Genomic DNA, 230686 nt, shown 5'->3' on the forward strand with positions numbered 1-230686 from the left:
CAGGAGATTTTTGAAATAAAAAGTTGTATAAAAAAGTGGAACAGTTCATCGCAATCAAGATTGCGATGAACTGTTCCACTTTTTTATACAACTTTTTATTTTAAAATGACTCTTTAAGACTAAAAATTAATAGATAATTTCCTATCTTTTCAAACTAAATAAATATTTTTTTCGTTTAAAAAAGTGTCTAAACTTTTTTTGATAATTCTTTAGTTTCAAAAGATATTTTTTTAAATATTTTATCCTTACACTATATAGTTAGGTAAAAAAAGTTAAAAAGTCGTCAACAAAATGAATAAAAAGCTCATTTTCTTTAAAAGTCATCATTTGATGGGATAAAAAAGCGTACTAAAGTAACCTTTTTCAAGGTTATATTATTTTATATTAATTCAACTAAAACTTATCTCAGATTTTGAATATATTGAGATGGAGTTGAATAGTTTAATTTACTTAAAATCCACTTAGTATTCCAAAATTGAGGAAATTGATTGATTAATTTTTTCATTTTATCAGGAGATTTTTGAAATAAAAATGGATGTTGATGTTGTAAGATCGTTTTCATTTGGCCGAAAAAGTTTTCAATGACCGCGTTATCACGAGGGGTGGCTTTTCTTGACATGCTGATTAAAAAACCTTTTTTTGTTAAATTTTGTTGAATTTTGAGTGATTGATAAACTTTTCCTTGATCGAAGTGGATGATACAAGGTTCTTTTAATGAAGGTAATTTTTTAATAGTATTTAAAACTAAATCTTTATTTTGTTGGTTTGAAGTATGAGAAGCAATTATTTGGTTGTTAAAAGAGTCGATAATACAAGAAAAATAGAGAAAACCTTGATTAGTTTTGAAATAAGTAATATCAGTAAAGAGTTTTTGGAGGGGTTTGGTGGACATAAAATCTTGATTGATTAAATTAGGGATTATTTGGAGATTATTTTTTAAATTACGGTAAGTAAATTTTTTTTAATTCTTAAACGACAAAAAATACCATTTTCTTTCATAATAGTATAAACTTTTTTCTTGGTGATGAACTCGTTAAAGGTTTTTTGATATAAATCAGTGATTTTACGATGACCGTAAAAATATTGTTGGTGTAAACACAAAGCTTTAATGCGATTTTGTTGTAATAAATATTTTTCTTTTTTTTCTTTTAGTTTATCTTTCATTTTTAACCAATAATAATAAGTACTTCTTTTAATTTGAATTGTTTTTAAAATAGTGGTTAAATTAAGAGTTTGATTGAATTGGTTGACTAAATGGAAAACCATTTTTTTATCAATTTTTTTAATCTTTTCAATGATGTTTTGTAATAATTTAATTTTTTGTTTTAATTTTTGCATCTTAATACCAATTATCTTTATAAATTATTTTAAATATATCAACTATTATAACTCTAAATAAGCGCTTCAGCGCGTTCTTCTTTTTGTTTAATACATAATATTCAATACTTGGTAAGGCAATTAATTTAAAAATTCAAGTTGATTTAATGATTAAAATAAATTAAAAAAATAAAATTACCTAAAAAAGAGGTTTTTATGATATCGATAAATAATAATGATATGAAAAATGATAATGTTTTTGGGGGATTGAAGGTGAATGGCTTTTTCTTATTAGTTCTCTGATTTCCGATTTGATGGTTGGAGTAGCGTAAGCAATAAAGTCATAACCTAAATCTTCGTAATTATTGAGGGCTTTGATTAATCCTAAAATCCCTTCTTGATATAAATCTTCTTTAGTTAAAACTCGAGGATAATATTTAAATTGATAAACTATTTTTTTGACTAATGGTAAATGAAGTGTGATTAATTGATTACGAATTTCTAAATTCTTTTTTATTTTTTAAAAAAATCTTTAAATAATTCTTGTCTTAACATTAGAATCCTTTCTAAAAACGTTTTTAGAAAAGATAAGAAATTATTTTTTTTAGTCTTAGAAAAGAAAAAAAGACTAACTTAATAGTTAGTCTTAAAGAGTTTTTAAAAAGTAAAAAAGTGTCTAAAGTTTTGGAACAGTTCACAATTACCCTTCATTTGTATATTTTATAATGTGAAAAGAATAATTTATGATAAAAAAATGTAGATTAAAATTGAAGTTTGTATATGTTTTCGCTTTCATGTTGCTAATTAATTTTTGTTTTTTTGAATATTCCAACCAAAACACAAAAACATCTTTCAAGATAAAAAAATTATTAATTTGTTGTTATTTTTTTTACTAAACAAAACAATATTTTAATCCTTCTTGTTTTAACATTTTATTTTACGCCTTTGATAAAGCAAAATGGTTTTTTAATTTAGCCTTTATAGCAGTTATAGATATTTCTGTTGACTGCTATAATACATATCATATAATGATAGAAAAATTTTTAAGTTTTTCAAAATCATCCTTTTTTATGTTTAAATCAATTTGAACACATCTATATTCCTATTTTATATTTTGTCTTTTTTTTGTATAACTCCTTTTGGGTGAAAAATACTAAATTTATATAGCCTACATTCATCCATTAATTTATATTATTTTTATATATATTGTTGTGATTTTATTTTAAAGGTGATGAGGAATTTATTTTTTATTTTTTTATTTATAATCTTTTTATCTGTATTTTTTTGTTTTTAAAAATATATTGTTTTAAAAGCAACCCCCCCAATTTCTAATTAAAAATTTTTTGCAAAATATTAGCAAATCGAAATATTTTAATTATAGCATTAAGACCAACTTAATTATTGTTCTTTTTTTGTTTATAAAATGGCATAATTATTAATTTATAATAAAAATATACCAAGTTATTAAAATAGTTTGATTTAATCATAGATATGGAATTGTAAGCAAAAATTAGCTTTTGCTAGTTACTTTTAAAAAATGATAAAAAAATTTGTCAAATAAATGATATTCTTTTAAAATTTGAAAATCATTTTTCAATAGCCATTCTTGAAGATAATCTTGATTGCTTTGTGATCCTAATATAAAATGTTTGTTTTTATAATTAGTTTTTTCAAGTATTTTAGTAATAGCATAAGTTCCCATGCCACAAATCAGGGCAAGATCAAAATCTTGGAAAATGTTTTGGAATCCATCACTTAAACAAAAAGTAACTGGATAGCAAGTAAGGTTTTTTTGGGCTTGAAATAAAGGTTTTAGTCTTATATCTGCTGCAATTGCTTGTTTGATATATCCTTGTTGAAAAGCTTTTTTGAGGACTAAACCATGATCTGTGCCAATGTCTACAACAGTGTCATAATTTTTAGTAAGAGACGCAATAAAAGGGATTCGTTTCATTTTATTTGTGGTTTTGGTACAAACTTTTTAATTTGCTTTGTTTAGCTGGAGTTCTGAGTCGTCTTAGAGCTTTGGATTCAATTTGGCGGATTCTTTCTCTGGTAACTCCAAATAAAGTACCTACTTCTTCTAAAGTGTGTGTTTTTCCATCTAAAAGACCATAGCGCATTTTTAATACTTTTTCCTCGCGGTCAGTTAAGGTGTTTTCTAAGACTTCATCTAAAAGTTTTTGAGTTACTTCTTTCATCATATATTCGTGGGGGGATAAAATATTTGGATCTGAGATAAAATCGCCCAAAGAAGTTTCGTCTTCTTCGTTTTCTCGTGCGGGGGCTTCCAAAGAGATGGGTTTTTTTTCGATATATTGGATGCTGCGAATTTTTTCAGCAGAAATATTCATTTTGTCGGCTAACTCTTCGACTGTAGGTTTTTTCTTAAGTTTTTGAGTTAATTTGCGAGTGCAAAGTGCCATTTTATTAATAGTTTCTACTATGTGGACAGGAATTCGGATAGTTCTTGCCTGATCAGCAATCGCTCTTGTTATAGCTTGCCTGATCCACCAAGTTGCATAAGTGGAAAATTTAAATCCTTTTTGATAATCGAATTTATCTACTGCACGCATTAAACCCATGTTGCCTTCTTGGATTAAATCAAGAAACAAAATGCCTCTTCCAATATAGCGTTTGGCAATGGAAACTACTAATCTATAATTGGATTCTACCAAAATATCTTTGGCGCGTCTTGCTTGTTCGATTTGGTCATGTGCTTCTTGGAGTTGATCTTCGGATAATTCAATTTCTTTAGTTTTGTGTTTGGCTAGCTTTTGTTTGGCTTGTTTGCCTAAAAAAACTAAAATGGATTTTTTTTGTTCTTCTGCCAGCGAAAGTAAAGGGATTTGACCAATTTCTTTTAAATACATGCGAACTGAGTCATCCATTTTAATATCAGAATGGATTTTAGAAATTTCTTCTTTAGAAATTTTTTCATCTTCGTCTTCTTCTAATTCTATGATTTTTTCATCTGATATTAAGTCTTCTTCAGAAATGTCAAAATCTTGGATGTCTTCTTCTGAGTCTTGCGTGTTATATTCATCTTTGTTGTCATCTGTTTTTTCTAAGTTTGCATTTGTTGATTTGGAATTAAGGTCAGCAAAATCATCATTGGGGGTATTTGTGTGTGTGTTGTGTGTATCATTTTTATTGGGATTTTCATTTAGAGATGGAGATGCTTGTGTTTCGCAAGAGATAATTTGAATCCCTTGTTCTTTTAGGTTTTGTGCTATTTGTTGATATGGTATTTTTATGTTTTGATTTTGCAAAAAAGACATAATTAATTGAGATGTTATTTTTTGTTTGCTTCCAGCTTGCTCATTTAAATTTTTGATAATGTTATCGAATTCCATTTATTAACTCCGTTTTTTTAATTAATTTGGCTATGAATTTGTTTTGATTTTGGCTTTTTTTAGATGATTTGTTGTTTTTAACAAAATATATAATTTACTAATTCGCTTAATTGTTTTTGTAATTGTTGTTTTTCTTTTTTGAGTTTGTCTTTGTTTTTTTGTAATTTGTTTTTTTTCGGTATTATCTATTTGAAGTAATTTATCATTTAACTCATTTATTTTTTGTTGTTTTTGTTCTATTTTGTCTCTGATTTCTAATTCTTTTATATAATTGCTAAATATCTTGCCTTCTTTATCTTTTAAAAGAGGACGCTTTTGCATTTGAAAAAAATGATGTTTTTCGATAGATGTCAATAAATCATCAATATTTTCTTTAAATGCAGTGTTTTTGATTTCTTCCCAAGGAATACAGGTTTTTTGAGGATTTTTCTCGTAATAATTTTTAATATAGTTTAGTAGACAACTGTATTGCAAGTCGTTAAAACCAGGGGTTTTTTTGATGGTGGCAAATGTTTTGTGGTTTTGGGTTTTGAAAAAAGCAGCATTTAAAAGTAATTCTATGATGATTTCTATTTTAATGTCAAATTTGATTGCATTTAATTGTTGTTTGGTGTGATCCATGTAAAGAGGTTTTGGAATTTTGTCAATTGAGACTTGAGAATTGAGATTAACTGTTAGTTGATATTTTTTTTGTAAGTATTCTTGATAAAACATTTTTATTTCAAAGCTTGAGAATTGGAACAGTTTTTGTAATTCTTTTTTGATTTGAGTTTGGTTGTAAGAATCCATTTGTTTACAAATCAAATCCACTTTTAAAGCTAAAAAATCTTTTAAATTATTGGTTAGAAGGTGTTTGTATTTTTCCGGCCCTTCGGTTTTGATGTATTCGTCGGGGTCTAGATTATTTGGAAAATCCACTATTTGAACTTTGAATTGGTTTTTTTGGAGAAAGGTTCCAATTTCTAAAGTAGCTATTTTTCCTGATTTGTCTCCGTCATAGGCAATAATTATTTTGTCGGTGAGTTTTTTTAATAGTTTAGTATGATCTGAAGTAAGATTGGTTCCCATGGTAGCAACTACGTTTTGGATTTGGGCTTTGAAAGATGCCATAACATCAAAAAAACCTTCATGCAAAATGACTGTTTGTTTTTTTCTGATTTCAGCTTGGTTTTCGTAGTATTGATACAAAGTCTCGCCTTTTTTGAAAATTACTGTTTCAGGACTATTGAGATATTTAGGCATTTTATCATCTAAACTACGGCTGGAAAAAGCAACAATTTGGCCTGATTTGTTAGTGATGGGAAAAATGAGGCGGTTTTTGAAAAAATCATAAAAGTTACCGTTTTTGTCGTCTTGATTGATGAGGTTTAATTTTTTGAGGTCATAAGGATCAAATTTGGCACCTTCCATTAAATAGCGTGATAAATGGGACGCTTTGGGAGCATAACCCAATTTAAAATTTTTTATGATGTCATTGCCAAAGCCTCTTTTTTCTAAATAATTGAGGACTTGTTTGTTATGTTTTAATTGATGGGAATAAAAATCTGCTGCTTCTTGCATGATATTGTAGAATTTTTGGTATTGATTGGTGTTTTTTTGGGGAAGGGAAGTAGTGATTTCTAAGCGGGTTGCCAGTTCAAAAATGGCTTGATTTAAATCGATGTTTTTGATGCTTTTGTAAAAAAAAACAGGATTGCCGCCTTTTTTACAAGACATACAAACTCCTATATTTCTTTCAGGAGACACAGAAAAAGAGGGTGTTTTTTCATCGTGAAAAGGGCATAATCCCATGTAATTTTTGCCTGATTTTTTTAATTGTACAAATTCTTGAACTAAATCAAGGATAGGCATTTTTTCATTGATTTGATTAATTAATTGTTTGTTATCTTGCATTTTGATTCATTATTTTAAAATAATTTTTTCTTTGATGTATTTTTTTACTTCTGTTAGCAAAAAGTTTTGTTGTTTGGCAGTGTCACGATTTCTTAAAGTAACTGTGTTGTTGGTAAGGGTTTTATCGTCTACAGTGAGACAAAAAGGAGTGCCGATCATATCTTGTCTGCGGTATCTTTTGCCAATACTTTGGGTCTCATCGTAACAAACATCAAAATGTTTAGCTAAATGTTGATGGATTTCTTGGGCTTTGGCACTGTGTTTTTTTTTGATTAATGGCAAAACAGCTACTTTGTAAGGTGCTAAAAAAGGGTGAAAAGAAAGGATTTTTCTTGTTTCGTTGGAGGTGTTGTTTTCATGGTAATTGTTAATTAGAAAAGCAAAAAATAGTCTTTCTATTCCTAAAGAAGGTTCGATAACATAGGGTAAAATTTTTTGTTTGTTATTTTCGTCAAAATAAGTAAGATCTTTTTTTGAGTGTTGTTGGTGGTTTTTTAGGTCGAAATTTGTTCTGGAAGCGATCCCCCAAAGTTCGTCAAAACCCCAAGGAAATTTGAATAAAATATCGCAAGTTTGTTGTGAATAATGGCTGAGGTCTTCTTTTTTATGATTTTTAAATGTTAAATTTTGTGGGTTCATGCCTAAAATAATTAAAAAATCATACATTAAGTTTTTCCAGTGTCTAAACCAATGGGCTTCTGTGCCTGGTTGGCAAAAAAATTCTAGTTCCATTTGTTCAAATTCACAAGTACGGAAAATAAAGTTACCTGGTGTCACTTCGTTGCGGAATACTTTTCCAATTTGGCAGACTCCAAAGGGAAGTTTTTTTCTTGTGGTTTTTAAAATGTTTTTAAATTGGATAAAAATGCCTTGTGCTGTTTCAGGTCTTAAATATATAGGTTTGGAGTTTTCCAAAATTACTCCTTGATGAGTTTTAAAAAGCATGTTAAAAGGTCTGATTGGTGTCCAGTTGGAAGTTCCTAAGACTTTGTTTTTGACTAAATAGTCATGCATTTGTTCGTAGGACCAACCGCTAATATCTAACTGCGGATCGTGGGTTTCGATGAGTTTATCGACGCGAAATCTCTTGTTGGTGTCTTTATTTTCGGTAAGGGGATCCGAAAAAGAATCCAGATGACCTGAGGCTTTCCATACGTTAGAATTAAGCAAAATGGAGCCATCTAACAAAACATTATTGGGTTGTTCTTGGACAAATTTTTGTAACCAAGCTTTTTTAATGTTGTTTTTTAATAAACTGCCTAAAGGGCCATAATCCCAACTATTGGCAAGCCCTCCATAAATTTCACTGCCTGCAAATACAAAGCCTGTTTGTTTGGCTAATGAAATAACTTTCTCTAAATGTTGCATCCCAAAGCTCCTTTTTGTTGTTTGTGTTTATGTTTTGATTTTTACATTGTTATATTTTTGATTTTTTGTGTTAATTATAATTATTTAATATCCAAAGCGACTTAATAAATCTTTTTGATTGCGCCAATTAGGATATACTTTAACCCATAAATTAATGTGAGTTTTGATTTTCAAATGGCAATTGAGGTCTTGGCGGACATGTGTTCCTATTTGTTTGAGTTTGGATCCTACCTTACCAATTAAGATTTGTTTTTGGGAGCTTCTTTCTACCAAAATCAAGCCCCAAATTTCTAATAAATGGTCTTTTTGTTCCATTTTTTCAATTATTACAGTTGAGGCGTGAGGGATTTCTTCATGTACATAATAAAGGACTTTTTCGCGGATTATTTCTGCTATCCAAAGTTCTTTTTTTTGATCAGTAATCATGTCTTGAGGATAGTAAGCTACTCCTGATTTGATATTTTGATAGATATTTTCTTTTAAAAAAGTGTTGTTTGTGGCTTTTATAGCTGAAAGTGGGATTACTGTTTTAAAAGAAAAATGATTTAAATAGCTCAAAATAATAGTATCAATTTGGCTTTTGCTTTTTAAACGGTCAATTTTGTTGATGACTAAAAAAACTGGTTTTTTGGTTTGAAAAATCACCTTTAATAAAGTTTCTTCTTTGGGATGATAAAAGGAATCTGTTAAAAAGAGAATTAAATCAACATCTTTGATGCTTTGAAAAGCTATGTTGTTCATTTTTTGGTTTAATAAATGTTTGTATTGGTTAATTCCTGGTGTGTCTACAAAAATATATTGGGCGTTAGGTTCGTGGCAAATTCCAATAATTTTGTGGCGTGTTGTTTGGGGTTTGGCGCTTGTGATGGCGATTTTTTTTTGGGTTAATGCGTTTAGAAGAGTTGATTTGCCGACGTTTGGGCGTCCCAAAATAGCAATAAAACCAGATTTAAAATCCATGTAAGTCCTCATTTTCTTAGTTATTTTTTGTTTTTTATTTTTTCTTGTGGGTGTTTGTGTGTTTTTTATTTGTTTTTTCTTTTTGATTAGTTTTTCTTGGATTTGGGATTTTGCTGTTTTATGTGGTTGTGTCTAAATTCATACCTACGTTTTGTAAAATTTTTTCTTGTAAATTAAGCATTATTTGAAGCTCTTCTTCGGTGCGATGTTGATAGCCTTTAAGATGTAAAAAACCATGCACTGCTAAAAAAGCAATTTCGCGTTCTAAACTGTGTTTGGCTTTTTTTGCTTGGTCTTTGGCTTTGGGAAAAGAAATAAAAATATCACCTAAAGAATTGTCTTCTAAACCTGCAAAAAAAGTTAAATCATTAGGAAAAGACAAAACATCTGTGGGATAATTTTTTTGTCGATAAAAGGAATTAAGTTCTTGAATTTTTTCGTTGGTAACAAAAATAAGGTGCATTAATTTTTTTTCTTTGATGGGTAAAAAAATTTTAATTAATAAAGATTTAAAAGGCATGATGCAAAAAGAAGTTTGATTATGGATTTTAATGATCATTTAGAATTTCCTATTTGGGGTTTGGGTTGCAGTTGTAGTTGCAATTGTTTTTGGTAATTTTAAAAAATGAGATTATTTTTTTTATTATTTGAATGAATAAAAAGACATTTGTAAAAAAACTTAATAAAATGTAAGAAAATATAAAATAAAAAAAGCAACTTGTTTCAAGTAGCTTTTAATTGATTAAATACATTAACGCTTTTTACTACGCATATTTTTTTGGCGATTTTTCTTTTGTATGTTTGGTTTAATATAATGTTCTTTGCGACGCGCTTCTGCTAGGACACCAGATTTAGAAACTTCTCTTTTAAAACGACGTAGCGTTTCTTCGATAGTTTCTCCTTTACGAAAAACAGTTTTTGGCATTAATATCTCCTTTCCATAATCTCAAAATTAAAAATTAAAAATCAGCAATACTAATTATATTATATCTCTTTTTTTGTTGTTTGTCAATAAGAGAAAGCAAAAAAAATAATTAAATATTTAAGTAAGTGGTTTTTCTTTTGTTTGGGGGTCATTTTTTATGGTAAAATTTTTCATAAATGGGGTTAAATTAAATGCAATAGCAACAATGTTTTTTTATATAAATGAGTAATTTTATATTTAGAGTTGTTTTTGTAATTGTTGAGTTTTTAAGTATAATTGAAAAAAACGACTGCACTGTTCAAGCATGTTTATGATAAAATTCGGGTCTTCTTTGACTTCGATAGTTTTATTGGTTTGGTCGTTTTGATAGACTAAAAAGTAAGCTTTAATTGATTGGGAACAATAAATTTGGGCTTGTAGTTGGGCATAATAAATAGTAGGGATTTTGTCTTCATTCAAAAAGGTTTGCCAAGTATAAGAGGCAAAAGAAATTGGGCATTTTATTTCTAAGAGGTTTTGATATTGGGCGTCCCATCCATCCAAAGAAGCAGACATGAAATCTTTGACAAAGACTTTGGGTTCGAATTTCATTTTTTGTGTTTGGTTGAAAAAATTTCTTGCTTGGGGTTCCAAAGTTCGTCCGCGTTTCATTGCTTCGTTGTCTTTGATTGGAGTTCCAAAAACTTTTCTTTTTAATAATTGTTCTTTGTTTTCAAATGGATTTAAGCCCATGATAGCTGCTACTTCGGAAGCATTAATGTATTTTTTGCGATGATTATGCCAAGCTAAGGTATTTTGTTCTAATTGCATATGGTATCAAACTATTGTTGGCACCAAAAGGAAAGTCCAAAAAAAGCCATGGTTAAAACAGTAAGAAAGCAGTTTAAGAATAATTGTTCGCCTTTAATTTTGCGTCCTTGTTTTTGTTCGGAAAAAGAATTTCCCAAAGAAAAGCTGTCGTTGCTATCTGCTAAAAATAAAGTACTTAAAACGATAAAAGTACAAATAGTTACAAAAAAAACAGTATAATTCATAAAAAATCTCCTTTTAATTTTAATTTTGATTTTATTGTTTTTTGGGTTTGTTTTTGGTAATTTTAATTTTGATTTGTTGTTTTTTTGGTTTAATTAAAATAATGATGGTATGATTCGTTTTTGATGAATGTTTAAAAATTCACTTACTCTTCTATTTTAGCAAGAAAAGCAGTTGTATTTTCAAAGATTTTTATATTTTGTGAATTTATAAAACGGACTTGGATTAAATCTTGCATGATGGTTTCAACTACGCCCAAGCCGAGAGTTTTGTGTTTGACTTTGTCTCCTTTTTGAAAAAAGCCATTTCCATTAGTGGAAGATATTTGGTTTGATTGTTTTGGTTGAAATAAATGCGGGGAAAAATAATTTGTTCTTGGGTTTTCTTTTTGAAAAACGCCCATTTCTTGTAAAAAGCGTGAAGGTTTGCTGTCTATTTGTTTGCCGTATGAAATTCTTTGACAAGCCCCAGTTAAAAATAACTTTTCTTCGGCTCTTGTAACTGCTACATAAGCTAGACGTCTTGATTCTTCTAAATCGCTTTTTTCTTTTTGGTTGCAATCAAAAAAAATATCTTCAAAAGCAGCTATAAAAACCACTCTAAATTCTAAACCTTTGACTTTGTGAATAGTAGAAAGTTTAACGCGATCGTTTTTGCTTGGGTTTTTGGGGTCTTGTTCGGTTTGTTCGTTAGTTTCACTATACAAAGATATTTGATCTAAAAGTTGGGTTAATTTTTCAAAAACACCACTTCCTTCCAAATTTTTTTCCGCTTGCATAAAAACTGATTTTAATTCTTCTATGTAATGCAAAGCAGGCTCAAAATCTTTTATTGATTTCATTTTGCAAGTTTTATCGTTTTTGCGACAATACCCAATTTTTTCATCAATATAAGTAATTATATCACTAAGACAGTCAAAAGAATCATTAATTAGTTCTTGACGCAAAGTTGTAATTAATTTTTGGAATTCGTTTAGTTTAGTTTTGTTATTTTGTTTAATTGGAGTTTGTTCTAGGTAGTTAATGGCGTCAAAAAGAGCTAAGTTTTTTTCTTGGGCAAGTTTTTCTAGATGTAAAAGTGAAGTTGTTCCAATACCTCTTTTAGGGGTGTTAATGATACGTTTGAAATCAAAATCTTGTGAGGGATTTGCAATAACATTGAGATAAGCTAAAAAATCTTTGACTACTTTACTTTGGTAAAAGGAAGTGCCTCCAAAAACTTGATAAGGAATGTTGTTTGATAAGAATTTTTCTTCCAAAGGGCGTCCCAAAATATTAGTGCGATATAAAATAGTAAAATCTTGATATCTGTAAATGCCTTTTAAAACGAGGTTTTGGATGGTTTTTGTAATGTAGTTTGTCTCTGTTTTATAATCTTCAAAAAACTTGTAAATAACAGCTTCTCCTTCGCTTTTAGTGCTTTTGAGATTTTTTTTAAAAATGTTGGATTCATTGTATTTGATCAAAAGGTTGGCTTTGTCTAGGATGTTTTTAGAAGAACGGTAATTTTGTTCTAAAAAGGCTATTTGAGGTTTAAATTTGTTTAAGAATAATTGGCTGTTTTCAAATCTGGCTCCTCGAAAAGAATAAATGTTTTGATCAGGGTCTCCTACTACAAAAATATTTTGGTGTTTTTGGGCTAAAAGAGTTAAAATTTGGTATTGAAAAAAATCAGTATCTTGGAATTCATCAACTAATAAATATTGGAATTTTTGTTGATAAAAAACCCTTACATCGGCATTTTCTTGGAGCAGTTGATGCGTGTATAAAATGAGGTCATCAAAATCAACTAAATTGTTGTTTTGCAAAAAAATTTGATATTTGACTTTGATTGGCATTTCGAATTCGTATCTGTTTTCGCGTTGAAAATTGTGTTCTTTTTGGGTTCCATGTTGCAAAGTATCTTCATTTTGTGGTTCGTGTTTTCTTTTAATAGCGGAAATGCTTTTTTTTAATTCGCTAATTTTTACTCTTTTGGGATCGATGTTCATTTTTTTTAAAATATCTTTTATGATTTTTTTGCAGTCGTTGTCATCTAAAATTTTGAAATTGTTTCGATATGCAAACGGTAAAAAGGGAATAAATTTTCTTAAAATTTGGTTTCCTAAAGAGTGAAAAGTACAAATAGTGATGCCTTTGGTTTTTTCTTTACCAATCATTTGGACAAGTTTTTCTTGCATTTGTTTGGCAGCTTTGTTGGTAAAAGTAAGGGCTAAAATTTGGTTGCTTGGCAAGTTTTTTTGTTCGATTAAATAAGCAATTTTAGCAGTTAAAGTGGTGGTTTTACCAGTGCCTGCGCCTGCTACTAGATAAAAAGATTTAGCATTGCTTGTGACTGCTGCAAGTTGGGCTTGATTCAAAGGTTTATTTAATTTTTCTAAAAAATTGGTTTTATTGGAAAACATTTTTATACCTTTTATTTATTTGTTTATCCTTTTTGTTTTGTGTTGTTTGGTTTTGTAGTGTTTTTTGTTGGGGTGATTTGGTGGGATTTATTTTAGGTTTGATTTTGTTTTGGTAATTGTGTTTTTTCGGTTTTTTGAGGATGTGATTTTAAGCTTACTACTTCATTGAAATTAAGTTCTTGCGTTTTCTCATTTGTGTCTTTGATGATTTTGTCTGCTGCAAAATAACCTTGTCTTAGAAATTGAAAATGGTTTTGACAACAATAACCTTTTTGTAAACTTGATTCTACAAAACCTTTTTTGATATGCCAGGATTTATCGTTGAAATTGCCATTTTTGCAAAGTAGTGGAGCAAAAAAATTAAAAGTGGCTTTGCAAGCAGTCTTTGCTTCTGTAAAATGAATAGTTCCGTTTGGTTTTCTGTCTTTAAAGCCACTGCCGCTTTTGGTCTGGGGGTCATATGTGGCAAGAATTTCTGTTATTTCTCCTTTATTGTTTTTTACAACGTCGTAAGCTTTAACAAAATAAGCATGAAATAATCTTACTTCTTCGCCCAAAGTTAATTTTTTATAATTTTTATCTGGTTTTTTGATTGCAAAATCGTCTTTTTCAATGTAGAGATGACGGGAAAAATAAATTTCTCTTTCTTGGGTTTGTTCTTGGGTTTTTTCAGGGTTTTTTCCTTGGGTTTGTGGTTCATTTCCACAATTACAAGTATGAAAATTATTAGTCCAAGGAGCTTTGAGAGTTTCTATTTGGTTTTCGGGAAAGTTAGTAATAGTAAGTTTGAGAGGGTTTATGACTGCCATGCGAGGCAAGGATTTTCCTTTGAGATCGTCTCTTACAAAAGATTCTAACATTTCTTGTTTAACTTGCGAATTTACTTTGGATAAGCCTGTTTCAATAACAAAATTTTTGATAGCTTCAGGAGTGTATCCTTTTTTGCGTATGCCTGATAAAGTTGGCATTCTAGGGTCATCCCAACCTGTTACTAATTTTTTTTCTACCAAATTATTAAGGTGCCTTTTGCTCATCAAAGTTTGTGTGAGATTAAGTCTTCCAAATTCAATTTGGCGTGGAGTGTGTTTGGCTTGTGTTTCTTTGATTATCCAATCATATAAAGGTCTGTGATCTTCGAATTCCAAGGAACACAAAGAATGTGTGATTTTTTCAAAGGAATCTTCCAATGGATGAGCGTAATCATAGGTAGGGAAAATATGCCAATGTTTTTGTTTCAAAGTAAAAGCAGAAAGAATACGGTATAAAATGGGGTCTCTTAAATTAAGGTTAGGACTTTGCATATCAATTTTGGCACGCAAAACTTTGCTACCTTCTGCAAATTCGCCTTTTTTCATTTTTTCAAATAGCAAGATATTTTCTTCAATACTACGATTGCGATAAGGAGAATTGATGCCTTTTTGTTTTAAATTACCACGACTTTGGACAATTTGTTCAGCTGTTTGGTCATCAACATACGCTTTTCCTTGTTTGATTAAAAAAATTGCCATTTGATACATTTGAGGGAAATAATCTGAGGCAAAAGTGATTTTGTAAGGAGTGTAGCCCAGCCATTTGATGTCGTTGAGGATGGCATTAACATAAATTTGTTTTTCTTTGGAAGGGTTGGTGTTATCATAGCGTAAAATGGTTTTTCCTTGAAAAAAATGTGCCAATTCAAAATTAATAATGATGGCTCTGGCGTGTCCTAAATGTAAAAAACCATTGGGTTCGGGTGGGAAGCGTGTAATTATTTGGCTGCATTTTTTGCTTTGGAGGTCTTTTTGAATGATGGTTTTGATGAAATTTGATTGTTTTTGCATTTTATAAGTCCTTTTTTTTTATTTGGTTTAATTTGAGTTCTTGGGTTATGTTTGGTTAATTTTTGCATAGTTTTTAGTTAAGTTTTAATAATATTTTTTAATTAGAGATTTTGTATTTTGAAAATTTTTATTTGGGAATTTTAGTTTTTGTCTCCAATTTTTTATTAGGTTATTTAGGTATTCTATTTATGATTCGAAATATAATTAAGGATTTTAAAAATAGACTTCCAAATATCACTATTAATATCATATCCTTCATATATTTTAATCAAAACACTCTATTATATTATACTAGTATTTTGAAAATATTTTTCATTTTAACCTAACTGTTTTATTTATTTAAATAAATGAATAATTTTTTAAAATATCAAAGAAAAAATAGATTTTATATAATTTCAAGATCACATTATTAAACTTTTAGAGATAACAAACAAGATAATAAAATCGATATTATAGTTTATTAATATAAAAAAAATATAAATTAATTGAATCTCAATTTATCATAAAAACTAGACAATTAAATATTTTTTGAAATAATATAAAGCCCAATTTTTAAGTTGGTTTTTTGTTATATATGTTAAACTCTAATTTTGTAATTTTTCTCTCTTATGATATGTTATAATAAAATCATAAATATTAATTTTGTTTATTTGTTAAATTATCTTAATTAGTAATAATTTTTTAAAGCATAAATTAAACTTAAAAAAAGATTTACAAAATATTAAAAAAATAAAAAATTGGATTAAAGTTATGATTAATGAAAGAAACACAGAAAATTTAGTACGCGACGATATATTAGAAGAGAAAGGATATCAAAATAACAAGAATATTATCATAGAAGAAAACAAAAATCTAAGAATTCCAAAATTAATAATTTTACTTAAAAATGATTAAAAAAGTGGTAATGGTGAAGGGAAACCAGATTTTATTATCAGTTTTTTAAATAAACTCGACACTTTAATTTGAATAAATGATAGAATAGAAAAAAGTAAAATTAAATTACCCATAGATATTCATCAAAATCCAGACTGGAAATTCATAGAAGAATATATTAAATCTTTGAATTATAGTTTTAATTTTAAATCGATAAATCATTCAAAAGATGATGGTTATTTTTTTGTTGTATTTTCCAATAACCATTTTTTAATTCTCCTAAATATTAGTTAATTAAAAAAATAATGAAAATAATTAACAAGATCAACTTATAAAGTTGATCTTGTTTTGTTTTGTTTTAAAAAAGTTGAACAGTGTGCTTATATATTTAAATAATTAAACTAAATTAAACCTTTATTTTCATATAATAATGTGTTATAATATTTAGGAGATTTTTTGTATATAAAAAATTATTTATATTATAATTTATCTAGATTTATTGTTGTGTTTTGTGCATAATTTAATAAAAGGAGTTTTTAGTGTCTTATTTAGTTTTATATAGAAAATACAGACCACAAACTTTTGCAGATGTTGTCGGTCAAGAAATTATTATCCAAACTTTAAAAAATGCCATCAGATACCAAAAAATCAATCATTGTTATCTTTTTAGTGGCAATAAAGGCACTGGAAAAACTACTTTAGCCAAAATTTTTGCCAAAGCCATTAATTGTTTGTCGCCCAATAAAGGAGATGTGTTTTGTTCGTGTCATTCTTGCCAAAACTTTGCCAAAGCAAACACAGACATCACAGAAATTGATGGCGCTTCTTATAATGGGGTTGACGAAATCAGAGAATTACAGGATAAAGCCCAATACAAATCTAACACAGGCAAATATAAAGTCTACATTATTGATGAAGTTCACGTCCTTACGCCCAACGCTTTTAATGCTTTGTTAAAAATTTTAGAAGAACCGCCCGAACATGTAGTTTTCATCTTAATTACTACTGAAATTTATAAAATTCCTGACACGATTTTTTCGCGTTCCCAAAGTTTTGCCTTTGAGAATTTGAACCTCAAAAACATCACTTCACAATTAACCAAAATTGCTGCTTTGGAAAATATATTTATCACCGAAGACGCTATCAAAAGCATTGCTTGTCATTCGGAAGGTGGCATGAGAAATGCCCTTAGTTTGTTAGATCAGGTAAGTGCTTATCAAAACAATTTGATCACTTCAGAAGATGTTGCAAACATCAAAGGTACAGTATCTGCCAGCTTTATCAAAAAATTGTTTCAAAATATACTAAAAAAAGAAGCGATTAAAACATTGCAACTCCTTCATAAAGCAATTGATTCGGGCAAAAACATTGATCTTTTAATTTTAGATTTAATTGATGCTATCAAAGATTATTTAATTTGTAATGCCAAAAATAAAAAAGATTCCAAAACTTTGCAACTTTCCCAATCCCAAAAAATATTATTGTTAGAAGAAACAAACCACATTGATTATTTTTTAAGAACCTTAATTAAACTACAACAAGACCTCAAAAAAAGCGATCAAAAAAAATCTTTGGTAGAAATTGCCTTTTTGCAAATATGCTCTTTACATTCTTTTCAATTTCAAGTTAATTTACAAGAAACCCAACAATTTGTAACAAATAAAACAAAAATTTCCAATAATGAGCAAGCATCACTTGAATTAGATGAAACAAATGCCGAAGAAAATTATGAACTAACAAAACCCATCCAAAAAAATACAGAAAAAAAAAACCTTTAACGAAACAGAAGAAATTGAACCAACTCAACTTACTCCAATAGAAAATAAAAAAACACCAAAAATAGAAAAAAAAGAATATCTGAATCCATCCCTAAAAGATTTACAACCTCAAAATTCACAACAACCATCCCCCAATAATTCTACTATCTCTGATTTGATATCATTTGCAATTAATATTTTATCTAATCAAGACGAACCAACCAAAAACATAATAACAAATTTTTGGAAAAATTTAAAAAATCATTATTCTGCTCATAGTTATTATAAAAGTGTAGCCGAAATTTTGTATAGAGGAAAAATAGTTGCTTTGAGCCAAACCCAACAAATGATTTTAGTTTTTGAAGATGAAGATGTCTTTGAACTTGTTTTACAAAAAAACACCAAACAAAAAGTTTTGGAAATTTTGAATAATGACACTTTTGTAATTACAGACTACATTGCTTTTTTAAAACAAGATTGGCAAGCCTTAGAAAATTTTTACAACAAAAATCATCCTCATTCAAACCCAAAATTAATTGCAAAATTTATAAATACTTGCAATTTTGATCTTGACTTGTATCAAATCAAAGCGACCCAATTAAGCAAGCCTGCTATTATCCAACTAGCTTATGATTTTTTTGGCAAAGATATAGTAGAAATAATTAACTAGGAACAAAAAATTATGGAAACAAAATCTAATATATTTGAAAAATTAAAAAAAATACAAGAAGTAATTGAAAATGCCCAACAACAATTGGAATTACAAGAATTTATTGGCAAAGCAGGGGATGTAGAAATTGTTTTACAAGGCACCAAACAAGTCGTAGATGTTATTATTTCTCAAATTCACAGCAAAGCAATCCTCCAAGAAAGCGTTTTGTTAGCTTTTAATGCTGCTTTAAAAAAATTAGAAAGAAAATCTAAAGAACTCATGCAAAAAGCATCTGGAGATTTGATAGAATTCTAAAATTTTTGCCCCCCTTTTTTATATTTTTCATTTCTTTATTTAGTCCCTCTTTTTTCTTTTTATTTTATCGCTTATTATCATTTCCCAAATCCCAAATATTATTACATTAAAAGAAGGTATTTTATGAAAAAAACCAAAACTCCAAAATCACTTTTGGAAACTGCTTATGACATCATGAAAAAACATCAAAATCCTGTTTCAGTCTATGATTTATTAAAACAAACATTGCAAAAACACCAAATCCCAAACAACAATCCCAATGTAGCTAATCAACTTTATTTAGACATAACTTTGAGCGGAAAATTTGTTTTTTGTGAAAAAAATCAATTAATTATTAAAGAAAATAATAAACTTTTTTGGGATAAAGATTTTTTTGAAAAAACTAAAACTGCAAACGACGAACCTCTAGACGAAGATACCAATTTACAAGAATTAGATTTTGAGGATTTCCTTTCTGACAAAGACATTACCCAAACTGATCCTCTACAAGATGATTTGCTTGATTTAGAAGACGAAACTTCAGAAGATAAAAACAAAGACGATGACAAAATTGAAGATGATATTGTTTTAGAAGACAAAGATGATTACGAAGATCCATTAGAAGAAGAATACGAACATCTTTATGAAAAATAATTATTACTTTACAATTCGCATTTACAAACAATCAATAATTATCAAGTTTTTTAAGTTTATTGATATCCTTTATTCTTGATGGATAAGGGATTTCCCCTTTTTTTATTTCTCCAAACTATAAACAACCAAAAATGGTTTAAGAAAAAACATTAGTAAAACGAGGTTAAATAATATGTTTTTAGGTTTTTATAATTATACAACTTATTTAACTTACCTAAATTTAATGAGTGGTTTTTGTGGCATTGGATTTGGTGCTTGCGGTAAATACACCTCTGCTTCAATTTGCCTATTAATATCAGGCGTTTGTGATATGTTTGATGGTGTGGTAAGCCGAACCAAAAAAAATCGCAGTCAAGCAGAAAAAAGCTATGGCATTCAAATTGACTCTTTAGCCGATATAATAAGTTTTGGTGTCCTTCCTATTTTTATTAACTATTCTTTGAGTTTCAAAGATAAAACTTCAACTCTAAATAAAGAATGTTGGCTATTTCCGATTGTTTGGATAGTCTGGGGTTTTTATCTTTTGGCAGCTTTAATTAGACTTGCTTATTATAACGTTTTAGCTGAAACCCAAAAATACGACTCCCAAAATCCTTCTTATTTTACAGGTTTGCCTGTAACTGCAGCTGCTATTTTATTTCCTTTTTTATTTTTAGCTAAGTTTATTTGCAAAACTTGGGATTTCAAAAGTTTAGGATTTATCGAACAAAGACTTACTTTTTTTTGGATTCATTTTGCCTGCATGTTGCTTTTAACTTTTTTATTTCTTTGTAAAAAAATCCATTTCTCCAAGCCAAAAGCCAAAACTACAATAACAATTATTTTATTATTAGCACTAAATTTTATCCTATTTATGTTGCTTAAAATCTTATTAAAATATTTGTTACCAATAACAACTATAAAGTGAGTAATTTACAATATGAAAATAGTTAATTTAGAAGGCAAAATTATTTGTCAAGACCAATCAAGTCGCCTGCAAAAATTTTTATACACAAACTTAGAAAAAAGCTTTTGGAAAAGACTCCTTCTCAAAATTTTGATCACTAAACCTATTTCTTGGTTAGTTAATTTGTATTTTTATTCTCCTTGGTCATGCCAATATGCTTTTAAAATCATTGAACAATACCAAATTGATTTAAACTTATTTGAAAAACAAAAATTTAGTTCTTATAATGATTTTTTTACAAGAAAATACAAAGAACTTGCCATTCCTCAAGACAACTTTGCTTTTATCAGTCCTTGTGAATCCAAATTAAGCATTTATCCTATCTCCAAAAAAGCAATCTACTGCATCAAAGAAACCAATTACAGCTTAGTTGATTTATTGCAAAATCCCACATTAGCTCAAGAATACGAAGAAGGATATTTGCTTATTTTTCGCCTAGAACCTCACGATTATCACCGTTATCTTTTTGTAGATGAAGGTTTTTTTCAAATGCCTCCTTGCAAAATCAAAGGAAAATTACATACAGTAAATCCCATTGCCTTTGAAAGTTTTGATGTGTTTAAAACCAACACCCGCGAATATAGCATCTTACAAACTAAAAATTTTGGTAAAATAGTTCAAGTAGAAGTAGGAGCCACATTGGTAGGAAAAATCCAAAATCATCCTTTACAAACGTTTTCCAAAGGTCAAGAAAAAGGCTATTTTGATACAGGCGGATCTACCATTATTATCTTAGTTAAAAAAAATATAGTTGCATTTGATCCTCGCATTTTGGAACATACCCAAAAAAGATACGAAACCCAAATCCCTATTTTAACTGTTATTGGTAAAAAAATAATTCCTACAAAGATCCATCAAATCACTTATAAATCCTCCACCTTTGAAACCATTACACCCCCCAACCAAAATAAAATAAAAACTCCAATTGCACCACACAAGCCAATCAATAAAGAAAGTGAAGTACAAACACTTGAATAATAAAGATTTAAAAACTAAATTTATTTTTATTACTGGAGGAGTTGTCTCAAGCCTAGGAAAAGGTATCACTGCTGCTTCTATTGGTCAAATTTTAAAAAATAGGGGTCTTAAAGTAAGTATTCAAAAACTAGATCCTTATATTAATGTTGATCCTGGAACAATGAGCCCTTATCAACACGGTGAGGTCTTTGTCACTGATGATGGTGCTGAAACTGATCTTGATTTGGGTCATTATGAAAGATTTTTAGATGAAAACATGAGCAAAAAGTCAAACGTCACTGCAGGGCAAATTTATCAAAGTGTTATCAATAAAGAACGTGAAGGTAAATACTTAGGTAAAACCGTTCAAGTAATTCCACACATCACTGAAGAAATCAAACAAAAACTAATTGATGCTGCTCTTTTTCATAAATCTGATGTTGTTATTGTAGAAATTGGAGGCACTGTAGGAGACATTGAATCATCGCCTTTTTTAGAAGCTATCAGACAAGTTCGTTTTGATTTTGGTTATCACAATGTTTTATACCTTCACACCACTTTAGTTCCTTATTTAAAAAAAGCCAAAGAAATTAAAACTAAACCTACCCAACACAGTGTTAAAGAATTACGCGCTTTAGGAATACAACCCCAAATTTTGGTCTTACGTAGCGAAGTTCCTATCAACCAAGAAACCAAAAATAAAATTGCTGCTTTATGTGACATCAATCCACAAGCTATTTTTGAAGCATTAGATGTTGATATTTTATATCAAATGATTCTTAACTTGAACCATCAAGGAATAGATGATTTTATTTTACAACATTTTAAACTTACTAATTTTACAACCGCCGATTTGCAAGCCTGGCAACAACTAATTACACGCATCCAAAATTTAGAAAAAAAAGTAGTCATTGCTCTAGTAGGTAAATACATTGTTTTACATGATGCTTATTTATCAATTTTAGAAGCTCTTAAACATGCTTCTTATCAATATAATTGTAAAATTGAAATTAAATGGATAGATGCTGAAAAAGTAACGTCAGATAATACTTCTTCTTTTCTTGAAGATTGTGATGGTATCTTAGTTCCTTATGGTTTTGGTAAACGCGCTATTGAAGGCAAAATTTTAGCCATTAATTATGCAAGAACTAACAATATTCCTTTCTTTGGAATTTGTCTAGGTATGCAGTTAGCAGTTATTGAATATGCCCGCAATGTGTTGCATTTACAAGATGCCAATTCTTTGGAAGTGGATGAAAAAACACCTCATCCTGTAATTACTAAAAAAATAGTTGATAGCAATTTAGGAGGCACCCTGCGATTAGGTTCTTATCCTTGTCATCTTAAAGCAAATACCAAAAGCAAATCTATTTATAATCAAGAAATAATTTATGAAAGACATCGTCATCGTTTTGAAATGAATCCTCATTATGTTGCTTTATTTGAAAAAAATAATGATTTTGTTGTTTCTGGAATAAATCAAGAACAAAATCTTTGTGAAATTGTTGAGTTAAAAAGCCATCCTTGGTTTATTGCAGTACAATTTCATCCTGAGTTTTTGTCAAGACCATTAAAACCACATCCTTTATTTAAAGGTTTTGTTGCAGCGTCTTTATTAAATTAAGAAAATAAATAATTTATAAATGAAAAAACTACCTTTTAAGGTAGTTTTTTCATTTATAAATTATTTATTTTTTCTTGGAGGTTTTTGGTGTTATCGTTTTGAAATAATTTTTTTATTTCTTTAAAAGTGTCGTCAGTTGCTTTATTATCTGGTTCTAATTTTTTATAAGCGTTGTCTTTTGCTTGAACAATTTTGTCGTATAGGTCTTTTACTACTAGGTATTCATCGCTGGTTGATTCTTTATAATATTCAATTATGTGTTTATTTACTGCTTCTAAATTAGTTTTAATGCTGGCAAGTTTAGAATTAACATTGCCTTTATTTTCTTCTTTTTTTAACTTTTCAACTGAATTATACAAATTTTGAGCTGCTTGTTTTGCCCAAACTTTTTTAGGAGAAAGCCAGTTAACAGGATTAAAAGAAATATAAAAACCTAAACCTATATAAAGAGTAATAGTAATAAAAATAGTTCCAGTAATGATTTTTCCTTGTTTGGTTGCTAAAAATTTCATCTTTATTGTGATTCCTTTACTAGTTATTTTTTTTATAAATAAAATAATTGAAATACTAAAAAAATAATTACATAAGTAATTATAACACATAAAAAGAATAAGATTGACTTTTTGTTTGCTCAAATTGAGTGTTATTTTCTTTTTTTAAAAAGTTTTGCTAAGGCTTTGTCTGCTTTTTCATCGGGTACAACTGTCAAAAATTTCTTTTTGCCAAGCAAAGTATTGATGTAAAAAACAGAGGTTTTTTTAACATAAAGAGCTTCTTCAATTGTGTTTTTAATTTCTTCATGGCTAAATTCTTGGTCTTGATACCAATTTCTAACTAAGTCTAATTCGTTAGATGTGAGATTTTGTCCTTTGTTTTGCTCTAAACATTCAATAGTTTGTTGGATGAAGGTAAGTTGGTTTTGGCGTTTGGATTCGCGAATTTGGTCTTGATAGATTTTTTCTAGCTTGGCAAAAGTGGGGTGAAGTGAAAAAACTTCAATAATTTTATGGTTTTTGGTTTCTTGTGAAAGGTCAAAAAAATCCTTTGACATCAATTGTTCTAAAATATGTTCTACTTCTTTTTTAGTGATGCCTGCTTTTTTGGCTAAAGCGTTGGAAGAAAAGACACGTTTTTTGGAAAAATCTAGCAAGAATAGCAAAATAGTTAGTTCAGGATAAGTTAATCCTAATTTTTGATATTCTTGGATTAACATTTTTTCTACTTGTAAAAAACCATCTTCGTAAAGTTTTTGAAAAATAACCATATTATTATTTAAGCTCTTTTTCTTTGCCGACTTTGTTTAGGTCTTTGGGTGTGGCAATTTTGGATAATGCTTTTTGGGCTGCTTTTTGCTCAGCGGCTTTTTTAGTGCTACCTTCACCTGTTCCTAAAAGATTTTTTTCTAAATAGACTTCTGCTACAAAATTTTTAGAATGAGCAGGTCCTTGTTCTTGGACTATTTTATATTGGATAGTTTTTTTTTCTGACTGAACTATTTCTTGTAATTGAGTTTTAAAATCAATAATATAGATAGTTTTTTCTAAGTGAGGCAAGACAACATTATGAAAAACTTTTTTGGCTGTTAAATATCCTAAATCAAGATAAATAGCACCAAATAAGGCTTCAAAAGTATCTGCCATAATACTTTTAGCATTAAAATCTTTGTTTTTTTCACCTTTACCTAAAAGAAGATAATTTTGCAATTTAATGTTTTGAGCGTAGATGGTAAGTGACCTTTCACACACCGCTTGAGCTCTTTTTTTAGTCATAATGCCTTCGTCTTCTTTGGATTGGGAATAAAGATAGTCAGCCATAAGTAAACCTACGATGGCATCTCCTAAAAATTCAAGTCTTTCGTTGTCTTCTTGGGGTGGGTTTTGTTCGTTAGAATAAGAGCTGTGGGTAAGAGCCTGTTTGTAAAGGGAAAGGTTTTTGGGAAAAATATTTAGGGTTTGAAAAAGGATTTGGATGTTTTTCATAGAGATTAACTTTCTTTTGTGGTTTCGGAAGTTTTGGGAGTTGTTTTTGTTGTTGAGGTTTGTTTAGTTTGGTTTTCTTTGTTTTTTGCATTTTCTAAGGCATGAGAAATTTTTTGATTTACTTGGGCTTTAATTAGTTTTTGAGTTTGTAAAATAGCTTGGTAAAAAGCGTAAGCTTGCGAAGAACCGTGAGCTTTAATGACAATTTTGTTAAGTCCTAAAAGCATAGCTCCTCCAATTTGGCGTGGGTCTAGTTGGTTTTTTAATTGTTGTAGTGGTTTTTGGAACAAAGTTTTAGTGGCAATTTTTTTGATAAGATTTTTAGTAAGGATAGTTTTTAGGTGGTTCATGAAATTAAGCATTGTGCCTTCATAAGTTTTTAAGGCAATGTTGGCAGTAAATCCGTCACTTAACAAAATATCTGCTGAAGTGGTAAGAAGGTTTTGAGGTTCTTCGTTGCCGCCAAAATTAAGATTGGAATCTTGGGATAAAAGTTGGTAAGTTTCAAGTTCCAAAGCTCTTCCTTTTGTGGGCTCTGTTCCGATGTTAAGTAGTTTTATTTGGGGATTTGGAATTGCTAAAATTTCTTTGGCAATAATGGTGGCATAATTTGCAAAAGTGTGCAAATGCTGGGGTTTTAGTTCGGTGTTAGCTCCTGCATCTAGCAAAATTCTTGTTCGATTATCAAAGGAATTAAACATAGGGGCAATGGCAATTCTTTGCATTAAAGGCATTTTTTTAAGAATAAGATGACTTGCTAAGACTAAAGTTTGTGTAGCGCCCGCTGAAACTACTCCTTGAACCTCGTCTTGTTTGGCTGCTTCCAGAGCTAAAAATAAAGAAGCATTAGGAGTTGTTTTCAATTGGTCTCTTATATTTTTGTCGGCTGATCCTAAAAAATAAGGGGTGTGTTTGATGGTAATTTGCTTGTTGCCAAAAAAAGGTGTTTTTTCAATAAGTGGAGTTATTAATTTTTGATTGCCATATAAAACAACGTGAAGTTCTGTATTTTTATTTAAGGCAAGTAGGGTTCCTTTGACAATTTCTAATGGGGCAAAATCGCCTCCCATGGCATCTATTGCTATTTTAATCATAAAAAAGCTCCTTTCTTTTTTGTATTTTGTTTTTTTGAAATTTTATTTTGATTTTTTAGATTAAATTGTTTTGTTGTTAAATGAAACGTTTGATGTTTTTTAAGTTTGGTGTTTTTAAAAAATATTTTATTTTTATCAAATCAAAATATAAAGAGGCAAAAAATAAAAATGGGTCTAACCCACAATTTGGTTGTTTCTTTTGTGAAGTTTTGAAAAATTATAATTCATAATAATAAATTACTTTGATAATGATTATCTTCTAGTCTTTTTTGAGTTAAAATTTCAAAGCATTTGAAATTAAAAGAAATTTAAGAAAAAACATTATCAAAATAATTTTAAAATTAGCAAGATCTTGGCAAAAATGTGGCATTTGTAAAAATAAAGAATTTAAATAACGCCATCAAAGGTTTGTTTACAAATAATTATAGAAATAAAAAGATAATTTGCTATAATAGTAAATGAAATGTTAAATAAAAAAATTACATTAAACAGTTCAATATTATTTTATCATATTAGGAGATAATTTCATTATTTTAAGTTTTTAAGTAAGAAATTAAAATTTAAAAGTAACAATTTTATCAACAAAAAATTGTAAAAGGAAGTGTTAGAAAATGGAATACATGCAACAAGCAACTGAAGTTAAAAATTTTTATTTAGAAGTAAAAGTTAGATATTTAAAACAAAACAGTAGTTCAAAAAGACAATGGTTTGCTACTAATGTTTGTATAGGAACTGATAATTGTAAACAAAAATATGATGAAGTTCTTATGAATTTTACTCATATTGATGATGATAATCCTGAGTTTTTCTTGCAACCAGGACAAGTTATTAAAGTTTTAGAAGGAAAAGTTAAACAAAGTAAATGTGGTACTTTTCCTGAAGTTTGGTTAGATGTAGATAGTTTTCGCCAAACTGATGAAGAAGAAAAAAGCAAAATCAACTTCGTATAAGTGGAGTTGATTTTTTTTTATTATATAAGGGATGTTTTTGGGTGTGATTTTGAATTATTCTATATTTCAAATATTTTTTGTGGATATACCAAAAAAGATTAAAAAGAATTTTTATTTAAAAACAACTTAGATACATTATTACTTGTTTGAGTAGCAACACATTGCAAAGAAATATTTCTTAATTGAGCAATTTTTTGGGCAATTAATTTGATATTAGAAGGCTCATTGGTTTCATTTTGAAATGGATAAGGAGTTAAATAAGGGCAATCAGTTTCTAATAAAATTTTATCTAGAGGAATAGTTTTTGCAATTTCATGGGCAGCTTTGGCGTTAGGATAAGTAACAAATCCTCCAATTCCAATGTAAAAACCTAGTTCCAAAGCTTTTTGGGCTTCTTCTAAACTAAAAACTAAACAATGAAAAACTCCTCTAACTTGATTGCGATAAGGTAGTAAAAGTTGATAAATTTCTTCAAAAGATTTGCGTGCATGAATAATGATAGGTAAGTTATATTGGATAGCGATTTTAACTTGTGCTTGAAAAAACTTTTTTTGGATAGCTAAATTATCTTGTCTGTGATGAAGATCAAGACCAATTTCTCCTATAGCAACTGTTTGTGGATGATTGAGGTATTTGATGATACTTTCGGGAGTTTCTTGGGAAAAATCAGAACAAGGATGAATCCCAAAAGCTACCATCACTTCTTTATATTTATTAGCAATTTCATAGGCTTTTTGGTTAGTTTTTTCATCCATGCCTATAACAATCATTTTTTTGACATCATTATTCCAAGCTTTTTGAAAAACATCATCTAATTTATTTTTATATGTTTTAAGATTGAGATGAGTGTGAGTGTCTATTAACATTTTTTTATGTATTCCTTTTTTGATTTGAAGGGGTTGGGAGATTGTTGTTTTTGTTGTTATTTATAAGTTTTAAAAAATGGTAAATATAAAATTAGATTAAAGAAGTTAATTGAGATTTGTTAATTTAATAGGGCAAATTATTTTGCAAGGTTAAAAAATAATAATTTATAATTAATTAAATAAGAGAGTAAAACAAAAATTTAACATATAAAACCACAAAACACTATATGAATATAAAGCAAAATAGATATAAAAACAAATAAAATAAGTTAAAAAAATATAAAATAAAATTTTTGCCAATGTTTCTTTTTTTAATTCCACAAGAAAAAATAGTGCTAAAATCATTAGTATAACAAGTATAACAAGTATAACAAGTATAACAAGTATAACAAGTATAACAAGTATAACAAGTATAACAAGTATAACAAGTATAACAAACTATTTTAGTTTTTTCTCTTTAGAATTAAAACCTATATTACCACATCATAAATACATGTTTAAAATCTTGTCTAATATAGATTCACCAAAATTAATATTTTGAAGTGTTTTTCATTTGTTTTCGGTCTTTATAAACAAATTCTTTACCTTGGGTGGGGAGATAATTTAAATCCAATATAAAAAGGAATGTCAGTAAGAGTAAAAAATGGTAAAAAATAAAACTTTTCTAATGGTATATTTAGTAATAATTATTTATTATTTCCTTTTATTTAGAAATATTTGAGGATTTAATATTTATATTTCGCTTTAACTTTATTTTAAGTTTCGTCGTTTTATTTCGTTTCGTTTTTTTATTCTTCTTTTTATTTTCATAATTGAATCACCCCTTTAAGGAAAAAGAACCTATTAAAGGTTCTTTTTTGTTAAAAGATCAAATATAATTATGCATGAATTGGTTTGTCAACGGCTCCTAAAAGAGCTTCAAAAGTAAGTTCTGATAAGGTAGGATGAGGATGAATTGCTTGAGATAGTTCGTAAGCGGTTCCTTCAAGTTCCATTCCTACAGCTATTTCACTAATTAATTCAGTAGCATTGTAAGCATAAATATGCATTCCTAAAATTTCTAAATGTTTTTTGCAAACAATTAATTTAGCAAAACCTTCTTTTTCGCCATCAGCTAAAGATTTGCCAACAGCTCCGAGAGATATTTTAGAAACTTTATAATCAATTTGTTTTTCTTTGGTTTGTTTTTCGGTCATACCAATAGAAGCAATTTCAGGAAAACCATAAATACAAGCAGGAACACGGTCATAGTTAATTGAATGTGCTTTTTGTTCTAAAGCGTGTGTTACAGCTACAATGCCTTCATGACTTGCCACGTGAGCTAACATGTATTTGCCGTTTACATCTCCGATAGCATATACTCCAGGAATTGAAGTTTGACAAAAATTATCAGTTTGGACGCTATTGCGGTTAAGTGCTAAATTTAATTTTTCTAAGCCTTCAAGATTGGCTTTAGTGCCTACAGCCATTAAAATAACATCCGAAGTAATTGTTTTGTCAGTGCCTTTTTGAGTGTAGGTAGTTCGATTGTCATTAATTTTAGTTACTTCTACTTGAGTCAAAATTTGGATGCCGTCTGCTTGAAGTTTTTTGGTGTATTCAACAACAACGTCTTGATCCATACTATTTAGAATAGTATCTTGTCTTTCTAAAATAGTCACCTCGCTACCAAAAGAATTAAAAATAGTTGCAAATTCTACTCCAATAACACCGCCTCCTATAATAGTAACTTTGGAAGGGTAGCTTTCTAGTTGTAGTAATTCTTTACTAGTTTTAAGAATGCCTTTTTGATAAGCTTCTTGGGCACCTGGAATAGGGGGAACAAAAGCGGTACTGCCTGTTGCAATAATTAATTTTTTGGTGTGCAATAAGTTATTGTCTACTTGGACTTCGCAAGGAGAAAGAACACTTGCAAACCCGTGATAAAAATCAATTTTATTTTTTTTAAGGAGGAAAGATATACCTGTAGTAAGTTGAGCAACAATTTTATTTTTGCGTGATAAAATGGAGGACCAATCAAAAGAAATGCCGTTTTGTATTTTAATTCCAAAATCAGCACAACGTTTTATATCTTTATATATTTTGGCACTTTTTAAATAAGTTTTGGTAGGAATACAGCCGTAATTAAGACAAATACCACCTAATTTATGTTTTTCTATTAAAGCAACTTTAGCACCCATTTGAGCAGCTTTAATGGCAGCAACGTATCCACCAGGACCTCCACCAATCACTAAAATATCATAATTTTTCATAATTTTTGCCTTTGGTCTTTTCTGTTAGGATAAAAGCAATAAAGTAGGAGTTTTTAACAATTCTTTAACGCGTTTTAAAAATCTACCGCCATCAGCACCATCAATAATACGGTGGTCAATTGATAAGGAAAGAGGAAGTATATCTGCAATTACAATTTGATTGTTTTCAACTATAGGTTTTTTGGTGATTTTTCCTACTCCTAAAATAGCTAATTCAGGGTAATTTATAACTGGAGTGCCGTAAGTAATATCAATAGAACCAAAATTAGTGATAGTAAAAGTTCCGTTTTGAAGTTGATTTAATTCCACTTTTCTTTCGTTAGTGGCTTTGGCTACTTGTTGTAATTTTTGTGCCATTTCTAAAAGAGTTAATTTATTAGTATCTTTGATGTTAGGAACAATTAGACCGTCTTTGGTATCAACTGCTATTCCTAAATTAATGAATTTTTTGTAATTAACTTCTTCTTTAACGTCATCATAACTAGCGTTAAATACCGGGAATTCTTGTAAGGCAATTGTTACTGCTTTCATGATAAAAGCCATAAAAGTTAATTTAATTCCTTGGAGTTGCGCTTGATCTTTGGCTTGTTTGCGTAGTGTTACTAAAGCAGTAATGTTTACTTCGTCCATTAGAGTAGTTTCTGGGATTGTGCCTTTGGAAAGAACCATTTTTTGGGCGATGGCTTTTCTGAGGCGAGAAATTTTGACTATTTCTGTTTCTTGGCTAGATTTGGCAAAATTTTGGGTTGGGGTTTTTTGTTTTTGGACAAAAGAGGTTGTGGGTTGGGTTTGTGTTTGTAAAGGGTTATTTGCGTTTTGTAAATCTACTTTTAAGATTTTTCCATTTGCGCCTGTTCCTTTAATAGTTGTAAGGTCAAGTCCTAGTTCTTTGGCTAGACTTTTTACTAATGGAGTAGCAAGTACTTTTTGAGTTTGTAAAGAAGTTTGTGCGGATGTTTGTTCTTGTTGGGTGTCGTTTTTTTCTTCTGTTGCAGTTTCATTAAGATTTTGAGAATAAAAATTTTTAACTTCTGCATCGGTGTCGCCTGGTTCTTGGATTAAAACGATAGTGTCTCCTACACAAATAACTTCTCCTTCTTTAAGGCCTCTTTTTAAGATTTTTCCTGCTACAGGAGAAGTTAGTTCTACGTCTAATTTGTCAGTTTCAACTTTAACTAAAACATCACCTTCTTTTACTTGGTCGCCCACTTTAAAAAACCATCTTGTAATTGTACCTTCATGAATTCCTTCGCCGACATCAGCAAATTTAAATTCAAACATATTTTTATCTCCTTGATTATAATGCATTTTGGTTGTGGTTTTATTTTTTTGATTTAGATATATTTTATTTTTTAATTTGGGGGTGGTTTGAATGTGTTGTTGTTTTGTGATAAAAGGGGTTGATTTTTTGCTATCTTATTCGCAAACCACTTTTTTAATAGCATCAGCTATTTTTTCAGGGCTTAAAAACTGATAATGTTCTGCTTTGGCTAAAGGCATCGTGATGTCGTTTCCAGTAACTCTCGCAGGAGCTGCATCTAGGTATAAGAAAGCTTGTTCATTAACTAAAGCCACTAATTCTCCTGCAGGTCCGTAAGTTTTACATGCTTCATGAACCACTAAAAAGCGTCCAGTTTTTTTCACAGATGTAATTACAGTCTCTCTGTCAATAGGATTAATGGTTCTTAAATCAATTAGTTCTACAGAAACATTAGGATCAAGTTGTTTAATTGCTAATATTGTTTCTGTTACCATCGCTCCCCAAGCTACAACTGTAATGTCTGTTCCTTCTTGAACGATTTTGGCTTTACCAATTTCGACTTCATAGTCTGTTTCAGGAACTTCTTGACGGGAACCACGATAAATTCTTTTAGGTTCCATGTAGACTACTGGATCAGGGTCGTTAATAGCAGCCATTAATAAACCTTTAGCGTCGTAAGGGTTAGATGGAATAACCACTTTAAGACCAGGAACAGAGCCTAAAATTACTTCTAATGATTCGGAGTGATGTTCTAAGGATTTTACACCTCCACCAACTGGAACTCTTAATACCATAGGTACTGTGTAATTACCACGACTACGGTTACGCAAACGGGCTGCATGGGCAAATAGGTCTTCTAGTCCTACAAAAATAAAACCATCAAATTGGATTTCTGCAACTGGTCGCATGCCGTTAATGGCAAGTCCGATAGCACTTCCAATAATAGAAGATTCAGCAATAGGAGTATTAAAAACGCGATTTTCTCCGTGTTTGTCTTGTAAACCTTTAGTTACACGAAAAACACCACCTAATTTTCCTACATCTTGTCCAAAAAGAACTACTCTAGGATCTTTTGCTAATTTGCTATCTAAAGTTTGATTAATTGCATCTAGTAATGTCATTGAAGCCATTATTATTTACCTTCCTTTGTGTTGAAAAAAGTTTTGCATTCTTCGTATTGTTCTTCTAATTGAGGAGTCATTTTTTCATAAGTGTATGCAAAAATATCTTTAATATCGATGTTGTTGCCTGTTTGTTCTACTTTTTGGTGTGCTAAAATAACTTCTTCTTGGGCTTCTTTTTTGAATTGTTCTACTTGTTTTTGAGTTAGATAACTTTTATTTATCAAGTATTTTTGAAAACGTATAATTGGGTCTTTTTTACGCCACTCTAATTCTTCTTCTTTGCTACGGTAAACAGAAGCATTGTCGTTAGTGGAATGTGCTTCTAAGCGATAAGAAACATTTTCAATTAAAGTAGGTCCGTTTCCTTTTCGTGCTTCATTAAAGGCTTCTTGGGCTGCTACATAAACAGCTAAAATATCGTTGCCGTTTACTTGCATGCCAGGAATTCCACAAGCATAACATTTTTGAGCTAAAGTTTTAGCTTTGGATACTTTGTTACGAGGATTAGAAATTGAATACTGGTTATTTTGAATAAATACTACTAATGGTACTGCAAAAACAGCAGCATAGTTAAGACCTGCATTAAACTCTTCGTGTGCAGTTCCTCCGTCTCCAATAGTTGCAATAGTTACTTCTTTTTTGTTTTGCATTTTACTTGCTAAGGCAAGTCCTGCTCCTAAATTAACACTAGATCCAATAATAATGTTAGTTGGTAAAATACGCAACTTAGGGTCTAATTGGGAACCTTTTTCGTTTCCATACCAGTAAAGATAAAATTGTTCTAAAGAAACTCCACGGTAAAGAAAAATTCCTGCATCACGATAATAAGGCGATACCCAATCTTGGGGTTCTAAGGCGGCAGCGACACCTACTTGAGATGCTTCTTGCCCTGAGTTAAATAAATAGTTTCCCATGCGTCCTTGGCGTTGATATTTTAAGGCTGCTAAATCGGCTTGTCTACCTAAAATCATTGTTTTATACATTTTTAATAAAACATCTTTAGATAGTTTTGGTTCTAATTCAGGTTGAACAAGGTTGCCATTTTCGTCAAGTATTTGGAATTGTTTACCTTTTAGGGGGTCGTATACATTCGTTAACATCGTAACTCCTTATTTTATTTATATTAGTTTGTTTTTGATTAAATGTATTATATCTTCTTTATTTTGTTACTAAATATAATTAATTTAGTGTTATTTGATAAATATACATCTACAATTAAATTGTACTTGAAATTAAGACAAATGATGAAACAAAATAATGAAAATTTCAAGTTTAAGAGATAAAAAAAATATCATATATTATAATATATGATATTTCAATTAATATTTATTTATTGTTGATGATGTCAACTGGTTTTTTGTTAGACCATTTATAAATAATTAAAGATATAAATAGTATAGTTACAAAAAAAGTATAACTGAATGTTAATAAATTGAATAAAAAAACTCTTAAAAAAGGATTGAAGGCATAAAATGGCATATTTCCCCATCTAGCTAAAACATAATATTTGTTTTTAAAAGCAGAGTTACAATATTTATCTATTATGATGTGTTTCCAATTTTCCCATTTTTTATTTTCATAGTTTTCGCCATATATTTTTAAAATTTCTGCTTTTTGTTCTTGTTTTGCCTCTTTATAATATTTTACAATTTCTTCCACATTTTCAAAATCTTTTAATGGTTCCATTTCAAAAGATGAAAAAAAGTATGCTACTGAACCTGAACCGAACTTTATTAAAAACAATAAGAAAAATACAAAAGTTAAAGCCATTTGGAATAAAGCAAAAAAGAATGCTTCTACTAAAAAAATTTTACCAACATTAACACCATTAGAACCTAAAGCTCGTAGAGTACCCATTTTTTTATTTTGAAGTTTGGCACTCATAGAAAAATAAAGCATAACCATAGAACCAGGAACACATAAAATAATCAATATAATCCATTTATTAGTTATTAAATCACGAACATCAAAATATCCATTTATTTCGCCTGAAACATTACCCAATATGAATCTTTCTTCTATTTCTTCTTTTGTCATGGATTGATGATTATAATAATTTTGATTTTTGCTTTGTTTTAATTTTTCTTTTTCTTTTTTTTCATCTAGTAATTTTTTCATATGAAAAAGTTTTTTTTCGACTCCTAAAACTTTACCACTTAATGTAGGAAAAGCAGTCAAACCAAAAAAACCAGCTGCAATAGCAGTCACGAAAATTGATAATATTAAGAAAAACTTTTTATTTTTAAAACTCTTTAAAGCAGTCTTAGCAACAAACGAAAAAGGCAAACGACTAGGAAAAGATACAAAATCAGTATCTTGTTGTAATACTTTAGTCTCATCAGTTTTATCAAAATTTTCTAAATCAGGATTTTTAGTTAAGTTTGCAATCATTTCAGCTGTAAGAACTTGGCCTTCTTTAAATACTGGCTTTTTGTCTTTGCTTTTTTTAGTAGTTTCTTCCTTTCTTGTCATATCTGATAGGACTTTACCATCTTTACATTCTAAAATACGATCAGCATATTTATAAGCACTTTCACTATCGTGAGATACAATAACTACTAATTTTTCTTTACTTAAATTTTGAAGTAAATCAAAAACTTGGGTTCCTGTTTCTGAATCTAGACTTCCTGTAGGTTCATCAGCAAAGACCATTTTAGGATTTTTCACCAAAGCACGAACAATAGCAACACGTTGTTTTTGTCCTCCTGAAAGTTCATTAACTCTTCTATTTAAGAATGAAACATCCAATCCTACTTGGGTCATTAAATCATTAATTAAGGCAACATCTGGTTTTTTATTTTGTAATTGTAATGCTAAGACAATATTTTCAAATACATTCATATCTTCTATTAAGTTGAATTCTTGGAAAATAAAGCCAATCATTCCATTACGATAATTATCTAAATTTCTTTGATTAAAAGTTGTAATAGGAACTTTGCATACTTCAATTACACCACTATTTGCAACATCGATTCCTGTTAAAACATTTAATAAAGTAGATTTACCAGAACCTGATTTACCTAAGATAAAAACCATACCTTTATCAGGTAATTTTAAAGAAACGTCTTTCAAACCCATCGTCATGTTACCTTTTTTAGTAACATAATTTTTGCTTAAATGGTTGACATTAAACATTTTTAATACTTCCTTTAGCTTCTTGTTGATTAAAAAAATTTATAATTATATAAATGTAAAAAGTTAAAATGAGTAAAAAAACTAATTTACTACCGTATTATTTTATCACAATTATTATATTTTCATATATACTTAAAAAATAATATAATTTCTTTTATCTATTTTTATCTAATTTCAATGTGAAAATGTTTAATCAAATTAGAAGTAATTTTTTCCATACAATGTTCTACGTCTTGTTTTTCTAAGTTTTTTTCTAAGTTATTGAAAAAAAGTCTAAGGGCAAGGGAGTGTTTTTCTTTTGTTGTAGGCATTTGATAAACATCAAATAATTCACATTTGATTAAATCAAAAGGGGTTGTTTTTTTAATTGTTTGTTCGATTTGATAAAAGGAATATTTGGTATCTACTAAAAAGGCTAAATCACGAATAACAGTAGGAAATTTAGGGATTGGTTGGAAGGTAAGTGTTTTTGTAGTGTTAAGAATTTCATCCGTTAAAAAGAGTTCACAAAGAAAACTTTCTTTTAAGTTGTGTTTGGCATTAAGTAGGGGATGAGTTTTTCCGATGACTCCTATTATTTGGTTGTTAAATAATAAATTGGCTTGAATTCCTGGATGAAAATTGCTATGTTGTTGTGTTTTTTGATAAGTAAGGGTAATGCCTAGAAAAGTAATAATTTTTTCAAGGATTCCTTTGGTAACAAAAAAAGAACTTGAAACATCTTGTTTGTGCCATAAAGAATTTAAGAAATTGCCACTCAAAACAAAAGCAAGACTTAATGTTTCTTTGTTGGGAAAATAAGTTTTGCCAATTTCAAAAAAAGCAGTATCAAAAGTTTGTCGTTTGTGTTGATAGCTTAAAACTTCTACTAAACTACTTAACAAACTTTGTCTTAAAATCATTTTGTCTTGTGATAAAGGATTCATTATTTTGATAAAGGGTTTTTGAGGAGTAAAAACTTTAAACATTTCGGAACTAATTAAACTGTAAGTAATAGTTTCATAAAATCCTAAATTAACTAAGAGTTTTCGCAATTCTCTAATATTTTTTTGTTTCAAGGTCAATTTTCCTTGAGTGGGAATTTGAATTGTTTTGGGAGGTAATTTATGACAACCATAAAGTCTAGTTAAATCAGAAATGACATCTTCTTTGATTTTGACATCATAACGACGTAAAGGAGCTTGGAGTTTTAATTGTTCTTTTTTTTTCTTTGGGTTTAAATGTTTTGGTGTATGCATTTGGTAATCGAGGTTTAATAACCAATTTTTGATTTGAGTAGCGCACAAAGGAACGCCAATTTTTTTTGTAATAAAATCAACATCTAAAGAAATAATAGGATTAGTACGGATTTTTTGTTTTGTAATTGCTGGTTGGTAAGTAATTTTGGCATTTGTTAAAGTGACTAAAAGTTGGCATGCTTTTTGAAAAGCTAAAGGAATAAGACTTTGGTCAATGCCTCTTTCAAAACGTAGGGAACTTTCAGTTTTGGTTTTGAGTTTTTGACAAGTTTGGGCAATAGTTTGGGGCGAAAAATAAGCAGCTTCAAGAATAATTTTGGTAGTTGTAGGTTTGATGCTACTTTCTAAAAGTCCTACAATACCAGCTATAGCAATGGCTTTTTTGCCATCTGTAATAACTAAATCATTTTCATCTAAAACAAAATCATTTTGGTTAAGAGTTGTAATATTTTCTTGTGGCAAGGCTTTTCTAACTTTGATTTGTTGGATAGTGCCATAATCAAAAGCGTGTAGGGGAATGCCGTATTCGATTAAAATTAAATTAGTGATGTCCACAACATTATTGATGGGGTTGATGCCTGATTTTAGCAGGGTGTTTCGCAACCACAAAGGAGAAGGTTTGATGGTGATGTTTTCAATGATGCAAGCGTTGTATTCATAACAACTATCGCTTTCAATTTTGACTTTTAAAGGAGATTGAGGTAATTTTGAAAAAAAATTGGGGTTTAATTGATGAGTTATTTTTGGGATTGTTTTGTCTTCTTTGTTTTTTGTTTTGTAGTTGGTTTCTTTTTTTTCTTGATTGTTATTGGATTTTTGAGAAGTCAAAATTGCTTGAAGATCTTTGGCAAAACCTAGGTGAGATAAAAGATCACCACGATTGGGAGTAAGTCCTAATTCTAAGATAAAACCATCAAGCCCTAAAGGAATCAAAGCATTACTTCCCAAAACAATTTGGTCGTTGGGGTCATTAAAAATATAAATTCCTTCTTGTTCTTGGGGAGTTAAAAATTTGCTACTAATGCCCAATTCTTCCAAAGAACAAAGCATCCCTTCCGAAAAAAATCCATAAATTTTTTTGTTTTTAAGGGTGGAGTTGATTCCTTCCAAAAAAGAACCTTCTGAAGCTACAATAACCTTTTTGTCATTTTGTAAGTTAGAAGCTCCACAAACAATTTTTACTACTTTTGTGCCAATGTTAACTTTTACTAAATTTAATTTTTGGGATCCTTGAATTTTTTGAAAGTTAAGAATTTGTCCCACCACTAAATTAGTGTTTTTGGATAGGGGAAAAAAATTTTGTACTTCGGTAATATAATTGTTAGTTAAGATAGAAATATTTTGGGAAAGGGGTTGCAAAAGGTGGTTTTTTAAAATATTTTCAATAATTTTCATTGTTGTTGTTCCTTGCAAATTGTTTTAAAAAGCGAATATCATTGTTATAAAAATATCTAATATTTTCAATTTGATATTTAATCATAGCAATTCTTTCAATACCTATTCCAAATGCAAAACCTTGATATTTTTCAGGGTCATAATTGGCATTTTTAAGAACTTGGGGATGCACTAAACCAGCTCCTAAAATTTCTAAATATTCTTTGGTGCCATTTTTTTTGGTAATTACTAAATCAACTTCAATGCTTGGTTCGGTAAAGGGAAAATAAGACGGTCTTAAATGAATTTCTTGGGAAGTGCCAAATAATTCTTTGGTAATGATTAAAAGAGTTTCTTTGAGATGGGAAAAATTAATGTTTTTGTCAATTACAAGCCCTTCTAGTTGCATAAATTGATGACTATGGGTAGCGTCATCGTCGTCTTTGCGGTAAACTTTTCCAGGAGAAATAATTTTGAGTGGTTTTCCCTGTCGAGCTTTCATTTCTTTGACTTGGACGTTGGAAGTATGTGTTCGCAAAAGTTTTTGGGGGTCAATATAAAAAGAGTCTTGCATTGCTCTTGCGGGATGGCCTTTGCCCATGTTGAGCATTTCAAAATTATAAAAATCAGTTTCGATTTCGTTGCCTTCTTTAATTTCATATCCCAAAGATAAAAATAAATCTTCAATTTGTTCAATGATTTGATTAAGGGGGTGAGTGCTTCCTTGGCAAAAATTAAATGCTGATAAAGTAGGATCAATTTCTTCTTGGAGTAGTTTAGCGTTTAGTTGGTTTCTTTGTAAAGTTTCTTTTTCTTTTTGTAAAGTGAAAATAATTTCTTGTTTTAAAACGTTAATTAACTTGCCTGCAACTGCTTTTTGGTCATGAGGGAGGTTTTTTAGTTCTTGGGTAAGTTCAAACAAGATGCCTTTTTTGCCTAAAAATTCTTTGTCTAAGATCATCAATTGGTCTAAATCATGTTTGTTTTTTTGTAAACTGGTGTTAAATTGTGCGGTTAGATTTTTGATTTTTGTTTGCATAAAAATAATGACACTTTCTTTATTTTGGAAATTAAAAATATTTGGTTTCGGTGTTAAAATTAAAAAACTACATTTGAATTATCGAAATAATTTGTCCTTTAGTAAGTAACGATAGCCACATTCCTAAGGTGGCTCCTAATAAAACTCCTAAAGAAATGCCAAAAGATCCTTTTTTTAATCCTAAAATAGTACCTCCCAAAAACATTCCTGCTATCATTGCTGTTAAATGTAGTTGGGTGGTTTTTTGGTAAATATTTGTTTGAGTAGGTTTGTTTAAATAAATTGCTAATACAACAATGACAATAGAGTTAAAAATAATGCAATTGCTTAAAAGTTTACTACTTAAAAAAGGTTTTTTGTGTGTTTTGATTTGGGGAAAATTGTTTTTTTTAATTAAGGCTTTTCTTGGTTTTTGGTTCATATAAATATCCTTTCTGGGATAAAAGTTGTAAAAATTTTGAGTTGCAAAAATGGATGTTATAAATGTTTGCAAAATATATAATTTATGATTTGTAATTTTGGATTAGTTTTTTTATTTTATATTTGGTTCGAACAAAAAAAATAAAAGCAAAAAAATAAATTTAAGTTGGGAATTGTTGAATAAAATTTATTTGTCATTATAAGCTTCATTATGAACTCCTAATGCAGCGCTTACTGAAGGATCTGATCTCGTTTATTTGTTTAAAAGCTTTGGTCCATTCGATAGATTTTTTAGTACAAAAATCAATTGAAGGACCACCCCAGGAACACAAGACTTATTGCGCTTGGCAAAGGAAATAAGGTTTCAAAAATTTCGAGATACATGTAGCCTTCTTTATTTATAGGAGTATTATAAGGAAAACGAACATAAGTATTTTTTAATTACATATCTGTGATTTTTGTTTGGGAAAGTTGTTTTAAAGCATCAATCCAACCTTAGCCTAATTCCATCAGAAATTTTTTTTGAAGCCATGAAAAATCTTTTGGGTAAATAAATATTCAAATGTTTGTCGCAGAATATGTTTTTCTATTTTGCCATTTGTGCTGCGCATTTTACTTTTGGGATTGAGTCTCATAGCAACATCTAAAAAGTTTTTGTCTAAGAAAGCCACTCGCGCCTCTACTCCTCAATTACTCATTGCTTTGTTTTGGCTCGTCGTGCACAATCATATAAAATCTAATGAAGCTAATTTACGGACTGTTTCTTTGTGGAATTCTTAAGCATTAGGGTCTTTATGAAAATATAGATAACACCTCCAAAAATTTCATCATCACCTTTTACTAGAAAGAATCATTTTAATACTCATAGCTTTATTTTTTCGAGCTATTAAATACATATGAATTGATGCGTGAATAGTTATAATATCATACGTTGCAATATTATAAATGAAATCTTTTAAAGTATCTATGCCTTCTTTAATAGTAACAATTAATTTCATGATGGACTTTTCTCAAATGATTATTGGTTGCTTCTTTGGCAGATTTAAGATAAGGAGCACCTTTAAGACCCACAGCAAACGAATGAAGTGAAGGAAACCAAGCATCTTTTTTGCTTGATTCTTCTATGCGGTGTTTGGCAAATTTTTTAGTGATTCCAGAAATAATAGAAGAGTCAAGTCCACCAAATAAAAGTACGCCATAAGGAACATCAGACATTAAATGTTTTTTTATTGATGTTTCAAGAAAATTCCGTAATTGGTTTGTTTTTGTTTGATTGTTTTAAACATTTTGATAATCCATCCAATCGCGTTTATAATATTGGACCATTTTACCAGATTCACTATATAAATAATTTCCTGAAGGAAAAATAGAAAGGATTTTACAAATGGGAATTAGGGCTTTAATTTTGGAAGCTATATAAAAATTTGGTCAAGGTCATATCCCATATAAATCGTAATTATTCCGATATGATCGCGTCCTATAAGATAGGTGTTATATAAAATTAAATGAAAACATTCCTTTCAATTCATCTAAAAAATTAACACCTTTTTTTGATATAGTTCTAAAATAACTTCGCAATCTGATTCTGTTTGGAACTCACATTTATCTTTGTATTGTTGGCTCAAATCTAAGTGGTTATAAATCTCTCCATTTATTGCAAGTGCTAAGGTTTTGTTTTATTATAAAGTGGGTTGGTTTCCCACAGCATTGACATCTACAATTGATAGTATTTCGTGTGCTAAAATGGCTTTTTGAGAAGCAAAAATTTCTGATCAATCAGGTCCTCGATGGAACATCAAACTTGAAAGTTTAAGAGTTTGGTCACACAACATTTTTGGATCGGTTTTAATATTTAGTATTCCAAAAATTGAACACATTTTATTCTCCTTTAAACGCATTGAAAACATATTTTATTTTTTTATCGATAAACAACTTCATAACAAATTACAATCTTTAAAAAAATCATATAAAGCATTTTTGTCGATGTGAGGAGCAGTTAAATTGGCAACTTTGTTAAGAGTTTAATAATTGAAGCATTTCAAAATTGTTGCAACCATCTCCCATGCAAATTAATTGGTAATCTTTGTGGTCTTTCATAATTGCTCGGATGCCATAAGCTTTATTAACTTGTTTGGTGATTAAACTTACAAAACCATTTTTCCAATAATAAGCTTGTAGTTGTTCAAAATCTTTTAAAAAATAAATAACAAGGGAGTGATTTTGATGAAATAAATTAATTTTGTAAATAGGTTTTTTAAATGAAGATTGCTTTTGATGGGATGTTTTTTGTAACATTAAATTATCAAACAAACTTTTAGAATCAGGGATCTGTTGTTTGGGTTATACTCCCTTCTTCTAAACTAATATTGAGAACTATGATGCCTTTTTATTGATCTTGATTATTTAAGTTTAATTGCAAGTTCTTGGGGGATAAAAGTTTGTTGGATGATATTTGTGTGGCTTTCCAAGTAATAGCTCCATTTAGAACAACAAAATAATTTTAAATAAAGCAGTAATTTCTTTTAAAACGATTAAACTTTTATAGTTTCTTCCTGTATCAATTTCTAAAATATTATTAGGTTTTTACGCTAGAGTTTGTAAAATTTTTATGGTTTTTGAAGGAATTTCTTTGGTTTTGTTGTTTTATAAAGTTTGATCAATATCAAATTTTTTTCATATTTGTTCCTTTATTCCTTGATGTATTATAATTAAAAGATAACTAATTAATGCAAAAATGATGAAGAAATTATCAAATAACATAAAATATTATAAAAATACTATTAATAAATTTTTAAACTTTGGTATAAATTATAACATTTATGAAAATCATTTTCTTTTTTATAAACAAGCAAAACTTCTTTTTCTTCGTATTTTTTTGATCCAAAATCATCATATAAAAAGATTTTATCTAAACGGTTCAAAAATAATTTAATATCCTTTTTGTCCGACTTCAGGATTTAAAAGGTTTTTGGAATAATTACAAATTTTTAAATGTAGAAGGGAAATGTTCTAATAAATTACAATACACCAAATTAATACCTTTTTGGTATTCAAAAGGATGTTGTTTGGTGTATTCGGGATTTGGTGATATTTGGATAATCCTCTTTTGCTTGATATTCTTTATTTGGTTTATTTCTAAGCCTTCCAGCTGTTTTTTTGATGTTTAGGGTTGGGGTTAGTTTGAAGAGTAAAACTTGCATCCAATAAAAATAAGAACTACTTACTAAACCGTATTTTTGTTTTTAAAAAGTTACTGATTGATCGTATGTTAAAAGTATCATAATTTCAATATCAGTTATTTTTTTGGTCTTGTTGTAATTTATCAAAAATGGTATGAATGTCTTGTAAATGTTTTAATATATTGTTGTATTTGTGATTGGAAATTCAAAGAAATTTCATCAAAAAGAAATTATTTATTTTTATTGATTGTGTAATTGTTTAAAAAAACAGATTTAATCAAATTAAAAAAATGAAAAGCAAAGCAAAAAATACGAAAAATGTGAAAGGAGAAAAAATCATATTCAAATAATTTAATAATGTTTTTTGTATTTATAATAAAATAATATTAAGATTTATTTTTTTGATTGATTAATAAATTATGAAGTCCAAATCCTAATGCTTTTTTTTGTTTAATGACAAGCTCTTGTAAAGGTAATTCTGGGTGTATTTCAGGTTCGTAGTCCGAATATGGATAATATTTAACTTCTTTTAAATCTTTGTTTTGTTCCAAAGTATTGCGGTTTAATCCCATTTTATCAAGGGTACCTGCAAAAATTAAATTAGTTAATAAATGTTCGGTGAGAAAAGGAAATAATTGTTGTTTAAAGGTTTTAAAAGAATAATAAAGGGGTGATGTTTGGGATTTTTTTGTTAATTTTTGGTGCTCTTTAATTAAATTTTTTTGTTTTTTCATTAATTCTTGACAAAAAGCAACATTTATTCCTTTAATAATAGTTAGAGGCAAAAATAATTTATTGTCCTGGAAATAATATTTATCTTGGCTAATAAATATATGGGGTGGTTCTATAATGATGCCTTTTTGAATAACTTCTTTTAGCAAAATTTCTGTTTGGGTTGCATCCCCAATAGCATCATTTAATAAAGTAATTACAAAAGCAATAAAATGATTAGCTTTCAAATAAGCCATACGATAACTAATTAAAGAATAAGCGACACTGTGACTTTTGTTAAAACCGTAATTGGCAAATTTTAAAATATAATCATAAAGTTTATGGGCTATTTTAAGGTCGCGTCCTTGTTCTTTGCTTTTGGCAATAAAGTTGTTTTTTTCTTGCAATAATAAATCTTTTCCTTTTTTGCTAATAGCTCTTCTAAAAAGGTCTGCTTGGGCAAGACTGTATTTGGCAAAGACAGCTACAATTTGCATAATTTGTTCTTGATAAAGAATAATTCCATAAGTGGGTTGAAGGATAAAATCAATCAAAGGACTAAAAAAAGTGGTAGTTTTTTGATGGCGGTTTTTTAAAAACATATTAAAAGAATCGATGGGTCCTGGTCTGTTTAAGGCAAGTAAAGCAATTAGGTCTTCGAACTTTTGGGGTATCATTTTTTGTAAAAAGATTTTGGCGTTGTAAGATTCTAATTGAAAAATACCTATTGTTTTTCCTTGTTGTAACAACTCAAAAGTTTTTTTATCTTTTAAAGGGATTTGAAAAAGACTAAATTTGGGGTTATTTTTTTGAATAGCTGAAATCATTTGATTCATCAAAGTAAGGCTTCTTAATCCCAAAAAATCTATTTTGAGAAGTCCGATTGATTCAAGGTCAGAGGCTTCCCATTGGGTTTGTTGTAATTTATTGTGAGTGCCTTTTTGTAATGGAATAATTTGATAAAGGGGCATTTGGCTTAAAATAATTCCTGCTGGATGGGTTCCTGTAAATCGTGGCATTCCTTCGATATAAGATGCCATTGTAAGTAAGTTTTTCATTTGTAAATCCAAAGTTTCTTTTTTATAATTGCTTTTTTTATCCAAATATGACAAAACGCGTTTGGTTTGGAATTCCTTTACTGTGGGCATAAATTTCACTAATTCATTAATGATGGATTTTTGGCTTACAAATCTACTAAAAGTAATAATACTTGCTACGTGTTTGGTGCCGTACTTTTGACAAACATATTGAATAATCAAATCTCTTGTATTGTCTGGAAAATCAAGGTCAATATCTGGCATAGTTTTTCTTTGAGGATTTAAAAAACGCTCAAAAATAAGGTCATATTGTAAAGGGTCAATTTCTGTAATTTGTAAACAAAAACACACCAAAGAACCCGAAGAAGAGCCTCTACCAGGACCCACTAAAATACCTTGTTTTTTGGCGTATCTTACAACATCACCTACAATTAAAAAATAATTGTCATATTCCATATCAGCTATAATTTGTAATTCTTGATCTAGTCTTTGTTGGTATTTTGTATATTTAGGACTTTGAATATCGATGTATTGGTGTAAACCTTCATAAGATATTTGTTTTAAGTATTCTTTGGCAGTTATTTTTTGGGTTTGTAAAAAATCAACAAATGAAGGCAACAATATTTTTTGTGGTAAATAATTTTGATATTTAATAGAAAAGATTAATTTTTTTAAATAAGCAAACATTGTTTTGTGTGTTTGGGTGTTGTATGTGCTATCAAAGTTATCTTTGGTTAAAAAAGATAAATCAGTTTGGTTGTCGTTTTTTTTATTTTCCATTTGTGCAAGCATTTGATAGGTTGGTTGGGCTTGAAAAGTATCATAGCAAGTTTTGTTAACTGGTACATAAGGAATTTGGAAGTGGTTTGCAAAATCAATGATGTTTTCAGAAAGCAATTCTAAAAAGGAGTTTTGATAAGAAACACCTAATACAATTTCGTCAAATATTTTTTGTAATTGAGTGGCTATTTGAAAAAATTTATCTTTTTGGTCGCGAAAAAACATGTCATCAAAAAAAGGATTTTCTCCGGGAATCAAAGCAAACAAATTTTTTCCTAAATTAGCAATTTTATTTAAGGTAATTTGGGGTTTTTCTTCATTTTTAATAATAGTTGAAATTTGAATTAAATTTTTGATTCCTTGGTCGTTTTTGGCATAAATCAAAAGTGTTGCTAATTGATTGTTGTGTAAAAAATTTATTTTAAGTCCTAAAATAGGTTTGATTTTGTATTTATGGCATAATTTTAAAAAAGTTGGCATGCCATATAAATTATCATCGCTCAAGGCAACAAAATCATAATTATTTTCTTTGGTTTTTTGCACCAAAGTTTCTAAAGAATTAAGACTTTGTAATAAGCTATAAAAACTTTGCAAATAAAAAAAGCCTCTCATAATTGCACTTCCCTTACTGGCTAAAAAATAAAAGTATTGTTGTTTTTGCTGATTTATTTTAATTCCAATGATAAATTAACACATCAAAATTAATTATGATTTATTTAATTTACGTAAAATTAGTTTTTTTGATATAATAGTGTTAATTTTAATATTTATATTTATTTACACAAAATCAAAGAAAAAATATTATGAATGTTAAAATATTTATTAGAAATAATTTTTTATTTTTCTTTCTTTATTTATTGTTTTATAATGTTTTTTTTATTTTATTTTTTATTAATAAAAAAAACATTAAATTCATCAATTTCTCCAACACAAGAAAAACAAGCATCTTAAAAAACTATTAAAGAAACTTTGACACAACATCAAAGACATCCACAATTTTTAATTATATAATGGTTATAATTGGAAAGATATAAAACCTGCTGGATTTACTGTAAAAGATTTAATAAATTGTCATTATGCTCCTAATCATCTTTATCTTGCTTGATTTATAATCTGTTAAAGATTTTATTGATAATGGTTAATTGATTATATGAATTTATTTTATCAAATCTTTCCATTAAAACAATTTTTAGATGTTGGTTTTACATCGGAAAAATTAAAAGATATATGTTTTATAGTTGAACGAGTAAAAGAACAAATGACTCCTCAAAAATTAATTAATGCTGGTTTTATTCCAAAGTATTTAAATAGAATTATCATTTTTTTATAAAGATTTAATTGCTTGTGTTTTTACCAAATCAACTTTACATAATATAGATTAATTAATTAATCTATATTATTTTTTACTCTTTTTAACCTTTTTTATTAGTTAGGTCTTTATTTGTTGTTTTGTTTTGACTAAATTTATTTTGATTCTTGCAATGTGGAAATAAAATAACATCACGAATATTTGCAGTATCGGTTAAAAGCATAACCAAACGATCAAGTCCAATTCCAAGACCGCCAGTTGGAGGCATGCCATAATTAAGGGCGTTTAGGAAATCATAGTCCATGTCATTGGCTTCGTCGTTGCCTAATTGTTTTTGTTGTAATTGGTTTAAAAAACGTTTTTCTTGTTCGGTGGGGTCGTTAAGTTCGCTAAAAGCATTAGCAAATTCCTTACCTACAATAAAAAGTTCAAAACGGTCAGCAAAGCGAGGATCAGATTCATTTTGTTTTGCCAAAGGACTTATTTCCAGCGGATGTCCGTAGACAAAAGTAGGTTGAATGAGGGTGTTTTCTACGTATTTTCCAAAAAAAGCCTCAATGATATGTCCTTGACTAAAATGGGGCATAACTTCAATTTGGTGTTTTTTTGCCAAAGAAAGGCATTGTTCAAAGGTAAAATGATCTGTAAAATCAATTCCTGTTTTTTCCTTTATTGATGCAACCATACTTACTTTTGCAAAATGGGAAAAATCAATTTCTTGGTTTTGGTAAGTAAATTGCAACTTGCCATTTTTTTTTTTGGATAATTCTTGTAAGCATTTTTTTGTTAAGTCCATAATATCTTGCATATCAGCATAAGCCAAGTAAGCTTCAATAGTGCTAAATTCGGGATTATGTGTGGCATCAATTCCTTCATTTCTGAAAACACGTCCGATTTCATAGACTTTATTCATTCCACCAACAATTAATTTTTTAAGGGGTAATTCGGTGGCAATTCTTAAGTAAAAATCACAATTAAGAGCGTTGTGATGAGTGATAAAAGGTTTTGCAGAAGCGCCTCCCAAAGTTGGTTGTAAAATGGGAGTTTCTACTTCTAAAAAACCTTGATTATCAAAAAAATTTCTAATGTATTTCATAATCAAACTGCGAGTTAAAAACACTTGTCTTGTTTTTTCGTTTACGATTAGATCCACATAGCGATTTTTTCTCATCTCTTCGCGATTTTGCAAGCCATGAAATTTGTCAGGTAAAGGTTTTAGAGTTTTGGTAAGGTGAATAAATTCCAAGGCTTTAATGGTTAATTCTTGCGTTTTGGTTTTAAATAAAACCCCTTTTATACCTATGATGTCTCCTAAATCACAATTTTGATAAATTTGAAAAGCATCTTTGCCCACTAAATCAAGTTTTACATATACTTGCATTCGGAAATTAAAATCTTGTAAATGCAAAAAACCCGCTTTGCCTTGTCCTCTTTTTAAAACGATTCTACCAGCTACACAAACATTGATTTGTGATTGTTCGAGGGCTAAATTATCTGCTTTTTGGTATTGTAAAAGAATTTGTTCGATTGAATGAGAAGGGACAATTTTTTTTCCAAAAGGATCGATGTTTAATTTTTTTAATTCATTCATTTTTTGATGTCTAATAATTTCTTGTTCTCTTAATTTTGTTTTCATTTATATGCTCCTTGCATCATTTAATTTTTTTTAAACATTTAACCTCTATTATACCAAAAAAACTTGGGTTTTGGTGATGTTTTTGAAAGGGTGGGGATTTTTTCGGGGAAATTAAAAATTTTTTATTTGGTGGTTTGAAAAAGCAAAAAAAGTTAATTTGAATAAAATAAAAAAAGACACTTATAAAGAATGCCTTTGGGGTTAGTAATTTAATTTTACAAAATTAAAATTGTGTTTTGTTTTTGTTTGATGAATTAAAATTTGAAATCAAAATAGTTTTAAAAGAGATGATTTGCAAAAATATAATTTTTAAAAGAATGTTTTTAACAAAATAAGTAAATGAAACAGTTAGTAATTTATATAAAAATGTCACAATTAAAAGCGAGATACAATTTAAAGGAGGGAATTGCAAAACAAAAACAAAAACATATAAATAATAAACATAAATTAACAACAAATCACACAAACAAATAACAACAAATAAAATGAATAATTACTTCATTTTTTAATAAAAGTTATAAAATTTACAAATTTTATAAATTAATATATTTCTACTTAATGTTCCATTAAGTATTTTAAAATATTACTTAAAGAATCTCAAACTTTAGAAGAACAAGAAAACAAATTATATTAAAATTAACGTTTTTAAAGTATCTAGATTAGTTGGCGGTCTTTCTTTTGTGCTTTTAATTTGATTTTTTGTTATAGATATCAAACTAATTTAGGAATATATGCAATACATTTTAAAATAATTAATATCATTTTTGCTGTTATTTTCATTATTTCTTGCCTATTAACTAACCCTTCATCTTATGATGTTTTTTTCTAATTTATTAGTTTATTTTATCTATAATAAAAAGAATAAAAGAAAAAATAAAAGCATAAATAAAATAATAATATCTAAAATAAAATAATAAGCATAAAAATAAATCCTTATAACTAACTATAAATAAAACTAAGTTATTAATAATTTCTTTATATTTTTGATAAAAGCGCAATTCCCATTTAAAAAATTATGTTATAATTTACTATATAATAAATTTTTATTATATTTTTTAATTACTTAAATAAAATTTTATATAAAATTAAAAAGAGGTAGCGGTGTAAAAGAGTATTGTGTGAAGAAGGCATTCTGTGAAGCATAAGAAAGGTAATCATCGCCGAATAATAATTATGGCAATAATTTATTATGAGATTATAGAAAATATCTATAATATTCTTGCTGTTTTAACAGTAAAGGCGCTTTAATCAAGTCTGTCTCAAACCTTCTTTTAAGAAGGTTTTTTTGTTTTATAGGAAGGAAAATCATTTGCTAACGTTATTTTTTTTAAGAATTAAGAATTATTTTAAAGCTAAATATCTTTTTTTAACAATTTTAACTATTATTATATCTTTTTTGTTATATGATGATTTTTATCCTCAAAATACTAAAAATAAAGATGAAAATACTTTAGTTGTAGGAATGGAATGCAATTACAAACCTTATAATTATCTTTCTAATAATAAAGATAAAGACCCACATCCTTTAACAATAAATGGTAAAGAAAGTGATATTGGGGTTGTTGGATATGATGTTTTGGTAGCTAAAGAATTAGTTAATTATTTAAATAAAAAGCATAATAAAAACATTACATTAGTAATTAAAAAAATAGATTTTAATAGTTTAATTCCTGCTTGTCAAAAAGGAGATATTGATTTAATTATTGCAGGAATGAGTAAAACAGAAGAAAGACAAGCCCAAATTGATTTTACTGACAATTCTTATTATGATGAAGATCAATCTTATGTTATTGTTATAAATAAAAATAATCCTGTTTTTTATAAGTATAATTTTAAAAATCAAATTAATAGTCAAAATATCGACCAAATTCAATTACCTGGAAAAATGTTATATCAACGAGGAACTTTTTACGAACAAATAGCAAAAACATTAAAAGGAAATGAAGTAGAAGGAATTGATAATTTTGATTTCCAAGCTCAAAAAGTTCAAACAGACTCCAATTATTTTTATTTAGCTGATGCAACTGTTGCTCAAAAACATTTCCAAGCTCATAATAATTTAGAGCGAATAGAAATTAAAAAAGCAACAATTTTAGATAACAAAATAAAACAAGCCGCTGGAATACTTGCTATTGGATTTAAAAAACAAGAAGAAATTATTAACAAAAAAGGTATTAACAAAAAAGACATTGATGATTTTTTAAAAAAAGAACCTGATCCAGAAAATAAATACACACTTACCCCAAAAAAAAGAAAAGAATTCATGGATAAACAAACCTCAGAAAAAGATACATTAAATATATGGTCTATTTTTAAAAATAATTTTTCTCTTTATAAAAGAGGGATTTTAACAACTCTTAAATTTGGGATTTATGGAACTTTTGGAGGATTTGTCTTATCTTTATTGTTAGTTTTTTTCCAAGTTTTAAATATTACCAAAAAGAAAAGTCATTTTTTAATTTATTATTTGCATCAAATAGGATGTAGAATTATTAATTTTTATATATGGATTATTAAAAGTACTCCTATGTTAGTGCAAGCTTTTGTGAGTTATTTTTTCTTAAAAGAGTTTGCTTTTTTCCAAAATGCTACTTGGTATACTCCAATTTTTGCTGCTTATATGGTAATTATTTTAAATACTATGGGCTATATTTCAGAAATTATTACTAAAAATATTTCCTTTTTGGATAAAGGACAAATTGAGGCTTCCTTATCTTTGGGAATGACACACACTCAAACAATGCGTTATATTGTTTTACCCCAATCTATTAAAAGATCACAAACTCCTATTTTTAATGAGTTTATTATTAATTTAAAAGATTGTGTTGTTTTTAGTATGTTAGGTGGAATTATTGATATTGCTTGTGCTTCTAATGCTTTGTATAGTAGTGTTGCAAGCCCTAAACCTTATTATATTTCTTCTATTATTTATTTGATTATTGTAGGAACTGTTATTTTATTTTTGAAAAAAATGGAAAAAGTAAGGCAAGTTTAAACTATATAATATAAGATATTAAAATAAATATAAGGTATTAATTATTGATTTTCATGATACAATTTTATTTAAATTTAATAAATATTTATTTAAATTTTTTTTGATATAATTTCATAAATTTTCATAATTGTTTTGTTTAATAAATATCTAATTATAACAGCCCAAACAACAGATATTATTATTAAATATAAATAATAAAAAAATCAGATATACTTGAAAATTATTTTATATTTTGAGTTATAAATACAAAAAACCAAAGTAAAATGATATAAAATATAGAATTAATTATAGCTTCTCCAATTATTTCCAATTTATAAAAATTGAATAATAAATTTTTTTAAAATTCGATTAATATATTTTGGAAAAACAACTATTATTTGTAATTTTTATATTTATTCTTTTTTAAAGGATAATAATGTTGATTTTAAAGCATTTCTACAGCTACATATATCATAAAAGCCAATAAACCTATTACTAAATAACCCATTAAAAACAAACATTTAAAAAGTAATTTTTGTTTTAACATAAATAATCCAAATAAAAACAACGTAATAATAGAAAAAAATACAGAAATAAAATGCGTTCCATATCCTCTTATACAATTGTTATATTGTGCCTTCTAATAAAGTTTCATCATAAACATTAATATTTCCCAAGATAAATTATTTATTGATTTATTATAAAGTTTATAATTTTTGTTTGATGGGTGTGTAAAAGTTGGAAAATAAAAAATGGGAATTTGGAAAAGTTGTTTTTGTGTTAGAAATATCTTCTATAATATGATTCATTATCCAGTTTAATAATTCTATCAAAATAATGAAAATTATTTTGGGTGTTTGTGAAAAAAACAAAAACTAATTTAGTATTGATATCTACATTTAAAATAGGTTTATGAGCTAAGATAATTGTAGTATTTTTAATAATTAAAACAGCCAATATTAATTTTATTTTTTATACTTTATTTAATTCAGAAACACAAGAATCCATGTCTATTATCTCTGATAAATTTACTTTTTTCAAAATTTGTTTAACTTCTTTAGTATTAAATATTTTATTTTCTAATTTCAAAACTAATTTAATATTTTCTTCAACAGTTAAACCATTTAATAACTAATCTTTATCTTTTAATATAATACCTATTATGTCATTTTTATAAATAGTAAAATCATTATCTGTAAAAGTTTTTATACTTTTATTGCTAATAAAAATATCTCTTTATCTAGTTTTTGGATATCTTCTAAAAGATTAAAAAGAGTAGTTTTTCCGCAATCTTTGCCCTGTTCCAAAACTTTAGACACTTTTTGCTTTTTAAAAACTCTTTAAGACTAACTTTAAGTTAGTCTTTTTTTCTTTTCCAGACTCAAAAAATAATTTCTTATCTTTTCTAAAAACGTTTTTAGAAAGGATTCTAATGTTAAGACAAAGATTATTTAAAGAATTTTTATAAAAAATAAAAAGAATTTAGAAATTCGTAATCAATTAATTGAACTTCATTTAACTTTGGTAAAAAAACCAGTTTATCAATTTAAATATTATCCTATTTTTTTAACTAAAGAGGATTTATATTAAGAGAAGGGATTTTAGGATTAATCAAAGCACTAAATAATTAAGAAAATTTAGGTTATAACTTTATCGCCTATGCAACCCCAACCATAAAATCAGAAATCAAAGAAATAATAAGAAAAAGACACCCATCTTCAACCCCCCCAAAAACCAAAAAACTAATAATATTTCTTTTCAAGAAGAAAAATATGAACCCAATAGAAAAACCTCACCCCCATCAATTATGGCTAAAAACAAGTAAACCATGAATTATTATTAAAATTACTAAGAAAAAAACTAAGCAAAAACGAATTTAAAATTATCTATTTAAGTTTTGGAATTCCTTTAGGGAATATAAATGAAGATTATCCAAGATGTTATAACAACGACGAAATCGCTGAAAAACTTAATTTATCAAATTTAAAAAATAATTAATTAATTTTAAGAAGTTTATCGTGATTTTAAAATTCAAAAATATGAATTTCGTTTAAGTTATCTTGAACCCCAAGATAAAGAAAAATATTTTTTAGATGATGAAATGTGTCAAAATTCAGAAAACATTTTAAAAAAAACCATTGAAGAACTTAATTTACCTTTTAGAGAAAGTTGTCGGTGAATCTGCTTTTTATGGCCCTAAATTTAGATATTCAAGTGTTTACTGCTTTAGGAAATGAAGATTTTCAACTATTCAATTAGATTTTTTATTGCCACAAAAATTTGATTTAACTTTTATTGACTTTAATAATAAACATTGTCGTCCAGTTGTGATTCGTCGTTCTGTTGTTTCAACTTTGGAACTTTTTTATCTCATTTAATTGAAGAAAATAAAGGTGTTTTTCCTTTGTGGCTTGCTCCTTTACAAGTGCTTTTAATTCCTTTTGCTTCTTCTTTACATTTAGAATATACTCAAAAAATAAAAGATCTTTTTTTATTATCTGAAGGTTTGAGAGTAGAAATTAATTCAAAAGAAACAACTTTAGGATATAAAATTAGAGAAGCTCAAAAATTTAAAATCCTTTATCAAGTAGTTATTGGTGATAACGAAATGAAAAAAATGTTATTATGTTTATAACATATGGCAAAACTTCTTAAACTGAAATAAAAGTTAAATATTTTATTTTTTTTAAAAGAACAAATTACGAAAAAAATAAAATTTGGGCAAATTTTTTGTAAGATAAATGCTATAATAACTATGAATTACAATATTTAAAATCATATCAATTTTTTTCTTAAATTATTTATTGTTCAAGAAAAGATAAGGAATTTATATTAAAATTAATAATGAAACAAACAATAAAGAAAAATATTATCATTTTTATTTGTTTTGCTTTTTTAATCTTTTGCTTTTTTATCATATTTTACAAAAATCCAAAAAATAAAAAACCTTTTACTTGTTTTAAAAATCCAGATAACTCTTTTCAGTTAACCCGTAAATTAGCATATTTAGGTTTAAATCAATTTGTAAATGGATTAGAAAATGATCAATTTAAAGAACAATATTTACTTATTTTTAATGGCGATTCATCTTTTTTTGAAAATGATGTTTTAAGTTGTTCTTTAAGAACTGCAAGTACTCCTTTAATTCAAGGGACTCTTGATTTTTTAGGCCAACAATTAAAACGCAAATTTAATTTAATAATTAATGATAAAAATTTGTTATCTTCTTTTCTTTTTGATAATAATCCTATTGATTTAAAAATGAAAAATAACAATTATCATTTTTTTATTGAAAAACCTGAAGACACCAAAGGAGATGGTTATTGTTTTTTTCATGCTCTTATTTTTTTATTAAAAGAAAAAAATTTATTTTCAGAAAACATTATAAACGATTCTTTTGATAAGATTGATTTAAGCAAAAATAGTTACAATATTCTTAATAAAATCAAAAAAATCAAAGAAAAATCTTAATAGCAACTAAAATAAATTATATAAAAAGGCAATAGTCTTAAAGAACAATTTTAAAAATTAAAATTGTCTAAAAAAACGTAATATAGTTCACAGGTTTTAAAATTAAACGCCATTATTCGTTTGGTTTTGGTAAACCAAAACGAGATCAAATTTAATGTCGGGGATGAAAAATAAATAAGCTTGGGGATATAAATTAATGATTCCTTGGTTTTGAAAATATAATAAAATGAGATATTCATTGATTTTACCGCGAATTACTTTTTGACTTTGAGAGTGATAGTTGTTATCAGTTAAATATTGATTAATTAAATGGTGATGATGACACATATATTCATGAAAATTAATTAAAAATGATGATTTATGAAAAAGTTTTTTTAAAATATTAACACATTGAGTGTTAACTTTAAATTGTTTAATATGGTAAAAATCTTCGTTAGTTAACATCTTTTTTTCTTATTTTTTTGTTTTCCAAGTAACGGTCCCATCATGTTTGATAGTTTTAATTTTACCATTATGGTAATAAAAATAGAGATTACCGTTTTTTTTGTTTTCCAAGTAACGGTCCCATCATGTTTGATAGTTTTAATTTTACCATTATGGTAATAAAAATAGAGATTACCGTTTTGACATTTTTTCTTAATAACAATAGCCATTATCTTTCTCTTAGATATTTCATAATTTTTTGGATGTTTGATGGAATGGGATCACTTCCGTTTAAAATTAATTTCTTAATTTCGCTAGTATAATGAGTGAGATAATGATTGTATCCTTGGCGAACAGTTTGAAAATAAGTTAATGATTGTCTTTCGATCAGATCTCTTTGATGTTTTTTTTGATTTTTCTTTCTGGTTTTTCCGATAAGAGGATCAATATCTAAATAAATTAATAAATCGGGTTTGCTTAAGATAGTTTCGTGATTCAGCTTAAAGATCTTTTTTAAAGGTAAAAGTTGTTTTTTTTCCTTGGAAAAGGGAAATAATTGGTAAGCATAAGTAGATGGTAACCAACGGTCTAAGATGATTAATTGTTGGTTTTTAAATAATTCTGCTTGGATTTGAGCCATATTGGCGAGACTTAAATAAAAACGAGTGAGGTAATTTACTTGCTGAAAATTTAAAAATAAATCTCTAATTTCCTTCCCAAGAGAGCTACTCCCTAAGCCTTGATACAGTTGATGAGGGATTTTTAATTGGGGTCGAAGGGAGTTGATAAGAGAAGTTTTTCCACTTCCGTCAAGTCCTTCGAAAATGATTAATTTCATCATTGATTTCTCTTTTTTTAATTTTTGTCGGTTTTAAAATTTAATGATATCACTAATTGCTCCATCGGGGCGGTAATATGTTGTTTTGATTAATTTAACGTCATTATCGTATTCGTTGACAGAAGAGATTGTTGTTCCGTTGTCATAGTAGTTTGTTACTTTGATGAGCGTTTTAGTGTCTTTGTCAAATTCGTCGATGTAATGAATTGTTTTACCATTCAATCTGTATCTTATTTTTTTGATTAGTTCGCCAGTGTCTTTATTATATTTATAGATTTTTTCAATAGTTTTGCCATCATTTTGATAATAAGTTTCTTTAACGCACTTGCCGGTTTCTTTATCGTATTCATTGATGAATCAAATAGTTTGTCCATCAAATAGATACACAGTTTTTTACCTTTTTCCCAGTTTCTTTATCGTATTTTTGAGTAACTTTATATCCCTCATTTTCAATAAATTTTTCTATAATTGTTTTCATTTGTTTTCTCTCCTTTGATTTTTAATTTGGTCATAAAAAAAGACCTTCAAATTGAAGGTCTCAAAGTATTAATTAATTATTTAATTTTACTTAATTGTTTTAAATAAGTGGTTTTTTCTAATTCGTCTTTGGCTTTAGTTAAAAGGGCTAAGTATTTTTGACTAGCTGGGATCATTTTTGTGATAAAGGTTTCATCAGGATAAATCCGAAAAACGTGATAGTTTTGGTCATGAAAATAGACTAAAAAGTAAGCGAAATTCACTTGAGAACAATAGAGTTGACATTGAACTTGGGCCCAGTAGTATTTGGGAATATTTTCTGGTTGAGGATTAGTTAAAAAACTAGTCCAAGTGGATGAGACTTCTTGGTTTTCGTTCACAAAAGGACATTTAATTTCTAAAACGGCTGGATGTTGTTTGTTGTAGCCATCTAAAGAATCGGAAAAAGGTGAACTTGATCATTAGTGAAAATAGTGTCTTCAAAAGTTAAATTATTTTTTTGAATGAAAAATTATCTAGCGATAGGTTCCATTTTTTGGCCATGAAGAGTATATTGATTGGCGGTAAAAGTGGTACCAAAGAGTTTATCATGAACTAACTGTTCCATAGAACGAAAAGGGTCTAACCCCGCAATGGAAGTTATTTCGGAAGCGTTGATGTATTTTTTTCGGTGTTGGTACCATAATTTGGTCCTTTGATTTAAGTTTTTGATTCTCATAATAATTATTCTTTCTTAAATATTTTCTTTAATAATAATAAAAGATATTTTCCTAAATAATAAAAGAAACGAAAAAGGTGATAAAGACATTTAAAAAGAAAATCAATTAGATATAAAAGATGAGGAAGAAATAATAAAATAATTATTAATAAACCTAAGTTTAACCATTGATTTTGATAAGTCAAGAAATAACGACTAATAGTATTAAGGCTATTATTTAGCTTAAGTTAACCAAGTATTAATGAAATGCCACATGATGATTGGGTTGTTTCGTGGTTAAATGTTGAAAAATTGAACCACTATTTCCTTGTTTTAATTGGTGAATACTGAGTTTGACGGTGAAAAAATAGAATTTAATGACATAATAAACGATGATAATTGGAAGAAATGAAAGTAGGGTAACGATGAAAAAGATGAGATTGTTAGGTGAAGATGAAAAGATTTTTTTAATGAACATAATTTTTGTTTCCTTTCCGAGGTTGTGTGTTAAATAAAAAAAGATTTTGTCGAGGTAATTTATGGATGATTAGCATTATTTATTATTGCTAACGGATTGTTATTTTTTCTTTTTATGAGGTTGTGAAGTTGACGCAATATTTTGCGCTGATGCATTTCTTTTTTTGTTATTAGATAACAATTTAGTTAATTTATTTAAATTAATTTGAATTCTTTTTTTTGTGAAATATTTAACATTTTCCTCTAATGTATCTATTGTTTCCTCTATAATATCGATATCTTTTTTTGATTTGTCTTTAGAATTATTCTCCATTGCCATAACTTTCTGATTATTAATAATAAATAATACTCCTAAGAAAATAAACAAATAAATATTTATTATTTTAAATTGATTTTTTAATTTAACCATTAATGAAATCTCCTTATGATATTGATAATAACAATAAAATATATTTTAAATTATTTAACGTCTTCTAGGATTATTTTGTTGATTTTGATCGTTTTGTTGCGGAATGGCGTTATGGACAATAATTTGTTGTTCAGCGATACGATTACTTAATTCAATATTTTGCCTCACAAGATTATTAATAACTTCTTCAGAAGAGTTATTATTTCTAGCATTAAAAATTTGTTCAACTATTCTAGCTTGTTGAAAATTTAAATTTTGTAAAATACGAGCTTGATTTTGAAAATTAGTATGATTATTATCATGTCCGTTATTTTGAGATATATGACCATTATTCATTGCCATAACATAATAATTATTAATTAAAAATAATCCCAAAAAAAATAATAAACAAACACTAATTATTTTAAATTTATTTTGTAATTTAAACATTAATTTAATCTCCTTTTTATTTTTATTTCTTTAAATTTAACATATTGGAAATTTGTTAAATTTTATTACCAATCAGAGTTGGTTCTTTTGTTATTTTCGGCTTCTTGGGCTTTATCGTTATTGTGTTTATCTTGGTAAATCGACAAGGTTTTACGGACAGGGTTGAAGTGCAGGTGGAAATCAGTTAATTTGAAATTAGGATCGGAAACACGTGCTCTGCCAATGTAGTAGTCTTTGTCGTCGTCTAAGAAGTATTTAGGACCTTTGTATTTAAGGATTAAAGAATTACCGCCTGAATCTTTTTTGAATTGTTTTTCTAATCTAACATATAAATATAATTGACTGTCATCTTTTTTATCGAATTGATCATGTTCAAATCCGTTCACGGAGGTTCCCTCATAAGTTAACCCTCTGGTTATTCCAACGGTCGAAAGTCCCTCATAAGTTAACCCTCTGGTTATTCCAACGGTCGAAAGGATAATCTTCTCTGATGTAGTTAGCGAGGTTAGAGGGTTCTTTTTGTGTTTCGAGGCGTTCTTGAATTTTCATCAATTCAAAAGATCCAACAAAAGATCCAATATTTTCTTTGTTAGCGAGTTGTTGTTGATAATAACCAATGCCATTAAGGCCATCAAAGGTATAATGAATTTTAATCATTGATTGAGTTCTTCCTCGGTGATCAGTTTCTTCCCATTCGTCTTTTATATCAGCTTTGGTTTCTTTTATGCTAGGGATTTCTTTTTTTGGGAATTCTGGTAATTTAATGATGTTCATTTCGGTTAAAACAATAAAACCAATAAATAAACATAATAATAATCCTAATATGATCAAAATCCATTTAATGATTTTTTTAATAATATTAAACATGATTAGTTCCCTTTGGGTAATTTATAACATACCAACATTTTAACACATTTGACTTTTGAATCTTAATTAAAACCATCTTTTGAACCAAGAAGTTACTTTATCGATTTTTCCCTTTGCACTTTTAATTCTTTGGTTTACAAATGCTAAAATAACAATATTTTTAATATGGACTTTAATTTTCTTAGCGGAATTTGAACTTTTTTACCTAACTATATAGTGTAAGGACAGGGACCAAACATTTTAAAAAATATCTTTTAAAACCAATGAATTATTAAAAAGTTTAAAAACTTTTTGAAATTCAAAAAAAATATTTCCTTATTTTAAAAAGATATGAAATTATCTACTTAATTTTTTGGTCTTAAAGAATAATTTTAGAGACAAAAGTTGTCTAAAAAACGGAACAGCGCACTTTTTTACCCGCAATTACAAATCATACCTTTATTGGGAAATATTAGGAAATATTTTCTAAAATTCATTTCTTATTATTTGGTTTGTTTTTGGTGGTTTGGTGTTTTTTTAGTTAAGTTTTTGATTTGTAACATTATATTTTTCCTCCTTAAAAAGTAAAAACTTAACTTCAATATAACTATATTACAATCTTTTTTGGAAAAAATAAAAAACAAACATAAAATAAAACTACCTTACAAACAAACCAAAATACAAATAAAAGTGCTAATAAACTTGACTATTTCATCTTTTTTTTATAAAATATTAGTGATGGTAAAACAGATGTATCTAAAATAATTAAACTAATCCCTTGCCTTTTAGAGGCTTTTCTAAGTAATTCTTTGCTGTTTAAGAAAGAAAGGAAAGCAGGCGATTATTAATTATTTGTTTACACAAACTTACCTTAAAAAAGGAGAGTTTATAAATGTCACGTTATACAGGTTCACTTTGGAAAGTTTCAAGACGCCTTAATTATTCGGTTTCAGAAACCGGAAAAGAATTACACAAAAGAGCTTATGGTCCAGGACAACACGGTCAAAAAAAAGTTAAATTAAGCGATTATGGGCTTCAATTGCAAGAAAAACAAAAATTACGTTTTACTTACGGCGTATCAGAAAAGCAATTTCGTAAAACTTTTGATAATGCAAGCAAACTAAAAGGGATTCATGGTGAAATGTTTTTAGTACTATTAGAATCTCGTCTTGATAACGTAGTTTATCGTTTAGGATTTGCAAAAACAAGAGCTCAAGCAAGACAATTAGTTAATCACGGTCATATTTTAGTAGATGGAAAAAAAGTAGATATTGCTTCTTATTGTTTAAAACCAGGGCAAACAGTTACTTTAAGAGAAAAATCTAAAAATTTAAATATTGTCCAAGAAGTTGTAAATAGTAAATTTGTTCGCGCAGATTATGTTTCTTTAGATAAAGAATTAGTGGGTAAATATGTAAGATACCCCAAAAGAAACGAATTTTTACCAGATATTAACGAACAATTAATAGTTGAATATTATAATAGATAACTTAAACGCCCTTTAATAGGGTGTTTTTGTGTATTTGGAATATATATAAAATAGTAGTTAATTGATTGTCATTATATAGTAAAAGACAACCAAAACTAATTTATTATTAATAATCAATAATTAAATAACTCATTACATAAAATAACAATTATAAAACAAAATTATAATAGTATAAGATAAATTAACACAAACAACAACACTCAAAAAACCACCCATCATAAACTTATTGTCTATAATAAATATAGCTTTTATATTATAATATTTTTGTAAACCAATATCATTTATTTAACATTTTACCCTAATTATCAATTATTAAAGTTTCAGTTTTAATTGCTTTTGATTAACTTTTAACTTTTAAAAATCTCAAAAAAGGAATTGATTAATATGAAAAAAGTAAATTTAAAACACCAAGAAACAATTGATTTTTTAAAAACTATGAGTCAAAAATCCCAAGAACAAACTTTAAAAACCCTTAATTCTTCTTTGCAAGGATTAGATCAAAATCAAGTAATTTTGCATCAAAGTTTGTATGGTAAAAATATTTTATCCCAAGAAACTAAAACCAGTTTTATTAAACAATTACTCCAAATTGCGATTACTCCTTTTAATATTGTTTTATTGATTTTAACTCTTATTTCTTTGGTTAATGATGTTCTTGCTCCCAGTCCAGAAACTAGAAGTTATGCTACTATTATAACTACTATTTTAATGTTTTTGGGTTCTGTGATTGTCCAATTTAGTCAAGAAAGCAAACATTTAAAAATTACTTCTCAATTAAAAACTTTGGTACAAAATACAACTGCAGTCAAACGAAATAATTGTAAAATTGAAATTGCTTTAGAAGAAGTAGTAAGAGGAGATATTGTTATTCTTTCGGCAGGAGATATTATTCCAGCTGATATTAAATTATTAGAAACCAAAGATTTTTTTGTAAAAACAACAACTTTTACTGGTGAATCAGAACCGGTAGAAAAAATGACATGTGCTTTTGTACGAAGTGAAACTATTTTAGACGATCCTAAATTAGTTTTGGCAGGTTCAACTGTTATTTCTGGTTATGCTATAGGTATTGTTTTAGTCACTGGCAAAGACACTTATTTAGGCAACATCAGCCAGGAAATTACTAAAAAAAAATCCCTTTCACACTTAGATCAAAGTATTAATACCATTGCTAAATTGCTTATGATATGTATTTGTTTAATGGCGCCTTTAGTATTCTTATTCAATTTTAACAAACCTCAAAATACTTTTTTACAATCATTCCTTTTTGCTCTTACCATTGCTTTTGGACTTACTCCTAAAATGCTTCCCTTAATTGTTGCTACTTCTTTTTCTAAAGGAATTGTTGCTTTATCCAAGTGCAAAGTAATTGTTAAAAACCTAAATGCTATTTCTAGTTTTGGAGCAATGAATATTTTATTTACTGACAAAACAGGAACCCTTACTGAAGACCAAATCTTTTTGGAAAATTTCTTAGACCTTAACGGCAATGAAGATATCCGTGTTTTGCGTCATGCCTATCTGAATAGTTTTTTTCAAACAGGGCTTAAAAGTTTAATTGATAAAGCCATTATTACCAAAACAAATAATGCCAAAACTCTACATCCTTCTTTGCAAGGAATTAATGTACAATTTACCAAAATTGATGAAATTCCTTTTGATTTTAAAAGAAGAAAAATGAGTGTAGTAATACAAGATTCCTCCCAAAAACAACAAATGATTACTAAAGGAGCAATTGAAGAAATACTTGCTATTTGTGATCATGTAGAACTTGAAGGCAAAGTTGTTCCTTTGAGTGACCAAAGCAAACAAATAGTCCTTCAACAAACCATAACTTATAATCAAAAAGGCTATCGTGTAGTTGGAGTAGCCCAAAAACTTATCTCAAATCCCAAGAAGCAACCTTGTTTTACTCCTAGACAAATTGAAGAAAAATCAATGGTTCTAATCGGATTGCTTACTTTTTTAGATCCTATTAAAGAAAGTTCAACCCAAACAATTGCCTCTTTGCAACAAAAAGGTATTATCGTTAAAATCCTTACAGGAGACAACGATATTCTTACTAAAGCCATTGCCCAAAAATTAAATATTCAAACAAATTATTGTCTTCAAGGAAGTGTTGTTGATAATTTAAGTGATGATGCTCTTTATGAAGCTTCTCAAAAAACTAATCTCTTCACTAAATTATCCCCCGAACAAAAAGCAAGAATTGTATCCGTTTTCAAACACAAAGGTAATATCGTTGCTTTTATGGGAGACGGCATTAATGATGCTTCTGCTATGAAACAAGCTAATTTAGGTATTTGTGTTGATAGTGGTGCTGAAATTACCAAAGAAATTGCAGATATTATTTTATTAGAAAAACAACTTACCGTTTTAGAACAAGGAGTTGTAGAAGGAAGAAAAACCTATACTAACGCCCTTAAATACATTAAATTTACTCTATCGTCTAATTTTGCCAATTCTCTCAGCATTTTACTTGCTAGTTTATGCCTTAACTTTCAACCTATGATAGTTTTACAAGTTTTATTTTTAGACCTTATCTATGATTTGATTTGTTTTGCTATTCCTTTTGATAATGTGGATGATATTTATTTACAAAAACCACGTAAATGGGATTTTGCAAGTATTAAGAGTTTTATGTTGTGGTTTGGTTTTTTTTCTTTTTTATTGGATGTTGCTTTTTTAATTGGAATGAAATTTCTTTTAGAAAACTTATCCCAAAACTATCAATTATTCCAAACTAGTTGGTTTATTTTTTCAATGTGGTCACAAACATTAACCCTTTTCTTATTGAGAACTGACAAAATTATTGCTAAAAACAATCAAAAAAACCTTCCCTCTTTCCTTATTATGGCATGTTGTTGTTTAGGTTTGATAATTACTACTTTCCTTCCTTTAATACCTATTGTAAGTCAAGCCCTTCATTTAGATCAATCAATTTTTGAAAAACCTACAATTTTCCCCTTTTTGTTATTTTTAGTAGTTATTTATTCATTAGTTATGATATGGGCTAAAAAAATATTTATTCAAAAACACAAACAATTATTATAAGTTGTATTGATTAATTTCGTTATTTTTTAACTTTGTATTATTTTATTATTTCAAAATAAAAATGGTTTGGTTTGGTTTTTGTTTATCAAAAATTAATTATAAATTGATTGTTTTTCTTTCTAATATCCCCCCCTTTTTGCCTTCCAAATTTTTTCAATTTATTAATCATAATCATTTTTGAAAGGAATTTCTATGTTTGGAACCTCTCCTTTATGGACAGTTTTTTTGTTTTTGTGCATCTTTATTGTTTTTCATTTTTTCTTACGCAAATATCAAGTTTTAAATATGGTATTTTTATTTTTGCTTTTATTTTCCCTTGTTTATTGTTTGAAAAGCTACCACGATACTTTTGTTGAACCTATTTTTAAAAGATATCTTAGTTTAGACATTTCTAAAAACATTTATGATTGCTTATTAAATTTTATTCTAACTAGTATCATCATCATCAAAGCTCCTTATTTAAGAGTTGTTTTTAATAATTGGTCTAAGCATTGGAATATCAAACGAAAAAACTTTTTTATGGGTGGAGATAATACTCAAAAAGAAATTATTAAAGCCACTTTAGAACTTGCTTCGCGTAAAATAGGAGCCTTAATTACGATTGAAAAAAATAATACTTTGGAACAATACGCTCAAAAAGCTATCTTAATTGATGGTAATGTTTCTAAAGAACTGTTGTTAAATATCTTTGCTCCCAACAATCCTTTACATGATGGAGCAGTTATTATCAGAGGAGATAAAATTTTGTGTGCTAGTGCCTATTTTACCTTGTCTTCATCAGTTGATTCCTTAGATAAAAAAATTGGTTCGCGCCACCGTGCAGCCTTAGGAATTAGTGAAACTACAGATAGTATGACAATTGTTGTCTCCGAGGAAACAGGAAACATTTCTATCGCTTTAGAAGGGATGATGTTTCAAACTAACGAACAAGAAAAACTTAAAGAATATTTGGCTATTTTTATGAATTAATTAAAATAAAAATTAAAAATAAATAAAATACAACCCAATTTTATAAAATAAAACAATACCCACTAATCTAAAACCCCAGATACACCAATCAAAGACGAAAAGGAAATAAATAAATAAATGAATAAACGAAAATTAGGCATCGTAGTTGATTCTACTTGCGGAAATACTTATGGCAAAAACTTTTTTGAAGATATTTCAATAGTGCCTTTAACATTAATTGTTGGAGAAACTAGCTATATGGATGGTACTATTGACAATACTACTTTACTAAATTTTATTGAAAACAAACAAAAAGTAACTACCAGCCAACCCAATCCAGAGCTTTTTATTAAAGCTTTTCAGAAACAATTTGATTTAGGATATAAACACGTTATTTGTTTAACTTTATCAAGTAAACTAAGTGGTACTCATAATAGTGCTCTTTTAGCTAAAAAAATGCTTAACAATCCCAATATTACTATTATTGATACTCAAAATATTGGTCCTGGAGTTTATTTTTTCTTACAAAGAATTAATGATTGGCTTACTCAAAACCCTGATGTTTCCCCCCAAACAATTACTGATAAAATTAATGAAGAAAAACTAAAAGGTTTTTTGTTATGCACTATTAATAATTTAAAAATATTGGCTTATAATGGACGTATCTCTAAATTTAGATTTTTAATTGGTAACCTTTTGAAAATACACCCTATTTTAAAATTTCAAAAAGGAGTGTTATCAATCGAAAAAAAAGTAAGAAACTTAAAAAACTGTTTTAACTATTGTCTTAAAAAAATATTAGAACACAAAACTGCAAATAATAAACTTGATATTCAAGTTATTTATGTAGACGATGAAAAAGATGCCAAAGAACTTTTAGCACAAATCACAAACTTAGCCAATCCCCAAATTAAAGCTACTCTTTATGGTGCTATTTCTCCTGTAGTAGCGGCTCATATTGGCTATAAAGGGTTTGGATTTTATCTTAACGAAATTACAGATTAACTTATAATTGCATTGTTTTTTAATCCCTTGATTTTGTTAAAATAATTTTTTACCCCAAAAATTTTCAAAATGTACCTTTAAAAAACACTTAAATAATCTTTTTGATTATCTTTTTGGCTATTTTAAGATACAATAAAATTGTAGCTATATTTTTAGTTACATTATATTTTTATATCCTTTATATTAGAAAGAACCAAATAAGTGTCTATATTTCACCAAAGAAAAAAACTTTTTTTCAAAATACTTTTGGTTTTAGTATTATTTTTTTTTATTACAACTATCGCTTATGCTATAGAAGATTGGCATAAATTAAAAAAGGATAGTAATTTTGGATTAAAAATTGCTGCTCCTGCAGAATTGTTAGTTTCCAAACCCACAGATCTTCACGACACCAATAAAAAATTTTTAGTTCCTGCAAAACATAGTTTTTTAATGACAACAGAACAAACAGATAGAGTTATTTTTGAACAAGAAGTTACTCTAAAAACTCAAAACGACAAATTAACTTTTATAAACGGAAAAAATACCAAACTAGATATTAATTATTTTTTTGAAAACCTTGATTTAAACGAAATGTTAAAAAATTTTTTTGATGTTCATATTTTGTGGAAATACAAAGAACAACCCCAACAAAGTTTTATTCCTTATGACAATACAAACAAACCAGTTATTATTGATACAAACGGTAATTTAAAAAAAATTATTATTCAATTTACCATTTGTGCTTCTAAAGTTTTTACTTCTGAATTCCAAAATAAAGAAAAAAAATTGCAGATAAAATATAACATAGAAAAACCATAATATTGTTTTGCTATTTTTATTATTTGTGATTTGCAATTAATAACTATTTTTAATTTTAAGCTCCTTTAAAATTTTAAATTATATAAATTGCTTATTTATTTCAATACTTAATTTTTCAAATAAGCGAAGACCGTATCAGCACGGTCTTTTCTTTTTTTCCTTTGATATTTATTTTAGAAAAAAATTAATTTGTTACAAAAATATCTATATTAATAAAATAAAATTCTAACCTTATTATTTTTTTATAAAATGAATTGATGAAAAAACATTTTTTGTTTCTTTTGGTAACACTCTTTAACGATAAAAATTTCTTTTAGTAAAATAATTTGTATTCCAATTCTTCAAATTAAAAAATATAAAAATAAAGGCCAAAAAGTTTACAATGGAACTTAACAATCAAACAATTAATTTCTATTCAAAACATCCTAAAATATGGAAACTGGATCACAACCGTCAAATTGAAATTTATCATAAAACTTTAATTATGGAAATTATTAATGTTACTCTTGATTCTTTTTCAGATGGCAACCAACATTTACTACTTAAAAAAGCAGTTAATCAAATGCTCTTCGTTGTCTCAAAGAAGGTGCTTATATCCTTGATATTGGAGGAGAATCTACTCGTCCAGGATCAACTCCAATTACTCCTTTAGAAGAATAAAAACGCATTTTTTGCCTGTTATTAAAGAATTATCACGCCACAACCCCCTAAAGGACATTATCTCTGTTGATACTTATTATCATTTTTAAATTGATAAATTAGCCATTAAAGCAGGAGCTCATATTATCAATGATTGATGGTGGCTCGCAACAAAATCCTCAAATGGCATAAACAACTACTGCATTAAATGCAGGTATTTGTATTATGCATACAGGAAGAAAAATCGAAAAAAACTTTCTAATGCCTTCTTACAATACCAATTTTATTTTTTAAATCATTCTTTAGAAATTGCCAAATAAGCCCAAATTGCAACAGAGGAAATAGTGATTGACTCTGGATTTGATTTTGAAAAAAACATTGATGAAAACTTTGATATTATAAAAGAATTTGAGCAATTAACTAAAATGGAATTCCCCATATTGGTAGGGGTCTTTCACACAAAAGATTTCTTCAGGCCATATGAATAAAATAGTTTGCTTTTTGCAGATACTTTAATGAAAAAAATATAAATATTATTATAAATATATTTTAAAAATTATCCCTTTTAAAATAATGAAAAATATTAATTTTTCAACATAAAAAACGCAAAAAACCACATTCTTAAAAAAGGGATTTATGGCTTGTCAAAACTTATCAAATATTTTTCAAAAACAAATATTTTGCCAAATTTTTTTATTTTTTACAATTATACCCAAGTGAAGAACGTATAAAACAATGAAATTTAATAACAATATAGAAGCCATAGGGCTTGGAGTAATCTGTGAGATAAAAGAATAATTTATAAACTGCTTTAAAAAAGATTAATGCATCCTCAATGTGAAGTTTTGAAAGTTTCTCCTTTGTATGAAACTATTCCTTTGGGTAAAACAGACCAACCTTTATTTTTAAATGATGCTATTCTAATCAAAACTATCTTATCCTCTTTACTTTTTTTAGATTTTTTATTATCTGTATAAATTAAGCTTAAAAGAAAACACCTGGAATTATGGGGATCGCGTACTATTGATTTTTTGGTAATTATACTTGCAAAACTCCTAAATTAACTATTCCTCATCCCTATATATGTTAGAAAGAATTTTTGTCCTTTGCTTCTTTAGCAGATATTTTGCCTAAACAAATAATACAAACTAAAACTATTTTAGAATGGAAAAACCAATTATATCAAAATGCAGTTAAAATAATTGAAAATAATCAATGGTATCAACCTTCTTTTGAAAAATTTCTAACTGTTTCATTTTTAGACAACTTAATTATTTTAAACTATCATTTATTAATATAAAAATAAAATTATAAAAAGGAAATTATATGAACATTTTATCAATTGAAACAAGTTGTGATGAAACGAGTTGTGCAGTTACTGAAAATGGTAAAAAAGTACTCTCTAATGTAGTTTTTTCCCAAATTAAAGATCATCAAATTTTTGGTGGAGTAGTCCCCGAAATAGCTTCTAGAAAACATATTCAATTTATGACTTTGGTATTACAACAAGCCCTTAAAGAAGCATATCTCACACCCCAAGAAATTGATTTAGTAGCAGTTACCCAAGGACCTGGTTTAGTAGGTTCGTTGTTAGTGGGTATTAACGCCGCTAATGTTTTTGCCTACACTTATAAAAAGCCTCTTTTGGGAGTAAATCATTTATTAGGTCATATCTATTCTGCTCAAATTGAACATGAAATTAAATTTCCTGCTTTGGTGCTTTTAGTTTCTGGAGGACACACCGATCTTTTTTATCTTACGGATCATCTCCAAATTAAACCTTTGGGCACTACTCTTGATGATGCAGTAGGAGAAGTTTATGATAAAATTGCTAAAAACCTTAATTTTCCTTATCCCGGAGGACCTTTGATTGATCAATTAGCCCAACAAGGAAAAGACACTTATCATCTGGTACGTCCTTATTTAAAAAATGATGATCTTAATTTTAGTTTTTCAGGATTAAAAAGTACTTTGGTAAATTTAGTGATGAAACAAAACCTAAAAGATATTAAAATTCCTGATTTATGTGCTTCTTTTCAAGCCAGTGTTATTGATGTTTTATATGAAAAAACCAAAAGAGCTTTAACCAAATATCCTGTTAAACAATTAATTGTTACTGGTGGAGTTGCTTCTAATTCTGGTTTAAGACAAAAGTTTATGACATCTTTTTCTAACTCGGAAGTTATTTTCCCTAGTTTACAATATTGTACTGATCAAGCTGCTATGATAGGAATTGCGGCTTATTATCAGAATCAAATTATCAAAGCTTCTAAAAAATATGATCTTACGGCAAATCCTAATTTGTTTTTTTGATTTTTGATAACTCTCTTTTTTACTTTTTCTTTGGTTGTTTTGGTATTTGTTTTTTTTAGTGATTTTTTCAAGTTGTTCTTTTTCTTCTTCGTCCAAAGTATAAACTTCACTTTGATTAAGGGTGTCTTTTTATAATAAAGCCTGAGTTATTTTTTTCACTAATACTTTATGTTTTTCTAAAATATTTTTAACTTCTTGGTCTACTCGATAACGAGTTTGCCCTGAACTTTTTTCAAAGTTGATATATCTTAAAGGACTCATCCCAGAATAAGCAACCATTCCAAAAGAAATTCTTGTAACAGTTTTTAAATTGCCATAAATTCTATTAGTTTGTTTTTTTAAAAAGAGCTCTTCAGCAGCAGCTCCAACCCAAAGAAACAACAATATCATAGATTAATTGTTTTTTTGGTTTGATGTAATTTTTCTTTTTTTTGATAGGCCACATTTAACCATTATAAGTACCAAAATTAATTCAATCAACTTGTTTATTGTCATCTGTTGCTGTTTTTTTGTTAATATCTTTTGGACGTGAGTTTTCCTTTTGTATTATATGTTTCATCCCAATATTTGCATGTTTGAAGAGACCAATTTATTAATTTATTTTCTTCTGTACTATTTGCTAAATAATATCTTTGAGATAATTGATTACCTTTTTAATCAAAAGTAGCATCCCAAGTATCATCACTTTCTCAATCTACTTTTTTGCCTTCTAGTTTGGTATCGTCTTTTAAATATTTTTTTCTAGCATGATATATTTTAGGATTTTGATTATTTTAAGGCCACACCTAATCACACAATGAACCAAACACCGCTTTATATTTACAAATAAACATCCTAAAACTATAAAATAAAACCACCATAATTGTGATAATTTAAAATATGACTTTTATTTCATATATTATCTATTATTATATAATTCTCCAAAAAATAATTAAAAAATCTTCTTTTTTTAAAAAAATAAAAAACTACTATTAACTGCAATTTTGTATATAAAAAAAGAGACTTTTTAAGTCTCTTTTTGGGATTATTTATTTATTTTAAAAAATATTTTTACTTTTTTGTCAATCATTTTTTTCTAAATTGCGTTCTGCCTGGGTTTTGGTTAAGTAGTTAGGAACTAATAAATGGGGATTGGAAACAATTTTTGCAAATTTTTTGATGGTGCGCAAATCTATTTTGATAGTATTTGGTTCAATTAATAAATGATTAGGAAAAGATTGTAAGAAATTACTCTCAAATCTATCTTCGTTTAAGCAAATTTGGTTGTCTTTGAGGCTTAAAGCAAAAAAAGCATTGCTTCTAGCATCAATTAAAGGAGTAAGCAAATCATAAGAATAACCGCTAGATAAAAGTAATATACTGCTTATTTGGTATAAAGGGATTTGCAAGTTGAAGGCTAACATTTTGGCTGTAAGAACTGCTAAACGAGTGCCAGTATAAGAACCAGGACCCACACCAACTATTAAAGCATCTAAGTTTTTTAGATCTAAATTATTTTCTTGTAAGACGCTTTCAATTAAAGGAATCATGCAAGAAACATAATCGTTTTTGCCAAGGCGTGATTTGAAAGTAGTAATTTTTCCTTGAATGACTAAAATAACTATTTGGCTTTTGGTGGCATTATCTAGAATTAAAATGTTTTGATGATTCATTTTTCGTATCGCTTTCAAAAGTTTGGTTGAAAAATTATAAAAAAATTTAAAGGTTGATTTTGGAATAAATATTTTTCATATCATTTTTTACTTATTTATTTTTATTATCAAGGTTTACATTTTGATAGATAGTAATTTTTCTTTGAGTTTCATTGAAAAATGTCATTTCTACTAAAAAAGCAAAATCAGGAAAAAGGTAACTGCAATTTTGAAAATATTCTACTATAACAAAATCTTTATAAGTAAGGTCTTCTAATAGTTCTTCTAAAAATTCAGGTTCAAGGTTTGTGCGATATAAATCAAGATGATAAATAGTGTGCAATTTGTTCTTGTAGGTTTTAGAAATAACAAAAGTAGGACTACAAACGTTTTTAAGGATAGCAAAACTTTTAATAAAACCCTTAGTAAAGATAGTTTTTCCACAACCCAAAGAGCCTTGCAATAAAATGATTGTTTTGTTTTGTTTCGCTTTGGGAGTGTTTCTTTTTTGATTGATGAGTTTTTTCCCTAAATTGTATCCCAATATTTGGGTTTCTTTTGGGTTATTAGTAATTATTTCTAAATATATTTTGGTTTTCATGTAAGTTTAGACCTTTAATTATTATGAGATTAAAATAATATGATAAGTCCTTTGTTCTTTTTTCTTTTGTATTGTTTTTTTGTCTTTTGTATTTTATTTTGGTTTAAAATTAATTTTCTAAGACATCTACATCAAGTATTTCTTTTTTGACAACTGCTACTGAAATTGCTTTGTGACCTGTTTTTAATTTGATGATGCGTGTTCCTTGGGTAGCTTTGTTTTTTGTTTTGGTGATTTGGTCAATTGCAACTCTTACTACTTGTCCTTTGTCAGAAGAAACAATAAGATCATCTGAAGGTAGGACTACTTTTAGGGTAATAAGTCTTCCCTTTTGGTCGTTTACTTTGATAGTTTTAGAGCCTTTGCCGCTGCGCGCTTGAATGCGGTATTGGTTGACATTGGTGATTTTTCCAAAGCCGTTTTCAGTCATTACTAAAATGTTTTGTTCTTTGGAATCGGTGTCAAATAAAGCAGCTCCTACTAAGAATTCACCATTTCCAAGACGCATCCCAATTACACCCATACTGTTTCGACTAATGCTTTTAATTTTGGTTTCGCAAAAACAAATAGCATTGCCATTGTTAGATGCTAGAATGATGTTTTTAGTGCTTGTGGTTTTGTTTACTGTAAGGACTTCATCGTTTTCTTTTAGTCTAATTGCGATAAGGCCTCTTTTGGAAATGTGACTGTATTCTTTGAGAGGTGTTTTTTTGACTATACCTTTTTTGGTAGCAAAGAATAAGTAATCTTGGGATTGATCAAAGTTTTTAATACTGGTGAAAGAAGTTAAAAATTCGTCTTTTTCGAATGGTAAGAAATTAACAAGGTGGCTTCCTTTGGATTGTCTTTGACCTAAAGGAATTTCGTAGCCTTTGAGTTGATAGACTTTTCCTTTGTTAGTAAAAAATAAGTGATAATCGTGAGTAGAAGTAATTGCTAGATGTTCAATGAAGTCTTCTTCGTAGATTTTCATACCAGAAACACCTTGTCCGCCTCTTTTTTGTTGTTTGTAAGTGTCAATATCCATACTTTTGATGTAGCCTTTGTTAGTAATTGTAATAATGATAGGTTTTTTTTCGATTAGGTCTTCGTCTTCAAAGTTTAGTGGAGCATCAAAATTTAGTGTAGTTTTTCTGTTATCTTGATATTTTTTCTTCATTTCTAGAAGTTCTTTTTCTAAAATGCGTTCTTTTTTCTTTTGGGAATCAATGATACTTTTGCATTCTAAAATTTCTTGAGTGAGGTTTTTTTCTTCGGTGATAAGTTTTTGAGTTTCTTGGTTAGCAAGTCTTTGAAGGCTCATTTCTAAAATGGCTTTGCTTTGTATTTCGTCAAAATTGTATCTTTGCATTAATTTGCTTTGGGCTTCTTTGACATCTGTAGAAGTTTTGATGAGTTTAATAGCAATTTCGATGTCTTCTAAAATAGTGATAAGGGCTGTTACTAAATGTTTTCTTGCACTTGCTTTTTTGAGTTCAAAGATTTTTTGGCGGTTAATAACTTCGATGCGAAAATTGAAAAAAGCTTCTAAGATTTGTTTTAAAGAAACTAATTGGGGAGTTTTTCCAACTAATGCAACCATATTGATACCAAAAGAAATTCTTAATTGGGAATGTTTGTAGAGTTTGTTAAGAATAATTTTGGCGTTAGCGTCTTTTTTAAGTTCAATTACGATTTTCATTCCTTTGCGACTGGATTCGTCTCTAAGGTCTGTGATTCCTTCTACTATTTTGTTTTTAACTAGAAAAGCAATTTTTTCAATTAGATCAGTTTTTTTAACTTGATAAGGAATTTCTGTAACAATAATTGAAATTTTTCCTCTTTCTTCTAAAACGTAACTTTTAGCCTTTAAGATAACAGCTCCTTGTCCTGTGTGATAAGCACTTTTTAAACTTTGTAAGCCTAAAAGTTCACCACCAGTAGGAAAATCAGGTCCTTTAATATGTTGCATTAATTCATCAATAGAAATGTCTTTATTATTAATGTAGCTAATTAAACCATCAATAACTTCTCCTAAATTGTGAGTAGGGATTTTGGTTGCCATTCCTACTGCAATTCCTGTAGCTCCATTAATTAATAAGTTGGGAAGAGCTGTTGGAAGCACTAATGGTTCTTTTTCAGTGCCATCGTAATTATCAACAAAATCAATTGTTTCTTTGTCAATGTTTTTGATTAGTTCCATTGCCATTTTTGCCATTTTAACTTCAGTATAACGCATAGCTGCTGCTTTGTCGCCATCAATTGAACCAAAATTTCCATGACCGTCTACTAAAGGATAACGGTAACTAAAATCTTGAGCCATTCTTACCATTGCCTCATAAATGCTTGAATCACCATGAGGATGGTATTTACCCATAACATCCCCAACTATACGAGCTGCTTTTTTGTAGCCTGTGTGACTGTAGACGCCTAATTCTTTCATACTATATAAAATACGTCTTTGGACTGGTTTTAAGCCATCTTTAATGTCTGGTAAAGCTCTTGATACAATTACGCTCATTGCATAACTTAAGAAGGATTTTTTCATCTCTTCGCTTAAGTTTACTTCTTGAATGTTGCCATGATCGTGGGGTTTGTGGTTGTTAGCTTCATTTTTTTGATTTTTTTGTTCGCTCATTTTTGACCTCTTTTTAAATATATATATATATATATTAATTGTTATTTAATTTTTATAATTTGTTATTTTTAGTTGTATAAAATAATTATTTTTAATTAAACGTCTAAATCAGCTTCTAAGGCTTTTTCTAATATGAAGTTTTTTCTTGGTAAGACTTTTTCTCCCATTAACATGTTAAAAGTTTGGTCTGCTTCCATTAAAGCTTCTTCATCACTTAAAGCATTAAGGGTATCTTTGAGACTTGCTTTGAGAAGAGTACGCGTTTCTGGGTTCATAGTTGTTTCCCAAAGCTGATTAGGATTCATTTCTCCAAGTCCTTTGTATCTTTGGAACCCATCTTTTAAGTTGTTTTTAGTTGCAAAAGTTTGTTTTACTTTTTCATCGTAAAAATATTTTGGAGTGCTTTTTCCTTTTTGGTATTTGTATAAAGGAGGACGAGCAAAATAGATGTAGCCTTTTTCAATTAATTCGCGGAAATGTCTGAAAAAGAAAGTTAATAATAAAGTTCTTATATGGGCTCCATCAACATCGGCATCTGTCATAATGATAATTTTGTGATAACGGATTTTATCCATATTAAAGTCTTTTCCTTTACCAATGTTAATTCCTGCACCAATTGCTTGTATTAAAGATTTAATTTCTTTATTGGTAAGAATTTTGGCATCTAGACTTTTTTCTACATTAAGGACTTTACCACGTAAAGGAAGTATAGCTTGAAAACGCGAGTCTCTTCCTTGTTTAGCAGAACCACCCGCTGAATCTCCTTCGACAATGTAGAGTTCAGAAATATGAGGGTCTTTACTTCTACAATCAGCTAATTTGGATGCGAAACCTAAAGAATCAAGGGGCTTATTTCTTACTACTTCGCGAGCACGTTTAGCAGCTAGACGGGCATTTGCAGAAAGAAGACATTTATCAATTATTTTTTTTGAATCTTGGGGATGTTCTAATAAATATTTTTCTAAAAATTCGCCAAATAATTGGGATGTAATTTGTCTTACTTCAGTATTTGCTAGTTTAGCTTTAGTTTGTCCTTCGAATTGAGGGTCTTGATGTTTTAAAGAAATAATAGCAGTAATTCCTTCTAAGATGTCTTCACTTAATAAATGTTCGTCTTTTTTTAAAAGATTAAATTCCTTAGCATATTTAGAAATAACACGGTTTAGGGCTAATTTAAAACCTTCTTCGTGAGTTCCTCCTTCATGAGTAGGAATATTGTTAACAAAAGAAAAGATTTTTTGGCTTTGAGTGTAGTTAGGAATAGCGTCTTTGCCTTCTTTTTCTTCTATTTCATTTCCTTCTGCGTCTTTTTTGGCAGGACGGAGTTTGGTAGTGTATTCAAAGACAATTTCAAAAGCTATTTTTTGGGCTTCTTTTTCCAGATAAAAAATTTCGTGAAAAGGAGTTTGTTTGTGGCTAGTGTTAATAAAATTTAGGTAGTCTTGTAAGCCTTTTTCATGGCAAAAGTTAAAAACAGTTTCTTTTTCGTATCTTTTGTCAGCAATGTTTAATTTAAGACCTTTGTTTAAAAAAGACAATTGTTGTATTCTTTCTTTGAGAGTATCAAAGTTATAAATGGTAGTTTCTTTGAAAATTTCGGGGTCTGCTAAAAATTGGATAGTAGTTCCTCGTTTGTTAGTTCCCCCAATTACTTCCAAAGGTGAAACTGCAATTCCTTTTTCGTATTTTTGAAAATAGATTTGTTTGTTAAGGTGAATTTCTACAGTAAACCAAGTAGAAAGAGCATTTACCACAGAGGCTCCTACACCATGAAGACCTCCTGAAACCTTGTAAGAAGAACTGTCAAATTTTCCTCCAGCATGAAGAGTAGTTAAAATTGTTTCTACTGCTGGTTTTCTTGTTTTGGGGTGAATATCAACTGGAATTCCTCTACCATTGTCAGAAACACTAATAATTTCTCCAGGTAGGATTTCTAAAGTGATGTTGTTAGCATGTCCTGCTAAAGCTTCGTCAATGGAATTGTCAACGATTTCCCAGACTAAATGATGAAGTCCTTTTTGAGCAGTCGAACCAATATACATTCCTGGTCGTTTGCGAACTGCTTCCAAACCTTCTAAAATTTGAATACTATCGGCATTGTAATTTTTCAAAAAAATAGCTCCTTTTTTGTAAATTCATAAAATATTAAAATATAGATTAAAGATTAAATAATAAAATTTTAAAACATGTAAAAAATGTAAAAAAGATAAATAAAAAACTTTGCAAATAGCAAAATTATTAATTATGAAAAACATTTACCAATTATTATTAATTCATTATTTTTTGGTAAAATATTTATTATTGTTTTTGATAATTTGGATAAAAAGATGATATTTTATACAACTTAATCACAACATATTATAACATAAAAACTAGTTATTTTGTGGTTTTTACAATTAGTGATTAAAAAAACTCTAAATTGTCTTTTTGAGTTATAATATAAGTAATAGTAATTTTGTTTTGCTATATTAATATTGCAAAAGGAAGGACAAGCATAAATGCAAATAGTAATCTTAGGAAAGAAATTTTTTTTATTTTTTAGTTTATTTTTTAGTTTGTTTTTTATTTCTTTATTTAATATTTATCAAACATTTGGAGCAGCACTAACAACTGAAACAACAACAACTGAGGTTGTAGAAAATTTGGGAGAAGGTGATAAAATTGTTCATACAGTTACAACAGTAACACAAGGAGACAAAACAACTGTAAATACTAAAGATAGTGAAGGAAACAAAGTAACAGTACAAAATTTAGGAGAAAATAATGCAGTTACTAAAACTGAATTAACTACTGAAGGAAATAAAACCAAAATTAAAACTTTTGGAGAAGGTGATTCAGTTGTCCAAACGGTTGAAAAACCACAAGAAAAAGAAAAAAAACACAAGAACAAGAAAAAAAAGAAAAAGATAAAACTAAAGATAAAGAACAATCTAAATTCTTACTTTGTTTTTTAGCAGTATTAGTGATATTAGTAGTATTAGTGATATTAGTAGTATTATCAGTTTCTGCAGGATTTCTTTATTCTAATAAACAAAAAATTTAAAAAATTATATAATTGATAAATTAAACTACCTTAATTGGTGGTTTTTTTATTTTTAAGGAGTTTATATTAAAGGTAAAAAAATAAAATATTTTATTTTTTTTTAATCTTATTATCATTAATTATAAATGATGAAAAAAATTATAACTTTTATTTCTTTTTTGTGTTAGAATGTAAATAATAGTAAGTCATTAATCACTTAATATGATTAATAGTAATATTTTAGAGGCCGATCAAGAAATGTATGAAGGTATGTTATCCAACGCCATTAAATTAAGAGATTCTTTACAATGTCAATACGATAAAAGCGAAAAGGAATATCAAAATCAAATTATTCTTAAATATATTTGTTTTTTTTTAGGATTGTTTTTAATAATTAATAATAAATCCGTTATGGCAATGGAAAACAACGCTTATAAAGGTAAACAAAAAAAGATAATAATATCTTAGATGAAGCGATAGAAAATTTGGAAGAAGAAATTAAATACTTTAATAAAAAAGGAATTCAAATTAATTTAGATAAAATAACAAAATTATTATCTGAAAATGAAACCAACACAAAAAAAGAAATATAACATTAGAAAAACAAAATTTGCTCATTTCAAAAAACCCCCAATAAGAAAAAAAATAATTTAATATAAATATCTTATATTTTACAAAGACCCTTCAGGGTCTTTTTTTATTTTCACACATTTTTTCATTGTTAAGAAAAACAAACTAATCCAACTAACAAAGCAATAAACAAAATTAGATAATATGTTCATTAAAATTCTGAATACAACTGTCTCTTAAAAAACTATTTTACAAACACCACATTAAATTAGGAGGTAACCAACAATGTTTAAATTAACCAAAACCCCCTTTATCTAAATATTTAATCATTATTTTATTTATCACTCTTTTTAATTTTTCTACTCATTCTATCTCGGTTCATTCTTTATTTCATCATCAAGCCAAATAAACCATTAAATTATCCGACTACCAAACTCTCCAACAAAGATGATGGGATTCAAATTCTCCCCGAAAACCCAAAAAAACAATCTCTCAAAAGAGAATTAGAATTGCAACAAGAATATCAACACTAACTCCAAAAAGAATTAAATAAATGCGAATGTGAAACATTAAAAGCTATTATAAAGAACGCATCAATGAATATACAGAAATAATCAAAACCTTACAACAATATATCAACTAAATGAATAATGGCGTTTAATTTCAAAACCTGTCTCCGAGACCGCTATAAACAAGCCATGGTAGAGGGACAACAATTAAAAAATTAGATACGCGTTTTAAGTTCTATTTATTAACAAACAACGAAACAGAAACTCAAAGACTAAACAATAAAATCAATCAAGGAAAAGTACAAGGCATTAATTATTTTCCAATTCATCCAACAATTTATTACAAAAATTAATTACCACCAAATTCATCGCTTTTTTTAATATTGATATAATTTAAAAAAGGAGTTAATATAAAACATTAACCAACGAACAAAAATCGTTAAAATAACTAATAAATTATATCGAACAAAGCCAATGGAAAAGTTAAACTTTTACTGCCAAATAATTAACTCCAAAAATCTACTCGATCCTAAAAATAAAAAAATATTTACAGCTTTAAAATATTTATTTTTAGAAAAGCAAACAGAAATTATCGTCATTTACCACCTTCAAATAACGAAAACCACAAACCCAATTAAAAAATGACCGTCTAGCCATTGATGAAATTATAATTAAATCAAAACAATTAGCCATTAAATTAAACATAGTTATTATCATTTTATCTCAATTTTCAAGAGATGCATACATCAATTACTAAGGTAAATCAACAGAAATAACAGCTTTAAAAGGAAGTGGTGAAATTGAAACTAAATTAGATATCGTCTTAATGATGTCTTAATTCCAACCCCAAAAAACTATCCAAAGACAAATAAAAACTCATAAATATATATAATTCAACCTTAAATCAACTATATTTAGTAATCTAATGACAATGAAAATCAAAAAATAATCGAAGTATGTGTCAAAAAAAATATAAGTGGCGCCAAAAAAATTAATTTATCACTTTAAAATGATGAAATTACCACCCAAACATTTTAAGAAAATTGAAATTTATTATTAATCAAAAAAACTAGGAGCAAAGTAAATGAATTTTCAAGAAAAAAATAAAACATATTCAAATCAACTTCCTTATGTCAATTTTATTAAAAAAATTAAATATAATATTACCAAACTTCAACACCAAATATCGTTTCCCTTGTCCCATTCCATCAAGGCCAAAATCCTACTTGTTGTCATTTAACTTTAGATAATAAAATTCATTGTTGGAAATGATGTCGGGATTATGATATTGTTGATGTTTACAAAGAAATGCAAGGAATCAAAACTTTCAATAATGTCCTCGAAAAAATTAATAAATTTATGCAAAAACTCAAGAATTTAAAAACTTAATCCAACAACAAAATTCAAACCCTAATATTTCTTACAAACCTTTTAAATATCAATTCCACACCAATAAAATCAACAAACCAATCGATGAAAAAAGAAATTAATGCTAAAAAAACACAATTATTTAAAGGAATATCACTTTTATTCAATTAAATTAGAGATTATTCAATTATTTATTAACAACTAACCACAAAAACGAACCCCACCTAGGATTATAATATTTAACCAAAAAAAGAAAATTAACTCTAGAAACCATTAAAGAATTTAAATTAAGTTATGCCCTATTATCTGATAAACTTTTATCTTTTCGTCTAGTAAATCATTGTAAAAAGCAAAATATTGATACAACAAAATTAGTTGAATATGGCTTTATCATCAGCAATTATTTGGTTGTTAAAAGAAAAGAAAAAACAAATCAATAAAATAAAAAATCACCTATTCTTTCAAGTTTTTAGAAAAAGTTATCGTTCCTTCAAATAAATATATTGAGTATACATGGCAAAATAAATCAAAGGATAACATATAGAGGTCCTAGATATCATTTTTAGTCTTAGATATCATTTAGTCTAAAAAGAGACTTTTTCTCAAAAAGGGTTTGATCATGTTTTTAATCTTTCTGAAGATGAAACTATTTTTCAAATATCTATTAATTTACAAGAACGTGTTTATGTTATAATTATTAGTAAACATTTTATTATTATTCCCTATAATTCACAATATAAAAGAGAAATACAAAGAAAAAATAAATTATTTGAATAATATTACTATTAAGATCAGCTTAAAAGCTTATCTTTTTTATTATATTTCCCAAAATACCTTACCCTTCAAAATTTTTGCATTTTTTTATTTTTTAATGTATAATATAATTAATGGCATTTTATTAATTCTTCAAAACACTACTCTCATTAATAACATTAATAATATGCTATTTTTTTTTTATATTTGTATAAAAATAAAGAAAGGTGGATAATAACAAAAATGCTAACAGACACAGTCAATAAAAAAACAAATCATTTAGTATATGTATTATCTTTATTAAGTTTATTTTTTGCTTTTAATATTATTAATAGTAATGTTGTTTGGGGAGACAAATCACCCAAAGAAGAGGCAGCTGAAAAAGCCTCCGACCAATCTGATACTACAGTAACTCCAAATCCAAATGAAAATGCAGGAAATGAAAATCAAGATCAAACTACTCCAGCAGAAGAGGCAGCTGAAAAAGCCTCCGACCAATCTGATACTACAGTAACTCCAAATCCAAATGAAAATGCAGGAAATGAAAATCAAGATCAAACTACTCCAGCTCCAACACCTGAACAACTAGAAGCAAAAAAAGCCAATGTTAAAGCCGCTTTTAAAGAATTAACTCAAGAATTATTAGAAAAAAAAGTAGGAAAAAAATTTAATACAGCAGATAAAGATTTTGTTCTTTCCCAATTTTTGGCAAAAGATAAAACCGCATTAACGAATCAATTAGAATTAATTCCTTCATTTAAAACGGCTGTTGATGAATTGGATGCAACAGTTACTAAAGAAGAAGTTAAACAAAAATTAAATGAAGTGTTAGAACAAAACGCTGTTCAAACCACCGTTGAAACATTTTTAGATAGTCTTTTTGATGAAACATTTTATCAAAATTTATTTAACGCTAAAGCAGATTTGTTTGTACAAGATACAGATAAAGAAGCAATTGTTCAAAAATTTCAACAAACTTTTTTAACAGACAATAATAAAATGTTAACAATTCCTCTTGGAGAAGTAGTTAAAGTTTTGCTTCAAGCTGAAGTTGATAAATTAGGATTAACTTCAACTGAAAAAACTCAAGTCGAAGTTCAATTAACTGAAACTTTAAACAAAGGCAAATTTACTGAAACCCTTAAACAAACAGCTCAAACTGCTAAAGAAAAAGTTCAAAATAACAATAAAGTTAAAGTTGAAACTACCAAACCTACACAAATTACAACTGAAGAAAAAGAAACTAAAGGTGCTACTACAAAAGAAGTTTTAGTATATGTTTGTTTAGTATTACTTGTTTTTTTCTCAGCTGTAGGAACATTTCTTTACGTTAAAAAACAAAATAAATAATAATTTAATATCTTTATAATAGAAAACTACCATTTGGTAGTTTTCTATTATTATAAGTTTGGTGTGAATAAAAAAATATTTTAATAAATTAATTTAACAGTTTTGCAAGTTATTTTAAAGGCAAAAAATTTATTTATTAAATAAGTTTATTTAAGTATCTTTTTTATGTTATATTATAGTTAATGGTAAATTAAATTTGTTATAATAAAAAATAAAAGTAAAGGATTTACATTATCTCGTTTATGCAAGACAGCAATATTATTGGGTATATACGAAAAAATAAAAAAAATTCTAAGATTTAATTTAATTCATATTTGCTTTTGGTCTTGGGCATTAATACATCTTTATATTTTTGAATTAATAGATTCTTAATAAAACTAAAAATAAAGAAATAAAAAAAGATATTCACAAAGAAACACTTACTATAGGAACTATGAATATGCCTCCTTTATCTTTTCAAGGAAAATTTTCAAGGAAAAAGATGTTACTATTGGTTCTGATATTTAACATTTTATAGAGATTTAGAAATATTTAGTTTATAAATTAGATATTGAAGTCTATAATGGAGTTGAAGGATTAACAACAACTCTAAATAAAAAACAAGTAGATTTTTATAATTGTTTCTATGAACAATACTCCTGCACGTAATAAAGTTGTTGATGTGATTGATTATTTAAAATCAACTGCAAGCATTTTAATTAAAGAAAAAGATAAACCTTTTTTGATAAATTTAAAATTCAAAATGTATAAAACTAAGGAAAGATATTTTTTAAAATAAAAGATATTTAATTAGCAGAAAATGAAAAAATAAATTTAATAATTATATAAAGAAGTGTTTTTTATGAACAAATAGAAAAAGCACCTTTTAAAGACAAAAACTTTCTTCAATATTTCAAAACTACAAAAACACTTACAGGACATCAATTAACAACTATTGAAGATTCTACTGTTTGTGTTAATAAAGTTAAAAGTGAAGCAGCTAATGGTTTTATTACTTATACTCCAGTTGCTAAAGGTATTGCAGAAAGCGATGAAACAGGCGAACTTACCACATTAGAATTTGTAGATGATGAATTTGCAGAACCTGCCTTTGAGCTTTTTGGTATTTTTCATTAGACAAGCACAACACAAGCCCACAAAGTATCAAAAGCCGAATTTGAAGAAGCAGTTAAAGCGGTTTTAGGAAAAGGAACATTAGACTAACAAAGTAAAAAATACAATGTTTTTTGATAAAGCTGTTAAAGCATATAAAGATATGAGATAAAAAACTAATTCTATTGCTTGGGATACGTTTATTCCTTATTTTTTTATTGTAAGTATAATTTATTTAATCTTAGTAACCTTAACTAATTATATTAATAAAAAGACTAAAAATTATCATAATCAATTAGTTAAATAAATAACCCACCAAACCCCACACAAACAATTAACTTTTAATATTAAGAAAGTAATCTAAAAATAAGGAGATATTAAAATTGAGAATTATACCTTATGAACTTTATCCTTATGCCTCTGATCTTGCTTTATGCGCTTTAAGAAAAGAGTTTGGTATGTATGATCATTGTTTAAATACTTGCAAAAATAATAAAGCTATGCAACCTTTTTTAGATATGAAAAGAAATTATTTTTATTTATCATTTGATTTGTGGGTATTAGAGATGCAACAAAGAAAACATTATATTAATAGTTTTCATTTGTTTTATGCCAATAAACATAAATATTTCCTTATTAACACTGATTTTATTTTGATATTGGAGTGTTGTATTCAATGGGAAATAAAAGGATTTACACCTTATAACACTTCTTTATCTTGGTTTTTGGTGGCATTAAAATGTTTAGAAAAACAACAACAAGAAGCAAAATCTCAACCCAACCCTAACCCCAACTTTGTACTAACTCCATCCACTAATTATTATCTAGATTTTTGCATTTATCAAAAGTTATTATTTTGGTACAAACAAACCTTTATGCAAGCCAACAAAAAAGGAAATCTAAAACCTAAAAAACTCAACATGGAAGAAGTGAAAAACTATTTCCAAACAAAACTAAAACACATATAGGCTTTCAAAGTAGTAATAATCCATCAATGGATTTTTTTTATTTTTAAGATTATTTATTTGTATAAAGAAATGCAAAAGTTAGAAAAAAACAACAAAACGAACCAAACACTTTTTATTAAAAATTATAACACCTCCTTTTTTGATCTTTTTTTTAATAACAAATTTTTCATCGATATCGCAAAACATTTACAAAAAAATATAATTTTTACAAAATTTAACAAAAGTATTTTTTTTACTTGTTAAATCCTAAAATGTTTGTTATAATATTATAGTAATTATGTTGTGTATTTTTGAAGCGCAATTTCGACAGACTAAATTTGCCGGAATAAATTTTAAAACCACCCTAACATTTGCCATTTATTTTAGCAATTATTTTGCCGAATTTCAATTATTTTTTAATTTTGAAAAAAAACAACAAAACATTTGCTATTTATTTTTTTATGTGATATAATAAAAAAGGTATTGCGATTTTATTTGCTTTGAAAAATTTTTGAAAGCAACAACAACAACTTTTAATTATTTTTTAATTATTTGTAACTTGTTAAATTGCATATTTTAATTATTTATTTTTAATTTATTTTTTCACAAATTTTTACCAAAACTACCTTAATCTTTGAAAACTGAAGATGATAATGAATAAATATTTTTAATTATTTTTTAACACCTTAAAATTGATACCAAAAAAGCAATTTTTGATGCATCATTTTTTTGTAACATACGAAGAGTTTGATCCTGGCTCAGGATTAACGCTGGCGGCGTGCCTAATACATGCAAGTCGAACGGAAGTTTAAGCAATTAAACTTTAGTGGCGAACGGGTGAGTAACGCGTAAGCAATCTGCCCCTAAGACGAGGATAACAGTTGGAAACGACTGCTAAGACTGGATAGGAGACAAGAAGGCATCTTTTTGTTTTTAAAAGACCTAGCAATAGGTATGCTTAGGGAGGAGCTTGCGTCACATTAGTTAGTTGGTGGGGTAAAGGCTTACCAAGACTATGATGTGTAGCCGGGCTGAGAGGTTGAACGGCCACATTGGGACTGAGACACGGCCCAAACTCCTACGGGAGGCAGCAGTAGGGAATTTTCGGCAATGGAGGAAACTCTGACCGAGCAACGCCGCGTGAACGATGAAGTATTTCGGTACGTAAAGTTCTTTTATTAGGGAAGAATAAATGATGGAAAAATCATTCTGACGGTACCTAATGAATAAGCCCCGGCTAACTATGTGCCAGCAGCCGCGGTAATACATAGGGGGCAAGCGTTATCCGGAATTATTGGGCGTAAAGGGTGCGTAGGCGGTTAAATAAGTTTATGGTCTAAGTGCAATGCTTAACATTGTGATGCTATAAAAACTGTTTAGCTAGAGTAAGATAGAGGCAAGTGGAATTCCATGTGTAGTGGTAAAATGCGTAAATATATGGAGGAACACCAGTAGCGAAGGCGGCTTGCTGGGTCTTTACTGACGCTGAGGCACGAAAGCGTGGGGAGCAAACAGGATTAGATACCCTGGTAGTCCACGCCGTAAACGATGAGTACTAAATGTTGGGTAAAACCAGTGTTGAAGTTAACACATTAAGTACTCCGCCTGAGTAGTACGTACGCAAGTATGAAACTTAAAGGAATTGACGGGACTCCGCACAAGCGGTGGATCATGTTGTTTAATTCGAAGGTACCCGAAAAACCTCACCAGGTCTTGACATGCTTCTGCAAAGCTGTAGAAACACAGTGGAGGTTATCAGTTGCACAGGTGGTGCATGGTTGTCGTCAGCTCGTGTCGTGAGATGTTGGGTTAAGTCCCGCAACGAGCGCAACCCTTATTGTTAGTTGCCAGCACGTAATGGTGGGGACTTTAGCAAGACTGCCAGTGATAAATTGGAGGAAGGTGGGGACGACGTCAAATCATCATGCCCCTTATGACCTGGGCTACAAACGTGATACAATGGCTGTTACAAAGGGTAGCTGAAACGCAAGTTTTTGGCGAATCTCAAAAAAACAGTCTCAGTTCGGATTGAAGTCTGCAACTCGACTTCATGAAGTTGGAATCGCTAGTAATCGCGAATCAGCATGTCGCGGTGAATACGTTCTCGGGGTTTGTACACACCGCCCGTCAAACCACGAAAGTTGGCAATACCCAAAGCCGGTGGCTTAACTTCGCAAGAAGAGGGAACCGTCTAAGGTAGGGTCGATGATTGGGGTTAAGTCGTAACAAGGTATCCCTACCGGAAGGTGGGGATGGATCACCTCCTTTCTAAGGAAACAATTATCATCTTCAGTTTTGAGAGACTTAAGAAAGTTTTTCATTATAACTTGCTTGCAAATTGCATTTGCAACATTTTATATCTTTTTAAGATTAAGGGCCTATAGCTCAGTTGGTTAGAGCACACGCCTGATAAGCGTGAGGTCGGTGGTTCAAGTCCATTTAGGCCCACCATAACCAAAAATAGGCAAAATCTTAAAAAGCTCTTTGAAAAGTAGATAAACGAAGGTTAAAAAAAATCAAAGGAACTAAGGGCGCACAGTGGATGCCTTGGCACTAAGAGCCGATGAAGGACGCAATTAACGGCGAAACGCCACGGGAAGCTGTAAATAAGTGAAGATCCGTGGGTCTCCGAATGGGAAAACCCATTACATTGAAGATGTAATATTCTTCTAATACGATTTATCTTGTTAGAAGAAAGGAAACGCGGCGAACTGAAATATCTAAGTAACCGCAGGAAAAGAAAGTAATAACGATTCTGGTAGTAGTGACGAGCGAACCCGGAACAGCCTAATACCATTTCTAGTTACAAAATTTTAACAAAGTAGAAGCTTTTGGAAAGAAGCACCAAAGAAGGTGACAGTCCCGTAAACGTAAGTTAAAATCTAGGGTATTAATAAGTACGGCGAGACACGAGAAATCTTGTCGGAAGATGGGAGGACCATCTCCTAAGGCTAAATACTTCTTAGTGACCGATAGTGAACTAGTACCGTGAGGGAAAGGTGAAAAGAACCCCGAAAGGGGAGTGAAATAGATCCTGAAACTGTGTGCCTACAATTAGTCAAAGCACGTTAATGTGTAATGGCTTGCCTTTTGCAGAATGAACCGGCGAGTTATGATATGTAGCAAGGTTAAGTTTTAAGGAACGGAGCCGTAGCGAAAGCGAGTCTTAATAGGGCGTTTAGTTGCATGTCATAGACCCGAAACTGAAGTGAGCTAGCCATGAGCAGGTTGAAGTTTAGGTAAAACTAAATGGAGGACCGAACCAGGACACGTTGAAAAGTGTTTGGATGACTTGTGGCTAGGGGTGAAATTCCAATCGAACTCAGAGATAGCTGGTTCTCCCCGAAATAGCTTTAGGGCTAGCGTTGATTTAGTAATTTGGTGAAGGTAGAGCACTGAATGAGTAAGGGCTCCACCTCGGGGTACCGAACTCAATCAAACTCCGAATGTTACCAAATAAAATCAGCAGTCAGACTGTGGGTGATAAGGTCCATGGTCAAAAGGGAAAGAGCCCAGACCGTCAGCTAAGGTCCCAAAATTGATGTTAAGTGGCAAAGGAAGTGAAGACGTTTAAACAACTAGGAGGTTGGCTTAGAAGCAGCCATCCTTTAAAGAGTGCGTAATAGCTCACTAGTCGAATGACTCTGCGCCGAAAATGTATCGGGGCTAAAACATCATACCGAAGCTACGGATTCAAATAACTTATTAGTTATTTGAATGGTAGGGGAAGCGTTCTGACATCAGTGAAGCCATAGCGGAAGCAGTGGTGGAGAGGTCAGAAGTGAGAATGCCGGTGTAAGTAACGAAAAGATAGGTGAGAATCCTATCCGTCAAAAACCCAAGGTTTCCAGGGCCAGGTTCGTCCTCCCTGGGTTAGTCGGGTCCTAAGGTGAGGGAGAAATCCGTAATCGATGGCAAGCAGGCTGAGATTCCTGCACTAGTTAATCAACTGACGGAGGGACAAAGCAGGCTAAACACGCCCCTTATTGGATTGGGGTAGAAAAACTAAGTCTGAGAAGACAGGCAAATCCGTTTTCTCATTTAAAGACAAGGTTTGAAAGTAAAGTGATTGATGTCATACTTTCAAGAAAAGCTTCTAGGGCTAATTGATTAACTACCCGTACCGCAAACCGACACAGGTGGGTAGGTAGAGTATACTAAGACGCGCGAGCAAACTCTTGTTAAGGAACTCGGCAAAATTACTCCGTAACTTAGGGATAAGGAGAGCTTTTATTAAAACTAAAAGCCGCAGATAATAGGCCCAAGCGACTGTTTATCAAAAACATAGGTCTCTGCTAAACCGTAAGGTGATGTATAGGGGCTGATGCCTGCCCGGTGCTGGAAGATTAAAAGGAGATGTCAGGCAACGAAGCATTGAATTGAAGTCCCAGTAAACGGCGGCCGTAACTATAACGGTCCTAAGGTAGCGAAATTCCTTGTCGGGTAAGTTCCGACCCGCACGAAAGGCATAACGATTTGGGCGCTGTCTCAACAAGAGCCTCGGTGAAATCAAATTACCGGTGAAAATGCCGGTTACCCGCGACAGGACGAAAAGACCCCATGGAGCTTTACTGCAACTTAATATTGAAATTGGAAATAAGATGTACAGGATAGGTGGGAAACTGTGAGAGAAAAACGCTAGTTTTTCTGGAGTTGTCCTTGGGATACCACCCTTGTTATTTTTAGTTTCTAACCTGCACATGTGTAATGTGAGGGACATTGTTTGGTGGGCAGTTTGACTGGGGCGGTCGCCTCCTAAAGAGTAACGGAGGCGTTCGAAGGTTCCCTCAAAATGGTTGGAAATCATTTGTAGAGCATAAAGGCACAAGGGAGCTTGACTGCAAGACTTACAAGTCGAGCAGGGACGAAAGTCGGACTTAGTGATCTTACGGTACCGAATGGAAGGGCCGTGACTCAACGGATAAAAGCTACCCTGGGGATAACAGGCTTATCGCTTCCAAGCGTTCACAGCGACGAAGCGGTTTGGCACCTCGATGTCGGCTCATCGCATCCTGGAGCTGGAGAAGGTTCCAAGGGTTGGGCTGTTCGCCCATTAAAGCGGAACGCGAGCTGGGTTCAGAACGTCGTGAGACAGTTCGGTCTCTATCCGTCGTGGGCGTTGGAAATTTGAAAGGAACTGTCCCTAGTATGAGAAGACCGGGATGGATATACCGCTGGTGTTTCAGTTGGTTCGCCAGAGCCATAGCTGAGTAGCTATGTATAGAAGGGATAAACACTGAAAGCATCTAAGTGTGAAGCCTCCCTTAAGATGAGATTTCCCTATGAGGTCCCTGAAAGACTATCAGGTGGATAGGCTAGAGGTGTAAGAAGAGTGATCTTTTCAGCTGACTAGTACTAATAGACCCATTGACTTTGTTTTTTTAAATACCAACGTTTATCTAGTTTTGAAAGATCCTTGGTGCATAAAACTAAGGGGCAACACCTGTTCCCATCCCGAACACAGCAGTTAAGTCCTTAGTACTGACAATAGTTCTTTATTGAGCGAAGATATGGAGTGCCAAGGTTTGCTTTATAAAAAAGAATAAAAAAGAGGATTAGCTCAGTTGGGAGAGCGTCTGCCTTACAAGCAGAATGTCGGGGGTTCAAGTCCCTCATCCTCTACCAAAAAATTACTATCTTTTTTATTCTTTTTTTATAGAAAAACAATAATTTTATTGCCAAAATAGCTCAATAGGTAGAGCAACTGATTTGTAATCAGTAGGTTACGGGTTCGATTCCTGTTTTTGGCACCACTTTATTGTCCCGTTAGCTCAGCTGGTAGAGCACTTGACTTTTAATCAAGGTGTCGAAGGTTCGACTCCTTCACGGGATACCACTTTTTATTAACCTTTTTTCTTTTTTTATTTTTATGTAAAAATAAAAAATGTTTATATGTTTGCCTGGATGGTGGAATCGGTAGACACGTGGGACTTAAAATCCCATGGTTTTATAGCCGTGTCGGTTCAAGTCCGACTCCAGGTACCATTTTTTGGGGCTTTAGCTCAGCTGGAAGAGCATCTGTCTTGCACACAGAAGGTCAGCGGTTCGATCCCGCTAAGCTCCACCATAAAAACATTAACATTAATATATTAATTTTAAAATGATGGCGGTGTAGCTCAGCTGGCGAGAGTGTACGGTTCATACCCGTGAGGTCGAGGGTTCGAATCCCTCTGCCGCTACCATGGACCTGTAGCTCAGCTGGTCAGAGCTACCGGCTCATAACCGGTTGGTCGTAGGTTCGAATCCTACCGGGTCCACCATTTTTTTGGAGGAATACCCAAGTCCGGTTGAAGGGGTCAGTCTTGAAAACTGAGAGGTCCGAAAGGACGCGGGGGTTCGAATCCCTCTTCCTCCGCCATTAATTAAATATTATACCGCGGGGTAGAGCAGTTTGGTAGCTCGTCGGGCTCATAATCCGAAGGTCATAGGTTCGAATCCTATCCCCGCAACCAAAAATGGTCCGGTAGTGTAGTGGTTAACATGCTTGCCTGTCACGCAGGAGATCGCGGGTTCAAGTCCCGTCCGGACCGCCATAGGCTCTGTAGCTCAGTCGGTAGAGCAGTGGCCTGAAGAGCCTCGTGTCGACAGTTCGATTCTGTCCGGAGCCACCATATTATTTTCTGATTTTATTTTTTTAACTATATCTTTCTTAAGCCAAATAAACAAATGAGTAGCCCCAAAAAGGCTACTTTTATCTTTTTATATCGTTTTTTATTAAATATCATGTTCCTAATAAATTAATTTAAAAGCAATTTTAGTTACGCTCATTTATAATAATAATAATGCTTTAAATAATGAAATTGATTTTCAATACCGAAAAAGAACCCCCTCCTAAAGATTTTTTATTAGCTTATTTTGATGGAGTAACAAGAGATGGAAAAAATAATATTTATAATTTAGATACTTTAGTATTTTCATATATGTCCCTGAAAAATTATATTAAGTATAAAAATATTCAAAGACGAGCAGAGCGAACTAGGCGGCCAGCCGTTACAACGTTAGAATATCTATTACAATCCTCCTATAACCTCCTATAAAGTCCCCTTTAGGGGATTTAGGGGGTTTTTTATTTATAATCAAATTCGCTAGTGTTTTCCTTAATGTATCCGTCAAACTCTATACTAAAAGGTAAATGTGTAGAAAATTTTTAATTTTATTAGGTATTTACTTACTTTTACGCGCAGGGGGTATAACATTGCCCCCTGCGCTTCCTATTGTTTTACTAGGTTTTTTATAGGGACAGATTGGGGACACATTTGAATGTGTCCCCCTTTTTTGTAATCCTTCTCTCGCGCCTTTGCCGTGAGCATCGGTAAATGAGTAGCGAGAACGAACCAACCGCCTTTGCGTTAAGACGTAAAGGAGTAGGTTGGAGAGTCCATAGTGAAAATATCAAAATTAAATAATATTTTTACAACTTATTATTTTTTGTTATAATATAAGTGTATTGACTAAGATATCAACAATAAGTCTTAATTTTTAAAGCAAATAAATGTTAAAATAATTAATGATCCCTATTATATATGTTCGTTGTAGTCCATATATGATATGTAGGGTCATTTTTGTTATATTAAGCACACATCAAAAAATTATATAAATATCATGAAAGGATGCATTTATATGCAAACATCTATTTTAAACATAGATCTATTTATTTCAAAAATAAATTACTATGCTATTCTTATTATATCATTCTTTAAAACCACTTTCAACAACATAATTGCCATTAAAGATGTTGATTTTCATTTAGGCAATATATCAAATAGTTCAGGCATAATCATTCAATTTATTTATCTATCTTCTATATTTTAATTTTTCTTACTTTTTTAGTTTTTATAGGTTCTATTTTTAACATTATAAAAACAATAATAAAATGGATTTTATTTCCATTTAAATTAATTATTTTAATTATTTATAAATTTTTAAATATTTTATTTATCCCTAGATCATCTATTAAACAATTAACTCCAATATTTGGGATTAATAAATATCATTTATATAAATTAAAAAAAAATATCTGATTTAGAATATAAAATTAATTTACAAAAAAACAAAATGTTATTAAACAAGTTGAAAATAAATATCAAAAAAGAGGTTAAATTATGCAAACCAATAATCAAACAAAATCAAAAAATAAAATCTTCATAATTTGGGGATAATTTATCAGTGGAGTTATTCTGGTTATTTTAATAATTTTATTATTAGCTATGAAACCAAAATCAATAATTACCAACAAAACAATTCCTCAACAAGAACAACAAAACCCATTACTTAAATATCCTCCAAAAACAACATATTACAATGACGGAAAATCAATTCAATCTATTAAAGAATACGATCAACAAACAGGTAAATTAATTAAAGAAACTGAATATTTTAGAAATGGAAATATCTTTTGTTTAAGTGAATATCATAAAGAAACAGGTAAATTATTTAAAGAAACTATTTGGGATTTAGTCGGATTTATTAATCAAATTACAGAATATAATCAAGACACAGGTAAATTAATTAAAACAACATACTTTAATCGTGACGGAACTATTAAAGAAATTATAAATCTTTAACTCCTTCAATTACAAAAACAATTAACTCCAATATTTGGGATTAATAAATATCATTTATATAAATTAAAAAAAAGATATCTGATTTAGAATATAAACTTAATTTACAAAAAAGACAAAATGTTAATTAAACCAGTTGAAAATAAATATCAAAAAGGGGTTCAATTATGCAAACTAATAATCAAAAAAAATTAAAAAATAAAATCTTCATTATTTGGGGTTTATTTATAAGTGGAGTTATTCTGGTTATTTTAATAATTTTATTATTAGCTATGAACCCCCAACTTAAAACTGATACTCAAAATCAACCTACTTTAACCTCTAAAACTAACTCCCAACAAGAACAAGAAACCTATAATAGGATTGTTAAAGAAACCCAAAAAGAAATAGATAAACAAACCCAATTACAAGTTCAAACTCCATCACTTAAATATCCTCCCGAAATTGATTATTTTAACGATGGTAAAATAATTAGAAGCATTAAGGAATATGATCAAAATACAGGTATTATGACTAAATTAACTTGTTTTTACGATGATGGAAAGATAATTAGACAAATTGATGAATACAATGGTTTCAATTTGATTAAAGAAACTTTTTTTAACCCCGAAGGAACTATTAAAGAAACAAAAACTTATTAATGATGAACACAAAAAGAAAAATTATATTAATAATTTGGATTATATTCATATCAATTATTCTTTTAATCCTGTTATTCCTTTTAAGTTTAAGATTACCTAAATTACGTAAAACAAAAAATAATAAAAATGAAAATGAAGCCAAAACCCAATCTCAATATCAAACTCAATATATTTATGATACAAATAAAATTAATAATATAATAAAGTAATTAATTAAGTTAAAACAATTAAAAGAATTAAACCAAAAAACAAAAACAAACCCAAGAACAACATCATTTACAAGAACATTTTCAATTTAACCCACAATTAGATACAATACTATCAAATAATTATAATATTAATGAAAAAGATGCTAATAGAATCCCTGCATTAGGTCTTATAGGGTTAGCTTTACCACCTCTCGGGGTTTTTGCTACTGCTACGTCTGTAATAGCTTTCTTACCTTTGTTGGTTTAATCAAAAAAAGAAAAGAGAAATCAAATGTTAAATAAAGTACAATTAATCGGTAATATCACTCATGATCTAGAACAACAATATATTAATACTAATGAAGGTCAAATCCCTAAAATTAATTTCCAATTAGCAGTTAACTTTAAAGATACAACCCAATTTATTCCTTGTGTTGTTTTTCGTAATCAAGCCGAAAACATGGATAAATATCTACATAAAGGTTCAAAAGTATATGTAGAAGGTTATTTATCAATTGAAAGATATACTAATAATGAGGGTGAAAATAAAACCTCAACTAAAGTTATGGTTCAAAAAGTTATCTTTTTAGATAATAAAAATCAATAAAATAAAGGCCCCTTATTAAATTAGGGGCTTTAGATAGAAAGAAGTATATCAATGAAAAAAACTAAATTTAGATTACAAACAAAAGATAGTGTTATAACTTACTCAAAATGTCCTTTAGGTAAAGATAAAATCCATAATCATATCAAACAATTAATGATATCTAAAAAAAAAGAAATCTCATATATCATTTCAAATACCGAAAACCATCAAGACCATAAAGAAATTCATACTCATGTTCTTTTTTCAATTAACTAAAAATACTGAAATCAAAAATCAAAGATTCTTTGACATCGAAAAAAACTAACTCTCAACAAGAACTGCCCGTGATATCGAAAAATCAATTGACTATATAAAAAAAGATGGTGACTTCATTGAAGAAGGCACCCCAAGGCATAAAAAATATGTTCGTCAAAATCAAAAAGAAGAACGTAAACAATTAATCTATGATGAAATAGATAGATTAAAAGATGAATATTATCATGATGAAAAATTAACTTTATTTCAAGTTAAAAAATCTCTTGATAATTTTATTAAAAATCTAGACCGTGATTTTTATTACGAGCAAATAGACTTAATTGAAAAAATCCTAAAAAAAAAATTCATCAAACAATCAGAAGATTTGATTGAAGAACTTGAAAACGAAACTGAATCATTTTTTAGTTTTAATACTTTTAAAAATAACAATAATACTCATGAAATTACAATGGCTATAAAGGAAGAGATGAATTCCAACCATCGTCCTAAATCCATTGTAATTGAGGGGTCTAGTAAACTTGGTAAAACCGAGTTTATAATTAGTTATTTAAATAATCAACGAGTACAATTTAATTATATCAGGGGTTCATTAGATTTTAAAAAAAATAGCTATAATGATAGATTTAAAATTGATGTTTATGATGATATTAGCATATCTGATATTAGACGTGCTGGTTTGTTAAAAAATATTATCGGAGGTCAAAGAGGATTTATAGTTGATGTTAAATATTCTCCTAAAAGAAAATTATCTGGCAATAAATTATCTATCTTTTTATGTAATGAAGATATTAGTTTTTCAGAATGGTGTAAACTAGAAGAATCTTGTGGTGGTAAAGAACATAAATATATTAAAAAAAATTGTATCTTTATAAATGTAGATGATAAGTTATATCATGAAAAAATTAACTAATAAAATATTTATAATTATTATGTTTTTTACAATTTATAAAATTAAAGTTAGGAAGGTATTTTTAATATGTATTTAAGTTTAAAAAAAATAAAATTTAGTTCTAAATTTTATTTAATTATTTTTATTTTTATTTATTTATTAGTAAATTTTTATAAAACAAATTTAGTTTTTGCTGAAGAACAACAAGATTTAATATTAAAAAAAAGTAATTATTCCGAAATGATTGATATTAAAATTTTAGACAAATATTCAGAAACAGAAAATGAAATGAAAGAAATTATAGAATCATTTAAAAAAATTAAACATAGAATAAGAATAATACAAAAAAGAACACAACAAAATATATATAAACTAATGTTTTTATCAAAAAAAATTAATATTTTAGAAAAGAATAATAAAAATTTAGAAGATGAAAATAAAAAATTAAGAGAAAAAATTGATTGTCTTAATAAATAACTTTTAAATAATTAAATATTAAAATCTTTTTTCTGTTAAAGCCTGCATGTTTTTTTTGTAGATAATTAAAATTATAAAAAAAGAGACTAAATTATGCAAACTAATAATCAAAAAAAATTAAAAAATAAAATCTTTATTATTTGGGGTTTATTTATCAGTGGAGTTATTTTTGTGATAACTATTCTCTTTTTGTTAATTTTAAAACCAACAATATCAAATTTAAAAAAACAAGAACCATTATCTAATGTTAAAACTAAAACCCAACAAGAACAAGAAAATTATAATAGAATTATTAATAAAATTGAAAAAGAAGTTGATGAATTAACACAACAACCAGAACAAACCTCATCACTTAAATATCCTCCAAAAACAACATATTACGGTGACGGAAAAAAAATTAAATGTATAGACGAATATAATCAAGAATCAGGTAAATTAATTAAAGCAATTGAATATTATGAAAATGGGAATATCTTATTAGTTGAGGAATATCAAAAAGGGTTTTTAAGCAAAGCAACTTACTTTAACCTCGACGGAACTATTAAAGAAATCATAAATTATTAATAATGAATAAATAAAAATAAGTCCCTAATTATTACACCCCTTCGATAAACAAATTAAAAAATTACAAGAAGAAATCAAATCTTTACGAAAAAAATAATTAAAACTAACCAAATATAATACTCAAGTAAACAAAAAAATACATCTTTTATGGACTAAACGGATTAGGCAAAGGCAAACCACCAAGAATATGAACCAAACACCTCGCGCCCCCTTCATCAAAAAACCTTTCGACAAAATGTGGAACAAACTAATCTTCTACCCCATACACTTGGCGATGATCTCGGTTATTTCCCCACACAAAAAAATATAAAGACTCACAATTTGATGATTGTAGATCTCATGAACTACTCTATAACTCAACTACAAAAATAAATAAAAAAAGACTCTATTTATTAGAGTCTTTTTTTATTCTGATTTATATTAAAAGGAGAATCAAAAAAAAATTCAAATAACCAAAATCTAATCAAAGACATTACCAAAATGGTACCAAAAAATCGTAAAAAATACATTAATTGCTTTTGAAATAGGTAGTATTACTAAAACTGGCAATGATCAATTTATAACCTTAGAACAAATTAGTCCATGACATGACAAAATATTTGGAAACACTTTTACAAACAACAAATACAACGAACACGGGAAAAAAACGAACCCTTAGAGCACGTAGTTTATTTGAAAAAGCCACTAAACTAAAATTTTCCGATAACCATCTTTACGGGTGATAAAGTCCAAATGTTTTTAACTTTGCTTGAAAAGAATAGGTGAATAATTGAACAAAGTGCCCCCCCCCTATTTATTAAAAAAAACAAAAAAGGAGATTAAAATGGCGAGAAATTACAGACGTTATTATTCCAGTAAAAAATCTTTTAGAATAAATAAATTAATTTTAGGCATTTTTTTATAATATTGGATTTTATCTACCTTAGGTATTGTTATTCCTTTTATTATTTATTTTGATTAAAAAGGTTATTTGAGTTTAGCTAATAATTAGTATAAGTATAAAAAGAAAAGATTATAATAAAATGACTTTAAGACAATTGTTTAAACGCTTGCTTCCCTTAGTGGGGTATATTTATTTTTGATTTTTTATATAAGTTTGGCATTATTGTCCTTTATTCAACTAAAATTACATGGATGAAATAATGAGTGTTTTTTAAAAAACACTCATTAAAGGATAATATATGAATAAATTAATTCAAGAAAAATTAAAAGTAATTAAATATATAATAAAGGTTCTTTGAATATTGTTGCTGGTGCAGGCCACTGGAAAGACCACAGTTTTAATTGAGTGTATTTAACATTTAATTGATAAATTGGAAATTTTTTTGAATAAATGTTTTTCTTCTTTTAATAATATTAAATATACTATTTCTAAAATTAAAAAGAATATAATTAATCAAAATATTTTAAAAAAGATAATCAATTATTTAATTTTATTTATCATAAATATATTACTTATTTAAAAGATAATAATTTAATTGATTTTGATGATTTGAATAAATATGTGCTTATCAGTTATTAATGGATAATGAAAATATATTAACTGATTTATTAGTACAAGATTTTAATATGTTTAATTTTTATTTAAAAATTAATTATCGTTGTTGTAAAGAAATTATTAAAATATCTAATTTATTAATTTATGATAAATATAAACTTTTTCCTTTTTTAAATAATGATGGTAAAGTTATATATCGTAATTTTTCTAATATTTATATGGAAAATATTTTTTTGTTGCAACAATGAGAAATTTAGTTGTTAATTTTAATTATCAATCGAAACAAAAAAAGACTAAAATATTTAGAATAATATTTTTTTCATTATGTTTTTTATTTGATTAATTTCAAGATTATTTATTTTATTCCGAAAATATGAAGATAGTTTTAATTTTTATAATAATTAGCGTTATTGTTTTTTATTATTTTTTAAAATTTTTTTATAGGGTGTTATAAACATTGTTGAAGTTTAACTATTAATTTTTTTGTTTTTAAATGATGAATTTTTTATTAATATTAATACATAGGATAATATATTTATTATAAGAGTGATTAATAAAAAGTTTATAAATACTCCTGTCCAACCTTTTGGTTCTTTATTGTATAAAAATTTTAATAAACATTTTCCGATATTAGGGTTTATAAAGCTATAAGGATATGAATTGAAATTTCGATCATAAAGTCCTATTATGACAAATATAATAAAATAAAAAAAAGGATGCACAGAAGAAATAAAAAATTTATTTAAGGCAATTGTTTTAGAATTAGAAAATAAAAAAAACATTAAATATAAAAAAGGAATATAAATATGTTCAAAAACATTAATACTTAAATATTTATAGTTTTTATAAATAGTTTTAAAAGTATTAAAATTATCAATCACAATATTATATATTAATCCAGTTAATAAAATATCTATTAATCCTATAAAAACTAAATAAGGAAACCATTTTTTATTTTTAAAACGGGTTAACTTTAATGTAATTATAATAAAAACTAGAAAGTTGCTTTGTTTAGAAAAGCGTGTAATAAAATAAATAAAACTCCATTGTAATCTTTCACTTTCATTATTCATAAAAGCAAAAATATCAGGGGTACCCCGGAATATAAAAAAATATCTTATTAAATATGTTAATAAGATTAACCAAAAAATAAATAATATTTTTTGGTTAAATTTTTCCTTACATTTGCAATTATATTTTTTTTTTATTTGCATTTTTTTATCTCTTTTCATTTTTTTTAATTTAAACTATTAATTCAATTATAATTTATTTTTTTAATTTTGTCTAAATTAATTATTTTTATTTTGATTTATTTTTTAATATTTAATAATTTTTTCTATTTGAGAATTTTCTATTTTTTTATATTTTGATTTTATTTAATAATATCATTTTAATTGTTTTCTATTTTTTTGTAAGTAATTATTAAAAATTTTATTTTTGATAATTTTAAATGATTCTATAATTTCTTTTTAAATTTGTGTTTTTTTGTTTTTTTCACAGATTACAAATTAATTCTTGATTTTCTAGATACAGCAATTATAATATTGCAAAAAATATTAAATAAGATAGTCTAAAAATACAAATTTTATCATATTCTTGAACTTTTTAATCGTTAAAACGATTTTATAGATTATATTCTCATTTAAATTTATTAAAATATTCTTTATTTTACCTTTTTTATTATAATGACTCTAGATGTTTTATTTCTATTTTTATTTATTATTAAAAACAAATTAATTGTTGTGATTATTTAAATTTTTTAAAATTATTTGATAATTTTTTAATTGTTCTTTTTGATTATTAATTTAAATTTTATAAATTTTGTTTTAAGGGCTAAAAGAGTATTTTTTCTAGGATCATTATTTGATAATTTTTGTATTTACTCTTTCTGTATTTATTTTTATAAAGAGATAAAGTTTTGCGTACAGGGTTAAAATGAAGGTGGAAAGAGTTTTCAAAATCATTTTAACCAATTAATGCACCATCTTCATTTTAACGGTTGAAAGGATAGCGGTCTTTGATATAACAAACGAGGTTATATGGTTCAGATTGGGATTGGAGATGATCTTAGATTGTCCCCCCAAAATTCAAAAAACCGATGTTGTCTTTGTTGGCTATCTTTTGTTGATAATAACCGATTCCATTAAGTCTATCAAAGTTGTATTTGGCTTTAATCATCATACCATTCTTCAATGTTTTCGAATTTAGTTTTTTTTAAAATAGGAATTTCTTTTTTTATTATTGGTTAATTTATCCTTATAGGCTTTTTGTTAGTCTTTTATTTGTTCTTTAAGTTTTATTAATTTTATGATGGAATTTTGCGTTTTCTTAGATATATTAATAGGTGTGTTTTCTAAAGGTTTAATGGTTGCTTCAAAGGGTAATAGGTGATAAATTACTAAATAATTTGAAAGTTATTGATTTTTGCTTTGGGAATTAACATTTATAACTAATCTTTATTTTTCACTAATTATACTTATATTATATCTTATTTTTGTTATTTTTGAACGTTAAAAAAAAAAAAAACAACAGCAAAACCCCCTTTAAAAAAGGTATATTAAAATATATTAATTAAAAAAATAAAATTAAAATTCCTTTTTAAAAAATTAGTTAAAACTTTTAAGGATAACGATTATATAAAGGATTAATATAATTATCAAAATGTAAAAATATCATACGCTTATCTAAATTATTAAAATTAAAACATTTATTTAACAATACACATGTCCTTATTATAAGATTTAATATTAAAATGATTTTTAAACAATTTTTTTTGAATAAAAAATAGTTCCATAAAAAAATAATTTACCTTTATTTTTTGATATATTTTAATAAATATTTTTTCTTATTTTTTTCAAAATTAATTGATTATTTATTGTCTTCTCCAAAAAAAGTTTTAAAACAAGAATTATTAAATATTACAATTATTTCTTATTATAAAAAGAAAAATTCCTAAAAACAAGCAAACTACCAACCAAAAAACCAAACTCTATTTGTGGACCCTCAAATATTAGATGAAATGAAAAAGTATAGAATAGAAATAATTAAAAATCGCCCTTCCGAAAAACGATAATAATATAAAATTTACCACTCATTAACCCAAAATAACACCCCTTAAAACACACATTTCACTATCTTCCAAATTATTTTTTATCACAAACGCAAACAAAAAGAATAAATTAAAGAATTAATAAGCAAAATAAACATAGACAATTTAGATACTTTAAAATTATATAAATTAGATTCTCAAAAGCAAGATAAATACAACAACCCCATCAAAACAAATTATAAAAAATGATTAAATGTTATTTATTATCAATTGGAAGATTTTTATAAAACACATTAAAGTATTTTTAAGCAAAAATAAACAAGGATATCGGGTTAAAAAAATACATCTCATGTATAAATATTGATTAAAATTGGTCTTTTTTGGTTTTAATTTATTAATTGTAAAATAATTACTTAGCTTTTTTTCTAAATCTTCATCTATCTTTATTTTAAAATTAAAATTAGTCAATATATCTTTTAAACAAGATTCAAGATCTGATTTTATTATCTGTTAACCCTTTTTTATTTTTTGTTTATTTTGGTTTCAAAAATTATATAAGTTTTTAAAATTTAACTCTTTTGTGTTTATTACAAAACAAATAGATAACGCCAAAAAGATTTTTCGTGGTGGTGAATATAACCACTATTTTTCCATATATTTATAGTCCCTATGCTTTATTTTTATCTTTTGTTTTTTACCCTTGGTGAATATGTTTTTTAAATTAACCATCCCATTATGAGATATTTACCATTTGTTCTTTTAGGAGGTTTGTCCTTTATTAGAAGACATTTTTACCTCCCTTTTATAATTGAACTTTTTATAAATATATCTATATTATTAAATTACACATCCATTATTAATATTATATAAACAAATGGAAAAATAAAATTATGTTTTTTTTACATTTGTTTATTTCATATCACTTATTTTTTCTATTTTTTTTAATAATAAAGAAACTAATAACACCAAAACTAAATAAGCAAAGACAGAAATTAACAAAGCAATTATTCCCCCTGTTATACTATTGCTTCTTTTGTGTACTGTTTGTGCTACTTCAAAAAGTTCATTCATCCCAATAACTCCAAAAACACAACTATCTTTGATATTAATGATAAATTCATTAGAAATTCTTAATAAAGATTTACGGACAACTTGGGGACACACAACCTTTTTAAAGGTTTGTGTTTGTGTCATTCCCAAAGCTAATGCTGCCTCAATTTGTCCATAATCAAAAAACTCCATATTTTTAATCATAATTTCAGCAAGATAAGCAGCTGAGTTAAAAGTAATTACAAATAAACCAGAATGAAGTGGAGTTAACCATCTAAAATAACCAGTTCCTTTGAGTCCGAAATGAAAAAAAACTGCTTGTAGCATCATAGGAACGCTTTTAATTACAAAAATATAGCTATTGATGATGTAATCAAGCATTTTGATATAATATCTTTTAGTAATATTTGTCCTTACACGCTTATTATTTTGAATAATTCCTTTAAGATGCAACAAACATAAAGACACCATAAAAGCTCCTATGGTGCCAAAAAAAGCAATTTTCATGGTGTTTTTAAAACCTTCAAAATAAAATACATGCCAATCTTTTAATATTTGGTATAATAAGTTTAAATAAGAGTTGTTATTAGACATTATCAGCTTTGATTTATTGCAACTTCAACAGCTTTTTGCTTTAATTTTTGGGTTGTGATGTTATCTGTTGTAAATTGTAATTGTTCTAATGCTTCGTCAACTTTATTTTTAAGTTTGTCATTTCCTTTTTTAATTCCTATACGCGATTGGAAACTTTCTTGAGTTTGGTCTCTTAAATCTGTATTGATTTTTGCCATCAATTCCGTGTTAATTATTTGTTTTTCCATTGCTAAAGTTGGATTTTTTGCTAAAAAAACATCTGCAATATTTGATTCTACAATAAATCCGTCAATTTCATTAGCTTGTAATGCCAACTTTATTGTTCCTAAATCTGAATATTCTTGAGTTTGAGTGGTTATTCCTTCTATTGTTTTTTGATATGTAGATTCACCTTGATAACCGATTTTTTTACTTTGTAAGCTTGAAAGATTATCAGCTTGTGAACCTTGTTTTAAAACAATTTTAACTGTTCCAAAAGCATAAGGTTTTGAAAAATCAATTTCTTTATCTCTTTCAGGAGTTTTGTTTAAGCCTGCAATAACTAAATCTATGTCATTGGAATTTAAAGCAGAAATCAAACTATTAAAACTTATTTTTTTGATTACTAGTTTTTTATCTAACTTTTCTGCTAATTTTTTAGCGATAAAAACATTATAACCACAAGCATATCCACTTTGTCCATCAATGGGATGAGTTTGGTCTTTGTTTGCTTCATTTTGTGTTGGAGTAACATATTCTAAAGGTGAGTATTCAAGTTCCATGCCTATTACTAAAACATTATTTTTATTATTTTTCCACCATAAAATTCCTCCTATTATCCCTAAAATTAAAAAAACACAAAAAACTAAACTAATAATCATTTTTTTATTTAGTTTCATTTTATTACCTCTTTTTTTATATTATATTATAAAATTATTTTTTTAAAAACGGTTTTTTAATTATTTTTTTGCACTAAAATTCTAAAATTATTTATTAAAAGAAGCATCTTTAAGAAAAGTTTTTAATTTATCACTTTGAGGGTTATTAAGGATTTGTTGTGGGGTTCCTTCTTCCAAAATTATTCCATCTGTCATAAAAACAATTCTATCAGAAATTTTTTGAGCAAATGCAATTTCATGAGTTACTAAAATAATAGTTATTTTTTCATGAGTTAAATTAGTCATAATATCAAGTACTTCTTTAGTTAATTGTGGGTCCAAAGAAGCGGTAGGTTCATCAAATAAAATTATTTCTGGATTCATACATAAGGCTCTTGCAATTGCAACCCGTTGTTTTTGCCCCCCTGAAAGTGTTTGAATACTTTGAGATGCTACATCTAAAAGCCCTACTTTTTGTAGTTTTTCACGTGCTATTGTTTGTGCTTCTTCTTTGCTTTTTTGAAATACTTCTGTTAGTGCCAAAGTGCAATTATTCAAGACATTTTTGTGGGCAAATAAATTGAAATGTTGGAAAACCATGCCAATTTTTTTTCTTAAATTGTACACATTATATTTTGGATTTAAGATATTTGTTCCTTTAAATAAAATAGTGCCAAAATCAGGTTCTTCCAATAAATTAAGACATCTTAAAAGAGAAGATTTGCCAGCTCCTGAAGGCCCTATTAAAGTAATAATTTCGTTTTGTTTTATTTTTAAATTAATTTCTTTTAAAACAACTTTATTGTCATATTGTTTTTGGAGATTTGTAATTTCTATTATATTATGCATTTTTATTACCTAATTTGGTTTCTAATTTTTTTAAAAAATAAGAAGAGATGAAAATTAAAATTATATATATTAAAGATGCGTTGATATAAGGAGTTACATAGTCATAACTTTTTTTGGCTAATTTTTGACTGAAAGTAAAAATATCTACAACTGTAATTACATAAAAAACACAAATATCTTTTATATTTAGAATAAATTCATTGATAATTCGTAGTAAAGATTGATGAACTACTTGAGGACATATAACGCGTTTAAAAGTTTGTTTACGAGTCATTCCTAAAGCTAGGGATGCCTCAATTTGACCAGGGTCAAAAAAAGACATATTTTTAATCATAAATTCTGCTAACATAGCACAAGAATTAAAAATAAGGATAAATAGTGCGGCTTGAAAAGGAGTTAACCAAGAACAAAAACCTGCTATTTTGGTTCCCCAATACAAAAGCATTGCTTGTAACATCATAGGAACACTTTTAACAAAAAATATATAAAAATATAATAAAATATCTATTGTTTTGTAAAAACATCTCTCATAAAAACTTATCCGTTTCTTTTTTCTGATTCCTTTAATATAAAGGAGCCATAAAGATAACAAAAAAGCCCCTAATGTTCCTAAAAAAGCAAGGCTTATAGTATTGACGAATGCATTCCAATATGAGTTTATATTACTTATAAATAAAGTATAGCAGTTTTTCATAGGATCGTTCCACAGTTTCTTCCTTTTTTTTGAAATGGTTAATTTAATAGTTATTTTAAAATTTATTAATTTTTTTAAAAGAAAAAATATTTCATTTAAATTTTTAATGTCTTTATTATAACACATTATTTGTTTGATAATAGCGTTTTTTTAAATAATTATTGTTTTTGATAATTTTTTGAAGTGGAAGAATAATTGATAAAATAAAAACCACTTACGATAATGCCGTAAGTGGTTGTTTTCAATAATTTAATTTATAATTTTAATATTTTTATGATTCTTGGTACCAAAGTTCCTTAATTGTACTTATTATTGCATCTGGATAAAAACTTTTCATTTCAGATAATAAAAATTTGCAACTTTGATCTATATTTTGGGATAATGATGAATAAGCTTGTGCAAAAACAATGTTTAATTGAACTTTTAAAGCATCTTTAAAACTATCATTATCAAATGTTTCTTTTTTGAAATGATCAACTTCTACGTCTTCCCAACAATCAACACCTAAAATATTATCACAAAGGCAGTCCATAAATGCATTAATATATTTTTTACTGTCTGGATTTGCATTTTTTAAAGATAATTTCAAATCATAAATAATTTTAGAAGTAGCTAAATTAGTTTTAGTTGTGAAAGAATTTGTTATATTTTGTAAAATATTTAAAGGTTCTTGTATATCTCTTAATTTTTGTTCTTGTAGTTGTGATGATTCAGATACAGGAGTTGTTTTTTCTTTTAGATCTTTTTTGTCATCTGCAAAAGCACTTGGAATAAATGCTGATAAGAAATATGAAATAAACACAAATGTAATTACTATCAAGAAAATTAAATAATTGTTTTTAACTATTTTTTTTAACAATTATAAAACCTCCTAATTAAAATATACAAACTTAAAGTAACTATCATCCTGTAATATTATTATATCATAATTTAAATGTTTTGTATCTAAAAAACCGTTTTAAAAGTATCTGAATTAATTATTTTTTTAATTTAAGTAATTTTAATTGATATTTAGTTTATTAAAATGGAATAAAATGCAGTTTAACTTTAATTTATGTTATAATTATAATGAGAATAAATACATTTTTTGATTATTATATAAAGATAAATTTAAAAATTTATTTATTTTCTATTTTGTATTTGCCTTTTTAATTTTTAAAATTTTATTTCAATGTTAAGTTGTAAATAAAATCATATAAAGAAAGCAGGTGATATATAAATTGTGGTAAAACTAAAAAAAAATAAAGCAAAACTGTTAATATTTGCTGGATTTTGGGCTATTTTACTATTTTTAAATCACAATTATTTAGTTTTTGCTGACCAAGATGATGATATTGAAAACATGATAACTCTAATTGAAACCAAAGAGAATCAAACAGAAGAAATAAAAACACAATGTCAAGATTTATTGCAAAAGGGCGAGAAAGATGCCTAATTTCTTAGTAAATTAACCACTTACAACTGCAATTAGTAATGCAGTACAACATATTTTTGGTTTATTTTGCGAAAGCAAGATAGATTATAGCAGAAAATAAAAGCAAAAAAGCAAGAAACTGTTTATTGTTTGGATTTGCGAGTTGAAAATAGTCATGGAAAAGCTTTGCAATAAGCCTAAGAGAAAAAAACGGGCAGTAGCTATAAGGCAAAACAGTTGATATCTTATATTTTAGGGCATTTTATATATTTTTTGCGTATATAAAATTTACTAACACTTATTGATTTAAGTGGTAAGCAAAAAATTGCTAAACCTAAAACCTACCATCTACCACATAAATTTTTTATTTTTGCATATCAATTGTGGTTATCTCTCCTAAAACTATTAAGGTAAGAAATTAGAGTAACTTCTATCTTCCTAAAAGTCATTTGATAAAAGTATAAAAACATCTAAAATAAACTTTAGTGTTTTAGGCTCAAGGAAAAAGCAGAATCGTATTAGTCGTAAGAAATTCAAAGCTTAGCTGGAATGCAAAAGTGGACTGACTTACCAAGGAATTTGGGAAAACCAAATACAAGGCGAAAGAAGAAATATATTTTATATAAACGCTGTATGCTTGGAAACTTGCTTGTACGGTGTTGTGCGAGGCTCAAAAAAACCTAATTATTAATCAATAATTAAGGCGTTTTGTTTCTATCGCGATAATTACAGAAATCGAAACTGAAATTAATCAATTAGTAGTTAATGAACAAATAAAAATTAAAGAATGTTTAAACGATCCCATTTTTGAAAATATTTTAGAAACAATTAAAGAAGATAAAAACAAAGCATCACCAAAAGCAATTGGTTATTTACAACAAATATATGAATTAGTAAAAAAAATAAATACAGATATAATTAGTATTTTAGTAGCTGTAGAAACATTAAAAAATGAAACAGAAACATTAAAATTTAACGAAACAATGTTAAAATACAATATAATTGTAGATAAATTCAATAATTTTGAAACGTATAAAAGTCAATTTGTTGACTTTTTGAGTGAAATATTATCTGATAGCCCTCATGCAAAAATTTTAAAAGAATTGCCTATTTTAGAAGAAAAAATGCAATTAGGGTTAGATCGATTTGGAGGAAGTATAAAATTAAAAGAAAGACAAAATAATATGGATGAAATAATAGCCAATTTTACTTATTTAAAAGATCAAAATTCTCAAACTCCTTCAGGTGGTTATAGTTCTTCCACCGATACTTCTCAAAATAATAATTCTAACGCAACCAATAGTTTTTTATTTTTTTTCTTTGTAATATTTATTTTATTATTTGTTTTTTTGATATTGTATTTTATTTTTCAAAATTTTGCAAACACAAAATAACAACTAGATTTTTTTAAAATTATAAATATTATTTTTATTAAAATCAAAACAAAATTTTCAAAAACTAAATATTTACAACAATATAAAGACCAACTTCAAAGTTGGTCTTTTTTTATTTTTGGTTTTTGCAAGGGTCAAAACTAGTTTAGTATTTTGTAACAATATAATGGATTGTTTCTGAAATTTCTTCTTTTTCGTTGTATTTATCTATGTAATCAATGTCAACGCCGTTTTTTAGATAATAAGTATGAGAAATTTTTTTTCCAGTTTGAAGGCTATATTTGGCTTCGTTGTCTATTTTGTTATTGTCTTGGTAATAAATTATTTTTTTTATTTTTTGAGTATTATGATCAAGATATATGACACAAAATAAAGTTCCTTGTTGTGTAAAGTGTTTTATTTGGAGGCATTTTTTAGTTTGGGGGTGATATTTTTCAATGAAATTAATAGTTTTTTGATCGGGGTAAAAAGTAGTTTTTTTGATTAAATTGTTTGTTATTGAATCGTATATATTTATTATTTGGGTATTTTCATTTGATTTTATAAAAATTAAATTATTTTTATTATTATTTGGAGTTAATTTATTTTGATTAACTATTTTATTATTATTTGCTTTATTTTCTGGGATAATGGGATTTAGCAGTTTTGTTAATTCTTTTTTTTGATTAAATATTTTATCTTTTTGTTCTTTATTATATAAAATAAAACCACTTAAAAATATTATAATAACTATTAAAATAAGGCAAAATATGTGAGTTAATTGCCATTTATTCTTTTTTTGTTTGTATTTATGTTCTTTGGTTGTTTTTGTGTCTTTTTGTTCTTTTGTTTCTTTTTTTACGAATTTCATAAAATTACTTTTCTTTTTTTGTGTTATTTTTCCCCAAACTCATTTATGCTACAACTTATTTATAAAATTATAAATTATAAAATTATAAATTATAAAATTATAAATTATAAAATTATAAATTATAAAATTGCTAAATTTTAAAATCAAAAGCACAAATCATAGATCACAAATAAGTAACCTTATTATACAACATATATTGTTATTTGCATCAATATTTTTAAAATTACTCAATATTTTAATATTTTAACAATTTTTATTTGTAAATTGATTGAAAAAATACAAATATTTAAGATAAATAAGCATATTTGTTGTTTTTTTGATGTTAAATTATATTTAATTAACAATTTTTTTCTTATTTTTCTTATTTGTTAAAAATTAGATATTAAAAATATCATTTGTAATTGTATATTTATAAGTAATTTTACAATTATAATTAATATTTCCAAATTGTTAAGTTATTAATACTTAATATAATTTTTTGATCTTTTATCAGGAAGAAAATTAGAAAACTTAATTAATAATGCTGCTAATAAAACAGGTTTTCATATGAATTCCGAAATTTTAATTTTTGATTTAGAAGAAGCCTTTATCGAATATTTTGGTAATAAACAAGAATATTTAACTAATAATAATTTAATCCAAAAAGCTAAAGAGTCATATGAAAAAAAGAGGCATATGAAAAGATAGATGAAGATTTACAAAATTAATAAATAAATAATCATTCAGGAACATGAGGACAATTCATTTCTGAAAGTGTGCAATAACAAAAATAATTTATTAAAACAAATTATTGTTTTTAAAATCAATTATTATGGTATAATATTTATAATTTATACTTTAACATAACTTGAAGAAAATATTAAAATGATGTTAATTTGATATAGATAATTAACCTCATTGCCAAAAAAACTATTATTAAAAATACTAATTATATTATCTTTTATAAGTATTTATTTTTTCCTTTTTCTTTTGCATTAATATTTTTAAAAATAAGTATTAGTTGTTATGTCTTTGCCGATGAAGTTTCAAATTATTTAAATCCTTCAAGTCTTCCAAATCCTCAAAACCAACCAACTCCACGAAATTTAGAACAACTTCCTCAAAGACAACTTCCAAACCCTAACCCAAACGAATCCTCCCAACCAAACACAAATCAACCAAAAGAACAACAAGAATTGCCATATGAACCACCACAATAAAATGAAATTTTTAAAAGAAATAAATAAATCCAAAAACAACAAGCCAAACAAAGGAGAAACTTGGGAGAAAAAGAAACTAGACAACAATACGAAAAATTATATGATTATTTTTATGATAAAGATACTTTTACCAAATATTTGAACCAAACACAAACACAAACCAAACCAAATCCTATTTTTGAAAAAAATTTATATCTTAGTGGAGCTAATCAAGCATCTAATTTAGAAAGTTTCTTAAATCAATATTTTAATTATCTTATTGCAGTTTTAATAACTAAATATGTTTTGGAAGAATACAATATCCAAAAAGTAAATTCCAAACCTCAAGATCCAACTTACCAAACAGAAAAAGATATTTTACAATTAAAATAATCAAAATAAAGAATCAATAACCCAAAATCAAAGAAAACAACAAGATATGGAACGTTTGTGATTACAGCATAACAAAAAATTAGTTCAACAAAAACGACAAGCCAAACAAAACGAAATAATAAATTCAATACAACAAACAAAAGAAACAAAAGAAACATTTACAGAACCTTTTTTAGAACTCAAAGGACAAGAATTTCCTCCAGTTTTCAATAATACTGAATTATATACTAATCTAGAACACACTTTAGCATCTTATGAAAGAAGGTCATCTAAACGAACTAAACAATCAACTATAGAAAGACTAAAACAAAGTTTAAAAAGAAATAATTCAAACATATGAAACTAAATTATTAAATTTATTGTGAACAATTTATTTTGAATCACTTCAAGCACATGATAAAATTTCTAATTGGGTTAATAATTTTGTTTAAAATGTTGAACACACAGAATAAACCAGAAAACAAATAAATTATTTGTGGAATTTGAGGATAGATTATCGTTATGAACAAAACTAATGATTATCAAAAATTAGATAATAATTTTTCAAATCAATTAATCCATATTTTGCTTTGGGGCTTAATTGGCATTAATGTTTTATTTATAACTGTTATTTATCTTGGTAATCACACCAAAATTAAAAACTTTTTGAAATATGATCCATGGGATTATTTTTTAAAAGAAAAACAATTAGAAGAAGAAATAACAAGTTATCATGAAGCAGGACATACTCTTATAGCTCTTTTATATCCTGAAAATTTTCAAGTTCCTTATGTTACAATTAAACCTACTCAAAGAACTTTGGGACATACTTCTTGCAAAGTTTTAAAATCTGATCCCAAAATAGAAACACTCCTTAATTTTGGAGGAACTGCTGCTGAAAATATTTTAGCAAAAAACCATCAAATGAAACGTTTACAAGTAGGAAAAGGATCTGGTTCTGACCATAATAGTGCTAAACATAACTTAAATAAATTTTCTCCTTATCCTCAAAAAGATTTTAATACCTTTTTACAAAAAACAGAACATTTATTACAAAATAATAAAAATGTCTTAGATGAAATAGCGCGTAAATTATTAATTAAAAAAACTTTATCTCAAAAAGATTTAGATGAAATTACTAAAAAATATTCTTTAAAAAAGGTTACAATATACAATAAATAAGATTTATAATTTTATAATAATAAAATGTTTGAAATAATAAAATGTTTGAAATAATAAAAAGCCCTTTTGTTGAAGGGATTTCTTTTTTGAGTTATTATATAATATTTTCGCATTTTTTACAACTAATATAAAAGTAAATATCTTTATAAATAATCAAGTATTTTTAGTGGCTAAAATTATCAAATTAATAAAAATTGCCTTTTTCAAATTACAAAAAACAACAATAAAAATAAAAAAAGTTAGCAAAAAATAACATAATATTAAAAAAAATGCTAAAATAAAATAGTAAGTATATTTTTTTTTATTTTTGTCATCTTTTATTTTGGTTTTTAAAGCTCCATTTCATTAAGCTTTTAATTTAAAAGTTTGCTTTAAAAATAAAAAAATTAAAGCCATAAATTGAGCTATTAAACAAATACAAAAATAAAAGTTATCCTAAAAAATATTGGGAGGAAAAATATTAGCGAAAAATTAGCCATTAATTAAACAACTATTTATAATAAATCAAATAATAATTGTAAATATTTTACAAAAAATTTATTATTTGCACTTTCATTTATCTGCTATCTATGCTATCTACACTTTTTAATAATTTTACCAAAAATATTTATTCTTTAATTCAAAAATAACTTTTTGACAATATTAAAATAAAAAAACTAAAATTAAAAAAATAAATTAAAAAAGAAAGAATGGAAAAAGGTTTTTTAAATGAGCAACTATATTAACAAATTGCGCCAAAAAATTGGAAAAGACCCTTTATTTTCTCCTGGGGCTTCCGTTATTGTTTATGAAAATAATAAATATTTATTGCAATTCCGCAAAGATTTTAATGTTTGGGGACTTCATGGTGGAGCAATGGAATTAGGAGAAAGTGGAGTTGATGTTTGCGTAAGAGAACTAGAAGAAGAAACAGGCCTTAAAGCTTTAGAAATTCACCCCTTTCGTACCTATTGTGGAAAACATTTTGTTATCAATTATCCTAACGGAGATGTTGTCTATCCAGTTGTTATGGCTTTTTTAGTAACCAAAACACAAGGAAAATTAATCCCACAAGATGATGAAGTTGCTGAACTAAAATGGTTTGATGAGGCCTCTTTGCCGATGGATGCTATGATGGAAATTGACAAAACTTTTTTAAAAGATTTTTTACAACACAAAAACCAAAACCAACCTCAAACATACAAAACCAAATTTTGTCAGGCAAAATGTCTTTGCTAAGAAAAAAAATAAAACACATTCCAAATTATTTAAAAATTATCTAGGTCGCATTTATTGTTCAAATTTGTAAAGCAATTTTTAAAATCATAAAATAAATTTTTTAACTAAAAAAACTATCTAATGGCGGTAGTCTTTTTTTCATTTTCCCCTTGCACACTTTTTGCTTTTTCAAACACTATCACCAAATCCACAAATAAAGCCACAAACAGCAAAAATAATTAAATGATGTTCAAAAACTACTAAATATATGTTAAAATTAAATAATAATTGGATTATAAATAAGGGTTTTTGCTACCCAAAATATCACCCCCAATTATTTTCATTTTTTAATATTGAATCAAAGTAATAATTATGAAATACGAATTAACAATCCAAAAATTACAAATTCAAAAACTAAAAAATATAAAGGATTAAAACGATTATGTTAATGTTTTTAAAAAAAATATTTAATTCTTCCAAAAAAGCTTTAAGAAAAGCTAGAACCATAGCTAATAAAGTACAAAATTTAGAAGCCAAAATGGCTTTATTAGATGAAAAAGATTTTGCTATAAAAACCGCAGAATTAAAAAAACTCTTTCAAGAAGTAAAAACCCTTAACCAACTTCTCCCCGAAGCCTATGCTCTTGCCAAAGAAGCTACCAAAAGAGTAACGGGACTTACTCCTTATTACGTTCAAATTTTGGGCGCTGTAATTTTGCACCAAGGAAACATTGCCGAGATGAAAACTGGGGAAGGAAAAACCCTTACTGCCATTATGCCTGCTTATCTTAATGCTTTAAGTGGCAACCCCGTTCACATTGTTACAGTCAATGAATACCTAGCTAAAAGAGAATTTGAAGGTAGTATCGGTGATGTTTTTCGCTTTTTGGGAATGACGGTAGGACTTAATACCAAAGACAAAAACCACGCACAAAAACAAAAAGCCTATTTATGTGATATTCTCTACACTACTAACAGTGAATTAGGGTTTGATTATTTAAGAGACAACATGGAAATTGAAGCTTCTAATTTGGTAATGAAACGCCCTTACAGCTACGCTATTGTTGATGAAGTAGACTCTATTTTAATTGATGAGGCAAGAACGCCATTAATTATTTCCCAAAGTGTCAAAGAAACTAAAAATTTATACAAAGAAGCACAACGTTTTGTTCGCACCCTTAAAAACAGCCATTATCTTATTGAATTAGAAACTAAAACAATTGAACTTACCGAAGAAGGAATTAACAAAGCTGAAAACTTTTTCCAAATTGATAATTTATACAACATAGAACATGCCTCTTTACTCCACCACGTCAAAAATGCTCTTAAAGCAGCTTTTACGATGCACAAAGACAAAGATTACTTAGTTGATTACAAAGATGGTCAAGTTCTAATTATTGATCAATTTACTGGACGTGTTTTGCCAGGACGACAATTTAGCGACGGTCTTCACCAAGCATTAGAAGCCAAAGAAGGAGTATTAATTAAAGAAGAAACTTCCATTGGAGCTACTATTACTTATCAAAATTTTTTCCGTCTTTATCACAAATTGTCAGGAATGACAGGAACTGCCAAAACTGAAGAAGATGAATTTAGAGATATTTATAACATGGAAGTTATCGAAATTCCTACTAATGTTCCTATGGTAAGAATTGATGAACCCGATTTTATTTTTGTTTCTTTAAAAGAGAAATACGATGCTTTAATTGAAGAAATAACTTCTCGTCATAAAAAAGGACAACCTATTTTAATTGGTACAACTACAGTAGAAGTTTCTGAAATTATTTCTAAAAAATTAAAAAAACATTCAATTAAACATGAAATTCTAAATGCCAAAAATCACTCTAAAGAAGCAGAAATCATTGCTAAGGCAGGACTTAAAAACGCAGTTACTATTGCTACTAATATGGCAGGACGTGGAACTGATATTCGTTTAGGCGAAGGTGTTAAAGAATTAGGCGGACTTGCTGTTTTAGGTACTGAAAGACACGAATCACGAAGAATTGACAATCAATTAAGAGGACGTGCTGGACGTCAAGGAGACCCTGGTTATTCACGCTTTTTTATTTCTAGCGAAGACGAACTTGCCCAAAGATTTGGTGGAACTAGAATAGAAAAAATTATTTCTTTGCTTCAAAAAATAAGCGATTCTGAAACCAAAACTTCATCTAAAATAGTGACTAAATTTTTTACCAAAATACAAAAAAAAGTAGAATCTTCTAATTTTGACTATCGTAAATATCTATTAAAATATGATGATATTTTACGTATTCAAAGAGAAATTATTTATAACCAAAGAAAAGAAATTCTATTTAGCGATAAAGTAGAACAAATCGTTCAAGATTTAATGAAAAAGACCCTTAATAAAGCTATTTTTCCATATTTTAACAACAAACCTAAACAATGTCAAACTCAAACTTTAATTACTTTTTTAGAAAATAAATTTTTCCCTAAACAAACCTTTGATTTAGAAGAAGTACAAGAATTATGCAACAACCCTAAAACAAACTCTCTTGATTCTTTTCAACAGCATTTATTGCAAAAAGTAAAAGCTACTTTACAATCCCAAAAAGATTTTTTTGAAAAAGACCCTGAAAAAGCTCAATATTTTGAAAAAGGTCTTAAATGGATTATGTTAAAAATAATTGATAATTACTACCAACACCACATCAATGATATGAGTTCTTTAAGACAAGGAATTGGATTTGTAAGTTATGGACAACAAGATTCTTTCATTGAATATCAAAAAGAAGGACAAGTTTTATTCAATAACATGATTGCAAAAATTGCAAACGACATTACTTCTACCATTTTAAAGTTTTCTTTCGCAGATAGTTTTCAAATACCTCCCAAACAAAAAGTTTTTTTAAACAATGATTCAATCGATGATGAATCTTATAAAAAAAGAAAAACTAGAAAAGTAAGAACTTCTAAAAAACCTTGGAATTAATTTGTGGAAAAATACGAAATTAATCAAATTTTACAAAAATTGAACCAAAACCTTCAAGATTTTAAACAAGCCTTTAATTTAAAAAAAACTAATCAAATAATTGAGAAATTAAATTGCGCCATGCAAAAAGAAGATTTTTGGCAAGACCCCCAAAAAGCTGTCACAATAAGCCAACAATTCAATGACTTGCAAGACAAAAAAACTACTTTAGAAACTTTAGAACAAAATTATTTAGATCTAGAAACTTTATTTAACTTAAATGAAATCCCAAATGAAACTTCTGCTTTATTAGAAGAAGAACTAAAAAACCTTACTAAATCTTTTTTTGATTTCAAAATTAAAATTTTTTTGAATCAACCTTATGATATTAATAACGCTATTTTGTTATTTCATCCAGGAGCAGGAGGTACTGAATCACAAGATTGGTGCGAAATGCTTTTCCGTATGTATCAAAAATACGCTCAAAAAAAGAATTTTAAAACCGAAATTCTTGATTATCAACTAGGTGAAGGAGCAGGAATCAAATCAGCTACTTTATTAATTAAAGGAACTTATGCTTATGGTTATCTAAAAGCGGAAAAAGGAGTTCATCGTTTGGTAAGAATTTCTCCTTTTGATGCTAATTCCAAAAGACATACTTCTTTTGTAGCTTGCGATGTTTTACCAGAAATTAACGAAGAAATCAAAATTAATTTAAAAACAGAAGATCTTAAAATCGATGTTTTTAGAAGTAGTGGTGCAGGCGGACAACACGTAAATACTACGGATTCAGCAGTAAGAATAACTCATTTGCCAACAGGATTAGTAGTGGGTTGTCAAAATGAACGTAGTCAGATCAAAAACAAAGAAAAAGCTTTGCAAATGCTAAAAACTAAATTATTTCAATTAGCATCAAAACAACAAAAAGAAGAAAATGCTAAAAAATTTCAAAGCGAACAAAAAGAAAATGGTTGGGGTTCTCAAATTAGAAGCTATGTTTTTCACCCTTATAAAATGGTTAAAGATCACCGCACTAATCAAGAAATTTTTCAATTAGAACAAGTAATGGATGGAAACATCGATGAATTTATTAATGGATATTTAACCAAAATACCTATTAGTTCTCCTCATGAATAAAAAATAAAAATACAAAGTTAATTGAAGTTTTTTAATCAATAACCCAATATAAAAAAATAATTATAGGAAAAGCCAGGATAAAAAGACATTCCAAAGAATAATAATTCCACAAAGGTCTTGTTTTGGGTTTTCTTTTTGTCTTGTCTTAGAATGATTTTAATATTTTATTTTTTGAAAACAACAAAGAACACTATTTTCATTAAAAACGCTCCCTTTATTATTTAATTGTTATTGATTTTTAAACATTTTTTAATTTACTGAAATATCTTTCGTTTTAATTAAAATCTCCAAAAGATTTTTTTAATAATTCATCAAAAAACATTTTTTCCATCTTTTTTATCAAAAATACTTGACAATTCAGTTATTTTATGTAATAATGTTTAGGATGAACTTTTTAATTTACGATTAATAAAAAAATAGAAAGTGGGTTTTTATTATGGCAATAAAAATGCGTTTACAACGTTTCGGAGTGCATAAAAGACCTTTTTACAGAGTAGTTGCAAGTGAATCTAAAAATGCTAGAGATGGTAAATTTTTAGAAATTTTAGGAACTTATGACACTATTTTAGATATTGTTGAATTAGACCACAACAAATTACAAAAATGGTTATCAAATGGCGCTCAACCAACCAAAACAGTCAAAAAAGTATTTAAAAAAAGTAAATTTGTTGCAAAAACTAAAATTAAAGTTGAAAAATAATTTTTTTCTCAAAATGTTTAAAAACTAAATTTTATGATTATTGAAATTATAACTATTTTTCCTCTTTTTTTTAAAAGTTTTTGCGAAAATTCCATTATTAAAAGAGCTTTAGAACAAAAAAAAGTTCAAATAAAGCTTCATGATTTAAGAATTTATAGTTCAAATAAACATAATCAATTAGATGATAGTGTTTATGGAGGAGGAGTTGGAATGTTGCTTTCTTTCCCTCCTTTTTTTGATTGTCTGCAAAAAATAAAAACTCCTCAAAGTAAAGTTATTTTATTATCTCCTCAAGGACAAATTTTTAATCAAATACATGCCACTAATTTTGCCCAAAAAGAAACTCATTTAATTATTTTATGCGGTAATTATGAAGGAGTTGATGCAAGAATATTGCAATATATTGATTCAGAAATTTCCATAGGTGATTATGTTTTGACAGGAGGAGAAATCGCTGCTATTGTTTTAGTTGATGCAATTACAAGACTGATTCCAGGAGTTATAAAAGAACAATCTTATCTTGAAGATTCCCATCAACAAGGTTTGCTTAAATATCCTCAATACACCCGCCCTAAAAATTATTTGAATCACGAAGTGCCTGCTATTTTGTTATCTGGAAACCATGCTAAAATAAGATGTTGGCGCCAAAAAGAAAGTTTAAAAACAACTTTGCAAAAAAGACCTGATCTTTTGGAAAATAAAAAATTAACTTTAGAACAAACCAAACTTTTAACAGAAATTAAACAAGAATTACAAAAATAATACAAAAATTATTTGTTTGAATTCAACAAAGGAGCAAAATTATGTCTCAATTAAAAGGACAAAATTTAATAGAATCAGTTAATCAACATCAACTTAAAGATGTCCCTTTTTTCAAACCTGGAGATACAGTTAAAGTGTTTATCAAAATTGATGAAGGAAACCGTAAAAGGGTTCAAATTTTTGAAGGTTTAGTTATTAAACGTCAAGGAAGATTAGTTACAGAAACTTTTACTGTAAGAAAAATATTTGCTGGTGTAGGAATTGAATTAACTTTCCCAGTACATTCCCCTAATAACGAAAAAATAGAAGTAGTTCGTCGTGGTATCGTTCGTCGCGCCAAATTGCATTATGTTCGCAACCTTTCTTCTAAAGCTTCTCGCATTAAAGAAAAAAAATAAAATGTATTTTTTTTAACAAAAAACTTTTAATAAATATTTTTTAAATATATTTTTCAACCCCTTTTTTTTGATAAACAAAATTTAGAAAATTATTAAAAACAACCCTATTTTAATGATTTTTCTCAAAACTCAGAAAATTATTTCTAAAAATAAAATAGGAGCCCAAAATGTCTTTTTATGAAGAATTAAAATGGCGTAATTTAATTAAAGATTGTAGCAACGAAACACAAGTTAAAGAATTATTAGACAAAAACCAAGTTAAGTTTTACTGTGGGTTTGATCCTACTTCTAATTCTTTAACAGTGGGTCATTTAGTTCAAATAACAATGATTTTATTAATGCAAAGACAAGGGCATCTACCTGTTATTTTAGTTGGTGGGGCTACAGGTTTAATAGGAGACCCCAAAGAAACCGAAGAAAGAAAATTATTATCTTTAGAAAATTCATTACAAAATGCTAAAAGTATTGAATCTCAACTCAAAAACATATTGTTAAACAAACAAGTAGAATTTGTTAATAATTATCAATGGCTTTCTCAAATAGATATCATTTCTTTTCTCAGAAACTACGGAAAACTTTTTAACATTAACTATATGCTTTCCAAACACGCAGTAGCAAAAAGACTTGCTTCTGGTATCTCTTTTACTGAATTTTCTTATATGATTTTGCAATCTTTAGATTTTCATCATTTATACAAAAATAATAAAGTTAGATTACAATTAGGTGGTTCTGATCAATGGGGAAATATCACAAGCGGACTAGAACTCATTAGAAAATTAGAAAAAAAATCCGATGCCCTAGGAATTAGTACTACTCTTTTGTTAAATTCAGATGGTACTAAATTTGGCAAAAGTGAAAAAGGGGTTTTATGGGTAAATCCTTCAATGACTTCACCTTACGAAATTTATCAATATTTTTTAAATGTTTCTGATAAAGAAGTAATCAATTATTTAAAAATGCTTACTTTAATCCCCAAGCAAGAAATTTTGGAATTAGAAAAAAAAACCTTGGAAAATCCCCAACAAAGATCAGCTCAAAAAGCTCTCACCCAAAGCATTATTACTTTAATTCATTCCTCAGATATTTTGCAAGAATGTATAAAAACTAACCAAATTTTATTTTCTAATGCTAAAAAACAATCTTTCCAGAAAAAAGATTTTATTTTATTACAAAAAACTTTGTTTTGTCATTTCATAAAAGAAGATATTTTATTAGTTGATGCTTTAGTTCAAACAAAACTGGCAACTTCTAAAAGCGAAGCTCGTGAATTTATCAAAGACAACACAATTAAATTATTTAATCAAAAAATAAAATCCCTTGATTTTGTAATAACAAAAGGAAACACTTTATTTGGTAAATATGTCCTTTTGAAAAAAGGAAAAAAAAATAACACTTTAATAGTCTTTTAATTATTAACAATTTTTTATTTATTTTATTAATTCATTTATGAAAAAATATGTTTTAACAAATTAAGAGGTTTACAAAATGCAAAATAATCCTTTTCGCTGTCTTTTTCCAATTTTCAAAACTAACCCTAAGCTTGTTTACTTTGATAATGCTGCTACTTCTTTAAAACCTCAAAAAGTGATAGATGAATTGACTAGATTTTATAATACAAACGGACTTAATACCAAATCTTTTGGAGTTTTGTCTCATCAAAACACTTTACTAATGAACGAAACAAGAATTAAAACAGCTAATTTTATTAATTCTAAACCAGAAGAAATTATTTTTACCAAAGGAACTACTGATTCTTTAAATATATTAGCTCAAAGCTTAGGAGAAACCCTTCAAGAAGGTGATGAAATTATTACATCAGAATTGGAACATAATTCTTCTGTACTTCCTTGGGTTAAACAAGCTAAATTAAAAAAAGCAAAATTAATTTTTGTTCCCCTAAACGAACAAAATCAAATAACTGTAGAAAATTTTGCTAAGGTTTTAACAAACAAAACTAAAATAGTTGTTTTAACTCATGTTTCTAATTTACTAGGGTACGAAACTCCCATTAAAAAAATAACAACTTTAGCTCACCAAAAAAACGTTTTAGTTATTTTAGATGCTGCCCAATCATCAAGTCACCTACCCATAGACGTTAAATTTTTAGATGTAGATTTTTTAGCATTTTCATCACACAAATTATACGGCCCTTTTGGAATAGGAATTTTGTTTGGTAAAAATCATTTATTAGAACAATTGCAACCTCCTTCATTTGGAGGAACTTCAATTAAAGAATTTTCTTTAAAACATTTTTTACTCAATGAAGGTCCTAATAAATTTGAATCAGGAACTCCTAATATTTCAGGAATTCTTGCTTTCAAAAAAGCTTTGGAATTTGTGGAAGAAATTGGTTTTGAAAACATCCAAAAACATGAAAAAAAGATTTATCAAAATATAATAAAAGAATTAAAGCAAATTCCTAATATTACAATTTACAATAACCAAATTTTTTCTAATATCATTACTTTTAACTTTAATCAAATTCATGCCCACGATGCAGAAGTTTTTTTAGCTCAGGAAAATATTTATGTAAGAACTGGTAGATGTTGTGCTTTTTTAGCTACTCAAAAATTAAAACAAACAAGTATAATTAGAGTTTCTATAGGTATCCATAACAACCAAGAAGACATTGATATTTTAATTAAAAACTTAAAAAAAACGCAAACTTTCTTCTCCAAATTTAATAAATAACTCCAAACTAAAGGCATTAAAATGTTAGAAATAAATAAATTATATCGTGATTTAATCATTAAACATTATCAAGAACCTCAAAATTGGGGACTTTCTCAAGACCCTGATTTTATAAACATAACTAATAAAAATGTTTCTTGTGGTGATTCTATTTCATTACAAATCAAAATCTCAAATCCAAAATTAATAGATATTAAATATGAAACTCAAGCTTGTGCTATTTGTCTTGCTTCAGCAAGTTTGATGTCTATACATCTTAAAAATATAGAAATTTCAAAAATATTAGAAAAAATAAACCATTTTTTAGCTATGATTAATAATCAAATATATGATGAAACTCAAATTGATAAAGAATTACTATTATTTAAACATTTTATTAATTTTCCTGGAAGAGTTGTTTGTATAAGTCTTCCTTGGAAAGCTTTACAACAAGTAATTAAAGCACACAATAAAAAAAGTTATTAAATAAAAAAGACAACCCTAAAAAGGTTGTCTTTTTTATTTAATATATATTATACATCAAAATCTTGAAATACCTAATTTTTTTCGCACCTGTTCGATTTTTTTATCTGCAATCAAGGAAGCTTTTTGGGCTCCTTTATTTAAAATATCATCCAATTTTGCACTATTAATTAATTGATAAAATTTTTGTTGCAAAGGCACAACAAATTTAATTATTTCTTCACCAACTTTATCTTTTAACTCTTTATAATTACTTTTTTGAAAAAGTTTTTCACTTTCAAAAATACTAATTTGCTTTAAAGAAGCATAAATGGTTAAAAGATTAGAAATTCCAGATTTATTTTCTGGATCATATTTAATTATTTTTTGGGAATCTGTAACAGTTTGGGCAATTTTACTTTTAATTATTTGAGGATTATCCAAAAGTAAAATATAGCTTTTAGGATTTTCTTTATCACTTTTACTCATTTTTTTCAAAGGATTTTGCAAAGATTTTATTTTTGAACCCAAAGGATTAAAAAAAGGTTCCGGAACAACAAAAGTATTACCATATAAATTGTTAAATCTTTTAGCCAAGGTTTTAGTTAATTCTAAATGTTGTTTTTGATCTTTGCCGATAGGCACTAAATTTGCATCATACATCAAAATATCAGCTGCCATTAATGTGGGGTAAGTAAATAAAGAAGTTCTTATACCTTCTGCATTAATTTTGCTTTTTTCCTTATATTGAATCATTCTTTGTAGTTCAGAAAAATAAGAAGTGCATTCCAAGAGATAACCCAAATAAGTATGTTGTGTTACTTCAGATTGAACAAACAAATTTATTTTTTCATGATCAAACCCTGATGCCAAATAAAGAGCTGCTATTTTTTTGATTTGTTGTTTTAGTGTTTGGGGTTCTTGATAAAAAGTAAGGGCATGCAAGTCAGCTATAAAAAGATAAAAATCAAAATTTTTTAAGTTTTGTTGTAAATATAACAAAGGTTTCAAAACTCCAATATAATTTCCTAAAGTAAGATCACCTGTTGGTTTGATTCCTGACACTAATCTTTTATTTGGTATCAATTTTAGTACCTCCTTTTTTATTTTTTTAAAAATGATTTATTATAGCGAAATCTTCTTTAATATTTTTGTGGATTGAACCAAATTTATTTATTATTCGTTTTTTTAATTTTATTCATCTTCTAAAGAATCTAAAAGATTTTCTTGTTTTGCTTTGGCTAAAATAGTTTTGTTAATTTTAGAACGAGTGGCAAAATCCGCTTTAGTAAATGGTTTTTCTTGACGCGCCTCTACAATTTTATTAGCAGCAATCAAACCTAGACCATCAAGCGAAAGCAATGGCATCCTTAAAAATCCACCATCTTCTATTTTTAAAACACTAACATCTGATTTATTAAAATCAACAGTTAAAAATTTAAAACCACGATGAACCATTTCTTCGGCGATTTTTAAAGTATTGATTAAAGCATCTTCTTTGGTTTTGATCTTTTTGCTTTTTTTTAATTCTGCAAGTTTATTTAACTTTTCTTTAATAATTTTTATATCGTTGCTAATCATGGTTTGGTGGTCGAATTGTTCTGTTCTTTTAGAAAAATAACCACTATAAAAAGCTAATGGTGAATGCATTTTAAACCATGCAATCCTCAAAGCCATAATAACATAAGCAGTGGCGTGGGCTTTAGGGAATAAATATTTAATTTTAGCGGCAGAATCAATGTACCAAGCTTCTACTTTATCTTTCATTTCTTGTTTGTATTTGTTCCATGTTTTAAAATCATCTTGGGGTTTTCCTTTGCGGATAAATTCCATAATATCAAAAGCTTTTAAAGGAACAATCCCTTTTTCTTGTAGTTGTAACATAATATCATCACGGCAACCAATTATATCATCAAAAGAAATGGTTTTATTTTTGTATTTTTCAAATTCGCCTGTTTTGTTGATAGCATCTCTGGCGTTTTGGTTCCAAACATCAGTTCCATGTGAAAGTCCTGAAATTTTTACTAAAGCAGAAAAATTAATTTTAATTGCTTGTTTTTGTGAATTTTGTTTAGCGGTTGTTAAATCTTTTAACATTTGTTTGACAAAAATAGTTCCAAATTCAGGAATACCCAAAGAATCAATAGTGATTTTGTTTCCTGGATTTACAGAAGAATCGATTTTGAACTCATTGGAAAACAATTTATAAACTTCAGGATCATCTACAGGAATATCTTGGGCCCTTGTAAAAGGGAAATTCCCTGAATTTTCTTTAACATAATCCATCAAAAATTTAATCATCATAGGATCATCATGTCCTAAAATATCTAATTTAAAAAGATTTTGCTCAAAAGAGTGATAATCAAAATGAGTAGTTTTCCAATTGGTGTCATTAGCTGGATATTGGACAGGAGTTACTTCATAAATGCTGCGATCGGGTGGTACAACAACGATTCCTCCTGGATGTTGTCCATTAGAACGTTTAACGCCTTCGATTTTGTTGGCAATTTGGGCTATTTTTTGTTTGCGCCATTGTTTTTGTTTTTCTTCTACAAAACCCATTGTATAACCATAAGCGTTTCTTTGGGCAACAGTCTGGATGGTTCCAGCTCTAAAAGCGTGCTTTTCTCCTAATAATTCTTTAATGTAATTGTGGGCTTGGCTTTGGTAATCGCCTGCAAAATTTAGATCAATATCAGGAGTTTTATTGCCTTCAAATCCTAGAAAAGTTTCAAAAGGAATATCGTGGCCGTCTTTTTTGAATTGGATGTCGCATTTGGGACAAGGCATGTTTGGCAAATCATATCCCGAAAAAACCTTATCAAGCTCGTTGTGGTATTTTTCCTCTTTTGGGTTGTGATATTGTTCTTTTTCTTGGGGTTTTAATTGGACAATAGTGTAGTTGCATTGCGGGCAATAATAATGCGGTTTTAACGGATTTACTTCGGTAATTTCTAACATAGTTGCTACTAAAGAAGAACCAATTGAACCACGTGAGCCTACTAAATAACCTTTTTCCAAAGAATTTTTAACTAATAAATGTGATAAATAGTAAACAGAAGCAATATTTTGATTAGATTTTTCGTTTTTTGTCTCTCCGATAATGCTTTTTAACTCTTTATCCAATCTTTCTTTAATTAAAGGGTGTGGAGTTGAACCATACATTTGTTTAACTTTTGCATCAACTAAACGCTTAATTTCTTCTTTAATGCTTGGTATTTGTAAGTTTGTTTTGAAAGCGTTGTCTTTGAAAGAAAATAGTTCCGAAGAAAAAGCTTTAATTTTTTCAATTTTGGAATTAAGCAAATGAGTATTTGCAATTACAATTTTATAAATCAAGTTTTCATCCTGTAAAAAGGCAAATGCATCTATCATTTCTTGGGTAGTTAAAAGGTGGTTTTTTGGCAAGTTTTTATTTTCGTATCTAGATAATTTGTGTAAGCCACCTCCTACCATTTTGGCACTAATATAAATTTCGCGATAATCTTTTTCCCAAGGATGAATATAATGAACGTCTCCGGTGGCAATTACTATTTTTGCTTGTTTTTGGGCTTCTGTTATGATTGTTTTGAGAGTAGTTTCAATTATTTGAAGCCCGTTTTTTCCTAAATCATGAATTAAATGTTTATAAGCTTGGGGAGGTTGTACTTCGATGTAATCGTAAAAAGAAATAGCTTTTTGTAATTTGAAAATATTTTGATTGAGAGCTATTTCAAAAATATTGCTATTCATGCAACCACTACCTACTAAAAGACCTTGCCTTAAATTGGCTAAATTAGATTTTAAAACACGAGGACTTTTGTTAAAATCTTTAGTTAAAGCGTTGCTTAAAAGTTCAAAAAGATTTCGATAACCCTTTTGGTTAGCCACCAAAATATTGATATGATAAGATCTTTCGTATTTGGGATCGATTTTTTCTTGTAAGTCAAAAAAATTAATTACTTGTTCGTCTTTGGGATCTTTGTTTGGATCTGCTAATTGATCAATCATTTTGATAAAAACTTCTGCTGTGGCAGTGGCATCCGCAAGTGCACGGTGATGGTCTTCTAATTTGACTTTAAAAACAGTTGCTAATCTTTTTAAAGAAAAATATTTTAAAAAATTGCTAAAATAACGTTGAGACAACGCCATGGTATCAATAATAGGTTGTGGTTCTAAAAATATTTTTAGTTCTTTTGATTTTTCTTTTAAAAAATCAAAATCAAAAGAAGCGTTGTGAGCAACTAAAACACAGTCTTTGGCAAAAGCTAAAAATTGTGGCAAAACTTGGTCAATTGTTTGTTGTCCTTGAAGCATTTCATCCTTAATATTGGTAATATCTGTGATAGTTTTGGTTAGTTTTTGTTGTGGGTCAATAAATTTTTGAAACTCGCCTATTTTATTCCCGTTTTTAATTTTTACTCCAGCGATTTCAATAATTTTGTCACGAACATTAGATAATCCAGTAGTTTCCAAGTCAAAAACCACATAAGTAGCTTCTTTTAAAACAAAATCTTTTTCTAAATTATCTTCTTTTTTATTGGTGATATAAATAGGTTTTTCTTCAATAAAATCAACTTCTACTCCATAAATAGGTTTGATTTTTTTATTTTTGGAATGTTGGTTAATTTCAGGATAAGCATAAATGCCGTCATGATCCGTAAAAGCTATCGCTTCGTGTCCCCATGATTCTGCTATTTGTAAATATTCTTTGGCGCTGTTAATTGCGTCTAAATTAGACATTTTAGTGTGAGTGTGAAATTCAATTCTTTTTTTGCCTTGAAAACCCAAGTCTTTGCGGATTAATGAAGGCGAAATTAAATCTGATTCTAGAGTTTCGTATTGTGCCATCATTAAATAAACATCGTCCCAAACACTATAATTAATTCGAGCTGTGATTCTAAATAATTTTCCAGTTTGGTAATTGGCTTTTAAAAATTGTTCTTTTTCATCTTTGGAAACTTTTTTTTGAATTAAAATAGCATCTTTATTTTCGATAGAAAAATCATTACCGTTTTCTTCTATAACAAATTTTAAATAAGAATACTGAAAATTAACTTCTTTAATGGGATGAGCCAAAAAACCTTCAACAATTACATAAGTATTGGGGTTTTGGCGGTTGAATTCTTCCAGCTCTTGTTTATTTTTAGGAATCTCTTTTATTTTTATGTTTTGAGTTATCATTTTAGAATTGCTATTATAAACTCCTTTATTATAATTATATGCTTTTGGTTGGGGTGTTGTTTTTACTTGTTTTGTTTGTTCTGTTTGAGAAGTTTGGTTTTCTTTGTTATTTAGATTTTTTTCTTGATTTTGTTCGTTGGAGTTGTTGGTTTGATGATTTTGATTTTTTTTCGACTTTTCGATTTCAATATTTGTGGATTTTTTTCTATTGATATCAATTTTTCTATCTGTTGATAAGATAAATTCATTTTTAAAACCATAAAATTTATAAAAAAAATCTTGAAGAAGTCCTATTTTTTTGTTTAAAAATTTAAACGCATTGGGATTTACAAAAATGATAAATTTTCCATTTTGAAAATTTACTTGGTGATTTTGAATTGCAAAATAATCTAAATCATGATATTTTTTTATTAAACTGGCTTGGGTTATAATATAATTAAAATAACTTTCTGCCAAAGATTCTAGATAATCCCAATTTTCAAAATCGATGTGGTATTCAATTTGGGGTAAATTAGGTGTGGTTTGGGTTTGGTTTTCCCATAAAATAGTTAATTCTTGTAGTAATTGTTCTAAAAAAAATGCTAAATCACAAACCAAAGGCAAATGTTTAAATGTGATTTTTAAAACCCATTTTTTGCTTTTTTGGCAAACTGATATTTTTTTTACTTGAGGATTTTGAAAATATTTTTTGCAAAAACCTTTTTGTTCGATAAAATGTTTAAATGAATGAGTAGACATAATAAATACCACCTAATAGTTGATTGGGAAAAGAGGCAAGAAATCAAAATCGTTGTTTAAAATCGTTTTTTTAAAAAATATAACAAATAAAAAAATACATGAAATTCATGCAATTTTTTATTTGTTATATTTTTTCATAGATTTAATTATAAATAAAAATAAATTAATGGTACTGATGGTCGGACTCGAACCGACATGAGTATTGCTCGCTTGATTTTGAGTCAAGTGCGTCTACCATTCCGCCACATCAGCTTTTGTTTTAAATGATAAAAATATCATACTTATATATTATATCAGTTTTATTTTGATTTTTGTTTTTTTTCATCAAAACTTATTTTTTTCATGAGTAGTTGCTAAATTGATATTTTTGGAATTGCATTTTTAATCTTTTTGGGGTTAAAATTTGTAAAATGATATTTAAAATTATTTTTTTCCTCAAAATCATAAACCAAATAATATTTACACGCACGCGTCACCCCAAAAAGACCACATTAGCTAATGTGGTCTTTTATCAGGTTTTAGTTGTTAAAACTTTGAAAATTATTTATGAATGATATTTTTAGTAAATGTTTTGTTTAATAAATTAGTAATACTAATGATGCTTAAATAAAAACAAGATATCATCACAAAAGGAAGAATCGGATTAAAGGTAGAGCCCATATTGCTTTGCGCTTGCCAAGAAAGTTCGGCAATTCCTATAATGGCAAAAAAAGAACTATCTTTAATGTTTGTAATGAATTGTTGGACAATAAAAGGAACTGATCTTTTTAAAGTTTGGGGGAAAATAATAGAGAAAAAAACTTGTTTTTGTTTCATCCCCAAAGAATGAGCGGCTTCAATTTGTCCTTTATCTAAGAATTTAATATTTTGCATTAAAATTACAGTAATGTTTGCTAAAGAATTAATTACCAAAACAAAAAGCCCTGCATACAAACTTTTAATTTCAAAAAGATCTTTGCAAAGATAACCAATACCATAAAAAACAAGCATTGCTTGGGCAGCTATAGGAATTCCTTTTAAAATAAAAAATAAAGTATCTAAAAAATAAGTTATTCCTTTATTAATTTTAGATATTATTTTATTATTTGATTGAGAGTTTTTAATTAAAGTATATAAAATTGCAAATAAAAAACCAATAATAAGACTATCAATAGCTAAAATTAAAGTGGTTTTGAGTCCTTCTAGATAAGATGGAAAAGTTTCTTTGATTTGATGCCAAGTAGTACTTTTAGAAAGTATTTCTTTGTGTTTGTCAAAAACTGTTTTTAATCTTGTTTCTGATTCACCTTCTATTGTTTTTATTTGGTTGTCTATTTGGTTGTATTTTTCTTTTCCTTCTGATAAATTTTTACGTTTTTCCTTTAAGTCTATGATGTCTTTTAAACTTTTGTTTTCATCTTTTGCAACTAATTTTAAATCGCATAAAATTTTATCCATTTTTTCTTTTAATTCTAGGCTTTGGGTTTCTTTTTCTCCTTTAGGGAAAAATATCCCTAAACCTTGAGGACAAATAGAATATTTTGGATCATCTGAGGTCATATCAAAGTATACTAAGTCATCTTCTTTTTTACAAGCACATCTAGCCAAATAACTATCTATTACAAAAATATCTGATTTTCCTTGTAAAACATCTTGAAAACATGCAGGAGGGCTAGTTAATTCGTTGTTTTTTTTAATATATGATTTGATATCATCTTTATTTGTTATTTCGTCTTCAATCATTTTGATTGCAGTAGTGCTAGTAACTGTTACAAATTTAATTGGTTTTTGAGGTGTGCCTTTTTCTTTTAATTCTTTGCAAAAGTCATCATATTCTATTTTTTTATTTTCAACTATCTTTTTGAATCTTTCATCTTTTCTTCTTACTACCATGCTTGTTGCAGTTTGTGTGTAGGCTTTAGAAACGATTAATTTTGCTTTTCTTTCGTTTGTAATACTTAAAGTTGTGATTGCCAAATCCACATCTCCTTTTTTTAAGGCAGTTATAACTCCTGCAAAATCAAAGACATGAATTTCTAAATTATACTTTAATCTTTCAGCTATATCATTGATTAAATCTATATCAAATCCTGCTATATATTCGCCATTTATAGCTTTTATAGCGTTTTTTTTATTTGTTATAGCTTTAAAAGTATTGGGAATAGAACTATTAGTCATTGCCACTTTTAAAGTTTTGGAATATTTTTGAGTATTTTGGTTTTTTGTTTTGTTTGAAAAATTCCATCCAAATACTGAAAAATGTAACCATATTAAAAATATAGAACTAATCAATAATGTAATAATTTTGAATATTTTTATATTTTTTTTCTTTTGAAAAATATTTTTTAAAAATGAGTTTTTATTAATTAAATTAATGAAATTTTTCACTTCCTTTTTTATTATTTTTCTTTTATTTTTTCGATTTGTTAATATTTTTTTTTAATATTTTGTTTAAAAAACTAATCATACTAATAATTATTAAATAAAAACAAGATATCATCACAAAAGGCAAGATTGGATTTAATGTAGCTCCCATATTGCTTTGTCCTTTCCAAGAAAGTTCGGAAACTCCTATAATGGCAAAAAAAGAACTATCCTTAATGTTTGTGATGAATTGTTGGACAATAAAAGGTATTGACCTTTTTAAAGTTTGAGGAAAGACAATAGAGAGAAAAACTTGCTTTTGATTCATCCCCAAAGAATGGGCTGCCTCAATTTGTCCTTTATCTAAGAATTTAATATTTTGCATTAAAATCATTGTAATACTTGCTAAAGAATTTAGTATTAAAACAAAAATTCCTGCGTGTAAAGGATTAAAATTTTTTTTAAAAAGAAAAGTAATACCGTAATAAATAAGCATTGCTTGAGCTGCTACAGGAATACCCTTTAAGACAAAAAACAAAGCATTTATTGAAATATTTATCATTTTTATTATAGTAATCATAAATAAATTATTTTTGTGAGAATCTAATTTTATATTTTTAATTAAAGTGCATACAATAGCTAATAAAAAGCCAATAATAAGACTGTCAATGGCTAAAATTAAAGTAGTTTTGAGTCCTTCTAGATAAGATGGAATGGTTTTTTGGGCTTGGATGAAAATGTTTTTTGTTGGTAGTTCAATTGTTTCTTTATTTTCATCAAAGACTTTATCTAGTCGTTCTTTGGCTTGTTTTTCTATGTTTGTAATTTGTTCTTTTATTTCTTCTATTTTCTTTTGATCTTCTACGTTAACTTCTTTGTTATTTTCTTTTAATTCATGAATTTTTTTCTTTAATTCTATTATGTCTTGGAATTCGCCTTTTTCATCTTTTTTAACTAAATTCAATTCTACCAACTTTTCATTTATGTCTTTTTGTAAATTTGTTATTCTTCTATCTTCATCATTTTTTTTAGGTAAAAATATCCCTAAACCTTGGGGACAAGTAGAATGTTCTAAATTATCAGAATAAACATCAAAATATGTCAAATCTTGATTTATTTCGCAAGCCCATCTAGCTAAACAATTATCTGTTATAAAAATATCTGATTTTCCTTGTAAAATATCAGTAAAACATGCAGAAGAACTTGTTAATTCGTTATTTTTGATGACATACTCTTTTTCTTTATTGGTATCTGATTTGATTTTTTCAATTACTGGGATTGCAACAGTATTTAAAAATGTTATAAATTTAATGGGTTTTTCTTTTCCTAAAACTTTTAATTTTTGGCAAAATTCATTATAATTTATTTTCATTTCTTTGATATTTTTTGGGTCTTGTTGGTTTCTTAAATCATGAAATAAATAATCAAATCTTTTGTTTTTTTTTATTACCATGCTAGTTCCAGTTTGCATATAGGTTTTAGAAACATCGTATTTTTCTTTTCTTTTGTCTGTAATACTCAAAGACGCAACTGCGATGTCAATTGTTTCTTGTTCTAAGGCATTAAGAAGTCCTGCAAAATCAAAGACATGAAATTCTAATTCTAAATCTTTAAATTTGTCTATTTTTTTTAATTCTTCTGATATGTTATTTATTAAATCAATATCAAAACCTGCTATATATTCGCCGTTTACAGCTTTTTGGGCTCCTTTATTTGGTTCTAAAACTTTAAAAACATTAGGAGCAGAATTGTTGTTAACTCCTATTTTTAAAATTATTTTCTTTTTGGAATGATTTTTTATATGGAAATATCCAAATGTTGATAAATTCAACCATATTAAAAATAAAAAACTAATTAATAATGCAGTAATTTTCAATATTTGGGTTTTATTGGTATTTTGGAAAATGTTTTTAAAAAAATGTTTTTTATCAATGAAAATAATCACTTCCTTCTTTTAATTATTGGGTGGTTATTTAGGTTTTCTTTTTTTAGTTTTGGGTTGATGTTTTGGTTTTCCAACCCAAAATATTTATTTGTAACAAAATAAAAAAAGTCTTTGCAGATTTTTCTTTGGAATTTAATTGTTTTATGAAAAATAAGGTATTTTTTAAAAACTACTACATATTTTCTAAAAAAGGAATTCCTAAAATTCTTAAACTTTCTTTAAGAGTAATAAAAACTGCTTGGATCAACAAAAGATTAGTGTTTGTAGTGGTTTTATCATCTGTTAAAATCTTTTCTTGTGAATATAAAAAGTTAACATTTTGAGTTATTTTTAACATGTATCTTGCCAAAATACTTGGCATATTGTCTTTTTGGGCTTTTTGCAAAATTAAAGGGAACTGGTCTAATAATTTTACTAAAATAAAATAATGGTCTTTTTGATAAATGGTTTTGTCAATTAAGCTTATGTCTATTTTTTCTTTGTTTAAAAGAGAATTTAAACGTGCTGCTGTGTATTGGAGATAAGGGCCTGTTTGTCCTTTGAATTGTAAAATAGTTTTTAAATTAAAATCAATATCTAGATTTCTATCGTTTTTAAGGTCATTAAAAATGATTGCCCCTACAGCGATTTTTCGTGCAGTTTGGTTGAGATCTGATAAATGAGGATTTTTTTCTTCAATGTTTTTTTGAGCTAAAATAGTAGCTTGATTAATTACTTCAATTAAGGTAGTAAATTTGTGATGTCTAGTAGAAATTTTTTTGCCATCCATCAAAACTAAACCAAAATTGATGTGTTTTATTTTAGTGTCACAGTATCCCATTTTTTCAATTATTTGGGCTAATTGTTTAAAGTAAAGTTTTTGTTCGTTACCTACAACATATAAAACATTTTTACAATTAAAAGTGTTGTAACGATATTTAAAAGTAGTTAGATCTCTTGTTAAATACAAGGTGCTACCATTAGTTTTTTTCACTAAGCCAGGAGGTAAATTATCAAGTTCTATAAGTAAAACTTTGTCTTCTTCTTTTAAAAGCTTTTTTTGTTCTAATTCTTCAAAAAGAGGAGCAATTTTGTCATTATAAAAAGATTCTCCCAAGTAAAAATCAAATGAAATCCCCAAAATATCATAAATTTTGCAAAATTCTTGTAAAGAAACTTCGCGGAACCATTTCCATAAATCGAGATATTTTTGGTTTTGTTTTTCTAATTGTAAAAAAGCAAAATTGGCTTGTTCGTTTAATTTAGGATTGGTTTTGGTTTTTTGATGAAAAAAAACGTATAATTTTTGTAGTTCGTTAATTGGGTCTTTTAGGATTTTTTCTTTGTTACCCCATTTTTGATAAGCTACAATCATTTTACCAAATTGGGTTCCCCAGTCTCCTAAGTGATTGATGCCTACTACCTTAAAACCTAATTTTTGATAAATATTTTTGAGAGCATTTCCAATAACAGTAGAACGCAGATGGCCAACAGAAAAGTTTTTGGCAATATTAGGAGAAGAATAATCAATAACTATGGTTTGATTTTGATTTGGAAAATTGCCATAATTAGCTTGTAATTTGTTGATTTGAAGTAATATTTCGTAAGCTAATGAAGCTCTTTTAAGTTTTATATTTAAAAAACCGTTTAAAAACATTAAATCTTGAATTTCGTTTATTTCGACAAGGTTTTTTTTGATATTTTCAAAAATAATATGAGGATTGTTTTTGGTTTTTTTAGCATAAGCGAACAAAGGTAAAGAAAAATCAAATTTGTCATTTGCCAGTTTTTCTTGTAAAGTTACTTCTTCTAATAAAACTTTTTGGATTGCATTTTGGATTTTGCTTTTGGTGGTTTGTAAATTCATGATTGCATTTCCTTTCTTTTTAGATTGTAAAATAAAAATTGATTTCTGAATGATGACAACAAATGATAAAATAATGATTTTTTTACTTATTTTTTCTCATTAATTTTGATAAACGTTTTTAATATTTTAAGATATAATAAACACATTTTATAAAACTATTATAGCATTTTTTATAATTTTTGTTTGAAAAAAGTTAAGATACTTATTTTGGTATTCCTAATTAAAATTAAAAAACAACCCTTTAATTTGCAAAAGAGTTGTTTTTTTTAATTTTAATTAGGAAAGTAAATATTTTATCTAGTTTTGGTAAGGTTAGTTAATATTTCTTAAAAAATCAACTTTTAAACCAAATTTTAATATTAAAATTAATAAAATAATACCAATAATTATTTTGATGATACTACGTAAAAAGAAAAAAAATAATCCAATGATAAAAGCAATAATTATCATTTGATAATTGGGACTTAATTCGTTCCAAAAAGAAAATGCATTGCTTATAATTTGTTTTTTATTGATGATTTTAAAACCTTACTAATAAATTGTATATTTTTAATGTTTAATAATATTAAAATGCTATATTAAAAGTCTAAAATATTTTAATAAACAATAAACACCAATATTAATTATAAGGGATTTTTGATTTTTTTAAACTTGTTTTAATGATTGGGGTGTTTTTTTAAAATAAATTTTTTAACTCAGGGTTAAAAGTTTTGGCTTTAATCATTTCAATTTCGCGTTTATAAGGTTCTTTGTTGTTGATATAGGGAGTTTCTAAAATTTTAGGGATAAAAGCAAAAGCGCGATGATATATAATTTTGAGTAAAGTTTCAAAACCGATTTTGCCAAAACCGATGTTTTCGTGACGGTCTTTGTGACTATTACATTCGTTTTTAGAGTCGTTAATATGAATTACAGAGACATTTTGAAAGCCTAAAATGGAATCTATCTTTTGTATAATTTCTTCTAAGTTTTCTTTTAAATCATAGCCAGCATCAAAAAGATGACAAGTATCAAGACAAAAAGAAACTCTTTTGTTGTTTTTAACTTGATTTCTTATTTGTTGCAATTCTTCTAGTCTTTTACCAATTTCAGTTCCTTTGCCTGCCATAGTTTCTAAGGCAATTTGGGTTTTTAAATGTTTAGTTTTTTCAAAAATTAAATTAATACTTTGAGCAATTAAATTAATTCCTTCTTGGGGATTTGTTTTGAGATAGTTTCCTGGATGTAAAACCATTTTATTAATTTTCATTGCTGCAAAACGTTCTAATTCTTGGGATAAAAAATCAATTGCAAAAGTTCTTTTAGTCTTGTCGGGATTAGCAAGATTTATAATATAAGGAGCGTGTCCTACCAAATTATTTAAATATAAATTGTTGTTTTGGGCAATTTGTAAAGATTCTTTAATTTTTAATTCTCTGGTTTTGGTTCTTATCGTATTTTGTGGAGCGCCGCTATAAACCATCAAAGCATTAGCACCATAAGAAATGGCAGTTTGTATGGCTCCTTGAAAATTATGTGGTTTTTTCATAGCAACATAACTTCCCAAAAATAACATAATAAAATCTCCTTTATTTGTTTATTTTTTTGATTCATTAGTTTAAATTAGTTTAATTTTTTCTTAATAGTTAGTTTTGTAATTCAGTAATTTATTTTTTTGATATTTTTTGTGATTTGTATTTGTATTTTGATTTAAATTTTGTTTGAAAAAAGTGCTTTTTCTTTTGGGAGATTGGTTTTCTTTTTGATTCTTTTTCTTATAATTGGGTTTTTCTTGTTTGCTTTAGTTTTTTATTGTTATTCTTTATTTCTTGGACTGTGTTTCGGGTTTTATTTGGTGCTTCCAAATTTGAATCTTTATTATTTTCTTTTTTAGGAAGTTTGGAATCTTTGGTAAATTTGTTTTGTTTGAAAAATTGTTTTTGGCTAGATTGGTTAGTTTGGTTGTTTTTGTTATTTTTATTGTTTTTATTTGTCTTATTAGTTTTGGTATTTGTAACAGTTTTTGGATTTTTAGTTCTTATAAAACCATCTTTGCTTAAAGAGCTTTGATGAAAAGTAATTCCTAATTGGATTAATTTATTAATTTTTTCTTTTTGTTTAATGTCTTGGGGATCGTACAAAACAATGATTTCACCTTTTTTGCCCATTCTTGATGTTCTACCACTTCTGTGAAAAAAAAATTCAAGGTGTGAAGGTAAATTGTAATGGATGACACAAGAAGCATCAAAATCAATTCCTCTGGCTGCAAGATCTGATGCAATTACGTACTGATATTTTAATTTATGAATAGCTTTAAGGCTTTGTTTTCTTTTTTTAACTGATAAAGCAGAGTTGTAATTAAGTAATTTGAGACTGTCATTTTTTAAAGTTTGAAATACTAATTCTTGTTCTTTTTTTTCATTGACAAATACGATCGCTAAATAAGGATTAAGGACTTTGGTTAGATGAATTAAGGTCTGTATTTTACTTGTAGTTGTTTCTAATAAATAAAAAGTACGGTTAAGATTACTTTGATTATAAACATTAATAAAAGTAGATTTACCAAAATAACGATTAATAAAAGGTTTTAATTGTTCGGTGATGGTAGCTGAAAATAATAAAATTTTGGCTTTAAGATGGCTAATTAAAGGGTCTAGGGAAGTTAAAAATAATTCATCAAACATCATATCAGCTTCATCAAGGACTAAATAAGATACATATTTTAAGTTAATTTTTTTGAGTTTAAATGCGTATTCTAATAATTTATCGGGAGTTGCAATAATTAATGGAGGTTGTTTTTTTTCAAAAGTAGTAATTGCTTTTTGTTTATCCATTCCTCCGTAAAGAATTTTTGTAAAATTAGTTTTTTCAATTTGTTTAAACATTTCCCATACTTGAAATACTAAATCATTGGTAGGGACTAAAATAATTGCTTGAGTAAATGGTTTTTGAAAATCAATTTTACTTAATATCGGTAAAAGATAAGCATGAGTTTTGCCTGTTCCTGTAGGAGCAATTCCTACTAGATTACCTGGTTTTTCAAATTGTGAAAAGACTTCTTTTTGGATGGGAGTTAAAGTTTGGAATTGAAGCTGTAATTTTTTTTTTTGAATATAGTTTTGCAAGTTAAAAACCTCCTTAAATCATACATATATTATACCAGTATTTTTGTAATTTGGAATTATTTTAATAATAAATTAATTTTGTTTTAATAAATTGTTGAAAAAAACTTATTTCCAGTTAAAATATAAGTAAGTCTTTGACTTGATTATAAAATTATAACGACATATATTAAGGAAATAAAATAGTGTAATGAAAACAAATAAAAATAATAAGAATAACAATAATAAGAAAAATAAAAAACAAAACAATAATGATTTAAAAAAAAGTAAGAAATATAATAATAAAACTAAATTAATCAAAGATAATAAAAATGTTAAATCAAATAAAAAAGGTTTTAACTTTAGTTTTTCTAATTTATTAGCTTGGGTTGTTGTTATTTGTTTGTGTGTGAGTTCCGTAGCTTCTATTTTTTTATATATTTTTTCAAATAAATAAATAATTAAAATTTAATCTAAGGATATATAAAAACTATTCTCTTAATAAAAATATTTTTATCTTTATATATGGGATTGTTTAATTATTATGTTTATTATTCTTTTATTTCTTTTTCTTGGGTAGATAATTGTTCGTATATTTTATTATAACGATTTTATGCATATTTTTTTGGATCTCTTTTAAAGATTTTTGTTCTATTTTGAATTTTTTTATTTATGTTTCTAGATTGGATTTTTCCTTAAGTGCTTTTTGTTTTGCGGCTAATACTTCATTAATTTTAGTTTGCAATGCATTCAATAATTGTCTTTATTATAATTTTATGCTTTTTGCTCTATCTTAGATAAAAAAAAGTTAAAAACTCCCATATAAAACTATTCTCTTAATAAAAATATTTTTATCTTTATATATGGGATTGTTTAATTATTATGTTTATTATTCTTTTATTTCTTTTTTCTTGGGTAGATAATTGTTCGTATATTTTATTATAACGATTTTATGCATATTTTTTTGGATCTCTTTTAAAGATTTTTGTTCTATTTTGAATTTTTTTATTTATGTTTCTAGATTGGATTTTTCCTTAAGTGCTTTTTGTTTTGCGGCTAATACTTCATTAATTTTAGTTTGCAATGCATTCAATAATTGTCTTTATTATAATTTTATGCTTTTTGCTCTATCTTAGATAAAAAAAAGTTAAAAACTCCCATATAAAACTAAAAATTATATTTTTTTTACGAAATTATGTTATTTTGGTCAAAAAAATGTGCAAAAAGATAACCTTTTTCAAGGTTGAAAAATTGAAATAAAAAAATATTATCTAAAATTCAGGGAATATTGAATTGGTGATGAATAATTTAATTTAGCTAAAATCCATTGATTGTTCCAAAATTTAGGGAAATAATTGATTATTTTTTAACTTTGTCTATTGATTTTTGAAATAAAAAAGATGTTGATGTTGTGATATAGTCTTCATTTGGCCGAAAAAATTTTCAATAACAGCGTTATCATGTGGAGTAGATTTTCTTGACATGCTGATAAAAAACCTTTTTTAGTTAGTGTTTGTTGTACTTTTTTTGATTGATAAACTGTTCCTTGGTCGGAATGAACAATACAAAGGTTCTTTTAATGGAGTTAATTTTTTAATTGTATTTGAAACTAATTGTTTATTTTGGTGTTTTGAAGCATGGGAAGCGATTATTTGATTTTTAAAATAGACGATGGAGATTTTTTAAATAAGTAATATCGTTGAATAATTTTTGTAAAGAGGCTATTGATAAAAAGTCTTGATTGATTAAATTATCTACTACTTTTAATTTAGATTTTAAATTGTTTTTATAATAATATTTATTTTTTTAATTTTTAAACGACAAAAAAATACCATTTTCTTTTATAATAGTATAAACTTTTTTCTTAGTAATAGGTTAGTTAAAGGTTTTTTGGTATAAATCAGTGATTTTGCGATGACCGTAAAAATATTGTTGGTGTAAACATAAAGCTTTAATGCGATTTTGTTGTAATAATTGTTTTCTTCTTTTTTTTGATTTTATTTTCGACTTTCAACCAATAATAAGTGCTTTTTTTTGATTTTGATAGTTTTTAAAATAGTTGTTAAATTTAGTTTTTGATTGAATTGTTTAATCAATCAAAAAACTTTTTTATCAGTTTTTTGATTTTGTCATTAGAGTTTACAATAATTTATTTTTTATTTTAATATTTCTTTTAATTTTTCATTTTTCATGATTTAAATATTGTTTCCTTTTTGTATATTGTATGCATCAACTTTAATTATTTCTTTCAAAATAGTAGTTTTTCCAACTTATCTTTTACCATAAATTAATCCAAATTCAAATTTAGAAGTAAGAATCAAATCATTTAAATCTTTTAGTTATTTAGTTCTTCCAATAAATTTTATAACCATAAAAATTATCTAATTAATGAAATTTTCAAAAAAAAATACTTATATTATAATGTTTTTTGTAAAAAAATAACAAATAAAATTTAATTTATTAATATACTTAACAATTCCTCATTTTCAATCTTTTTGTTTATCTAATAATTTTATTTAATTTTGACAACCAAAAACCTCATTATATTAAAAGAAAAGTAAGGTCTGTGGTAAAATTATATAGTAAATTTTTTATTTTATAAACACATAATTATTAAATTTTTTATAAAATTAAAAAAACTAAATTAATAGCAAACACAACTAATAATTACAACTTAACAACTCATTAAATAAATTATAAATTTTTGAAACAATAAATGAAATGAAGGTGCAAAATGGAAAACTTATCGTTTTTATTCTTATTCTTGTTTTTTTATATTTTAGGGTCGATTCCTACAGGTTTAGTTATTGGCAAGTTGGTGCAACAAAAAGATTTGCGAAACACAGGTTCTGGCAATATTGGAGCAACTAATGCTTTGAGAGTTTTGGGGAAAAAATGGGGAATATTAGTATTTTTGTTAGATTTTTTCAAAGGATTTGTGCCACTTAAAATTTGTTTGCATTTCTCAGAATTTTGGTTAACAGAACCATCCACACAAACTTTTTTACAACCCCCCCACCTCACAATGAAAATCTCTCTTTTGGCAATATCTCCTATTTTAGGACACATGTTTTCTTTATTCAATAAATTCAAAGGTGGCAAGGCAATTGCAACTTCGGTAGGCATTATCACTTCTTTTAATCCTTTGATTGGTATTTCTGGTATCATTTTTTTTGCCATTTTTTTAAGACTTTTTGGTTATGCTTCGTTAGCTTCAATTATTACAAGCGCTTTAGTTAATATTTTTTTATGGCTAAATTATTTGTATTGTGGCAATTTTGGAACTTTGGAACCAATTCAAAACCAGATTCCAAAACTGGAATTATTTTACTTTTCGATTAATTTTGTTACCTTAATTATTATAGCTAAACATTATTCTAATATTTTACGCCTTATTAAAAGAACAGAAAATAAATTTAATTTTAAAAAAGAAAAATAAACATCTAAATCTAAACCTAAAAAAATCAAAATCAAAAACTCTCAACCAAAAAACTACTTTTATTTATAAAAAGGTGTAAAGAAATGCAAAATTTTGATCCAATCAAAAAAAAAATTAAATCATTGGTAAAACAACTCAACAAAGCCAATTATCAATACTATAATCTAAGTAATCCCGATTTAAGCGACCAACAATACGACGCTTTACTTAAAGAATTAATCAATTTAGAAAAACACTATCCTCAACTTAAACTTCCTTATAGCCCTACTTTAAAAATCGGTGGTTTTGTAGAAAAAAAATTTAGTACCATTAAACACAAAACTCCAATGATGTCTTTGGAAAATGTTTTTAATTTTGAAGAACTCAAAGCTTTTTATGATCGTATTGTCAAAAAAATTCCTATTTTTTCTTTGTTAACTGAATTAAAAATTGACGGTGTAGCGATAAGTTTAAAATATCAAAAAGGCATTTTAGTGCAAGCTTTAACAAGAGGAAACGGCATTTGGGGCGAAGATATTACCAAAAACGCCCAGACTATCAAAACCATTCCTTTAAGATTAAATGAAGATTTTGATTTAGAAGTTAGAGGAGAAATTTATTTATCCCATCCCGCTTTTGAAAAACTAAACTCCCAAAGAAAACAAGAAAACAAACCCCTTTTTTCCAATCCCAGAAATGCTGCTTCAGGAACTTTAAGACAACTTAATTCGGCAATTGTGGCTCAAAGAAATTTGTCTATTTTTGTCTATGGTATTGCAGATCCTTATTTGACCAAATCCACCCAAAAAGATACTTTGGATTTTTTAACTGATTTGGGATTTACCACAAACCCCCATTATTATTGCGTACCTAATTTTGAAAATTTGCTTAGTGTAATTGAAAAATACAAAACCATTAAGGAAAAACTTACCTACGATACTGATGGCATTGTCATCAAAATTAACGAGCTTTCCTTTCATTCTTTAATTGGTGCCACTGCCAAAGCTCCCAGATGGGCAACTGCTTACAAATTTGCAACTATCACAAGCCAAAGCATAGTTCAAAACATCATTTTTCAAGTGGGACGCACTGGTGTTATAACCCCAGTTTGTGAAATTATGCCTGTTATGGTAGATGGAAGTTTGGTCTCAAAAGTGGTTTTACACAATTATGACTACATTTGCAAAAAAGATATCAGAATAAAAGACCATGTCATAGTTCATAAAGCAGGCTCAGTTATTCCTGAAATTTTAGAAGTTATTAAAAGCAAAAGAACTGATTTGCAAAAACCCACTTTAATGATTGAAAAATGTCCTGCTTGCAAAACAATTTTAGAAAAACAACCAGGCGAAGTTGATTATTTTTGCATCAACCCAAATTGTCGCGAGCAAAAAATCCAAAAACTCATTCATTTTGTATCTAAAAATGCTATGGATATCAATGTTTTAGGAGAAAAAACTATCATTACTTTTTTTGATAAAAATCTAATTACCAAACCTTCTGACCTTTATTTATTGAAAAACCACCAGCATATTTTACAAGAAATGCCAGGATTTGGCGCTAAAAAAATTACTAATATTTTGGATGCCATTGAAGCAAGCAAACAAAAGAGATTTGAAGATGTTTTATTTGCTTTAGGAATCAAACATATCGGAAAAAAAGTATCTCAAGTTTTGGCAAAAAATTTTCAAACTATCGAAAATCTCCAACAAACCACATCAGAAACAATTACTCAAATAAGAGAAATAGGAATCAAAATTGCCCAAAGCATCCAACAATATTTTTCCAATTCTTGTAATTTAGAAGAAGTCACCAAACTCAAAAAACTAGGAGTTTCTTTTCAAAGAACTAACCCCCAAAATCCAATTACCCAAACTATTTTTACCAATAAAAAAATTGTTTTAACAGGAACTCTCCAAAAATATTCCCGCCTTCAAATCCAACAAATCTTAGAACAAATGGGAGCAATTATAACTAAAAGTTTATCTTTTCAAACTAATTATTTAATAGTTGGCATCAATGTTGGTTCTAAAATAACCAAAGCCCAAAAACTCCAAATTCCTATTATCGAAGAAAAAGAATTACAACAAATTATAGAAAATAGCCAAATTAAATCATAACAAAAATACCGTTATGTTTCCTAAAACTCAAACCCTACCTACAACAAATAAAAACAAATCCAAGAAGGTGCCAATGTCTTTTAACATTAAAATCAAAGAAGAAATTGCTTGTCAAAAATTCTTGCCCATAGAAAATTTTTTTGAATTGACAGCTTTATTACATTTTGGCTGTGAATTAGAAAAAAACCACCAAAAAACTTTATTGTGGTTCCAAACCAAAAACATCAAAATTGCTAGGCGTTTTCTGATTTTAATCAAAACTTTTTATCCTAATACTAACTCTTTTTTGATGACTAGCAAAGAATATAATTTACCACATTTAAAAAGCATTCATATAGGAATTGAAAAAGACATCTCCTTAATTTTAGAAAAACATCATTTTTTTAATCAAACTCCAAGCGATTTTTTACCTTTGCTAAAAAGCCCAAAAGCCAAAAAATCATTTTTAAGAGGTATTTTTTTATGCATAGGTTTTGTAAACAATCCCAAAAAAACTAATTATCATCTAGAATTTTTTCACAAAGACAACAATAAAATTGAATTAATTAAAACGTTGATGCTTCATTTTAGTCTTAATGCCAAACAAATTAATCACAAAAAAGGTTTTTTAGTTTATTTGAAAGAATCTCAAATGATTATTGATTTTTTAAGGTTAATTGGCGCTTTAGAAATGGTTTTTCAATACGAAAAAACAATAATTCAAAAAGACTTAAACCATATTATTAAATCTTATATTAATTTTGAAATCTCAAATGAAAAAAAAATTCTTACTTCTGCCAATTTACAATTACAACAAATTAATTTGATTGAAAAATACTTTCAAACCCCAAACCCCAAAACCAAAAATACAAATATAAAAATTAAAAATCCAAAAAATTTCAAAAGCCAAAAACAATTTTCCAACCTTGAACCTAAATTATTGCAAATCATTTTATTAAGAAAAGAAAACAACGATGCAAGTTTACAAGAATTAACTAAAAAATATTATCACAAACATAATCAACAAATCACCAAATCAGGATTAAATTATTATTTTCAAAAAATCAAAAAACTAGCTTGTGAAATTGAAACTTACCAAACTTTGGCACCATCTAAGGAAAAAAAATGAATATGGAAAATATTGGCATAGATTTAGTTGAAATTAAAAAAATTAAAAAAATAGGTAAAGATATTTTAGCAGCAAGGGTTTTATCCTCAGAAGAATACCAAATTTATCAAACCATCCAAAATCCCCAAAGACAACTTACCTTTTTGGCAGGAAGATGGGCTTCTAAAGAAGCTCTTTTTAAAGCTTTTCAAACACCCTCAAAAATCAATCCTACTTGCCAAAACTATTATAACTGGTCTATTATTAACGACAAAAACGGAGCTCCTTATGTGAAAAATAATACATGCGACAATTTTTTCATCCCCATTTTAATTTCTATCACTCACACCGATAATTACGCCTTATCTCTTGTTATTGTAAAAAAGTTGTCACAATAGCGCTCCATATTCGAATTCGTTTTTTTTTTTTTTTGATTATCCCTTAATTTTATTTATTTTGTCAAGTGTTTTTTAGGTATAATTAAAAGTGTATAGTAAAAATAAACTTAAATACAAAAATAAATCAAAATCCAAAGGAGTTAATAACAAAAATATGAAAGTTATCGTTGTTGGTTGTACTCATGCAGGAACCGCTGCAGTAAAAACAATTAAAAAAAACAATCCCCAAGCTGATGTTTTTGTATATGAAAGAAACGATAATATCTCTTTTCTTTCTTGTGGAATTGCTTTGTATGTTGGAGGAGTTATCAAAGACAGTCTAGGACTTTTTTATTCAAATCCTGATGAACTGATAAGTATGGATGTTTGCACCAAACTTAAACATGAAGTATTAAAACTAGATTTTGACAAAAAAGAAGTTTTAGTTCAAAGTTTAGAAACTGGCAAACAGTTTAAAGACAATTACGATAAATTGGTAATTGCTACTGGTTCTTGGCCTGTTATTCCTCCTATTAAAGGAATTGATTGCAAAAATGTTTTAATGTCTAAAAACTTTGATCATGCCAAGGATATTATTAATTACAGCAAAAACGTTAATAAAATAACAGTAGTAGGTGCTGGATATATCGGAATTGAATTAGCTGAAGCATTCGCGGTACAAAAAAAAGAAGTAGTTTTAGTAGATGCAGAAGATAGAATTATGTCTAAATATTTAGACAAAGAATTTACAGATGTAGCTCAAAAAACCTTAACTGACCACGGAGTTACACTAGCATTAGGACAAAAAATATCAGGATTAGAAACTAAAGATGGCTTAGTGACTCATGTAAAAACTGATAAAAACACCTTTGAGACCGAAATGGTAATTATGTGTATCAGCTTTAAACCTAACACCCAATTATTTGCTCATCATCTCGAAACATCATTTAACGGTGCTTTAGTTGTTAACGAATATATGCAAACTTCAGACCCTGATGTTTATGCTTGTGGCGACTGTGTTAACGTTTATTACAATCCTACCCAGGAATTAAAATATATGCCTTTAGCAACTAATGCTATTAGAATGGGAACACTTGTAGGACTTAATATTGAAAAACCTTGCGTAAAATATTTAGGAACTCAAGGAACAAGCGGCATTAAAATTATTGATTTGAGTATTTCTTCAACAGGACTTACTGAAAATGTAGCCAAATCCTTAGGTAAAAACTATGGTGCTGTTACAATCAAAGATGCTAACAGACCTGAATTTATGCCTGATTATGATGCTGTAATGTTAAAGCTTGTTTTTGATAAAGACACTCGCAAAATTTTAGGAGGACAAATTGTTTCTCGCGTTGATTTAACTGAAAAAATGAATACTTTAAGTGTTTGTATGCAAAACCAAATGACAGTAGAACAACTTGCTTTTGTTGACTTTTTCTTCCAACCTCATTTCAATAAACCTTGGGGATTACTCAATTTAGCAGGACTTAAAGCTTTAGAAGTTAAATCTCAATAATTATTAAACAAACTAACAAATACTTAAAAAAATAAATTATATAAAAAAACATAAAAGACAAAAACACAATAAAACATTGTTTGTTATAATTACAGACAGTGTTTTTATTCCATTTTATCACAATTAAAACGCTATCCCAATTTTTTTCATTAACCATTAAAGGAGCAAACAAATGAACTTTACTCTACCTTCTCTTCCTTATCAATATGATGCTTTAGAACCTTTTTTTGATACTCAAACTATGCAATTACATCATCTCAAACACCATCAAACGTACATTAACAACCTCAATGATGCTCTCAAAAAACACCCTCAACTAAATTTATCTTTGGAACAAATGCTAACTAATTTATCGTTAGTACCACAAGATATCAGACAAACAGTTAGAAACAATGGAGGCGGACATTTTAATCATTCTTTTTTTTGGACTATTCTAAAAGTAAATAATGGCAATACTCCTCAAGGATTATTAAAAGAAATGATTGACTGCGAATTTGTTTCTTTAGAAACTTTCAAAGACAAATTTGCTAATATTGCTAAAACCATTTTTGGAAGCGGTTGGGCTTGGCTTGTATTAACACCACAAAAAAAACTTGCAATTACTTTTACTCCTAATCAAGATGTAGTTCTAAACCAAGGAACTCCTCTTTTAGGTCTAGATGTTTGGGAACATGCTTATTATTTAAGTTATAAAAATCTTAGAGTTGATTATATTGAAGCTTTTTTTAGTGTCTTAAACTGGGAAAAAGTACAAAATAACCTCACTCAAGCATTAAAATAATTCACCATGAAATATCCTCAAAATAAAAAAGAATTACGGTTATTACGAATTGAAGTGATGAAATTATTATATAAATATGATTTTTACCAAAATAATTTGACTTTGTCACAAACAAATCCCAATCCCATTTTTACTTTTTTTCAAAAAATTATTACCAATCTTAAATTTATTGATGAAATTATTACCAAAAGTTTATATGATTATAAAATAAATCGCCTTAACAAAGTGGACAGAGCAATCATTCGCCTAGCTACTTATGAATTGTTAGAAACAAACATTTCTCATGCCATTATAATCGATGAGGCAATAGAACTTACCAAAAAATTCTGCAATTTAAATGATGAAAAACAACATAAATTCAACAATAAATTATTAGATCAAATATATCACCAATTACAAATGTATAAAAAAAACTTATTACCTAATTGAATTTAAAAACTACCCAAATTAAAAATAATTTTTTTAAAGACTTTTCTAATTGAAAGGTCTTTTTTTATTTTATTTGATATCACATCTATGAATAATTATTAAAAATTCACAATAATTCTATACCAAAAATTAAAAACAAAAACAATAAAATAATTAATACCTCATCAATAAAAACAAAAAAACCAATTTTGGGTATTTTTAAAAAAACTTTTAAAATAACAAGTTTAGTAAAAATTTCTTTTTCATTTAGAAAGCATAATGAATGGCTCATTTTTATAATAATTTTTTTGATTTGATAACAGTAGCAAAAACTAAACTTGCCAAACTAAAAAAATATAGATATCCTCCTTAAATCTTTTTAACTACAGAAACATTCAAAAAAACTTTAGCTTGAGCAGTTAAAAAACTAAAATAAAATAATTATTAATATTCATTTAACCCTATTATTTTATTTTTTATTAAGGAAACAAATATTTTGAATATTAAATTATTTAACCAAAAATATAAATTAGTGTCTTTTTTGTGCGTTATTTCATCAATAATATTAATATTATTGTTATTAATATTAAGTTTACAAAAAAGACATTCAACCTTTAAACCATCAGAAAAAACACAATTAACTAATAACCAAACAAAAAAACCCAATCAACAAAATTTGGTCAAAACTCCTAATTTGGAAAAATCAAAAACACAAGAATTACAATCAAAAAAACTAGAACCCCTAAAAGAAAAAAGCCCAACATCCAAAATAGAATCACAAGAAATAAAACAAACCCAATTCCAAATCAAAAACCCCAAACAAATCATCGCAGAAAAAGAACCACTACCTCTTTATATTCAAACAGTAAATGGCAAAAAACATTATCATTTTATATTACCTGATAGTGAATTTATGGAAGATGGCACTCTTAAAAATTCTGAAACTCATGTTTATATGGAAAACTTAAAACCTACTTTAATGCATAAAATTATCTACAAAATACAACCTCAATATGATGGTTGGATAGCTCGTTTCCCTTCATTTAATGGACAAGATCTTTCAGGCGTTTTTTTATATAGTGTTATGACAGGAATCAAAACTCCTCCTTTGGATTTAGTAGGGATTTTTTTTGAATCTCCTTTTGATAAGTATGATGTTGGTGATTGGAACAAATACACTTTGGATGATATTTTACAAATGAAAAACGAAAGCCAAAATATTTATTTTTTTTGGAGAACCCCAAAAATGACTAACATTTATAAAAAATATCATTTATTTAAACCAGGCAATGAAAAATACCATCCTACATTTAATAAACCTAGAAGTCCTCAAAATTCCTTAATACTTACCGAAGAATTTATAGATAAATTCATCCCAAATTCACCTTTAAAAAATTCCAAAGAAACTGAACAATAAATTATTTATTTACAATATTTTTCAAAATTTGCCATATTTTTCAAATTAAAAAAAACAAAAAAGATCAACTTTAAGTTGATCTTTTTTTGCTACTTATTATTCTTATTTTATAATTTTTGTGCCAAAATAAATTTTGATTTAATTGTATTTTAACATAATTTATAAATTTAATAAATTTTTGAATTACAAAAAACACTAATTTTGTACATAGAAACTATTTTTTTGTTATAATAACTTTTGAATTAGATATTAAATAATTTAAATTAAAATGATTTATAATTAACCAAAAATAAATATAAAACATCATTTCACAATTATAAAAAAAATATAAAAACAATAAAAAAAACCAACCAACCAAAATATAAAGGAAACAAAAAAATGAACATAGAAAAATTAAAAGAAAGGCAAAAACTCATCCGCAATTTTTCCATTATCGCCCACATTGACCATGGTAAATCAACTTTAGCCGACCGTATTTTAGAATTTACAGGCACGATTGACAAAAGAATAATGAAAGAACAAATTTTGGATTCTATGGATTTAGAACGCGAACGCGGAATTACTATTAAATTAAATGCCGTAGAAATTAACTACCAGTCTAAAGATGAAAAAAATTACATTATGCATTTGATTGATACGCCGGGACACGTTGATTTTAGTTATGAAGTATCACGTTCTTTGGCGGCTTGCGAAGGTGCTCTTTTAATTATTGATGCTGCCCAAGGTATTCAAGCCCAAACTCTTGCCAATGTTTATTTAGCTGTTAATAACAATTTAACCCTTATTCCTGTTTTAAATAAAGTTGACTTGCCAAGCGCAGATGTACCCAAAGTTAAAAAAGAAATTAAAGAAACTTTGGGACTTGACCCCAAACAAGCCTTAATTGCAAGTGGAAAAACAGGGCTTGGAGTAATTGATATTTTGGAACAAATAGTAACTAGAATATCACCTCCTAAAGGAGACATTCAAAAACCCTTACAAGCCTTAATTTTTGATTCTTATTTTGATTCTTATAAAGGAGTTGTGCCTTCCATTAGAATAGTCAATGGAACAGTTAAAAAAGGCGATCAAATTCGTTTTATGGCAAGCAATAGTGTTTATGAAGTAGTTGAAGTAGGAGTTTATAATCCTAAACAAATTGTAAAAGATTTTTTGGCACCAGGTGATGTAGGCTATCTTACTGCTGCTATTAAAAGTATTAATCATGTAAGAGTTGGAGACACCATTACTTCGCAAACCAATAAAGCTTTACTGCCTTTGCCGGGATACAAACAAATGAATTCAGTAGTTTTTTGTGGACTTTATCCTGTCGAAACTAATAAATATGACATTCTCAAAGAAGCTTTGGAAAAACTAAAACTTAACGATTCTTCCTTAACTTTTGAGCCTGAAAGTTCTAATGCTTTGGGACTTGGTTTTAGAACTGGTTTTTTAGGACTTTTGCATATGGAAATTATTCAAGAAAGAATTAGTCGTGAATTTGGAGTAGAAGTAATTGCTACTGCTCCTTCTGTTATTTATCATGTTTATTCTATCAAAGGAGAAAAACTTTTAGTTGATAATCCCTCCAAACTTCCATCCACTCAAATGATTGATCGCATTGAAGAACCCTTCATTAAAGCTACTATTATGTGTCCTGAAATCTATATTGGTAAAGTAATGGAGCTTTCCCAAAATAAAAGAGGATCCCTTCAAAATATTGAATATATCAATAGTCAAAGAGTAATGATTAATTATTTGCTGCCTTTTTCAGAAATTATTTATAGTTATTTTGATAAGTTAAAATCATTAACCAAAGGCTATGCTTCTTTTGATTATGAAATAGATAAATATCGTATTTCTAAATTAAAAAAAATGGATATTTTATTAAATGGAGAAATTGTTGATGCTCTATCTTTAATTGTTCATCATGATTTTGCCTATGAAAGAGGAAAAGCTATTTGTGAGACTTTAAAAGATTTTATTCCTAAACAAATGTTTGAAATTCCTATTCAAGCAGCTTTAGGTAAAAAAATTATTGCCAGACAAACTATCAAAGCTATGCGTAAAGATGTAACAGCTAAACTTTATGGAGGTGATGTTACTCGTAAAAAGAAATTATTAGAGAAGCAGAAAAAAGGCAAAAAGAAAATGAAAACATTAGGAAAAGTGCAATTGCCTCAAAAAGCCTTTCTTGCTATTCTCGCTACTAAATAATTATTCGTTTCAAATATAAAAGAATATTGAAAAAACTCCTTATAATACATAAGGAGTTTTTGTTTTATTTAATTGTTGTCATTTATTTTTGTTCTTTTTTGGGTATTTATATTATTTTTTGTATTGGTTATTTGCACCATTAGGAGATTATTTGTGTTTTTGCATATATTTTACTTAAAAATTAATTGACTAAATATTCTTCCTTTCGTTACTATCTACACCCATTGGAAGGTATCAAACTGTACATATCCAAAAAAATATTTCTACTATAATAAAAAAACTTATTAAAGAATGTAATGTGTATTTTGTTTTAAAATGCTATCTATATGAAATGAAATAAACCCAGAAGATAACAAAATCACCAAAAAGAAAAAGAAATTAAAAATATTTTTAATTTGAATTTTCCAAAAATCTTTTTGTCTTCCTCCTTTTTATCTAATTCTGGTTTAAAAATAAAAAATTAAATTCCAAACATTTACTTGCCTCTTTTCTTTTTATAATATTATAATGATTTTAAAAATAAATATTTATATTATATCCAGTTTTTAAGTTAATATTTAATGATGAAATGCAATAAATGAATTAAAAAAATCCTTATTTCAATGTTTTTATGTTTTTATATGCTCCCTTTTATTGTAATTTTATATATAACATATTCTTGATAAAAATAAACAAATTAACAAAATAATAATAAATAAGCATTTAAAAAATTTATATAATATGCTTTAAAAGTTTAAAAAAATGATAAAATAAAAGAGATTTACAAACAATATAAAGGAGAATATTATTTTATGTTAAATAAAGAAGATATTCAAAAAATTCTAAATTTATCTTTAGGTGAGGGAGCTGATTTTGCAGAATTATTTTTTGAAAATACTTATTCTCACACCCTTAAAGTAATTGGCAAAGATGTAGTTTCTGCTGATGCTTCTAATATTTTTGGAGTAGGAATTCGCTTATTAAAAGGCTTTGATGAAGTTTATGGTTACACTAATAAAACTGATTATCAAAATGTTTTATCCTTGCTTTTAAAACTAAAAAAATCTTTTCAAGGAAAAGCAAATAAAGTTATTGCCTTGCAAACCGAAAAACCCCTAAAAAATACTATCCAAAAAAATTATAACAGTATGACTCAAGAACAAAAAGCCCAAAAATTACTTAAATTATCGGCTATTATTCAAAATTATGATCCTCAAATTATTCAATCCATTACCTCTTTAAGCCAAAAAGAACAAAATGTTTTAATTGCTAATACTTTAGGAGTTTATCAAAATGACACACGCAATTATATTAGGTGTGGACTTGTAGGAGTGGCACAAAGAGGACAAGAAATGCAAGAAGCCTTTGAAGGTCCTGGACGCTCAATGGGATTGGAATTTTTGGATGTAATTGATTTAGAAATAATTGCCAAACAAGTAGCCAAACAAGCAGTTGCTTTGTTAGATGCTAAATCTTTAAAACCTCAAACTATGCCAGTTGTAATTAATCACGGTTTTGGAGGAGTTATTTTCCATGAGGCTTGCGGACACCCCCTTGAAGCTACTGCAGTTGCTAAAGGTCTTTCTCCTTTTTGTAACAAATTAAATCAAAAAGTTGCTTCTGAAGTTGTAACTGCTTATGATGATGGAACTATTCCAGGAGCTTGGGGAAGTCTTAATTTTGATGATGAGGGCAAACCAACCCAAAAAAATCTTTTAATTGAAAAAGGTATACTTAAAGGTTATTTAATTGATTTTAGAAACGGACGCAAAATGAATATGCAATCGAACGGTTCTTCTCGCAGACAATCTTATAAATACTCTCCTACTTCACGCATGAATTCTACTTATATCGAAAAAGGCACAGAAACGCCTGAACAAATTATTGAAGATACTCCCTACGGTCTTTATGCAAAAAGTCTGGGTGGTGGCACAGTTGTCCCTGCTACTGGCGAATTTAATTTTGTAGTTAACGAAGGCTATTTAATCGAAAATGGCAAATTAACAACCCATGTTAAAGGAGCAATGTTAATTGGTCATGGAGCAGATATTTTATTTAAAATCGATCGCGTTGCTAATGATTTAGTTTTAGGTCAAGGAATGTGTGGTTCTTGTTCTGGTTATCTACCAGTTGATGTAGGACAGCCAACTATTAGAGTAAAAGAAATGATTGTAGGAGGAAATCAAAAATGATAAACGACGTAACAAAAACACCAAACCACCAAAAACAAACCACCCCCCACACAAACCCCACTCCTAATAATTATCAAAAATGGTTAGAAAAAGGAATGCAACAAGGTTTTGAAGCATTAGAAATTTCAATTCATGAAAGTCAAACTTTTAAACTATCTTTGGATAAAGGCAAAATAGATGCTTGTGTTTGGAGTGATGTCGCTTCTGCAGTTATAAAGGGTATTTTTGCAAACAAAAAAACTTCTATTTCTTTAGAAAAATTAACTGACAGCGCTTTTAATAATGCTTTTACAACCCTTAAAGAAAATTGCCAAACAATTACTTCTAAAGAACCTGCTCTTATTTTTGAAGGGTCTTCCAGTTATCCTGAAGTATTGGAAAATAACTTTGATTTTGGACAAGTTCCATTAGAACAAAAACAAAATTTGTTGTTGCAGTTAGAAAAAATAATGTTGCAAAGCTCCCATTTGCAAGCTACTAACGACATTATTTATCAAGAAGTTTTTCATAAAAAAACATTGTTAAATTCTAAAGGACTCAATTTATCGCACAAAAACAGCTATGCTTATTTATATGCTTCTGCGGTTTTTCAAAAAGAAGGTGAAGTTGAAAGTTATGGCAAAAGTGTTTTATCTAAAGATTTTGTAACCCTTAATCCTGTTAAATTAGGTACTGAAATTGTTGAGATGGGCGAAAAAAAATTAGGAGCTAAATCTTTGGTATCTCAAAAATATCCAGTTGTATTTTCTAATGAAATGTTTGCAGACCTTTTGGAAAGTTTTAGCGATATTTTTACTGGAACAAGTGCTTATCGCAACTTAACTAAATTAAAAGATAAAGTTAATTGTTTAATTGCTTCTGAAAAAGTTAGCATTATTGATGATCCTTTAAACGATGGTTCTTATTTTAAAGAAAAATTTGATGATGAAGGAGTAGCTTGCCAAACCAAACCAATTATTACTAAAGGAGTTTTTCAAGGATTTATTCATAACTTAAAAACTGCTCGCATTTTTAAACAAGCTCCAACTGGAAACGGTTTTGGTGGTAGCACTTCTATGATTAATTGTTATTTGGTTCCTGGCACAAAAAATTTTGCAGAAATGATTAAACCTATTCAAAATGGTATTTATATTACTGATTTAGTAGGGATGCATGCAGGAATTAAAACTGTTAGTGGAGATTTTAGTCTACAAGCTAGTGGTTTTATAATTGAAAAAGGCAAAGTTACAACTCCTGTTAAAATGATTGTTGTTTCTGGTAATTTTTTTGATATTCTTAAAAATGTAGATACTATTGCTAATGATTTTGAATTTCAAACTTCAGGATTTGGTAGTTCTAGTGTTTATGTGGGGTATTTAAATATTGGAGGAAAGTAATTTTCTTTGTAAATGATTTTTTTGACTCTAATTTAAGTTTTGAAAACCTTTTATAATTATGTATAAAAATAAAAAAACCATCTTTAAGATGGTTTTTTGTATCTTAATCAAACAAATACTTGTGAAAAAACATCAGAAATATTTGATACAGGAATAATATTTAATTTAGTTCTTACTTCTTCAGGAATATCTTCAATATCTTTGATATTTTCTTGAGGAATAAAAATAGTGTCAAGACCGCTACGATTAGCAGCAATAGCTTTTTCTTTTAAGCCTCCGATAGCTAAAATATTTCCTCGTAAAGTAATTTCTCCTGTCATTCCCAAACCTTTTTTAATATATTTTTTGGTAATTGCAGATACAAGGGAAGTAGCAATAGTAATGCCAGCTGAAGGACCGTCTTTAGGAATAGCTGTTTCTGGAAGATGAATGTGAAAGTCGTTTTCTGCAAAAATATTGGCATCAATTCCTAAATTTTGACAATTAGCTTTGATGAAACTTAAAGCAGTATAAGCACTTTCTTTAAGGACTTCTCCTAATTTACCTGTAAGGACTAATTGTCCTTTACCTTTGTAATAAGTAACTTCTACTGGAAGTAAATCGCCTCCAAAATAAGTATAGGCAAGTCCGTTAGTAGAACCTATTTTTTCTTTTTGCTCATCTAAAAGATGTAGATATTTTTCTTTACCTAAGTATTTAGTAACGTTTTTAGGAGTAATAATTACTTGTTCTTTTTTAGTAATTAAACATTCTTTAACTGTTTTTCTAGCTAGCTCTGCAAGTATTCTATCCAACTCTCTTACTCCTGCTTCTTTGGTGTAATGTCTAATTAAATAAAGGATGGTATCATTGTCAATAACTAAATTTGTGTCAGTGATTCCGTGGTTTTTAAGTTGTTTTTTTAAAAGATATTTAGAAGCTATATTAATTTTGTCTTTTTCAGTGTAAGAGCTTATTTCGATAATTTCCATACGGTCTTTTAAAGCTTCGGGAACGTTGTCAAGATAATTGGCAGTAGTAATAAATAATACTTGGGATAAATCAAATGGTTCGGATAAAAAATGATCCATAAAATTAATATTTTGTTGTGGGTCAAGCACTTCTAATAAAGCTGATGCAGGATCAAAGTTATAATTGGCTACTAGTTTGTCAATTTCGTCTAATAAAAAGACAGGATTAACTGTTTTGGCGTCCCTAATGCCTGCAAGAATGCGTCCTGGCATAGCTCCAATATAAGTTCTTCTGTGGCCTCTAATTTCTGATTCTTCCTTTAAACCGCCTAAAGATTGTCTGACAAATTGGCGTCCTAAAGCTTTGGCAATAGAAGAGGCAAGTGAGGTTTTTCCCACTCCTGGAGGACCTACAAGACATAAAATATTTTGAGGGTTTTTCTTAGTCATTATTTTGACTGCTGCATATTCTAAAATACGTTCTTTTACTTTTTCAAGTCCGTAATGTTGGTTGTTTAAGGATTTTTCAATGGCAACTAAATCATTTTCATCTTGGCTGGTTTTGCCCCAAGGTAATTCCAGTAAAAAATCAAGATAATTTTTAATTACAAAAGATTCTGCCATTAAAGATGATGATGATTGATAACGTGATAATTCTTGTAAAGCTTTTTTTTTGATTTCAAGAGATAAAGGAGTTTTTTTGATTTTATTGCGTAATTCTGCAATTTCTTCTTCTTTTTTGGCTTTGTCCCCTAATTCTAGTTGAATGGCTTTCATTTTTTCTCTTAAATAAAATTCTTTTTGGTTTTCATCAATACTTTGTTTTACTTTTTCATTGATTTTTTGTTCTAAATCAATCCCTATAAGTAAACTTTGGATGTCTTGAAGAATGTAAAAAATTCTTTTATTAAGGTGAGATTCTTTAAGATATTTGTATTTATCTAAATTATCAATTTTTAAATTAAAGACAATGATATCAGTGATATTTTCTGTTTCTGGTTCTGTTTTTATGATATCTAAAAAATTATTGGTGTTTTGAACAAGCAGTTGAAAAGGTTTGTCCATAATTTTTTCTATAACTAACTTAATTAAGGCTTTTTCTTCTTCAACATTTCCATAAACGGTGTTGACTTTTTCGTATGAGGCTTTTAAAAAAGGTTCTTTTTGCAAAAATTTATCAATTTTTACTCTTTGTAAAATGCGAAATCTCACTTTAAAATCGCCGTGAGGGATTTTTACTTTGGTAATTATTTGTGCTAATACACCGTAACGTTGAAGGTTAGTTAGTTTGGGTTTGTTGGGTGATAAATCTTTTTGAGTTAAAAGAATAACAAAAGATTTTGTGTTAGTTTCTGACTCTTTTAAAGCTTTTAAATAAGAATTATCTGATACTTCGATACGAAAATCAACATTTGGAATAGGCATTATTTCGCTGATAACTACAACTGGGAGTTGTTCAGGAATTTCTTGAAAAATATCTTCAAATGCGTCCATAGAAAGATCGGATTTTAATTTTTTGCTTTTGGTTTTCATATATTTTCATCCTTTCGATATTTTTTTAACTTTTTAACTTTTTCATTTTTAAATTGTGGAGTGAATTTTTTTTGGTGGGGTGAAAAATTTTATTTAGCAACAACAACAGCTTTATTAATAACAAGTTTGAAGGCTTCATCCATCAAAAGAGAATGTTGTAAGTTTTTTTCAGGAAGGTTTTGTTTGATTTGATTAACTGAAACTTTGTAATGTTTACTTAAGTTTTTATATTGTTGTTCGATTTTTTCTTGGGAAATTGTTAGTTTTTCTTGGGAGGCAACTTGTTCCATAATAAGTTGGTATTTGAGGTTTTTTTGTGTTTGTTGGCTGAATTCTTTTTCCATTTTTTCATCATCAATACCTAAATATTGTTTGTATTGTTCCAAAGTTAAATTTTGTTTTTTTAATTGTTCTTCAAATTCTTTTTGGAGGCGGGTTTGTTCTTTGAAAATAATTTCTTGAGGAATCTGTAATTCGGAATTTTTAACTAATTGTTCTATTACTTGTTTTTCAACGTTTTCTTTGTCTTTTTGTTTTTTTTGATCTAAAAGAGCTTGTTTAGTGTTGTTTTTTAATTCTTCTACGGTTGAAACATTGGCAATTTTAAGTGATTTTACCAAATTGTCTGTTAGTTGAGGAAATTTTTTAGTTTTGATTTGGTGTAGAGTTACTTTAAAAACAACTTTTTGATTAGCTAGGTTTTTTTGGTGGTAATCGCTTGGAAAAGTGATATTAATATCTTTGGTTTGGCCCTGTTTCATCCCTAACATTTGGTCTTCAAAACCAGGTACAAATTGACCAGAGCCAATTTCTAAACTAAAATCTTTGGCAGTGCCTCCTTCAAAAGGTTTATCATCAACAAAACCTTCAAAATCAAAAATAGCAGTGTCTGTTAATTCCAAAGAATCGTTTTGGGTTTTGGGTTCCAAAGTTGCTTGTTTTTCTAATAAGGAATTTATTTTTTTTTCCACTTCGCAATCTTTTACTTCGAGGTCGTCTTTTGTAATTTCTAACCCTAAATATTTTTTTAAAGTGACTTTGGGTTTAACGATAAATTCCAGTCCAAAAGTAAAATTTTGTTTGTCTTTAAGTTTTTTTTCGTCTAAATCAATCACTTGAGGCATTCCCATGCTTTCGAAATCTTTTTTTTGCAAGACTTCTTGATATTTGGTTTGCACGATATTTTCTAATGCATCAGAGTATAAATTGTCTTTGCCAAAACGATTTTCAAAAATTTTTCTTGGAACATGCCCCTTTCTAAAACCTTTAATTTCTACTTTTGGTTTAATTTTTTCGTAAGCGCTAGCCAGTTGGGTTTCTAATTCCTTTGAAGAAACTTCAAAAAAATATTGTACTTTTTGATCGTTGATTTTTTTAATTTCCATTTTTAATACCTTTTCTTTTGTATTTAATTGGGATTTGTTTTATGTTTTGGTGTTATCCATTTTGATTATGAAGCATCAATAAAAACTAAAAAATATTGTTTTTGGGAGTTATTTGGTTTGGTTTTTTGCAAATAGTTTCAAATAATTATTAGTTTTTGTATTTATATATTAATTATATAATCAAATTCCAATTAAATTAGTATTCATTATTTTTTGGGTTTACAATTTGACAACTAATTTATAATTAAGTTTTTTAACTAAATTAAAAGTTGTTTTTTTGGGTTAATGTGTTTATTTAGTTTAATTTTTTTAGCTTTTTTTAATTCATTTAATCTTTTTTATAAATATTTTGTGATAGAAAAATAATTGTCATTTATAAACTTTGTAATTGTGTAAATTACTTTTCTTTCCTACTATTTATTATACCATAATAACTAAATATTTCTTGAAATTATTAGTTATTATTTCTTTCTGATTAAATGTTTTTTTTGATGGGTTGCAATTAAAATATTTTTTTTGTAGAAGACTAAAATATTTCCTAAAATTGTTTGGTTGGTGTGAGTTTAAAAGTGGTTTTTCTTTTGCCCATTTTGCAATTTTTTTAAATATTAGTTTTTTTATTAAATTCCTAAATTTCTTTTTTAAATTGCCTTATTTAAATTAAAAATTTGGTTGAATCTTTAAATTTTTGGATTTATTTTTATTCATTAAGAATCTTTTTTAAATATTTACCAGTATAACTTTTTTCATTTTGGCTTACTTGTTCTGGGGTTCCTGTTGCAACTACATATCCGCCACAAGCTCCTCCTTCAGGACCTAAATCAATGATATAATCAGCGTTTTTAATTACATCTAAATTATGTTCAATTACAACAATAGTAGCTTTTTGATCTGTCATTTGATGAAGAACTTTAAGTAATTGTCTAACATCTTCTGAATGAAGTCCTGTGGTAGGTTCATCTAAAATATACAAAGCACCTGGAATAACTTTTTTGTGTAGTTCGCTTGCTAATTTAACTCGTTGGGCTTCTCCTCCGGATAAAGTTGGTGAGGACTGTCCTAATTTAATGTAGCCAAGCCCTACATTTTGTAAAATTTCTAATTGGTGTTTAATTTTAGGATGATTTTGGAAAAATAAAACACCTTCTTCAACACTCATAGCAAGAATATCTGCAATAGTTTTGTCTTTGTATTTGATGCTTAAAGTTTCTTTTTGATAACGAGTTCCTTTACAAACTTCACACATAACATAGACATCTGGTAAAAAATGCATAGATATTTTTTTAACTCCATCGCCACTACAAGCCTCACATCTACCACCTTTAATGTTAAAAGAAAAACGCCCTTTTTGATAACCTTTCATTTGGGCTTCTTTTGTTTTGGAGTAAAGTTCTCTAATTTCATCAAAAACACCAGTATAAGTAAGGGGATTACTGCGAGGAGTTTTACCAATTGGGTCTTGTGAAATTTCAACTATTTTTTTGACTTTGTTAAAATCATTAACTAAATAACTAAAATCTTTTTGTTTGTTTTTATTTTTTTTGTTGTATTTTTGTTGTAAGCAATCAAGTAAAACATCATTTACTAAAGTAGATTTTCCCGAACCAGAAACGCCTGTAACTACAATTAATTGTTGCATAGGAAAGCAAACATCGATTGATTTAAGATTATTTTTGGAAGCTTTGGTTACTAAAATATGATCTTTATTACTTTTTCTTCTAGTTTTGGGAAATGTAATTTGGATTTTTTTGGATAAGTATTTTCCTGTAAGACTATTTTTATTTTGCATTACTTCTTGGGGTGTTCCAAAAGCTTGTACTTTTCCTCCCAAAATACCTGCTTGAGGACCAATATCAATTAAATAATCAGAGGCAAGCATTGTATCATGATCGTGTTCTACTACAATTAAAGAATTACCTAAATCTCGCATTTTTTTAAGTGATTTAATTAAAAGATCGTTGTCTTTTTGGTGCAATCCAATTGAAGGTTCATCAAGGACATAAAGTACTCCTGAAAGTTGGGAGCCAATTTGAGTAGCTAGCCTAATTCTTTGTGCTTCTCCTCCTGAAAGAGTTGCTCCACTGCGCGATAAAGAAAGGTATCCTAACCCAATTTCTTGTAAAAAAGTAAGACGATTAATAACTTCTTTGAGGGCTAAATTAATAATTTTTGTCTCTTCATTTGACAATTCTAAATTTTGGAAAAAATCAAGGGTTTGTTCAATTGATAAATCAGTTATTTCATAAATATTTTTATTATTAATTTTAAAAAGTAAAGCCCCTTGATTAAGTCTTTGTCCTTGACATGTTTTGCATTTTTTTTTCATCACATAATTAGAAAGCCATTTTTTGAGCCATTCGCTTGTTGTTTCTTCAAAACGTCTTTTAAGCATAGAAGCTATACCTTCAAAAAAATCATATTTAAGATTTTTGGTGGTAGTATTTTTGGAAAAACGAGAAAAACTTAAAGGAGGCGTTAAAGGAATTTGGTCAGGCGAACCATAAAGAATAATATTTAGTTTTTGGGGATCTATTTTTTTTAAAGGAACAGTCATATCAATTTGATAATGATTGCATACAGCTTTTAATTCTTGTTCTTTGCTAGTAAAATTATTGTATTCATTATTGCTTTTAAAAATTAAAATTGCACCTTTATTTAATGGTTTTTCATAATCTAGAATCATATCACAATCAATTTCTGCTGTTTTTCCAATCCCTTTACAACTTTGGCAAGCTCCTAAAGGAGTATTAAATGAAAAAAGTCTTGATTCGCGTAAAGGAATATCAAAATTAATTCCTTCTAAATGATAATTGCAATTTAGTTTTAATATTTGACAGTTTTTATTTTTATTATCATCCTTATTACTATCATTACTATTTTTACTTTGATAATTCATAATAAAAACTTTTCCTTGAGATAAATTTAGAGTTTGTTCTAAGGCTTCAAAAAGACGAGTTTGATTATCTGAATTAACTTCAAAACGATCAATTACTACATAAATATTATGATGTTGATTTTTTGATAAAGAAGGAATATTGTCCATTAAATAAATAATATCATTAATCATTACTCTATTAAAGCCGTCTTTGGCAAGAGCTTCTAAGGTTTTTTTATGTGTTCCTTTTTTTCTTTCAATTATAGGAGCAAGAATTAAGACCAGTTTCTTGGGAAATGTTTGATTAGTTTTAGTAATCATTTGTTCGATGGTTTGTTTTTCTAAGACAATATTTTTTTCAGGATGAAAAGGAACTGCAATATTGGCATAAATTAATCTTAAATAATCATATATTTCTGTAATAGTTCCCACAGTAGAACGAGGATTATTAGAAGTTGTTTTTTGGTCAATGCTAATAGAAGGACTCAAACCTTCAATACTATCTACATTAGGTTTTTCAAAACTACCTAAAAAATGTCTAGCATAAGCACTTAATGATTCTACATACCTTCTTTTTCCTTCTTGATATAAAGTATCAAAAGCTAAAGAAGATTTGCCAGAACCTGATAATCCTGTTATAATAACTAATTTATTTTTGGGAATATCAATATTAATATTTTTTAAATTATTTTGACGAGCTCCGCGAACTTTAATAAATTGATTTTTATTAGTTTTCATTTTAATTCCTTTATATTTAATTATAACAAAAAAAGATTAGTAAAAAGTAATAAAAGATAATAAAAGTAATGGAAAATGAGCGAAAAACTTGCAAAAAATAGTAAAATAAAGATAAGATAAAAATTTTACTCTTTGCCCCTTTTCAATCCCTTTTGGGTATAAAAATAACCCTAATGAGGAATCAAATGGATTTAAAAAGGAAAACATTAACTTATATTAAAAAAACACAATTGTTTAAAAAAATAAAAAAACAACTAAAATCACTAATTTTTTTACATTTTCATGAAGACATTTCGTACTTTCATAACCTAAAATATAAGTGAGAGGGGGTATAAAATCAACCCAAAAAATATTAATTTTTTAGACTTTACAAACAAAATATATTATATTATAATATATATGTAAGATTTGGAATCGAAAATTCCTAACCACTTTGATTACTAACACCTCAATTTATCCTATATTGCTACTATTAATTCACATAGTGGCTTTACACTATCTTTATATTCCACAAGATTTTTTGAACCAACTAAACAACTAAGAACAACAATTTTCAACACGAAAATAGTACAAAACAAAAACCAATAAGTCCCACAAACTTAAAAAAAATCCACAAAATCAACCCAAACAACTGCCAAACAACCAAAAAGACTACATTAAAGATATTTTAAAAGTAATTGTCCCTAACCAAACTAGAAACATAAAATGAATCAAATCCAAGACCCAAACAAGCTAGATAAGTAGGAAAACCCCACTAAAACTAATTATAAAAAAAGTCTTAACATTTTTTAATTGTTAGTGGGTTTTGGGTTATAGGGTTAAAACCACAAGACAAAAAAGAAAACGTATTTCTTATAAAAACAAAAGTTTACGCCATTTTAAATGAGTTTGTAGTTGAAAAAGAGAATAAAACCTACCTAATATTGACACAAATAAAAAAAATACTACATAGCCATGAAAGCCCCTCAAAAAACTAAATTTGATTATTGCGTAGTAATTAATTTTGTAGAAAAACTTAGTAAAATACAATAAAAAATTTCAAACCTTACCACAATAAACTAAAAACCAATTTCAATCTTGAAAAGTTTCAAAAAATGTGGCAATTAATTTCTGAAAATATTTAAAAATAAAAAACATTTCAAAGTTGAAAAAAATAACTCTAATTTTATTAAAATACCATTTTGAAACTCAAAAAAAAGATAAAAAGGGTTTAAAAAAGTGATAAACTAAAAAAAATATTAGTATATTAATTAAATATATTAACATGACGTTTTCCTTTGGTTTTATACCTATTTTTACATGATGATATATTATAATTGAGAATGACACATTATATTTTGAATTTTTGTTTTCTTATTGTTATGTTGTTTTGTTATATTTGGTTATCTTTTTTATAAGATTTAGTATATTTTTTATGTTTCAACTTCTAATATATTTGATAATTTGGATTAAATTGGATTAGAGGTTTTTTTGAAAACAAAAAAGAAATAAAAACGCAAATGCAAACTTTGAAAAATATTTTTTTGCTGTTTAAATTGTTTTCTTTCCAAAATTACAAAAACTAACTTAAAACATTGTGAAATCACTCAACATTTAAATTATTTTAAATAAAAATAACCAAATCTTAGGAGTTTTTTATGGATTTTTTAAAAATTAAAAGTGTGCGTCAATTTTGCACCAATCATGAAATACCAAACAACATTTTAGAAGAAATTTTGGCTACAGTTTTCCAAGCGCCCTCTGCTTTTAATTTACAACCATGGCGTTTTTTTGTTTTTAAAGGCGAAAAGAGCAAACAAAAAATAGCTCCTTTTTTATATGGCAACAAAACTCAATTAGAAACTTGTTCTGCTATGATTTTGTTGTGTTGCGATACTCAAAAAAATGCCTTAGCTGAAAAAATTTATCAACAAGAAGTTTTACAAAAACAAATATCTGATACAACCAAATTACAAGTAATTACAAAAATTGATGATTATTACAAACAAATTTCCAAAGTAAAACTACAAAATGAGTTATTTTTAGAAGGTGGCATAGGAGCGTTGCAATTGATGTTAGCTGCTAAAAAATATGGTTATGATGTTTGCCCTATGGGAGGATTTAACGCAAAAAAAATCAATGAAGGACTAAATATTGATGTTCAATATTTGCCTGTATTATTAGTTGCTATTGGTAAATCACAAGAAAAACCAAAAAATAAAGCTTTTCGAATGGATTGCAAAGATTTTATTTTTTGGATGTAGTTAAAATTGCAAAAAAAAATAACTGTATTCAAACACTAAAAAATTAAAATATTTCCAAAAATAACATTATGGCTGACTTAAAAAGTTGGTCTTTTTTTATAAAAAGGCAATTTTTTTTACTTAATAAATAATTTAATAGTTAATTTCTATAACTTGAGGCAATTTTGCTTAATTAACTTGTTTATATAAAACAGATAAAAATTGCAATTTTTGTTGCTTCATTAAGATAAAACAAACAGCATTAGCCAAATCATTTTTAATATTTCTTTCATATTTCAAATAAAAAACTTATAAAAAGAATAGCAAATAAATCTCCTGTACCTGCCAAATATCAATTTTTTTCTTTATTATGTGCCTGTACCAAATATTTTTTTGTAGAACTTGATGCAAAAAATTGAAAATATTTTTCATCTTGAAAATTAACACCTGTAATAATATCTGCTTGCAAATTATTTTTTTAAAAAAAGAAGTTATTTTAGGCTTAAAAAAACATCTGTTATTGACCATTACATGGTAACATAAATATAAAATTATGCAACAATTTCCAAAACAACTTCGCAAATATCTATAAAGACCCCCTAAATCTCCAATTAAAATATAGCTTGACACTGTTTTTCTACTCCAATATCAAAAAGAACTTCTACCAAATCAACTATATTTTGTTTATTAAAAACTTGTTCTTGCTGTTTTTTTATAGTCTGTATGATTGAAAAATTGAAATGTATTGATGGGCCAAAACATAAAAATTCATATTTTGAAAAGGATAAACTGCTGCTTTATTTTCGACATAGCAATATATATACTACATGAGATTGAATAAAAAGAGAATGCTTTTGAGTATTGGGTGTATTCGTTTTGGAACTCTCCTTTATTTAGTTGCTTTCAAGTGTTTTAGTTTTGATATTTTTTTACTTTACTATTTTATAATTTAAAAATATACTTCTATTCTAAATCAAAAATAAACTTATTTTGCAAATTATTTATTAATTATTATTTTAATTTGAAAAAAATCAGTTTATTACCAAAAATGCTTCAAATTTTTTTTAATCATTTCAAAAAAAGAATATTAATTTTGATATAATAAAGTTAATGAAAACAAACGAAGAAACAAATATTTCAAAAATCAACAAACAAAGAAAGCAAATAAGTTTTTTTACAACAAAATAAAATAAGTAAAATGAAAAAACGCCAAATTAAAACGTTAAAAATAAAACTATCTTTAAATTAGTTAAAAAAACAAAAAAACAATTCAATAAACGGAAGTAATTTAAAATGTCAATTCTTTTAGAAAAAATAAAAACTTTACCGCCCAATCCTGGTTGTTATCTTTTCAAAAACACAAACGACACTATTATTTATGTTGGTAAAGCCAAAAATTTAAAAAAACGCGTCCAAAGTTATTTTACCAAAAGCAACAACTTAAAAACAGCGATGTTAATTGCAGAAACCCAAGACTTTTTCTACATTATTACTAACAACGAACAAGAAGCCTTAATTTTGGAAGTTAACTTAATCAAAAAACACACTCCTAAATATAATTTTAAACTTTTGGATGACAAAACTTACCCTTATATTGAAATTACCAAAGAAAAACACCCACGATTAAAAATTTCACGATTCAAACAAATTCCTCCAGGAAAAATAATTTTTGGTCCTTATCCCAATCTTAAAAGCACCAAAGAAACCTTAAAATTGTTGCATCTTTTGTATCCTTTAAGAAGATGTTTGTTAGCATCAAAAAAACCATGTCTTCATTTTCACATCAATCAATGCCTCGGCGCTTGTGCAGGAAACACAATTAATTATAAGCCAAATATTGAGGCAATTACTAAATTTTTAAAAGGTAATATCAAAGATATTTTAAAAAAATTACACCATTTAATGCAAACAGCCAGCGAAAAAATGTTTTATGAAAAAGCCCAAGAATACCTCGACATTATTGATTCAATTAAACAGACCACCAAAAAACAACTTATCAGCAATCAAAAACTCAAAAATTGCGATATTTTTGCTTATGCATTTAATCAAGACCAAATAGCAATTCAAATTTTAAAAATGCGCCAAGGAAACATCGTTGATTCTTATCGCAGCGTTTTTTCATATGTGGGCTTTGTGTGGGAAAATATTTTAACTTATCTTAATTGTTATTATCAAAAAAACCTTAAACCAGACACAATTATTACAGGCAAAAACCAAGATGAAAATATTTTGCAACAAATGATAACTAACCAAACTTTATTGGAACAAATCTTGCAAACCAAAGTAAATATTTCTCATAAGGGAGACAAAAAGAAACTTTATTTGTTAGCCTTAAAAAACGCCCAAAATGATTTATCCAATAATAATTTAATCTATCAATCCAAAGACCAAAAAATTCAAGAATCCTTAGACAAATTGTCAATTATTTTTAATAAAGATATCAAAAGAATTGATGTTTTTGACAATTCTCAACTATTTGGACAAGCCTTTGTGGCGGCAAGAATTGTATTTAATCATTTTAAATTTGACAAAAAACTTTATCGAACTTTTCACATTAAAGGTGAATTGCCTAACGAATATAAAGCTTTTGAAGAAACACTTACGCGTTGTTATAACAAAAACAAGGAAGCTGAAAATGATGCACCAGATTTAATTTTGGTTGATGGCAGTTTAGGACAGTTAAGTCAAAGCCAAAAAACTTTAAAGAAGTTGGGCTATGAAATTCCTTTAGGAGCATTGAAAAAAAATAACAAACATCAATTAACTCATCTTGTAACTTTGCAAGAAAAATTAATATTGGAACAAAACCCTAATTTATTTCATTTTTTAAAAAGTTTAAGCGAAGAAGTCCATCGTTTCACCGTTGATTTTCACCGCAAAACCAAAAACAAACTGGATTATAAAACCACTTTATCAAATATAAAAGGAGTTGGCGTTGTTAGAAAAAAAGCCATCTTAAATCATTTTGAAAGTTTAGAAGCCATCAAAAAAGCTACTTTGCAAGATTTTCAAAAAATAGGAATTAATCAAAAGTTGTTTTTGTTAATTAAAAAGAGTTTATAAAAGTGGACAAATAAACATTTATTAAAAATATTGACAAAATTTTTGGAACGCAGAAAAAAATCATCTAAATATTTTGAAATTAAACCAAAAAAACACCAAAACTAAAAAAAATGCAAGGAGCAACAGATGAGTTTAACAAATTTATTTAAATTACAAAGTTCTTTAAAACCAAGTGGCGACCAACCCCAAGCAATTAAAAAATTGATTAATAACTTTAAACAAGGTTTACAAGAACAAATTCTTTTGGGAGCTACTGGCACTGGAAAAACTTTTACCATTGCAAACATTATTCAACATTTACAAAAAAAAACTTTGGTTATTGCTCATAATAAAACATTAGCAGGACAACTTTACAACGAATTAAAAACCATGTTTCCCAACAATCGCGTAGAATATTTTATTTCTTATTATGATTACTACCAACCAGAAGCATATGTAGCATCAAGCGACACTTACATTGAAAAAGACTCCAAAATCAATGATGAAATTGATCAGTTGCGTCATAGTGCCGCAGGTTCGTTACTTAACCGCGATGATGTAATAGTAGTTGCTTCAGTTTCGTGCATTTATGGAGTAGGCGACCTTAAAGATTATCAAAAATCAACACTACATTTACAAATTGAAGACAAGTACGAAAGAAACGATTTAATTAACAAGTTAATAGAATTAAAATACCAAAGAAACGAAATTAATTTTCAAAGAGGAACTTTTCGAGTTAGAGGCGACATTGTAGAAATTATTGCTTCATCTAGTAAAGAAATCGGTATACGCATTATTTTTTTTGGCAATGAAATTGAAAATATTCAAAATTTTAATGTTTTAAATGGCAAAGCAATTACTAATCTTAAATTAATTACTCTTTTCCCTGCTAGTCTATATGCTACAAATACCCAAAAATTACAAGAAAGCATAAAAAGAATTCGCCAAGAATTAAAGGAACAAATTAATCATTTTGAAGAAACTAACCAACTTTTAGCAGCTCAAAAAATTAAAATGCGTACTTTACATGATTTAGAAATGTTAGAACAAATAGGCAATTGCAATGGTGTTGAAAATTATTCAAGACATTTGGCACTCAAAGAAAAAGGCGAAGCGCCATCAACTTTAATTGATTTTTTTGGAAATGAATTTTTAACCATTATTGATGAATCTCATGTAACTATTCCCCAAATTAAAGGAATGTATTTTGGTGATTTTTCTCGTAAAACCAACTTAGTAAATTTCGGTTTCAGACTACCAAGCGCCCTTGATAACAGACCTTTAAAATTCAATGAATTCCAATCCAAAATGAATAAAGTTATCTATCTTTCAGCTACTCCTGGAAACTATGAATTAACTAAAAAAATCCCCATTGTAGAACAAATTATAAGACCTACTTTTGTCCTTGATCCAGAAATTGAAGTAAGACCCACCAACAACCAAATGGACGATCTTTACTTTGAAATTAAACACCAAACTAAAAACAATAAAAGAATTTTAATAACCACTTTAACTATTAATATGAGCGAGGACCTAACTACTTATTTAAAAAATTTAGGCATCAAAGTAGCTTATTTACACAGTGAAATTAAATCTTTACAAAGACTTGAAATTTTAAAAGATCTAAGATTGGGAAAATATGATTGTTTGGTGGGAGTTAATCTTTTGAGAGAAGGACTTGACTTACCTGAAGTAGCTTTAGTAGCTATTTTGGATGCTGACAAACAAGGTTTTTTAAGAAACGAAAGAAGCCTTATCCAAACTATTGGAAGAGCAGCTAGAAACATTACAGGCAAAGCTATTATGTATGCTGATTGTATTTCTCCCGCTATGCAAATTGCTATTGAAGAAACTTATCGTAGAAGAAAAATCCAACAACAATACAATGAAAAAATGAAAGTAACACCAACCGCTCTTAACAAAACTATTTTAGAAACAATTTCAATCAAACAAAAGGAAAGTGCCAAAAATAAAAATGAAAAGGTTAAGGGTCAAAAAAAATTTCAAATACATAAAAATATGACAGATAAAAATAAAGAAATTAAACTTTTTAAAAAAATGATGAAAGAAGCTGCCAAAGCCCTTGATTTTGAAAAAGCAGCTACATTAAGAGATTTGATTTTGGAGTTAGAGAAAAAGGCAAAAAAGATTAATATAATATGAGTTTACATAACTAAAAAATGATATAATATTACTGGAAAAAACATTTATAACACTTTACAAAGAGATTTTATTATGATTTTGATTAAAATTAATCGCATCTGCGACCTAAAACCTTATTTTTATTACGCCCTAGAACAATACGCCCTTAATCATTTATTAAAGAAAAACCTTGAAAAAAGCTTCTTTTTTATTTGGAAAATAAAAGGAGTTGTAGTTGGCAAAAATCAAATAATTGAAAACGAAGTTAATTTAGATTATCTCAAAGAACATAAAATCCCTTTATTTAGAAGACCTACTGGTGGGGGATGTGTTTATAACGACACTCAAACTCCTCTTTTTAGCATCATTTCCAAAAAAGAAAAAAATTTCAGTTTTAAACCTTTTTTAGCTAAAATTGTTGTTTTATTACAAAAATTAGGACTTAATGTTGAATTTAGTGGCAGGAACGACATTTTACTAGAAGGCAAAAAAATTTCTGGAAATGCCTTTATGCAAAACCAAAATGGCATGGTAACTCATGGAACACTTCTTTATAATTGCGATTTTCAAACTATGATAAACACAATTACTCCAAACGACCAAAAATTAATTTCTAAAGGAATTGCAAGTTTACGTTCCCGAGTAACTAATATTAAAGGCTATCTTCCATATATGTCACAAGAAAAGTTAATCCGGTATTTAACTGAGGCTTTAACTGACCAAACTTATGTACTTAGCGATCAAGAAATAAAATTAATAGAAAAAGAATCTCTCCAGTTTGCTTCCAATGAATTTTTATTCTTAACCCAGCCCCATCACACCAAAATACTTAAAAGACGTTTTTCTTGGGGAGGATTAGAAATTTTTTTAGATATTAGATTTGGTTTAATTGAAAAAATGACTTTGATTGGAGATTTTTTTCATAAAGAAGATAATTTAGAAAAATTTAGCAAACTTTTTGAAGGAATAACTTATCAAACTGAAAAACTACAAGAAGTTTTGGAAAAAACAAACATCAGTTTTTATATTTTGGATGCTACTAATGATGATTTTTTGAACTTACTTAAAGAAGGCATTTTAGAAGAAAAACTTAAAAATTTAAGTTATTAGCAATTACTAAAATAGTTTTAAATTTAAAAATTTTATATAGATTATCAAAAAGTATAGATCAACAATGAAAAAAACACAAAAAAATAGCAAAATAAAATATGAAAATAAAATCAAAGGTATATTTATGTTAAATAATCAAAAAAATGTTTTAAGAAAAATCATTGCCATTTCTTTCTTATTATTTTTGGCTTTTGTTTTGGAACTTCTTTCTCGTTATACTATTAATGGAGGAATCCCTTGCAATTATGCTTTTTTTCGCATTGAATTAATTTTTATCATTTTAATAGGTTATCTTTTTGGACCTAAATACGGATTTTGGGCTAGTTTATTTTATCTTTTAATTCATTATGTTTTAGAATTTTCTTTTATGGAAGTGTTATTACACCATACACACGAAAATCATAATCACATTTATAACCATAAAAATGAACATGCAAGCAAAACCCTTATTTTCCTTTACAGATTTTTTCTTCCCTATATTGTCTGCTCTTTTTCGGGCTTATTTTATCGAAAAAACTTAAATCATCTCACGAAAAAAACACCTATTATAATAACTTTAGTGTTAATTAGTGTAGTTCAAATTATTTCAAGCATTTTATTTATTAATTTATTACAAGAAAACTTTGCCAAAAAAACTTTTTTAAAGTGGTTCATCCAAAGCCCTTCTTATTCCTGGTCGCTTAATATTATTTATAGTTTTTCATCAGTTATTGTAAATAATACAATTATGGGAGTTTTATTTTATTTAATTAATTTACGTCTTAAAGATAATATGGAATTTTTATATGGTTTTTCCAAGGAAAATTAAATTTTGGAAAATCTTTTTTAAAATCCAAACAACATATTTTTTGTGTACTATTTCACTTTTATTAATTTAATTACAATAATTTATAACCTTTTCTTTTTATAAATTTCATCATGGAGCCTCTACTTAGTGTTTTTAAAATTTTTTAACAAAAACAAAATTATTATATTCTTTATTTTGCCATTATTTTTAATTTTATTATTTTTAATTAGTCTAGAATTATCATATTTTTGGATAGAAAAAAATCAATTAAAAAACACTTCTTTAATAAATATGTACGAACTGTTTGAAAAATTAAAAAAAAACGAAATTAAAAAAATTCATTATACTTATAAAAGCCAATACAGCATTTGGACCAAAGAACATTATTTAATCCAAGCAGAAAGTTTTAATAATCAAAAATATTATTGTAAAATGACAACCTCCAATTATGATTATTTAGTACATGCTTTTTATTTATATAAAGATGTTTTGGTGGAAATCAAAGAAAATATCCAATTTAATTTTTTAGAATTATATTTCAAATTTATAAGTTATTTTGTTTCTTTTATTTTTGGATGTTATATTTTAATTCACCTTAAACAAATGTTATCAAAAAAAATAAATAGATTTAATGCAAAAAATGATTTTTCCGAAGACAAAATAACTTTTGCAGATATAGCAGGTCTCGAAGAAGAAAAAAAAGAAATCCAAGAATTAGTTGATTTCTTAAAACATCCTCAAAAATATCATAAAATGGGCTTTGCAATTCCTAAAGGAGTATTATTAGAAGGTCCTCCGGGAACAGGTAAAACCTTACTTGCAAAATCATTAGCTAATGAGGCAAAAGTCCCTTTTTATGCTGTATCTGGTTCTGAATTTGTCGAAATTTATGTAGGAGTTGGAGCTTCTAGAATAAGAGAATTGTTTCAAAAAGCCAAAACAACTACTCCTTGTATTATTTTTATTGATGAAATAGATACTTTAGGAGCTAAAAGAAAAAACAATCCTATCATAGAATCACGCGAACACGACCAGTCTTTAAACCAACTTTTATTAGAGATGGATGGGTTTTTTAAACTTTCACAAATAATCATTATTGCTGCTACTAATAGAATAGATATGTTAGATCCTGCTTTGATTCGTCCAGGTAGGTTTGACCGTAAAATAAAAATTAATTTACCCAATCTAAAAGCTAGAGAAGCTATTCTAAAAGTTCATGCTAAAAATAAAAATATTTCTTTGGATGTTGATTTTTACAAATTAGCTTTAATTACTGAAGGTGCATCAGGTGCCCAACTTGCAGCCATACTCAATGAGGCTTTAATTTTAGCTATCAGAAATAACAAAGATCAAATTGATAAACAATTTTTAGAACAAGCAATTAAACGCATATTAAATTAATATTGTAAAATCCCTAAAATATAAAAAAGTTAACTTTAAAATAAGTTAACTTTTTATTTTATAAAATGATATTATTTTGTAGCATCAGTAGCAGCAAAAATAAAAACTTTGGTTGGTAAAATTGCACTAGAAACAAAAATTTGATTTTTAGTATCTTTAATTTCTTCTACACCATCTCCAATATTGTGTTTTTCAAGTAAAAATGGCAAAAATCGATATTCAACAAACCTAATCTTATTTTGTTTAATTACTGTGGCAAGGTTTTTATTTAGTTCTTGCAATTTTTCTTGGGAAAAAATACTCAAAGGCAAAGTAGATACTATACCTTTTATTTGGTCTATCAAAATTTTTTGATTTTTTAACAATTTAATAAAATCACAAGCATCTCCTTCGATAACTGTTAAATTTGGAAATTTATTTCTCAAAACATTACATAATTCTTTATCATATTCCAAAGCAATAACATTTTTGACTCCAAACTTTTGTACTAAATATTTAGTAACATTACCACTGCCTGCTCCTAGTTCCAAAATTTTTTCATCTTTTTTTGAATTTAAGTCTTGTTTTCCTTCAAGCACCAAATTACTTAATTGTTTAGCGATATCTTGTGATTCAGGAAAAAGAGAAGATCCCATTTGTTGAGGATGAAACACCAATTCTTTGGCATGATTCCAATCACTTTTTTCCCTAGTAATAATACAAATCAAAAATGCTCCTAACACTAAAAGTACGCTTTTATAAAAAGGATGAATTTTTATTTTTTGCACTACTATTAAACCCATTGACAAAAGAAAAAAAGAGACGAAAATTTTAAAATAAGCTAATATTAAATGGTTTTGGTAATAAGGATTAATAAAATGCGATTTCAAATCCATTTTAAAACCAAAAATAATAGCAGATAACAAAAAGTAGCAAAAAGGATGAACAAAAACTATCCACACTTTTTTCCAACCCAAAAAAGTAATTGATCGTTTCCAAACATAAAAACAATAAACCAAAGGAGCAAAGACATATTGCAAATAATAAGGAATGAGTTGTATTTGCCAATTTGCAGAAATAAAATGCTGTCTGCGGTCTTCAATAAAATCACAAAAAACCAAACTTATAATTAAAATATTTACCAAAGCAACAAAACTTAATATTTGATAAAATTTAGTATTTCTATATTTAGTTAAAGCAAGTATTGCAACTATCAAAATTAAAAAAATATTTTGTCTTGTGTAATGAAAAATATTTTTAAAATAAGTAAATAAATCTAGATGGGTTTGTAAACAACTATCAAAAATTCCCCAAATCAAAGTTATTGAAGAAAAAATAACTAATAATAACGAGCTTAAATTTTTTTTAAAAAACGAAGAATTAAAAATTTTGTAAAAAGATGTGATTTTCATTTTGATACCTCAAAAAAATGTTAAATTAATAAAAAAATGTTAAATTAATAAAAAAATGTTAAATTAAAATTATTTTATTAATTTAAAACAACAATTAAATTATATCATTTTTTTAAAAAAACCTTTTTATAATTATCAACAATTAAAAAATAACGAAAAAATACAAAAAAAATAACGAAAAGCCATAAAAAAATGTTAAAATTAAGTTTGATCAGTTTTTTAATTTTATAAATATGTTAGGCATCAATTATATATTTATTACAAATCAAAATTAAATCAAAACATATTTTAATAAAACTAATTATTATTTGCAGCAGCATCAAAAACCAAATTAATATCAAATATCACCCCAACCCCCCCCAATTAAAGGAGTTTTTATAATGACATCTTTTGAAATTAGACAAATGTGGCTCAAATTTTTTGCAAGCAAAAACCATCACATCGTAAAATCATCTTCTTTGATACCGCGAAACGAATCTAACTTATTATGGGTTAATGCAGGTATTACCCCTTTAAAAAAATATTTCGATGGCACACAAATACCTCCTTTTAGACGTATTACTAACGTGCAAAAATGCATTCGTACCAATGACATCAAAAAAGTAGGCAAAACCTCACGCCATCACACTTTTTTTGAAATGTTAGGCAGTTTTTCTATCGGAAATTATTTTAAAAAAGAAGCTATCCACTACGCCTTTGAGTTGTTAACTTCGCCTAAATGGTTTGCTTTTCCATTAGAAAAACTCTACATCACGTATTTTTTTCAAGACAAAGGTACTTATCAATATTGGCTTGATTTAGGAATCGACAAAACACACCTTATTCCTTTAAAGGACAATTTTTGGCAAATAGGTCCTGGTCCTTCTGGTCCTTGCACCGAGATTTTTTTTGACAGAGGCAAAACTTTTGACCCTCGCAACAAAGAACTAATTATTCAAGATTTAGAAAACGACCGTTTTATCGAAATTTGGAATATTGTTTTTTCTCAATATAATTGCGATCTTAAATTACCTATCGAAAAATATCAAGAACTACCAAGCAAAAACATTGATACTGGGGCTGGTTTAGAACGTTTAGCCTGTATTTTGCAAAACACCAAAACCAATTTTGAAACAGACCTTTTCTTTCCTTTAATAAAATTTTTGGAAAAAATGACACAAATCACATACACAGGACAAGAAAGTTTTCAAATTATTGCAGATCACTTAAAAACTTTGGTTTTTGCAATCAATGACGGAGCAGTCCTCACTAACGAAAAAAGGGGATATGTCTTAAAAAAATTATTACGAAGAGCTGCTAACGAAGGCAAAAAACTAGGTTTAGACAAACCTTTTTTACATAAATTGGTTCCTCCAATAGTTGCAATGATGAAAGATTTTTACAAAGAATTACGCAACAACCAAGAAATGATTGCCAAAGTTATATTGCAACAAGAAAATATTTTTGAAAAAACTCTCAAAACTGCCGAAAAAACTTTTTTACAACACCTCACCCAAAAAACTTTATCAGGACAAAACTTTTTCAAATTATACGACACTTATGGCATTCCCGAAAATTTAATTTTGGATTATGTTAAAAAGAAAAACATTACAACAGACTACCAAAAATTTCAAGAATTACTCAACGAACACCAAAATTTAAGCAAACAAAACCAAAAATCAAAAACACATATGAACAAACAAGAAGAAGCGTTTCTCCAATTTTTAACTCCCAGCGAATTTATAGGTTATACAAATTTTGCTTGTAAAACCAAAGTAATCAAAGTTTTTGATAAAGGAATAGTGCTTGAAAAAACACCTTTTTATGCTAATATGGGAGGACAAATAGAAGATGAAGGTTGGATTAACAACACCAAAGTTACCAAAATAACTAAACTACCAAACGGACAAATTTTGCACGAATTTCAAGGCAACTTTTGTGAAGGTCAAGAAGTTTATGCCTGCATTGACAAAACTAAACGAAAACAAATTTCTTATCATCACACAGCAACACATCTTTTGGAAGCAGTTTTGCAAAAAAAATTAGGCAATCACATCAAAAAACAAGGTTCATCAGTGGGATTTGGATCTTTGCGTTATGATTTTAATCATTTTGAAAAAATATCTCCTCAAACTTTATTACAAATAGAAAAAGAAGTAAACCAACTGATTCAAAAAACAATTCCAGTCAAAATTGAACAACTTTCAATCCCAGACGCCCAAAAAAAATACGCCACTCTTCTAGAACAAAATCAAAAAGCCAAATACAAAGACAAAGTAAGAATCGTAAGTATTGATACTTTTTCAGTGGATTTATGCGGAGGAACACATGCCACAAACACTAAAGATTTAGAACATTTTACTATTTTGTCGTGCGAAAGCATTAGCTCTGGCATCTACCGCATTGAGGCAGTTTGTAATAATAATTGCAAAGAAAGTCTCAACGCTAAATTAGCTCCTTACCAAAACGAATTGCACCAATTAACCCAAAAAGCAAAATCCTTACAAACACAAAAACTCACTTTTGAAATTAAAAAATTTCCTCCAATAACCAAAAGTTATCAAGATATTATCAATTATCAAAAACATATCAAAACACAACAACAAGCCTTAGTTCTTTTTGAAAAAAAAGTTTTAGAATATCATCAAAAAAAGATGTTACAAGCAGAATCTAATTTTTTACCACCACGAATTACCAAAAAAATAATGTTAACCATTAAAGAAGAAAAACCTTTAGAAGTTCTCAAATTTTTTATGAATCATATTTTTGATAAATATCATTTAGAAGTTTTATTTTTATCTTATGTGCAACCTGAAAAAATTGTTTTTTTATGCAAAAGCAAAACTCTACATGCAGGCAATTTGATTAAAGAAAGTGTGTCCTTGGCTTGTGGTTCTGGCGGTGGCAATGCCAGTTTAGCTCAGGGTGGCACCAAAAAAACTCAAAATTTAGAAAAAGTTCTTAATTTTGTAAAAAACAAATTAGAAATAAATTAACCTTTTAGAAATTTTTATAATAAAAATACTCAAAGAAAAAATTTCTAAAATTATTAAAAATCTTTAAAATTCCTAAAAATTGTTAAAAGGTGTTCGAAATGACAAAAAACAAAAAAATAAAAAAGGAAAAAAAGTGAAAAAAAAGTTAAAATTAAATTCTTTTAAAAAACCCAACCCACTATTTTTCAATTATTTTAAACAATTATTAATAAAATTATTTGCCTCAAAACACAAAAAAATTGATAAAATAAAGTTGAACCAAAACCAAGAAAAAAAGAATAATTTTTATCATTCAAACCATTTTTTAACAAATGAGAATGTTTTATTATGTTAAACTACCAAAATAATGCATCTTTGGGTTTGGATTTAGGTGAAAAAACTTTAGGAATTGCTTTATCACAAACAGGAGTTATTGCCCAAAACCTCAAAACCATTTTTTTTGACACCCACAAATACGATCAATTGATTTCACCTTTACAAGAAATCATTTATCAATATCAAATTAAAACAATTATTTTGGGATACCCCAAACACATGAACAACGATATAGGAATTAAAGCCAAAATAAGTAATGATTTTAAAAAAACGCTAGAAAAAAAGTTTAGGCAAGTAAAAGTAATTTTATGGGATGAACGATTATCTACCGTACAAGCAATCCAAATGTTAAAAACCAATAACAAAAAAAAAAGCAAAATTTTACAAATGAAAGACGAAATTGCAGCAGCCATCATTTTACAAAATTATCTCGATTATATCAAATTATACCTAAACAAAGAGAATCGAAATGTTTGATTTTAACAAAGAAAAGCACTTACAAAAATTAAAAAAATACGCCCAAGAAAACAAAATACCCATTATTCAAGACCAAGGATTAGCTTTGTTAATTGATGTAATTTCACAAAACAAAATCACAAATATTTTAGAAATCGGAACTGCCATTGGGTATAGCTCTTTGGCTATGAGTTCTCTTACCACTAAAATTGATACCTTGGAAAGAGATTTTATAAATTATAATTTAGCTAAAAAATTTTTAAAAGAAACTCCCTATCACATAAATGTCATTTGGGCAGAGGCGTTAATTTATCCTACTTGCAATTTAAAAAACTATGATTTAATTTTTATTGATGCTGCCAAAGCCCAATATCAAAAGTTATTTTGCAAATATGCTCCTTTCCTCAAAAAACAAGGAATTATCATTTTTGATAACCTCAATTTAAGTTGTTTTAAAAAAGCAAAAACTACTAAAAATAATAAAGGAATTTTCAAAAAAATGCATAATTTTCAAACTTTTTTAACAAATCACCCAGATTTTACCACCACTTTTCAAGATGTAGGCGATGGATTAATTATTTCTTATCTCAAAAAATAATTTAGGAATTTTGAAAAACAACCAAAAAATAAAAAAGAAGGTCTTTTATTTATGAATAATAAAATTTATGAACTTACCCAACCAGGAATAGAAAAATTAAAAAAAGAATTAACTTTTTTAAAAGAAGTTAAAAGAAAAGAAAATTTAGAAGCCTTAAAAGAAGCTCGCGAACAAGGAGATTTATCGGAAAACGCTGATTATGATGCTGCTAGAAACGAACAAGCTTTAATAGAACATCGCATTTCAGAAATCCAAAATATTTTAAAAAATGTCCGCGTAGTTAAAGTTTCCAAAGAAAGAGAAGTAAGTATTGGCAAAAAAGTATCTTTAGAGCTTTTACACACCAAACAACAACAAGAAATTGAATTAGTAAGCACCTTGGAAGCAGATCCTTTTACAAAAAAAATTTCGATTGAATCTCCTTTGGGGAAAAACATCAAAGGGCATCAAATAGGAGATGTTGTTTTTGTTACCAGCGAAACTGGAAACACTTTTAGAGTCAAAATTGTAGATGTCCAATAAAATGACTTGTCCCAACAAACTTTTCATCCCTCAACACTATTTTCCTTGTGTCTTGCAAATTCCTTTTGGGTTGTTTCAAAAACAAGGAATTAAAGCGTTAATTTTTGATCTAGACAACACTTTAATTGAATGTAACAAAGATATTCTAGATGAGCAAATTAAAACCTTTTTAACTAAGTTATCTATTATTTTCAAAGTTGTTATTCTTTCTAACGCCTCTAAAAAACGCCTTCACAAAGTTTTAAAAAATGATTTTGCTTTTATATATTTGAATTTATTAAACAAAAAACCATCCCCTACAGCTTTTAAAAAAGCATGCCAACTTCTCAATTTAGAGCCCACACAAATGTTGATGATAGGAGACCAACTACAAACAGATATCAAAGGAGCTAATCAAGCAGGTTTTTGTTCTTTGTTAGTAAAACCCCTAAATCGCCTTCAAGAAAGTGCGTTTACCAAATTCAATCGTTTTTATCGTGAAAAAAAGTTTTTAACCAATCTAAAAAAACAAGATTATCATTTTTGGAAAGAAAAATTTCAAGACTTTGAAGAAAAATGAAAATAACATATTGTTGCACAAAATTCGTCAAGCTATAGAAACTAAATTAAAAAATTATCCTTATCTGTTAGAATACAATATAAGAGTTTATCGCACCGCTACCACAAAATGGCAAGACATTATAACAAACCTTTATTACCTATTCAAAATGCAGCTTTATTTCATGCTTACACCAAAAAAGATACCTTAGAAAAATAAAAACCCTTATATTCATTCTTAATCAAGCCAATATCCAAAAATACATCAAAACGCCTACCATTTTTCACATTCTGTCTGCTGTAAACACCTTAAAAAAGAATTCGGTATCACAAATATCACTATTCTTAATGCCATCAAAAAAACATGTTTGGGGTGATAAAAATGAATTATTGCGATAAAATTTTATTTTTAAGTGACAAATTAGAATCTAAACAAAATTTTTCCCAAATAAAATACTTTCAAAAGCTAACTTACCTTAACCTTAATCAAACTGTCTATGAGCTTCTTAAAAGTAATTTTGATTATTTCAGTCAAAAAGGGTCCCCTTTACCTTGCAATTATCAAGAAATTTTATCCTCTTTAAAAAAACCCATCAAAAGAAAAATATTTTTATGACAAAAACAACAATTATCATTGGAGGAAAATTTAAAGGGCACAAAATTAAACTAGTACCATCAATTCACACCAAAGCCACTAGCTCTTTGGTCAAAGAAGCTCTTTTTAATACTTTGGGAACCTCGGTAAAAAACAAAATCTTTTTAGATTTATTTGCAGGCAACGGTTCTTATGGTTTTGAGGCTTTAAGCAGAGATGCTAAACAAGTCTATTTTGTTGATGCTTCCTTAAAATCTTTTAAAACCTTAAAAGAAAACCACCAAAAATTAAAACTGGATTTGAAAAAAAGCATTATTTTTTATGGTCATTTTATTCAAGCTTTAAAAAAATTCCAAAAAGACAACTTGATTTTTGATTTTATTATTTTAGACCCTCCTTATTTTAAAGATTTTTATTTACCTACTTTTGAATATTTGAACAAATTAACACATCAAAATAGTATTATTATTTGTGAATTACATCGAAAAATTGTTTTACCTACACAAATTAAAGAATTTATTTTACAAAAAGAAAAACAATACGGTAATAAAAAAATCCAATTTTATCAAAAAATTTAGACTTTCATAAAGAAAAGAAAAACAAAAAAAGAAAAAAAGGAGTTCAAAATGAACAATATTTGGTTATATATAAATCCAATTATAGGATTTTTATTAGGCGGAGCTTTAGGAGCTTTTTTAATGTTTCGTTGGTTTAAAAAACATTTACAAAAAAATCCTCCCATCAGCGAAAAACAAATCAAAGAAATGTTTCGACAAATGGGACGTACCCCTTCTGAAAAACAAATTCGTCAAATTATGAACAGCATGAAACAAGGCAAATAAAATAATGTTTGAAAGTGTCTTTTTTAAATTTATTTTTATTGTTTTTATTTGTCTTTTAGTTATTTTTATAATGAATTATTTTTATAGCAAAAATGTTAAAAAAAAAATTATAAATTATTTATTGTCTTGTAGCAATTTAGAACAAGAAATATTAAAAAGTTTTTTACAAAATCCTCACAAAACTTTTCCCTTAACAAAAGATGCCCACATTACTAAAAATTTATTACAATTGAATATCATTTTTTTAAAAGAAATAGTTTCGGATGCTAAATATAATAATTATGTTTTTAACCCTTTAATAAAAAAAATTATTCACAAAAATAAAGATTTAAAAAAAATTTATCATGAATAATAATTTTTTTTAAATCATTTAAACATTATAATAAACAAACACCTTTAAAAGGTGTTTGTTTATTATATAACTTTGAAATTTTTATTCTGTAATCAATTCATTGTAATTTGCAACTTTAACAGAAACATTTTCATCAGCACTAATTAAACGAGAAATAGGGCATCTTTTATGAGTTGAATCTGCAATTATTTCAGTTTGTTCCAGTGTCATATCTTGGATTCCTAAAATAGCAGTAGGTTTAAAATAAAAACCTTTATCGTCTTTTTGCATTTCTAAAGTTACTTTTACTTTCAAATCTTTATTTGTGTAGTTTTGTTCTGCTAAAATCTTTTTAGAAGTTTTATAAAAACAAATTGCCCAACAAAGACAAAATAAATCAACAGGTCCTGATTTTTTGTTGCTTGGTTCTAAAGCTGAAACTAGTTTTTTAGTAATTCCTTCTTTTTCTTCAAAAAAACACAATTCATCTAAATGAGGATTAAAATAAGCAGTTGTTTTAAAAATAATCATATTATAAAACCTTTCTTTTATTAAAAAAATATTTCTTTTTTATGCATTTATTTAAGCATCTATTTTATTATAACATCAAAATAAGTTGAAAATATAATTATTTTAATTAAAACTAGAGTTAATAATATTTTGCACATCAATAGCTACTTGATGCATATTTGTATTGCAATAATGATCGTATTTTAAGGGAGGGTGAATAATTATTTCAACTACTTTTTTTTGCCAAAAGCGCTTATTTTTAATTTGACTGGCTCCTTTGATAGTTAAAGGCAAAATGGAAGCTTGACTTTTGCAAGCAATTTTGAAAGCCCCTCCTAAAAGTGGCATTGCTTTTTCATTATTTCTATCTTTAATGCCTCCCTCAGGAAAAACTACCATTACCATACCATTTTTAACTTTGGGAACTGTCTTTATTAAATTTTGGGCAGTTTTTCTGATGTCATCCCTTGATATTACCATACAATCCAAAGAAAAAAAAGCTAATTTTAAAAACCATGCAGTTCCAAAAAAACAATTAAAATTTTGTTTGGGAGCAAACGACAAAGTTCTTGGAATAACACTTGCAATAACAAAAGGATCAGTGTATGATTTGTGATTAGCATAAATAACAAAATTTTCTTTTGAAGGAATCAAATGAGGATTTTGGACTACTACTTTAATTCGTAAAAAATGATTGACAAAACGCGACAAACTACGCGAAAAAAACCCTTTAAAGTAATGATTAGGAGGTAAAAAAGTCATTAAAACGAGACAAAAAACCAAAATTATAAACGTTATTAAAAAAGACAACAACAATCCCAAAATTAAATTAACTGGAAGTTTGTAGCAAAAAGAAAAATCAACTGGCATAGTTTTGAGAATTTGCAAAAAAACAAATGTCAACCAAATGGCAACAAAAATAAAAGTCAACATTTGTGCGTATCTAATTTCTTTTGATAAATGGCAAAAATTAATTGTGGATAAATTTCTTTTTGGATTAGTTGATATTGTGATAAATCAATTTTGGGGAAAAAAACGTTTCCTTGATGTCTTTGTAAAATATGAGTGATGTATAAAGTTGTTACCCAAGGTAGAGTTTGTTGATAGATTTTTCCTCCACCAATAATAAAAATATCTTGGGCAACATCACTTTCCAAAAAGGATTTCAAATCAGAAACAACAGTAAAATTAGGCAATTCCAAATCATGTTTTAAAGACGCTACATAAGTTTTTTTAAAATTAAAGGGCTTGTTTTTGAAATAACTTTTTAAAGATTTATAAGTTTCATAACCCATTAAAACATTTTTATTAAGGGTAATTTTTTTAAAATATTGTAAATCTTGGGGATAATGCCAAGGTAATTTATTTTCTTTGCCAATCAAATAATTTCCATCAAAGGCAGTAATTAAATTAATCATACAGCAACATCACCTTTCAAAATTCCATCACATTGATAATTTTGTAAAGTAAAATCACTAAATTTAAAATCATCAATATTTTTGATGTCAGGATTTAAAATCATTTGAGGTAATTTTTTAGGAGTTCTTTGAATTTGGGTCTGAACTTGTGTTAGGTGATTGGAATAAATGTGGACATCTCCTAAAGTATGGATAAATTCATAAGGTTGTAAGTTAGTTACTTGTGCTACCATCATAAGCAATAAAGAATAAGAAGCAATATTAAAAGGTATTCCCAAAAAAACATCTCCACTACGTTGATATAGTTGCAAGGAAAGTTTGCCTTGGTGAACGTAGAATTGAATTAAGACATGACAAGGTGGCAATGCCATTTGATTTAATAAGGGAGGATTCCAAGAATTAAGAATCAAACGCCTAGAATTGGGATTGGTTTTGATTTCAGAAATTAAAAATTTAATTTGATCAACGCCATTAAAATCGCGCCATTGTTTACCATAAACAGGACCTAAATTACCGTGTTTGGTGGCAAAAAGAGGATCATTTTTGATTTTTTTCACAAATTCTTTCAATGTTTCATTTTGAAAAAAAGCTGATTGTTGATATTTTTGATAAGGCCATTCATTCCAAATATTAACATTATTTTTTACCAAATAACAAATATTAGTATCCCCTTTTAAAAACCATAAAAGTTCGTGGATAATGGATCTAAGATTCATTTTTTTAGTAGTTAACAAAGGGAAACCTTCTTCAAGATTAAAGAGCATTTGGTAGCCAAAAATACTTTTAGTACCTGTATTAGTGCGGTCGTTTCTGAAACTGCCTTTTTGTAAAATAAAACGGCATAAATCTAAATAAGTATTCATAATTTGTATAACTCCTTATTTTTTAATTGAATAAATGTTTGATGTTTATCGGGACAAAAGATACAAAGCTTCTGTGTAAATGGTAGTTAAAGTAATTAATTGGTCAATTGAAATAGATTCATTTTTTTGATGAATTAAGGAAATTTCATCGACAAAAGTAGGTCCAAAAGGTACTAAATTAGGAGCACATTTAGCAAAAGAACCACCACCAACACACATAGGTTTAGAAACTAAATCATTAGTGTGTTTTTGATAAACTTTCAATAATGTTTGCATCAATTCACTTTTAGGATCAATATAAATAATGGGATGATGAAGGGTAGTTTTGAGGTAAAAATTTTGATTATTGGCTGCTTTTTCCAATTGAAAAAGGATTTTTTCAAATGTAATTCCTTTAGGATATCTTAAATTAAGAGTGAAAAAGGCTTGATTATTTTCTAATTTTAAAACTCCAGAAAAACAAACTAAATTATAAGTTTCTTCATCAAAGTGATTAATACCTAATTTTTTTCCATCCAAACTATCTACCAAATATTGGTCAAAAAAAACAACCAAAGTATTTTTAATTCCCAACGCTTTAAGAACTTTCATCAAATCATAAAGGGAATTTTTTCCTGTTTCAGGAGTCGAACCATGCGCAGAAATGCCATAAACTTCAATTTTTAACAAATCTCCTTGCAGTTCTAAAGTTGCTTTGATATTTGTGGTTTGAATAAAATTATGGAATAAATCTAGGTAGTTAGGATCAAATTTTAGAATTGCTTGTGCCAAATCAGGAACAACATTAGAGGCTTGTCCGCTTTGAATGCTTACAATTCTATTATCTAAAACTTCACCTTTAAAAGTAAAATCCCCAATTCCTTTTTCGCAATAAATAGCAGGAAAATGGCTGTCAGGAACAAAACCAGATACAGGTAATTCAGGAATTTGTTTAAAATAATGTTTCATACAACGAAATCCAGTTTCTTCATCGACACCCAAAATTAATTTAATTCTTTTGGAAAGCGGCAAATTTAGTTCGTGCAATATTTTCAAAGCCCAGAAAGTTGCCATTGTAGGACCTTTATCGTCTTGGGTTCCCCTGCCATAAATTGTGCCATCAACAATTAAAGCCTCATAAGGTGGATAGTCCCAACCATTTCCTGCAGGAACAACATCCAAATGACCAATCATACCAACCCATTCTTTTTGGTCTCCGTATTCAATATGACCAGCGTATCCTTCCAAATTAAGGGTTTTAAAGCCACTTTGGGAGCCTAAATCAAGCATAAAATTAAGGGCTTGTTGGTTGCCTTTTCCAAAAGGAGCGCCTGTTCTATTAGGGTCAAAAGTAGTAAGTTCGGTGTTAATTTTTAATAATGTTTGCAAAGTTTCAATTAAGGCGTCTTTTCTTTTTAAAACCTCTTTTTTAAAATCAATCACTTTATAACCTCTTTTTTTATTGTTTTTATTTTTTTGATAATTTTGGTAATTTTAATTTTTTGTTTGGTTTGTATATTTTGTTGGATGCACTTGCAAAAAGAAAAACACAAAAAATGTAAGAGTAGATAAAGACATTTTTTATTGATGATTCTTTCATAACATCAATATTTATCCACATAATAAGCAGATGTTTGCTCGAAAATAGGGGGAAAAGGCAGAAAGCGAAAAACAAAAATATTAATTCTACATTTATTTTTATACCTTATCTACATCTTAATACTTAAATTTTAACATTATTTTAACATTAAAAATAAAAAAAGTGTTTCTTTTTAGTTTTGATTCGGTTATAATATTAGTGGATTTTAAAGGAATTCGAGAAATTTTAAAAAACCGCTAGTAATAAATTCGTTTAAAATTCTTTAGTTCATCTTAAATTTTTTGCATTTTACATTGTGTATTTTGCAAAGATTAAGATATTAGAAAGAAAAATTTAAAATCATTGAAAAATATTTACAAAAAACAACCTTGTTTAAAACAAAGGTTTATTTATTGTTTAAGTGCATTATTACTTTTGATCTTATTTGTAATAAGTTTTAATTGCACTTTAAAAGCTGATCCAACAGATCCAACAGAACCAACAGATATCAGCACTCTTGAAAAAAATATAGGATCTTTTGAAAACAAACCAAATGAAAAAAAAATAATTGAAAAAATTGCAAAAATTTACAAAAATAAAAATAGTATTTCTATTGGAGACGATTTAGAAGTTGTTTCGATAATCAATAACAAAGCAACTGTCAAAGCAAAAGACAATTCTAAAAAAATTAAAGGTCAAGTAGAAGTTATTTTTAATATCAAAGAAGACCTAAATGATTTAATTAAAAATAAAGCTTTAGGGGAAATAGAATTAAGTAAAATTCACAGTGAGGCATTAATTTCTTATGAGGATTTATTAAATGCCATCAAAGATAAAAATAATGGTTTAGTAATTACAAAAGAAGATATTAATTTTCCTAAACAAAATCGCTCAAAAGGTGTTATAACCATTGAAGCATTGGATCAATCTCCTAAATATAAAGGAAAAGCTAAATTAACTTATCAAATTAAAAAAATAAATAAAGAAGAATTCATTGAAGAAATTAAAAGCAATTATAATATTATTCCAATTGACTCATCCATAACAAAAAATCAATTAGATGAAACAATTGAAAATGTAATTGCAGAAGAAATAGGAAACCCAGATTCAACTAAAGAATTAGTTATAAAAAAAGTTCAAGAAGCAGTCACACTTTTATTAAAAAATGGTGATACTTTTTCTGAAACACTAGAAACTTCTATTTCAAATGAAGAAGAGTTACAAAAAAACTCACAAACAATATTGTCTCATAAAACAACAAGCGAAAAAACAGATAATAACGAAAATACAAATTATGGATTTTATATTGTTATTGCTTGCATTATATTAATTTCCATCACTTTTTTAAGTTTGCTTTTTGTTATTTTTAAAAAAAGAAATATTCAATCATAATTAAAAAATATCAAAGAGGTTTATAGCCTCTTTTTTATTTTATATTTATAAATTTATAAAAAATAAAATAGAAATGTTGGAAAAAAAGATAAGTGAAAATACCATCTTTTAAAAAAAACATAATTATTGTAATAATAATCTTTTCTATACTTTTAATAATGTTTGGTTGGTTAGGATGGCAAAATAACTTTTTTGCTTTAGAAACTTCACAAAATTCTACTAAAAATACTTCTTTATCCTATAAAAATTTTAATTATAATGATTTACAAGATTTACCAAAAAACAAAAATGAAAAAAATGAAGAACAAGTTCCAGAAGTCAAAGAAAAAGAAAACATTTTAGATAATATCAATCAAAAAGACCAAAAAACATTGTATCCACAAATAAAAGAAATTGAAGAAAAAAAAGAACCACCCAAATACATACCAAAATCAACTCACAAAACAAAACAAAACAACAACATACAAACTATCAAAAAAAATCCTTATTCACAAAAAGCCAAAAATAAAAGAAAAATGATGCAAAAAAAACTGGTTTACCAAAACCAAAAAATTATCGATTTAAAAGAACAAATATTAATTTTGGAAAATGAAAAAAACAAACCCAAAGAACTAGATAAACAATTTAGTGACCAAATTAAACCTCAATTAGAATCTCAAATCCAAGGAATGAACATTTATAATGTATATTTAGGGAAAAAAAGCGATAAAGATGTTGCGTTAGAATGGTTACGAAAAAACTTTTCTAATCAACATTATCAAATTAACTTTTCTTATGGTTTGTATAATTCTCAAATTATCCAATCCACAGTTTTTTTTAATTCTCGCATAAAAGAACCGCCACCCCAAAACCTTTTATTAGTTTATTTTGATGGAGGCACAAGAGATAAAGCTAATAATTGCTATTCTTTAGAGGCATTAAAAAATTTAGGTAATGGTGCTCAAAATATGTATATTTTTTGGCAAGATGAAAACCCTTTTAATGACAAAAACTTTATTCAAAACAACTTTTGCACTGACCTTATTTATGAAAAAGGCTCTTTTTTAGGTGGACCTTCTTATTTGAATGTCAAACATATCGCTTTAAAAAATATTAACACTAATGAAATTATTGCCACTTTTCCTGTTAAATGTCAAATTGAAGTACCTTGTTCACTTGATGGACTAGATTTAGAGTTAAAATTTCCTTTTTATAATTACAAAATAGAAGGTTTATTGTCAAATACTCATATCAAAAGTCTTAGAAAAATTGATGTATATTCTAAACACACAGGACAATCAAAAACACTTCATTACAAAATTTAAAAAAATAAACAGTAGATTGAATTTACAATCTACTGTTTATTTAATATAAAATATGAAGCAATAACTACCTAAATTATAATTTGAATGTTTTTTTTGATATATATTTGGTTTGTTATTATTTAATATTATTATTTAAAAAAAGCATACCATCTTTAAAAACAAGACAATTACTACTTTGATTTTGTGTAAGTTCTTCCAATTTATTTTTTAATTTAGTTTCATAAACAAAAGGAAAAACACCAAAATTTAGTACTAAACGACGAGCTTCTTTTTCAGTTTTAACTAAAGCCAAAACAGGAACAGATGGATGAAATTTAGAAACATTATAAGCATCTTCTAAATCATAGACAACAATTGCTTTAACATCAGTGCGTAAAGCCAATTCAACAGCACTTAATAAAAAATTTTCTTTGGAGTTTTTAGGTTGGTATACTTTTGATAAAGCTTGATAATTGACTACTTTTTCAGCTTGATAGTTAATTTTTTTCATATAAGTTACAGCTTCTACAGGATATTCACCTGAAGCGCTTTCACCTGATAACATAGTAAAGGTTGTACCTTCTTTAACTGCATTAAAAACATCAGAAATTTCAGCTTTGGTTGGGCGTGGATTTCTTTGCATAGATTCTAACATTTGAGTAGCTACTACAACTGGTTTGCCGTATTCTAAACATTTAGTAATCATACGTGTTTGGTAAAGTGGTACTAATTCACCATCAACTTCTATTCCTAAATCACCTCTTGCAACCATAATACCGTCTGATTCTTGAATGATTTCTTCTAAATTATCAACACCTTCTTGATTTTCTATTTTAGAAATAATTTGGATGTTGGAATTTCCTTGTTCTTGTAAAATTTTTCTAATATCTTTGACATCTTGAGCTTTTCTAACAAATGAAGCAGCAATATAATCAAAATCTTGTTGAGCAGCAAAAACAATATCTTGATAATCTTTAGGAGAAATAAAGTCCATTTCTAAATTAACTTTAGGAATATTTACACCTCTACGAGATTTGATGGAGTGAGTATTTTTAGCTTTAGTAACTAATTGTTGTTTGGCTTCGTCTTTACCTACAACTTCCAAAGATAAGTATCCATCATCAATATTAACCATATCACCAACTTTTAATTCATTGTATAAATTAGTATAACTAACTGAAAAAAGTTTAGCATTGCCTAAAACTTCTTTCATAGATATTCTTACTTCAGAATCTTTTTGAATTGTTACTATACCATCAAATTCGTGAGTTCTAATTTCAGGTCCTTTAGTATCTAACATAAGTCCTGTATGTTTATCTAATTTATCACTAATAGTTTTAATGGTTTTCATTAAAAATTTAGTTTGTTCGTATTGAGCGTGAGAAAAATTAAATCTTGCTACATTCAAACCTGTTTGAATTAAAGCTTGTAAAATGTTTTTATCATAAGAAGCAGGTCCTAAGGTACAAATTATTTTAGTTTTGTTCATGAATAACTACATCCTTTTTTGTTTTTTAAAATATAAAAATAATTGTCAAAATTAGTTAAATTACAACATTACGACATATAAAAAAATTTAAATAAGAAATAAGCCAAAGTATAGATAATAGGTCCAATAATTCTAGTAGCAATCATAATGAAAGGTAATAAATTGTCTCTTTTACTTATTGACATTATTCCTAAATGTCCGGTTCCTCCTACACTTAAAGCACCTAAACCAGCTGTAAGAGATGTTTCAAAAGGATAAAAACCAAAAGCTTTAGAAAGAAAAAAAGATACTAAAACAACTACTAATAAAGCAGTTAAAACCATAGTTAAAACAGGTATTTGTTTTATTCCTCCCATTAATTGTTGCCATTTAACTGTCATTCCCAAACCTGCTAAAATAGGAGTAGTGAAATTTTTAGATATTACTTGTCCTGCTTGAGAAATATGACTTTGATTTTCTTGTGATAATAAATTAAAAATTCTAATCAAAATTAAGAAAAGAATAAAATAAACTAACGATTCTAAATAACCCCATAATAATTTATTTAAAAGACCACTTAAACTAAATAATACAAAAATCATTGTTAAACCCATGCCGATATTTTTATATTCTAAAGGAGTTTTTTTTTCTATTGGTTTGGGTGTAAGTTTATTATTTTTATATTCTAATTTTCCTTTACCACTAAATTTAGTTTTATCAAAAATAACATACATTAATCCAGCAAATAAAATACTTAAACATCTAGCCATAATTAAAGGAACTATAATTGCTGTTCTAATAGTTTTTTGATCTAATTGAGGAAAAGCTTCTTTATAAATGCCATTTGCAAAACCATTAATACCTAAATTGGTTCCTCCATTTGTTAATGGAACAGCTACATAAAAAATAGAGTCTAAAAAGGAACCTTGAGTGCTAAATCCTTCTGGTTTTTGATAATTAAATAGATACCCCAAAAAACCAACACTTAAAATAGCTACTAAACAAACGATTAATGTTAAAGGAAGAAACTTAGAAAGTGATCTTTTTAATAAATTTCTATCAACACTTAAAATACTTCCAGCAATAACACAAGTTATAAAAAAGTTAGCAAAATCAGATCCTAAATGATTATTTGGTGTTTTGGTACTGAAAAAATTTTCATTACATTTATCTGCTAAATCTTTTGGTATCAACCCTCTATAAACTAAATAAGAAGGAACAAAAATACAAAGCAAAAATCCTAATCCTATTTTATTTAAATAAGGGACACTATCACCAATAAAGTTAAGACCATATCCTAAGACAAAAATAATAAATAAAGGGGTTAAAAGAGGGTGATATAATTTTTCTATTCCCCATTCTTTAACTGCAAAAAGATGTAAAGCATAAACAACTACAAAAAAAAGAAACATTAAAGGGTTAAACCCAAAAATCTTTATTTGCTTGTCTTTTTTCATTATAAATTACTCCGATTCTACACAAAAAATAAAATAACTAATAAATTAATAAATATGATGCAATATAAATAAAAATGTTATAAATAATTGATAAATTATTTTTTGTGATTTCTTTTATTTTCAAAATTATTAGCTAAATAAGTAGTCAAAATCACTTAAATAATTAATTATGGTATTACTTAAATAATAAAGTTAAAAAATTAAACTAGTTTTTTAATTAAACTATTTCCTGTCATTTCTTGAGGTTTTTTAATTCCTAATAAATCTAGCATTGTGGGTGCAACATCACATAAAGACCCTGGTTTTAAGACAACATTTTTATCTGTAACGATGAAAGGAACTAAATTAGTAGTATGAGCTGTGTGTGGATTTCCTTGTTTATCTGTCATTTGTTCGGCATTTCCGTGATCTGCTACAATACAGGCTTTGCCTTTAACTGCAAAAATGGCGTTTAAAACTTCTTTAAGACAACTGTCTACTGTTTGGACCGCTTTAATGGTAGCATCTAAAAAACCAGTATGTCCTACCATATCAGGATTTGCAAAATTAAGAATTAAAGTATCATATTTACCAGATAAAATAGCAATTTTAGCAGCGTTGGTAATTTCTAAAGCACTCATTTCAGGTTTAATATCATAAGTTTTTACTTTGGGAGAAGGAATTAAGATTCTATCTGCATTTTTTAATTGCAGTTCCTTACCACCATCAAAGAAAAAAGTTACATGAGGATATTTTTCAGTTTCTGCAATTCTTAGTTGGTGCATTCCTAAATTGGCAATTACTTCACCATAAATATTTTTTAAAGTTATTTTTTCAAAAGCAACTACACTTTTAACTTGATCGCTGTATTGAGTCATTGTTACTAAAAAAAGATTATTTACTAATTTATTACCGCAAAAATTGGTTTTGCCATCAGAACAAAAAGCATTAGTGGCACAAGGATTAGATAGAGCAGTTGCAAGACGCATAGCACGGTCAGGACGAAAATTAACAAAAATAACTGCATCATTATCATCAATTAAACCATTTGGATCGGCAATGAAAGGAGTGATAAATTCATCTGTAATTCCTTGATTATAAAAATTTTGCATAGTGTTTTCTAATGGCAAAGTAATAACAGGGGCTTGTTTGGATGTAAGCATATTATAGACTAAATTGATGCGTTCCCAATTGTTATCGCGGTCAAGAGCATAATATCTACCAACAACAGAAGCAATATTAAAGCCGTAATCAAGAAGGTTTTTAATATAATTAATACCTGAATGAGGATTTGTGTCTCTTCCATCAGTAAAAGCGTGTAAAAAGGTTTTTTTTGCTAAGTTGTTGTCTTTTAATAAATCAAATAAAGCTTTAAAATGATCTAAATGAGAATGAATTCCTCCATCAGAGATAAGCCCTAAAAGATGCATTTTACTGTTATTTTTTTTAACATGTTCGATGGCTTGGAGAAATTGTTTGTTAGTAAAAAAAGATTTATCACGAATAGCTTTATTAATTTGAGTAAGTGATTGATAAACAACTCTCCCTGCTCCTAAATTAAGGTGTCCTACTTCACTATTTCCCATTTGACCCTGGGGAAGACCCACTTCTTCACCTGATGCTTTAAGACTAGTATTGGGAAAGTTTTTTAAAAGATAATCTAAATAGGGAGTTTTTGCCAAATGAAAAGCGTTATTTTCTTTTTGGTCGGTTAGACCTAAACCATCTAAAATAATTAATCCTACAATTTTTTTAGTCACATTCCCAAACTCCTTATCTCAAAAGACCATCTTAAACGATGGTCTTGTCAATAATAATGTTATTTTGTTTTTTGTATTATTTGTATTATTAAATCACTTTTGTTTTGTGTTTAATTAGGATTTATTTTTTCAAATTATAAAAAGTTTTTAATCCCAAAAAAGGAGCTTCTACTAATTGATCTTCAATTCTTAATAATTGATTGTATTTTGCCATACGATCAGTACGTGAACAAGAACCAGTTTTAATTTGACCCGCATTAGTAGCAACAGATAAATCAGCAATAGTTGTGTCTTCAGTTTCGCCACTACGGTGAGAAATAACAGCGGTGTAAGAAGCTTTTTTTGCCATTTCAATTGTTTCTAGGGTTTCTGTTAGAGTTCCTATTTGATTTAATTTAATTAAAATAGAATTTCCTATTTTGTTTTCAATTCCTTGAGCTAATTTTTGGGTGTTAGTAACAAATAGGTCGTCTCCTACTAATTGGATTTTGTTACCTAATTTTTGAGTTAAGTATTTCCATCCATCCCAATCATTTTCATCAAGTCCGTCTTCGATTGAAATAATTGGATATTTAGCAACTAAAGTTTCGTAATAATGAACTAATTCTTGGCTACTAAAAGCTTTGTTATTTTCAGATGCAAGAATGTATTTTTGAAGTTTTTTGTCATAAAACTCGGAAGCTGCAACGTCCATTCCTAAAAAAATATCTTTTCCCGGCTCGTATCCTGCACTTTTGATAGCTTCCAAAATGATTTGTAAAGCTTCTTCGTTAGAATTAAGGTCAGGTGCATATCCACCTTCGTCTCCTACTGTGGTTGGAAGTCCTTTTTGTTTTAAGATTTTTCCTAAATGGTGAAAAACTTCAGTCCCGTAACGCAAAGCTTCTTTAAAAGACGGTGCTCCAGTTGGCAAAATCATAAACTCTTGAAAATCAACACTGTTAGAAGCATGAGCTCCACCGTTGATAACATTCATCATAGGAACTGGCATTTGTTTAGGTAAAACACCTCCTACATATTGATAAAACTCAAGATTTAAGTAGTTAGCTGCAGCTTTAGCACAACCCAAAGAAACACCTAAAATGGCGTTAGCTCCTAAATTAGATTTGTTGGGGGTTCCGTCAAGTTTAATTAATAATTTATCAATTAAAGTTTGTTCTAAGACAGAATAACCTTCTACTTCTGGTTGAATAACTTCAGTAACGTTTTTAACAGATTGTAAAACACCTTTACCTAAAAATCTTTTTGCATCACCGTCTCTTAGTTCAACTGCTTCGTGTTGTCCGGTAGAAGCTCCTGAAGGAACAATAGCTCTTCCAAAAGATCCTGATTCTGTATAAACTTCTACTTCTACTGTAGGGTTTCCTCTGGAATCTAGCACTTCGCGAGCTAAAATGCTTTTAATATATGGCATAATTAATACTCCTTTTTAAAATTGGTTTTTAATTATAAAATTAAAAAATAAAATAAATTTTGTTTGTGGGACAAATAGTTAAATTTACTAACCATAAATATTATAATGGTTTTTTGCTAAAAAAATGTATTTTAATGTGTAAATAAATGAATATTTTGTAATAATTAAAATTATGGCTTTAATAAAGCAAACATTTTTTGTTTGTATATTTCTACTCCAGGTTGATTAAAAGGGTTAATTCCTAACAACAAACCTGACATTGCACAAGCTTTTTGGAAAAAATACACTAAATATCCAAAATGATAGGCATCCAAAGTAGGAATGACAATTTCTAAATTAGGAACTTTGCCTTCAATGTGGGCTTGTTTAGTGGCTTGAAGAATTTTTTGATTAATTTGAGAGTAAGTTTTTCCAGCTACATAATTAAGATTGTCAAGTTCGTTTGTAATGTGAGGAACAACACAATCATCTTTTATTGATGAAACATTTAAAACTGTTTCAAAAAGCATTTTGGTTCCTTCTTGGATAAATTGCCCTAAGGAATGAAGATCAGTAGAATTATTAGTGGCTCCTACAAAAAGCCCTTTTTCTTCTTTTCCCTCAGATTCAGCAAATAATTGTTTCCACCATTCAGAAAAAGAAAAGAGATTCGGTTCGTAACTTACCAATAGTTCCTTTTTTTTGTTTTGTTGGGTATGAAGTAAATACCTTGCTAAAGCATATTGATAGGCTTGATTTTGAAAAAGGTCTTCTTGAAAAGTGTCGTGATAAGCTTGAAAAGCACCTTTCATCATTGAGGCAACATCTAAATTAGCAAAAACAAAAGGAAGGATGCCTACGTTTGTAAAAACACTAAATCTTCCGCCCACAGAATCAGGAATAACAAATGTTTGATAACCTTCTTTAAGAGCTAAATTTAACAAAACACCTTTTTGGCTGTCAGTAGTTACAAAAATACGATTTTTGGCAAGTTGTTTGCCGTATTTTTCTTCTATTTCTTTTTTCAAGATTCTAAAAGCAAGGGCTGGTTCCAAAGTGGTGCCTGATTTTGAAATAACATTAATTGCCCAATTTTTGTCTTTAAGATAATGGAGCAAATTAGTTAAGTAATTACCTGATACTTGATGACCTGCAAAAAGAATTTCTGGCTTAGTTTTTTTAAAGGGAGTTTGCAAAAATTCAATTCCTGCTTTAGCTCCTAAATAAGAGCCTCCAATGCCAATTACTACTAAAACATCTAAATTGGAATGGAAATTTTTTAGTTGTTTCATTTTTTCAAGTTCTTGAAAATCAAAATGTAAAGGTAGTTCTAACCAACCTAAATATTTTTCTTTTAGTTGTTGGTCTTGATGTAATTTTTGATGTATGGATTTGATTTTAGGGGCAAAAATTTGGGCATGGTTGTGCCAATCTAAAAAATTATAAATCCCTTCAAGGTTTAATTTCAACATTTTGTAATTTTACTCCTTTTATTATTTTTTATTTGGTGTTTGTTATTTAGTGCTTTATTCTATATTTATTAAATATTTTATTCTCATTTATTTTAATATTTTGAAATATTGTATTAGTTTTTAATTAATAATTTTGGTTTGCAAAGCGTTATTTTTATTTTTTTTAAATCGCGGGGTTTGTTTGGTTTTGTTTTGGCGAAAAAAAGATACAAATAAATAAGTGGTTGTCAAAAAGACAATAATATTACTTCCAAAAGTACTTAACCCACATTGATTAGCATCAGAAATTGAAACATCTAAATTTAATTGAGGTAATATATCATGTAAAAACCATAAAATAGTTATTCTTAAAATAACTCTTAAAAGATTAATTACAAAAATAAGATTAGCATTTTTTTTATAAGATGCGACATAACCCATCATTAAATTAGTCCATACAGAAAAAAACAAAGAAGTTTGTTCCCAATTAAGGATTTCTTTAAAGGATGTTATTTCTTGTTTGGTAAAATCTTTTTCAGGTTTTAAGGCGCGCAATAATTGTTCACCACAAAATTGATTTATAAATACTCCAATAATTCCTATAATAAGAGTAATTACAAAAACATTTTTAAAGATTTTAAAAGTTTTGCTATTACTTTGAAAAGTAACACTTTGAGATACCATAGCAGATTGACTATCTTCAAAAGAATTAGAAATAGCATAAAAAATACCATTAACTGCCATAACAAATCCAAAAATATCTACTAAGTTTTCTTGAGCTTTGGTAAAATAACTATCCATCATAGCAAGAATAATGAGTTTTCCAATTTCATAAGTAGATTTGGCAATAATTAATGTTCCTGCTAATTTAAAGATAGTTTTTACTGTGTTTTTATAAAAGACTAAGTTTTTTAATTGCAACTTAAAAATATTTTTAGAACTAAACATACAATAAAAAGTTAACAAAGTAAGCAATAAATTAGCAATTAAATCAGCTAAGGCTAAATCAATTAAATTAACTTGGTTTTTTTTGATTGCTTTAAAAGCAAAAGAAATACTAATTCTTGTAATAATAAGGCAAATATTAAGGATTAAAACAAATCTAGTTTTTTCCTTAGCGCGTTCCAATCCAATAAAAACTGCATTAATAGTAATAGCTACAAAAGTAATTAAAATAAGATAATAATATGTAAGTCCGTTTTGGCTGTGATAACTTTTATTTAAAAATATATCTCCAAATGGAGATGGTAAAAGGACACCTAAGCCCAAAACCATTAAAAAAAATAAAGAAGAAATAATTGCCAATAAAAAAGCTAGGGTAGCATATTGTTTGGCTTTGGTAAAATTCTTTTTTTTGTATTCTCTAGATACTAAAATAACACCTGCTCCACCCAAAGCTATAGCAATACTTTGCAAAATTTTTTTAATTTGTGCCATATAAGAAATGGTTTTATCTAAATTGGTGCTGGAATTAGATTCGTTTCCAATAATATAAAAATCAATGGATACGGATAATTGTTGAAATAACGAATAAATAGCAATAGGAAAAGTAAGAATAATTAAATTGATCCAAATAGGTCTTTTAAATGATTTAGGTGTTTGGTTTGTAGGTTTGGAAAAGTGTCGAAAATGTTTTTTTTCAGTAGACATAAATATACTCCGTTTTATTTTTTTAGTATTTATATCAAAATCAATTGTGATTTATTTGAGTTTTGGAATTTGGAAGTACAAAAGTTAATTTTGATAAATACAATATTTTTTTCTACAATCATTTTACAACAATTTAGCTACTACATTAAATAATTCATTTTTTTCATAAGTTTTTTCAAAAAGATCACCAAAAATAGTGTAATGCAAATTAAGTCCGCAAGTGCCAACAGCACAATTAAAAATGTTTTTTTGCAATAAAGAAACAGCATAACTTCCCATTCTAAAAGCAAGGACTAAGTCTTCTGCAGTTGGTTTACCACCTCTTTGAATGTGTCCCAAAACTTGGGCTCTGGTTTCAAAACCACTGTAATTTTCTACCTCTTTGGCTAAACTTACAACATCAAAAATGTGTTCAGTGACAACTACAATAGCATGTCTTTGGTTTGCTTGGCGCAAAGCTTTAATTTTTTGACAAATAGTTTTTTGGGATAAAAGATTTTCACGAGTAACAATAACGTCTGCTCCTGCAGCAAGTCCACCAAATAAAGCCAAATCTCCTTTGTTGCGTCCCATTACTTCAATAATACTGCATCGGTTGTGAGAAATAGAAGTATCGCGCAATTTTTCGATGGCATCTACAATGTTATTGAGGGCAGTGCTAAATCCAATAGTAAAATCAGTGGCGCGAATATCATTGTCAATAGTTGCTGGCAGTCCTACGCATTTGATGCCAAGTTCGTTCAATTTGGATGCTCCTTTATAAGAACCATCACCACCAATTACAACTAATTTATCAATTCCTAAAGTTTTTAAATTTTTTGCACACTGCTTGCGCACATCTAAATTATTTTGAAAATCTAAAAAACGCGCAGTTCCCAAAAAAGTACCCGATATGTTAAGAATGCGAGGAAATTTTTGAGGTTTTAATATTTCAATTTGGTTATTAAAAAGCCCCAAATAACCGTCTTTCACGCCGAAAACTTCAAATCCTTTTTTGGCACTTTCAAAAACTATAGCACGAATAGCTGAATTCATTCCAGGAGCATCGCCGCCTGAAGTTAAAACAGCAATTTTTTTGTTTTCTTTTGTTTTTGCTTTTTGGTTTTTATTTTTCATTTTAAAATTAAGTTTCCTTTATATTTTTTTAAATATTGTTTTATCATTTTTTTGGTGATTGTTTTTTAATAAATCCGCGTGCGCGAATCAAAATTAAAATAAATGAAATAAATAGTTTGTTAAATGTTAATAAGTAAAAAAATAGTGTACTTGAAAAAGTTCCAAAGCGTTTAAAAAAATAATAAAATATAATATTATTAGTTTGGTTTTTTTGTTTTAAATGTCTTTCTTTTATCTTTATCCAAATTCTAAGTTATTATTTTAAGTAAATTTTTAGGTATTTTAAAAACTAACTAATCTTTTTTTATGAAAAAATTTTTATGCTAGTCTTAGAATTTTTTGATTTATTAACAGCTACATTTAAATTGTATACGATTTAATTAAATATTTCAATTAAAACTTATTATTTTTGTTCTTTTTGTAAAAATTTTGTGATATTTGGGTCTTTTTAGAAAAATAAAACTAAAATATTGCAAAAAATATTTATTGTCTAAATAAAAAAATAAATTATTCCAAAAAAAACAACTTCATTATTTTTTTGGAATAATTTTATTAGCTTTTTGGGTTTGGGTTTCCTTGAGGTGTTCCAAAAGTTTAGACACTTTTTTGTTTTTTAAAAATTCTTTAAGACTAACTATTAAGTTAGTCTTTTTTTGTTTCAAAGACTAAAAAAATAATTTCATATCTTTTCTAAAAAAATGTTTTTAGAGAGGAATTGAATGTTAAGACAAAAATTATTTAAAGATTTTTTAAAAAACAAAAAGAATTTAGAAATCCGTAATCAATTAATCACACTTCATTTACCTGTTGTTTTTTTAATGTTAAAAATATAAAAATAAGTTCTTAATATTAATTTATATTTTTAATAAAATCAATTTTTCGATCTAAAGAAAAATCTATTTTAAAACAATAATTATTTAATTCTGTAAATCCATGTTTATATAAATCGAAATACATATACAAACCATCATGTTCTTCTTTTATATCAAAATCCAAAAAAATTTGAAATAAATTGTCTGAATAAATAGGATTTAAATATTCTAAAGTGTTTTCTCTTTGATTTTTAGTATCAAAACTATTACGATAAATTTCTATTCTATCGTTATTTTGAATCATGAATGTATCGCCTATTAATTTTATTTTTTCATTCAAACTTATGTAATGATTACGTTGAAAAGAAGGTATAAGAACTAAATTACCTATATTATCTACGTCCGAAGCATAATTAGTATACAATATATGAGCATGATTTTCATTGTTGGAATATATATACCATAAAAAATTTAATTTAATGAAAAAGTTTATTCGAAAACCGTTAAATTTTTCTTTTATTTCTCTTAAAGAATTTATATTTAATTCATTATTTAATTTAATTTTAAATTTTTTTAATGTTTTATTTAAAACATCCATATCACTAAAAGCATTATTAAATTGAAATATTTCAGATTCTTGTAGTTCATCATCTAAGTTGAAATGAATAACACTTTTGCTATTTGAATTTTGTTTTGTTTCCATAGCCATTACAAAATTTTTTTTATTATAAATAAAATTAAAAAATAATAAAAAAAATAAAATTAAAAATATTTTTTTTTTAAATTGATTAAAATTAATTAAACTTTTCATTGTCATAAAACTTTATTTTCCTCTTTTTTTAATAAGTATAAAACTAAAACAAAAATTTTCTATAATATTTTTTTATTTTTAAATTTTTATATTTTTTATAAAAAAATAATTTTAGTCTTTATATTTAAAATAAATACTTATTATTTTAAATTGTTTTTGTAAATTAATCATTAATTAAATCTTCTTTATTATTTTATCCCTCAACTAAGGTAATTTAAGTTTAGTAAAAGAAGTTGGGGGATGATAATGTGAATTTTTTGTTAATATGAATAATAACAAATTTGTTCACTTATATACTTTAAAAATTTATATCAGAAATTCATAGGTTCTTGTTCCTTTCGAATGATTTTTTTAATATACTAACATTTTAACACATTTATCTTTTAATTTTAATTAAAACCATTTTTTGAACCAAGAATTTACGTTTTTTTAAAGAAAAAGGTATAATTAAACTTTTCCAGGTGTCAAGTGATATAAAAAAAGGAAACGATATTTAAATCATGAAAAATAAAAAAACTGACAAAAAAACAGTTTTTGAATTAGTTAAACAATTTAATCAAAAACTAAATTTAACAACCATTTTAAAAACTATCCGAACAAAAAGAAGCACTTATTATTGGTTGAAAGTCGAAAATAAAATCAAAGCCAAAAAAGAAAAACACTTATTACAACAAAATCGCATTAAAGTTTTATGTTTACATCAACAATATTTTTACGGCCATCGGAAAATCACTGATTTATACCAAAAAACTTTTAATGAATTCATTTACTTAAAAAAATAATTATAATTTCATTTTCTTAACGGAATTTTAACTTTTTTTACTTAAATATATAGTGTAAGGGTAAAATATAAAAAAAAATATCTTTTGAAACTAAAGAATTATTAAAAGTTTTAGAAACTTTTTTGAAATTTAAAAAATATTTCCTTAGTTTGAAAAGATATGAAATTATCTACTTATTTTTAAGTCTTAAAGAATAATTTTAGAGACAAAAGTTGTCTAAAAAAACGGAACAGCGCACCTTTTTTAATTTTTTTTATCTTTTGGAGTAGCAAAAATATTAACACTTATTTTTTTATATGTTATACTTAAAGAGTAGTTAAGAAAACAATTTGCAGTTATTTTAGATTTAATAAGCATTTTTTTTGTTATTTTTTTTCATCAAAATTGCTTGATAAAAGAAAACAAAAAAACTTTAAACCAACTAAAACTAAAATCTTTTTTAAAAACCTTTAAAAAAAATCCTTAATTAAAAATCCTTAAAATAAAGGCAAAAATTATTTGTTGGTAAAAATAATTATTTTTACCTTGACAAAAAAGATACACACAAACATTTTTAAAACTGCAAAAAATAACTGACATTTATTTTTTAAATTTATACTTTTTTTGCACAATAAATGCAATAAAAAATAAATATAATAATTTATCAATTAATTTCAAATCAAAAGGAAGGTTTTTTAAATAAATGACGAAAAACAAAATAATTAATAAAAAAGATAAAATAAGTAGGCTTGTTTTGGAGGGAAACTTATTAAAAGCTTTATGGATTATTTCTTTGCCTATTATTTTTTTTAATGTTTTTAAAGCTTGTTTCGGTAGTGTTGATACTTTTTTTGCAGCTGGTTTACCAGAAGGAGTTCAAAGCTACATTCAATTTTCCAAATCCGCTCAAAGCATTGTAGAAGCAGTAGGAATTTGTTTAGGAATCACAGGAGTTGCGTTAATTTCGCGCGAAGTAGGTAAAACCAAAAATGTCAAATCTTTAAAAGCTCGTAAAATAGCATCTAGCGTTTTTGTTTTATTATTCGTAGTAAGTTTGGTTGTAGCTTGTGTTATGATTGGTTTTTCCAGTCCTATTTGTAGTCTTTTTTTAAAAGAAAAAGTAATTAACGGAGTGTCAATGCCAATCACAACTAAGGAAAAAAATCTTTGCATTAACGCTTTTAGATTACAAATGTTGGGCACTATTTTAGCTGCTATTAATGTTTTCTTTTTAGGAACTGAAAGAATTTTGGGAAAACTTAAAAAAATTTTGGTTCTAAACTGTATTATGATGGGTTTAAAAATTGGATTAAGTACTTTATGTTTTGGAATTAAAGGAATTGGTTTAGAAGCATTGTGTCCCGATGTTTTGGGGTTACAAACAGCTTCATGTCTTGCTTATTTATCTATTACAATAGTTGCTTTTTTCACTCTTTTTAACAAAAAAAATCCTTTATTTTTAAGTTTAGGCGATTTTTCTTTTAAAACTTTTTTACAAGACAAAAAAACACTTAAAACTATTTTGAAATTAAGTATTACTTTAACATTAGGAAAATTTATTTATGAAGGCGGAAGAATGTTTACATTATTTATGGTAGATAGCACATATGATAAACCTTTTTTAGCTGAAACGCCTTTTGAATTTAAAGGTTTGGGCGGCTTAGGTGCAATTGGAGTTGCTGATAGCATCATTACTTTATTTGCTCAAATATCGTTTTCGTTAAAAGAAGGACAATTAATGATTGTTTCTGAAAACTTAGGAAACAAAAATAACAAAAGAGCGATTAAAACTTTAATGCTTGCCTCATTGTGTTGTTTTTTAGTATTTGCAGTTACGTATTTAATTTGTGCTCCTAAAGAATATTGGGGACTTGGTTTTGGTGATGATTTATGCTTATTTTTTAAAAATTTAGGTAAATCAGAAAAAGAACAAATGACATTAAATATATTGCATGAAAAAAACCCAGGATTTAAATCTTTTTTATTAGGTGCTCTTTTAACAACTGGTCTATTAACTACTCAATTAGAAGTTTTTTCTACTTTCTTAATTGCAGCTAAACAACCTAAATATGATTTATTGTTAAGTTTTGGTCGTGTTTTTCTTTTTAGAATACCTGCCCTTTATTTTTTTAGAAATGTTTGGTTTGGAAATGAAGAAAAAACAAGCATTAAAATAAATAATGCATATGGATTTGCCAATTTTAGTGCTAATTTCATTATGTTGATGTTTATGGTTTTTGTATGCATTCGTTTTGTGTATAAATTAAAAAAAGAAAAGTAACCAAAAAAGTTTCAAATAAATTCATTTATATAACAAAAAGACTATCAATTGATAGTCTTTTTGTTATATAAATGAATTGAAAATATTGTAAATAGTAAAATAAATTTTTTATGTTTTTAATTCAAAAAACTTAAGTTTTTTGAATTTTAACAATATTTTTGCATTCAGGAAAACGACTGCAACCTAAAAAATTACCATAACGTCCTTTTTTAATGAGTAAAGGGGCGTTGCATAAATTACATTTTTGATCGGTTTGCATATAAGGATTTGTTTCTACAGAGATTGGTTTTTCTTTTAAAGAAACAATATTTTTGCATTCAGGAAAGCGACTGCAACCTAAAAAATTACCATAACGTCCTTTTTTAATGAGTAAAGGGGCGTTGCATAAATTACATTTTTGATCAGTTTCGATATCTTTTGGTTTTTCTAATTTTTGATCGGCTATTTGATAAAGTTGTTTAAAAGCATCATAAAATTCTTGCAACAATTCTTTATTATTAACTAATCCTGAAGAGATTTTATCTAAATTTTCTTCCATTTTGGCAGTATATTTGACATCAATAATTTGTTTAAAAAACAATTCTAGGTTTTTAGTGGTCAAAATTCCTTGTTCGGTAGGAACAAAACGTTTTTCTACTAAATCAACATAAATTCTTTTTTTGAGGGTAAAAATGATTTGAGAATAAGTAGAAGGCCTCCCGATATTTAGTTTTTCTAAAGTTTTAATCAAAGTGGCTTCAGAAAAGCGTGCTGGAGGATTAGTAAATTTTTGTAAATTTTGGATTTCTTGAGGCAAGTAAGTTTCATTTAATTTAAAAGAAGGAATAATTTTGTCTTTGGTGACATCTTGCAAAATTTTTTGATAGCCATCAAAAGTTTTTATCAAACTTTCAGTTAAAAAAAGATGGTTTGCAACTTCAAAAAAAACTTGAGTTTTTTGAAATATGGCAGGCGTCATTAAAGAAGCCAAAGTTCTTTTATAAATGAGTTTATAAAGTTTATTTTCATATTTATCAAGATGAGGGGCTAAACTTTCAGGTGTTTTGGATAAATCAGTAGGTCTTATAGCTTCATGAGCATCTTGCGACTGTTCTTTTTTGTTGGTTTTGTAAGCACCTAAATATTCTTTACCATATTGTTTTTTAATTAATTTTTGAGCATCTTTAACAAAAATGTCTGCAAGCCTTTGTGAATCTGTTCTCATATAAGTAATTAATCCTGTAGATTCACCTAAAATATCAACTCCTTCATAAAGTTTTTGAGAAACTCTCATAACTTGATTAGAAGTCATATTTAGGCTGTTAATGGCTTCTTGTTGCAAGGTAGACGTAATAAAGGGTGGTTTGGGGAATTTTTTGACTTCTTGTTGTTTTAATTCTTTAACTAAAAAAGGTTTGTCTGTTATTTGTTGGACAATTGTAAAAGCTTCTTGGGCTTTAGTTTTTTTTTTGTAAGGATTTTGGTATTCCGCTTGAAAATCTTTAAAAAAAGCAGTAATAATATAGTATTCTTCAGGGACAAAAGCTTTTATTTTTTCTTCTAAATCAACAATTAGTTTAAGGGCAACTGATTGTACCCTTCCTGCTGATTGTGATTTAAGTCTTCTTACCAAACGCGACAGTTTAAAACCAATAATGCGGTCTAACATTCTACGAGTTTCTTGCGAAAACACTAATAGTTCATCGATTTTGCGAGGTTGTTGCAAAGCTTTTAAGACTGCTTCTTTGGTAATTTCTCGAAAAACAATTCTATTAGTTTTTTGGGAATCTAAATTAAGAATTTGTGATAAATGCCAAGCAATTGCTTCTCCTTCGCGGTCAGGATCGGTTGCTAATAGCACTTCTTTGCCTTTAGTTTTTTGGATAAGAGTTTCTACAATGTTGTATTTTTCTTTAATAATGCTGTATTTAGGAATAAATCCTTTTTCTATGTCAATTCCCATTCTTTCTTTGCCTTTTAGCGACAAATCTCTAATATGACCTTTGGAAGATAAAATTACAAATTCATCATTTAAAAAACGGCTTAAAGTTTTGGTTTTAGCAGGAGATTCTACTATAATAACTTTTGATTTCATTTTTTGGGCTCCCTCAATAATAAAGATATGTTTAGTTTGGATTATTAATTGTTTTGTGTTTCTATTTTTTGGTTTGGTAGTTTGGTGGAGTTTTATAAAAGTTTTTCAAAGAGGGATAAAACATCTAAGTCAAAATTTAATTTCCCTAAGTTACCTTGCCTTATTTCTTGCAATAACATTTGATAAACTCTAGATTGATCAACTTTTTGATTTTTATTATAAATATTTCTTTTTTGTCCAATAATATCAACTAAATTAGGGTTTGATAAGTCATTTTGGTTTAAATTGAATCGTTTTTGTAAATTAGTTCCATAATGTTTTGTAAGATAGCGAAGTGCATGAATGCCTAATTTTTCTAAAGGTAAAATGGAATCTTTAAAACAGCCTGCAAGCGCTAATGCCAAACTTATACGAGAATCAGAAAAATTGTGACATAAAACTCCTGGAGTATCCAAAAACTGGATATTGGGTTTAGCAATATCAATCCATTGAATGCGTTTGGTAGTGCCTGCTAAATTAGCTGTTTTTAAAACTTTTTTTTTGGCAAAGCTGTTAATTAAAGTTGATTTTCCAACATTGGGAGTTCCTACAATCATAGCTTTAATGTTGGGATTTTGAGTTGCTATTCTTCTAGATTTAAAAAGGGGGTTGTTAGCTTTGATTGTTGTTAAAGATTTTTGATATATTTCTTGAAGTTTAGGGGATTTGATAGCATCAATTGTTAAAACAGGAATTTGTTTTTTGTAATAATTAGCGATAAAATTATTGATTTTACAAGGATCAGTTAAAGAAAATTTATTTAGCAAAATAAGGAGAGGTTTTTGGCGTTGGTTAATTAAAGAAAAAATTTGAAAATTGAGGCTTGACAAAGGAACTCTTGCATCCAAAATTACTAAAACAATATCAACCAAAGATAAATTATTTTTAATTTGGTCAAAAGTTTTTTTCATATGACCAGGAAACCAATTAAATGTTTTCATTGTTAAACCTATTTATTTTGTTAAGTAAATTACTCTTTTGCACTTTGATCTGCGCTTACTTCAGAGATAGTATCCAAAACTTTTTGTAGATCTTTTTCAAGGTCTTCTTCAGTTTCAAAAATCTTTTTACTATAAATTTTATAAACTTCTTCGCCTGTAATTGCAATCAAAGAAATTCCTATTTGATGATAAATTAGTTCTAAGGGTTTGTCAAAAATTATTTTTTTAAACCAACGAAAAGGATTAAAAAAATTTCTGATATTATTAAAAGTATTAGTTACTTTGGCAACTTTTTGATACTTTTGAATCATGTTTTTTTTAACAACCATTTCTCTAATTACAAATATTCTTTTTAAAGTCATTTTGCGAAACATTCTCAAAATTTTGTTTTGGAATACTTTGTCAACTCTTTGATTTATGTAAAACATCAAAATAAGACTTTCATCAATGGTAAGTTCCAAATAGGGATATTTAGAGCTAGGATAAAATTGGCTTGAGATTTCTAAAATTAATTCTCGGATAGAAGTTATCAAAAAATGACCAAAATTTACTTTATCCTTTTTTATTTTAACTTGGAAATCTTTTTTCTTAGCTTCAATTAATTTAATTATTTCTTGTTGGCTAACATCTGTTTTTTCTAGTCTATGAGCTGCTAAAGTTTTTTTCACACTACACAAAGAAAGAAGACAATAAGTAAAAGAGCTTAAAATAACACCAGAAAGAACACCCATAAAGAAAGTGTTAAAAAAAGCAAATTGTTTTGTTATGTTGAAAAAATTTTCCCAAAAAGACACAATATCATTATCCTTTTTTTATTTTTTATAATTTTTATAAAATGGATTCAAAGTACAAAAAACTGTATATAAAGGCAAAATGTAGAAGACATGAACTACCTATAATTATATAACAAACAAAGAAATTAAAAAACACAATTTATAAAAAAATATAAGAAAAGGGCTAAAATGTGGTGGATAAAACAAAAAAAGCAGTTTAAAACTGCAAAAAATAAGGTGTTTTATTTATTGTTGTCTCTTGATAAATAAATTCCTGTTTCAGTATTAATAATAATTTTTTCTCCAATATTGATAAAAAGAGGAACTTTAATTACTAAACCTGTTTCTAAAGTGGCATCTTTTAAAGAGTTAGTTTTGGTATCTCCTTTGGCTCCAGGTTCAGTGTAAACTACTTTAATAGAGATTTTGTCAGGTAAACTGATGCCTACAATTTCATCATTTTCATAAAAAATAATATCTACTAAAAGCCCTTCATAAATATATTTAAGAAAATCTTTTAATTGATGTTTATTAATTTCTAATTGTTCGTAATTTTGAGTATTCATAAAGATATAATTATCTTCCAAAGCATAAAGAAATTGCATCTTAATTTTATTAATTAAGGCAGGTTGCACTTTGATACCAGCATTAAAAGTGTAGTCAATAACACTACCTGTTCTTAGGTTTCTTAATTTGGTTCTTACAAATGCAGCACCTTTACCAGGTTTAACATGTAAAAATTCTAAGATTTGATAAATTTGGTTATTGAATTTAATAGTTTGTCCAGTTTTAAAATCGTTTGTATTAATCATATTTCTAATTACTTTCTTATTTTTTTGAATTGTTTTTCGTTGGTTTAATTATTTAATCAGTTTTTAAAAAATTGTTAATAAGGCAAATAGTAGTTTTTTCTAAATCAGGGGATAAGGCGTCTAGGATGATGGGCTTAATTTGATTTTTAAACCAAGTTTTTTGGCGTTTGGCATATTGCATAGTTTTTTGAATAATTAATGTTTTTGCTTGGTCTAAAGTTATTTTTCCTTCTAACAAAACTTTAATTTCGCGATAACCAATGATATTAAAATTGGCGTTTGGAAAATGAGTTTGAATTTGGTTAACTTCCCCTATAAAACCTTGTTTTAACATTTGTTCCAATCTTAAAATAACTTTTTTTTTTAAAATTTGTCTATCGATATCGAGATAAAAAATTAGCGAAGAATATAGAGGATTGTGTTTTTTATTGTTTTGTGACCTTAAAGTACCTGCAAGTAAATCTTTATAAGCACTTAGGATGCGACGAGGATTTTTTAAATCTAGGTTTGCAATTAATTGAGGATCTTTTTGTTTAATAAAATCAACCATATTTTCTATCGCAGGTAAAGAAATAGGTGGCAAAAAAAAAGATTTAGGAGTTAATTTATAATCAAAAAGAGCTGATTTAAGATAAAGCCCGCTACCGCCCACAAATAAAGGAAGGGGTATTTCTTCGATTTTTTTGCGTGCATCTTTTTGAAAATAATAAATACTGTAATTTGTTCCAGGGGCAAGAAAATCTAAAAGATGATGTTTAATTCCTTGGGCTTCTTCGAAAGTTATTTTGGCAGTTCCAATATCGTATTTTTGATACATTTGAAGAGAATCGCAATTAATTATTTCTAAATTAAATTTTTTAGCTATTTTAATAGAAAGGCTAGTTTTTCCTGAAGCAGTAGGGCCTGTAATAGCGATTACTTTTTTCATAATTTTCCTTTATAAAGGTAGAAGTGTTTTGGGGGGGATTATTAAATAATTAAAAAACCAGAATAAAATAAAAAATGCAAAGTGTTAAAAAAAGTTTAAAGTAATAAAGAAAATAATTTTGATTCTTTATAGCTGAGTTTTAATAAAACAAATTTTATTTCATTCTGATAAATTAATTTTTTCAATAGTTTTATGAGGTTTAAGAGTGACAAGTAAACCATTTAATTGTCTTTTTCCTTCGGCATTAGGTCTTGAAACAACACGATTTCCTAAAAAAGATTGAATTATAGGTTGTTTTTCTTTACCAATAACACCATCTTTGGCTCCTGTCATTCCTGCATCAGAAATATAAAGAGTTTTGTGGGGAAAAAGGCGTTCATCATTAGTTTGGACATGGGTATGAGTGCCTACAATAGCATCAATTCTACCATCAAAATAATGAGTTAAAGCAATTTTTTCACTAGTAGCTTCGGCATGAAAATCCAAAAAAGAAAAATCATACTTAGTTTTATTTTGTTCCAAAACATTATCAATAGTTTTGAAAGGGCAATGCAATTTGGGGTTAATAAAAACACGTCCTAAAGCATTCATAACTAAAATTTTTTTATCTTCGCAATCAATAATTTTATAACCTTGTCCTAATTGTTGAGTGTCATTGATGGGACGAATTACATTTGACTTTTCAATAAAATTTTTAATTTGTTTATTTTTCCAAACATGGTTTCCCATAGTCATCAAATCAACACCTAATTTTTGTAATTTTTTATAAATTTTAAAACTTAAACCTTTACCATTATCAGCGTTTTCAGCATTGGCAATAATAAGATTAGGTTTGTAAGTTTCTTTTAAAAAACCCACTTTTTCGGCAAAATAACTAATTCCTGGGTTTCCGTAAATATCTCCGATAAACATTATTTTCATGAATTAATTATCTCCTTTGATGGATTATAATTTAGCCATTTCCACAGCTCTGGTTTCTCTTATAACAGTAACTTTGATAACACCATTGTAACTAATGTCTTTTTCAATTTTTTCTTTAATAGTGCGGGCAGTTTGGAAAATAAAATTGTCTGCGATTTTGTCTGGTTCAACGATAACACGAATTTCGCGTCCAGCTTGAATGGCATAAGATTTGGCAACTCCTTCTATTGCATTTGCAATATTTTCTAATTTGGTTAGTCTTTGAATGTAATTTTCTACTGATTCTTTTCTGGCTCCTGGTCTAGCGGAAGATAAAGTGTCTGCTATTGCAACTAAAACAGCGATAATTGATTGAGGTTCTTGGTCTTCGTGATGAGAGGCAATAGCATCGATAACTTCTTTTTTTTCTTTGTATTTGGAAGCAATAGAAACACCAATTTCTACGTGGCTTCCTTCCGTTTCATGGTCTAGAGCTTTACCGATGTCATGAAAAAGTCCTGCTCTTCTTGCAAGAATTTCATTTTCGCCAATTTCAGAGGCAAGTTTACCAGCTAAAAAAGCTACTTCCAAAGAATGTTTTAAAACGTTTTGACTGTAACTAATGCGGAAGTGCAGTTTTCCCAAAATTTTAATTAAATCGGGGTGAACTTCGCCGATTTTAGTAATAAAAGTAGCTTCTTCGCCCATTTCTTTAATAAAATTATCTACTTCTATAATTGAAGTTTCTAAGGCTTTTTCGATGCGAGAAGGGTGAATTCGTCCATCAGAGACCAAAAATTCTAAAGTTCTTTTGGCAATTTCTCTTCTAATGGGGTCAAAACTACTTAAAATAACGGTGCAAGGGGACTCATCAATAATTAAGTCTACTCCAGTTAAAACTTCCAAAGACTTAATATTTCTGCCTTGGCGTCCAATAATCCGTCCTTTCATATCTTCGTTAGGAATATTGACAACGCTAATATTTTTTTCTCCTGTAATATCGCCAGCATATTTTTGCATGGCTAAAACTAAAAGAGTTTTGGCTTTTTTGGATGCTTCGCTTTTAGCTTTTTCTTCTTGTTGTTTAATATATAACATCATTTCATAAGTGGTTTGGTCTCTTGTTTCTTTCATTATGATTTGTCTGGCTTGATCTTGCGTTAAGGAAGCTATTTTTTCTAATTGTTGTTTTTGGTTGTTTAAAATTATTTCTTGTTCTTTGATTTGTTGTTCTAGGTTTTTTTTAGTGTAGCTAATTATTTGTTGTTCAGAATCCAAATGCTCTTCTCTTTTATTTAGACTCTCAGTTCTGTTGTTAAGCAATTCTTCACGACGATTATTTTTGGATTCTAAATCAACAATTGTGTTAGTTCTTTTTTCTAAATCCAGTTCCAATTTTTGTCTTAAAAAAGATATTTCTATTTTGGCATTACGCATCATTTCTTGTTCGCGTTTTTGCAAATCTTTTTCTTTTTCTTTTAGTTTGTTATCAAATTCTTGTTTTTTTTCTTCTAATTTCTTTTGATTAAAAAGATAATAAAAAAAATAGCCGATAATTGATCCACAAATTAAACCTAAGACAAGAAGAGAACAACCCATTGTACAATGATCTCGCCAAGAAGCATCTTTCATATCCTTGATACCTTTCTTTTGGGGAGGTTAACAAATATAAAATCATTGTTTTACCTCTTTTTCTTTTTAAATTTAGTTTAATGATTTGCAATACAAAACAAAAAATAAAAAATAAGGAAAATAGATGTTTTGATTGCAATTTTATCATATTAAAACGATAAATAAGTTTGGTTTTTTAAATATTTATAATTAATTTTGAATGGGATGAGTTGGAAGTTTTATTATTTTTTTAAATTTGTTCAGTACAAAATTTTATCACTAAATGAAAAAATAAAAATGTATAAATTGGGTTTAAAAAAAATAATAAAGTTTGGCTTTTGTGCAAAAAAAAAATTCAACAAAAACTATGCAAAAATTTTTTTGGTAATTGTTTTTTAGTTTGCGAAAAGCTTTTACTAAGAGTGCTTGATAATGTATTAGAAAAAGAGTCTAGTGATTTAGATACTTTTGGATTATTCATAAATTTTTGAGCAATTTCTCCTGTTTTGTCAATAACTAAATCTGTCCAAGATTTTTTTTCTAAAATAGAAGGGGATAAGTTTGGGTTTTGTGTTTCATCAGAAGATAACACTTGAGGTGATTCTTCTTCTAAAGAAAAAAATATAATAATAGGAATGGCAAGTAATATCAAAATAAAAACGCTAGTAATAATGATTTGCTTGGAAGTAAATTTAAAAATAAAATGATATCCTTTGATTGTTTAATAAAAATAATGCAAAAATTCCAAATAAAGAATAATAATAAATAATCCAAATTTGAATGCATAATTTTTTGAATTTTAATTTGAAAAATATAGATAATTTTAATAATTTAATTAATGAAATATATAAGATACTAAATAAAAAAAATTAGTATCCGTAAATATTATATAATAACTCAAAAAAATATTTGCAAAATAATGTTAAAATAATATTAAAAAGGGGTTAAAAAATGATTTAAAAATCTATATTTTCGTTTTTGGTGTTGTTTTTGGAATTTTTATTTTCTTTTTTATGAACTTCTAACAATTTTTGATAACGTTGCTCTAAGGTTTTTTCTTTTTTTTGAATATCTTCAATTACTTTGAGAACTTTTTCCAAAGCCGCTTTAAAATCATAAATAAAGACTTTATCAAAATTTTTCATCGCTTGTAACACATTTTCAATGCATTCAAATTTTTCTTCGTTGTTTTGAACACTTTCAAAGATTTGAAAATAATAATCAACTGAATTAAGAATAGCAAGCAAAATCGAAGGGCTTGTAATGATAACATTGCGTTTAAAAGCATATGATATTATTTCAGGATCGCAATTAATTTGGGCAAAAATACTTTCAGAAGGAATAAACATAATGGCATAAGGGCAGTTGTCTTCTTTACTGACGTATTTTTGAACTTCTTTAATTCTTTCTTTAACGTGAAATAAAAAGCGATTCTTTAATTCTGTTTGGTTGGAAGTGGCATTAATGTAGACTAGAAAATCCGTGGTGGGGAACTTCGAATCAATAGGAATTTGAATAAATTTACCATATCCTTTACAAATCACATCAACTTTAAGACGGTTACCGTTATTGTTTGTTTTTTTCATTAAATATTGTTTTTCAAAAACTAATTTATCTTTTAAATGAGAAATATTTTCCAAAACGCGTGCCAACAAAAATTCTCCAGCTTGTCCTGTTTTATCGTTTTGACACAATAATTTATGAATGTTTTGCACTTCTTGAAAACCAATTGCATTTTGTTCTCTTAAAACTTTTAAAGAATTTTCCAAATTACTTGTTAAATGTTGGCGAGTATCTTTAATTTCTTTAGTTAAACTGTCTTGACTTTGATGATTTAAATTGTTAATTTTGTCATCCAAACGACAAATAACCCTAGATTCTGACTCTAAAAAAGCTTGTTTAACAAAATCTTGGATATTGACTTGCGTTTTTTTTGGTTTAGCAACAAAAAAATAAATAATAAAAGTTACACCACCCAAAATAAGAATCAAAATAACGGATAAAATTAAGATTAATAAAATAATAATTTGATCTTGAGGCATTTATTTTGTTATTCCTTCTTCTTTTTTTCTTTTTTAGTGTCTTTTAGCTTTTGTATGCGTTAAAGTTGATATAAAAAAAATGCAAAAAATAAAAAACAAAACAAAAATAAAAAAAATCATTATTAATATTTGTTTTTTAAATATTTTTAATATTTATTTATTATTTGAAAAAACAAACAACATACATAAAATAAAAATGTGTGAAAACATTTGGGGACAAAAAATAAATATTAAAAATAAATATAAATGACTAAGTGCTAAAAATTACTAAATTAAGAGAAATGATGCAAAAAATAAAAGATAAAAACTGGCGTTTGAGAAGGGATTCGAACCCCCGACCGACGGCTTAGAAGGCCGTTGCTCTATCCAACTGAGCTACTCAAACAAACATACAACAAATATTATACTATAAAATCATTGTTTTGAACAAAAAAAACAATTAAAGTAATTAAGATAGTTTATTTATTCAAATTCTCAAAGAAAAAACGATCCAAATTCATTTAAATAGCTATTTAAATATCTATTAATTAAAAAAAGTTTGCACAAACACATAAAAAAAGTATATAATAATAATGTTGATTTTTAATTTCTAAATAATTTCTAAATAATTTCTAAATTAAAAGAAAAAATACAAAAATTTTTAAAAATTTTTTCAAGCAAAAAATAATTAATAATAATTAATAATTCACAAAAAACATTAACGAAAGACAAGTATTCTTATCAAACAAAACTAAAGTATCCTTTTCAAACCCTATCATTCAACAATAAAAGACGAATTTGGTCAGGTCTTGATTGAAGCAGCCATAAGTTATTTTTATTGTGTGGAAGATAGGGTTTGAAAAGGTTATTTTTAAATATAAAACCCAAAAAAAATTTAAAACAACAATTCAATGCATAAAATTAAAAAAACAAAAAAAATAAATTTTTATTAATAAATTTTTGCAAAAAAACTTTCGAAAAAACAAAATTTTAACAACTAAAAAATAAAGAAAAAGGAGAAAGCATATGAATTTTTCATTTTTTAAAAAAGAAAAAGATTTTAAATTATTAACTAACATTTACAACTCTTTACAAGAAGAGCCATTTTTAACCCAAAAAACAAAATTAAGAGGTAAAGAAATAAAAGTAGAATTTTATTATTTAAATCAAAGCAAATATTATAGTACTCTTTTTCAATCACGCCAATTTGCTGTTTGGACTGCTGATAAAGGAGTTTGCCGCCTTTTAGTTGAAAAAAAATATTACGAAGAATTTGGAGCTTTTTATCAAAAAGATATAAATGACATGTGGTTAGATTTTATATGGCAGATTTTCCAAAAAGAAGCTACTTTAATCAAAACAATAAAATTATTATTTGTGGCAGTTTTAGTACCTATTTTATTAAATGCTTTTTTACTTAACGGACATTTTTCAGGTTGGGTAAGGATTCCTGCTTTTGTTTTATTAATATCTTCTTGTTTTTCTATGAATTATTGGATGAAAAACCAACAACAAAAATTACACATTTTTAGAGATCAAAAATTACAAGAAACATTAGAAAAAATCAAACAAACATTAGGAACAGAGCTTTACGAATCATTAAAACAAAAACAAAAACAATTCAATCCTACTTTTGTTGAACCCAAATCCGATCAAAAACCAAATGAAGACAATCCCGAAAACAAAGACAACACAATAGATGAAATAAACTAATTAAATTAAACAAATGATAAATAAACGATTATAAAAATCGAAAAAAATCAAGAAAGGTAATCAAATGATCTACGATAGCATTGTTATTGGAGCAGGACATGCGGGTGTTGAAGCTGCTTTAATATTGGCAAAAAAACATAATACTTTACTTATTACAAGCTCCTTAAAAAAAGTTGCTTCCTTACCTTGTAATCCTTCTATCGGAGGTCCTGCCAAAGGTGTTGTAGTGCGTGAAATAGATGCTTTAGGCGGCATCATGGCAAAAGCTGCAGATCTTGCACAAATTCAGATCAAAATGCTTAACTCTTCCAAAGGTCCTGCAGTAAGAGCTTTAAGAGCCCAAATTGATAAATTAGAATATCCTAAAATTATTTTAGAAATATTACAAAACACCCCCAATTTAACTCTATTGGAAGGACTCGTAAACAATCTAATCATCCAAAAAAACCAAGTTAAAGGAGTCTGTCTTATTGACGGAACAAAAATTAATGCCAAAACTGTCATTATCACTACAGGAACTTATTTAGCTAGCCAAATTTTAATTGGAGATACCAAAAAAGCCTCAGGACCTAATGGCGTTCCTACAACTTACGGCATCAGCACTCAATTAAAAGAAATAGGATTTGAAATTATTCGTTTAAAAACAGGAACACCACCAAGAGTTAAAAAAGACAGTATTGATTATAGTCAAACCAAAATACAAATGGGAGACAATTTAGAACAAACATTTGGTTTTTTCACACCCCAAAAAACTAAAAGACCCCAAGAACCATGTTTTTTAACTCACACCAACAAAACCACCCACCAAGTTATCCAAAAACATTTAAACCAATCAGCTATGTATGGCGGTTATGTTGAAGGCACAGGACCTCGTTATTGCCCTTCTATCGAAGATAAAGTGGTAAGATTTTGCGATAAAAACAGTCATCAAATTTTTATTGAACCAGAAAGCCTATCTTTGAATGAAATGTATCTACAAGGACTTTCAACCAGCATGCCTCAGCAAGTTCAACACGAAATCCTTAAAACTATTCCAGGATTACAAAACGCCCAAATCACTAAATATGCTTATGCTATTGAATACGATGCTTTTAATCCCAACCAACTCAAACACAGTTTAGAGACTAAAAAAATCCAAAATCTCTTTTTAGCAGGCCAAATGAACGGCACCAGCGGTTATGAAGAAGCTGCTTGTCAAGGGATTATGGCGGGAATTAATGCCTCTTTAAAACTCCAAAATAAACCTCCTTTTGTGTTAAAAAGAAATGAAGCCTATATTGGTGTTTTGATCGATGATTTAATTACTAAGGGCGCCAAAGAACCATACCGTCTTTTGACATCACGAGCGGAATTTCGTTTATTATTAAGACATGACAACGCCGATTTACGCCTTAAAGATTACGGATATCAACTAGGTTTAATCGATAAAAAAGATTATAACAATTTTAAAAACAAAAAAGCCAAAATCAACCTTTTATTGGAAAAAAGTAAAAATTATGAAATTTCAGTCAATTCAGATAATCTATCTTATTTAAAACAACAAAACTCAGCTAGTCTCGTAGAAAAAACCACATTAGCACAGCTACTAAAAAGGCCAGAATTAAATTTTTGCACTTTACAATATTTTTTAAAAGAAAAAGCAGATAAAACCATTTATGAACAAGTAGAAATACAAATTAAGTACGAAGGTTATATCGCTAAAGCCCAAAAAGAAGCTCAAAAATTAGCAAGGTTAGAACAAAAAAAAATTCCTAGCAAAATCAATTACGCAGATATTAAAAATTTATCAAAAGAAGCTCAAGAAAAACTTGATTTAATTAAACCCCAAACTTTAGGACAAGCCACAAGAATATTAGGAGTCAATCAAGTTGATATTTCGATTTTATTAGTTTATTTGGAAAAACATCATGCTTTAATTTTGAATAATTAAAAGACAAATTTGCACTCAACGAAAAACAATTAAACAAGTGTTTGTTTTTGCGCTGTTCTGTTTTTTTAGACAAATTTTGTCTCTAAAATTATTCTTTAAAACTTAAAATTAAGTGATAATTTCATATCTTTTCAAACTAACAAAGTATTTTCATTAGACGAAAAATTGTCTAATTTTGTTTATAATTTACTAGTTTCAAAAGATATTTATACTAATATTTTACCCCTTTACTATATATTTAGGTAAAAAAAGTTAAAAACAACTCCTATAAAATGAAAAGAAAATAATTTTTTTACGTAATTATATTATTTTATTGTAAAAAAGGCGTAATAAAGATACCTTTTTTAAAAGGTCTATTTTAAAAACTATTTTTTTAGTTGTTTTATCTTAAACTTTGCGCATATTGGATAGGTGAAAGATAGTTTAATTTAGCTAAAATCCATTTTTTATTCCAAAAAGCAGGGAATTGGTTAATGATGATTTTCATTTTTGTCATCGAGTTTTGAAATAAAAAAGGATGGCGGTACTCTAAGATACTTTTCATTTGGCCGAAAAAGTTCTCAATGACCGCGTTATCTCTAGGTGTTGTTTTTTGTGACATACTAATTGAAAATCCTTTTTTGGTTAAGGTATGTTGGATTTTTAAAGATTGATAAACTGAACCTTGGTCAGAGTGGATAATACAAGGTTTTTTTAGTTTCGGCATTTTTTTGATAGTATTTAAAACTAAATCTTTATTTTGGTGATTAGAAACATGAGAAGCGACTATTTGATTGTTAAAAGAGTCGATAATACAAGAAAAATATAAAAAACCTTGCGGAGTTTTGAAATAAGTGATGTCGGTAAATAGTTTTTGCATTGGTTCAGCGCTTTTAAAATCTTGATTAATTAAATTAGGAGCTATGTTTAAATTATCCTTTAAAGAACGATAATGATATTTATTTTTTTGCTTCTTAAATGACAACAAATCACTTTTTCTTTCATGATGAGATAAACTTTTTTCTTAGTGATGGGTTCATATGGGTTCATTAAAGATTTTTTGATATAAATCAGTGATTTTACGATGACCAAATAAATATTTATGCATTTTACATAAAGATTAAATACGTTTTTGTTGTAAAAGATATTGTTCTTGTTTTAGTTTAATTTTATGGTTAACTTTTAACCAATAATAATAAGTGCTCCTTTTAGTTTGAATCGTTTTTAAAATAGTGGTTAAATTTAAATCATTTTGAAATTTTTCCACTAAATTAAAGATAATTTTTTTATCTATCTTTTCTATTTTTTTAATAATTTGTTGTAATAAGTTTATTTTTCGTTTTAATTTTTGCATCTTAACGCCAATTTATCTTAATATTTTTTTCATTATATCATTATATATAACTCTTTAAATGTTTTCTAACACCATTAAATAATTATTAATGTTATTTTTGTCGCATATATGAATTATATATTTTTTATTTATAAACACATAACTATAATTGGTAAGGCAGTTAATTTAAAAATTAAAGTTTATTTAATTAAAAAAATAAATTAAAAAAATAAATTAAAAAAATAAATTAAAAAAATAAAATTAATTAAAAAGAAAAGATTTTTTTATATCGATATTAATAATGATATGAAAAATGATAATTCGATAATATCAAATATCGCTCCTTAAATGAGTTAATCTTTATATAGATTATTTTCAAAGACAAACTGTTAGTAAAGTGTTATAAAGTGTTATAAAGTTGTTAGTTTTCTTTTTTTATTAAATATTTATACATAGGATGTAGTTTTTTCACCCGATAACCTTGTTTGGTTTTTGTTAAAAAAGATTGAATGTATTTTAAATCTTCTTGGCGATAATAGATGATATTTAAACCTTTCTTATAATTATTTTTCATGGGTTTATGATATTTATCTAGTTTATTGGGGTCTAGTTGGTATAATTGTAAGTTTTCTAGTTTATGAAGATTGATTTTGCCAATTAATTCTTTTATGATATTTTTGAATTCTCATTTTTTATAAAATTGATTTGGAAGATATTAAATAGGTGTTTAAAGGGGTTATTTTGGCTTTTAAGAGGGGTTAAATCTGAAAGTAATAGATGAAGAAATAAAAACGTCTGTAATTTCTCGCCATTTTAATCTCCTTTTTTTATTTTTATAAATCTAATAAGAAAAAGATTTATAAACAATGAAGAAACTAAAACCACCTTAGAAGAAAAGGCAGATGATTTAACTCAAAAAAAGCAGAATTAACAAAAATCGATTTTTATATACTAAAAAATCAAGAGAAAACCTATAGTGCCGCAATTCAACCTTTGAAAAAACAGTATTTAAAGAAGATGTAAGACAAAGAGTTAAAAGCGCAAAAGAAAAAGTTGAAAAAGCAACTTCTTGGTTCAAAAAAATGGTTTTAATTAAAATTCAAAAAGTCAAATGTGTTAAAATATTAGTATATTCAAAATTACCCAAAAGGAATTAATCATGTTTAATATTAAAAAAATCAAGAGAAAACCTATAGTGCCGCAATTCAACCTTTGAAAAAACAGTATTTAAAGAAGATGTAAGACAAAGAGTTAAAAGCGCAAAAGAAAAAGTTGAAAAAGCAACTTCTTGGTTCAAAAAAATGGTTTTAATTAAAATTCAAAAGTCAAATGTGTTAAAATATTAGTATATTCAAAATTACCCAAAAGGAATTAATCATGTTTAATATTAAAAAAATCATTAAATGGTTTTTATCATGTTAGGGTTATTATTATGTTTATTGATTGGTTTTTTCTTTTTAACCTCAGACACAGATAAATTACCAAAAGAAAAAATCCCTATTTTAAAAGAAACCAAATTTGAAACAATTGATGAATGTTATGACGATAATAACAAATGTAAAATGATTAAAGCCAAATATACTTTTGATGGCCTTAATGGAATTGGTTATTATGAACAACAACTCGCTAACAAAGAAAATATCGGATCTTTTGAATTGATGAAAATTCAAGATCACCTTGAAACCCAAAAAGAACCCTCTAACCTCGCCAACTACATCAAAGACCGTTATCCTTTCGACCGTTGGAATAACCCAGAGGGTTAACTTATGGGGAAACCTCCGTGAACGGATTTGAATTTTCTCGTTTTGATACTGAAGATGACAGTTATTTATGGCGTTATATTGAAATAGAAAAACAATTCAAACAAGACTCAGGCGGTAATTGCTTAATCCTTAAATACAAAGGCCCTAAACACTTCTTAGACGAAGATCAAAGACTACTATCTTGGACAAGCACATGTTTCTAATTCTAATTTCAAATATAACCCATTTCCACCTCCACTTCAACCCTGTCCGTAAAACTTTATCTCTTTACCAAGATAAACACAATAACGATAAAGTCAAAGAAGCCGAAAACAATAAAACAACCAGTAATGACTGGTGATAAAAATTTAACAAGTTCAAATATTTTAAAATCAAAAGGAATAAAAATTAAATGAGTTTTTATATAATATTTAAATTAAAAAAACATTTACTGTTATTTAGTATTATTTTATTTATTGGTTTAGAATTGTTATTAATAAATAATAATAATCAAATTATGGCAATGGACAAATTAAATAATGAATTAAATAAAGAAACAAATATTAATAAATTTCCAGAACAAATTCAGCAATTAGAAAAAATAACAAAATATAATAAAGAAGATGAAAAAATAAAAAATGATAATTTGGAAAAACAAAAAAACCATTTTTTTAAATTGTTTATAAAACAAATAGTTATAAAATTGATATTTATAGAAATTAATATAAATTTTTAAACACAAACCCAAGCAAACAAAAATCTCCAAATTTACAATTATACTCAACAAAAAATTAAAGAAAAACACCAAATTAAAATCCTTGAAATAACGATGTACCTTAATCATTTTTTTAAATATTAAATTCATAAAGTTGTACAATGATGATATATAGGACGCGGACACCACCAAGAATACGAACCAACTGACCTACCGACTTACATCAAAGACCTTCATCCTTTTGATAAATGGAATGAAACCCTTTCCAACAGACCTGGCCATTTTTTCAATTATTTCCACACAAATAAAAAATATAAAGAATCACAATTTGATACACTTCTGATTAGAGACCCATCAAATCACTACATAGAACTCAACTACGAAGGCCCCAAATACCTCCTAGAAGAAGATAAAGACTTTTTTATGGATGAAGTTAATTGTCCTACAAACAAAAAAGATGAAAATAATCATGTTATATGTAAAACCTACTACCTACATTTCAATCCAGTCAAAAAATACATCACCCTTTATACTAAGAAATTTAACACTAAAGAAAATAAATAAAAAAAAGAAAAGAGAAAAAAATGAATAATAATCAAAACCCAATAAATACCAATCCGATGAATAATTCACCTGTGACAGTCAAAAGACACTTTATAACACGTTTTTGGATTGCTTTTGTTTGTTCTTTAATCAGTAAAATTAATCTATTAGCGGGAGTGGCATATTTTATTATTACTATTTACAATCAATATTTAATTTTGGCCAAAATAGGAAAAATGGCGCACCAGGCAGAAAATCAAAATCATAAATCTTTTTTAAATAGATGGTTAATATCTTTTCTTTTGATGTTTGGTGGAGTGTTAGCATTAATATATAACTTTACACAACAAATACTACAAATGCAAGAAAATTTTAACCATTTGCAAATCAGTGGAACAATTATCTTGTTTGCCCTTCTATCTTTGTTGTCTGGTTCAATATTATATTTCGTCAACGAAGCAATGTTATATAAATTTTTAGATCGTTTTGAGCAACGCCGAAACATCAATCTTAATAATTTTTATTCCCGCTTTATAAAATCAATCATCTTTAAACTTTTTGCTATCACGCTAATTTTATTTAATTTGAAAAACTTCGATCTAAATAATATTTATGCAATTTTCAGCAATTCCAATGCAATGTTAATAATTTCTATCGGGATCATTTGTTTTTTTATAAGTTATATTTTATACCTTATTAATTATTATAAAGTTTGTTCTCTAATGGATGTGTTAGGAGATTAAAAAAATCAAACACACCAGAAGAAACAATTACAAATTTTAAAAATCAAACAAATCAAATCTCTATACAAGCGGAAAATATTAGTAGAAATTTTTATCAAAATCAATAATGGATATAAAAAACTAATCACAAATCAAAGAAGATTAAATTAAAACAAAATAATCAATTATAATCATTTAACTACTAATATAAAATAATCAACTAAAATCTAAAATACCCCTTAAACGCATTATTTTGACACTTAAAGACGTTTAAAAGATTTATTTGAATTTATATCAAACTATATTTTTAAAACGATTTAAAAGCCAATATTTTGATTTAAAAAAATCAGTAAAATAAAATACAACTAAGACCTTCAAATTGAAGGTCTTTTTTTATACCCAAATTTAAAAAAAGGAGTAATAAAATGAAAATAACCAAACTCAACCAAAGAACCTCGCAATGGTATCAACATCGAAAAAAACACATTAATGCATCAGAAATAGGTAGCATCACTGGAAATGATAAATTTAGAACCTTAGAACAATTAGTCCATGACAAAATATTTGGAACAACTTTTACTTCCAACAAATACACTGAACATGGCAATAAAACTGAACCACTAGCACGCAGTTTCTTTGAAAAAACAACTAAATTAAACTTCCCTGATACAATCTTTACGGATGATGAAGTTCAAATGTTTTCTGCCTCACTTGATGGATATAATTCTGAAACCCAAACTTTATTAGAAATCAAATGCCCTTATATTGACGAAAACAACAACATCTCTCCATCTTGGAATGGTTTCTTTTCCAATCAAGAAGTCCCTATTAATTATTGGTCCCAAGTCCAATGTCAACTCTATTGTAGTCAAGCTAAATTAGCTTACTTTTTGGTTTATTTTAATAACACTAATTATCATGTAGTGCGAATTTACCAAGACAATAACTTCATTAATAAAATGATTGCAGATGGTAAAAAATATTTAGAATTACTAAACAAAGCAAAACAAGAATTATCACAAACAACTTATTTAAAAAAAATAAGCAAAATAAAATACAACTAAGACCTTCAATTTGAAGGTCTTTTTTTTATATCCAATTTTATTGAAAGGAAAAAAATGAAATTATTAATAAAAATATTTTCTTTGTTTTTTAAATCTTTGTCATTTTGTATTATTTTTTATATTTTGTCATCGTATATTTCTTCTTTATTTTTGCACTTTTTTTTGTACATTTTATATCTCTCATTTTATATATAAAATAATTGATTTTATTTTTTACAGGTGTTTGCTTTAATATTGATTTTTAGGATAATAATATTTCAAGAAAATTAAACAAAATAAATCTTAACTAAGACTCTCATCACGAGAGTCTTTTTTTATACCCAAATTTTTAAAAAGGAGCATAAAATGAAATTAATTATCTTCGAAGGACTTGACGGTAGCGGAAAAACAAGTCTAATAAAAAGCGTTCAACAAGAATTAACAAAACAAGGTAATGAAGTGGTGGTTATTCGTGGATTAGGTAGTTCTACAATTGGTAATTTTATACGTGAAACGTTTTTAACCCACAATACTTTGCATAATTTAACTAGATATTTTTTAAGTTTTGCCAACATGATTCAAACCCAAGAAGAACTCATCAAACCCAACTTACAAACCAACAAAATCGTTTTAGTAGACCGTTGGTTAGGCTCTAATTTCGCTTATCGCGTATATCCTTCAAAAATTGACAAAAAATACCAAATTTTTAACAAATTAAGTAAAAAATTCATCAAACCTGATATCACTATTTATCTAAAAATTAATCCTCAATTAGGTTTGGAACGAAAACTAAACCAAAAGAATCACCAATTAGATGTGATTGAAACTAGTTCCTTAACTTATTTTCAACAAGTAGAAAAGGGATATTATGAATTTTTGAAAAAACAAAACCTAGGAACTAAAATCATCTTAAATAATATGAATGATAAAGATGCTAAATTTAATCAGCAATGCATTATCAAAAAAATAGGAGAAATAAAGAATGGCAATAATAATTAAAAAAAAATGTCAAAACGGTAATTTATATATCCATTATAGCAACGGCAAAATCAAAACTATTAAAAAAGATGGAACTATTCAATGGCGTACCAAAAAAATTAAATTTAAAAACCCAAAAAGACTCTTTAATTAGAGTCTTTTTTTATTTAGAAAGGAATAATCAAATGAATCAATTAACTAATTTTCATTTCAACAACATTAATGTTTTTAACCACCAATCTTTGTGTGTTAACATCACTAAACAAATAATCCAACCATCTTTATTCAACAAACCATTTAACGAATATATGATAAAAACCCATAACCTTCTAAACGAATATCTTAATAATAAACAACACAATTCTCAAAGTCAAAAAGTAATCCGTGGTAAAATTAATGAATATTTCATTTTATTATATTTTCAAAACAAAGGAATCATCAATTTATACCCCCAGGCTTATTTATTCTTCATTCCAGACATAAAATTTGATTTAGTTTTATTCACAGAAACCAAACGAATAATGGCGTTTAATTTCAAAACCTGTCTCCGAGACCGCTATAAACAAGCCATGGTAGAGGGACAACAATTAAAAAAATTAGACACGCGTTTTGAGTTCTATTTATTAAACAACAACGAAACAGAAACTCAAAGACTAAACAATAAAATCAATCAAGGAAAAGTACAAGGTATTAATAAAGTAATTAACTTATTTTCCAATGCAGCCAATAATTTCTTACAAAACTTAATTACCACCAAATTCATCCCCTTTTCTAATATTAATATAATTAAGAATTAAAAAAGAAAAAAGGAGTTAATATTAAAATGTTAACCAGTGAACAAAAAGCGTTAAAACAATTAATAAATTATATCGAACAAGGCCAATGGGAAAAGTTAAACCTTTATTGCCAAATAATCAATCCCAAAAATTTACTTGACCCCAAAAATACAAAAATATTTACAGCTTTAAAATATTTATTTTTAGAAAAACAAACATCTCATCCATGGGACAAACCCACTACAAAATCCATTATTATCAAAGAGTTATTAATATATTTACAAACTAATTTCCCACAATATAATTTTACTTTAGATTCTTTAAATTATTTAAATGATGATTTTAATAACCAAAATAATACTCATTTTTTAGACAATCTAAAACATACCTATACTCAAGAAAAACTATTTCAACAATTAATAAAAATCATTAGCCCAACATACGAAAACCAAGACCCTTACCACAAAAATTTATATTACCAAGAAATATTTGATAAATTAAGAAATTTTATCTCTTCAATCCCCCACAAAAACGATAAAACACACTTTACTTTAAACCAAATGGCCTCTTTACATCCTGAATTTTTTGATACCGATCAACAATCAAAACAAAAAATCCAAGAAGAATATTACCGTTTATCAGAAACTTTTAAAGGACTCAACCAATCCACAAAAGGATTCAAAAAAGGCCAAATCATAACTATTGGGGGGTATACTGGATTAGGTAAAACAACTTTTGTCTATAATCTTCTTTTAGATATAGCAAAAACCAAACACAAAGAAATATCTCATTATCCTCATATTTTGGTATTTTCTTATGAAATGATCTTAGAAGAAAATTTAAATCGTTTATTAGCCCACCAAACTCAAATTTCCTCTAGATGTTATTTTAGATAAAAATTTTGAAGATACCAATATCACACCTCTCAAATACACGGAAAGGATGAAAATAGCAAAACAATTTTTCGCCAACATAAATTTATCATTTAGTTATGATAAAAGCAAAAATATTGATTATGTAATCGATTTAGTTTATCGCCTTCATTTAGAAAAACAAGTAGAAATTATCGTCATTGACCACCTTCAAATAACCAAAACTACAAATCACTTAGAAAATGACCATCTAGCCATTGACGAAATTATGACTAAACTCAAACAATTAGCCATTGAATTAAACATTGTTATTGTCATTTTATCTCAATTTTCAAGAGATACATACAGCAATTACCAAGGTAAATCACCAGAAATAACAGCATTAAAAGGAAGTGGGGGAATTGAAACTAACTCCGATATCGTCTTAATGATGTCTGAATTCCAACCCAAACTATTCAAAGACAAAGAAAAACCCATAAATATATATAATTCAACCTTAGAAGAAATATATTCAGACTATAATGACAATGAAAATCAAAAAATAATCGAAGTATGTATCAAAAAAAATAGAAGTGGTACCAAAAAAACCTTAGTTTATCACTTTGAAATGACCACTCAAACCTTCCAAGAAATCGGTTATGTTTTGCCTTATAAAATAGAAACTTATTATTAATCAAAAAAACTAGGAGTTAAAATAAATGAATTATCAAGAAAAAATAAAACACATCCAAACTAATTTCCCTATGACTGTTTTATTAAAAAAACTAAACATTATACCCCCAAACTTCAATACCAAATATCGTTTCCCTTGTCCCATCCATCAGGGACAAAACCCAACTTATTGCCATTTAACTTCAGATAATAAAATTCATTGTTGGAAATGTTGTAAAGATTACGATATTATTGATGTTTATATGGAAATAAGAGGAATTAAAACCTTCAATAACGCTCTTGAAAAAATCAATAACTTTATGAAAAATCAAGAATTTAAAAACTTAATCCAACAACAAACTTCAACCCCTAATATTTCTTGCGAACCTTTTAAATATCAATTCCACCACAATAAAATCAACAACCCAATTGATGAAAAAGAAATTAACGCTACAAAAACACAATTATTTAAAGAAATATCACCTTTATTTAACCAAATTAGAGATTATTATCATTATTTATTAACCACTAACCGAAATAATGAATCTCACCTAGGATTAGAATATTTAACCCAAAAAAGAAAATTAACTCTAGAAACTATTAAAGAATTTAAACTAGGTTATGCCCCATTATCTGATAAACCTTTGTCCTTTCGTTTAGTAAATTATTGTAAAAAGCAAAATATCGATACAACAAAATTAATCGAATATGGTTTTATCAAAGATAAAACCAATCAACAAAATAAAACATATTATCACGATACTTTTCATGGTTCCATCATTATCCCCATTGAAAACGGATATAATAAAACATTTCATTTTTATCAAAATAACTTTCGCGAAGTTTCTTATTTCCAACCTAAATATAAATCACTCAATAATTTTAGTCAAACACCTACTTTTCATTTCAGTTATCGTTTTTTTGAAGCGTTACCTTCTATTAAACAAACGAAAACCATCATTATTCATGAAGGTTTTTTCGATGTCATTAGTTGTTGGCAAAACGGGATTAAAAACGTTGTCGGTCTCATTTGTGTCACTCAACTACTTTCTAAATCACAAATAGAATTTCTTAAAAAAGAAAAAATCAAAGTCATTATCGCTTTAGATAACGATGAAACAGGTCAAAAACGCAGTGAAGCCTTAGGAGAACAACTTAAAGAAGAAAATATTATTTACGAAATTAGACGCATTTTACCACCTTATGATAAAACTTGTAAAGATGTTGATGATTTATTACGCCAATTCGGAAAAGAAGCATATCAAAAATGTTTTTTAGACCCATACATTACTTATGAAGAGGGCCAAAAATAAAATCATAGTCGATTTAACTATATAATTTTTTGGAAAAGACAAAGTAGAAATAATTGATTAAAATTATTGCTTTTTAACTAATATATTAAACCTTACATGTATAATAACATTAACATACCCCAAAACACACGCATATACCCCTAAATTTTGCGATTTTATTTTTCGCAAATTTGGGGATTTTTATTTTTATAACAAAAAACCAAATAAAAAGGAGAAAAAATGAAAAACGAAACAAGTCAAGGAATCATTAGGGGTGGTTGGGAAACAAAATCAACACCTAACGACTTAGTTCAAATCAAAAACTTTTTACAAATATTAAAAGGAGAATTATTAAATATTACAATTGTTTCTCATTCTAAAAAGAAAAATTCCTATCAACAAGCAAACTACCGCCCAAAAAACCAAACTCTATTTGTAGACCCACAAATCTTAGATGAAATAAAAAAGTATAGAATAAAAATAATCAAAACTCACTCTCCCGAAAACAATAATAATAATCAAACCCTAACCAACCCCATATCACCCCCAAAATGCCAAAATAATACCCTTAAAACACATTTCCCTATCTTCCAAATTAATTATCTCAACGAACAAAAAGACTACATTAAAGAATTAATAAGTAAGATACCCATAGACAAACTAGACACTTTGAAATTATATAAATTAGATGACAAAAAAGTAGATAAATATAACAATCCTATAAAAACAAATTATAAAAAAGGATTAAATGTTATTTATTATCAATTGGAAGATTTAAAACACATCAAATTATTTTTAACCAAAAATAAACAAGGCTATCGGGTTAAAAAAATGCGTCCTGATTATAAAAGATATTTAACAAAAGAAAAATCATAAAATAAATAAATTATTTAACTCATCATTTTATCATCATACACTCATCATTTTATCATCATACACTCATCATTTTATCATCATTTGACTCCTTTAATTTCCTTGTAAAAACCAAACCTTTTTAATGAGTGATATTTTATATATTATATCGATAATGATAATGATACTCGATATTTGATATTATCGTTGTATCTTTTATCTATCATTATTATTTTTCGATATATAAATAACTCCCTATTTTTCCTTTCCATTATTAAAAGGAGTTGTAAAAAATTAACCAAACACCATCCCTAACGCGCTGAAGCGCTAACAAAAATTATAAGCAAACAAAAACAAAAGAAGAAGAAAAATAAAAATCCCCCAGTTGCGTGCACCACCCTTTTTTCAATAAATATAATCATTTAGAGTTATAATGGTTGATGTATATGATAAAAAAAAAGGAAAAGATATTTAAATCATGAAAAAAATAGAAAAAATAATAGAAAAAGAAATCCACAAAAATAAATTATTACAAGCTCTAATGAAAAAAAATCAAAAAACTGATAAAAAAAACAGTTTTTGAATTGGTTAAACAATTTAATCAAAAACTAAATTTAACAACCATTTTAAAAACTATCCGAACAAAAAGAAGCACTTATTATTATTGGTTGAAAGTCGAAAATAAAATCAAAGCCAAAAAAGAAAAATATTTATTACAACAAAATCGCATTAAAGCTTTATGTTTACACGAACAATATTTTTACGGTCATCGTAAAATCACTGATTTATACCAAAAAACTTTTAATGAACTCATTACCAAGAAAAAAGTTTATACTATTATGAAAGAAAATGGTATTTTTTGTCGTTTAAGAATTAAAAAAAATAAATATAATTATAAAAAGAATTTAAAAGCTAAATTAAAAGTAGTAGATAATTTAATTAATCAAGATTTTATATCAATAGCCCCTTTACAAAAACTCTTTACAGATATCACTTATTTCAAAACTCCACAAGGATTTTTATATTTTTCTTGTATTATTGATTCTTTTAACAACCAAATCATCGCTTCCCACACTTCAAAATATCAAAATAAAGAATTAGTTTTAAATACAATCAAAAAATTACCTCCATTAAAAGAACCTTGTATCATTCACTCCGATCAAGGAAAAATTTATCAATCACTCAAAATTCAACAAACTTTAACGAAAAAAGGTTTTTTAATCAGCATGTCAAGAAAAACCACCCCTCGTGATAACGCCGTAATTGAAAACTTTTTCGGTCAAATGAAAACTATCTTACAACATCAACATCCTTTTTTATTTCAAAAATCAACTGAAAAAGTTAAAAAAATAATCAATTATTTCCCTAAATTTTGGAATAATCAATGGATTTTAGCTAAATTAAATTATTCATCTCCTTCTCAATATTGCCAAAATCTTATATAAATTATTTTTTTAATTTTTTTTATAATGTTTAGCCTTGAAAAAGAGGTTACTTTTTTGCACATTTTTTTCACCCAAATAACATAATTACGTAAAAAATAATTATAATTTCATTTTCTTAACGGAATTTTAACTTTTTTTACTTAAATATATAGTGTAAGGATAAAATATTTAAAAAAATATCTTTTGAAACTAATGAATTATTAAAAGGTTTAAACACTTTTTGAAATTTAACAAAAATATTTCCTTAGTTTGAAAAGATATGAAATTATCTACTTAATTTTTAAGTCTTAAAGAACAATTTTTAAGCTAAAATTTGTCTAAAAAAACGGAACAGCGCATTCCTCCGTCGGTCAATCGGCGCTGGATTTCCTAGCTTTCCTTTAAAAATTCTTTATCCTCATTTAAAAATTGTAATCATCGAATCATCTTTATAAAAACAATTTATTGAAACAATTAGAAAGCCATTTGACATTAGATAATGTATTGTTTTTTTAACAAAAGAGTAGAACAACATGACATAGCCAAAATTGCAGTTATGATTGTGTTGTTGATTCACGGGTTTTGGCTAGATTAGAGTTTTAATCTTAAAATGGTGTGTTCCTTTAGTAAAAAAGGGTTATTTTATTTCATAGAAATAAAATAACTTTCAACAATAAATTATATAGCTAGAAAAAAAGATAATTAAGCAGATAAAGGTTAAATTAGTTAGTGCAAAAACATTTAAATTAACAATGTAATTAGGAAAAAGAACTAATTTATTATTCCAAACCAAATAAAAAAAGGCAATATAATAAAAAAAAGATCACGAATATTCGTGATCTTTTTTATTTTCTTTCTTTACCAAATAACCTTAACAAAATTAACATTATTCTTAAAAAAATTTCAATTAAAATTGTTGCAAAAGCCAAAGAAACTTGCCATTCATATTTTTTAGGCATTCCTTGTTTAATCATTTGTTCAGTGTAATCAAAATGAAGTACCAAAAACATAGATACAAATCCTAACATAATTAAACTAATAGGAAGGGTTAAAAAGCTATTGTAAATAATATTTTCAATTGTCCAAATACCACATAAAGACAACAATAAACGAACTATATAAGAAAATATCAAAACAAAAGAGCAATATAACATAATTTGTCTAAATTTATTTGTTACTTTTATAAATCCTTTATAATAAGCATGGGACATTGCAATAAAAAAGATAAAGGTTGCAAAAATAGCCATAAAGGCAATTTCAACTAAATTGGCATAAACTAAATTTAGAACAACAAAAATAATTGATAAGATTATTCCTTCTATAAAAGAATAAATTAATCCACAAGCTTTAGAAATTTCAACTTGTTTTAATCCTGCAGAATAAATACCATAATTTAAAAATCCTAGCATAATCATGGGAAAATAAATTGTATTAATATTTAGATTTTTCAATATCACAGTTTTTAGTATTGGGTAAAAAAATATTGAAGTGATTGCTGTAACACATAAAAGCAAAATTGTTTTTAAAGCAATTCCTTTACGAGTAGCAATATTGTTATAATTAGTTGTTTCAAATAAAGAAAGAAAGTTATTTTTAATTTGGGTAAACGAATTATTTACTTTATTGGATTCCATTTAAACCACCTTTTTAAATTTTATTTATTATTAAAATTAAATTTATTTTATCATTCTTATTATTTAAAAAATATTTACACCTTTTTTAACTTGCTTAATAAACAAGCACATATATATTTTACCTTTTTTTAAAATTAATTGGAAGATATATTTTGCTTTTTTATTGTAAAAAGTGGCAAAAAGTGGTGTTTTTTTGGTTGGTGTTGCGAAATTTAATAATAAATAGCGTTTTTTTGGTGCACAACTAATTTTTTATGAATGTTTAAAATAATTATTATTGCCAAATTTGCATCTTTTAGTTTTTTTAGG

165 protein-coding genes, 14 tRNA genes, 3 rRNA genes, 1 other RNA gene, 21 pseudogenes and 1 riboswitch are annotated in these 230686 nt (G+C 27.3%); of the genes and pseudogenes, 114 read left to right on the top strand and 90 right to left on the bottom strand.

The features are described 5' to 3' along the window. Positions 1-400: 400 nt before the first annotated feature. The 13 genes and pseudogenes from N747_RS03385 to glnS all read right to left on the bottom strand — a co-directional run bounded on the left by N747_RS03385 (position 401) and on the right by glnS (position 15075). A pseudogene (locus tag N747_RS03385) lies at positions 401-1338 on the bottom strand (IS3 family transposase). A gap of 235 nt (positions 1339-1573) precedes the next feature. Further along, positions 1574-1872, bottom strand: a pseudogene (locus tag N747_RS03795) (sigma-70 family RNA polymerase sigma factor); the annotation flags it as partial. Between the two features lie 955 nt (positions 1873-2827). Further along, the gene (locus N747_RS0101250) at positions 2828-3271 is read right to left on the bottom strand and encodes a class I SAM-dependent methyltransferase (RefSeq protein WP_024563464.1); all 444 of its coding nucleotides are present in this window, start codon (positions 3269-3271) and stop codon (positions 2828-2830) included. Position 3272: 1 nt separating this feature from the next. Further along, positions 3273-4673 (bottom strand): RNA polymerase sigma factor RpoD, encoded by a 1401-nt coding sequence (gene rpoD / locus N747_RS0101255; protein ID WP_024563465.1) that lies wholly within the window; start codon positions 4671-4673, stop codon positions 3273-3275. Between the two features lie 30 nt (positions 4674-4703). After that, complete coding sequence (gene dnaG, locus N747_RS0101260; RefSeq protein ID WP_024563466.1) at positions 4704-6566, bottom strand: DNA primase; 1863 nt, start codon at positions 6564-6566, stop codon at positions 4704-4706. Between the two features lie 9 nt (positions 6567-6575). Continuing rightward, positions 6576-7934 carry a glycine--tRNA ligase gene (locus N747_RS0101265; RefSeq protein ID WP_024563467.1) on the bottom strand — a complete coding sequence of 453 codons (1359 nt, stop codon included), beginning with the start codon at positions 7932-7934 and terminating at the stop codon, positions 6576-6578. Between the two features lie 84 nt (positions 7935-8018). Further along, positions 8019-8894, bottom strand: coding sequence for a GTPase Era (gene era, locus N747_RS0101270; RefSeq protein WP_024563468.1), 876 nt, complete (start codon positions 8892-8894; stop codon positions 8019-8021). A 118-nt stretch (positions 8895-9012) separates the two neighbouring features. Further along, positions 9013-9453: an rRNA maturation RNase YbeY gene (ybeY, locus tag N747_RS03390; protein WP_024563469.1), complete on the bottom strand. Its 441-nt coding sequence runs from the start codon at positions 9451-9453 to the stop codon at positions 9013-9015. Between the two features lie 192 nt (positions 9454-9645). Beyond that, positions 9646-9819: a 30S ribosomal protein S21 gene (gene rpsU / locus N747_RS0101280; protein WP_024563470.1), complete on the bottom strand. Its 174-nt coding sequence runs from the start codon at positions 9817-9819 to the stop codon at positions 9646-9648. 237 nt (positions 9820-10056) lie between these two features. Continuing rightward, positions 10057-10629, bottom strand: coding sequence for a YqaJ viral recombinase family protein (locus N747_RS0101285; protein WP_029783875.1), 573 nt, complete (start codon positions 10627-10629; stop codon positions 10057-10059). 11 nt (positions 10630-10640) lie between these two features. After that, positions 10641-10853, bottom strand: coding sequence for a hypothetical protein (locus N747_RS03395; RefSeq protein WP_024563471.1), 213 nt, complete (start codon positions 10851-10853; stop codon positions 10641-10643). A gap of 143 nt (positions 10854-10996) precedes the next feature. Continuing rightward, positions 10997-13255, bottom strand: coding sequence for an ATP-dependent helicase (locus N747_RS0101295; protein WP_024563472.1), 2259 nt, complete (start codon positions 13253-13255; stop codon positions 10997-10999). 92 nt (positions 13256-13347) lie between these two features. After that, entirely contained in the window at positions 13348-15075 is a 1728-nt protein-coding gene (gene glnS / locus N747_RS0101300) for a glutamine--tRNA ligase (RefSeq protein ID WP_024563473.1), read from the bottom strand. Positions 15076-16487: 1412 nt separating this feature from the next. Here glnS and dnaX point away from each other — a divergent pair. The 7 genes from dnaX (at position 16488) to N747_RS0101340 (ending at position 22832) form a co-directional block, all read left to right on the top strand. Next, on the top strand, positions 16488-17726 hold the full coding sequence (gene dnaX, locus N747_RS03630; protein WP_024563474.1) for a DNA polymerase III subunit gamma/tau: 1239 nt from the start codon (positions 16488-16490) through the stop codon (positions 17724-17726). 154 nt (positions 17727-17880) lie between these two features. Continuing rightward, a complete protein-coding gene (locus tag N747_RS03800) occupies positions 17881-18375 on the top strand; it encodes a hypothetical protein (RefSeq protein ID WP_240992292.1) in 495 nt (164 codons plus the stop codon). Positions 18376-18387: 12 nt separating this feature from the next. Beyond that, complete coding sequence (locus N747_RS0101320) at positions 18388-18672, top strand: YbaB/EbfC family nucleoid-associated protein (RefSeq protein ID WP_024563476.1); 285 nt, start codon at positions 18388-18390, stop codon at positions 18670-18672. 123 nt (positions 18673-18795) lie between these two features. Beyond that, positions 18796-19305, top strand: a complete 510-nt coding sequence (gene rpoE, locus N747_RS0101325) for a DNA-directed RNA polymerase subunit delta (protein WP_024563477.1) — start codon at positions 18796-18798, stop codon at positions 19303-19305. Between the two features lie 172 nt (positions 19306-19477). Continuing rightward, entirely contained in the window at positions 19478-20212 is a 735-nt protein-coding gene (locus N747_RS0101330) for a CDP-alcohol phosphatidyltransferase family protein (RefSeq protein ID WP_024563478.1), read from the top strand. A 12-nt stretch (positions 20213-20224) separates the two neighbouring features. Then, the gene (locus N747_RS0101335; RefSeq protein WP_240992293.1) at positions 20225-21229 is read left to right on the top strand and encodes a phosphatidylserine decarboxylase; all 1005 of its coding nucleotides are present in this window, start codon (positions 20225-20227) and stop codon (positions 21227-21229) included. Beyond that, the gene (locus tag N747_RS0101340; RefSeq protein ID WP_024563479.1) at positions 21222-22832 is read left to right on the top strand and encodes a CTP synthase; all 1611 of its coding nucleotides are present in this window, start codon (positions 21222-21224) and stop codon (positions 22830-22832) included. Before N747_RS0101335 ends, N747_RS0101340 begins: the two co-directional genes overlap by 8 nt. A gap of 53 nt (positions 22833-22885) precedes the next feature. Here the strand turns inward: N747_RS0101340 and N747_RS0101345 are convergent, their stop codons facing one another. The 4 genes from N747_RS0101345 to plsX form a co-directional block, all read right to left on the bottom strand. Continuing rightward, positions 22886-23344, bottom strand: a complete 459-nt coding sequence (locus tag N747_RS0101345) for a hypothetical protein (RefSeq protein WP_024563480.1) — start codon at positions 23342-23344, stop codon at positions 22886-22888. A gap of 131 nt (positions 23345-23475) precedes the next feature. Next, entirely contained in the window at positions 23476-24096 is a 621-nt protein-coding gene (locus N747_RS0101350; RefSeq protein WP_240992294.1) for a DnaD domain protein, read from the bottom strand. A gap of 4 nt (positions 24097-24100) precedes the next feature. Next, complete coding sequence (gene rnc, locus N747_RS0101355) at positions 24101-24811, bottom strand: ribonuclease III (protein WP_024563482.1); 711 nt, start codon at positions 24809-24811, stop codon at positions 24101-24103. A 5-nt stretch (positions 24812-24816) separates the two neighbouring features. Further along, positions 24817-25905 carry a phosphate acyltransferase PlsX gene (gene plsX / locus N747_RS0101360; RefSeq protein WP_024563483.1) on the bottom strand — a complete coding sequence of 363 codons (1089 nt, stop codon included), beginning with the start codon at positions 25903-25905 and terminating at the stop codon, positions 24817-24819. Positions 25906-26516: 611 nt separating this feature from the next. Between plsX and N747_RS0101370 the strand changes: the two genes are divergently transcribed. Then, entirely contained in the window at positions 26517-26855 is a 339-nt protein-coding gene (locus N747_RS0101370) for a hypothetical protein (RefSeq protein WP_024563484.1), read from the top strand. Between the two features lie 98 nt (positions 26856-26953). Here the strand turns inward: N747_RS0101370 and N747_RS0101375 are convergent, their stop codons facing one another. From N747_RS0101375 to lysS, 14 genes and pseudogenes are all read right to left on the bottom strand, one after another. Next, entirely contained in the window at positions 26954-27721 is a 768-nt protein-coding gene (locus N747_RS0101375; protein ID WP_024563485.1) for a TatD family hydrolase, read from the bottom strand. Between the two features lie 878 nt (positions 27722-28599). Beyond that, positions 28600-29973, bottom strand: coding sequence for a dihydrolipoyl dehydrogenase (lpdA, locus tag N747_RS0101380; protein WP_024563486.1), 1374 nt, complete (start codon positions 29971-29973; stop codon positions 28600-28602). 24 nt (positions 29974-29997) lie between these two features. After that, positions 29998-31254: a dihydrolipoamide acetyltransferase family protein gene (locus N747_RS0101385; protein WP_024563487.1), complete on the bottom strand. Its 1257-nt coding sequence runs from the start codon at positions 31252-31254 to the stop codon at positions 29998-30000. A 135-nt stretch (positions 31255-31389) separates the two neighbouring features. Further along, the gene (locus N747_RS0101390; protein ID WP_024563488.1) at positions 31390-32364 is read right to left on the bottom strand and encodes an alpha-ketoacid dehydrogenase subunit beta; all 975 of its coding nucleotides are present in this window, start codon (positions 32362-32364) and stop codon (positions 31390-31392) included. A gap of 2 nt (positions 32365-32366) precedes the next feature. After that, complete coding sequence (gene pdhA, locus N747_RS0101395) at positions 32367-33458, bottom strand: pyruvate dehydrogenase (acetyl-transferring) E1 component subunit alpha (RefSeq protein ID WP_024563489.1); 1092 nt, start codon at positions 33456-33458, stop codon at positions 32367-32369. Positions 33459-33684: 226 nt separating this feature from the next. After that, positions 33685-35493 (bottom strand): ABC transporter ATP-binding protein, encoded by a 1809-nt coding sequence (locus tag N747_RS0101400; protein WP_024563490.1) that lies wholly within the window; start codon positions 35491-35493, stop codon positions 33685-33687. Positions 35494-35657: 164 nt separating this feature from the next. After that, positions 35658-38126 (bottom strand): phenylalanine--tRNA ligase subunit beta, encoded by a 2469-nt coding sequence (gene pheT / locus N747_RS0101405; protein WP_024563491.1) that lies wholly within the window; start codon positions 38124-38126, stop codon positions 35658-35660. Continuing rightward, positions 38113-39144, bottom strand: coding sequence for a phenylalanine--tRNA ligase subunit alpha (gene pheS, locus N747_RS0101410; RefSeq protein WP_024563492.1), 1032 nt, complete (start codon positions 39142-39144; stop codon positions 38113-38115). The genes pheT and pheS overlap by 14 nt, the downstream gene beginning before the upstream one ends. A 67-nt stretch (positions 39145-39211) precedes the next feature. Then, a complete protein-coding gene (locus N747_RS0101415) occupies positions 39212-39565 on the bottom strand; it encodes a hypothetical protein (RefSeq protein WP_024563493.1) in 354 nt (117 codons plus the stop codon). Between the two features lie 186 nt (positions 39566-39751). After that, positions 39752-41441 (bottom strand): annotated as a pseudogene (asnB, locus tag N747_RS04275) (asparagine synthase B). Between the two features lie 136 nt (positions 41442-41577). Beyond that, complete coding sequence (locus N747_RS0101425; RefSeq protein ID WP_275039429.1) at positions 41578-41874, bottom strand: HAD hydrolase family protein; 297 nt, start codon at positions 41872-41874, stop codon at positions 41578-41580. Between the two features lie 470 nt (positions 41875-42344). Then, positions 42345-42485, bottom strand: a complete 141-nt coding sequence (locus N747_RS04050) for a hypothetical protein (protein WP_240992296.1) — start codon at positions 42483-42485, stop codon at positions 42345-42347. Positions 42486-43129: 644 nt separating this feature from the next. Further along, positions 43130-45883 carry a DNA polymerase III subunit alpha gene (dnaE, locus tag N747_RS0101435; RefSeq protein WP_024563496.1) on the bottom strand — a complete coding sequence of 918 codons (2754 nt, stop codon included), beginning with the start codon at positions 45881-45883 and terminating at the stop codon, positions 43130-43132. Positions 45884-46683: 800 nt separating this feature from the next. After that, on the bottom strand, positions 46684-48216 hold the full coding sequence (lysS, locus tag N747_RS0101450; RefSeq protein ID WP_024563498.1) for a lysine--tRNA ligase: 1533 nt from the start codon (positions 48214-48216) through the stop codon (positions 46684-46686). Between the two features lie 1082 nt (positions 48217-49298). After that, a riboswitch (Lysine riboswitch) is annotated at positions 49299-49469 on the top strand. 56 nt (positions 49470-49525) lie between these two features. Between lysS and N747_RS0101460 the strand changes: the two genes are divergently transcribed. The 4 genes and pseudogenes from N747_RS0101460 to N747_RS0101475 all read left to right on the top strand — a co-directional run bounded on the left by N747_RS0101460 (position 49526) and on the right by N747_RS0101475 (position 54661). Continuing rightward, positions 49526-51211: an ABC transporter substrate-binding protein/permease gene (locus tag N747_RS0101460; RefSeq protein WP_240992297.1), complete on the top strand. Its 1686-nt coding sequence runs from the start codon at positions 49526-49528 to the stop codon at positions 51209-51211. 1411 nt (positions 51212-52622) lie between these two features. Beyond that, positions 52623-53188, top strand: a pseudogene (locus N747_RS03805) (sigma-70 family RNA polymerase sigma factor). Between the two features lie 316 nt (positions 53189-53504). Next, on the top strand, positions 53505-53825 hold the full coding sequence (locus N747_RS03635) for a His/Gly/Thr/Pro-type tRNA ligase C-terminal domain-containing protein (RefSeq protein ID WP_084193798.1): 321 nt from the start codon (positions 53505-53507) through the stop codon (positions 53823-53825). Between the two features lie 209 nt (positions 53826-54034). Then, entirely contained in the window at positions 54035-54661 is a 627-nt protein-coding gene (locus tag N747_RS0101475) for a hypothetical protein (RefSeq protein WP_024563502.1), read from the top strand. 89 nt (positions 54662-54750) lie between these two features. Here N747_RS0101475 and N747_RS03410 read toward each other — a convergent pair. The 8 genes and pseudogenes from N747_RS03410 to N747_RS03425 all read right to left on the bottom strand — a co-directional run. Then, a pseudogene (locus N747_RS03410) lies at positions 54751-55105 on the bottom strand (hypothetical protein); the annotation flags it as partial. Between the two features lie 208 nt (positions 55106-55313). Further along, positions 55314-55922 (bottom strand): dTMP kinase, encoded by a 609-nt coding sequence (gene tmk / locus N747_RS0101490; RefSeq protein ID WP_024563504.1) that lies wholly within the window; start codon positions 55920-55922, stop codon positions 55314-55316. A 33-nt stretch (positions 55923-55955) separates the two neighbouring features. Continuing rightward, positions 55956-56144: a DUF2963 domain-containing protein gene (locus N747_RS04055; RefSeq protein ID WP_240992298.1), complete on the bottom strand. Its 189-nt coding sequence runs from the start codon at positions 56142-56144 to the stop codon at positions 55956-55958. 21 nt (positions 56145-56165) lie between these two features. Then, positions 56166-56276: pseudogene (locus tag N747_RS04225) on the bottom strand (DUF2963 domain-containing protein); the annotation flags it as partial. A gap of 200 nt (positions 56277-56476) precedes the next feature. After that, positions 56477-57117, bottom strand: a pseudogene (locus tag N747_RS03420) (YqaJ viral recombinase family nuclease). A 556-nt stretch (positions 57118-57673) separates the two neighbouring features. Then, positions 57674-57982: an SVM family protein gene (locus tag N747_RS0101515; RefSeq protein WP_024563505.1), complete on the bottom strand. Its 309-nt coding sequence runs from the start codon at positions 57980-57982 to the stop codon at positions 57674-57676. Between the two features lie 54 nt (positions 57983-58036). Beyond that, the gene (locus tag N747_RS0101520) at positions 58037-58411 is read right to left on the bottom strand and encodes an SVM family protein (RefSeq protein WP_024563506.1); all 375 of its coding nucleotides are present in this window, start codon (positions 58409-58411) and stop codon (positions 58037-58039) included. A 65-nt stretch (positions 58412-58476) separates the two neighbouring features. Continuing rightward, positions 58477-59278: pseudogene (locus N747_RS03425) on the bottom strand (effector). Between the two features lie 871 nt (positions 59279-60149). Between N747_RS03425 and rpsD the strand changes: the two are divergent. From rpsD to tsaD, 10 genes are all read left to right on the top strand, one after another. Continuing rightward, on the top strand, positions 60150-60746 hold the full coding sequence (rpsD, locus tag N747_RS0101530; protein WP_024563507.1) for a 30S ribosomal protein S4: 597 nt from the start codon (positions 60150-60152) through the stop codon (positions 60744-60746). A gap of 384 nt (positions 60747-61130) precedes the next feature. After that, positions 61131-63800, top strand: a complete 2670-nt coding sequence (gene mgtA, locus N747_RS0101535) for a magnesium-translocating P-type ATPase (protein ID WP_029783881.1) — start codon at positions 61131-61133, stop codon at positions 63798-63800. A gap of 192 nt (positions 63801-63992) precedes the next feature. Then, positions 63993-64769 (top strand): diadenylate cyclase, encoded by a 777-nt coding sequence (locus N747_RS0101545; protein WP_240992299.1) that lies wholly within the window; start codon positions 63993-63995, stop codon positions 64767-64769. 117 nt (positions 64770-64886) lie between these two features. Further along, positions 64887-65753 (top strand): DegV family protein, encoded by an 867-nt coding sequence (locus N747_RS0101550; RefSeq protein WP_024563510.1) that lies wholly within the window; start codon positions 64887-64889, stop codon positions 65751-65753. Positions 65754-65954: 201 nt separating this feature from the next. Next, positions 65955-66554 carry a hypothetical protein gene (locus tag N747_RS0101555; RefSeq protein WP_024563511.1) on the top strand — a complete coding sequence of 200 codons (600 nt, stop codon included), beginning with the start codon at positions 65955-65957 and terminating at the stop codon, positions 66552-66554. Positions 66555-67157: 603 nt separating this feature from the next. Next, the gene (locus N747_RS04280) at positions 67158-67214 is read left to right on the top strand and encodes a hypothetical protein (protein ID WP_420885272.1); all 57 of its coding nucleotides are present in this window, start codon (positions 67158-67160) and stop codon (positions 67212-67214) included. Positions 67215-67537: 323 nt separating this feature from the next. After that, positions 67538-67681, top strand: a complete 144-nt coding sequence (locus N747_RS04285; protein ID WP_420885271.1) for a hypothetical protein — start codon at positions 67538-67540, stop codon at positions 67679-67681. Between the two features lie 336 nt (positions 67682-68017). Next, the gene (locus N747_RS04065) at positions 68018-68170 is read left to right on the top strand and encodes a 2-amino-4-hydroxy-6-hydroxymethyldihydropteridine diphosphokinase (protein WP_240992300.1); all 153 of its coding nucleotides are present in this window, start codon (positions 68018-68020) and stop codon (positions 68168-68170) included. A 122-nt stretch (positions 68171-68292) separates the two neighbouring features. Continuing rightward, positions 68293-68493 (top strand): hypothetical protein, encoded by a 201-nt coding sequence (locus N747_RS03645; protein WP_024563513.1) that lies wholly within the window; start codon positions 68293-68295, stop codon positions 68491-68493. A gap of 26 nt (positions 68494-68519) precedes the next feature. After that, positions 68520-69506 carry a tRNA (adenosine(37)-N6)-threonylcarbamoyltransferase complex transferase subunit TsaD gene (tsaD, locus tag N747_RS0101570; protein ID WP_024563514.1) on the top strand — a complete coding sequence of 329 codons (987 nt, stop codon included), beginning with the start codon at positions 68520-68522 and terminating at the stop codon, positions 69504-69506. Between the two features lie 129 nt (positions 69507-69635). Here tsaD and N747_RS0101575 read toward each other — a convergent pair whose 3' ends face one another. The 5 genes from N747_RS0101575 to N747_RS0101595 all read right to left on the bottom strand — a co-directional run bounded on the left by N747_RS0101575 (position 69636) and on the right by N747_RS0101595 (position 76466). Then, a complete protein-coding gene (locus N747_RS0101575) occupies positions 69636-69896 on the bottom strand; it encodes a M41 family metallopeptidase (protein ID WP_024563515.1) in 261 nt (86 codons plus the stop codon). A 671-nt stretch (positions 69897-70567) separates the two neighbouring features. Next, on the bottom strand, positions 70568-71158 hold the full coding sequence (tsaB, locus tag N747_RS0101580) for a tRNA (adenosine(37)-N6)-threonylcarbamoyltransferase complex dimerization subunit type 1 TsaB (protein ID WP_024563516.1): 591 nt from the start codon (positions 71156-71158) through the stop codon (positions 70568-70570). Between the two features lie 91 nt (positions 71159-71249). Further along, positions 71250-71738: a tRNA (adenosine(37)-N6)-threonylcarbamoyltransferase complex ATPase subunit type 1 TsaE gene (tsaE, locus tag N747_RS0101585; protein WP_024563517.1), complete on the bottom strand. Its 489-nt coding sequence runs from the start codon at positions 71736-71738 to the stop codon at positions 71250-71252. A gap of 109 nt (positions 71739-71847) precedes the next feature. After that, positions 71848-74355, bottom strand: coding sequence for a DNA gyrase subunit A (gene gyrA, locus N747_RS0101590; RefSeq protein WP_024563518.1), 2508 nt, complete (start codon positions 74353-74355; stop codon positions 71848-71850). A gap of 95 nt (positions 74356-74450) precedes the next feature. Then, positions 74451-76466, bottom strand: coding sequence for a DNA topoisomerase subunit B (locus N747_RS0101595; RefSeq protein WP_024563519.1), 2016 nt, complete (start codon positions 76464-76466; stop codon positions 74451-74453). 387 nt (positions 76467-76853) lie between these two features. Here N747_RS0101595 and N747_RS0101600 point away from each other — a divergent pair, with 387 nt between their 5' ends. From N747_RS0101600 to N747_RS0101765, 31 genes and pseudogenes are all read left to right on the top strand, one after another. Beyond that, entirely contained in the window at positions 76854-77309 is a 456-nt protein-coding gene (locus tag N747_RS0101600; protein ID WP_024563520.1) for a hypothetical protein, read from the top strand. A 290-nt stretch (positions 77310-77599) separates the two neighbouring features. Then, entirely contained in the window at positions 77600-77845 is a 246-nt protein-coding gene (locus N747_RS04070) for an SVM family protein (protein ID WP_240992301.1), read from the top strand. A 749-nt stretch (positions 77846-78594) separates the two neighbouring features. Next, positions 78595-78853, top strand: a pseudogene (locus tag N747_RS03820) (hypothetical protein); the annotation flags it as partial. Positions 78854-78900: 47 nt separating this feature from the next. After that, positions 78901-79516: pseudogene (locus tag N747_RS04290) on the top strand (DnaB-like helicase C-terminal domain-containing protein); the annotation flags it as partial. Between the two features lie 70 nt (positions 79517-79586). After that, positions 79587-80261: pseudogene (locus N747_RS04075) on the top strand (toprim domain-containing protein); the annotation flags it as partial. A 559-nt stretch (positions 80262-80820) separates the two neighbouring features. Then, a complete protein-coding gene (locus tag N747_RS0101620) occupies positions 80821-81927 on the top strand; it encodes a hypothetical protein (protein ID WP_024563523.1) in 1107 nt (368 codons plus the stop codon). A 625-nt stretch (positions 81928-82552) separates the two neighbouring features. Then, positions 82553-82705 (top strand): hypothetical protein, encoded by a 153-nt coding sequence (locus N747_RS04080; protein ID WP_240992302.1) that lies wholly within the window; start codon positions 82553-82555, stop codon positions 82703-82705. A 697-nt stretch (positions 82706-83402) separates the two neighbouring features. Further along, positions 83403-83987, top strand: a complete 585-nt coding sequence (locus tag N747_RS0101630; RefSeq protein WP_024563524.1) for a hypothetical protein — start codon at positions 83403-83405, stop codon at positions 83985-83987. Positions 83988-84701: 714 nt separating this feature from the next. Further along, positions 84702-86234 (top strand): 16S ribosomal RNA (locus N747_RS0101640). A 106-nt stretch (positions 86235-86340) separates the two neighbouring features. Then, a tRNA-Ile gene (locus N747_RS0101645) sits at positions 86341-86417 on the top strand. Positions 86418-86481: 64 nt separating this feature from the next. Next, a 23S ribosomal RNA gene (locus tag N747_RS0101650) occupies positions 86482-89346 on the top strand. Between the two features lie 35 nt (positions 89347-89381). Continuing rightward, positions 89382-89490: ribosomal RNA gene (rrf, locus tag N747_RS0101655) — 5S ribosomal RNA — on the top strand. The 16S, 23S and 5S rRNA genes sit together here with 12 tRNA genes alongside, the layout of an rRNA operon. A 25-nt stretch (positions 89491-89515) precedes the next feature. Continuing rightward, positions 89516-89591 (top strand) — tRNA-Val (locus N747_RS0101660). Between the two features lie 52 nt (positions 89592-89643). Beyond that, positions 89644-89719: transfer RNA gene (locus N747_RS0101665), tRNA-Thr, on the top strand. 7 nt (positions 89720-89726) lie between these two features. After that, positions 89727-89802, top strand: a tRNA-Lys gene (locus N747_RS0101670). Positions 89803-89864: 62 nt separating this feature from the next. Beyond that, a tRNA-Leu gene (locus N747_RS0101675) sits at positions 89865-89951 on the top strand. A 6-nt stretch (positions 89952-89957) separates the two neighbouring features. After that, positions 89958-90033: transfer RNA gene (locus N747_RS0101680), tRNA-Ala, on the top strand. A 38-nt stretch (positions 90034-90071) separates the two neighbouring features. Continuing rightward, a tRNA-Met gene (locus tag N747_RS0101685) sits at positions 90072-90148 on the top strand. Position 90149: 1 nt separating this feature from the next. Continuing rightward, positions 90150-90226, top strand: a tRNA-Ile gene (locus N747_RS0101690). 7 nt (positions 90227-90233) lie between these two features. Then, a tRNA-Ser gene (locus N747_RS0101695) sits at positions 90234-90324 on the top strand. A 17-nt stretch (positions 90325-90341) separates the two neighbouring features. After that, positions 90342-90418 (top strand) — tRNA-Met (locus N747_RS0101700). Positions 90419-90423: 5 nt separating this feature from the next. Beyond that, positions 90424-90499: transfer RNA gene (locus N747_RS0101705), tRNA-Asp, on the top strand. Between the two features lie 2 nt (positions 90500-90501). Beyond that, positions 90502-90577: transfer RNA gene (locus N747_RS0101710), tRNA-Phe, on the top strand. 1596 nt (positions 90578-92173) lie between these two features. Then, positions 92174-92530, top strand: a complete 357-nt coding sequence (locus tag N747_RS03445; protein ID WP_024563527.1) for a DUF2963 domain-containing protein — start codon at positions 92174-92176, stop codon at positions 92528-92530. A gap of 164 nt (positions 92531-92694) precedes the next feature. After that, on the top strand, positions 92695-93168 hold the full coding sequence (locus N747_RS03650) for a DUF2963 domain-containing protein (protein ID WP_024563528.1): 474 nt from the start codon (positions 92695-92697) through the stop codon (positions 93166-93168). A gap of 480 nt (positions 93169-93648) precedes the next feature. Then, positions 93649-93963 (top strand): single-stranded DNA-binding protein, encoded by a 315-nt coding sequence (locus N747_RS0101740; protein WP_024563530.1) that lies wholly within the window; start codon positions 93649-93651, stop codon positions 93961-93963. A 51-nt stretch (positions 93964-94014) separates the two neighbouring features. Next, entirely contained in the window at positions 94015-94218 is a 204-nt protein-coding gene (locus tag N747_RS04085) for a hypothetical protein (RefSeq protein ID WP_240992303.1), read from the top strand. Positions 94219-94582: 364 nt separating this feature from the next. Next, positions 94583-95128: a hypothetical protein gene (locus N747_RS04090; RefSeq protein ID WP_240992304.1), complete on the top strand. Its 546-nt coding sequence runs from the start codon at positions 94583-94585 to the stop codon at positions 95126-95128. 66 nt (positions 95129-95194) lie between these two features. Next, the gene (locus N747_RS0101750) at positions 95195-95584 is read left to right on the top strand and encodes a hypothetical protein (RefSeq protein WP_024563531.1); all 390 of its coding nucleotides are present in this window, start codon (positions 95195-95197) and stop codon (positions 95582-95584) included. Between the two features lie 93 nt (positions 95585-95677). After that, entirely contained in the window at positions 95678-96148 is a 471-nt protein-coding gene (locus tag N747_RS03655) for a DUF2963 domain-containing protein (protein WP_024563532.1), read from the top strand. A 1521-nt stretch (positions 96149-97669) separates the two neighbouring features. Then, entirely contained in the window at positions 97670-97894 is a 225-nt protein-coding gene (locus N747_RS0101765; RefSeq protein ID WP_024563533.1) for a hypothetical protein, read from the top strand. Positions 97895-98113: 219 nt separating this feature from the next. Here the strand turns inward: N747_RS0101765 and N747_RS0101770 are convergent, their stop codons facing one another. From N747_RS0101770 to N747_RS03660, 6 genes are all read right to left on the bottom strand, one after another. Then, positions 98114-98860, bottom strand: a complete 747-nt coding sequence (locus N747_RS0101770) for a hypothetical protein (RefSeq protein WP_024563534.1) — start codon at positions 98858-98860, stop codon at positions 98114-98116. Positions 98861-101604: 2744 nt separating this feature from the next. Then, positions 101605-102339 (bottom strand): ABC transporter permease subunit, encoded by a 735-nt coding sequence (locus N747_RS0101780; protein WP_024563535.1) that lies wholly within the window; start codon positions 102337-102339, stop codon positions 101605-101607. A 2-nt stretch (positions 102340-102341) separates the two neighbouring features. Next, entirely contained in the window at positions 102342-103217 is an 876-nt protein-coding gene (locus N747_RS0101785) for a transporter substrate-binding domain-containing protein (RefSeq protein ID WP_024563536.1), read from the bottom strand. A gap of 87 nt (positions 103218-103304) precedes the next feature. Continuing rightward, positions 103305-104045, bottom strand: a complete 741-nt coding sequence (locus N747_RS0101790; RefSeq protein WP_024563537.1) for an amino acid ABC transporter ATP-binding protein — start codon at positions 104043-104045, stop codon at positions 103305-103307. Then, positions 104038-104739 carry an ABC transporter permease subunit gene (locus N747_RS0101795; protein WP_024563538.1) on the bottom strand — a complete coding sequence of 234 codons (702 nt, stop codon included), beginning with the start codon at positions 104737-104739 and terminating at the stop codon, positions 104038-104040. The genes N747_RS0101790 and N747_RS0101795 overlap by 8 nt, the downstream gene beginning before the upstream one ends. Positions 104740-105010: 271 nt before the next feature. Beyond that, on the bottom strand, positions 105011-105598 hold the full coding sequence (locus N747_RS03660; RefSeq protein ID WP_024563539.1) for a hypothetical protein: 588 nt from the start codon (positions 105596-105598) through the stop codon (positions 105011-105013). A 363-nt stretch (positions 105599-105961) separates the two neighbouring features. Between N747_RS03660 and N747_RS0101805 the strand changes: the two genes are divergently transcribed. Next, positions 105962-106174 (top strand): hypothetical protein, encoded by a 213-nt coding sequence (locus N747_RS0101805; RefSeq protein ID WP_024563540.1) that lies wholly within the window; start codon positions 105962-105964, stop codon positions 106172-106174. 962 nt (positions 106175-107136) lie between these two features. Next, a complete protein-coding gene (locus N747_RS0101810) occupies positions 107137-107547 on the top strand; it encodes a hypothetical protein (protein ID WP_024563541.1) in 411 nt (136 codons plus the stop codon). A 145-nt stretch (positions 107548-107692) separates the two neighbouring features. Here N747_RS0101810 and N747_RS0101815 read toward each other — a convergent pair whose 3' ends face one another. Further along, positions 107693-108397: a DUF2963 domain-containing protein gene (locus N747_RS0101815; protein WP_024563542.1), complete on the bottom strand. Its 705-nt coding sequence runs from the start codon at positions 108395-108397 to the stop codon at positions 107693-107695. A gap of 546 nt (positions 108398-108943) precedes the next feature. Between N747_RS0101815 and N747_RS04095 the strand changes: the two genes are divergently transcribed. The 12 genes from N747_RS04095 to sufU all read left to right on the top strand — a co-directional run bounded on the left by N747_RS04095 (position 108944) and on the right by sufU (position 121408). Beyond that, positions 108944-109084 carry a hypothetical protein gene (locus tag N747_RS04095; protein ID WP_240992305.1) on the top strand — a complete coding sequence of 47 codons (141 nt, stop codon included), beginning with the start codon at positions 108944-108946 and terminating at the stop codon, positions 109082-109084. 572 nt (positions 109085-109656) lie between these two features. After that, on the top strand, positions 109657-109968 hold the full coding sequence (locus tag N747_RS0101830; RefSeq protein WP_024563543.1) for a hypothetical protein: 312 nt from the start codon (positions 109657-109659) through the stop codon (positions 109966-109968). Between the two features lie 501 nt (positions 109969-110469). Further along, positions 110470-111129 carry a M41 family metallopeptidase gene (locus N747_RS0101840; RefSeq protein WP_024563545.1) on the top strand — a complete coding sequence of 220 codons (660 nt, stop codon included), beginning with the start codon at positions 110470-110472 and terminating at the stop codon, positions 111127-111129. A gap of 708 nt (positions 111130-111837) precedes the next feature. Then, positions 111838-112347, top strand: a complete 510-nt coding sequence (locus tag N747_RS0101845; protein WP_024563546.1) for an NUDIX hydrolase — start codon at positions 111838-111840, stop codon at positions 112345-112347. Positions 112348-112768: 421 nt separating this feature from the next. Further along, positions 112769-115276 (top strand): preprotein translocase subunit SecA, encoded by a 2508-nt coding sequence (gene secA / locus N747_RS0101850; RefSeq protein WP_024563547.1) that lies wholly within the window; start codon positions 112769-112771, stop codon positions 115274-115276. Positions 115277-115279: 3 nt separating this feature from the next. Beyond that, on the top strand, positions 115280-116392 hold the full coding sequence (gene prfB, locus N747_RS0101855; RefSeq protein WP_024563548.1) for a peptide chain release factor 2: 1113 nt from the start codon (positions 115280-115282) through the stop codon (positions 116390-116392). A gap of 436 nt (positions 116393-116828) precedes the next feature. Further along, on the top strand, positions 116829-117092 hold the full coding sequence (rpsP, locus tag N747_RS0101860; RefSeq protein WP_024563549.1) for a 30S ribosomal protein S16: 264 nt from the start codon (positions 116829-116831) through the stop codon (positions 117090-117092). Positions 117093-117125: 33 nt separating this feature from the next. Further along, complete coding sequence (gene trmD, locus N747_RS0101865) at positions 117126-117854, top strand: tRNA (guanosine(37)-N1)-methyltransferase TrmD (protein ID WP_024563550.1); 729 nt, start codon at positions 117126-117128, stop codon at positions 117852-117854. Between the two features lie 41 nt (positions 117855-117895). Next, complete coding sequence (gene rplS / locus N747_RS0101870) at positions 117896-118252, top strand: 50S ribosomal protein L19 (protein WP_024563551.1); 357 nt, start codon at positions 117896-117898, stop codon at positions 118250-118252. 167 nt (positions 118253-118419) lie between these two features. Next, a complete protein-coding gene (gene tyrS, locus N747_RS0101875; protein WP_024563552.1) occupies positions 118420-119661 on the top strand; it encodes a tyrosine--tRNA ligase in 1242 nt (413 codons plus the stop codon). Positions 119662-119737: 76 nt separating this feature from the next. Further along, the gene (locus tag N747_RS0101880) at positions 119738-120943 is read left to right on the top strand and encodes an aminotransferase class V-fold PLP-dependent enzyme (RefSeq protein WP_024563553.1); all 1206 of its coding nucleotides are present in this window, start codon (positions 119738-119740) and stop codon (positions 120941-120943) included. Positions 120944-120964: 21 nt separating this feature from the next. Beyond that, the gene (sufU, locus tag N747_RS0101885; RefSeq protein ID WP_024563554.1) at positions 120965-121408 is read left to right on the top strand and encodes a Fe-S cluster assembly sulfur transfer protein SufU; all 444 of its coding nucleotides are present in this window, start codon (positions 120965-120967) and stop codon (positions 121406-121408) included. Positions 121409-121462: 54 nt separating this feature from the next. Here sufU and trpS read toward each other — a convergent pair whose 3' ends face one another. The 9 genes and pseudogenes from trpS to N747_RS03850 form a co-directional block, all read right to left on the bottom strand. Continuing rightward, positions 121463-122467, bottom strand: a complete 1005-nt coding sequence (gene trpS, locus N747_RS0101890; protein ID WP_029783885.1) for a tryptophan--tRNA ligase — start codon at positions 122465-122467, stop codon at positions 121463-121465. A gap of 111 nt (positions 122468-122578) precedes the next feature. Continuing rightward, complete coding sequence (locus N747_RS0101895; protein ID WP_240992306.1) at positions 122579-127285, bottom strand: PolC-type DNA polymerase III; 4707 nt, start codon at positions 127283-127285, stop codon at positions 122579-122581. Positions 127286-127452: 167 nt separating this feature from the next. Then, positions 127453-127537, bottom strand: a tRNA-Leu gene (locus tag N747_RS0101900). 288 nt (positions 127538-127825) lie between these two features. Continuing rightward, positions 127826-129442 carry a transporter substrate-binding domain-containing protein gene (locus tag N747_RS0101905; protein ID WP_240992307.1) on the bottom strand — a complete coding sequence of 539 codons (1617 nt, stop codon included), beginning with the start codon at positions 129440-129442 and terminating at the stop codon, positions 127826-127828. Between the two features lie 232 nt (positions 129443-129674). After that, positions 129675-131573 carry an ABC transporter substrate-binding protein/permease gene (locus N747_RS0101910; protein WP_024563558.1) on the bottom strand — a complete coding sequence of 633 codons (1899 nt, stop codon included), beginning with the start codon at positions 131571-131573 and terminating at the stop codon, positions 129675-129677. Positions 131574-131745: 172 nt separating this feature from the next. Next, positions 131746-133419, bottom strand: coding sequence for an arginine--tRNA ligase (argS, locus tag N747_RS0101915; RefSeq protein ID WP_024563559.1), 1674 nt, complete (start codon positions 133417-133419; stop codon positions 131746-131748). 676 nt (positions 133420-134095) lie between these two features. Further along, complete coding sequence (locus tag N747_RS0101925; protein ID WP_024563560.1) at positions 134096-134974, bottom strand: deoxyribonuclease IV; 879 nt, start codon at positions 134972-134974, stop codon at positions 134096-134098. 199 nt (positions 134975-135173) lie between these two features. Next, complete coding sequence (locus tag N747_RS0101930; protein ID WP_024563561.1) at positions 135174-136523, bottom strand: DEAD/DEAH box helicase; 1350 nt, start codon at positions 136521-136523, stop codon at positions 135174-135176. A 1243-nt stretch (positions 136524-137766) separates the two neighbouring features. Then, a pseudogene (locus tag N747_RS03850) lies at positions 137767-138628 on the bottom strand (IS3 family transposase); the annotation flags it as partial. Between the two features lie 605 nt (positions 138629-139233). Here N747_RS03850 and plsY point away from each other — a divergent pair. From plsY to N747_RS0102020, 11 genes are all read left to right on the top strand, one after another. Further along, on the top strand, positions 139234-139938 hold the full coding sequence (gene plsY / locus N747_RS0101955) for a glycerol-3-phosphate 1-O-acyltransferase PlsY (protein ID WP_024563563.1): 705 nt from the start codon (positions 139234-139236) through the stop codon (positions 139936-139938). Positions 139939-140021: 83 nt separating this feature from the next. After that, positions 140022-142037 carry an NAD-dependent DNA ligase LigA gene (ligA, locus tag N747_RS0101960; RefSeq protein WP_024563564.1) on the top strand — a complete coding sequence of 672 codons (2016 nt, stop codon included), beginning with the start codon at positions 140022-140024 and terminating at the stop codon, positions 142035-142037. 73 nt (positions 142038-142110) lie between these two features. Further along, the gene (gene whiA / locus N747_RS0101965; protein WP_024563565.1) at positions 142111-143145 is read left to right on the top strand and encodes a DNA-binding protein WhiA; all 1035 of its coding nucleotides are present in this window, start codon (positions 142111-142113) and stop codon (positions 143143-143145) included. A 2-nt stretch (positions 143146-143147) separates the two neighbouring features. Then, complete coding sequence (gene acpS, locus N747_RS0101970) at positions 143148-143522, top strand: holo-ACP synthase (RefSeq protein ID WP_024563566.1); 375 nt, start codon at positions 143148-143150, stop codon at positions 143520-143522. A gap of 154 nt (positions 143523-143676) precedes the next feature. Continuing rightward, positions 143677-145020 carry an FAD-dependent oxidoreductase gene (locus tag N747_RS0101975; protein ID WP_024563567.1) on the top strand — a complete coding sequence of 448 codons (1344 nt, stop codon included), beginning with the start codon at positions 143677-143679 and terminating at the stop codon, positions 145018-145020. Between the two features lie 172 nt (positions 145021-145192). After that, positions 145193-145801, top strand: a complete 609-nt coding sequence (locus tag N747_RS0101985) for a superoxide dismutase (RefSeq protein ID WP_024563569.1) — start codon at positions 145193-145195, stop codon at positions 145799-145801. Between the two features lie 6 nt (positions 145802-145807). Further along, positions 145808-146230, top strand: a complete 423-nt coding sequence (locus N747_RS0101990; RefSeq protein WP_024563570.1) for a transcription antitermination protein NusB — start codon at positions 145808-145810, stop codon at positions 146228-146230. Between the two features lie 475 nt (positions 146231-146705). Beyond that, a complete protein-coding gene (locus N747_RS0102000) occupies positions 146706-147626 on the top strand; it encodes a hypothetical protein (RefSeq protein ID WP_024563571.1) in 921 nt (306 codons plus the stop codon). 378 nt (positions 147627-148004) lie between these two features. Further along, positions 148005-149822: a translation elongation factor 4 gene (gene lepA, locus N747_RS0102005; RefSeq protein WP_024563572.1), complete on the top strand. Its 1818-nt coding sequence runs from the start codon at positions 148005-148007 to the stop codon at positions 149820-149822. A 791-nt stretch (positions 149823-150613) separates the two neighbouring features. Then, entirely contained in the window at positions 150614-151993 is a 1380-nt protein-coding gene (locus N747_RS0102015; RefSeq protein WP_024563573.1) for a TldD/PmbA family protein, read from the top strand. Further along, entirely contained in the window at positions 151990-153369 is a 1380-nt protein-coding gene (locus N747_RS0102020) for a TldD/PmbA family protein (protein WP_024563574.1), read from the top strand. Before N747_RS0102015 ends, N747_RS0102020 begins: the two co-directional genes overlap by 4 nt. 107 nt (positions 153370-153476) lie before the next feature. Here the strand turns inward: N747_RS0102020 and lon are convergent, their stop codons facing one another. From lon to uvrA, 3 genes are all read right to left on the bottom strand, one after another. Next, positions 153477-155852 (bottom strand): endopeptidase La, encoded by a 2376-nt coding sequence (lon, locus tag N747_RS0102025; protein ID WP_024563575.1) that lies wholly within the window; start codon positions 155850-155852, stop codon positions 153477-153479. Positions 155853-155941: 89 nt separating this feature from the next. After that, on the bottom strand, positions 155942-157237 hold the full coding sequence (tig, locus tag N747_RS0102030; protein WP_024563576.1) for a trigger factor: 1296 nt from the start codon (positions 157235-157237) through the stop codon (positions 155942-155944). A gap of 700 nt (positions 157238-157937) precedes the next feature. Beyond that, entirely contained in the window at positions 157938-160850 is a 2913-nt protein-coding gene (gene uvrA / locus N747_RS0102035; RefSeq protein WP_029783888.1) for an excinuclease ABC subunit UvrA, read from the bottom strand. Positions 160851-162487: 1637 nt separating this feature from the next. On the opposite strand from uvrA, the gene N747_RS0102045 reads away from it, so the two are divergent. The 6 genes from N747_RS0102045 (at position 162488) to N747_RS0102080 (ending at position 171554) form a co-directional block, all read left to right on the top strand. Further along, entirely contained in the window at positions 162488-163093 is a 606-nt protein-coding gene (locus N747_RS0102045) for a nitroreductase family protein (RefSeq protein ID WP_024563577.1), read from the top strand. A 1272-nt stretch (positions 163094-164365) separates the two neighbouring features. Further along, positions 164366-166135, top strand: coding sequence for an excinuclease ABC subunit UvrC (gene uvrC, locus N747_RS0102060; RefSeq protein WP_024563578.1), 1770 nt, complete (start codon positions 164366-164368; stop codon positions 166133-166135). A 126-nt stretch (positions 166136-166261) separates the two neighbouring features. Then, positions 166262-168277 carry an excinuclease ABC subunit UvrB gene (gene uvrB, locus N747_RS0102065; protein ID WP_024563579.1) on the top strand — a complete coding sequence of 672 codons (2016 nt, stop codon included), beginning with the start codon at positions 166262-166264 and terminating at the stop codon, positions 168275-168277. 72 nt (positions 168278-168349) lie between these two features. Beyond that, positions 168350-169366 carry a lipoate--protein ligase gene (locus N747_RS0102070; protein WP_024563580.1) on the top strand — a complete coding sequence of 339 codons (1017 nt, stop codon included), beginning with the start codon at positions 168350-168352 and terminating at the stop codon, positions 169364-169366. Positions 169367-169430: 64 nt separating this feature from the next. Then, positions 169431-170174, top strand: coding sequence for a hypothetical protein (locus N747_RS0102075; protein WP_240992308.1), 744 nt, complete (start codon positions 169431-169433; stop codon positions 170172-170174). 126 nt (positions 170175-170300) lie between these two features. Beyond that, positions 170301-171554 (top strand): AAA family ATPase, encoded by a 1254-nt coding sequence (locus tag N747_RS0102080; protein WP_024563582.1) that lies wholly within the window; start codon positions 170301-170303, stop codon positions 171552-171554. A 71-nt stretch (positions 171555-171625) separates the two neighbouring features. Here the strand turns inward: N747_RS0102080 and N747_RS0102085 are convergent, their stop codons facing one another. Next, entirely contained in the window at positions 171626-172945 is a 1320-nt protein-coding gene (locus tag N747_RS0102085) for an rRNA adenine N-6-methyltransferase family protein (protein WP_024563583.1), read from the bottom strand. Between the two features lie 380 nt (positions 172946-173325). Between N747_RS0102085 and alaS the strand changes: the two genes are divergently transcribed. The 9 genes from alaS (at position 173326) to N747_RS0102135 (ending at position 180137) form a co-directional block, all read left to right on the top strand. Then, positions 173326-175920 carry an alanine--tRNA ligase gene (gene alaS / locus N747_RS0102090; RefSeq protein WP_024563584.1) on the top strand — a complete coding sequence of 865 codons (2595 nt, stop codon included), beginning with the start codon at positions 173326-173328 and terminating at the stop codon, positions 175918-175920. A 327-nt stretch (positions 175921-176247) separates the two neighbouring features. After that, a complete protein-coding gene (ruvX, locus tag N747_RS0102100) occupies positions 176248-176712 on the top strand; it encodes a Holliday junction resolvase RuvX (protein WP_024563586.1) in 465 nt (154 codons plus the stop codon). Further along, positions 176705-177289 carry an O-methyltransferase gene (locus tag N747_RS0102105; RefSeq protein WP_024563587.1) on the top strand — a complete coding sequence of 195 codons (585 nt, stop codon included), beginning with the start codon at positions 176705-176707 and terminating at the stop codon, positions 177287-177289. The genes ruvX and N747_RS0102105 overlap by 8 nt, the downstream gene beginning before the upstream one ends. A gap of 51 nt (positions 177290-177340) precedes the next feature. After that, positions 177341-177811 (top strand): transcription elongation factor GreA, encoded by a 471-nt coding sequence (greA, locus tag N747_RS0102110; RefSeq protein ID WP_024563588.1) that lies wholly within the window; start codon positions 177341-177343, stop codon positions 177809-177811. Continuing rightward, positions 177801-178370 (top strand): YqeG family HAD IIIA-type phosphatase, encoded by a 570-nt coding sequence (locus tag N747_RS0102115; RefSeq protein WP_024563589.1) that lies wholly within the window; start codon positions 177801-177803, stop codon positions 178368-178370. The genes greA and N747_RS0102115 overlap by 11 nt, the downstream gene beginning before the upstream one ends. 360 nt (positions 178371-178730) lie before the next feature. After that, positions 178731-178964, top strand: a complete 234-nt coding sequence (locus N747_RS04100; protein ID WP_240992309.1) for a hypothetical protein — start codon at positions 178731-178733, stop codon at positions 178962-178964. Beyond that, positions 178961-179521 (top strand): 16S rRNA (guanine(966)-N(2))-methyltransferase RsmD, encoded by a 561-nt coding sequence (gene rsmD, locus N747_RS0102125; RefSeq protein WP_024563590.1) that lies wholly within the window; start codon positions 178961-178963, stop codon positions 179519-179521. Before N747_RS04100 ends, rsmD begins: the two co-directional genes overlap by 4 nt. Before the next feature lie 48 nt (positions 179522-179569). Then, positions 179570-179785 carry a YneF family protein gene (locus tag N747_RS0102130; protein WP_024563591.1) on the top strand — a complete coding sequence of 72 codons (216 nt, stop codon included), beginning with the start codon at positions 179570-179572 and terminating at the stop codon, positions 179783-179785. Positions 179786-179789: 4 nt separating this feature from the next. Next, positions 179790-180137, top strand: coding sequence for a super-infection exclusion protein B (locus N747_RS0102135; protein ID WP_024563592.1), 348 nt, complete (start codon positions 179790-179792; stop codon positions 180135-180137). A gap of 81 nt (positions 180138-180218) precedes the next feature. Here N747_RS0102135 and N747_RS0102140 read toward each other — a convergent pair whose 3' ends face one another. The 5 genes from N747_RS0102140 to pepV all read right to left on the bottom strand — a co-directional run bounded on the left by N747_RS0102140 (position 180219) and on the right by pepV (position 184329). Continuing rightward, on the bottom strand, positions 180219-180647 hold the full coding sequence (locus N747_RS0102140) for an OsmC family protein (RefSeq protein ID WP_024563593.1): 429 nt from the start codon (positions 180645-180647) through the stop codon (positions 180219-180221). Between the two features lie 102 nt (positions 180648-180749). Next, positions 180750-181559, bottom strand: a complete 810-nt coding sequence (locus tag N747_RS0102145) for a lysophospholipid acyltransferase family protein (protein ID WP_024563594.1) — start codon at positions 181557-181559, stop codon at positions 180750-180752. Then, positions 181553-182044: a dihydrofolate reductase gene (locus N747_RS0102150; RefSeq protein ID WP_024563595.1), complete on the bottom strand. Its 492-nt coding sequence runs from the start codon at positions 182042-182044 to the stop codon at positions 181553-181555. The genes N747_RS0102145 and N747_RS0102150 overlap by 7 nt, the downstream gene beginning before the upstream one ends. Beyond that, positions 182041-182907: a thymidylate synthase gene (locus tag N747_RS0102155; RefSeq protein WP_024563596.1), complete on the bottom strand. Its 867-nt coding sequence runs from the start codon at positions 182905-182907 to the stop codon at positions 182041-182043. The genes N747_RS0102150 and N747_RS0102155 overlap by 4 nt, the downstream gene beginning before the upstream one ends. A gap of 45 nt (positions 182908-182952) precedes the next feature. Then, entirely contained in the window at positions 182953-184329 is a 1377-nt protein-coding gene (pepV, locus tag N747_RS0102160) for a dipeptidase PepV (protein ID WP_024563597.1), read from the bottom strand. A gap of 571 nt (positions 184330-184900) precedes the next feature. On the opposite strand from pepV, the gene N747_RS0102165 reads away from it, so the two are divergent. Together N747_RS0102165 and N747_RS03485 are read left to right on the top strand one after the other, a co-directional pair. Next, entirely contained in the window at positions 184901-185857 is a 957-nt protein-coding gene (locus N747_RS0102165) for a hypothetical protein (RefSeq protein ID WP_240992310.1), read from the top strand. 92 nt (positions 185858-185949) lie between these two features. Further along, the gene (locus tag N747_RS03485) at positions 185950-187161 is read left to right on the top strand and encodes a hypothetical protein (RefSeq protein WP_024563599.1); all 1212 of its coding nucleotides are present in this window, start codon (positions 185950-185952) and stop codon (positions 187159-187161) included. A gap of 115 nt (positions 187162-187276) precedes the next feature. Here the strand turns inward: N747_RS03485 and pyk are convergent, their stop codons facing one another. The 7 genes from pyk to N747_RS0102205 form a co-directional block, all read right to left on the bottom strand. After that, positions 187277-188629 carry a pyruvate kinase gene (gene pyk, locus N747_RS0102175; protein WP_024563600.1) on the bottom strand — a complete coding sequence of 451 codons (1353 nt, stop codon included), beginning with the start codon at positions 188627-188629 and terminating at the stop codon, positions 187277-187279. A 68-nt stretch (positions 188630-188697) separates the two neighbouring features. Then, positions 188698-190065 carry a 2-hydroxycarboxylate transporter family protein gene (locus N747_RS0102180; protein ID WP_029783889.1) on the bottom strand — a complete coding sequence of 456 codons (1368 nt, stop codon included), beginning with the start codon at positions 190063-190065 and terminating at the stop codon, positions 188698-188700. Positions 190066-190265: 200 nt separating this feature from the next. After that, positions 190266-191804, bottom strand: coding sequence for a 2,3-bisphosphoglycerate-independent phosphoglycerate mutase (gene gpmI, locus N747_RS0102185; protein ID WP_024563602.1), 1539 nt, complete (start codon positions 191802-191804; stop codon positions 190266-190268). 121 nt (positions 191805-191925) lie between these two features. Further along, a complete protein-coding gene (eno, locus tag N747_RS0102190) occupies positions 191926-193218 on the bottom strand; it encodes a phosphopyruvate hydratase (RefSeq protein ID WP_024563603.1) in 1293 nt (430 codons plus the stop codon). 170 nt (positions 193219-193388) lie between these two features. Next, a complete protein-coding gene (locus N747_RS0102195; protein ID WP_024563604.1) occupies positions 193389-194669 on the bottom strand; it encodes a glucose-6-phosphate isomerase in 1281 nt (426 codons plus the stop codon). A gap of 120 nt (positions 194670-194789) precedes the next feature. Beyond that, complete coding sequence (locus N747_RS0102200; protein ID WP_024563605.1) at positions 194790-196298, bottom strand: MATE family efflux transporter; 1509 nt, start codon at positions 196296-196298, stop codon at positions 194790-194792. 123 nt (positions 196299-196421) lie between these two features. Beyond that, positions 196422-197414 (bottom strand): ATP-dependent 6-phosphofructokinase, encoded by a 993-nt coding sequence (locus N747_RS0102205; protein ID WP_024563606.1) that lies wholly within the window; start codon positions 197412-197414, stop codon positions 196422-196424. A gap of 719 nt (positions 197415-198133) precedes the next feature. Between N747_RS0102205 and N747_RS04105 the strand changes: the two are divergent. Next, a pseudogene (locus N747_RS04105) lies at positions 198134-198226 on the top strand (sigma-70 family RNA polymerase sigma factor); the annotation flags it as partial. A gap of 37 nt (positions 198227-198263) precedes the next feature. Here the strand turns inward: N747_RS04105 and N747_RS0102220 are convergent. After that, on the bottom strand, positions 198264-198935 hold the full coding sequence (locus N747_RS0102220; protein WP_240992311.1) for a hypothetical protein: 672 nt from the start codon (positions 198933-198935) through the stop codon (positions 198264-198266). A 602-nt stretch (positions 198936-199537) separates the two neighbouring features. Here N747_RS0102220 and N747_RS0102225 point away from each other — a divergent pair. Together N747_RS0102225 and N747_RS0102230 are read left to right on the top strand one after the other, a co-directional pair. After that, positions 199538-199816 (top strand): annotated as a pseudogene (locus N747_RS0102225) (IS3 family transposase); the annotation flags it as partial. Between the two features lie 685 nt (positions 199817-200501). Further along, entirely contained in the window at positions 200502-202079 is a 1578-nt protein-coding gene (locus tag N747_RS0102230; protein ID WP_029783891.1) for a multidrug transporter, read from the top strand. 130 nt (positions 202080-202209) lie between these two features. On the opposite strand, the gene topA is transcribed toward N747_RS0102230, so the two are convergent. The 10 genes from topA to N747_RS0102285 all read right to left on the bottom strand — a co-directional run bounded on the left by topA (position 202210) and on the right by N747_RS0102285 (position 212584). Beyond that, positions 202210-204153, bottom strand: coding sequence for a type I DNA topoisomerase (gene topA, locus N747_RS0102235; RefSeq protein WP_024563609.1), 1944 nt, complete (start codon positions 204151-204153; stop codon positions 202210-202212). Between the two features lie 92 nt (positions 204154-204245). Further along, positions 204246-205133 (bottom strand): ribosome biogenesis GTPase YlqF, encoded by an 888-nt coding sequence (ylqF, locus tag N747_RS0102240; protein ID WP_024563610.1) that lies wholly within the window; start codon positions 205131-205133, stop codon positions 204246-204248. Positions 205134-205162: 29 nt separating this feature from the next. Continuing rightward, on the bottom strand, positions 205163-205927 hold the full coding sequence (locus N747_RS0102245; protein ID WP_024563611.1) for a hypothetical protein: 765 nt from the start codon (positions 205925-205927) through the stop codon (positions 205163-205165). A 221-nt stretch (positions 205928-206148) separates the two neighbouring features. After that, positions 206149-206718, bottom strand: a complete 570-nt coding sequence (gene efp, locus N747_RS0102250; RefSeq protein WP_024563612.1) for an elongation factor P — start codon at positions 206716-206718, stop codon at positions 206149-206151. A 52-nt stretch (positions 206719-206770) separates the two neighbouring features. Beyond that, positions 206771-207646, bottom strand: a complete 876-nt coding sequence (miaA, locus tag N747_RS0102255) for a tRNA (adenosine(37)-N6)-dimethylallyltransferase MiaA (RefSeq protein WP_024563613.1) — start codon at positions 207644-207646, stop codon at positions 206771-206773. Positions 207647-207805: 159 nt separating this feature from the next. Then, on the bottom strand, positions 207806-208567 hold the full coding sequence (locus N747_RS0102260; RefSeq protein ID WP_024563614.1) for a TIGR00282 family metallophosphoesterase: 762 nt from the start codon (positions 208565-208567) through the stop codon (positions 207806-207808). Positions 208568-208591: 24 nt separating this feature from the next. After that, entirely contained in the window at positions 208592-210178 is a 1587-nt protein-coding gene (gene rny / locus N747_RS0102265) for a ribonuclease Y (protein ID WP_024563615.1), read from the bottom strand. Positions 210179-210512: 334 nt separating this feature from the next. Further along, the gene (locus N747_RS0102270) at positions 210513-210809 is read right to left on the bottom strand and encodes a hypothetical protein (RefSeq protein WP_024563616.1); all 297 of its coding nucleotides are present in this window, start codon (positions 210807-210809) and stop codon (positions 210513-210515) included. A 304-nt stretch (positions 210810-211113) separates the two neighbouring features. Continuing rightward, positions 211114-212199: a DNA recombination protein RmuC gene (locus N747_RS0102275; RefSeq protein WP_024563617.1), complete on the bottom strand. Its 1086-nt coding sequence runs from the start codon at positions 212197-212199 to the stop codon at positions 211114-211116. Positions 212200-212507: 308 nt separating this feature from the next. Continuing rightward, a tRNA-Arg gene (locus tag N747_RS0102285) sits at positions 212508-212584 on the bottom strand. 363 nt (positions 212585-212947) lie between these two features. On the opposite strand from N747_RS0102285, the gene ffs reads away from it, so the two are divergent. The 3 genes from ffs to mnmG all read left to right on the top strand — a co-directional run bounded on the left by ffs (position 212948) and on the right by mnmG (position 215821). Beyond that, an RNA gene (ffs, locus tag N747_RS03855) (signal recognition particle sRNA small type) lies at positions 212948-213037 on the top strand. A gap of 167 nt (positions 213038-213204) precedes the next feature. Next, positions 213205-213891 (top strand): hypothetical protein, encoded by a 687-nt coding sequence (locus N747_RS0102300; RefSeq protein ID WP_029783892.1) that lies wholly within the window; start codon positions 213205-213207, stop codon positions 213889-213891. Between the two features lie 64 nt (positions 213892-213955). Continuing rightward, positions 213956-215821 (top strand): tRNA uridine-5-carboxymethylaminomethyl(34) synthesis enzyme MnmG, encoded by a 1866-nt coding sequence (gene mnmG / locus N747_RS0102305; protein ID WP_024563618.1) that lies wholly within the window; start codon positions 213956-213958, stop codon positions 215819-215821. 382 nt (positions 215822-216203) lie between these two features. Here mnmG and N747_RS03490 read toward each other — a convergent pair. Beyond that, positions 216204-217154 (bottom strand): annotated as a pseudogene (locus N747_RS03490) (IS3 family transposase). Positions 217155-217554: 400 nt separating this feature from the next. Further along, a pseudogene (locus tag N747_RS03860) lies at positions 217555-217910 on the bottom strand (hypothetical protein); the annotation flags it as partial. A gap of 600 nt (positions 217911-218510) precedes the next feature. Here N747_RS03860 and N747_RS03495 point away from each other — a divergent pair. From N747_RS03495 to N747_RS04295, 13 genes and pseudogenes are all read left to right on the top strand, one after another. Further along, positions 218511-219236 (top strand): annotated as a pseudogene (locus N747_RS03495) (effector). A 51-nt stretch (positions 219237-219287) separates the two neighbouring features. Then, a complete protein-coding gene (locus N747_RS0102320) occupies positions 219288-219611 on the top strand; it encodes an SVM family protein (protein ID WP_029783893.1) in 324 nt (107 codons plus the stop codon). A 402-nt stretch (positions 219612-220013) separates the two neighbouring features. Continuing rightward, positions 220014-220154 (top strand): hypothetical protein, encoded by a 141-nt coding sequence (locus N747_RS04110; protein WP_240992312.1) that lies wholly within the window; start codon positions 220014-220016, stop codon positions 220152-220154. A 20-nt stretch (positions 220155-220174) separates the two neighbouring features. Then, on the top strand, positions 220175-220876 hold the full coding sequence (locus N747_RS0102330) for a hypothetical protein (RefSeq protein WP_024563620.1): 702 nt from the start codon (positions 220175-220177) through the stop codon (positions 220874-220876). Positions 220877-221280: 404 nt separating this feature from the next. Then, positions 221281-221919 carry a YqaJ viral recombinase family nuclease gene (locus tag N747_RS0102335; RefSeq protein WP_024563621.1) on the top strand — a complete coding sequence of 213 codons (639 nt, stop codon included), beginning with the start codon at positions 221281-221283 and terminating at the stop codon, positions 221917-221919. A gap of 345 nt (positions 221920-222264) precedes the next feature. Beyond that, positions 222265-222897 carry a dTMP kinase gene (gene tmk / locus N747_RS0102340; RefSeq protein WP_024563622.1) on the top strand — a complete coding sequence of 211 codons (633 nt, stop codon included), beginning with the start codon at positions 222265-222267 and terminating at the stop codon, positions 222895-222897. Beyond that, the gene (locus N747_RS04115) at positions 222881-223030 is read left to right on the top strand and encodes a hypothetical protein (protein ID WP_172642342.1); all 150 of its coding nucleotides are present in this window, start codon (positions 222881-222883) and stop codon (positions 223028-223030) included. The genes tmk (N747_RS0102340) and N747_RS04115 overlap by 17 nt, the downstream gene beginning before the upstream one ends. Before the next feature lie 31 nt (positions 223031-223061). Then, positions 223062-223673, top strand: coding sequence for a hypothetical protein (locus tag N747_RS0102350; protein ID WP_024563623.1), 612 nt, complete (start codon positions 223062-223064; stop codon positions 223671-223673). A gap of 26 nt (positions 223674-223699) precedes the next feature. Continuing rightward, positions 223700-225197 (top strand): annotated as a pseudogene (locus N747_RS03500) (replicative DNA helicase). 25 nt (positions 225198-225222) lie between these two features. Continuing rightward, a pseudogene (locus tag N747_RS03505) lies at positions 225223-226513 on the top strand (toprim domain-containing protein). Positions 226514-226707: 194 nt separating this feature from the next. After that, positions 226708-227343, top strand: a complete 636-nt coding sequence (locus tag N747_RS0102365) for a hypothetical protein (RefSeq protein WP_024563624.1) — start codon at positions 226708-226710, stop codon at positions 227341-227343. Between the two features lie 517 nt (positions 227344-227860). Then, positions 227861-228764: pseudogene (locus tag N747_RS0102375) on the top strand (IS3 family transposase). A 356-nt stretch (positions 228765-229120) separates the two neighbouring features. Next, positions 229121-229393 (top strand): annotated as a pseudogene (locus tag N747_RS04295) (RsmG family class I SAM-dependent methyltransferase); the annotation flags it as partial. A 195-nt stretch (positions 229394-229588) separates the two neighbouring features. Here the strand turns inward: N747_RS04295 and N747_RS0102380 are convergent. Further along, entirely contained in the window at positions 229589-230377 is a 789-nt protein-coding gene (locus N747_RS0102380) for a Bax inhibitor-1/YccA family membrane protein (RefSeq protein WP_024563626.1), read from the bottom strand. Between the last annotated feature and the right edge of the window lie 309 nt (positions 230378-230686).

Origin of the sequence: Candidatus Phytoplasma tritici (genome assembly GCF_000495255.1) — a bacterium.
GTDB classification, from domain to species: domain Bacteria; phylum Bacillota_I; class Bacilli_A; order Acholeplasmatales; family Acholeplasmataceae; genus Phytoplasma; species Phytoplasma tritici.

Excerpts from the sequence above, each read along its gene's own strand:
- N747_RS0101250 (WP_024563464.1), bottom strand. The coding sequence starts at position 3,271 with ATGAAACGAATCCCTTTTATTGCGTCTCTTACTAAAAATTATGACACT.
- rpoD (WP_024563465.1), bottom strand. The coding sequence starts at position 4,673 with ATGGAATTCGATAACATTATCAAAAATTTAAATGAGCAAGCTGGAAGC.
- dnaG (WP_024563466.1), bottom strand. The coding sequence starts at position 6,566 with ATGCAAGATAACAAACAATTAATTAATCAAATCAATGAAAAAATGCCT.
- N747_RS0101265 (WP_024563467.1), bottom strand. The coding sequence starts at position 7,934 with ATGCAACATTTAGAGAAAGTTATTTCATTAGCCAAACAAACAGGCTTT.
- era (WP_024563468.1), bottom strand. The coding sequence starts at position 8,894 with ATGGATTTTAAATCTGGTTTTATTGCTATTTTGGGACGCCCAAACGTC.
- ybeY (WP_024563469.1), bottom strand. The coding sequence starts at position 9,453 with ATGATCATTAAAATCCATAATCAAACTTCTTTTTGCATCATGCCTTTT.
- rpsU (WP_024563470.1), bottom strand. The coding sequence starts at position 9,819 with ATGCCAAAAACTGTTTTTCGTAAAGGAGAAACTATCGAAGAAACGCTA.
- N747_RS0101285 (WP_029783875.1), bottom strand. The coding sequence starts at position 10,629 with ATGCAATTAGAACAAAATACCTTAGCTTGGCATAATCATCGCAAAAAA.
- N747_RS03395 (WP_024563471.1), bottom strand. The coding sequence starts at position 10,853 with ATGAATTATACTGTTTTTTTTGTAACTATTTGTACTTTTATCGTTTTA.
- N747_RS0101295 (WP_024563472.1), bottom strand. The coding sequence starts at position 13,255 with ATGTTTTCCAATAAAACCAATTTTTTAGAAAAATTAAATAAACCTTTG.
- glnS (WP_024563473.1), bottom strand. The coding sequence starts at position 15,075 with ATGCAAAAACAATCAAATTTCATCAAAACCATCATTCAAAAAGACCTC.
- N747_RS0101320 (WP_024563476.1), top strand. The coding sequence starts at position 18,388 with ATGGAAACAAAATCTAATATATTTGAAAAATTAAAAAAAATACAAGAA.
- rpoE (WP_024563477.1), top strand. The coding sequence starts at position 18,796 with ATGAAAAAAACCAAAACTCCAAAATCACTTTTGGAAACTGCTTATGAC.
- N747_RS0101330 (WP_024563478.1), top strand. The coding sequence starts at position 19,478 with ATGTTTTTAGGTTTTTATAATTATACAACTTATTTAACTTACCTAAAT.
- N747_RS0101335 (WP_240992293.1), top strand. The coding sequence starts at position 20,225 with ATGAAAATAGTTAATTTAGAAGGCAAAATTATTTGTCAAGACCAATCA.
- N747_RS0101345 (WP_024563480.1), bottom strand. The coding sequence starts at position 23,344 with ATGAAATTTTTAGCAACCAAACAAGGAAAAATCATTACTGGAACTATT.
- N747_RS0101350 (WP_240992294.1), bottom strand. The coding sequence starts at position 24,096 with ATGGTTATTTTTCAAAAACTTTACGAAGATGGTTTTTTACAAGTAGAA.
- rnc (WP_024563482.1), bottom strand. The coding sequence starts at position 24,811 with ATGAAAAACATCCAAATCCTTTTTCAAACCCTAAATATTTTTCCCAAA.
- plsX (WP_024563483.1), bottom strand. The coding sequence starts at position 25,905 with ATGATTAAAATAGCAATAGATGCCATGGGAGGCGATTTTGCCCCATTA.
- N747_RS0101370 (WP_024563484.1), top strand. The coding sequence starts at position 26,517 with ATGGAATACATGCAACAAGCAACTGAAGTTAAAAATTTTTATTTAGAA.
- N747_RS0101375 (WP_024563485.1), bottom strand. The coding sequence starts at position 27,721 with ATGTTAATAGACACTCACACTCATCTCAATCTTAAAACATATAAAAAT.
- lpdA (WP_024563486.1), bottom strand. The coding sequence starts at position 29,973 with ATGAAAAATTATGATATTTTAGTGATTGGTGGAGGTCCTGGTGGATAC.
- N747_RS0101385 (WP_024563487.1), bottom strand. The coding sequence starts at position 31,254 with ATGTTTGAATTTAAATTTGCTGATGTCGGCGAAGGAATTCATGAAGGT.
- N747_RS0101390 (WP_024563488.1), bottom strand. The coding sequence starts at position 32,364 with ATGGCTTCAATGACATTACTAGATGCAATTAATCAAACTTTAGATAGC.
- pdhA (WP_024563489.1), bottom strand. The coding sequence starts at position 33,458 with ATGTTAACGAATGTATACGACCCCCTAAAAGGTAAACAATTCCAAATA.
- N747_RS0101400 (WP_024563490.1), bottom strand. The coding sequence starts at position 35,493 with ATGTTTAATGTCAACCATTTAAGCAAAAATTATGTTACTAAAAAAGGT.
- pheT (WP_024563491.1), bottom strand. The coding sequence starts at position 38,126 with ATGAAAATTATTGAAAATATTTTAAAAAACCACCTTTTGCAACCCCTT.
- pheS (WP_024563492.1), bottom strand. The coding sequence starts at position 39,144 with ATGCAAACAAAAATCAAAAATCTAACCGCACAATTTAACACCAGTTTA.
- N747_RS0101415 (WP_024563493.1), bottom strand. The coding sequence starts at position 39,565 with ATGAACCAAAAACCAAGAAAAGCCTTAATTAAAAAAAACAATTTTCCC.
- dnaE (WP_024563496.1), bottom strand. The coding sequence starts at position 45,883 with ATGAGAGGCTTTTTTTATTTGCAAAGTTTTTATAGCTTATTACAAAGT.
- lysS (WP_024563498.1), bottom strand. The coding sequence starts at position 48,216 with ATGAAAACAAAATTAAGAGAACAAGAAATTATTAGACATCAAAAAATG.
- N747_RS0101475 (WP_024563502.1), top strand. The coding sequence starts at position 54,035 with ATGAAACAAACAATAAAGAAAAATATTATCATTTTTATTTGTTTTGCT.
- tmk (WP_024563504.1), bottom strand. The coding sequence starts at position 55,922 with ATGAAATTAATCATTTTCGAAGGACTTGACGGAAGTGGAAAAACTTCT.
- N747_RS0101515 (WP_024563505.1), bottom strand. The coding sequence starts at position 57,982 with ATGGTTAAATTAAAAAATCAATTTAAAATAATAAATATTTATTTGTTT.
- N747_RS0101520 (WP_024563506.1), bottom strand. The coding sequence starts at position 58,411 with ATGTTTAAATTACAAAATAAATTTAAAATAATTAGTGTTTGTTTATTA.
- rpsD (WP_024563507.1), top strand. The coding sequence starts at position 60,150 with ATGTCACGTTATACAGGTTCACTTTGGAAAGTTTCAAGACGCCTTAAT.
- mgtA (WP_029783881.1), top strand. The coding sequence starts at position 61,131 with ATGAAAAAAGTAAATTTAAAACACCAAGAAACAATTGATTTTTTAAAA.
- N747_RS0101545 (WP_240992299.1), top strand. The coding sequence starts at position 63,993 with ATGTTTGGAACCTCTCCTTTATGGACAGTTTTTTTGTTTTTGTGCATC.
- N747_RS0101550 (WP_024563510.1), top strand. The coding sequence starts at position 64,887 with ATGAATAAACGAAAATTAGGCATCGTAGTTGATTCTACTTGCGGAAAT.
- N747_RS04065 (WP_240992300.1), top strand. The coding sequence starts at position 68,018 with ATGCATCCTCAATGTGAAGTTTTGAAAGTTTCTCCTTTGTATGAAACT.
- tsaD (WP_024563514.1), top strand. The coding sequence starts at position 68,520 with ATGAACATTTTATCAATTGAAACAAGTTGTGATGAAACGAGTTGTGCA.
- N747_RS0101575 (WP_024563515.1), bottom strand. The coding sequence starts at position 69,896 with ATGATATTGTTGTTTCTTTGGGTTGGAGCTGCTGCTGAAGAGCTCTTT.
- tsaB (WP_024563516.1), bottom strand. The coding sequence starts at position 71,158 with ATGAATCATCAAAACATTTTAATTCTAGATAATGCCACCAAAAGCCAA.
- tsaE (WP_024563517.1), bottom strand. The coding sequence starts at position 71,738 with ATGAAAACCAAAATATATTTAGAAATAATTACTAATAACCCAAAAGAA.
- gyrA (WP_024563518.1), bottom strand. The coding sequence starts at position 74,355 with ATGAGCGAACAAAAAAATCAAAAAAATGAAGCTAACAACCACAAACCC.
- N747_RS0101600 (WP_024563520.1), top strand. The coding sequence starts at position 76,854 with ATGCAAATAGTAATCTTAGGAAAGAAATTTTTTTTATTTTTTAGTTTA.
- N747_RS04070 (WP_240992301.1), top strand. The coding sequence starts at position 77,600 with ATGATTAATAGTAATATTTTAGAGGCCGATCAAGAAATGTATGAAGGT.
- N747_RS0101620 (WP_024563523.1), top strand. The coding sequence starts at position 80,821 with ATGCTAACAGACACAGTCAATAAAAAAACAAATCATTTAGTATATGTA.
- N747_RS04080 (WP_240992302.1), top strand. The coding sequence starts at position 82,553 with ATGAACAATACTCCTGCACGTAATAAAGTTGTTGATGTGATTGATTAT.
- N747_RS03445 (WP_024563527.1), top strand. The coding sequence starts at position 92,174 with ATGAAACCAAAATCAATAATTACCAACAAAACAATTCCTCAACAAGAA.
- N747_RS03650 (WP_024563528.1), top strand. The coding sequence starts at position 92,695 with ATGCAAACTAATAATCAAAAAAAATTAAAAAATAAAATCTTCATTATT.
- N747_RS0101740 (WP_024563530.1), top strand. The coding sequence starts at position 93,649 with ATGTTAAATAAAGTACAATTAATCGGTAATATCACTCATGATCTAGAA.
- N747_RS04085 (WP_240992303.1), top strand. The coding sequence starts at position 94,015 with ATGAAAAAAACTAAATTTAGATTACAAACAAAAGATAGTGTTATAACT.
- N747_RS0101750 (WP_024563531.1), top strand. The coding sequence starts at position 95,195 with ATGTATTTAAGTTTAAAAAAAATAAAATTTAGTTCTAAATTTTATTTA.
- N747_RS03655 (WP_024563532.1), top strand. The coding sequence starts at position 95,678 with ATGCAAACTAATAATCAAAAAAAATTAAAAAATAAAATCTTTATTATT.
- N747_RS0101765 (WP_024563533.1), top strand. The coding sequence starts at position 97,670 with ATGGATAATGAAAATATATTAACTGATTTATTAGTACAAGATTTTAAT.
- N747_RS0101770 (WP_024563534.1), bottom strand. The coding sequence starts at position 98,860 with ATGCAAATAAAAAAAAAATATAATTGCAAATGTAAGGAAAAATTTAAC.
- N747_RS0101780 (WP_024563535.1), bottom strand. The coding sequence starts at position 102,339 with ATGTCTAATAACAACTCTTATTTAAACTTATTATACCAAATATTAAAA.
- N747_RS0101785 (WP_024563536.1), bottom strand. The coding sequence starts at position 103,217 with ATGAAACTAAATAAAAAAATGATTATTAGTTTAGTTTTTTGTGTTTTT.
- N747_RS0101790 (WP_024563537.1), bottom strand. The coding sequence starts at position 104,045 with ATGCATAATATAATAGAAATTACAAATCTCCAAAAACAATATGACAAT.
- N747_RS0101795 (WP_024563538.1), bottom strand. The coding sequence starts at position 104,739 with ATGAAAAACTGCTATACTTTATTTATAAGTAATATAAACTCATATTGG.
- N747_RS0101810 (WP_024563541.1), top strand. The coding sequence starts at position 107,137 with ATGTTAAAATACAATATAATTGTAGATAAATTCAATAATTTTGAAACG.
- N747_RS0101815 (WP_024563542.1), bottom strand. The coding sequence starts at position 108,397 with ATGAAATTCGTAAAAAAAGAAACAAAAGAACAAAAAGACACAAAAACA.
- N747_RS04095 (WP_240992305.1), top strand. The coding sequence starts at position 108,944 with ATGAATTCCGAAATTTTAATTTTTGATTTAGAAGAAGCCTTTATCGAA.
- N747_RS0101840 (WP_024563545.1), top strand. The coding sequence starts at position 110,470 with ATGAACAAAACTAATGATTATCAAAAATTAGATAATAATTTTTCAAAT.
- N747_RS0101845 (WP_024563546.1), top strand. The coding sequence starts at position 111,838 with ATGAGCAACTATATTAACAAATTGCGCCAAAAAATTGGAAAAGACCCT.
- secA (WP_024563547.1), top strand. The coding sequence starts at position 112,769 with ATGTTAATGTTTTTAAAAAAAATATTTAATTCTTCCAAAAAAGCTTTA.
- rpsP (WP_024563549.1), top strand. The coding sequence starts at position 116,829 with ATGGCAATAAAAATGCGTTTACAACGTTTCGGAGTGCATAAAAGACCT.
- trmD (WP_024563550.1), top strand. The coding sequence starts at position 117,126 with ATGATTATTGAAATTATAACTATTTTTCCTCTTTTTTTTAAAAGTTTT.
- rplS (WP_024563551.1), top strand. The coding sequence starts at position 117,896 with ATGTCTCAATTAAAAGGACAAAATTTAATAGAATCAGTTAATCAACAT.
- tyrS (WP_024563552.1), top strand. The coding sequence starts at position 118,420 with ATGTCTTTTTATGAAGAATTAAAATGGCGTAATTTAATTAAAGATTGT.
- N747_RS0101880 (WP_024563553.1), top strand. The coding sequence starts at position 119,738 with ATGCAAAATAATCCTTTTCGCTGTCTTTTTCCAATTTTCAAAACTAAC.
- sufU (WP_024563554.1), top strand. The coding sequence starts at position 120,965 with ATGTTAGAAATAAATAAATTATATCGTGATTTAATCATTAAACATTAT.
- N747_RS0101895 (WP_240992306.1), bottom strand. The coding sequence starts at position 127,285 with ATGTCTACTCATTCATTTAAACATTTTATCGAACAAAAAGGTTTTTGC.
- N747_RS0101905 (WP_240992307.1), bottom strand. The coding sequence starts at position 129,442 with ATGACTAATAGTTCTATTCCCAATACTTTTAAAGCTATAACAAATAAA.
- argS (WP_024563559.1), bottom strand. The coding sequence starts at position 133,419 with ATGAATTTACAAACCACCAAAAGCAAAATCCAAAATGCAATCCAAAAA.
- N747_RS0101925 (WP_024563560.1), bottom strand. The coding sequence starts at position 134,974 with ATGTTATTTTTGGGAAGTTATGTTGCTATGAAAAAACCACATAATTTT.
- plsY (WP_024563563.1), top strand. The coding sequence starts at position 139,234 with ATGGAAAACTTATCGTTTTTATTCTTATTCTTGTTTTTTTATATTTTA.
- ligA (WP_024563564.1), top strand. The coding sequence starts at position 140,022 with ATGCAAAATTTTGATCCAATCAAAAAAAAAATTAAATCATTGGTAAAA.
- whiA (WP_024563565.1), top strand. The coding sequence starts at position 142,111 with ATGTCTTTTAACATTAAAATCAAAGAAGAAATTGCTTGTCAAAAATTC.
- acpS (WP_024563566.1), top strand. The coding sequence starts at position 143,148 with ATGGAAAATATTGGCATAGATTTAGTTGAAATTAAAAAAATTAAAAAA.
- N747_RS0101975 (WP_024563567.1), top strand. The coding sequence starts at position 143,677 with ATGAAAGTTATCGTTGTTGGTTGTACTCATGCAGGAACCGCTGCAGTA.
- N747_RS0101985 (WP_024563569.1), top strand. The coding sequence starts at position 145,193 with ATGAACTTTACTCTACCTTCTCTTCCTTATCAATATGATGCTTTAGAA.
- N747_RS0101990 (WP_024563570.1), top strand. The coding sequence starts at position 145,808 with ATGAAATATCCTCAAAATAAAAAAGAATTACGGTTATTACGAATTGAA.
- lepA (WP_024563572.1), top strand. The coding sequence starts at position 148,005 with ATGAACATAGAAAAATTAAAAGAAAGGCAAAAACTCATCCGCAATTTT.
- N747_RS0102015 (WP_024563573.1), top strand. The coding sequence starts at position 150,614 with ATGTTAAATAAAGAAGATATTCAAAAAATTCTAAATTTATCTTTAGGT.
- N747_RS0102020 (WP_024563574.1), top strand. The coding sequence starts at position 151,990 with ATGATAAACGACGTAACAAAAACACCAAACCACCAAAAACAAACCACC.
- lon (WP_024563575.1), bottom strand. The coding sequence starts at position 155,852 with ATGAAAACCAAAAGCAAAAAATTAAAATCCGATCTTTCTATGGACGCA.
- tig (WP_024563576.1), bottom strand. The coding sequence starts at position 157,237 with ATGGAAATTAAAAAAATCAACGATCAAAAAGTACAATATTTTTTTGAA.
- uvrA (WP_029783888.1), bottom strand. The coding sequence starts at position 160,850 with ATGAAAACTAATAAAAATCAATTTATTAAAGTTCGCGGAGCTCGTCAA.
- N747_RS0102045 (WP_024563577.1), top strand. The coding sequence starts at position 162,488 with ATGGATTTTTTAAAAATTAAAAGTGTGCGTCAATTTTGCACCAATCAT.
- uvrC (WP_024563578.1), top strand. The coding sequence starts at position 164,366 with ATGTCAATTCTTTTAGAAAAAATAAAAACTTTACCGCCCAATCCTGGT.
- uvrB (WP_024563579.1), top strand. The coding sequence starts at position 166,262 with ATGAGTTTAACAAATTTATTTAAATTACAAAGTTCTTTAAAACCAAGT.
- N747_RS0102070 (WP_024563580.1), top strand. The coding sequence starts at position 168,350 with ATGATTTTGATTAAAATTAATCGCATCTGCGACCTAAAACCTTATTTT.
- N747_RS0102075 (WP_240992308.1), top strand. The coding sequence starts at position 169,431 with ATGAAAAAAACACAAAAAAATAGCAAAATAAAATATGAAAATAAAATC.
- N747_RS0102085 (WP_024563583.1), bottom strand. The coding sequence starts at position 172,945 with ATGAAAATCACATCTTTTTACAAAATTTTTAATTCTTCGTTTTTTAAA.
- alaS (WP_024563584.1), top strand. The coding sequence starts at position 173,326 with ATGACATCTTTTGAAATTAGACAAATGTGGCTCAAATTTTTTGCAAGC.
- ruvX (WP_024563586.1), top strand. The coding sequence starts at position 176,248 with ATGTTAAACTACCAAAATAATGCATCTTTGGGTTTGGATTTAGGTGAA.
- N747_RS0102105 (WP_024563587.1), top strand. The coding sequence starts at position 176,705 with ATGTTTGATTTTAACAAAGAAAAGCACTTACAAAAATTAAAAAAATAC.
- greA (WP_024563588.1), top strand. The coding sequence starts at position 177,341 with ATGAATAATAAAATTTATGAACTTACCCAACCAGGAATAGAAAAATTA.
- N747_RS0102115 (WP_024563589.1), top strand. The coding sequence starts at position 177,801 with ATGTCCAATAAAATGACTTGTCCCAACAAACTTTTCATCCCTCAACAC.
- N747_RS04100 (WP_240992309.1), top strand. The coding sequence starts at position 178,731 with ATGAATTATTGCGATAAAATTTTATTTTTAAGTGACAAATTAGAATCT.
- rsmD (WP_024563590.1), top strand. The coding sequence starts at position 178,961 with ATGACAAAAACAACAATTATCATTGGAGGAAAATTTAAAGGGCACAAA.
- N747_RS0102130 (WP_024563591.1), top strand. The coding sequence starts at position 179,570 with ATGAACAATATTTGGTTATATATAAATCCAATTATAGGATTTTTATTA.
- N747_RS0102135 (WP_024563592.1), top strand. The coding sequence starts at position 179,790 with ATGTTTGAAAGTGTCTTTTTTAAATTTATTTTTATTGTTTTTATTTGT.
- N747_RS0102140 (WP_024563593.1), bottom strand. The coding sequence starts at position 180,647 with ATGATTATTTTTAAAACAACTGCTTATTTTAATCCTCATTTAGATGAA.
- N747_RS0102145 (WP_024563594.1), bottom strand. The coding sequence starts at position 181,559 with ATGTTGACTTTTATTTTTGTTGCCATTTGGTTGACATTTGTTTTTTTG.
- N747_RS0102150 (WP_024563595.1), bottom strand. The coding sequence starts at position 182,044 with ATGATTAATTTAATTACTGCCTTTGATGGAAATTATTTGATTGGCAAA.
- N747_RS0102155 (WP_024563596.1), bottom strand. The coding sequence starts at position 182,907 with ATGAATACTTATTTAGATTTATGCCGTTTTATTTTACAAAAAGGCAGT.
- pyk (WP_024563600.1), bottom strand. The coding sequence starts at position 188,629 with ATGAACAAAACTAAAATAATTTGTACCTTAGGACCTGCTTCTTATGAT.
- N747_RS0102180 (WP_029783889.1), bottom strand. The coding sequence starts at position 190,065 with ATGAAAAAAGACAAGCAAATAAAGATTTTTGGGTTTAACCCTTTAATG.
- eno (WP_024563603.1), bottom strand. The coding sequence starts at position 193,218 with ATGCCATATATTAAAAGCATTTTAGCTCGCGAAGTGCTAGATTCCAGA.
- N747_RS0102195 (WP_024563604.1), bottom strand. The coding sequence starts at position 194,669 with ATGTTGAAATTAAACCTTGAAGGGATTTATAATTTTTTAGATTGGCAC.
- N747_RS0102200 (WP_024563605.1), bottom strand. The coding sequence starts at position 196,298 with ATGTCTACTGAAAAAAAACATTTTCGACACTTTTCCAAACCTACAAAC.
- N747_RS0102205 (WP_024563606.1), bottom strand. The coding sequence starts at position 197,414 with ATGAAAAATAAAAACCAAAAAGCAAAAACAAAAGAAAACAAAAAAATT.
- N747_RS0102220 (WP_240992311.1), bottom strand. The coding sequence starts at position 198,935 with ATGGCTATGGAAACAAAACAAAATTCAAATAGCAAAAGTGTTATTCAT.
- N747_RS0102230 (WP_029783891.1), top strand. The coding sequence starts at position 200,502 with ATGACGAAAAACAAAATAATTAATAAAAAAGATAAAATAAGTAGGCTT.
- topA (WP_024563609.1), bottom strand. The coding sequence starts at position 204,153 with ATGAAATCAAAAGTTATTATAGTAGAATCTCCTGCTAAAACCAAAACT.
- ylqF (WP_024563610.1), bottom strand. The coding sequence starts at position 205,133 with ATGAAAACATTTAATTGGTTTCCTGGTCATATGAAAAAAACTTTTGAC.
- efp (WP_024563612.1), bottom strand. The coding sequence starts at position 206,718 with ATGATTAATACAAACGATTTTAAAACTGGACAAACTATTAAATTCAAT.
- miaA (WP_024563613.1), bottom strand. The coding sequence starts at position 207,646 with ATGAAAAAAGTAATCGCTATTACAGGCCCTACTGCTTCAGGAAAAACT.
- N747_RS0102260 (WP_024563614.1), bottom strand. The coding sequence starts at position 208,567 with ATGAAAATAATGTTTATCGGAGATATTTACGGAAACCCAGGAATTAGT.
- rny (WP_024563615.1), bottom strand. The coding sequence starts at position 210,178 with ATGAAAGATGCTTCTTGGCGAGATCATTGTACAATGGGTTGTTCTCTT.
- N747_RS0102275 (WP_024563617.1), bottom strand. The coding sequence starts at position 212,199 with ATGCCTCAAGATCAAATTATTATTTTATTAATCTTAATTTTATCCGTT.
- N747_RS0102300 (WP_029783892.1), top strand. The coding sequence starts at position 213,205 with ATGAATTTTTCATTTTTTAAAAAAGAAAAAGATTTTAAATTATTAACT.
- mnmG (WP_024563618.1), top strand. The coding sequence starts at position 213,956 with ATGATCTACGATAGCATTGTTATTGGAGCAGGACATGCGGGTGTTGAA.
- N747_RS0102320 (WP_029783893.1), top strand. The coding sequence starts at position 219,288 with ATGAGTTTTTATATAATATTTAAATTAAAAAAACATTTACTGTTATTT.
- N747_RS04110 (WP_240992312.1), top strand. The coding sequence starts at position 220,014 with ATGGATGAAGTTAATTGTCCTACAAACAAAAAAGATGAAAATAATCAT.
- N747_RS0102330 (WP_024563620.1), top strand. The coding sequence starts at position 220,175 with ATGAATAATAATCAAAACCCAATAAATACCAATCCGATGAATAATTCA.
- N747_RS0102335 (WP_024563621.1), top strand. The coding sequence starts at position 221,281 with ATGAAAATAACCAAACTCAACCAAAGAACCTCGCAATGGTATCAACAT.
- tmk (WP_024563622.1), top strand. The coding sequence starts at position 222,265 with ATGAAATTAATTATCTTCGAAGGACTTGACGGTAGCGGAAAAACAAGT.
- N747_RS04115 (WP_172642342.1), top strand. The coding sequence starts at position 222,881 with ATGGCAATAATAATTAAAAAAAAATGTCAAAACGGTAATTTATATATC.
- N747_RS0102350 (WP_024563623.1), top strand. The coding sequence starts at position 223,062 with ATGAATCAATTAACTAATTTTCATTTCAACAACATTAATGTTTTTAAC.
- N747_RS0102365 (WP_024563624.1), top strand. The coding sequence starts at position 226,708 with ATGAAAAACGAAACAAGTCAAGGAATCATTAGGGGTGGTTGGGAAACA.
- N747_RS0102380 (WP_024563626.1), bottom strand. The coding sequence starts at position 230,377 with ATGGAATCCAATAAAGTAAATAATTCGTTTACCCAAATTAAAAATAAC.